The sequence below is a fragment of the Kitasatospora purpeofusca genome (assembly GCF_000718025.1).
Classification (GTDB): domain Bacteria; phylum Actinomycetota; class Actinomycetes; order Streptomycetales; family Streptomycetaceae; genus Kitasatospora; species Kitasatospora purpeofusca.
In genome coordinates, this window is the sequence record NZ_JODS01000017.1 from 1 (window position 1) to 230,686 (window position 230,686).

Sequence of the window (230,686 nt, forward strand, 5' to 3'; positions counted from 1 at the left end):
CCGGGCGGGGGTGTCGGATCCCGGGCATGACAATTGTGCTGGGGACGCCGGCCGTGGCCGGGGTGCGCGAGGCCATGGGCGCGCTGCGGGAGTGGCAGTACGACGGAGCGCCGATGCAGCTGCATGCGGGGGACATCGGCTGGAACCACCGCTTCGGGACGCCCGAGACGGCCGCGGTGGTGCGGACCTGGAGCCGGGGCGGACGGATTCTCGCCGTCGGGATGCAGGACACCCCGACGCTGCTGCGGATGACGGTCGCCCCCGACGCCTTCCGGGACGAGGACCTGGCGCGGCGGCTGGTCGCGGACGTCTCGCTGCCCGAGCGCGGTGTGCTGCCGGAGGGGGAGGTGGCCATCGAGGCGCCGTCGGGCCTGCTGCTGCACGACCTGCTGACCAAGGAGGGCTGGGGCGTCGACGAGCCGTGGACGCCGCTCTTCCGCGACCTCACGGAGCCGGTGGAGGACCCCGGAGTGCGGATCGAGACGATCGGCCCCGAGCGGGCGCAGGACTTCGCCGAGGTCCTGCGGTCGGCGTTCGGCACCTCGCGACCCACGCGCGAGTACTGGCACCGGATGGCGGCGGGACCGTTCTACGACGACGCCCGCTGCCTGGGCGCCTACGACAACCGGGGCGAGCCGGTGGCAGTGGTCACGGTCTGGTCGGCCGGCCCGGGGAGGCCGGGGCTGGTCGAGCCGATGGGCGTCCACGCGGCCCACCGCGGCCGCGGGTACGGCCGGGCGATCACCCTCGCCGGGGCGGTCGCGCTGCGGGAGGCGGGCTCGTCGAGCGTCCGGGTGTGCACCCCGAGCTCCAACGTCGGTGGCGTCGCCACCTACAGGGCGGCCGGGTTCGGGGCGGGGCCGGAGGTTCGCGACCGGATCCGCACGGCCTGAGGCGGGTGCCGCTGCCGGCCGGCACGTGGCCGGTGGCGGCACCCGCCTCAGGGGCGGGCGAAGAAAGAGGTGCGGTGGGCCAGGGCCCAGGTGCGTTCGGCCTCGAACGCCGGTGGCCTCCCGCTGTTCGAGCCGCGCCGCTCGCGGTGGCGGACCTGCTCCACCGGCTGCGGGACCACCGCCCGCACGTGCCCCTCGCGCAGGTGGGCGCGGATCGCTCGCGAGGAGTACGCCCGGTCCGCGAGCGCCACGTCCGGTCAGGTCCTCGGCCGCCCGCAAACAGTGCGAGGCACGCGGACGGCGGCCATCACCGCGGTGAACGCGGGCGCATCACCGGCCTGACCGGCCGTCAGGACAATCGCCAGCGGGCGGGCGTTGGAGTCGCCGGCCAGATGAATCCACGTTCCCAGGCCGCCCCGCGAGCGCCCCACGGTCCCCGCGGCACTACCCCCGCGACCGGCCCCTCCAACGCCAGCCGATGGCGAGGCCGGCCACCGGCAGCGAGAGGAATCTGAACGGCTCCGGGACCAGCCAGAACGTCAGCACAGCGAAGACGGTCAGCAGAACGACCAGCTCGACGGTGAACCGGTAGCCCCACGTTGCGGGCCACGCACTTCGGCCTCCGTCGCCGTTCCCGTCCGCGGAGGGCGGTGATTCTGCAGGCATACCGTGCAGCTCTCTCTCGGCAGGGTGACGACTGGACGGTGCAAGCCGGTGCGGGTGGGCACCGGCTTCGGTCCGCACCGCACCGAAACTCGGTCAGGCTGTGTTCTGTCTACCATCCGTAACGCCCTCGGTGTGCACCGGTTTCCCAGAAGAACCCTCCCGCGAAGAGAACTTCCAGGCGACCGCGTCGAGCACCTCGCGGCGGTCGCACCACCGCCCGCCTCGCTTCGGCGTCCAGTCCGGCAGCAACGGCTCTGTCCGCGCCCACTGCGCGTAGGTCAACGGCACGACCGGACCAAAGCGACCCCGGCAGGCTCACCACCGCCCTCGCCCAGGAAGGGCAGTACGGCGACTTCGTCCTGCTCAGCGGCATCGAGGTGTGGAGCATCTGCGAGCACCACCTTCTCCCCTTCCGCCTCGCCGTCTCCATCGCCTACACACCGGACACCGCCGCCCTCGGCCTGTCCGAACCGGTCCGGCACCTGGAGGCCCGCACCCACGCCCTCCGGCGCCCGGAAGAAGCCCTCCCTGTGCAACCTCGCCGACACCTACGGCACCGACGTCGAGATCTACCGGGGCAACGACGGCCTCGTCCGGGCCGACTGCCGCACCGCCCAGTTGATGAAACCGCCGCAATGGAATCGACGACGCCATCAACTACCTGCGCAGCAAAGGGCGCTACCTGCGCCACGACACAGCCCTCGCCCCAAAGCCAGCAGATCGCTACCCGCACCATCGAGCGTGCATGCCGCCACCTGGTCAATGACCGCCTCGACATCGCCGGAGCCGGCTGGGGCCTCGCCTGCGCCGAACCCGCGCTCAAGCTCCGGGCCGAGGGGCGCCACCGCGACGCGGTCACACGCTCGCAGCCTGACCGGCAGCACCCTTCACATCTGCAACGTCACAGATAGTCCTTCGTCAGCCGCACCTCGCCGATGCGCGGGAACACCGTGCCGATCGCCACCTCGTGTTCCTCCAGGGTCGGCGCAGACATGGCGTCGGCGACGAATTCGAGTTCGTACCCGAGGTCGCACGCGGCCCACGCAGTCGACGCGACGCCCATCGTCGTTACCAGCCCCGCCAGGACGATGGTGGTCACGCCGGCCGCGCGCAGCTTCTCATCGAGGCCGGTGTTGTGGAATGCACCGATCGTCCGCTTCACGACGACGACGTCGCCGTCCTGCTCCAGCCCTTCGGCCAGATCGCTGCCCGGCGGCTGCTCATCGACGCCTGGACGCTCGACGCGGACGAGCACGACGGGAGAACCCTCCGCGCGCAGCGCGGCGGCGAGGTCACGGCAGCGCACAAGCACGTCCTCGCCGGAATGCGGCGCGAGTGGGTTGGCGATGATGCGCGGCATGAGGTCGATCAGGACGAGAGCTCGGGTCATGTCGTCAGCCTACAGACCGCGGCCTCACCGGTCAGGGCTACCGGGTGCTGCTGGTCGGCGGCGCCGTCGACGACGCGGACGCCGACCGCGCCAACGGCGCGCACGCGGTGCTCCACACCGGCGGTCTCCATCACCCCGCCGAGCTCGCCGCCACCGACCACCCTCTCGCGGACTCCCTCACCGACGCCGTCGCCATCGGCTCCCGACTCATCGCGGATGCCGCCGAACCCGCTTGTGGCCAGCACGAGTCGGCGGCCGTGCCGAATCGCCGGATCTGCGGATCCTCATCCTTCCCGCACCCCTGGAGCCCACTCGTGAACAGCCGCAGAAGACCCGTCCCCGCCCACGCAGTCCCCGTCCGCCCGCACCACCTGGATGTGCCATGTCCGAACCGACCACGGGCGCCCCCGAGCCCGAACCGATCCGCATTCCCGAGGAAGACCTGGACGATCTCGCCAGCGCGCTCGCACGCACCATCGCCGAGGTCGGCCAGCACGGCGTCCTGCTCGACCGGCTCGGCACCGACCCCTTCGGGGGCGAGGAACCGAATCCCGCCGAGGCCGAACCCGAAGGCCCGACAGCGCTGTTCATCCTCGCGATAGCCTCAGGGCCTACGGGCCCGCCGCCGCTCTCCTCGACCGCTGGCCCGGCCCCGAGCGACGGCGCTACCGCTCCGCCCTCGCCGACATCCACGCCGTCGTGGACTCCCTGGTCGACGCGGAACCGGACACCCCCACCCTGACCCGCCTCTCCACCGGTGCCGACCGCGCCCAGCTCCACGACGACGTGACCTCCCTGCTCATCGGCGGCTCCCACACCAGCGCCCCCGCCGGGGCCTGGACGTTGATCCTGCTCGCCCGGCACCCCGCCGTCCGCCGCCGGCTCCACGACGAGGTCGACCGGACCGTCGGCGACCGCCCGGTACGGGCCACGGACCTCCCCGCCCTGGACCTCACCGGCCGAGTGGTGCGCGAGTCGCTCCGGCTCTACCCACCGATCTGGCTCTTCCCCCGGCACACCACCGGCGAGACCGAACTCGGCAGCCACCGGTTCCCCCAAGGCGCCCAGTTCTTCTACAGCCCCTACGCCCTGCACCGGGACCCCCGGTGGTACCGCGCCCCCGACACCTTCGACCCCGACCGGTGGATCCTGGACGGCCGTCCCGCTCCCCCGAACGGCGCCTACCTCCCCTTCGCCGCCGGCGTGCACGGCTGCCCCGACGGGGACTTCGCCCTGGCCGAACTGACCCTCCTCACAGCCGCGGTCTCACGCCGATGGCACCTCGACCCGGTGCCGGGCAGCAGGCCCCGCCCCGTCGCGGCGGCCACCCTCGGCCCCTCGCCCGTCACCATGACCGTCACCCGCCGCCCCGGCCCCGGCGGCGTCTTCCCTGGACCGGGGTCGTGACGGCGCCGGGCCCCGCTCAGTCAGGGACTCTCGCCGCCGACTCGGCGAGCCGTTCGGCGAAGGCCGCGACCAGCGTCCGGAGCTCCGCGGGCTCCTCGACGGCGAACGGCGCGTCCAGCGAGGCGAGCACCGCCGGCAACCAGTCCAGCCGGTCCACCCGGAGCTCCACCCGGCTCCACCGCGCCGCCCCCGGCTCCGCTGCCGGGAGCGCCTGCACCACGGCGACGCTCGCGGGCAGCCGCAGGTGGATCCGCTCAGCCGTCAACCGGACCCGCAGCACCACCCGGTACCGGTACGGGGCCGTGGCGAGCCCGCGCAGAAGGCGCTCCGCCGGGTCGACCGCGGCCGGGGGCTCGAAGGCGCCCGGCAGGGTACGTACGCCCACGATGCGATCCAGGCGCAAGGTGCGGTCCTCCCCCACCGCGGGATCCGCGCCGGTCAGGTACCAGCGGCCCTCGTGCGCCACGAGCCCGTACGGGTGCAGCGTGCGCTCGCTGCGCCGTCCGTCCGCCGCGGTGTACCGGACCGCGAGCGGCCGGTGGCCGCGCACCGCGTCCGCGACCGTGAGCAGGACCTGGGAGTCGGGCACCGCCGTCGCACGGGACCCGGGTGCGGCGGTGAGGGTGAGGGCGTCCAGCACGGCGTCGAGCCGGTGCCGGAGCCGCTCCGGCAGCACCCGGCGGATCTTGGCCGCCGCCGTCTCGCCCGCAGTGTGCCCGGCGTCCGCCACCGCGGTCAGGCCGGTGTGCCGGCCGGCGACCAGTCCGAGCAGGACGGCGAGGGCCTCGTCGTCGCTCAGCATCAGCGGGGGCAGCCGGTATCCGGCCCCGAGCCGGTAGCCCCCGTAGCGGCCGCGCACCGACTCGACGGGCACGTCGAGGTCGAGCAGGTGGTCGACGTACCGGCGCACTGTGCGCTCGTCGACCCCCAGGCGGTCGGCGAGCTCGGCCACGGTGCGGACACCGCCGGACTGCAACAGCTCCAGCAGCGCGAGGACGCGGGCGGTGGGACGGGCCATACAGGAAGTCTCTCAGCGATACCGGGCGGATTATGTCCAGTATCAGCCCTAGCGTCGTGCCGGAAGCACCGACCGCACGACCGAACCGCAGGAGACAGCCATGGACTTCCTCTCGATCCGCATCATCACGGCCGACGTCGCCCGCCTCGTGGACTTCTACGAGCGCGCCACCGGCGTCGGCGCCGACTGGTCCACCCCGGACTTCGCCGAGCTCAGGACGGCCTCGGCGACGCTGGCCATCGCCGGCACCCGCACCGTCCCGCTGTTCGCACCGGGATCGGCCGAGCCGGCCGCCAACCGCAGCGTGGTGCTGGAGTTCCTCGTCGACGACGTGGACAACGCCCACCGGCGACTGCGCGCCGACGTGCCGGAGTTCGTGACCGAACCCACCACGATGCCCTGGGGCAACCGCTCCCTGCTCTTCCGCGACCCGGACGGCAACCTGGTCAACTTCTTCACCCCGGTCACCGAGACCGCGAAGGCGAGGTTCGCCCGCTGAGAGGCCGGCCTGTCGGCGAACCAGCAGCCGGGCGGCACGCCGTGAAGGCCGCCACGAGCCCGGACGCAGAGTGCGGAGCAGTTCGGCGGCGCGGTGGGCAAGTACGGGCTCGCGGCAGATGAGGACGGCCTGGAGCCTGGCCGGTCCGTCCTGGTGGCCGACGAGGGCCAGGACGTAGCTCTTGCCGGGAGTGCGCTCACAGAAGAAGTCGCGGAGCACAGCGGTGGAACGGCCCTGGGGCATGCGAAGGACTCCGGAGGAAGGGGGTGTGCGGTACTGCCGCACAGGCGTGGAATTCCGCCGGTGGACGCGTTGCAGGCGCGTCCACCGGCGGTGGTGAAGGCGATCGGCCCCCGGCTGGTTCCGCCGAAACTGCTGGCCTCCCGGACGGCTTCGGCCTCAGGAGCCCCGGCACGTGGCTGCAGGTGGACGGTCAGTGATCGGCGAAGGCTGAACACCCCTCGCCGCAGCATCGGCGAGGCTCCGCGCGGCTCGACCGGGCACCGCGGCACGATCCTCGGTGTTCCGGAGCGTTTCAGGGGTTCGCCGGTCGAGCTCGGGCGGCACGTCGACCGTGACCGCTCTCCGCGACACGGCCCGCGGGCCTGCGGGCCGTCGCTCCGGCGGCCACGACCGGCACCGGCGTTGTCGGTCTAGGATGCGGAGCATGAACGGGACCACGCCGGCACACGGAGACGCCGTACCGATGGCGACGCGGCGAACCCGCTGGCAGGAGGCGGGCAGCAGCGAGGGCTTCGGCAAGCGGTTCGCCGATCTCGTCTCCGCCGGTGAGGACATCGACGGTGAAGCCCGACTCGCCGACACGCTCCTGCCGCGTGGCGCCCGGGTGCTCGACGCCGGCGCCGGCATGGGCCGGGTCACTGCGGCACTTCTGCGGCGCGGGCACGACGTGGTCGCGATCGAGCCCGACGGAGCACTGGTCCGACAGGCCCGGGAGACCTACCCCGGACTGCCCATCGAGGAACGCGACATCCTCGGCCTCGGCCCCGACGACGGCCCGTTCGACCTGGTCGTCTGCGTCGGCAACGTCATGATCTACCTGGCCGAGGGTACCGAACGCGAGGCCCTGCGCTCGATGCGCGCCGTGCTCGGCGAGAACGGCCGGATCCTGGTCGGCTTCCACCTCCAGGACCGGCCGCCGCACGCCCACGCCTACACCGCGGCCGAGTTCGAGGCGGATCTCGCGGCCGCCGGACTCCACGTCGACCTAAGGGCAGGAACCTACCAACTGCACCCCGCGAACGAGGCCTACGGCGTCTGGGTCCTGAGTCGCACCCGGGGTGCGGCCGACGAGTAGATCCGCGGACCGGGGGCCCGGGAGCGGAACCTGCCCCGGTCCGCAGCCGGCGGCGTGCCGACGCTCCTCGAAGACGTGAAACTCCTGCGCGGGCCGGAGACCGGTCAGGACGATCTTGCCGATCGCCTTGGCCGCCGCGTCGACCTGGCCCTGGAGGCGGCGGCGTTCCTCGCCGTTGAAGAGGTGGGTGGCGACGGTGGCGACGGCGCCGATCGCCTCCAGGGTCCGGTCGTAGTCGGAGTCGGTGCGGCCGACGGCCGCGATCCTGCCGCCAATCGTCGACCGCCGCTGAGGTCGGAGCGCCCGCACACGGCGACTCTCTACTGATTGCCCGTCAACTGATGCCAGCAGAAGTCAGCATCAGTACGAGTAGACCCTCCCGGATACGCGCACACTCGAGGATTCCACCCATGGCGCGCAGGCCCCGCCCACCTCGTATGCGGCCTGCGACCGCGCGGCCGGGAGCACGGAAAGTTGCTCCTTGGACCCCTTTGCCCGCACGATTTGTGCCGTTATGATCACGTTTCCGGATGGTTGACACGGCTCCGAGCGTGCCGGTCGGGGACGCAGTGACGGATTGGACTCGAGAGGTGACGCGTTGTTCGCCTCAGGTCTTCCTGGCCCTCTACAGGTGGCCGTACTTCTTCAAGTAGTGTCGCCAGCCGAGCCCCCCGGGGGCTCGTGACTTCCTTGCTGCTCACGATCCGTATCTACGGCTGGAGTTCACGGCGATGACGGCGGCGACCGGGATTGATGCGCGCTTTGCGTACCGTGTCTACCTCTCACTTCTTCGCACCGAGGAAAGCGGCATATGCCCGGAGGATCTCGCGCGGGACCTCGGTACCGGGGCCGGTGAGGTCCGGGAGGCCGTCGACTGGCTGGCCGGGAACGGGTTGCTCGACCGGGGGCCGGAGGCGGTGGTGGCCACGCCGCAGAGCATCCTGAGACGGTTGGTCGCCGATCAGCAGGAGCGTCTGGCGGAGTTCACCCGGGCGCAGGACCTGATCTCCGACCTCACCGACGGCTTCCTCGCCACTCCGGCCTCCACGGGGGAGAGTCCGGCGGTCGAGGTGGTCGAGTCACGGGCGCAACTGGGGCAGCGGCTGGGCGAGTTGCACGCCTCCAGCCGGTCCGAGGTGGCGGTGATGCTGCCCACGGCGGCCGAGCGGGAGGCGCTGCACCCGTGCATCCGTGAGGATGTCGAGCTGCTGCGCCGGGGTGTCCACTACCGGCTGGTGGCGCCGGCCTCCGCGCTGGGGAGCCCGGCCGTCGTGGAGTACGTGAACGCGCTCCAGGAGGCGGGCGCGGAGATCCGGACGGCGGAGTCGCTGCCGCTGCGGCTGGTCATCGTCGACCGGGAGAAGGTGGTCACCCGGTCGCAGGTCGAGGGACTGCGCCGCAGTGTGGTGATCGACGGAGGACTGCTCGCCCAGCTCTTCACCCGGGTCTTCGAGCACAGTTGGTCCACGGCCGCGCCGTACACCAGGCGGCGGCGCGGCGGCGGTTCGGCGCCGGTGCTGTCCGGGACGCACCGGCTGGTGCTGCGGATGATGGCGGCCGGGGCGACCGACAAGTCGATTGCCCGTCACCTCGGTTACTCGGACCGGACGGTGCGGCGGTTCGTCGCCGAGATCCTGCGGGTGCTGGAGACGGACAACCGGCTCACGGCGATGGTGCGGGCGACCCGGCTCGGGCTGCTCGAACACGAGGGCAGGGAGGGCCGGGAGGGCAGGGAGGCGAAGGAGGGCACGAAGGAGGCCAGGGAGGTGCGGGCGGCGCAGGGCTGAGATCGGCCTCCGCCCGGACGGCGAAGCGGCGCGCCAAGTCCGTTCACAACAGCCCCCGTTCGGCGGCGATCCGGGCGGCGTCGAAGCGGTTGCGCCCGTCGAGCTTGCGCATCGCGCCCGAGGTGAGGTTGCGGACCGTCCCGGCGGCCAGGTAGAGCTCGCGGGCCACCTCCTTCACCGAGGCGCCGGTCGCGGTGAGCCGGAGGATCTCGCGTTCCCGCGCGCTCAGCACCTGCTCCGCGACGGCCGTCCGGACCGCCGGCCCGTCGGGCGCCGGTTCGGCCTCGCCCGGGGCCGGGCGGCCGCCCGCGGCGGCGTCCCGGATCGCGTCGACCAGGCGGGGGATCTTGGTCTGCTTGGTGACGACCCCCAGCGCCCCCGCCGAGACCGCCCGGTCCACCAGGGTCCGGGTGGGCCGGGCCGCCATCAGGACGACCCGGCAGTCGGGTAAGCGTTTCCCGAGCTCCCGCACCAGGCGGAAGCCGCCCTGCGCGGTACCCATGCCCAGGACGGCCACGTCCGGCCGGCGGCGGACCGCGACCGGGACAACCATCGAACTCCGGTTCACCGCCCCCACGACCTCGAAGTCCTTGACGGACGCGAGCACTTCGGCGATCGCGTCCAGGGGCAGCAGTTGCTCGTCGGCTACCAACACACGAATGGTCATCACTAGGTCTCCCCCGAGGATCCCGTGAACGGAACTCATGGTGATCATTGCGGCCGCGCCCCAGTGTGTGGCGGACGGCCCGCTCCCGTCGACGGCACCCGGGCGTCCGGGTGCGGACATGTCCTCAGCAGGACCGGTGGGTCAACGTGGGTCAACGTGGGTCTAGGTGGGTCTACGCGTGTCATTCGGTGACCCCTCAACTTATCCCGGGTCCGGCGGCCGACCCGACGCCCGCGGGCAGGGACGTGACAAGTGTCAGTAAAAGCAGGTCAAAGCCTTGTCGCCGGTGACCGAGCGGGACCACGATGCGCACTGGTGATCGACTGCCGCGCGGGGCCCGTCCGCCCCGCGCGGCCCCCGTCACCCACTGCCCCCCGACCCCTCCGCCGCCCCGACAGCCTCCGCGCGGCATCCGGCCGCTCCCGGCCGTCCCGACCCGACACCGCCCGCGCGGCACCCTCCCGCGCGGCTCCCGTCCGCCCCGACCCCTGCCCGTGCCCCGCCGGCACCCCGCCCCAGCGTGCCCCCGCACGCCCCGGGCCGGGCGCCGGCCCGTGCCCGGACCGGCTCACCACGGATGCCCGAGGAAGAGGACATGCACACAGACCCTGTGGTCCAGGACCCGACCCAGGCCCTGGCCGTCGTAGGCATGGCGGGACGGTTCCCCGACGCCCCGGACGTGGACAGTTTCTGGCGGCTGATGATGGAGCGGCACGACGCCATCGGCCCCGTCCCCGCGACCCGTTGGGACGCCACCGCGCAGCTCGACCCGCAGCGCGAGATCCAGGCGGTCGGCGGATTCCTCACCGACGTCGACCGGTTCGACGCCACCTTCTTCGGCATCTCCCCCCGCGAGGCGGAGATGCTCGACCCCCAGCAGCGGCTGATGCTGGAGGCCGCCTGGCGGGCGCTGGAGGACGCCGGGACACCGGCCCGCGCGCTCGCCGGCAGCCGGACCGGTGTGTTCGTCGGCGCCGGCTGGCACGACTACGAGCACGTCGGCCGCAAGAGCGCCGCCGGGGTCACCCAGCACACCGCGCCCGGCTACGCGCTCGACATGATCGCCGCCCGGGTCTCCTACTTCCTCGGGCTCACCGGGCCCAGCCTGGTCGTCGAGACCGGCTGCTCCTCCGCGCTGGTCGCGGCGCACCTCGCCGCCCAGGCGCTGCGGGCCGGCGAGGTGGACGCGGCCATCATCGGCGGTGTCGCGCTGATGCTCGACCCGACCGCCTCGATCGGCCTGACGTACTTCGGCGGCCTCTCCCCCGACGGCCGGTGCAAGGCCTTCGGCGCCGGGGCGAACGGCTTCGTGCGCGGCGAGGGCGTGGGTGCCCTGTTCGTGAAGACCGTCGCCCGGGCGCAGGCGGACGGGGACCGGATCCACGGCGTCATCGCCGGGACCGCGGTGAACAACGACGGCGGCGGGCAGAGCGTCGTCGCGCCCAGTCCGCTCGGGCAGGAGCGGCTGCTGCGGGACTCCTACCGGCACTGGGGCATCCCGGCGGACCGGGTCGCCTATGTGGAGGCGCACGGCACCGGCACCTCGGTCGGCGACCCGATCGAGGCCGGCGCGGTCGGCCGGGTGCTGGGGCAGACCCGCAGCGCGGACGCCGGTCCGCTGCCGATCGGCTCGGTGAAGACCAACATCGGCCACCTGGAGGCCGCCGCCGGCATCCCCGGGCTGTTCAAGGCGCTGCTGGCGCTGCGCCACGGCGTGGTGCCGCCGAGCCTGCACTCGGCGGAGCTCAACCCTGAGATCGCCTTCGACGAGCTGAATGTGACGGTGGTCCGGGAGCCGCTGCCGCTGCCGGCGGACGAGCAGGTCTTCCTCGGCGTCAGCAGCTTCGGCTGGGGCGGCACCAACGCGCACGTGGTGCTGACCGGGGCGCCGCGGCCGGAAACGCCGGTCACCGCCGACGGCCCCGCCGCCGACGGCCACTCCGACGACAACGAACACCGCGCCCCCGTGCTGCTGCCGGTGTCCGCGCACTCGGAGCAGGCGCTCGCCGAGCGCGCCCGCGAGCTGCGCGAACTGCTCACCGGCGCGACCGACCCGGCGACGAAGCAGTTGCCGGAGCCGGAGCAGTTGCCGGAGCCGGAGCGGCTGGCGGCGCTGGCCGGCACCCTGGCCTGGCAGCGCGACCAGTTCCCGGTCCGGGCCGCCCTGCTGGCCGCCGACACCGCCGCAGCGGCCGGGCAGTTGGAGCGGCTGGCCGCCGACCCGGCCGGTGCCGAGCCCGTGCCCGGCGTGTTCACCGGACGTGCCGCGGCGGTCGGCCGGACCGCCTTCGTGTTCCCCGGCCAGGGCTCGCAGTGGCACGCCATGGGCCGCGAACTCCTGGCCGCCGAGCCGGTGTTCGCCGCGGTGATCCACCGCTGCGCGGCCGCGCTGGAGCCGTACACGGACTGGGACCTGGTCCAGGTCGTCTCCGGCGAGGCCGGGGAGGAGTGGCTGTCGCGGATCGACATGCTGCAACCGACCCTGTGGGCCGTGTCGCTGGGCCTGTGCGAGCTGTGGCGGGCGGCCGGCGTCGAGCCGGACGTGGTGGTCGGCCACAGCCAGGGCGAGGTCACCGCGGCCACGGCGGCCGGCATCCTCTCCTACGAGGACGGCGCGATGGTCGTCGCCCGGCGCAGCGCGATCGCCCGCCGGACCTCGGGCAAGGGCCGGATGCTGGCGGTGGACCTCTCGCTGGACGCGGCGAAGGCGGCGCTGTCCGGCTTCGAGGAGGGCGTGTCGCTGGCCGTGAACAACGGCCCGAACAGCTGCGTGCTCTCCGGTGACACCGAACTGGTGCTGGCGCTCAAGGAGTTGCTGGAGGCCGAGGGCACCTTCTGCCGGCTGGTGAACGTCGACTACGCCTCGCACAGCCCGCAGATGGACGAGCTGGAGGACGACCTGCTGGCGGCGCTGCGGTCGGTGCGGCCGGGCCGGGGCGGTGTCGAGCTGATGTCGACGGTGCGGGTGGCCCCGCTGGAGGGGCCGGAGCTGGACGCCCGGTACTGGGTGGACAATCTGCGCCGGCCGGTGATGTTCGCCGACGCGATGGAGCGGCTGTTCGACACCGGGGTGACCCATGTGGTCGAGATCAGCCCGCACCCGGTGCTCACCCCGGCGCTGGAGCAGTTGGCCGCGCAGCGGCCGGTGCCGCCGCAGGTGCTGTCGACGCTGCGGCGCGACCAGGGCTCGCCGGACACGCTGCGCGAGTCCGTGGCGCGGGCGTACGTGAGCGGTCTGGAGCCGTTCGGCGCGCTGCCCCGGAGCGCCTGGGCGCCGGTGCCGCCGTACCCGTGGCAGCGGGCCGTGCACTGGGTGGAGCAGGGACGCCGGCGCGCCGGGAGCGGGGCCGGCGAGGAGCTGCGGCTGGTGCCGTCGGTGACCGAGCAGGGCTCCTGGACCGGTCTGCTGGAGCTGGCCCCGGCGGACATCCCCTGGGTGCGCGACCACCGGGTGTACGACGCGGTGGTGCTGCCCGGCACCGGGATGCTGGAGCTGGCGCTGCGCACGGCGCTGGCCAGGACCGGCGGGGCGCACCGCACGCTCGCGGAGGTCGGTCTGCACAGCCATCTGACGCTCACCGAGGAGCCGGTGACGGTGGCGCTGGGCTGGCGGGACGACGTGACGGGCGGCGGCAGTTTCACGCTGTCCTCGCTGGAGCCGGGCGGGCAGGGCTGGGTGCGGCACGCCTCGGCGCGGGTGCTGGCGGAGGACACCGCGCCGGAGGCGCCGTCGTTCCCGGAGCGGCTGCTCGGTCTCGACGTCGCGCCGGCCGCCGCCTTCTACGCCGACTGCGCGGCGCGGGGCCTGAACTACGGTCCGGCGTTCCAGGGTGTGGTGGGGCTGCGGGCCGGGGCGGCGGAGTGCCTGGCCGAGGTGCGGCTGCCGGAGGGCTGCCTGGCCGGCGGCCATCCGCACCGGCTGCACCCGGCGCTGTGGGACGCGGCCTTGCAGGCCTCGATCCCGCTGTTCCCGGGCGAGGAGGCGGCGGTGCCGGTCGGGGTCGGGCGGGTGCATCTGCACCAGGACCTCGCGGAGCCGGTGACGGCGCTGTGGTCGCACGCGGTGCGGCGGGACGGCGGCGAGGAGGTGGACCTGTTCCTGTTCGACGCCGGGCGGCGGCCGGTGCTGAGCCTGCTGGGCCTGCGGATGCGGGCGCTGGCGGCCTCGGCCGATCCCGGCGCGGTGGACGCGGAGCGGATCCACCGGCTGGAGTTCCGGCCGAAGGAGCGCACCGACGGGGCTGACACCGACACGGCCGACACCGACGGGACGGACGCGCCGCAGCGCACCGGCCACTGGGCGGTGTGCGCCGCCGACCAGGTCGGCGGCACGGCCGCCTGGGCGCGGGCCGGGGAGCTGGCCGAAGCGCTGGGCGCGCTCGGCGGGACGGCGCTGGCCCAGGTGGCCGACGGCGCGGACGCGGCGCGGACCGAGGTCTGGCAGGAGCGGCTGGCCACGGTGGACGGGCTGGACGGTGCGGTGTTCCTGGCGCCGGGCGCGGACGCCGGGCCGGACGCCCAGCGGGCGGCCCTCGCGGCGCTGGCCGCGCTGGTGCGCGCCTGCTCCGCGCGCCCGGTGGTCCCCCGGCTGGTCGTGGTGACCGCCGACGCCCAGGTGCCGCCGTCGGCGGCCGGGTCCGTCGACCCGGGCGCGGCCCTGTACTGGGGTTTCGGGCGGGTGCTGCGCCGTGAGCACCCCGAGCTGCGGCCGGTGCTGGTGGACGTGGCCGGTGACGAGGCCGACTGGGCGGCGCGCTGCGCCGTCGAGCTGTCGGCCGAGGACGGCGCGGACCAGGTGGTGCTGCGGGGCGGGGAGCGGCTGGTCGGCCGGCTGGTGCGCGGCGCGGCGGGCCCGGTGGACGACCCGGCCGACCCGGCCCGGCCGCGCTGGCGCTCGGCGGCCCCGCAGCCGTTCCGGCTCGCCCCGGACGGCCGGGGCACCTGGGACGGGCTGGCGTTCCGGCCGCTGGAGCGGCGGGCGCCGGGTGCCGGGGAGATCGAGCTCGCGGTGGGTTCGGCGGCGCTGAACTTCATCGACGTGATGAAGGTGATGGGCACCTATCCGGACCCGACGGCCGACGCCCGGCTGCTCGGTCTGGACGGCGCGGGCGTGGTGACCAGGACCGGCGCGGGCGTGACCCGCTTCGCCCCCGGGGACCGGGTGGTCGCCTGCACCAGCGGCGGGGCGCTCGCCACCCACTGGACGGTCCTGGCCGACCACGCGCAGCACGTGCCGGAGGGGATGGCGGACGCGGACGCGGCGGCGTTCCCGGCGGTGACCATCACCGCCTGGTACGGCCTGCGGCACCTGGCCTCGCTGCTGCCGGGCGAGACGGTGCTGATCCATTCGGCGGCGGGCGGGCTGGGGCTGGCGGCGATCGCGGTGGCGCGGCTGCTGGGCGCCGAGGTGCTCGCCACGGCGGGCAGCGCGCACAAGCGGGCCCGGCTGCGCGAGTTGGGCGTGCGGCACGTCTTCGACTCCCGGGACCACTCCTGGGCGGACGAGGTGCGGGCGGCGACCGGCGGCCGCGGGGTGGACGTCGTCCTCAACTCGCTGACGGGCGCGGCGATCCCGCTGGGTCTGGAGGTGCTGGCCGAGGGCGGGCGGTTCGTCGAGGTCGGCAAGGCCGACATCTACGGCGGGCGCACGCTGGCCCTGGACGCGTTCCGCAAGGGCATCGGCCTGGCCTCGCTGGACCTCGCCGGGGTGATCGCCCGGCGGCCGGCGCTGTTCACCCGGCTGTTCGCCGAGGTGTGGGAGCGGGTCGAGGCGGGTGAGCTGGCGCCGCTGCCGGTGCTGTCCTACCCGTTCGCGCGGGCCGCCGAGGCGCTGCGGGAGATGTCCCACGGCCACCACATCGGGAAGTTCGTGCTGTCGGACCCGTCGACGGTCACGGAGGTGGCGCCGGAGCCGCTGCGGGACGGCCGGTTCCGGGGCGACGGCACCTATCTGATCACCGGTGGTCTCGGGGCGCTCGGCCTGTCGCTGGCGGAGTTCATGGCCGGGCGCGGCGCGGGCCGGCTGGCCCTGGTGGGCCGCTCGGCGCCGACGGCGGAGGCGGCGGCCCGGATCGGGGCGCTGCGGGCGCGCGGGGTGCTGGTGGAGACCTTCGCCGCCGATGTCGCCGACGCGGCGGCGGTGCGCCGGGTGCACGAGCAACTGCCGCCGCTGCGCGGGGTGGTGCACGCCGCCGGTCTGCTGGACGACGCGACCGTGCTCAATCTGACGACGGAGCAGCTGGACCGGGTGCTGGCGCCCAAGGTCGACGGCGCGGTCCACCTGGACGCGGCGACCGAGGGCGATCCGCTGGACTTCTTCCTGCTGTTCTCCTCGGCGGCCGCGCTGTTCGGCAACGCCGGCCAGGCTGCGTACGCGGCGGGCAACGCCTTCATGGACGCGCTGGCGGTGGACCGGCGGCGGCGCGGGCTGCCCGCGCTGAGTGTGCAGTGGGGCCCGTTCAGCGATGTCGGACTGGCGGCCGCGGACGACAACCGCGGGGCCCGGCTGGCGGAGCGCGGGATGGCGGGCTTCTCCACCGCCGAGGCGTGGCGGGCGCTGGAGGGGTTCCTCGGCGCCGACGAGCAGGTGGTCGCGTACGTGCCGATCGACCTGCGGCAGTACCTGGAGGCGTACCCGGACACCGCGACGCTGGACAGCTGGAGCGCGCTGCGCGAGCTGGCCCGGCACGGCGGGAGCGGCAGCAGCGCGGGCGCGGCCTTCCTGGCCGAGCTGCGCGGGGCGCCGCAGGAGCGCTGGCCGGAGCTGCTGGAGGCCAAGGTGCAGGAGCTGGCCGGGCGGGTGCTGCGACTGGAGGCCGGGGCGATCGACCGGGACACGCCGTTCAAGTCGCTGGGGCTGGACTCGCTGATGGGTCTGGAGCTGCGCAACCGGCTGGAGGCGGCGTTCGGGCTGCGGCTGTCGCCGACGCTGCTGTGGACGTACGGCTCGGCGCGGGCGCTGTCGGCGGTGCTGGCCGAACGGCTGCTGGGCGATCCAGCGGCGGGCGAGGACTCCTCGGGCGAAGGCGCTACCGAAGGCGAGGGCTGAGCGCATGACGGAGCAGCAGCAGAACGGCACCGCCGCGCCCGCGCCCACCCCGCTCACCCGGGCGCTCGACACCGTCCGCAAGCTGCGGGCGCAGCTGGACGCCGCCAGTGGCACCGGCCCGCTGGCCGTGGTCGGCATCGGCCTGCGGCTGCCGGGCGGCATCGCGGACCTGGACGGCTACTGGGCGGCGCTGGCCGAGGGCCGCGAGCTGGTGGGCCCGCTGCCCGCCGGGCGGCGCGGGCCGTTCGCCGCCGAGTGGGAGCAACTGCCGCACAGCGGAGGGTTCCTGGACGAGGTGATGGACTTCGACGCGGAGTTCTTCGGCATGGGTCCGGCCGAGGCCCGGGGTGTCGACCCGCAGCAGCGGCTGCTGCTGGAGGTAGCCTGGGAGGCGCTGGAGAACGCGGCGCTGCCGCCGGACCGGCTGGACGCGGCCCGCACCGGGCTGTTCGTCGGGATCACCGGCCAGGAGTACTGGGACTGGCACAGCGGCGAGTTGGACACCCACTGGGCCGGCGGCAACGGCCACTGCTTCACGGTGGGCCGGGTGGCGTACGCGCTGGGGCTCGCCGGTCCGGCGATCACGGTGGACACGGCCTGCTCCTCCTCGCTGGTGTCGGTGCACCTGGCGCGCCAGGCGCTGGCCCGCCGGGAGTGCGACGTGGCGCTGGCGGGCGGGGTGAACCTGGTGCTCTCGCCGCGCGCGACCCGGCTGCACCAGCTGGCGGGCACCCTGTCGCCGGACGGGCGGTGCCGGCCCTTCGACGCCCGGGCGAACGGCTTCGCCCGGGGCGAGGGCTGCGGCGTCCTGGTGCTCAAGCGCCTGGAGGACGCGCGGCGCGACGGCGACCGGGTGCACGCGGTGGTGCACGGTTCGGCGGTCAACCAGACCGGCCGCTCGACCGGCTTCACCGCGCCCAATGTGCTGTCGGAGGTCGCGCTGACCGAGGCGGCGCTCGCGGACGCCGGGCTCACCCCCGCCGACATCGGCCTGGTGGAGGCGCACGGCACCGGTACCTCGCTCGGGGACACCATCGAGATGGAGGCGATCGCCGCCGCGCTGGGCCGTCGCAACGGCGGCGCGGAGCTGAGCGTCGGCTCGGTCAAGGCCAATCTGGGCCACCCGGAGTCCGCGGCCGGGGTGATCGCCCTGGTGAAGGCGGTGCTGTGCCTGCGGCGGCGCGAGGTGCCGCCGCTGGTGAACTTCGGCACCCTCAACCCGCTGATCGACCTGGACGGCACCGCCATCACCCTGCCGACCTCCCTGCGGCCCTGGCCGGAGCGCGGCGGGCGGCACGCGGCGGTGAGCGCCTTCGGCATGGGCGGCACCAACGCCCAGGTGATCCTGGGCGCTGCCGAGGACGCCGCCGGGGCCGGGGCCGTTCCGGTGGCGGGCTTCGAGCTCTCCGCCCGGACCCCGGAGGCGGTGCGGGCGCTGGCCGGCGCCCTGCACGGGCGGCTCGCCGGGCTGTCGGACGGCTCCTACCCGGCGTTCGCCTACTCGGCCGGTGCCGGGCGGGCCCGGCACCGCTGGCGGGCGCGGATCGCCGCCGCCGACCGGGCCGCCGCGCTGCGGGCGCTGAGCGGGCTGGCCGAGGGCGGTGCGCCGTCCGGCGTGGTGCTCGCCGAGCGGGACCAGCACGACCGGGACGGGGCCGACAGCGGGTTCGCGGGGCTGCCCAGGTCGGTGCTGGACCTGCCGAACTACCCGTGGCAGCGCCGTCGGTACGCCCCCGAGGCTCCCGCCGTTCCCGAGACCCGGACGCGCGCCGTTCCCGAGACGCAGACGCCCGTCGTTCCCGAGACACGGCCGTCCGCCGAGGAGGGGACCGGGCGCGCCCTGTTCGCCCTGGAGTGGGCCGAGGCCGAGCACGGCACGGGCGCGCCGGCCGGCGCACCGGGCCGCTGGCTGCTGTTCGCGGACCGCGCGGGCACGGCCGGCGCCCTGGGCGCCGAACTCGTCGCCCGGCGCGGCAGCTGGGTGACCGTCACCCCGGGCAGCGGCTCCCGGCGGATCGACCCGCTGCGGTACGAGCTCGACCCGGCCCGGCCGGAGGACCTCGCCGCCCTGCTCAAGGAGTTGCGCGCGGCCGGTGACGAGCCGTGGGCCGGGGTCCTGTACGCCTGGGGCCTGGACGCGGCCGCCGGACCGGCGCCGGCGGGCCCGGTGCCGTTCCCGCTCCCGGCGGCGCGGGAGGACGCCCTCCGCCCGGCCCCGCCGCTGGTGCGGGAACTGGCCGGCGAGGGGCTGCCCGGTGCCCCGCGCCTGGTGGTGCTCACCCGTGGCGCGCAGCGGGTGACGGAGCGGGACGGTGCTCCCGACCCGGCGCAGGCGCTGCTGTGGGGTGCGGCCGGCGTGGCCTCGGCCGGGACCGGTGTGCCCCGCCCGCTGCTGGTGGACCTCGACCCGGACCCGGCGCGGGACGACGCCGCCCGGCTGCTGGACGTACTGCTGCGCCCGGCCGGGGAAGGCCCGGCCGCGCTGCGCGGACCGGTCGGGTACACGCCGGTCCGGGTGCCGCAGGACTCCGCGGACGGCACCGAACCCGCTTGGCAGCGACGGCCGTTCGACCCCGAACTGGACACCAACCAGCGGCTGCTGGCGGTCCGGCCCGGTCTGCTGGAGAGCCTGACGCCGACCCGCTGGGAGCGGACCGCGCCCGGCCCCGGCCAGGTGGAGATCGAGGTCGCGGCGGCGGGGCTGAACTTCAGCGACGTGCTCAAGGCGATGGGCGCCTACCCGGGCGCGGCCGGGACGGTCCCGCTGGGGGTCGAGTGCGCGGGCCGGGTGAGCGCGGTCGGCGCGGGCGTCGAGCGCTTCCGGGTCGGCGACCGGGTGATGGCCGTCGCGCCGTCCGCGCTCGCGGCCTACACCACCACCGAGGAGCACCTGGTGGCGCCGCGGCCGTCGGCGCTGGACGACGAGCAGGCGGCGGCGGTACCGGTGGCCTTCCTCACCGCCGTGTACGGTCTTGGCCACCTGGCCCGGCTGCGGGCGGGCGAGACGGTGCTGATCCACTCGGCGAGCGGCGGTGTGGGCCTGGCCGCGCTGGCGGTGGCCCGACGGTGCGGGGCGCGGGTGTTCGCCACCGCAGGGACGCCCGCCAAGCGCCGGTTCCTGCGCGAACTCGGCGGCGTGGAGCTGGTGATGGACTCCCGCTCGACGGACTTCGCGGCGGAGGTCGCGGCGGCCACCGGCGGGCGCGGGGTCGATGTGGTGCTCAACTCGCTGACCGGGGAGGCGCTGCGGCGCGGCCTGGCGCTGCTGGCGCCGGGCGGGCGGTTCGTCGAACTGGGCAAGCGCGACATCCACGACGACAGTCCGATCGGCCTCGGTGGCCTGAAGGCGAACCGGGCGCTGTTCGCGGTCGACCTGGACCACACCTTCCATGCCCAACCGGAGCTGCTGGCCGAGCTGTTCGAGGAGGTGGTGCGGGGATTCGAGGACGGCGGCTTCGGACCGCTGCCGGTCACCGTCCACCCGTTCGCCGGGGCCCGGGAGGCGTTCGCCACCATGGCGCAGGCCCGGCACACCGGCAAGCTGGTGCTGCGTCCGGAGCCGGCGCCCGAGCTCGCGGTGCCGCCGACCCGCTCGGTGGTCCGGGCCCGGGCCGGGTACCTGGTCACCGGCGGCACCACCCCGGTGGCACTGGCGGCGGCTCGCCGGCTGGCGGACCTGGGGGCGCGCCGGATCGCCCTGCTCGGCTCCGCCGGCTCCGTCGCGGACGCCGCCGCGGAACCGGCGCTGGCCGAACTGCGCGCCCGGGGCGTGGAGCTGGTGCTGCCGCTCGCCGACCTGTCCGACGCCGGGGCGCTGGCCGCCGCGGTGGCCGCCGTCGACATCCCGGCGGCGCCACTGGCCGGGGTGGTGCACCTCGCGGGCGCCGAGGCGGCGTACGCGGTGGCAGCCGGTGCGGCGGAGGGAACGGCGGACGGCGGCGGGCCGGAGGAGGCCGAGGACGACCCGCTGGGCGCCACCGGCCCGGCCGCCGACGCATGGCGCCTCCATCTCGCCACCGCTGGGCGGTCGTTGGACTTCCTGGTGCTGTCCGACCCGGCCTCCGCACCCGGCCGGGGGACGGCGCTCGGCGCCTGTCTGGACGCGCTCGCCGGGCACCGCAGGGCCGCCGGACTGCCCGCGCTGAGCGTGGACGGCGCGGGACTGGCCTCCCTCGCCCGGCTGTTGGGCAGCCCCGCCACGATCGTTCGCTCGACCGGCGGCTCCCCCGAGGCCGGCTCCACCGCCGACGCCGACTCCGACGGCGGGGAGGCCGTCCGGCGGCAGCTGCTGGCGGTCGAGCCGGGCCGGCGCCGCCGGGCCGTGCTGGTCCGGCACTGCCGGGAGCTGGCCGCCCGGGTGCTCGACGGGCCCGGCGCGCCGGACGCGGCGGCGATCGACAGCTCGGCGCCGCTGGCCGGCCTCGGCTTCGACTCGATGCGCACCCTGGAGCTGCGTTCGCGGCTGGAGCTGTCGCTCGGCGTCCCGCTGCCCGCCACGCTGGGCTGGCAGTACCCGACGCTGGACGCCCTGGTGCCGTTCCTCGCCGAGCGGATGGGGATCCCGCTGGAGGCCGCCGCCGGTCCTGCTTCCGGCTCCGGTTCCGCACCCGAAGCCGTGGACCGACCCGACCTCGACCTCCACGGCGGCCCCGAGGCGCCCGACGGCCCCGAGGACCTCGACGGGCTGTCGGAGCGCGAACTGGAGGCCCTCCTCCTCGCCAAGACCGAGCAGTTCGACACCAGTGCCGATCCGACCGACCGGGGGCAGGGACGATGACCACGCGCGAGCACACCACCCGGGGCGACACGCCCGAGGACCGCACCGGCTCGATGACGGCGATGAAGCGCGCCTATCTGACCATGGAGCGGATGCAGCGCCGGATCGACGAGCAGGAGCGGGCCAGGACCGAGCCGATCGCCATCGTCGGCGTCGGCTGCCGCTTCCCCGGCGGGGTCACCGACCCGGACTCGTACTGGGAGCTGCTGACCGCCGGCACCGACACGATCGGCGAGATCCCGGCCGACCGCTGGGACGTCGACGCCTTCTACGACGAGCAGCCGCGCACCCCCGGGAAGCACAGCACCCGCTGGGGCGGCTTCCTCGACCACATCGACCGCTTCGACCACGAGTTCTTCGGCATCTCCCGCCGGGAGGCGGTGTCGATGGACCCTCAGCAGCGGCTGGTGCTGGAGGTCGCCTGGGAGGCCCTGGAGGACGCCGGGCAGGCGCCGGACGCGCTGGCGGGCAGCCGGACCGGGGTGTTCCTCGGCATCTGCAGCAACGACTACGCCGGACTGCTGTTCCGCGAACCGCAGGACATCACCGCCCACGCGTCCACCGGCGTCGCGCACAGCATCGCCAGCGGCCGCCTCTCCTACCTGCTGGACCTGCGCGGGCCGAGCGTCTCGGTGGACACCGCCTGCTCCTCCTCGCTGGTCGCCGTGCACCAGGCCTGCCAGAACCTGCGGCTCGGCGAGTGCGACCTCGCGATGGCGGGCGGCGTCAACGCGGTGGTCGCGCCGGACGCGGCAATCTCGTTCTCGCAGTTCCCGGAGATGCTGGCCGACGACGGCCGCTGCAAGACCTTCGACGCGGCGGCGAACGGCTTCGTCCGCAGCGAGGGCTGCGGCGTGGTGGTGCTCAAGCGGCTCTCGGACGCGCGCCGCGACGGCGACCGCGTGCTCGCGGTGATCCGCGGCTCGGCCGTCAACCAGGACGGGCGCAGCTCGGGCCTGACCGCGCCCAACGGCGCCGCCCAGCGCGAGGTGTTCCGCCGGGCGCTGGCCGCCGCCGGGGTGGCCCCGGACCGGGTCGGCTACATCGAGACCCACGGCGCCGGCACCAAGCTGGGCGACCCGATCGAGGTGTCCGCGCTGGCCGAGGTCTACGGCCGTCCCGAGGGCGCGCCGCTGCACCTCGGCGCCGTGAAGACCAACCTGGGCCACCTGGAGGCGGCGGCGGGGATCGCCGGGCTGATCAAGGCCGCGCTCTGCGTGGACCGGGGGCAGATCCCGCCCAACCTGCACTTCGCCGAGCTCAATCCGCACATCTCCTTCGAGGGCACCACCTTCGCCCTGCCGACCGCGCTCACCCCGTGGCCGTCGGACGGGGCCGACGGGGCGCGGCGGCTCGCGGGCGTGAGCAGCTTCGGCTTCAGCGGCACCAACGCGCACCTGATCGTCGAGCAGGCACCGGACGCCCGGGCCACCGAGTCGGCCGCCGTTCCGGACGACGAGCCGGGCGAGGCCCGCCCGCTGTCGGTGCTCGCCCTGTCGGCGCGCAGCGGCGGCGCCCTGCTGAAGCTCGCCCGCCGCTACCAGGACCGGCTGGCGAAGGCCGGTCCCGCGAGCGCGGCCGACCTGTGCTTCTCCGCGAACACCGGCCGCTCGCACTTCCCGCACCGCCTCGCCGCCGTCGGGGCCACTCCCGGCGAACTCGCCGAGCGGCTGGCGGACTTCGTCCGGGACGACCCGGGCGAGGGGCTGCTGCTGGGCCGGTCCGGGGGCGCCGCCCCGGCCGGGCCGGGCCCGACGGCCGAACCGGTCTTCCTCTTCACCGGCCAGGGTCCGCAACGCGCGGGCATGGCCCGGCGGTTGTACGAGACGCAGCCGTACTTCCGGCGCGTCCTGGACCAGTGCGACGAGATCCTGCGGGACGTCCTGCCGGCGCCGCTGCTATCCGCCGTGTACCCGGCCTCGGCGGCGGACGGCGAGCTGATCAACACCATGGAGTTCGCCCAACCCGGCCTGTTCGCCGTGGAGTACGCGCTGGCCGGGCTGTGGCGCTCCTGGGGTGTGGAGCCGGCCGCCGTGATCGGCCACAGCCTCGGCGAGTACGCCGCCGCCTGCTTCGCCGGCGCGCTGCCGCTGGAGGACGGCCTGCGGCTGGTCGCCGAGCGCGGCCGGCTGCTCCAGCGGCTCGCCGAGTCCGGCGCGATGGCGGCGATCGCCGCCCCCGCGGACGAGGTGGCCGCCGAACTCGCCCGCCACGACGAGGCGCTGGTCGCCGTCGCCGCCGTCAACGGCCCGGCGAACACCACCGTCTCCGGGGTGCGGGAGGTCGTCGACGAGGTCTGCGCGGCCTTCGCCGCGCGCGGCGCCGAGGTGCGGCGGCTGCGCATCTCCACCTCCTCGCACTCCCCGCTGGTCGAACCGGTGCTGGAGCCGCTGCGGGCCGCGCTGGAGAAGGTCACCTTCGGCGCGCCGGCCGTCCCGCTGCTGTCCAACCTGACCGGCGGACTGTGGCCGTGGGACCGGCCGCTGGACACCGACTACTGGCTGCGGCACGCCCGGCAGCCGGTGCTGTTCGCCGACGGGGTGCGGGCTCTGTACGAGCTGGGGCACCGCACCTTCCTGGAGGTCGGTCCGGCGCCGACGCTGCTGGGCCTGGTCGGCGAGGTGCTGACCGGCGACGACGTGCTGATGCTGCCGAGCCTGCGGCCGAAGTACGACGACTGGGAGATCCTGCTGGGCAGCCTCGGGCGGCTGTACGCCGAGGGGGCCGAGGTCGACTGGGCCGGGTTCGACCGGGAGTACCGCCGGGCCCGGCTGTCGCTGCCGCACTACCCGTTCGCCGCCACCCGCTGCTGGCACGAGCCGAGCGGCGACGGCGCGGCCGCGGCTCCCGCCCGGCGGCCCTCGGCGCGGGCCGAGCGGGCCGAACGCGTCCAGCGGCCGGAACGACCCGCACGCACCGAACGCACCGAGCGCGCCGAACGCACCACGGCCGCCCGCCGGCTCCCCGGCGCCCCCGGCCGGGCGGCGGCGAGCGCGCTGCCGACCGCCGAGGAACTGCTCGCCGCCCCCGCCGAGCAGCGGGTCGAGACCCTGGTCGCCGGGCTGACCGCCAGTGTGCGCACCGCCCTGGGCTCGCGCGCGGCCGCCGTCGACGCCGACGCGCCGCTGTCCGCCCTCGGCCTGGACTCACTGATGGCCGTGGAGCTGCGCAACGAGATCCAGGGCCGGCTGGGCGTCAAGGTGACCGTCGCCGAGTTCCTCAAGGGCGCCACGGTCCGCAGCCTGGCCGGGCAGGTGGTCGAGGGTCTGACGGCCGCCGGGCCCGCCGCCGGCACCGACGTTGGGGAGGCGGCGCCGATCCGCCGGGCGGCCCGCTCCACCGACCGGCTCCCCGACGCCGCCCCCGACCCCACCGCCGAGCTGCTCGCCCTCCTGGAGCAGGTCACCGAGGTCTCGGAGCGGGTCGATGACTGAGCTCCACGAGCGCCTCGCCGCACTGACCCCGGAGCAGCGGGCGCACCTGGAGCGACTGCTCGCCGAGCGGCGGGCGGCCGACGGCGCGACCCCGGAGACCCCTGCCGAGGACGTCTTCCCGCTCTCGCTGTTCCAGCAGGGCATGTGGTTCCTGGAGCAGGTCCGGCCCGCGAACCCGGCCTATGTGGTGCCGGGCGCGGTGCGGGTGCGCGGCCCGGTGGACGCCCGGGTGCTGCGCGCGGCGCTGCGCGAGGTGGTCCGCCGGCACGAGGCGCTGCGCACCACCTTCGCGCTGCGCGACGGCCGCCCCGTCCAGGTGGTGCGGTCGTCCGTGGAGCCCGAATCCGCCGGGGCCGAACTGCCCGTGACCGACCTCCGGCAGGCCGGTCTCACGCAGGCCGAGCTGGACGAGCGGATCGTGGCGGCCGCCGTCGGCGAGCCGTTCGACCTGGAGGCCGGGCCGCCACTGCGGCTGGCCCTGCTGCGCACCGGCGAGGACGAGTCGGTGCTCGTACTTGCCCTGCACCATCTGGTCTCGGACCGCTGGTCGTTCTGGGTGCTGCTGGCCGAACTCGCCGCGCTGTACGAGGCGTTCGCGGCCGGCCGGCCCTCGCCGCTGCCGGAGCTGCCGGTCCAGTACGCCGACTTCGCGCTCTGGCAGCGCGAGCAGCACGAACAGGGCCGCTGGACGGAGCAATCGGCGTACTGGAAGGAGCGGCTGGCCGGGGCGCCGGCCGCGCTGGAACTGCCGACCGACCGACCGCGTCCGGCCGTCCAGGGCTTCAACGGCGGCACGCTGCCGTTCGAGCTGCCCGAGCCGCTGCTGCGCGGGCTGTCGGAGCTGGCCCACCGCCGGGGCGCGACCACCTACATGGCGCTGCTGGCCGTGTTCACCGTGCTGCTGTCCCGGTACGCCCGCAGTCAGGACGTGGTGGTGGGGGTGCCCACCGCCGTCCGCGACCGGCCCGAACTGGAGCCGCTGATCGGCTACTTCGTCAACGCCCTGCCGATCCGCACCGAGCTGGGCGGCGAGCCGTCCTTCACCGAGGTGCTGGACCGGGTGCGGGCCGCCTGCCTCGGCGCCTACGAGCACCAGGAGGTGCCGTTCGAGCTGGTGGTCGGCGAGCTGGGCACGGCCCGGGACCTCAGCCGGCCGCCGGTGTTCCAGGTGAGCTTCGCCTACGGCCGGGAGGCGGTGCCGGACCTCGCCCTGGGCGGCGCCCGGCTGGAGCCGGTGCCGGTGCGCGGCGGCGGCGCGCGGTTCGACCTGGAACTCCAGGCCTTCGACGAGAACGGCGGCCTGGGCGGCTGGTTCGAGTACGACCGCGACCTGTTCGACGAGTCCACCGTCGCCCGGCTGGCCGTCCTCTTCGGCCGGCTGGCCGGGCAGGCGGTGGCCGCTCCGGAGCTGCCGGTGGACCGGCTGGAGCTGCTGACGGAGGGCGAACGCCACCGGGTGCTGGTGGAGTTCAACGACACCGCGCGGGAGTGGCCGGCCGACGAGGGCTGGATCCACCAGGCTTTCGAGGAGCGGGCGCGACTGCGGCCGGAGGCGGTGGCGCTGCGCTTCGAGGGCCGTTCGGTGGGCTACGGCGAGCTGGACCGGCGGGCCAACCGGCTCGCCCACCGGCTGCGCGGGCTCGGCGTCGGCCGGGACACCGTGGTCGGCGTCGGCATGGAGCGGGCACCGGAGCTGGTGGTGGCGCTGCTGGCGGTGCTGAAGGCGGGCGGGGCCTATCTGCCGCTGGACCCGGAGCTGCCGGCGGCCCGGCTGGAGCACATGGTGCGGGACGCCCGGGTGCCGGTGCTGCTCACCCAGCGCCGGGTGCTCGGGCGGCTGCCGGCGGTCGACGCCGAGGTGCTGTGCGTGGAGGAGTTCGAGGCCGCGCCGGGCGGGGAGCCGGACACCGCCCCGGAGGTCGCGGTCGGCGGCGAGGACCTCGCCTACGTCATCTACACCTCCGGTTCCACCGGCACCCCCAAGGGCGTCATGAACGTGCACGCGGCGATCCGCAACCGGCTGCTGTGGATGCAGGACGCCTACCGACTGGACGCCTCGGACCGGGTGCTGCAGAAGACGCCGTTCTCCTTCGACGTGTCGGTGTGGGAGTTCTTCTGGCCACTGGCGGTCGGCGCGACCCTGGTGCTGGCCCGGCCGGAGGGGCACCGGGACACCGGGTACCTGGCCCGGACGATCCGAGCGGAGGGCGTGACGACGGTGCACTTCGTGCCGTCGATGCTGCAGGCCTTCCTGCGGGAGCCGGTGGAGGAGTGCGGGAGCCTGCGCCGGGTGGTGTGCAGCGGCGAGGCGCTGCCGCGCGACCTCCAGGACCGCTTCCTGGCCCGCTCGTCCGCCGCCCTGTACAACCTGTACGGTCCGACCGAGGCCGCGGTCGACGTGACCCACTGGACCTGCGGGCCGGACGACGACCCCCGGCGGCCGGTGCCGATCGGCCGGCCGATCGCCAACACCCGGATCCTGGTCCTGGACGAGGCGCTGCGGCCGGTGCCGGTCGGGGTGCCCGGCGAGCTGCACATCGGCGGCCGGGGCCTGGCCCGCGGCTATCTGAACCGGCCCGACCTGACCGCCGAGCGCTTCGTCCGGGACCCGTTCGACCCGGACCCGGCGGCGCGGCTGTACCGCACCGGCGACCTCGCGCGGTTCCGCGAGGACGGCGCGGTGGAGTACCTCGGCCGGCTGGACCACCAGGTGAAGCTGCGCGGCCTGCGGATCGAGCTCGGTGAGATCGAGGCCGTGCTGACCGAGCACCCGGGGGTGCGCGAGGCCGTGGTGACGGCCCGTCCGCACCGGACCGGGGACGTGCGGCTGGTCGCCCACCTCACCACGACCGACGCCGCAACGCCGCCGGCGCCCGCCGAACTGGCCGCCCATCTGCGCGGCCGGCTGCCCGGCTACATGGTGCCCGCCGTGTTCGCCGTGCTGGACGCGCTGCCGCTCACCCCGAGCGGCAAGGTGGACCGCAACGCGCTGCCCGAGCCGGGCGGGGACGACGGCCCGGCGGCGGGCGCGCCGTTCACCGCGCCCGGCGCCGGTCTGGAACGGTCGCTGGCCGGGCTGTGGCGCACGGTGCTGGGGGTGGAGCGGGTCGGCACCCACGACAACTTCTTCGACCTCGGCGGACACTCGCTGCTGATGGCCGAGCTGCGCTCGCTGCTCGCGGCGGACCTCGGGCACCGGGTGTCGATGGTCGAGCTGTTCCAGCACCCCACGGTGGCCTCGCTGGCCGCCCATCTGAGCCGGTCCGGGGTGGATCCGTCCACGGCCCCCGGGGCGGCCGCGCGCGAGCGCGCGGAGAACCGACGCCGGGCCGGTGCCCGGCGGCAACAGGCGGCCGTGCGCCGTGCCCGTTCCTGAGAGCACGATGTGAGAGAGCGACAGGTGACCCCGATGCCGGAGATGTCCGAAGAACTCGACCAGATCGCCGTCGTGGGGATGGCCGGCCGCTTCCCCGGTGCCCCCGACGTCGACAGCTTCTGGAGGAACCTGGAGGAGGGCCGGGAGTCGATCGAGGTGCTCTCCGAGGCCGGACTGCGGGCCGCCGGGGTGGACCCGGAGGTGTCCGGCCGGGACGGCTACGTCCGGGCCAAGGGCGTGCTCGCCGGGGCCGACCGCTTCGACGCGGGCTTCTTCGGCTACAACCCGCGCGAGGCCGAGATCATGGACCCGCAGCACCGGGTGTTCCTGGAGTGCGCCTGGGAGGCCCTGGAGTCGGCCGGCTGCGTGCCGGAGGACTTCGAGGGCCGGATCGGCGTGTTCGCCGGCGCCGGGATGAACACCTACCTGCTGCACAACGTCACCGCCAACCGCCGGGTCTTCGAGTCGGCGGGGCCGTACCAGACGCTGCTGGCCTCCGACAAGGACTTCCTGGCCACCAGGGTCGCCTACAAGCTGGGCCTGACCGGCCCGGCGATGAGCGTGCAGACCGCGTGCTCGACCTCGCTCACCGCCGTCCACCTCGCCTGCCAGAGCCTGCTGAACGGCGAGTGCGACCTCGCCCTGGCCGGCGGGGTGTCGATCGGCTCCCCGCTGGAGCAGGGCTACCAGTACGAGCCGGGCGGCATCCTCTCCCCCGACGGGCACTGCCGGCCGTTCGACGCCTCGGCGGGCGGCACCGTGCCCGGCAACGGCGTCGGCGTGGTGGTGCTGCGCCGGCTGGCCGACGCGCGGCGCGACGGCGACCCGGTGGACGCCGTGGTGCTGGGCTCGGCGGTCAACAACGACGGTTCACTGAAGGCCGGTTACACCGCGCCGAGCGTCGACGGGCAGGCCGCGGTGGTCTCCGAGGCGCTGGCGATGGCCGGGGTCGACGCGGGCTCGGTCGGCTACGTGGAGACCCACGGCACCGGCACGGCGCTCGGCGACCCGATCGAACTCGCCGCGCTGACCCGGGCGTTCCGCGAGGACACCGAGGAGACCGGCTACTGCGCGATCGGCTCGGTGAAGAGCAACATCGGCCACCTGGACGCCGCCGCCGGGGTCGCCGCGCTGATCAAGACAGTGCTGGCGCTGCGGCACGAGGCCATCCCGGCCTCCCTGCACTTCACCAAGCCCAATCCCGAACTCGACCTGGACTCGGGCCCGTTCTTCGTCAACGACCGGCTGCGGCCGTGGCCCCGGGGGGAGCGGCCGCGCCGGGCCGGGGTCAGCTCCTTCGGCATCGGCGGCACCAATGTGCACCTGGTGCTGGAGGAGGCACCCGCCCCTGCCCCCGAAACCGGACCAGCGGCCGCCGACGAGGGCAGCGCCCCCGTCCTGCTCCCGCTGTCCGGGCGCACCGCCGAGGCCGTCGCCGAGGGCGCCCGACGGCTCGCCGACCACCTGGAGGCCCACCCCGGCCTGCGGCTCGACGACCTCGCCCACACCCTGACCCACCGCCGCCGCGCCTTCGGCCGGCGCGCCGCCCCGGTCGCCCCGGACCGGGCCGGGGCGGTGGCCGCGCTGCGCGCCGTCACCCCCGCCGGCACGACGGAGGCCGCCGAGGGCGCCCGGGTGGCCTTCCTGTTCCCCGGCCAGGGCACCCAGTACGTCGACATGGCCCGCGGCCTGTACCGCCGGGAGCCGGTGTTCACCGCCGAACTCGACCGCTGCGCCGAGCTGTTCGCCGCCGAGCTGGGCGAGGACCCGCGCGCGCTGCTGTTCCCCGCCCCCGAGGAGGCCGAGGCGGCGGCGGAACGGCTGACCCGCACCGAGTACGCCCAGCCCGCGCTGTTCCTGGTGGAGTACGCGCTGGCGCAGCAGTGGACGGCCTGGGGCGTGCGGCCGGACGCGATGGTCGGCCACAGCGTCGGCGAGTACGTGGCGGCCTGCCTGGCGGGCGTGTTCGAACTGCCGGACGCGGTGCGGCTGGTGGCGGCCCGGGGCCGGCTGGTCGCGGCGATGCCTGCCGGATCGATGCTCACCGTGTTCCTGTCCGAGCGGGAGCTCGCGCCCTGGCTCGCCGACAGCACCGGCGACGCCAGCGGCGCCGACCTCGCCGTGGCCGCCCTCAACTCCACCGGGCTGAGCGTCGTCTCCGGCCCGACCGACGCCGTCGACGCGCTGGAGCGACGCCTCAAGGAGGCCGCCGTCCCCTGCCGCCGGCTGCACACCTCGCACGGCTTCCACTCCCCCGCCATGGACGGCGCCGTCGGCCCGCTGGTCGAGGCGGTCCGCGCGGTGCGGCCGAACCCGCCTCGGATCCCGTTCTGCTCCAACGTCACCGGCACCTGGATCACCGAGCAGGAGGCGACCGACCCCGAGTACTGGGGCCGCCACCTGCGGCAGCCGGTCCGCTTCGCCGACGCCGCCGCGCTGCTGCTCGCCGACCCGTCCTGGGTGCTGCTGGAGGTCGGCCCCGGCCACACCCTCGGCGACTTCGTCCGCCGCCACGGCAGCTGGCAGGAGGGCCGGACGGTGGTCGGCTCGCTGCGCCACCCGCAGGGGCGGGAGGACGACGCGCTGCTGCTGCGCCGGAGCCTGGGCGCGCTGTGGAGCGCGGGCGTGCCGGTCGACCGGGACGTCCTGCGGCCGGGCGCCGACGGGCGGGTGCTGCGGCTGCCCGGCTACGCCTTCCAGCGGCAGCGCTACTGGGTGGAGCCGGACCGCACCGCCGCGACCGACCCGGCGGCCGACCCTGCCGCCACCGGCGGTACCGCGACGGCCGGGCCGGTCCCGGTCGAGGACTGGTTCCGCACCCCCGGCTGGCGGCGCCTCGCCCCGCACACCGGCCCCGACGCCCGGACCGGCGCGGACGGCGGACCGCTGTGGGTCGTGCTCGGCGACGGCACCGGCCTCGGCGCCGCACTGGCCGGGCGGCTGACCGAGGGCGGCGCCGCCGTGGTCCGGGTCGGCACCACCGACGGCTCGGAGCGCACCGACGGGCTGCGCGTCCCCGGCCCGCACCCCCGCGGCGCCGACGCCTGGTCGCTGGACCCGGACGACCACGCGCAGGCCGCCGAACTGCTCGGCGCGCTGGACCTCCGGGGCGCGGCCTCGCTGCGGCTGGTGCACCTGTTCAGCCTCGGTGACGACCTGTCCGACGGCGACGTGCAGGACGGCGAGCCGCTGGACGAGGCTCGGCTCAACGCCGCCCGCCGGCTCGGCCTCGACAGCCTGGCGGCCCTCGCCCAGGCCCTCACCGACGCCCGCCCCGATGTCCCGGTCACCCTGGACGTCATCTGCCGGGGCGTCCACAGCGTCACCGGCGAGGAGCCGCTGCGGCCCGAGCAGGCCCTGCTGGCCGGGCCCTGCACGGTGATCCCGCAGGAGCTGCCGGACGTCGACTGCCGCCTGCTGGACGTCACCGGCACCGACCCGGCCGCCCCGGCGGAGGACGCGGTGCGCGCCGTGCACCGGCTGCTGCTGCGCGACCCCGCGGAACGCGACCTGGCGCTGCGCGGCCGGCACTGGTGGGTCCGCGACTTCGACCCGCTCCCGCTCCCGGCCCGCGACGCGTCGGCCGGCGACGCGTCGGCCGGCGACGCGTCGGCCGGCGACGCGTCGGCCGGGGACTCCGCCGAGGCCGACGGCCCGGCCGACCCTCCGGCGCACCCCCGCGAAGGCGGCGTCTACCTGGTCACCGGCGGCCTCGGCGGAGTCGGCCTGGCCCTCGCCGAGCAACTGGCCGAGGGCCTGCGGGCGCCGGTGCTGGGCCTGCTCGGCCGCTCCGACTTCCCCGCCGAGGAGGACTGGCCGGCCTGGCTGGCGGAGCACGGCGAGCAGGACCCGACCGGTGCCCGGATCCGCCGCCTCACCCGGCTCCGGGAGCGCGGCGCACGGATCGCGCTGCTGCGGGCCGACGTCACCGACGAGCGCGAGCTCGGCGCCGCGCTGGCCGCCCTGCGCGCGCGGTTCGGCCCGCTGAACGGCGTGGTGCACGCGGCCGGGGCGCCGTCCACCGGCATGCTCGCCCGCCGGACCAGGGCGGACGCCGACGCGGTCCTGGCGGCGAAGACCACCGGCACCCTGCTGCTGGACCGGCTGTGCGCGGACGACCCGCTGGACTTCCTGCTGCTCTGCTCCTCGGTCAGCGCCGTGCTCGGCGGCCCCGGCCAGAGCGACTACGGCGCGGCCAACGCCTTCCTGGACGCCTTCGCCCAGTGGCGGCGCCGGCAGGGCCGCCCGGTGACGGCGCTCGGCTGGGGCACCTGGGAGCGCGTCGGCATGGCCGCCGGACTCACCGGCCGGGCGGCGGCCGCCGTCGGACCGGAGACCGGCCACCCGCTGCTGCGCCCGGTCCGCGCCGAGGGCACCACCGTCGTCTTCGAGACGGTGCTCACCACCGCGGACAGCTGGATCGTCGACGACCACCGACTGATGGGCCACGGCCTGGTCCCGGGCACCGCCTACCTCGAACTCGTCCGCGCCGCGCTGGCCGGGCAGGCCGGGGAGCGCGAGATCGAGCTGCACGACGTGCTGTTCATGACGCCCGTGATCGTCCCCGACGGACAGCAGCGGACGGTGTTCACCACGATCGAGGAGCGGGACGGCCGCCCGCACTTCACCGTCCGCAGCCGCCCGGCGGCGGACGCTCCGTGGCGCGAGCACGCGACCGGCTCGGCCTCGTTCCACGAGCGCGGCCCGGACGTCGTCCGCGACCTGGCGGAGGTGCTGGAGCGCTGCGAGGTGACGGAGGTCCTGGAGACCGAGGAGGAGATCCGCCGCCGGCTCGGGGTGGAGCGCTTCGAGGAGGGCGGCGGGCCGCTGCGGTTCTGGTTCGGACCGCGCTGGCAGGTGCTGAAGACCATCCGCACCGGCGGCCGGCGGATGCTTGCCACGCTCCGGCTGGACGAGGCCTTCCTCGCCGACCTGGCGGACTACCCGCTGCACCCGGCCCTGCTCGACATGGCCGGCGGCGTCTTCCGGCTGCACGCCGAGGACCCGTACTACCTGCCGCTGACCTACCGCAGCCTGCGGATCCTGCACCCGCTGACCGGCACGGTGGAGGTCGCCGTGGAGATCAAGCACCCGGCCGGGTCGACCGGGGAGACCCTCACCTGCGACCTCGAACTCCTCGACCCGGACGGCCGGTTGCTGGTCCAGGTGACCGACTTCACGGTCAAGCGGATCAATGACGTCGAGGCGCTGCTGACCCAGATCGGACACACCGTCGCGGAGGCCGAGGCGGCCGGCACGGACACCGGGGCGGGTGCCGGGCCCGGCTCCACCGGGGCCGGTGGAGCCGGGGCGCTGGCCGCGCTCGCCGAGGGCTTCGACGAGGCGGAGGGCCGGGCCGCGTTCGCCCGGGTGCTGGCCCAGCCCGACCTCCCCGCTCACCTGGTCGTCACCCCGCAGGACTTCACGGCCCTGCGGCGGCTGGCGCGCTCGATCACCCCGGCGCTGCTGGCGCGCGAGCTGGAGCAGTTGGCCCCGCTCGGCGGCAGCCACCCCCGGCCCGAGCTGGCGACCCCGTTCGTGGCGCCCGCCACCGAGCAGGAGGAGGCCGTCGCGGCGCTCTGGCGGGAGGTCCTGGGTGTCGAGGAGGTCGGTGTGCACGACGACTTCTTCGCCCTGGGCGGCCACTCGCTGGCCGCCGTGCAGATCAACACCCGGATCCGGAGCCGCTTCGGCACCGAACTCGACCTGCGGGACTTCTTCCACTCCCCCACCGTCGCCCACACCGTCGACCTGCTGGCCGGGGGCGGCGGTGACGGAGGCGGCGACGGGGACACCATCCAGGCCCTGAGCCGCGCCGGGGACGGCGGGGAACCCGGGCAGCAGGACCTCGACGACCACGACCCCGACGGCCCGGACAGCCTGAGCGGCCTGAGCGGCCTGGACGGACTCGACGAGCTGGACGACCTCGACGGCCTCTCCGACGAGGAGGTGGAGGCCCGCCTCCAGGCCCTGCTCGCCGAGGAGACGGCCGACGAGGCCGCCGCGGACCGCACCGACCGGGGGGACCAGGAATGAGCGCCCGCGACACCCACGGAACACCCGAGGACGGACGTGCGATGACCACCCCCGACCCCGCGACGCTCTCCGCCGCCGAGAAGCGCGCGCTCCTCGCCGAACGCCTGCGCCGCAAGAAGGCCGCCCGGCCCCGGGAGCACCGGTTCCCGGCCTCCTTCCCGCAGCAGCGGATGTGGTTCCTGGACCAGCTGACGCCGGGCGACACCGCCTACAACGTCTGCGGCGCCACCCGGATCCGCGGCCCGCTCGACCTGGACCTGTGGCGGCGCGCCGTCTCCGCGATCGCCCGCCGCCACGAGGCGCTGCGCACCACCTTCCGGGCGGTGGACGGCGAGCCCGTCCAGGTGGTCACCGAGGGCGCCGAGCCGGGCTTCGCCGTCGTACCGTGCGAGCATCTGGCCGGACCGGACGGCGAGGAGGGCGTGCAGGCCCTGGCCCGGGAGGAGTTCTCCCGCCCGTTCGACCTCGCCACCGGTCCGCTGGTGCGGATGCGCTTCCTGCGGCTCGCCGCCGACGAGCACGTACTGCTGCTCACCATCCACCACATCGCCGGCGACCTCTGGTCCACCTCGGTGTTCCTGGACGAGTTGGTCACGCTCTACGGCGCCTACGCGGGCGGCACCGAGCCCGCGCTGCCCGAACTGCCGATCCAGTACGCCGACTACGCGGTGTGGCAGCGCAAGCGGCTGGACGGCGACGGCGCGCGGGCCGACCTGGAGTACTGGCGGCGCACGCTCGACGGGGCCCCGGCCGCCCTGGAACTGCCCACCGACCGGCCCCGCCCGCCCGTGCAGAGCACCCGCGGCGGCTCCCGCCCCTTCGCACTGTCCGCCGAACTGATGGACCGGGTGCGGGAGTTCAGCCGCGCCGAGGGCGTCACCCCGTTCATGACCCTGCTCGCCGCGTTCCAGGTACTGCTGCACCGCTACACCCGGGAGGAGGACGTGGTGGTCGGCGTGCCGGTCGCCAACCGGGGCCGCCCCGAAGTGGAGCGGCTGATCGGCTACTTCGCCAATATGCTGGCGCTGCGCACCGACCTCTCGGGCGCGCCGTCCTTCCGTGAACTGCTGGGCCGGGTCAGGCCGGTGTGCCTGGGCGCGTTCGCCCACCAGGAGCTGCCGTTCGAGCGGCTGGTGGAGGAGCTGCACCCGCGCCGGGACCTCTCCCGCACCCCGGTGTTCCAGGTCTCCTTCGTGTTCCAGAACATCGCGATGCCCTCCTTCGACGTGGCGGGGCTGCACCTGGAGCCGATCGAGGTGGCCGGCAGTACCGCCCGCTTCGACCTGGAGCTCCAGGTCTTCGACCGGCCGGAGGGCCTGAGCGGCCGCTTCGAGTACAACAGCGACCTGTTCGACGCCGCCACCGTCGACCAACTGGCCGACCACCTGCGGCTGTTGGTGGAACAGCTGCTCGACGGTCCGGACCTTCCGGTGGGCGCGGTGCCGATGCTGTCGGCAGAGGAGGAGCGGCGGCTGCGCGAGCGGGGCAACGACACCCGCCGGGAGTGGCCGGACCGGGCGCCGGTGCACCGCCTGTTCGCCGAGCAGGCCGCCCGCACCCCGGCCGCCGAGGCGGTGCGCTGCGGCGCCGAGGCGCTGGACTACGCGGAGCTGGACCGGCGTTCCGACCGGCTGGCCGCCCGCCTCCGCGGGCACGGCGTGCGCCGGGACGTCCTGGTGGGCGTGTGCACCGAGCGCTCGGTCGACCTGGTGGTGGCGCTGCTGGCGGTCCTGAAGTCGGGCGGCGCCTTCGTCCCGATCGACCCCGAGTTCCCGGCGGAGCGGATCGCGTACATGCTGGCCGACTCCGGCCTGCCGGTGCTGCTCACCCAGCGGCCGGTGGCGGAGCGGCTGCCCACGACCGCCGCCGAGGTGCTGTGCCTGGACGAGCCCTACGAGGAGCCTGCCGCCGAACCGGCCGAGGACCCGGCGGTGGCCGAGGACGACCTCGCCTACGTCATCTACACCTCGGGCTCGACCGGGCGCCCCAAGGGCGTGCAGGTCCCGCACCGGGCGCTGGCGAACTTCCTGCGCTCGATGCGGGAACGGCCGGGCCTGACGGCCGAGGACACCCTGCTCGCCGTCACCACCCACTCCTTCGACATCTCGCTGCTGGAACTGCTGCTGCCGCTGGTCACCGGCGCCCGGGTGGTGGTCGCCGAGCGCGGCGCGGCCGCCGACGGCGAGCGGCTGTCCCGGCTGCTGGCCGCCTCCGGGGCGAGCGTCGTCCAGGCCACCCCGTCCACCTGGCGGATGCTGCTGGACGCGGGCTGGCCGGGCGCGCCCGGGCTGAAGGCGCTGGCGGGCGGCGAGGCGCTGCCCGCGGAACTGGCCCGGCGGCTGCGGGCCGGCGGCGTGGAGCTGTGGAACATGTACGGGCCCACCGAGACCACCATCTGGTCGGCGGTGGCCGAGGTCGGGGACGGCCCGATCTCGATCGGCGCGCCGATCGCCAACACCGAGCTGCACGTGCTCGACGAGCAGGGCCGGCTGACGCCGCCCGGGGTGCCCGGCGAGCTGTACATCGGCGGCGCCGGCCTGGCCCGGGGCTACCTGGGCCGGCCGGAGCTGACCGCCGAGCGCTTCGTGCCGCACCCGTTCGGGGCGGGGCCGCAGGACCGGCTCTACCGCACCGGGGACCTGGTGCGCCGTCGGCGCGACGGCGGCATCGAGTTCCTCGGGCGGCTGGACCACCAGGTGAAGGTGCGGGGCTTCCGGATCGAACTCGGCGAGATCGAGAGCGAGTTGGCCCGGCAGCCCGAGGTCGGCCACGCGGTGGTGACGGTCCGGGAGGACGTCCCCGGTGACCAGCGGCTGGTGGCCTACGTGGTGCCGTCGGCCGACGGGGGCCCCGGCCCGGCGGAGGAGTGGCCGGACCAGGTCGAGGAGTGGCGGCGGATCTGGGACACCGCCTACGACGACCCGGACGACGGCCCCGCCCCCGTCGCCACGGTCCCCGGGATCCCCGGCGAGGACCTGCGCGGCTGGAACAGCAGCTACACCGGGGAGCCGATCCCGGCCGGCGAGATGCGCGAGTGGGCCGACCGCACCGCCGAGCGGGTGCTCGCCCTGCGCCCCCGCTCGGTGCTGGAGATCGGCTGCGGCACCGGCCTGATCCTCCAGCGGGTCGCCCCGGAGGTCGAGCACTACTCGGGCACCGACATCTCCGAGGTCGCCCTGACCGGCCTGCGCGAGGTCGTCGACGGCGCCGCCGGCACCCTCGGCGAGGTCGCGCTGCACCTCTGCGCGGCCGACCGACTGGACCGGCTGCCCGAGCGGCTCTTCGACGTGATCGTGCTCAACTCGGTGGTCCAGTACTTCCCGGACGAGCGCTACCTGCTGCGGGTGATCGAGGGCGCGCTGCCCCGGCTCGCCCCGGGCGGCTCGCTGTTCCTCGGCGACATCCGCAGCCTGCCGCTGCTGGAGTCCTTCCACCTGTCGGTCCAGCTCGCCCACGCCGAACCGGGCCTGCCGCCCGCCGAGTTGCTCGCCCGGACCCGCCGCCGGCTGGCCGAGGACGAGGAACTCGTCTTCGACCCCGCGCTGTTCACCGCGCTGCCGAGCCGCTTCCCGGCGGTCCGCGAGGTCCGGGTGCTGCCCAAGCGGGCCGCCACCGCCAATGAGCTGACCCGGTTCCGCTACGACGTCGTCCTCACCACCGGACCGGCCACCACCCGACCGGCCGCCACCGCCCCGGAGGCCCCGGCACCGGATCCGCTGGAGCCGGATCCGCTGGACTGGGCCGCCGAGGGCCTGACCGTGGCCGCGCTGCGCGAGCTCCTCGCGACCCGGCGGCCCGCGCTGCTCGCCGTCTCCGGCGTGCCCAACGCCCGCCTGCGCGAATTCGCCGACACCCTCGGACGGCTGGACGACGGCAGCGAACCGCCCGCCGACCGTCCCGAGGCCGTCGACCCCGAGGAGCTCTGGGCCCTCGGCGAGGCACTCGGCTACCGGATCGACCTCGACTGGTCCGAGCACGGCACCGACGGCGCGTTCACCCTGCTCGCCCACCGGCCCGACGCCGACGGCGGACCCCCGTCACTCGTCCCGCCGCCCGCGACCGAACCGGACTGGGGCCGCCTCGTCAGCGGCACCCGGCGCCGACTCGCCCGCCGCCTCGTCCCGGCGCTGCGCTCCGCCCTGGCCGAACGCCTGCCCGGCTACATGGTCCCGTCCGCGTTCGTCCTGCTGGACGCGCTGCCGCTGACCCCCAACGGCAAGACCGACCGCAAGGCGCTGCCCGCGCCCGACGGCGACCGCCGCGACCTCGACGCGGTGTACGTCGCCCCGCGCGACGAGCGCGAGGAGGCGCTCTGCGCGCTGTTCGCCAAGGTGCTCGGGGTGCCGGCGGTCGGCGTCCACGACAGCTTCTTCGACCTCGGCGGCCACTCGCTGCTCGCCACCCGGCTGATCTCCCAGATCCGGTCCGCCCTGGGCACCGAGGTCCAGGTCCGGGCGCTGTTCGAGACCCCGACGGTGGCCGGACTGGCCGCACGCCTCGCCGCCGAGGACCCCGACCGGACCCCCGGGGCGCCCCGCCCGGCGCTGGCCCCCGAGGCCCGGCCCGCCGAACTCCCGTTGTCCTTCGCCCAACGCCGGCTGTGGTTCCTCGACCGGCTGGAGGGCCCCTCCGCCACGTACAACATCCCGATGGCGGTACGGCTGACCGGCCCGCTGGACACCGACGCCCTGCGGGCCGCACTCGCCGACGTGGTGGAGCGGCACGAGGCGCTGCGCACCGTCTTCCCCGACACCGGCGGGGTGCCGCGCCAGCACGTGCTCGACCTGGCCGCCGCCCGCCCGGGGCTGACCGTGACCGAACTTCCCGAGGCAGCCGCGGCCGCCGAGGCCGTGCGTGCCGCCGCCCGCCACACCTTCGACCTCGCCCGCCGGATCCCGCTGCACGCCGAACTGCTGCTGCACGGGCCGGAGTCGCACACCCTGGTCCTGGTGGTGCACCACATCGCGGCCGACGGCTGGTCCGTCGCCCTGCTCGGGCGCGACCTCGCAACCGCCTACACCGCGCGCCTCGGCGGCCGCCCGCCGCAGTGGGCGCCGCTGCCGGTCCAGTACGCCGACTACACCCTGTGGCAGCACCGGCTGCTCGGCGGCCAGGACGACCCGGACAGCCTGCGCAGCACCCAACTCGCCTACTGGCGCGAGGCCCTGGCCGGACTGCCGGAGCGGATCGCGCTGCCCGCCGACCGCCCGCACCCGGCCTCGGCCACCCACCGCGGCGGTACCGTCGCCCTGCGCTGGGACGCCGAACTGCACACCGCCGTCGCCACGCTGGCGCGCCGGCACGACGCCAGCGAGTTCATGGTCGTGCACGCGGCCCTGGCCGCCCTGCTGCACCGCCTCGGCGCCGGGGACGACATCCCGGTCGGTGCGACCGTCGCCGGCCGCACCGACGCCGCCACCGAGGACCTGGTCGGCTTCTTCGTCAACACCCTGGTGCTGCGCGCCGACCTGTCGGGGGCGCCGAGCTTCCGCGAGCTGCTGGCCCGGGTCCGCGAACGCGGCCTGGACGGGTACGCCCACCAGGACGTCCCGTTCGAGTTCCTGGTGGACGCGCTGCGCCCGGCCCGCTCCACCGCGCACCACCCGCTCTTCCAGGTACTGCTGGCCTGGCAGAACGTCCCGGACGCGGTGCTCGGCCTGCCCGGTCTGACCGAGCAGGCCGTGCCAGTGGACAGCGGCGGCGCCCGGATGGACCTGGTGTTCTCGCTGACCGGCCGCCGCGCCCCCGGCGACGGCGCGCCCGCCGGGATCGACGGCGTGGTGGAGTACAACGCCGACGTCTTCGACCCGGCCACCGTGGAGCTGCTGGCCGAACGCCTGCGGCGGATGCTGCTGGCGGTGTGCGCCGCCCCGGACCGCCCGGTCGCCGAGGCCGAACTGCTCTCCGCCGACGAGCGTCAGCTGCTGCTGACCGACTGGGCCGGAGGCCGACTCCCGGCCCACTCCCCCGCCACCCTGCCCGCGCTGTTCGAGGCCCAGGCGGCCCGCACTCCGGAGCGGACCGCCGTCGTCGACCCCGGGCGGGAGCTGACCTACGCCCAGCTGGACGCCGAGGCCAACCGGCTGGCCCATCTGCTGATCGCCCGCGGGGCGGGCCCGGAGCGGCCGGTCGCGGTGGCGCTGGGGCGCTCGGCCCGGTCGGTGGTGGCCATGCTGGCCGTGGTCAAGGCGGGCTCCGCCTACCTGCCGGTCGACCCGGACTACCCGGCGGCACGGATCGCCTTCCTGCTCGACGACGCCCGCCCGGTGCTGCTGCTGACCGACGACGGGTCGGCCGCCGCCCTGCCGGAGAGCGAGGTCCCGGTGCTGCGGCTGGACCGGCCCGAGGTGCTCGCGGAGCTGGCCGCCCGCCCCGCCGTCGCACCGACCGACGCCGACCGCGCCGAGCCGCTGACCCCGGCCCACGCGGCGTACATCATCTACACCTCGGGTTCCACCGGCACCCCCAAGGGCGTGGTGGTCACCCACACCGGCATCCCGGGCCTGGTCGCCGCGCAGGCCGAGGGCTTCGGCCTGGACGAGCACAGCCGGGTGCTGCAGTTCGCCTCGCCGAGCTTCGACGCCTCGGTGGCGGAGCGCTGCGACGCGCTGCTGACCGGCGCCGCGCTGGTGGTCGTCCCCAAGGAGGAGCTGCTGCCCGGCGAGCCGCTGACCCGTACCTGCGAGCGCTACGGCGTCACCAACGCGACGCTGCCGCCCAGTGTGCTGGCCGCCGTGCCGGAGGGCGGACTGCCCGCCGGACTGTCCCTGGTGGTCGCGGGCGAGTCCTGCCCGGCCGCGCTGGCCGACCGGTGGTCGGCGGACCGGCGGATGGTCAATGCCTACGGGCCCACCGAGACCACGGTGTGCGCCACCCTGACCGGGCCGCTGACGCCCGGCGCCGGTGCCCCGCCGGTCGGCCGGCCGATCGCGGGCGCCCGGGTGTACGTGCTGGACGAGGGACTGCGGCCGGTGCCCGCCGGTGTGCCCGGCGAGCTGTTCGTGGCCGGCGCCGGCCTGGCCCGCGGCTATCTGGGCCGGCCCGGGCTGACCGCGCGCCGCTTCCTGCCCGACCCGTTCGGCGCGCCCGGCACCCGGATGTACCGGACCGGGGACCTCGTCCGGTGGCGGGCGGACGGCCGGCTGGACTTCCTCGGCCGCACCGACCACCAGGTGAAGGTCCGGGGCTTCCGGATCGAGCTGGGCGAGATCGAGTCCGCGCTGTCCGCCCGTCCGGACGCGGCCCGGGCCGTGGTGACGGTCCGGGAGGACCGGCCGGGGCAGCGCACCCTGGTCGGCTACCTGGTCCCCCGCCCGGGGGCCGCGCCCGACCCGGCGGAGGTGCGGGCCGCGCTCGCCGCCGAGCTGCCGCCGTACCTGGTCCCGGCGGCGGTGGTGGTGCTCGCCGAGCTGCCGCTCACCGCCAACGGCAAGGTGGACCGCGACCGGCTGCCCGCCCCCGGCTTCGCCCCGGGCGCCGGGTCCGGCCGGCCGCGCACCCCGGTCGAGGAGACCCTGTCCGCGATCTTCGCCGAGGTGCTCGGGCTGCCCGAGGTCGGCACCGGGGACGGCTTCTTCGACCTCGGCGGTGACAGCATCCAGGCGATCCAGGTGGTCTCCCAGGCCCGCAGCGCCGGGCTGATGATCAGTGCCCGGGACGTCCTGGCCCATCAGTCGGTGGGCGCGCTGGCGGCCGTGGCCGTCCCGGCGGACGGGACGGTCGGGCCCGAGGACGACGGCGTCGGTACGGTCGGGCCCACCCCGATCACCGAGTGGCTGCGCGAACTGGACGCCCCGATCGACGAGTTCAGCCAGGAGGCGGTGATCGCCCTGCCGCCGGCCGGGGTGCTGGACCTGCCGCGGCTCACCGCCGCGCTCCAGGCGCTGGTGGACCACCACGCCGTGCTGCGCTCCCGGTTGACCGTGGGCCCGGACGGCCGCTGGGAGCTGGAGACCGGCCCGGTCGGCTCGGTGCGGGTCGCCGACCACCTGGTCCGGACGGACGCGGCCGGAGCGGACTCCGGGCAACTGCGGGCGCTGACCGCCGCCGAGGCCGGCGCCGCCCGCCGCCGACTGGACCCGGCCGCCGGGGTGATGCTCCGGGCGGTCTGGCTGGACACCGGGGAGCACACGCCCGGCCGGCTGCTGCTGGTCCTGCACCACCTGGTGGTGGACGGCGTCTCCTGGCGGATCCTGCTGCCGGACCTGCGGGCCGCCGGCGAGGCCGTGCTCGCGGACCGTCCGGTGCTGCTGGCGCCGGTCGGCACCTCGGTGCGGCGCTGGTCGGAGCTGCTGGCCGCCGAGGCCGCGGCACCGCACCGACTGGCCGAACTCCCCGACTGGCAGCGGCTGCTGACCGGCACCCCGGCACTGCTGCCCACCACTGGCACGGTCACCGGCACCGGCACCGGCACCAGCACTGGCACTGGCACTGGCACCGGCACCGGCACCGGGCGGCTGGTCCTCACCCTCCCGCCCGAGGACACCGCCGCACTGCTCGGCACCGCCCCCGGCGCCTTCCACACCGGCGTGCAGGAAGTGCTGCTGGCCGCGTTCGGCATCGCCCTGGAGGAGTGGCGCCGCCGCCGCGCGCCGCTGGACCCGCCGGCCGACGGCGTCCTGGTCGCCGTGGAGAACCACGGCCGCCAGGAGGACCTCGCCGAGGGCGTCGACCTGTCCCGCACCGTGGGCTGGTTCACCGGCGTCCAGCCGGTCCGGCTCGCCCCCGGCCCGCTGAGCTGGGCCCGGGTCACCGAGGCCGGGACCGAACTGGCCGCGGCCGTGGTCCGGATCCGCGAACAGCTGGCCGCGCTGCCCGGCGACGGCCTCGGCCACGGGCTGCTGCGCCGGCTCAACCCCGCGACCGCCCCCGCACTGGCCGAACTGCCCGCCCCGCAGGTCGCTTTCAACTACCTCGGGCGCTTCGCCGACGCCGGACCGGACACCCCCTGGGCACCGGTCACCGCCGACGCGGCGCTCGCCCTGGGCGACCTGGACGCCCCGGTCGGCCTGCTCACCCACCCCGTGGAGCTCAACGCCGTCACCTACGACAGCCCCGACGGCCCCCGGCTGGCGGCCGGCTGGACCTGGGCCGAGGGCGTGCTCACCGAACCCGAGGTGCGCGAACTGGCCGAGACCTGGTTCGCCGCCCTCAGGGCCGTGGCGGGCTGCGCGGCCCTGCCCGGTGCCGGCGGTCCGCCGCCCGCGGGGAACACCGACCGCCGACGGCGCCGACCCGCCCGAACCGCCGGTCCGGTGCCGCCGGCCGACCGCACCCACGGTGTGCCGCTGTCCTTCGCCCAGCTGGACATCGTGCACCAGCCCGTCGACCCGGAGTCCTCGCACCACAACGTCATCACCGCGACCGTGCTCACCGGCGTCCTCGACCCGGGGGCGCTGCGGGCGAGCCTGGACACGATCGTGCAGCGGCACGAGGCGCTGAGGACCAGGATCGTCGAGGACGGGCCCGGCGACTGGCGCCAGTTCGCCGACCCGGTCGGCGGCTGGCCGCTCGCCGCCGTCGACCTGCGCGAGCACCCCGCCGCCGACCGCCGGGAGGCGGTGCGCCGACTGGTCGCGGCCGAGGTGGACCGCCCGTTCCGGCTGGCCGAGGGCCCGTTGGTGCGGGGCACCCTGATCGCCACCGAACCCGGCGAGTGGGTACTGGTGCTGGTGCTGCACCACATCGTGGTCGACCTGTGGTCGTACGCGCTGCTGGGGCGCGAGCTGGGCGAGCTGTACGCGGCCCGGGTGCTGGGCCGCGAACCGCGGCTGCCCGCGCCGTCCGTCCAGTACCCGGACTGGGCGGCCTGGCAGCGGCGGCGGCTCGCGGACGGCGTGCTGGACGAGCATCTCGCCTACTGGGAGAAGCTGTTGGCGGACCTGCCGGCGCTGCCCCGGTTCGAGGCGCCGGAGCACCAGCGGGCCGAGGCCGTCACCGGGTACACCAGCGGCTTCGTCCTGGAGCCCGCGATCACCGCGGCCCTGAAGGAGGCGGCGCAGCGCGAGGGGGTGACGCTGTTCATGCTGCTGCTGACCGGCTTCCACCTGCTGCTGCAGAGCTATGCGCGGGGCGAGGCGCCGGGGCAGGAACCGGGCGGCGACCTCGCGGTCGGCTTCCCGCTGGCCGGCCGGGAGCACCCGCAGACCGAGCAGATGATCGGCTTCTTCATCAACCCGGTCGTGGTCCGCCCCCGCCCGGCAGAGGACGCGACCGTGCGCGAGCTGCTGGCCGCCGTCCGGGCCGGTGTCCTGGACGCCCATCTGCACCAGGAGGTCCCGCTGCGGCAGCTCCGCAAGGACGCCGGGGAGGACCACAACCCGCTGCGACTGCTGTTCAACCTGCTGAACGTGGCCGGCGACCCGCTGGACCTGCACGGCCTCACGGCGGCGCCGCTGAGCCTGGACGTCGGCGACGCCGAGGTGATCCCGGAGCTGGTCACCGAGATGCGCCCGCACAACGCCGACCTCTATCTGATGATGCACGAGTCCGAGGCCGGGCTGCGCGGCCTGTGGCTGTACTCGCCGGACCGGATCGACCCGGAGTCGATGGCGGCCATGATGCGCCAGTGGCCCCTGGTGCTGGAGCTGTTGACGCACCGGCCGGACCTCCCGCTGGCCGAGCTGCGGCGCCGCGTCCGCGACCGCCCGACGGGCTGACCCGCCCGACCGCCCCTCACCGGCCCGACCTCCCGCGCCTCCCGCGCCTCCCGACCCGAAAGGCCTTCGATGAACCGCACCGCCAACCCCGTCGCGCTGATCACCGGCGGCACCCGCGGCATCGGCCGCGCCACCGCCCTGCGGCTGGCCGAGGACGGCTACGACATCGCCCTCTGCTACAGCGCCGACGCCGACGCCGCCCGCACCCTGGAGAAGGAGTTGCTGGACCTCGGCCGTGCCGCCTACGTCCGGCGGACCGATGTCGCGGACGCCGAGGCCGTCCGCGACCTTGTGGACGGCGCCGAGGACGCGCTCGGCCCGATCACCGCACTGGTCGCCTCGGCGGCGATCCTCCGCGACACCCCGCTGCTGCTGATGGAGGACGAGGACTGGCAGGACGTGCTGCAGGTCAACCTCAGCGGGGTCTACCACGCCTGCCGCGCGGTCGTCGACGGCATGGTGCTGCGCCGCCACGGCGCCATCGTCAACCTGTCCTCGGTGGCCGGGATCTGCGGCAACGCCGGACAGACCAACTACGCGGCGACCAAGGCCGGGATCATCGGCTTCACCCGCTCGCTCGCCCAGGAGGTGGGCCGCTACGGCATCCGGGCCAACGCGGTCGCCCCCGGCTACATCGACACCGACCTGGTCGCGCAGCTGCCCGAGGAGGCCGTCGAGCGCTCCCTCGAACAGGTGGCCCTGCGCCGCCTCGGCCGCCCGGAGGAGGTGGCCGACCTGGTGGCCTTCCTGCTCTCCGACCGGGCGAGCTACCTCACCGGCGAGGTGCTCCGGATCGACGGCGGCTTCCGCTGACCCGACCCACCGCCCCGACCTCCCCCGCCCTCCCCTGCTCGCCCCTGGAGCCCATCGTGCAATGGACCGTCCTGGTCAACGACGAACAGCAGCACGCCCTCCACCCCGCCGACCGCCCCGCCCCCGCCGGCTGGCACCCCACCGGCTTCACCGGCACCGAGGAGTCCTGCGCGGCCCACGTGGACGCGACCCGGCCCGACGTCCGCCCGCTTCCGCCGCGCTCCTGAGGGGCGCCCTTCACGTCTCCTCGAACCATTCGGAAACTTTCCTAACCAAATCCATTGACCCCGCGGCCCGGGACCCCGATTCTGTGAGACACCCGCCGCGGGCGCCGTCGTCGTCCGCCGCGGGCGGTCCTCCACCTCCCCCTGAGCTGCCGTCAGCCCCGTGCGGCGGATCGACGAAAGCGAGTTGGCATGCGCAAGACCATCGGAGTCCGCCTCACCGCCCCGCTGCTGGCCGCCACCCTCGGTCCGGCCGGCCTCCTGCTGGCCCCGGTGGCCTCCGCCGCGGCGGACCCGGCCGTCGCGAACCCCGCCGTCGCGGCCGCGCCCGGGATGGCCGCCGCGCCCTACGAGTACCTCGGCTGGGGCAACCCGCAGAAGCCGACGGACGTGATGAAGGCGACCGGCGTCAAGTGGTTCACGCTGGCCTTCATCCTCTCCGACGGCGGGTGCAACCCGAAGTGGGACGGCAGCCGGCCGCTCACCGGGGGCTCCGACGAGGCCGCGATCAAGTCGATCCGGGCGGCCGGCGGCGATGTGGTGGTCTCGGTCGGCGGGTGGAGCGGCAACAAGCTGGGCGAGAAGTGTTCCAGCGCGAGCGCGCTCGCCGGCGCCTACCAGAAGGTCATCGACGCCTACAAGCTCAAGGCCTTCGACATCGACATCGAGGACACCGAGTTCGGGAACGCGACGGTCCGTCAGCGGGTGGTCGACGCCCTGAAGATCGTCAAGACCAAGAACCCCGGCCTGGTCACCTACATCACCATGGGCACCACGCCCACCGGCCCGGACGCCACCGGCAAGGACCTCATCAAGCGCGGCGCGGCGGCCGGCCTCGCCAACGACGGCTGGGTGGTCATGCCGTTCGACTTCGGCGGCCACAGCGGCACCATGGGGCAGGCCTCGGTCGGCGCCCTGGAGGGCCTCAAGGCGGCGGTGAAGAGCGCCTACGGCTACAGCGACGACGCCGCCTACCGGCACATCGGGGTGTCCTCGATGAACGGGAAGACCGACGAGGCCGGCGAGACCGTCACCACCGCCGACTTCCGCACCCTGCTCGGCTACGCCCAGCAGCACCACATCGCCCGGTACGCCTTCTGGTCCGTCAACCGCGACCGCGCCTGCGGCTCGGGCACCGACGCCGACGCGTGCAGCGGCGTCGCGCAGTCCCCGTACGAGTTCACGAAGATCGTCGTCCAGTACCAGGGCTGAGCCCCCGGCCGGGGGGCGGCGGCCGGTCCGCCGCAGCCGCGCCCCCGACCGGTCAGCCCAGGTAGCGGCCGTCCCTGGCGACCACCCGGCCGGCCCGGACCACCAGCTCGCGCGGCGGCAGGTCGACGACGACCTGCGGGAGGCACTCGCCGGACACCAGCATGAAGTCCGCCGGCGAACCCGGCTCCAGGGTGACCCCCGGCAGGTCGAGCAGCTCGGCACCGCCGTCGGCGGCCAGCGCGAAGCACGCGGCCAGCTCCTCGTCCGTGCGGGCGTCGGTCGTCCAGCCGAGCAGGTGGGCCCGGTGCAGCATGTCCGCGTTGCCGAACGGGCTCCAGGAGTCCCGCACGCCGTCCGAACCCAGGCCCACCCGCACGCCGTGCGCCCGGAGTTCACGGAACGGCAGGACCTGGTGCGCCGAGGGGGCGACGGTGGTGAGCCCGACGCCGGACCCGGCGAGCAGCTCGGCGAGCTCGTCGAACCGCTCGCCGCCCAACTCCGGGACGCAGAAGGCATGGCTGACCACCACCCGGTCGGCCAGACCGGCCGCCCTGGTCCGCGCGGCGATGTCGCGCAGCGGGGCGAGTCCCCGGTCGCCCCGGTCGTGCAGATGGACGTCCAGCCGCAAGCCGTACCGCTCGGCCAGACCGAAGACCAGGTCGAGCTGGGCCGGGCCCTCGCCGTCCGGACCGCCGTCGAACCCGTCCGGGTCGATGCCACCGACCGCGTCGATCAGCCCGCCCGCCGCCGCCTCGGCCAGCAACGCCCCCGCCCCGGGGGTGCGGCGGACGCCGTGCTGCGGGAAGGCGACCAGCTGGACGTCCAGCGCCCCGGCCAGCCGCTCCCGTGCCTCGGCCAGACCGGTCACCCCGGCCAGGCCGAACGCGGGCGCGACGTCCACGTGCGCCCGGACGGCCCGGGTGCCGGAGGCCACGGCGTGGGCGAGCAGCCGGTGGGCGCGCTCGGCGAGCGGGGTGCGCTGGTGCCGGTGGAGGTCGACGTCGCCCTCCACGTACTCGGGCAGCGAACCGGCCGGGCGCCGGCTGTACCAGGGCTCGCCCCAGGCGGTCTTGTCCGGGTGGATGTGTGCGTCCACCAGGGTGGGCAGCGCGATCCGGCCGGCGCCGTCGACCACCTCCGGCTCGGCGCCCTCCGGCAGCCGGTCGACCAGCAGGCCGTCGACGGCGACCAGGTCGACGGCCCGTTCGGCGCCGTACGGGCGGACGTCGCGGAACACGGTGACGGCGGGGGCGGCCATGGGGTCAGCCTCTCGGTCAGGGGGCGCTGAGGACGGGAAACGTCCAGTGTCCCGCCGATTCCCGGCCGGGGGATCGACCGATCGGACGACACGGCCGTCCACCGACCGTCGCCCCCGGACGGGCCGAGCCGCCGATTCCCCGCCGGCGCCCGATGACGGAGGGTGGGAGGCGGCCCAGTCCGAGGAGGAGCCGTGACCACCCGCGCCGCACTCGCCCGCACCGCTGTCCTGACCGCGCTGACCGCAACCCTGCTCGCCGCCTGCGGCAGCCCGGCCCCCACAGCCGCGCCCGCGCCCACCGCCACGCCCACGTCCAGCGCACCGACCACAGCCACAGCCGCAGCCACGGCCGGGGCTTCCTCCCCCACCCTCCTCGTCACCGACTTCGGCGCCGACACCGTCACCTTCGTCGACCCCGCCCGCCCGGGCCGCGCCGCCGACCTCGGCTCCGTCCGCGTCGGCACCGCCCCGTACGGCCTCGCCGTCGCACCCGACGGCACCGCCTGGGTCGCCACCGCCGAGGGCGTCGCCGCCGTCGACACCCGGACCCGCACCCGCGTCGCCCTGGTCCCCCACACCACCCGCACCGGGCCGGTCACCACCGGCGAGTACCGGGGCGGCGGCATGGGCATCGCGCTCTCCCCGGACGGCGCCCGCGCCTACGTCGGCGTCAACGTGCCCGGCGGCAACGGCACCCTGGAGGTCGTCGACACCGCGACCCGGACGGTCGTCCAGGTCGTCCCGGTCGGCCGCCGGCCCTTCGACGTGGACGTCTCCGCCGACGGACGCCAGGTCTACGTCACCGACCACGACTCCTTCGACGTCACCACGGTCGACACCGCCACGTGGGCCACCCGCCGGACCGAGGTCGCGCCGTACGGCACCGAGGGCGGGCTCGGCTCCTGGCTGAAGCCGCACTACACCGCCGTCCGCCCCTCCGACGGCGCGCTGCTGCTCCCCTTCGAGGGCGAGCGCCTCGCCGTGGTCGACCCGTCCACCGGCCGGGTCACCGTCGAGCCGATGACCGCCAACACCCATCAGCACGGCGTCACCGCCGCCCCCGACGGCACCCTCTACATCGTCGGCACCGGCCCGATCGACCCCGCCGCCGACGCCGGACCGTCCCTCACCGTCCGCGCCCCCGACGGCAGCGAGCGCCTGGTCCCGCTGGACGGCCCGCACGAGACCGTCACCCTGTCCCCCGACGCCCGCACCGCCTACGTCTCCGGCGGCTTCACCCGCGAGGGCGGCTGGGACGGGCTCACCGTCGTCGACACCGCCACCGGCCGCACCACCCGCCTCCCCGTCGGCCACCTCCCGCTCGCCGTCGCCGTCCTCCCGGACCGCCCCTGACGGAGCGTCCCGGTCCCCACGGCCGGCTCCGCTCCCGGCCGGCTCGGCTCCCCACCGCCGTGCGGCGGGTTCACGCGCTGCGCCGGCGGATCGCCCGGCGTTCGGCTTCCGTCGTCCCGCCCCAGACGCCCTCCACGGCGACGTTCAGCGCCCAGTCCAGGCACTCCCGCGCCACCGGACAGCGGCCGCACACGGCCTTCGCCTCCTCGTTCTGCGCGACGGTCGGGAAGCTGGTGCCGCTCCCGATGGGGAAGAAGAGTTCGGGGTCCGTGCCCCGGCATCCGGCCGACGCACGCCAGTTCATCTCCCGCACGGTGCACTCCGTTCTCGCGGTCTCCTCCTCCATGACTGCGCAGGGGCGGCGTTTGTGACATCGGCCGCCGGGCGCGGCAGGAGCGGCCGGGGACCTCGCGGCGGTGCGGCAGCTCGCCGGGCAAGGGCGGCCGGTCCGGCGCCGAACGTCGACCGGCCCCCGGATCGAGCAATCACTCTGTCCTATAAGTCAGTTGACGTATCTTCCGCTTCGGATCCCCCTCGGTCGTTGACGACCGGCCGCCCGGAGGATTGGCTTTCCCGGAAAGCCCGCCACCGGGAGGGAGCCCGGCCGGGCCAACCGAGGGGAAGCCTTGATGACACGTACCAGCCGGACGTCCCGCAACCGATGGCTCGCGGGCGGCGGAGTGCTGGCCGCGGCCGCCGTGATCGCCGCCACCGCCGCCCCGGCCCAGGCCCTGGCCCGGCCGGTGGCGCGCGGTACCGTCCAGATCAGCACCGGGGTGAACGGCACCGCCCCCGACGGGCAGTCGTTCAGCCAGGGCATCAGCGCGGACGGCCGCTACGCCCTGTTCACCTCCTGGGGCACGAACCTGGTCGGGCAGCCCTCGAAGGGCGGACGCGACGCCTATGTGACCGATCTGCGCAACGGGCGCACCGAGCGGGTCAACCTCTCCGACGCGGACGAGCCGCTGAACGGCTTCACCGACTACGTCGCGATCAACGCCAACGGCCGTTACGTCGCCTTCGACAGCGAGGCCGAGGGCGTGGCCCCAGGCGCCCGGGTGACCGGGCGGACCGAGGTGTACCTGCGCGACCGCTGGACCGGGCGCACCGAGCTGATCAGCGGCAGCGCCGCCGGGACCGACACCGACCAGTACCACTCCTCCTACGCGCCCTCGATCAGCGCGGACGGCCGGTACGTGGCGTTCGTGTCCTCCCGGACCGACCTGGACCCGACCGTGGTGGACACCGAGCCCCCGGCCACCGGCGCCGACCCGTCGCTGGCCCGGCCGTACACCTGGAAGTACAACGTCTACCTCACCGACCGGCGGACCCACACCACCCGGCTGATCTCCCGGGACTTCAACGGCAAGCCGGGCGAGAGCCTCTCGGTGCACCCGACGATCAGCGCGGACGGCCGCACCATCGGCTTCTCCTCGCTCTCGGCGCTGCTCCCGGAGGACCAGCCGGCCCCGGCACCCGACCCCGCCGACGTGGAGGCGACCCCGGGCGCCGCCGAGGCCGCTCGCCGGATCACCCCACCGGGGGCGGCGCAGTCGCTCGCCTCCCACCCGACCTCCGCCGTCTACTACGTCTACGACGTGCCCACCGGGCGGCTGACCCCGGTGAGCACGGGCACCGACGGCGTCGTGGGCAACTCCAGCTTCGCGGCGACGATCAGCCCCGACGGGCGGCGCGCGATCTATACCCTGGCCGAGCCCGGCGGCTCGACCAACGGCCACCGCTACCACACGGTGCTCCACGTCCGGGACCTGCGGACGGGCACCGTGACCAAGGTCAGCGGCGGCCTGCCGGGCACCAGCTCGGTCGGTTCCTCGGACCACGGCTCGATCACCGCCGACAACCGCTGGCTCTACTTCGAGTCCGCCGCCGACAACCTGGTGGCCGGCCCGCAGCACGCGGACTGGGACGTCTACCGCCAGGACCTGCGCACCGGCCGCACCGAGCGGGTCTCCACCGCCGCCGACGGCTCGCTCGGCAACGGCTCGTCGCAGGAGCCCTTCGTGGACGCCGCGGGCCGCACGGTGGTGTTCGGTTCGACCAGCCGCAACCTGGTGGCCGGCACCGACGCTCCGGCGGCCGAGGACTCCCAGGTCTTCAGCACGTCCGTCGGGCGCCACCGGGGCGACGGCGACGACCGGGGCGAGAACGCGAACGACTGACGGGCCGGGAGCGCCGTTCAGTACGGCCCGACCGGCCGCACAGGCCGGTCGGGCCCGTTGCCGTCGGGACAGGAACGAGGGCCGCCCCCGCCCCGCCCCCGCCTCCCGACCCCGACACGCCGACGGGGCGGCGGCCTGCTTTGCGATTAATAATGCCCAGTATTAATCTTGGCCCCATGGCAAGGACGTCGGCGGGCCACGAGACCCGCGAGAGGCTGATCCGGGCGGCGGAGGAACTCTTCGCCACCCGGGGCGTGGAAGCCTCGCTCACCAAGGACATCGTCCGGCTGGCCGGACAGAGCAACCCGTCCGCCGTGCAGTACCACTTCGGCTCCCGCGAAGGGCTGCTGGACGCGATCATGGCCGCCCGCCAGGAGCGCACCGAGCGGGCACTCGCGCCCAGGCTCCCCACCCTGGCGGAACAGGACCTCCCCGGACTGCTCGACGCCCTGGTCACCGCCGAGGCCACCGAGCTGCGCACCGAGCAGGGCCGGCACTGCCTGCGGATCTCGGCCCAGATCAGCCACAGCAGCGGTGTCCGCACCCGGACCCCGCACCCCACCCTCGCGGGCGGCGGCTACTGGCGGCTGATCGAGCTGGCCGAGCAGCGGATCTCCGGCCTGCCGGAGCCGATCCGGCTGGAGCGGCTCGACCTCGCCCTCACCCTGGTCGGCGCGGCACTGGCCGACCGGGCGCAGCAGTACCTCACCGGGTCCACCCCCCTGACGGACGAGGAGACCTTCCTCGCCGACCTGGTGACGATGTCCGCCGCCATGCTCTCCGCCCCCACCCCCTCCAGGAGCACGCCATGAACGACCTGACCGGCAAGACCGTCATCATCACCGGCGGCGCCCGCGGCCTCGGCGCCGAGGCGGCGCGGCTCGCCGTCGCCGCCGGCGCCAATGTGGTGATCACCGACGTGCTGGAGGAGGACGGCCTGGCCACCGCCGCCGAACTCGGCGAGCGGGCCCGGTTCGCACGGCACGACGTGACCTCGGAGGAGGACTGGCAGCGCGTGGTGGACCACGCGGTGGCGGAGTTCGGCGCGGTGCACGGCCTGGTCAACAACGCGGGGATCTCCACCGGCACCCTGCTCGCGGACGAGAGCGTGGCGTACTTCCGCAAGGTGCTGGACGTCAATCTGACCGGGGTGTTCATCGGGATGAAGACCGTCGTCCCGGCGATGCGCGCGGCCGGCGGCGGCTCGATCGTCAACATCTCCTCGGCGGCCGGCCTGATGGGCCTCGCCCTGACCGCCGGTTACGGCGCCTCCAAGTGGGGCGTACGCGGCCTCAGCAAGATCGGCGCGGTCGAGCTGGGCACCGAGCGGATCCGGGTCAACTCGGTGCACCCGGGCATGACCTACACCCCGATGACGGCGGCGGTCGGCATCCAGCAGGGTGAGGGCAACTACCCCAACACCCCGATGGCCCGCGTCGGCGAGGCCCCCGAGATCGCCACCGCCGTGGTGTACCTGCTGTCCGACGACGCCTCCTACGTGACCGGCGCCGAACTCGCGGTGGACGGCGGCTGGACCACCGGGCCGACCGTCAAGTACGTGATGGGGCAGTGAGCCTGGCGCTCCGTCGGGCCGCCTGACCCGACCCTCCCGCGCGCCGCGTCCCGGCCCTGTTCGGGCGGGGCGCGCGGGAGTCCGCCGCCCGCCGGCCTACCGCACCCCGTCGAGCAGGACCGGGAGCTCGCGGTGCCCGTTGGAGATCAGCGACTCGACGGGCCGGAGGTCGGCGTCCGGGGCGAGGGCGAGGTCCGGGAACCGCTCGAAGAGCATCCGCAGCGCGGTCGCCCCCTCCAGCCGGGCCAGCGGGGCGCCGAGGCAGAAGTGCGGGCCGTGGCCGAAGGCCAGGTGCTCCTTGACCGGGCGGGTGACATCGAAGACGGCGCCGTCCTCGCCGTAGCGGGAGGGGTGGCGGCCGGCGGCGGCGTAGGAGGCCAGGATCGGGTCGCCCTTCCGCAGCACCACCCCGCCGGGCAGCTCGATGTCCTCGACGGCGAAGCGCAGCGGCAGATGCGCCACGGGCGCGTCGCGGCGCAGCGCCTCCTCGACCACGTCGCCCCAGCCGACCTTGCCGGCCCGGACCAGGGCGAGCTGCTCCGGGTGGGTGAGCAGTGCGGCGATGGCGTTGTCGATCAGGTTGACGGTGGTCTCGTAGCCGGCCGAGACGACGAGCAGCAGGGTGTCGCGCAGCTCCTCCTCGGTCAGCGCCGAGGCGCCGGCGTTCACCGCTGTCCCGCTGTCCCGCTCCGCCCCGCTGTCCCCCTCGGCCGCATCCTCCCCGTCGCCGGTGTCGCGGGCGGCGATCAGCAGCGAGGTCATGTCGTCGGCGGGCTCGCGGCGCTTGGTGGCGATCAGCTCGTCCAGCATGCCGTAGAAGGCCGTCAGGTTGGCGACGGCCTCCTCGGTGGTGCGGGTGGTGTCGAAGACCCGGTCGACGGTGGTGCGGAAGCTGTCCGTGAGAGCGTCCGGGAGTCCCAGCAGCCGGGCGACGACCTGGATCGGCAGCCGGTAGGCGAGGTGTTCGCGCAGGTCGACGGGGGTGCCGGGCGGCGTCGCGGCCAGGTCGTCCAGCAGGGCGCCGGTCAGCTGCTCGACCTGCCCGGTCATGGCGGTGATCCGGCGGACCGAGAACGCGGTGCCGACCAGCCGGCGCAGCCGCCGGTGCTCCGCGCCGTGGGCGGTGAACATGTTGCGGGCGGCCACCCAGATCGCCAGCGGCCAGGTGGGGACGACCTCGGCGAAGTCCGGCCAGTGCTGGAGGCCGTCCTTGGACACCCGGGGGTCCTTGAGCAGTTCCTCCAGCAGCGCCGGGTCGGCCACCGCCCAGGCCCGCACCCCCAGCAGGTCGACGGGCGTCGCCGGCCCGCGCTCGAACAGCTCGGCGGTCTCGGCATCGCGATTGCGACCGGTCGGGTCCAGCACGAGTCGTTCCACGGGGGCTCCTTCGGTCGGGTGACGGAGGCACGCGGCGATCGGGCCGCCACGCACGGGGACGAGCATGCCGCCGCGCGCCGGTCACGTCGAGAGGGCCTGTGTGGCACGGACGGTGACGGTTCATCAGGTTCTCGGGATCCCCGGCGCCGGAAATCGGGTGGCGGCCGACATCCCCGGCTGTTAGCCTGCTGGGACTGTTGATCTTTTCTGTGATCTTTCCCCTGATCACGTCCTCAAGGAGACCGGACATGGTGGTGGACGACGACATCTCCGGGTGATTACCCGGAGCCGACAGGCCGCTCGCCGGTGCATCGAAGCACCGCTGCCGCGGCCCGGCTGTCGTCCCCTCCTCCCCTTTGTCCGGCCCCCGGGCGGGTGTGTCCTCCCCCGCCCTGTCACTCCACGAGGTCACCACCATGTCCGGCGCTTCCGTCGTCTGCACCAACCTGTCCTTCTCCTGGCCCGACGACACCCCCGTCGTCCAGGACCTCTCCTTCGCCGTCGGCCCCGGCCGGACCGGCCTGGTCGCCCCCAACGGCAGCGGCAAGAGCACCCTGCTCCGGCTCCTCGCCGGTGAACTGCGGCCCTCCGCCGGGTCGGTGACCGTCGACGGCGTCCTCGGCCACCTCCCGCAGACCCTCCCGCTCACGGCCGGCCTCACCGTCGCCGAGGTCCTGGGCGTCGCCGAGGTGATCCGGGCCATCGACGCGGTGGAGTCCGGGGACGTCGACGAGCGGCACTTCACCACCATCGGCGACGACTGGGACATCGAGGAGCGCACCCGCGACCGGCTCGACCGCCTCGGCCTGGGCCACCTCGCCCTCGACCGCGACCTCGGCACCCTCAGCGGCGGCCAGATCGTCTCGCTGGGCCTGGCCGGCCAGTTGCTGCGGCGCCCCGACGTGCTGCTGCTCGACGAGCCCACCAACAACCTCGACCGCGACGCCCGGCACCGGCTCTACGACGCGCTGGACGACTTCCACGGCTGCCTGCTGCTGGTCAGCCACGACCGCGAACTGCTCGACCGGACGGACCGGATCGCCGAGCTCGACCGGGGCGGGCTGCACTTCTTCGGCGGCAACTTCACCGCGTACGAGGAGGCCGTCCGGGCCGAGCAGGAGGCCGCGGAGCGCACCGTCCGCAGCGCCGAGCAGGACCTGAAGCGGGAGAAGCGGGAGCTGCAGCAGGCCCGTGAGCGGGCCGAGCGCCGGCAGAGCAACGCCGCCCGCAACCTGAAGAACGCCGGGCTGCCCAAGATCTTCGCCGGCACCATGAAGCGCGGCGCCCAGGAGTCCGCCGGACGGTCCGGCCAGGTGCACGCCGGCCGGGTCGGCGAGGCCAAGGCACGCCTCGACGAGGCCGGGCGGGCGCTGCGCGAGGAGCAGCGGATCGTGGTGGAGCTGCCGGACACCCAGGTGCCCGCCGGACGCACCCTGTTCCTCGGCGAGCGGCTGCGGGTCCGGCTCGGCGGGCGGGAGCTGTTCGCCGAGCCCGGTGTCGACCTGACCGTCCGGGGCCCGGAGCGGATCGCGCTGACCGGGTCCAACGGCTCGGGCAAGAGCACCCTGCTGCAACTGCTCGACGGGAGCCTGACCCCGGACGGCGGCACGGTCCGGCGGGCCGAGGGCCGGATCGCGCGGCTGTCCCAGCGGCTGGACCTGCTCGATCCGGACCGCACCGTCGCCGAGAACTTCGCCGCGTTCGCCCCGGAGCGCCCGGAGGCCGAGCGGATGAACCTGCTGGCCCGCTTCCTCTTCCGGGGCCCCGGCGCCCAGCTGCCGGTCGGGCTGCTGTCCGGCGGCGAGCGGCTGCGCGCCACCCTCGCGTGCGTCCTGTGCGCGGACCCGGCACCGCACCTGCTGCTCCTGGACGAGCCGACGAACAACCTCGACCTGGTGAGCGTCGGCCGGCTGGAGAGTGCCCTGACCGCCTACCGGGGCGCGTTCGTGGTGGTCAGCCACGACGAGCGGTTCCTGGAGCGGATCGGGGTGACCCGCCGGCTGCACCTGTCCGACGGCGGACTGCGGGAGGCGGCGGTGCCCACCGCGTCCTGACCCGCCCGGCGGTGGTCGTCCCGGCAGCGGTACCGGGACGACCACCGCCGACGGGGCGACTACCGGCGAGTACGGCGTGCTCCGCGCGGCGGCCCGGGGACGCTGCTCCGGATCAATGCGCAACCGCGCCGAAGACCGGGAGCCGCTCATGCCGCCGTCCGATCCGCAGCCCGACCCGCGGTCCGCCCCGAAGCCCGACCCGCGGTCCACGCCGTCGTCCGGCCGCCGCGGCCCCTCGGCGGCCGCCGCGCCACCGGCCAAGCGCTCGGGGCTGCGGCGGCTCGGCGAGTGGTGCGCCCGCCACTCGGTGCTGGTCATCGTGCTGTGGATCGTGGCGCTGGCCGCCGTCCAGACGGCGAACAAGACGGTCGGCGGCGACTACTCGGACGACTTCTCGCTGCCCGGCTCCCAGGCGCAGCAGGGTCAGCAGGTCCTCCAGGCGCACGTGCCGGCCGCCGCCGGCACCAGCTCCCAGGTGGTGCTGCACGACGCCCAGGCCCTGACCGGCTTCGCCCCGCAGGTGTCCCAGGTGGTCGACTCGCTGTCGCAGCTGCCGCACGTGCTGGGCGCGCAGAGCCCGCTGCCGCCGGCCGGGCAGCCCGCCCCGCCCGGCGGGCCGCTGGCCGCGGACGGTCTGACCGGCTACATCACGGTCCGCTTCGACACCAACCCGACCCTGCTCGACCCGAGCTACCTGGACGGTGTGGACGCGGCGGTGGCCCCGCTGCGGGAGGCCGGCGTCCAGGTCGAGTACGGCGGCCCGCTGGGCGAGCTGGCGCAGCCCGAACCCGACGACCGCCTCAGCGAGGTGATCGGCTTCGCGGTGGCGATCGTCGTGCTGCTGATCGGCTTCCGCAGCGCGATCGCGGCCGGGCTGCCGCTGGTGACGGCGCTGTTCGCGGCCGTGGTGGGCCTGGGTGTGCTGGGGCTGATCGCGGCGCTGTCCACCTTCGCAACCGTCGCGCCCACCCTGGCCACCATGATCGGCATCGGGGTCGGCATCGACTACGCGCTCTTCCTGCTCACCCGCCATCGACAGAACCTGATGGACGGGGTCGATCCGGTGTCCTCGGCCGGACAGGCGGTGGCCACCAGCGGCCGGGCGGTGCTGGTCTCGGGCTGCACCGTGATCATCGCGCTGTCCGGGCTGTCGGTGTCGGGCATCTCCTTCATGGCCAAGCTCGGAATCGCCGCCGCGGTCACCGTGGTGTCGGCGGTCCTCGGCGCGCTCACCCTGCTGCCGGCGCTGATGGGGCTGATCGGCCGCCGGATGGACCGGATCACCGTCGGCCGCCCGATCGCCGAGAGCAACGGAGAGGACGGGGCCGAGACCGGCGTCTGGCACCGCTACGCCCGCCGGGTCGAGGGGCGCCCCTGGTGGTACCTGATCGCCGGCGTGGTCGCGCTGGGGATCCTGGCGATCCCGCTGTTCTCCATCCAGCTCGGCCACATCGGGGACGGCGCCGACTCCAGCGACTTCACCGACCGGCGCGCCTACGACCTGATGTCCGAGGCCTTCGGCCCCGGCTCGAACGGCCCGCTGACCCTCGTGGTCGACCAGAGCGCCGTTCCCGCCGAGAACCGGCCGGGCGTCCAGAGCGCCGTGCAGCAGTCCCTCACCGGCCTGCCGGGCGCGGCGAGCGTCGGCCCGCTGCAGCTCAGCCCGGACGGCCTGGTCCTGTTCAACACCGTCGTCCCCACCACCTCGCCGCAGGACCAGGCCACCACCGACCTGGTCAACCGCCTGTCGGACACCGTGCTGCCGGACTCGGTCGCCGGCACCGGCGCGGAGACCTACGTCACCGGCAACACCGCCGCCCAGGTGGACTTCCTGGACATCGTGTCGAGCCGGCTGATCCTGATCATCGCGGTGGTGGTCGGACTCGCCTTCCTGATCATCCTCGCCGTCTTCCGCGGCCTGCTGGTCGCCGTCAAGGCCGCCGTGCTCAACCTGCTGTCGATCGCCGCCTCCTACGGGGTCCTGGTGGCGGTCTTCCAGTGGGGCTGGGGCGGCCCGGCGCTCGGGGTGAACGGCACGGTCCCGATCGAGAGCTACGTACCGATGATGATGTTCGCGATCGTCTTCGGCCTCAGCATGGACTACGAGATCTTCCTGCTCTCCCGGGTGCACGAGGCCTGGCTGCGCACCGGCCGCAGCCAGGACGCCGTCGCGCACGCCCTGGAGATCACCGCCCGGGTGATCTCCTGCGCCGCACTGATCATGGTGAGCGTCTTCGCCGCCTTCATCGTCAGCGACAACATCGTGATCAAGATGATGGGCCTCGGCCTGGCGGTCAGCGTCCTGGTGGACGCCACCATCGTCCGCCTGCTGCTCGTCCCGGCGGTGATGACCCTGCTCGGCGCCTCCGCCTGGTGGACCCCCCGCTTCCTCGACCGGATCCTGCCCCACATCGACGCCGAGGGCGAGAGCGAGCAGGTCTAGGTCCTCCCTTTCGGATCACGTCCCCCGAGTGCCGTCCCCCGGCCCGGTCCCCCACCGGCGGGGGACCGGGCCGGGTGCCACGTCGGTCACGGCGACGCGGGGCAGGGCGTGCGGGTGGTTCTCGACCAGGTACCCGATCAGGTGCTCGCGCAGCTGGCAGCGCAGCTCGAAGGCGTCCTCGGCGTTCGCGGCGGTGGCGAGCGCCCGGACCACGATGGTGGTGGGCGTGGTGTCGACCACCTGGAGGGCGCTGCCCTCGCCGTCCCACAGCCGGTGCCCGGACAGGAAGGCGTCGAACTCCTCCCGCAGCTTCCCGACCGGCGCGTGGTGGTCGAGGTGGAGCAGCGCCGTGCCGGTGATCCGGCTGGTCCGGCGGGACCAGTTCTCGAACGGACGGCCCACGAAGTACGACATCGGCATGACGATCCGCCGCTGGTCCCAGGTCGCGATCACCACCGCCGTCAGCGTGATCTCCTCCACCGTCCCCCACTCGCCCGCCACCACGACCACGTCGCCGATCCGGGCGAGGTCCCCGAACGCCATCTGGACCCCGGCGAAGACATTGCCCAGCGTGCTCTGGGCCGCCACCCCCGCCACCAGACCGACCAGTCCGGCGGAGGCGAGCAGACTCGTCCCGACCCCGCGCACCGCCGGGAAGGTCATCAGGATCGCGCCCAGCGTCGCCAGCGCCACCACGGCCTGGCAGATCCGGCCCAGCAGATCGGCCTGGGTCCGCGCCCGACCGGCCCACGCCGGGTCCCGGCGGTGTACGGCGATCCGCACCGTGCCGTTCACCAGCAGCACCACCACCCGGGCCCCCAGCCAGCCACCGGCCGCGATCGCCAGGATCACCACCAGGTGCCGCAGCGCGTCCCGGGCGGCGGGCGGCGCGTCGATCCACGGCAGCGCGCCGAGCAGCAGCAGACACGCCGTCAGCGCCAGCAACGGCCGCCGGCACCGCGCCAGCACCCGCGGCACGCCCGTCGCCCCGCCGTCGGCGGTGACCCGCCGCACCACGGCCCGCTCGGCCCGGTCCAGGCCGTACGCGACCAGCACCGCCGCCAGGGCCGCCACCGCCAGTCGTACCGGACTCCACCCCATGTCCCGCTCTCCGTCCGCTCGCGCCGCCGGGCACCCCGCGCCCGGTCCGCCGCTCGCCTTTCCCACCCGGGCCGGGCCACACCTCCCCACGGACAGGTGGCATGGATCCGCCGGACCGGGGCACCCGAGCGGTACACAGCACCGGCACCAACGACCGAAGGGAGAAGGACACATGAGCGAGGGCGTCAACCTCTGGCAGTTCCGCGACACCTCCGGCCACACCGCCGGCACCGACCTCATCGGATTCCACGTGGAGGCCGTGGACGGCTCGGTCGGCAAGGTGGACCGCCTCTCCGAGGCGATGGGTTCGCAGTACCTGGTCGTCGACACCGGCCCCTGGATCTTCGGCCGCCTCGTACTGCTCCCCGCCGGCACGGTCATGCGGATCGAGATCGGCGAGCAGAAGGTCTACATCGACCGCACCAAGGACGACATCAAGCACAGCCCCACCCTGGGCGTCGAGGACACCGACCGCGGCCCGGACTTCCAGGACCGCTACGCGCTCTACTACAGCCCGTTCTACGGCGGCCGCCGCTTCTGACCGGCCCGGAGGGCGAACGCCCGAGGGCCGTAGGGACCGTGCAGCGGCCCCTGACCTGCACGAAGGTCAGGGGCCGCTATCACGGCTCCGACGTTTCGGCGCAGCTCAAGGGCTTGACCGACCATCCGGGGTCAGCAAAAGGTCAGCAGGTTCCCGAAGGTCAGCCGTCATGGCAACCACAGGTCTCGTCCGCGGCACGGGCAGCTTCTTCAAGGAGTGCGAGCACCCCGAGTCCCGCTGGAGCAGGTGCCCGCACGAATACCGGATCAGGTACCGCAACGCCTCGGGGCAGCAGTCGGAGGAGTCGGGCTTCACCACCCAGGAGTCGGCGAAGACCCGGCTCGCCGATGCCACGCAGAGCAGCACGGTCTTCCGCGGGAAGCCGCCCGGGACAGCGCGGCACCATGGCGGACGTGGTGGCAGCGGATCCATCCGCTCCCACAAGTCGTCAGGCACAAGATCATCCGACAGGTGCAGCGCTCTGCCGCGCAGACCTGTCAACTGCCGGCCCCTGAGCAGAACTCATTTCGAAATGATCAGTCACACGCGGGATACCGTAACGATCCACAACCGTCAGCCCCCACGACAGGACGCCTTCTCGGTCAGTGACGGACCTTCAGGAGGAGTTCGGCAGCTTCTGTGCGGGCGTACAGGACTGTGCGGCCGGTGCGGTGGCGGGCGGCGAGGCCGGCCTCGCGCAGCGCGGTGAGGTGGTGCGACACGTTGGCCGCAGACAGGTCCAGCCGGGCGGCGAGTTCGGCGGTGGAGGCGGGGCTGTCCAGCTCGGCCAGCAACCGGGCACGGGTGCGGCCGATCACCCGGGCCAGGCCGTCCGGGACGGCGGCGCCGGAGTTCTCCCAGAGCGTGGCCACCCCGCGCGGCGGATAGAGCAGGCCGGGTTGCCAGGGCGGGTTCTGCTGCGAGTAGACACCCGGCCAGGCGAAGACGGTGGGGGCCAGCACCAGGCCGCGTTCACCGTCCAACCGCCGCTGCACGTCCACCCGGTGGCCGATCCTCAGCGTGTCGCGCTCCCAGCTCACCTGCGGGTGCAGGTCGGCGAAGAGCGCGGCCGGGCCGCCGGTCGACATCTGGCGGGCCCGGCGCAGGATCTCGCCCTCGGTGAGGCGCTGGATGCGCGGCCAGTGCGGGGCGATCGCGGCCGCCCAGTACGCCAGGACCTCGCCCGCCAGACGGGCCAGTCCGGCCTCCGGATCGCCGTACAGCTCGGCGACCAGGGGCGGCAGTTCACCGGTGAGCCGGGAGAGGTCGCGGCGCACCGCGGCCGGATCGGTGGCGGCCAGCGCGGCCACCGCCTGTTCGATGCTGGGCGAGGTGTCGACCGGGACCGGGGTGAGGAAGTCCGGCACGTACACCGTGGGCAGCCGGACCAGTTGGGAGAGCAGCGACCAGTCGACGCCGGCCAGCCGCTGCCCGGCCTGCCGCACCCAGGGCAGGTGGACGGCGTGTCGGCCCGGCTCCTTCAGCACCTCGACGCTGGTGGCGACCTCGGAGAGCGGCGAGCAGGCGAACCTGGTCCTGGCGAGGTCCTGGGCGGAGAACTCCCAGACGAGCACGGCGGGCTCCCGGTGGGTTCAGGTAGCTGAGGATTCGACCAGGATCGAATCCGTTTCCGCCGATGATCATGCCAGTAATGCTCGTGCCATGACCACCGCAACACTCTCCCCGCTCCGCGACCGCCTCGGCCTGCCGACCACCACCGGCCGCAACCGCCTGGTCGGCGCCCACCTCATCGACAGCCTCGGCACCGGACTGGTCCTCGCCTTCACCCTGGTCTACTTCGCCCGCAGTACGGGCCTTGGAATCGCCGCGATCGGCGCTGCCGTCACCACCGCGCGGCTGCTCGCCCTGCCCACCGCGATCGGCGTCGGCCCGCTGATTGACCGGTACGGCGCCCGGGTGGTGGCGGCCGGCGGCAACGCCCTGTCCGCGGTCGCGTTCGGCGGCTACCTGCTCGCCGGGCAGCTCTGGCAGATCGTGCTGGTCTGCCTGCTCGCCCAGATCGGCCACGTCGCGTACTGGACCTCCAGCACCGGCCTGGTGGTGCTCGCCGCCGCCTCGGGAGAGCGGACCCGCTGGTTCGCACTGGTGCAGACGCTGCGCAACACCGGGATGGGCCTGGGCGGCGCGCTGGGCGCCCTCCTCGTGGGCGACGGCGGCACCGGCGGACTGCGGCTGTTGGTGGTGCTCAACGCGGCCAGCTACGTGGTCGCGACGGCACTGCTCGCCACCTGGCGGCCGGGGGCTGCCCCCGCTGCCGACGCTCCTGCTGCTGCCGAGCCTGCCGCGGCACCCGGCGGCTACCTGACGGTGCTGCGCGACCGCCGGTACCTGCTGCTGGTGGCGGTCAACCTCACCTTCGTCTTCGGCTCGATGATCCTCAGCATGCTGCTCGCCGTCTACGTCACCGAGGGCCTGCACCGCGAAGCCTGGCTGGCGGGCACGCTGCTGGTGCTCAACGGGCTGCAGGTGGTACTCACCGGCAGCGTGGTGGCCGGGCGGCTGGAGCGGTTCCGCGCAACCCGGGTGATCGCCGCCGCCTCGCTCGTCAACGCCCTGGCCTTCGCGCTCTTCGCCGCCGTCGCCGCCACCCCCGGCTGGGCTGTCGTCACCGGGCTATACGCCGCGATGTTCGTCTACAACCTCGCCGAGACCATGGCCACCCCGTTCCGCGAGGAGCTCAGCGTCGCCTTCGCCGACCCGGCACTGCGCGGCCGCTACCTCGCCGTCTACCAGCTCTCCTGGAACCTCGGCCAGGCGGTCGCCCCCGGCCTGCTCACCCTGCTGCTCAGCCGCGGCCCCGCCCTGCCCTGGCTCTTCCTGCTGCTGCTCTCGCTGCTGGCGGTGCCCGGCCTGCTCAAGCTGGAGCGGATGCGCTGACGGACTGTCTACTTGGTCGGGTACCCGGGTCACGGCAACGTGACCCGGCTACCCGACTTAGATGGGGCCCGTCCTGGCGGTCATGCTGCGTCGGTGGGTACGGACGAGATGTCGACAACGAGGTAGCCCGAATCGGTTCCTGCGACGAGCAGACCTTGGTACTCCACGAGTGCGTCGACATGTTCCGGCAGGGGCAGTTTGTGTGCGGTTCTCGTGCGCGGGTTCCAGATCCGCACGGTCCTGTCACTGTAGGCGGTGGCGAGGCGGGGGGTGCCGTCGAGTGCGACGAAGGCTGCCACCGCCTTGACGGCACTGGTGTGGCCGGCGAGTTGGAGGTGGGGCTCCCGGCGGCGGACGATGCCTGCAGTGAGGGTGGGGGGCCAGGTCTGTGAGCTGCGGGTGAGTGCTTCGGCAGGGGGCGGTGTGCCTTGGATGTAGGTGGTGCCGAGCCGACGCCACCACCGGCGTTGGCCGAGGCTGTCGAAGCCCGGCAGGTCGGTGCCGGTCTCGTGGACGTGGCTCTGGAAGAGGACGGTCCCGGCGATCGCGGGCGGCTGGTCGCCCGGAGCGAGGTCCGGGTGGAGTGTGTTGGTGGTGATGCTGGTGAGGTCGAGGTTGTCGAGGACGTCGGTCGGCAGCTCCAAGCTCCTCGACAGGGTCGAGCTCATGGCAGGCCAGGACACCCGGACCGCAGGAAGTCAGTTACCGGGTGAGGTCGGGGGTGTGACGGACCAACCCGGGAGGGTGGGGAGCACGGCTTCGGCAACGTGGCGAACGGTGGCGTCGTCGACGGGCCGGCCGTCGTTCCGGAAGACAGCGATCTCGAAGGTCCGGCCGCCAGGGATCCCGTGGTCCTGTGCGGCGATGAGGTGCTCGACGCGGGAGCCGATGCCGAAGCCGGCCTTCCCCCGGGCGTCGGACCCGAAGGTCATGGCGTCTGTGCTGTAGGTCTGGGCCGGGTGGTCCAGAAGGGTGACCGAGTGGGGCAGGTAGCGAGGCGTGCCGGCTATCTCCTCGATCGTGGTGGAGCTCTCGGTCAGGGCGACGACATAGGTGCCGAGGCGTACCTCCGCCATGGCGGTGCCGAGGGCGAACGGCGCGGGCTGAGCGATGGAAACGCGGTCCTTCGGCGTGCCGAGCAGAGCAGGCAGGTCGGGTCGGTTGAGCGCTGCGCACAGGGCCGCGTAGCCGGGCGGGTCTGTTGGCCGGGCAGCCACGCATGCGGCCGGCGGTTCGGCCTGTTCCGTACGAGCGACGGTCATCACCCACGTGACTCCGCCGAGTCCGGCAGCAGCCAGTGCGGCCGTCGTCACCTTGGCCGTCGTCACCGTGGCCTTGGTGTTCCTGCGGGTCTTGCCGACTGTCAAGGACGACTCCGTCCGGTACGGCTCGACCACCGCGGTTCGGGGATCTGTTGAGCCGGGATGATCATAGGATGCCGCCCCTACGGACACCTCTGCTTTTGCGCGGAGCCGTCCCGGCCGGAAGGCCGGACCGGCGAACAGAGGAAATCGCTGCAGGACCGTGTCATTTCCCTGATCGGGGGCACCCGAGCCACGACCGGACGAGAAGGGAAGTGATCCCGTGGGTATCGGAGGCTGCGTCCTGCTGGCCGCGCTGGGCGCCGTACTGGCCTTCGCCGTGGACTGGGAGCCGTCGGGCGTGAACCTGCACATGGTGGGCTGGATCCTGCTGGTCGCCGGGCTGCTCGGCCTGCTCGTCAACGCGACGGTCCTCCGCCGCCGGCGCCACGGAGGTCGGGTCGGACCGGACGAGGTCGTCGAGGAACGGCGCTACTACGAATGAGGCGCCCGTCGGACGGGCCGATCGCGCCGGACGAAGGAGCGCCCGGGTGGACGCGGGAAGGGAGGAACGGGTCGGCATGACCAGACTCGGAGCAGTGGGATGGGCCCGACGGCTACCGCTCTCGGCACCCGTGAGCGACGGCCGGGCCTGGGCGCGCAAGCACCTGCGAACCCTGGGCTGGGGCCGTGACACACCCGTGGCGGACGCGGTCGTGCTGGCGGTGTCCGAGCTGCTGACGAACGCGCACATCCACGCACGAAGCGACGCGGAGCTGGTGCTCACCTGGGACGGCCGGTGCCTGCGCCTGAGCGTCCACGACCACAACCCCGCACTCCCGCAGCCCCAGGACGCGGACCCCGAGGCGACCGGCGGGAGGGGCCTGACGCTGGTGGCGGCCATGGCCGACCACTGGCAGACCCACCCGCACGCCGACGGCAAGACCATCACGGCGTGCTTCCACCCTCCCGGGCCGGGCGAATGAGCGGTACCCCACGCCGGACACCGAGGGCTCCGAGCGGCTGTCGGAGCCGTGAGGTCGGAGTCGGGCGTCGGAGCTGGGCGTCGGAGCTGGGCGTCGGAGCCGGACGTCGGAGCTGGGCGTCGGAGCCGGACGTCGGTCGGAGCCGGGAGTCGCCGACGAGGACGTACTCGACCGGAGGAGTGTGTGGCTGCACGCTCCGTCCCCGGGGTGCCCCGACCACCCCTGACGACAGTGGATGAGAGCTGACGGCCCGCCAGCACGTCCCGCGCCTTCTTCAGCTGGTCGGCTCGCCTGCCGAGGAGATCGTCGAGGGCCTTCTTGTTCTTCTGTATCAGCTCCTGCTGATAGGCGGACTCGACCGCGTACCAGACGGCCACCAGGCCGGTCTCCTGCTTGCACCCGATGTCGGCCCCGGCGATCGCCTGCACGACTTCGCCGGTTGTCGACGGACAGTCCCGCGTTCCGGTGATCCGGACGGCCGCCGCACCGTGGTGGCCGATCGCCGGGGCGCCGCCGGGGCCCGGCCCGCCGTCCGGTGTCCCCGCCAGGGCTTCCAACTGCTGCGGGCTCAGCGGAGGGTGCTCCTGCGACGCCTGCGGGGGCGGGTGGTAGCCGTTGACCGCCGCTCCGGCCGGGTCGACGATGCCGTAACGCCGGTCGTTGCGACCGGGATCCGCGGGGGCCGGTCCGCTTGCTGCCGCTGGTGGCATCGGATGGCCCGCTCCGGCCATGCACTCACTGGTCAGCAGCGCCGGCGACCGCAGCAGCGTGCTGTGCCCCTGCGGATCGAGGACATAGGCGTCCAGCGGCAGTTCGGGGATCCGGCCGTCCGCGAGCACCGGGACCCGGCCGACGGCCGGGGACGGTACGTCGAGGCCCACACGCGGTGCCCCTCGGTCTCCGGACCCCGATGCGCAGCCGCCGACCGAGAGCGACGGCGGCCACGACGGCGAACCCATCTCGCATCCGAACGCCCGGGGCCACGGCCGCGCGTCCCCGGCGGAACGGCGGACAGCAGGCCGACGACGCGCACCGCGCGCCCTCCTCGGCCAGCCTGGCCGCCGCCTCGTTGCGGGGGCCTCGTCCTGCCCGGTGCCCATGACTCTCGCCGACCCCTGGCCCGGCGGACATCAGTCATCTGACTGCGGCTCGCGGACGCGGCGGGCTCACGGTCACCGCACCGGCTGCCGGACGGTGGGTTCAGGCGTCCTCGGGGTGGGTCGGGCCGGGTGGACGCGGCAGGGCGAGGGTGGCGAGGGCGCCGCCGTCCGGGGCGTTCGTCAAGGTCAGATCGGCGCCGAGCACCGCGGCCTGGCCGACGGCGATGGTGAGGCCCAGTCCGTGGCCCCGGCCGCGTTCGGCCGCGCCGGTGCGGAAGCGCTGCGGCCCGTCGGCGAGGAGGTCGTCCGGGAAGCCGGGACCGTGGTCGCGCACCGTGATCCGGGCACCGGTGACGGTGACTTCGACGGGCGGCGCGCCGTGCCGGTGGGCGTTGGCCACGAGGTTGGTGACGATGCGCTCCACCCGGCGCGGGTCGGTCGGGACGACGGCGGGGGCCTCCGTCCGCAGCCGGGTCTCGCCGCCGGCCTGCGCTGCCGCGTGGGCGACGAGTTCGCCGAGCGGAACCTCGTCGACCCGGGCCCGCTCGGCACCGGCATCCAGGCGCGAGACCTCCAGCAGGTCCTCGACCAGGACCCGCAGGGCGAGCACCTGGGTGCGGACCAGGACCGCCGCCTCGTCGTCCTCCGGGAGCAGCCCCGCCGCCGTGACCAGGCCCATCAACGGCGTGCGCAGCTCGTGGGCGACATCGGCGGTGAAGCGCTTCTCCGCGGCCAGCCGCGCCTGGAGCGCGGCAGCCATCGCGTCCACCGCCGCCGAGATCTCGGTGATCTCGTCCCGGGCCCGGCCCTGCCTGCCGATCCGGGCGTCGAGGTCCCCGTCCGCGATCCGCCGGGCGGCACGGGAACCGCGGCTCAGCCGCCGGTTCGTCCGCTCCGCCACGAGAGCGGCCACGGGCACGACGACCAGCAGCGCGGCGAGTGCCGCGGTGACCATGCTGCGGTCCAGCAGTTGGAGACTGCGTACCTGCGCACTCATGTCGGTCCGTACGACGATCACCTGGTCCTCGCCGACCGGGGCCGCCGCCCAGAGCCAGTACCAGTTGGGCGCCTTGACGTCGTACCAGAGCGCGTGCGCTCCGGGCGTCCGCAGGTCGGCCACGGCCTGCGCCAGCGGTGCCGGCAGATCCGCCGTGGTCCGCAGGTCCGCGAAGGCCGGACGACGGCCCGTGAGCGAGAACTCCTTCTGCGCCGCGGCCACCTGCGCGGCCGCCAGTTCGCGCCCGGCCCGCTCAGCGCTGCGGTCCGCCGCCCGGTGGACGAGCACCCCGATCACAGCGGCGACCGCGCAGCAGGCCAGTGCGACCAGGGCCGCGACCTTCCAGCGCAGGGACCGCGGGTCGAACAGTCGCGTGGCCATCCGCTCAGCCCCGCACGAGTTTGTAGCCGAAGCCCCGGACGGTCTCGATCCGGTCCGCCCCGATCTTCTTGCGCAGCCGCACCACGCACAGGTCGACGACCCGGGTGTCGCCCTCCCAGCCGTAGTCCCAGACGTCGCGCAGCAGACGGCGGCGGTCCAGGACCGCGCCCGGGTTCTCGGCGAAGGCCAGCAGCAGGCGCAGTTCGGTGGGCGTCAGCGGGACCGGCCGCCCGTCCAGGTGCACCTCCAGGCCGCGCAGGTCGACGGTCAGGCCGCCGAAGACGAGGAGGTCCGGTGAGGAGGGGGCCGTCGGCGACTCCGGGGACGCGGCCGGTCCGGTCGGCAGGTCCGACACGTCCGTGGCCCGTCCGTCCGGGGCGGGCTCCGGGGCGGGAGCCCGGTGGAAGGTGGCGCGGCGCAGCAGGGAGCGGATGCGGGCGACGAGGACGGGGATGTCCACCGGTTTGACCACGTAGTCGTCGGCGCCGGCCTCCAGCCCGGCCACGACGTCGAGGGCGTCGCCCCGGGCGGACATCATCAGCACAGGGGTGAGGCTCTCCTCGCGGATCCGTCGGCACAGGCTGATGCCGTCGAGGCCCGGGAGCATCACGTCCAGGATCAGCACGTCGTGCGCCCCGGCCCGGAACGCCTCCAGGCCGTCGAGCCCGTCCCCGGTGACGTCGACCTCGTAGCCGTAGCGTTCCAGGGCCAGCTGCACCGAGCGGCGGATGACCGCGTCGTCCTCGACGAGCAGCACGCCGACCGGTTCAGGCACACGAATGGCGGACAAGGGTTCTCCGAATGTGTTCGCCCGGGGAGCTGCACTCGTCCGGGCCCGCGGGTAGTCGATCGTAGCCGTACGGGCGGCGGGGCTGCGGCGGGCCCGGTGCCGTAGGCGCGGGTTCGAAGACGGGCCCGACGGTGGCGCACGGGCCGGTCAGAGCCGCAGGGACGCCGCGACCGGCAGGTGGTCGCTGCCGGTCGCGGGCAGTGTCCACGCCGCACGCGGTGTGATGCCGGACACCAGGATCTGGTCGATCCGGACCACCGGGAACGAGGCGGGCCAGGTGAATCCGAAGCCGTCGCCGGCCTCCCGTTGCGCCGACCGCAGCGACCCCGTGAGCCCGCGCAGCGCGGAGTCGTCGACCGAACCGTTGAAGTCCCCCAGGACCACGATCCGTGCGAGCCGCTCCGCCCGGACGGCCTCGGCCAGCCTGGCCGCCGCCTCGTTGCGGCGGGCCGTGGCGAAGCCGGTGGCCGGGTGGACCCGGACGGAGGCGAGGTGCGCCGCGTAGAGCGCCACCGGCCCCTTAGGCGTCCGGACCGTGGCGCGCAGCGCCCTGGTCCAGGGCATGATCTCCACCGGCTCCACCTCCTCCAGGGGGTATCTGCTCCACACCCCGACACCTCCCAAGACCTGGGAGTAGGGGTAGGCTGCCGCCAGCTCGCGGCGGAACGTCTCCTGCGCCCGGCTCGCCAGCTCCTCCACCGCGAGGACGTCGGCGCCCGAGGCCGCCAGCGCGCGGGCGGTGCGGCCAGGATCAGCGTTCTGCTCGTTCACGTTGTGGCTCACCACCGTGAGGTCGCCGCCGCCGGACCTCTTGTCGACGAGAGCGGGCCCGAACAGGACGGTCCACACCAGGGCGGGGACCAGCACGGCGACCGTCGCCAGGACCGAACGGCGCACCGCCGCGCAGCACAGCAGCAGCAGGACGCCCAGGCCCGACCAGGGCAGCACCGTCTGGCAGAGGCTGCCGAGGTTGCCGACGGCGTTCGGCAGGTAGGAGCTCAGGGCCATCGGGGCGGTGCAGAGCAGTGCGGCCACGGCGACCGGCCAACCGCGCGGCCCGTACCGCCCTCGCCGCCCCGTGCCTCGCCGTCCCGTGCCGCGGCGGGCCGGACGGTGCGCGACGGGGGTCGGAACGGGGACAGGGACCACGACAGGGGGCGGCGGGACCGTGCCCGGGTCCGCGTTCACGCCCACTCCCGACGACCGCCGTCGAGGGTCGGCAGGACCTGCGGCAGCCTGTCCCGCAACGCGTCGACGAGCCGACCGCTGTTCTCCAACGCCGCCCGCATGCCCTCGGTGGGCGTCGTACCGGCGCGCTGGCCCAGCACCACACCGAGCACGAGCCGCCGTCCCGTCCCGGCCCCGCCCTCCGGCACCTCCAGGGCCCACATCAGGTTGCCGCCCGCCGGTGTGCTCGAACCGGTCTTCAGCCCCACCACCCCGGGACGGTCGAGCAGCGTGTTGGTGTTGCGCAACGGCGCCGCGCGGCCCGGCAGCACGGTGCTGCGCAGAGCCACGGTGGCACGCAGCGCAGGGTCCTTCATCGCCTCGCGGGCCAGCACCAGCTGGTCGGCGGCCGTGGACACGGTCGTGGGTTCGATCCCGCTGGCCCCGGTGTAGGTCGTCGCCGGCATCCCCAGCCGGGCCGCCTCCGTGTTCATCCGCTGCACGAACGCCTCCTCGCTGCCCGCGTCCCAACGGGCCAGCAGCCGGGCCACGTTGTTCGCGGACGGGAGCAGCATCACCTCCAGCAGCTTGCGCTGGGTGAGCCGCTGGCCCTCGACCACGGGAGCCGTCGACTCGCTGGTCGACGCCGACTCGGCCGCCGCCTGCGCGTCCACCGTGATCGTCGGTCCGTCCTCGCCGTCCCGGAGCGGGTGGTCCCGCAGCACGACGTACGCCGTCATCACCTTGGTGACACTCGCGATCGGCACCGGCTGCTGCGGCCCGTTCACCCCCAGGACGCCGACCTTCGTCACGGCGACTGCCGACTGCCCCTCCTCCGGCCACGGCAGACCGAGCTCGACGACGGACGCAGGAGCCGGCAGCGTCGGCGGCCCCTCGACCCGGACGCCTCCTTTCCCGGCGCCGCCGGCCGCGGGCCCCTCGGGCAGGTTCGCCGCCACGCCACCGCCGGCGCCCGCGACCAGCACCGCGGCCAGCAGCCACAACACCCCGCGGCGGGGGACCGGGCGCCGACCCGGCACGGTACGGGGATCGTCGTCTTCGCATTTCGTCACGGCGGACACGGCAGCTGCCTCCCGGAGCAGAGGAACACGGAGCCCCGGTGGCACGGACGCCACCCGGGGTGTGTCCACAGACTCCGGGACGGCTGCTTCGAGCCGGTCGTCACCCGGCTTCCGCAAGCACGCGGTCATGTATCAATCACGTACCACCGGTGACGCGGAACGCCGGGACAGAGGCCTCGCGGCGCGCGACCGCCTCTCGCGCGCTACCGCGGCAGCCGCACCCTCACGGTCACCGCCCACGGAGAGACCACGGCGGCAGCGTCCGACCGGGCGCTCGCCGACCTCGCCGCCCGGGTGGCGGCTGCGACCGGGACGGGTCCAGCCGCTGGGTGGGTGAAGCCGACGGTGCGTCAACGAGATGTGCACGGGACACGAGGTGGGACAGCCCTAAGGTCGGGCCCTGTCGCCGGGATGTGTCCGATGTCCCCGCGTCAGCACTCGTCGGGCCCCGCTCCGGCCACTCGTCCCCACTCCCCCGGCAGGAAGGTTGCTGCTGCATGCGCATCCCGTCGTCGCGTTCGAGAGCAGGTCTGGCCGCCGCGGCCGTACTGCCCCTGGTGGCAGCCGCCCTGTCCGTCGCCCCGGCAGCGGCGGACACTCCCGCGCCGCGGGACCGGGCGGTGGTGCCGGACACGGCACCGGACTGGGCCCGGTCCACCGCCGACCAGGGCAGGGAGCGCGCCGACGCACCGGTCACGGTGCGGGTCTACCTCACCGGTCGCGACCACAACGGCCTGGACGACCTCGCCCGGCAGGTCTCCGACCCCGCCTCCGAGCAGTACGGGCACTTCCTCAGCCCGGAACAGCTGGCGGAACGGTTCGGCAGCAGCGAGGAGCAGAGCACCAAGGTACGCGGCTGGCTGGACTCGTCCGGGCTGCGGGTGACCGCCTCCAACGGCCACTACCTCACCGCCGACGGCGCCGTCGCCGACGCGGAGCGGGCCTTCGGCACCGAGCTGCACACCTACCGCAAGGACGAGCGGACCTACCGGGCGCCCGCGGGGGACGTCACCGTACCCGCGCACCTCGCGCACGACGTGCTCAGCGTCACCGGGCTCAACACCGCCCCCAGCAGGGTCAGGCCCGGCCGGCCGACGCCCAGGGACATCCTGCCCGGCCCCGGCAACGCCTTCGTCAACTCCCCGCCGTTCTCCGACCACTTCGGCTCGACACCGGCCACCGGCACGCCCCCGGCGTACGGCGAGGTCCGGCCGTACGTGATCCAGGGCTTCAACGGCGCCCAGCTGCGCACCGCCTACGGCGCGGCCGCGACCGGGCTCACCGGCCGCGGCGCGACCGTCGCCGTCGTGGACGCCTACGACTCGCCCACCATCGGCGACGACACCGCGCGCTACGCCGCCGAGCACGGTGACGCCCCCTACGGCAAGAACCAACTGCTGCGCTACGACCCGGCGGTGTGGACGCACACCGCCCCGCCGGACGTCGACCCGGGCGGCTGCGACGCCTCCGGCTGGTACGGCGAGCAGACCCTCGACATCGAAGCGGTGCACGCCGTCGCGCCCGACGCGGACATCTCCTACGTCGGCGCCGCCTCCTGCTACGACCAGGACCTCGTCGACGCCCTGGACCGCGTCGTCGACCAGCACCTCGGCGACATCGTCTCCAACTCCTGGGGCGAGCCCGAGAACGCCTCCGACCCGGCCTTCGACCGCGTCTACCAGCACCTGTTCAAGCGCGGCGCCGTCACCGGCATCGGCTTCTACTTCTCCAGCGGCGACGACGGCGACCAGTTGGAGAACACCGGCACCAAGCAGACCGACATGCCCGCCTCCCTGCCCTGGGTCACGGCGGTCGGCGGCACCTCGCTCGCACTGGACGCCTCGAACGGGTACCGCTTCGAAACGGGCTGGGGCACGCTGAAGTCCGTCCTGTCGGCCGACGGCACGTCCTGGACGGACCTGCCGGGCGGCTTCACCGGCGGCGCCGGCGGAGGCACCAGCGCCCGCTTCCCGCAGCCGCACTACCAGCGCGACGTCGTCCCGCCCGCACTGTCCGGGGCCAACGGCGGCCGCCACCGGGTCGTCCCCGACATCGCCGCCGTCGCCGACTCCAACACCGGCTTCCTCGTCGGCCAGAGCCAGACCTTCCCCGACGGCACCGTCCGCTACGGCGAGTACCGCATCGGCGGCACCAGCCTGGCCTGCCCCGTCATCGCCGCCCTCCAGGCCCTGGCCCAGCAGGCCAAGGGCTCCCCGATCGGCTTCGCCAACCCCGCCATCTACCACCGCTACGGCACCGGCGCCTACCACGACGTCACCGACCACCCCTTCGGCCCCGGCACCGAACTCGCCCAGGTCCGCGTCGACTACACCAACAGCGTCAACGCCGACGACGGCACCACCACCTCGCTGCGCACCATGGGCCACGACACCTCCCTCATCGCCGACCGCGGCTACGACAACGTCACCGGCGTCGGCACCCCCACCGCCGAGTACCTCACCTCCTGGGACTGCCCGCCCGACGGCCAGAGCCCCGAACACCGCACCACCGGCTGACAATCGCCACGGCGGACCCGCTCCCGGCCCGCCGCACACGGGAAGCACCCACCGCCGTTCCGGACCGCCGGTACCGCCTCGGCCACGGCCACGGCCCTCAGCTCGTTCCTGGCATCGTCCAGCCGGTACATCTCACGGCAGGTCGGTAAGATCGTTCTGCGGCCTGCCCGACCGGGAGCAGGCCGCAGAACGAGCCGGTCGACGTCACCGGTCACCAGGTGACCGGCAGTGCGTGGAGACCGTAGACCTCGTTGTTCACCCGGTAGGACACCTCCTCGGCGGGACACGCGAGCGCAAGACCGGGCAGCCGCCGCAGCAGCGCGGGCAGCGCGATCCGCAGCTCGGCGCGGGCCAGCGGCGCGCCCAGGCAGTGGTGCGGGCCGTGCCCGAAGGCCAGGTGCGACAGGGGTTTGCGCCCGATGTCGAGGCGGTCCGTCCCGGCGCCGAGCTCCGGGTCGCGGTTGGCCACCGGCAGTTGGCAGACGACCTGGTCACCGGCCTTGATCGGCACACCGCCGATCTCGGTGTCGTACCGCGCGGTCCGGGCCAGCGCGGTGCTGGACACGGACAGGTACCGCAGCAGCTCCTCCACGGCGCCGTCGATCACCGGATCCGCCTCGTCGGCCTCGCGCAACCGGGCGGCCTGTTCCGGGCGCGCCAGCAGGGCGAGCACGGCCAGGCCGATCGTGTTGGACACCGTGACGTGCCCGGCGAGCAGCAACAGCTCGCAGACACCGACCAGTTCAGCGTCCGACACCGCGTCGCCGTGCTCCCGCACGAGCATGCCGATCATTCCGTCGTCCGGGCTGCGCCGCTTCTCCGCCACCAGCGCGGCCGTGTAGGCGTGCGACTCCCGGCCGGCCGCGAGCCGCTCCTCCATCGGCAGCCCGAGGTCCAGCGTGGTCCGCGACCAGCGGTGGAACTCCCCCTGGTCGGGATCGGGAACGCCGAGCAGCGCGCAGATCACCCCGAGCGGCAGCGGCAGGGCGAAGTCCGCCATCAGGTCCGCCGCGGGGCCGCGCGCCTCCATGGCGTCGATCAGCTCGCCGGTCCGGGCGCGGATCATCGGCTCCAGGGCGCGGATCCGCTTCCCGGTGAACTCCGGCGTCAGGACGCGGCGCAGCCGGGTGTGCTCCGGCGGGTCCATGTTGAGGAGCTCGTTCGGCAGGATCGGCGCGCGCTGCGCGTCGTACATCGCGAAGGTCTCCTGGTCGGCCAGCACCCGCCGCACGTCGGCGTGCCGGGTGACGAGCCAGTACTCACCGGTCCGGTGCAGCCAGAAGTCCCTCACCCGCCGCACCGGGTCCTCGCGCTGGGCCTCCCCCAGCGCCGGACCCGGGTCGAGCCCGTCCCGGCGGTAGAAGATCGAGATCGGCGGTGCGTCCTGCTCACTCATGGGCCCTCCCCTGGACCGGCCGGTACCGCCTTCCCGATACCCAGGCACTCGCGCCGCCGCGCACACCGACCCCGGTCCCGTGCAGCACACGGGGGCACGGAACCGTCCCCCGCACGCCCGCGCCCCGCCGGAGCCGCCCCCTGCCGGCGGTACGCCCCGGCGAGCATGTCCAAGCCCTGGAATCCCCCATGTGGTGCGGACTGTGGGGGCGGCCCCCACCACCGACAGCCGGCCTCGGCCCGGGCCGAGGCCGCCGGGGTGCGGCGGCCGGGGTGCGGCGGCCGGTCCTGCTGGACGGCGCGCCGCTGCACAAGCCGTCCGAGGGGGCGCCGCAGGAACGGGGGTGTTGGGGGTCCGGGCGAGGGGATCCGCCATCGCACTCTTCCCCCCGCGAGCGCCCCGGCGCATGCTGAATTCCGGGCCGGACAACGGCGTCCTGCCCGCGGAGGGGGACCGGCATGGACTACAAGAACCTGTTCGAACGCATCGACGACGCCGTCCACCCCGTCCTGGCCGAGGGAACCGTCGCCCAGTACATCCCGGCCCTCGCCGCCGTCGACCCCCACCGGTTCGGCCTCGCCGTCGTGGACACCGCCACCCGCAAACCGCCGCGCGGCACCGGGGACTGGCAGGTCCCGTTCTCCATCCAGTCCATCTCCAAGGTGTTCACCCTCGCCCTGGTGCTGGCCGCCGACGGCGACTCGCTGTGGGCCCGGGTGGGGAAGGAGCCCTCCGGGTCGCCCTTCAACTCCCTCGCCCAGCTGGAACGTGAGAACGCGATCCCGCGCAACCCCTTCGTCAACGCCGGCGCGCTGGTGATCACCGACCGGCTGCTCACCCTCACCGGGGACTCCCGGGGCACCCTGCGCGAGTTCCTCCGCACCGAGAGCGGCAACCCCCACATCGACTTCGACGCCCAGGTCGCCTGGAGCGAGAGCCACCACGGGCACCGCAACGCGGCCCTCGCCCACCTGCTGGCCGACCACGGCCGCCTCGACAACCCCGTCCCGGACGTCCTCGACCACTACTTCTGGCAGTGCGCTCTCACCATGAGCTGCCAGGACCTCGCCCTCGCCGCGGGATTCCTCGCCCGGCACGGCCTGCGGGCCGACGGCACCCGGCTGCTCACCCGCAGCGAAGCCAAGCGCATCAACGCCGTCATGCTGATCGGCGGCACCTACGACGCCGCCGGCGAGTTCGCCCACCGCGTCGGCCTGCCCGCCAAGAGCGGCATCGGCGGGGGCATCCTCGCCGTCATCCCCGGACGCGGAACGCTCTGCACCTGGGGGCCGGCCCTCGACAGCCACGGCAACTCGATCGCGGGCATCACCGCGCTCGACACCCTCACCACCCTCACCGGCTGGTCCATCTTCTGACCGGCGGCGCACCCACCCGGCGGCCCGGAGCGCACCGGACGCATCCGGGCCGAACCCGGATGCCTCGGACCTGCCGGATCCTCGCGGCCCGACGGAGGCTCGCGGCCCGACGGGGGCTCAGGTCGTCTGGACGAGGCCGCCGTCGATGACGAAGTCGCTCCCGGTGACATTGCCGGTCCGGTCCCCGGCCAGCAGTACGACGAGGTCGGCGACCTCCTGCGGGAGGCTGAACCGGCCGGTCGCGGACTGCGCGGCCGCGGTCCGGGCGATGTCCTCCGGGTCCCCGCCGGTCGCCTTCGCGACCGTCGCGGCGACGCCGTCGTCGCCGAGCCACAGTGATGTGGACACCGGCCCGGGACTGACCGTGTTGACCCGCACCCCGCGCGGACCGACCTCCTTGGACAGGGCCTTGCAGAAGTTGGTGAGCGCCGCCTTGGCCGCGCAGTACTCGATGATCGTCGGGTCCGGCAGGAACGCGTTGACCGAACTCACGGTCACGATCGACGCGTTGCCGCGTTCGATCAGGTGGGGCAGGGCCGCTCGGGTGGTGCGGACGGCGGCGAGGAGGTTGATCGTCAGCCCCTGGATCCAGTCGTCGTCGGTGACGGACAGGAAGCCGGCCGGACGCGGGCGTACCGCGCCGACGTTGTTGACGAGAATGTCCAGTCCACCGAACACGGAGACCGCCTCCTCGACCGCGGAGGCGGGGCCGTCCGCGGTGGTGAGGTCGGCCGACACCGGATGCACCTGCGGCGCGAGGTCCGTCAGTGCTCCCGTGGTGCTCCGCGCCACGGCGACCACGTGCACACCCTCGGCGGCGAGTGCCCGCGTCACGGCGAGACCGATCCCCTTGCTGGCCCCTGTGACGACGGCGACCTTGCCCTCGAGATGAAGGTCCATCGGAGTCTCCTCGGCTGCTGCGGCGGAGCGGGCCGCGGCCCGCCGGTACCGCGCCGGAACGCGGTTCGACCGGCTGCCCGGCCGTCGGCCCACCACCGGCGCCGGGCATCGGCACCGCCGAGGGCGGCGGGTCGCACCGCCGAGGTCAGGACCCCTCGATCGCGGCCTTGATCCGGCGACCGAAGTCGGGGGCGTCCTTGCGGGCCGCGTGGAGCGCCGGGCCGGCCAGGACCTTGCCGAGTCCGTGGCCCTCCAGCGTGTTGAAGATCCGGACCCGGGTACGGCCGTCCGGCAGCGCCTTCAGGTCGTAGCCGCCCTCGGCGGTGATCAGGTTCTTGCTCTCCTCGCTCCAGCGGACCGTGTGCGGAGCCTCCAGGCCGGTGATGCGGAACCGGCGGGAGGTCTTCATCCCGGCGTCCTTCACGGTGCTGCGGAAGACCGTCCCGACGGCGGTCGGGCCGTCCGGGGTCTTCGCGATCTCCAGCACCCGGGGACTGAACTCGGGGTCGTGGCGGCCGTCGGCGAGATAGGCGAAGACCTCCTCCACCGGGCGGTCCACCTCTACGCTCGTCTCGAACTGTCCCGACATGTCGGCTCCTCGGCGTGTACGGCAAGCGCCTCACTGCCAGGATTCCAGAGAGTCCTGCCCCGCGCCTCCCGGCTCCCGGCCCGCGCCTCCCGACCCCCGGCTCTCAGCTGTGGCCGACGATGACGGAGATGCCCCAGCCGATCGAGGCGAGGACCACCGCGAAGCTCAGGACCGCCAGGGCGTAGCCGACCGGCCCGGCGGTGGGGCGGTAGGTGGCCGGTTCGCCGGTGGGACCGGACGGGCCGGGCGGGGCGACCGGGCCGGGCGGGTTGAGCAGGCGCAGGCCGAGGGCGAACAGCGCGGGCAGGCCGGCGCCGGTGAGCAGACCCACCACGACGATCTTCCACAGCGCGTCCAGGTTGATCCAGGAGTTCACGAGACCGCCCCGTCCTTCGCCACGACGGGCGCCGGCGCGACCGATCCCGTCCACTCGGCGTTGACGTTCTCGGGTGTCACGGCCGGGTAGCGGGAGGCGACGAAGAAGGCGACCGATGCCAGCACCAGCACCACGAACACCACCACCACGCCGGCCGTCCCGCCGATCCCGTTCGCGGTCCAGTAGGCCAGCGCGCCGACCAGTGCGGCGGCCGGCAGGGTGAACAGCCAGGCCGTCACCATCCGGCGGGCGAGCTGCCAGCGCACCTCGGCGCCCTTCCACCCGACGCCGGAGCCCAGGATCGATCCGGTGGCCACGTGCGTGGTGGAGAGCGAGTAGCCGAAGTCGGTGGAGCAGAGGATCACGGCCGCCGAGGCCGACTCGGCGGCCATCCCCTGGGCCGGTGCGATCTCCACCAGTCCCTTGCCCAGGGCGCGGATCACCCGCCAGCCGCCGGCGTAGGTGCCCAGGGCGATCGCCAGCGCGCAGGAGAGGATCACCCAGTCCGGGGCCTGCGCCCCGGCCGCCAGGTTCCCGTTGGCGATCAGGGCGAGGGTGATGACGCCCATGGTCTTCTGCGCGTCGTTGGTGCCGTGGGCGAGCGACACCATGGAGGCCGAGCCGATCTGGCCCAGCCGGAACCCGTGCTCGCGCGGGCGTTCGGACACCTCCCGGGTGATGCGGCGGACCAGCAGGGTGCCGACCACGGCGACCCCGCCCGCGATGAACGGCGACAGTGCCGCCGGGACGATCACCTTGGAGACCAGGCCCTGCCACTTGACGGCCGAGGTGCCGGCCGCCGCCACCGTCGCCCCGATCACCCCGCCGATCAGCGCGTGCGAGGAACTGGAGGGGATCCCGAGGTACCAGGTGGTCAGGTTCCACAGGATGCTGCCGGTCAGGCCGGCGCAGACCACGGTCAGGGTCACCGCGCCGCTGGAGACCAGGCCGTTGGCGATGGTCGCCGCCACGGCGGTCGACAGGAAGGCGCCGACCAGGTTCAGCACCGCCGAGACCGCGACCGCGACGCGTGGCGGCAGGGCCCCGGTGACGATCGAGGTCGCCATGGCGTTGCCGGTGTCGTGGAAGCCGTTGGTGAAGTCGAAACCCAGCGCTGTGATGACCATCAACGCCAGGACCGCGTCGTTTCCGGTCACGCAGCAGAACCTAGCCCGCGCACCGCCGGGACCGCTCCCGCGACGACGCGGCACACCGAACAGCCGGGGTCCGCCATCCCATCGGCCCAACACCACACGCCTCCCGGGCGGGGCGGGTGCGGAACGGCGTGGGGACCGGTCGGGCGGGCGCTCCGGGGAAGGTGCCCGCCCGACCGGGGCGGACGGGCGCGGCCGGTCAGGCGTTCGCGCGGGCCGGGCGGCGGGAGCCGGTGGCGAGCCACAGGACGGCCGCGGCGATCACGGCGGCGAGTACCAGGCTGACCGGGCCGGTGCCGAGGCCGAGGCCGCCGCGCTCCCGGCCGACACCGGCCCAGTCGGCGAAGCAGGCGCCGAGCGGGCGGGTGAGCACATAGGCCCACCAGAACGCGAGGACCGGCGGCAGGCGCAGTACCCGGTGGCCGAGTGCCGGTACCGCGATCAGGGCGGCGAACAGCAGGCCCGAGGGCAGACAGCCCCAACCGAGGGTCGCCGCGGTCAGGTCGCCGACGGCGGTACCGAGGGCGAAGGTCGCCATCACCGCCGCCCAGTAGAGGACCTCGCGGCGCCCGCCGCGGACGGTGTCCACGGCGAGGGTGCCCTCCAGGCGGTGCCACAGTCCGAAGACCGCGGCGAGCGCGAGGGCGAACGCGGTGGCCGAGAGGGCGTACGGGACGCCGAGGGCCAGGTGGGCGACGTCGGCCGCCATGGTGCCGAAGACGCTGACCATCACCACCGCCGCCCAGTAGACGGCGGGCCGGTAGCGGTCCGCCCTGGCCTGGGCGGCCAGCGCCGCCGCGAGCAGCACGGCGGCGCCGGCCACGGCCGGGACGGGGCCGAGGGTACGGGCGAGGTAGTCGGAGGTGGTCTCGCCCATGCCGGTGGTGAGGACCTTCACCGCCCAGAACACGGCGGTCACCGCGGGCACCTTGCTCGGTCCCGCGGCCGCCGGGACGTTCGGGAGCCGGGTCCGGAGCCCGGGTGCGCCGGCGTGCGTCGTGGTGTCGCTCACAGCGGAGCGCTCCCTTCCCGGCGCGGCCGTCCCGCGCCGCCGGGTGACGGGGCGTCAGCCACCGGTGACGGTGTTGGCGGTGATCGCGAAGGTGGTGCCGTCGACGGTGACCGCGTGCCGGACGCCGTCCGGGCCGAGGACCACCGCCTGCCAGGCCCGGCCGCCGCCAGTGGCGGACACCGGGTGCAGGGACTCGACCTTGCCGCCGGGCACCGCGGAGGACGCCTTGACCACGGCGTCCGCCGCGTCCAGCGACGGCAGCGGCGCGGGTGCCAGGTGCGGTCCGGCGTCGTCGGCGCGCCGGTCGCTGTCGTTCCTGCCGCCCTCGTGACCGCCGTCGTGCCCGCCGTCGTGCCCGCCGTCGTGACCGTCCGCGCGGTCCGCCCGGGTGTGGCCGTGGCCACGGCCGTCGGCGTGGGCGGAGGCCCGGTCCTCGTGCTCCTCGAAGCCGTGGTGCGCGGCGGCCGCGACCGCGCCGCCGGCTATCAGGACCGTCACGGCGACCGCGCCGCCCCACCGCGCCCTGCGCCCGGGCCGCCACCGCCCCGTCGACGCCTGCTTCGGCTTCAGCTTCCGCTCCTGGTCCTGCTGCGGCGCCTCGAACTCCTGCCCACCCGCGGACTCGTCCACCGTGCTCACCCCTGATCTCCCCTGCTCACCGACGTCTCCGGGCACCGTGCCCGGCCGATCGGGGCCCAGCATGGCGACAGCGGGCTGAAGGGTTGCTGAAGACCTGAGGACGTCTTCAGCATCCGGTAATCAGCCCCGGTGATCGGTCCCGGTGATCGGTCGTCGGAGGACCCGGACGCGCCGGTGCCCGTAGGCCGTTGTGGCCGACGGGCACCGGGCGCTGCGGGGTGCGGCGGCTACCAGCGGTACCACCGCCCCCGGCTGCCGGCGGTGGTGGTGCCCCGGGCGATGAAGCCGAGGAGCCAGATGGCGAGGACGACCAGGCCGACCCACCACAGGACCTTCACGGCGAAGCCGAGCCCGAACAGGAGGAAGACGAGCAGCAGGACCAGGATCAGACCGAGCATGGAGCGGACTCCTCACACTGGAAAATGGTTCGGGCCTCGGGTGCCCCGGTTCCGCCGGATCATGCGCAGACCGCTCCGACCAGCCGGACCACCCGGCTCACCCGCCGCCGCGGGCCTGCCTCCCGGGGGCCGGGATCCCCGTCGCGTGTTACGGGCGGCGGCTGCGGGGCATACGACTGCCGGCGCCGGTCGACGAGCCGGAAGGCGCCCCGGGCCCGGGTGTGAACGAGGACGGTGCCCCGGCCGCCGGCACCCGCGAGTGGCGGGCCACCGCTGTCGAGGAGCACCGACGGTCCGCCGCCGGACTTTCCGGTTCCGGTAAGGACTGGGGTAGCCTCCGAGGCGGTACGTGCCTGTGTTGTCGGTCGGCCTCCGTGCCCCGGCGCCGGGGTGGGCTCTAGAGAGGCGACGTTTCGATGGCTGGCTCAGCAACGCCCAACGGTTCGCGCGGGAGCGCGAATCCTTCCGCCGCCCAGGTCGGGGTGCCGGAACTGCGGCTCCTGCTCGCCGGTCTGACTGCGGTGCGCGACGGTGACTTCGGGACCAGGCTGCCGGACGACGCGGACGGCCTGCTCGGCGAGATCGCGACCGTGTTCAACGGCATGGTCGACCAGCTGTCCCGCTTCACCTCCGAGGTGACCCGGGTGGCCCGCGAAGTGGGCACCGAAGGGCGGCTCGGCGGTCAGGCGCAGGTGCCCGCCGTCTCCGGGACGTGGGCCGACCTCACCGACTCGGTCAACGCGATGGCCGGCAACCTCACCACCCAGGTCCGCGACATCGCCCAGGTGGCCACCGCGGTCGCGAAGGGCGACCTCTCCCAGAAGATCACCGTCGACGCGCGCGGCGAGATCCTGGAGCTCAAGAACACCGTCAACACCATGGTCGACCAGCTGGGCAGTTTCGCCGGCGAGGTCACCCGGGTCGCCCGCGAGGTCGGCACCGAGGGCATCCTCGGCGGCCAGGCCGACGTGAAGGGCGTCTCGGGGACGTGGCGCGACCTCACCGACTCGGTGAACTTCATGGCCGGCAATCTGACCGGCCAGGTCCGGGCGATCGCCCAGGTCGCCACCGCGGTGGCCGACGGCGACCTCTCGCAGAAGATCACCGTCAACGCGCGCGGCGAGATCCTCGAACTCAAGAACACCATCAACACCATGGTCGACCAGCTCAGCTCCTTCGCCGGCGAGGTCACCCGGGTCGCCCGCGAGGTCGGCACCGAGGGGCGCCTCGGCGGGCAGGCCGACGTGCAGGACGTCTCCGGCACCTGGCGCGACCTCACCGAGTCCGTCAACGTCATGGCGGACAACCTCACCGCACAGGTCCGTTCGATCGCCTCGGTGACCACCGCGGTCGCCCAGGGCGACCTGACCCAGAAGATCCGGGTGGACGCCCGCGGCGAGATCCTGGAGCTGAAGGAGACCATCAACACGATGGTCGACCAGCTGTCCGCGTTCGCCGACGAGGTCACCCGGGTGGCGCGGGACGTCGGCACCGAGGGCAACCTGGGCGGCCAGGCCACCGTCCGGGGCGTGTCCGGGACGTGGAAGGACCTCACCGACAACGTCAATGTGATGGCCTCCAACCTCACCGGCCAGGTCCGCTCGATGTCCGACGTGGCGACCGCCGTGGCCCGGGGCGACCTCTCCCGGAAGATCACCGTCGAGGCCAAGGGCGAGGTCGCGGCCCTGGCCGACGCGATCAACACCATGGTCGACACCCTGTCGGTGTTCGCCGACGAGGTCACCCGGGTCGCCCGCGAGCGGCTCGGCGGCCAGGCGGAGGTCGAGGGCGTCTCCGGCACCTGGAAGCGGCTCACCGAGAACGTCAACGAACTCGCCGGGAACCTCACCCGCCAGGTGCGAGCCATCGCCGAAGTCACCAACGCCGTCACCGCCGGCGACCTCACCCGCTCGATCACCGTGGACGCCTCCGGCGAGGTCGCCGACCTCAAGGACAACATCAACTTCATGGTGGAGTCCCTGCGCGAGACCACCCGCGCCAACGAGGACCAGGACTGGCTGAAGACCAACCTCGCCCGGTTCTCCGCGCTGATGCAGGGCCGGCGGGACCTGGGGGTCGTCGCCGAGTCCATCATGGACGAGCTGACCCCGCTGGTCTCCGCGCAGTGCGGCGCCTTCTACCTCGCGGAGGAGACCGACGACGGGACGGTGCTGCGCCTGGTCGCCTCCTACGCCTTCCCCAGCGACTCCTCCCGGCCCGGCCTGTTCCGGCTCGGCGAGTCCTTCGTCGGCCAGTCCGCCCGCAGCCGCCGCACCATCGCGGTCGACCAGTTGCCGCCCGGCTACCTGTCCGCCACCTCCGGCCTGGGCCGCACCGACGCGCTGGCCCTGATGGTGCTGCCGATCATCGTCGAGGACCAGGTCCTCGGTGTGATCGAACTCGCGGCCGTCCAGCCGTTCACACCGGTGCACCGCGACTTCCTCGGCCAGCTGATGGAGACCATCGGCGTCAACGTCAACACCATCGTCGCCAACGCCCGCACCGACGAGCTGCTCGGCGAGTCCCAGCGCCTCACCGCCGAACTCCAGGCCCGCTCCGAGGAGTTGCAGGCCCGCCAGGAGGAACTGCAGGTCTCCAACGCCGAGCTGGAGGAGAAGGCGGAGCTGCTGGAGGCGCAGAAGAGCGACATCGAGGCGAAGAACCTGGAGATCGAGCAGGCCCGCCAGGAACTGGAGGACCGCGCCCACCAGCTGTCCGTCGCCTCCAAGTACAAGTCGGAGTTCCTGGCCAACATGAGCCACGAACTGCGCACCCCGCTCAACAGCCTGCTCATCCTCGCCCAGCTGCTCGCCCAGAACCCCACCCGGAACCTCACCGCCAAGCAGGTCGAGTACGCGGGCATCATCCACTCCGCCGGCTCCGACCTGCTCCAGCTCATCAACGACATCCTCGACCTGTCCAAGGTCGAGGCCGGCAAGATGGACCTCAACATCGAGACGGTGCCGCTGGCCACCCTGGTCGAGTACGTCGAGGTGACGTTCCGCCCGATGACCGGCCAGAAGAGCCTGGCCTTCGCCGTGCGCACCGGCGACGGCGTCCCCGGCGAGCTGCGCACCGACGACTACCGGCTGCGCCAGGTGCTGCGCAACCTGCTCTCCAACGCCGTCAAGTTCACCACGCAGGGCGGCGTGGACCTGCGCGTCGAGGCCGCCGACGAGGCGGAGCTGCCCGACGGCGTGCGCCGGGACGGTCCGGTGGTCGCCTTCCGGGTCACCGACACCGGCATCGGCATCGCCCCGCAGCACCTGGAGACGGTGTTCGGCGCCTTCCAGCAGGCCGACGGCACCACCAGCCGCAAGTACGGCGGCACCGGTCTCGGCCTGTCGATCAGCCGTGAGATCGCCTACCTGCTGGGCGGTGCGATCACCGTCGAGAGCACCCTCGGCCAGGGCAGCACCTTCACCCTCTACCTGCCCATCACCCGGCCCGACCTGTCCGAGCCCGCCGCGGCCTCGGCCGCGGCCGTCGAGCCCGTCGGCGGTCCGCCGCTCGCCGACCGGCCCGCGGCGCCGCTGCCCGCCCGCCGCCTGCTCGTCGTCGAGGCCCGCGCCAACGGGCTGCTCGGCCTCGTCGCCGAGAACGCCCTCGCCGACCTGCCCCGCACCGACGGGCGCGAGGTGGAGATCATCACCGCCGTCGGCGTCCACGAGGCCGCCGCCACCCTGGCCGACGGGCCGTGCCACTGCCTGGTCCTCGACCTCGACCTGGCCGACGGCGCCGCGCTCGCCCTGCTGAAGGACATGGACGGCGACCCGGCCCTGCAGTCCGTCCCCGTGCTCGCCCACCGCAGCCGCGTCGTCGCCACCGACGACGACCTGCTCACCCGCGGCGCGGCCCGGCCCCTGGAGATCCTCTCCAGCCTCGACGAGCTGCGCGAACGCGTCGCCCTGCACATGAGCGCCGAACGGCCCGAGGACATCCGCCCGCGCACGGCCCGTACCGCACCGGCGTGGGACCCCGACGCCGACCCGAGCCTCGCCGGCCGCACCGCGCTGGTCGTGGACGACGACGACCGCAACCTCTACGCGATCACCGGGATCCTCGAACTGCACGGGATGAACGTGCTGCAGGCCGAGAACGGGCGCGCCGCACTGGACGCCCTGGCCACCCACGCCTCGATCGACGTCATCCTGATGGACGTCATGATGCCCGAGATGGACGGCTACACCGCCACCGCCGCGATCCGCGCGATGCCCGAGCACGAGCGGCTGCCGATCATCGCCGTCACCGCCAAGGCCATGCTCGGCGACCGGGAGAAGAGCCTCGCCGCCGGAGCCAGCGACTACATCACCAAACCGGTCGACGCCGCCGACCTGATCGGCCGGATCAGGGACCAGCTCACCGCCCGGGCACTGAACCCCGGACAGAGCTGACCCGCACCCGATCGTCAGGAGACCGCCGTGCACCAGCCCCAGGACCAGCCCCTGCATCAACCCGACGACCAACCCGCGGACCGTACTGCGGACCGTACTGCGGGGACATTCCCCCTCACCGGAACAGCCACGGTCGGACCGCAGCGCGAGCCCGCGGACGACCGGCCCGCCGGCACCCGCCCGGCCCCCGCGGCGGTCACCCGCCTCGCCGCCACGGTGGAGAACCTCCGCGCGGAACTCGCCCGGGCCCAGGCCGACGCCGCCGGCCGGTCGCTGGTCGAGATGGCCGCCGGCGTCCTGGTCGAACGGCTGCGCTGCGGACCGACGGAGGCGGCCGCCCAGCTGACCGCGCTCGCCGGGCAGGCCGGCCTGCCCGTGCTGGAGTTCGCCGCCGAACTGGTCAACCAGGTCGCCGCCGACCGGATCTCCGCCATCGCCCGCGAGTTCATCACCTCCTCCGTGGACCCTCAGGAGGAGGCCGCGGTACGGCTGCGCGTCGCCGAGGCGCACAGCCTGGCCGCCGGCGACAGCGAGTCGGTGGCCGGCTCGATGCTCGCGACCGCGCTGCGCCCGCTGGGCGCCGTCGCCGTCGCGATCTGGGCCGCCCACCCCGACCAGTCGCTGACCCTCGAGGGCAGCGCCGGCTTCAGCGAGGCGGAGGCCCGCCGCTGGCGGTACGTCCCGCCCGGGGTGTCCACCCCGGCCCGCCGGGCGCTCGACGAACGGGAGACGGTCGCCCACTCCACCCTGGTGCAGGCGGCGCTGCCGACCATCGGTCAGCACGAGTACACCGGCGGACGCATCGCGGTGCCGGCCGGGACCGGCGGACGGCTGATCGGCGTGCTGGAGATCTGCTGGCCCCACGACCTGCCCCCGCAGTCCCAGCCCCTCCAGCGCCAGTTCGAGGCGCTGGCGGAGCTGTGCGCCACCACCCTGGAGCCCTGGACCGAACCCACCGGCCCGGAGCGGGCCGACCGCGAGTTCGACGACCTGCAGCGGCTCACCGACGGTGTCCTCGACCCCTGCCTGATCCTCCGGCTCGCGCCCGGCCACGCCGAACTGCCGCTGGAGTTCGCCGTCCGGCACGTCAACCCGGCGTTCGTCGACTTCGCCGGCCGGCCGAACAGCGCGGTCGCCGGCGCGCGCCTGCTGGAGGCCTACCCGCTGGCCGCCGAGGCCGGGGGCCTGGCCGAGAAGGTGGAGCACGTGTTCGCCACCGGCGAGCCGTTCCGCACCACGGACATGCGGTTGGCCGCCACCGTCGACGGCATCCCGCTGCTCGCCCGGGCCCAGGTCAGCATCAGCCGGCACGGCCGGCACATCGTGGTGATCTGGCGGCTCGACGACGGCACGCCGCGGGTGGCCCGGCTGCTCCAGCACGCGCAGCGCCTGGGCCGGATCGGCGGCTTCGAGGAGAACGTCCAGACCGGCCAGATCGCCTGGAACGAGACCCTGTTCGACCTGCACGGCCTGCCCCCCACCGCCCAGCCGATCGCCCTGGAGCAGCTGCCCGAGCACGCCCACCCCGACGACCGCCCGGCGATCGGCCGGTTCCTGCGCACCCTGCTGCACCACCGGCGCCCGGCCTCCACCGCCTTCCGGCTGCAGCGCTCCGACGGCGTCGCCCGCCACATCCGCGTCGTCGCCGAACCGGTGCACGACGAGAACTCGGCGCTCACCACCGTCCGCGGCGCCTACCAGGACATCTCCGCCCAGCACTGGACCGAGGTCGCCCTCGCCGCCACCCGCGACCAGCTGGCGCACAGCGAGCAGCAGGCCGCCGAACGCAGCCGGCTCGCCCTCCAGCTGCAGCACGCCATCATGCCGCCCGCCCGCGGCCCGCTCACCCTGCACGACCTCCAGGTCGCCGTGCGCTACCGCCCTGCGGAGAAGGACCACCTGGTCGGCGGCGACTGGTACGACACGCTCGCCCTGCCCTCCGGCGAGATCCTGCTGTGCGTCGGCGACGTCGCCGGGCACGGCATCGAGGCCGCGACCGGCATGGTCGCCCTGCGCAACGCCCTGCGCGGCCTGGCCGCCACCGGCGCCGGTCCGGCCCAGCTGCTGACCTGGCTCAACAGCGTCACGCACCACCTCACCGACAGCGTCACGGCCACCGCCGTCTGCGCTCTCTACCACCCCGGGACCCGGCGGCTGCGCTGGGCCCGGGCCGGCCACCTGCCGCCGGTCCTGCTCCGCGAGGGCCGGGCCAGCGCCCTGCCTCAGCCGGGCGGGATCCTGCTGGGCGCGCTCGACCACGCCGACTACGAGGAGTCGCACCTCGAGCTGCGGGCCGGCGACACGCTGGTGATGTTCACCGACGGCCTCATCGAACGCCGCGACGAGTCCGTCCAGGCCTCCCTGGACAGCCTGCTGTCGCTCAGCGAGCAGACCTCCCTCGCCAAGGACGGCACACCCGACTCCCTGGAGAGCCATCTGGACCACCTGCTGCGCTACAGCAGCGCGGACACCGACGACGACACCTGCCTGGTCGGCATCTCGGTCGACCGGGCGGCCGGGACGTCGGAGGAGCCGGCGGAGTGAGCACCCGAGGAACGGACGCCCGGGACCGGCCCGCACCCCCGCGGTCGGTCCTTCACGAAGTCTTCACACGAGAGGCAGGCATGGAAGCCGAGGGACCGGGTAGCGGGGGACGGACCGCACCACCGAGGGAAAGGACCGGCATGGCCACGACCAGTGAGGACATCCTCCTCGCCAAGCCCGCGCACCGGACCGACCAGTCGCCTGCCGCCGCACCCGTCCCGACCCGGCCCCACCTCCCGGAGCTGGACGGCATCGAGGACCCCCGGGAGGTCGCACCGGCCGACGCCCGGGAGCTCACCCGGGTGCTCCTGGCACGACTCGCCACCCTGGAGGAGGGCACCCGGGAGTACTCCTACGTGCGCTCCACCCTGGTCGAAGTGAACCTGTCGCTGGTCCGGTTCGCGATCCGCCGCTTCGGCTCGCACCGCGAGAGCACCGACGACCTGCTGCAGGTCGGCTCGGTCGGCCTGATCAAGGCGATCGACCGCTTCGACGTCGACCACGGCGTGGAGTTCACCACCTTCGCCGTCCCCACCATCCTGGGCGAGATACGCAGGCACTTCCGCGACACCACCTGGGCCGTCCACGTGCCGCGGCGGCTGCAGGAACTGCGCATCACCCTCGCCAGGGCCCAGGAGGCGCTCTCCCAGCGCCTCGACCGGGCCCCGACCGTCGCCGAACTCGCCGAGCACCTGTCGCTGTCGCCGGAGGAGGTCGTCGAGGGCCTCACCGCGGCCAACGCGCACAGCACCGACTCCATCGACCTGGTCGGCGGCCGCGACGACGAGGGCACGAGCCCGCTCGCGGACCGCCTCGGCGAGCAGGACCGGCGGCTCGAGCTGGTCGACGACCTGGTGTCCCTGGAGCCGCTGGTGGCCGCGCTGCCCGAACGGGACCGCCTCATCCTGTCCATGCGGTTCACCCAGGACATGACCCAGTCCCAGATAGGCGCACAGCTCGGCCTGTCCCAGATGCACGTGTCACGTCTGCTCAGCCGCACGCTCCAGCAGCTGCGCCGCGGCCTCGACGGCGGCTGAGCGGGCCGCAGCACCCGGCCGCCGGACACCACCGTGTCCGGCGGCCGCCGTTCGGCCGGACCGCACCGTACGCGTAAGGTCGTGAGGACATCTGTGGAGGGGACGACCATGCCGATCCAGAACGACCCAGCAGCCGCGCCGCGGGAGGCCGCAGCCGTGACCACCGCCACCGCCCGGCCGCAACCGGCCGACGACCGTGCCGCCGTGTGCGTGCTCGTGGGCGACCTCGACATCGAGACCCTCCCCCCGGCCGAGCAGGCCCTCGACGAAGCGCTCCGGACCCGCCCGCAGGTCCTCGTGGTCGACCTCGAACAGGTCGGCTTCTGCGACTCCTCCGGCCTCAACCTGCTGCTCAAGACCCGCTTGAGCGCCACCGCGGCCGGCGCCGAGCTGCGGCTCGCGGCCGCCTCCCCGACCGTGCTGCGACTGCTGGAGCTGACCGGGGCCGACACGGTGTTCCGTCTGCACCCGTCGGTCGCGGACGCGCTCGCCGCACCCCGGTGAACGCGGGTGACGGACGAGCGGCGTGACACGCCCGGGGCACCGTGCATGAACCGGAGCCGGGCGGGAAGCAGAGCGGCGAAGAGCGCCGAACCGAAGGGGTACCCGTTCATGAACACTCGCCGGGAAACCCTGGACGAGACGCGCACCGAGGTCCGGTCCGTGGAGTCCGTCAGGTCGGTACTGCCGGCCGGCGGGCACCAGCGCCGCCGGATGCCCCTGGCCGGGCAGCACAAGCCCGTCGCGCGGGCCAGGGAGTTCACCCTCGCCGCGCTCACCGACTGGGCGTGGCCCGAGGCCGGTGACGTCGTCCTACTGGTTGCCGAGCTCACCGCGAACGCCGTGCTCCACACCGACGGCCCGCTGGAACTCGTGCTCGACCTCTCCCCCGCGCGGCTGCGGATCGAGGTCAGCGACACCTCCCCGGTCCTGCCCGCGCCGCGCCGGCCGCACCTCCCCGGCCTGCCCGGCGGGCACGGCCTGTACATCGTGCAGCAGGCCTCCGACCGGTGGGGCGCGGTGCCGCACGAGCGGGGCAAGACCGTCTGGGCCGAGATCGACACCCGGCCCGTCGCCGTACGGTTCTGATCCCGCGGGTCCGACCCTGCGGTTCTGATCCTGCGGTTCTGATCCTGCGGTTCTGATGCTGCGGTTCTGATGCTGCAGGTCCGATCCTGTGGCGCCGGGCCTGCGGGTCCGTACGTCGACGCCCGCCGCGAGCTCGTCCTGCCGACCCCGGCCCGCCGACGCAGGCATGCCCTTCCCGCAGGTATGCCCTTCCCGCAGGCGGGCAGACGCACCGGCGACCCCGAACGGAGGTGGCACCGTGACGAGCACCGCCGTCCCCGCGGCCGGACACCGGCTGGGGGCGGTGTGTCGGCGCGTGTGGCGGCAGGGCCGCGAGATAGAGCTGATGCAGCGCTCGCTGGCCTTCGCCGCCCTGTTCTTCGTCACCCTGGTCCCGCTGCTCATGGTGATCGCGGCGGCCTCCCCCGCCCGGGGTGACGGCATCGCCCAGTGGATCACCGACGGTCTCGGGCTCACGGCCCGCGGCAGCCGGTCCGTCGGCGTGCTGTTCGGCTCGCGCGGACAGGTCCTCAGCACCACCACCGGTCTCGGCCTCGCCGCGCTCGCCGTGTTCGGCGTCTCCCTCACCGGCGCGATGCAGTCCGCCTACGAGCGGATCTGGGACCTTCCGGCGGGACCGTGGCACGGCGTGTGGCGGCAGGCCGTAGCCCTGGCCGCCGTGACCACCTACCTTGTGCTCGCGGCCTGGAGCGGCGTGCCGGGGCACGGCACCGACGCCCAGCCCGCCCTGCGTATCGCCACCACCGTGATCGGCGGCGTCCTGCTGTTCTGGTGGCTGCCGCGCCTGCTGCTCGGTCCCCGGGCGCCGTGGCGCAGTCTGCTGCCCGGGGCGGTCGCCACCATGGCGGCCCTGGCCGGGCTGCGGCTGTTCTCCCGGCTGGTCTTCGCGCCGCTGCTGGTGTCCAACGCCGTCTCCTACGGCACCGTCGGCACGGTCCTGGTCGTGCAGGCGTGGCTGATCGGGGTCGGGTTCACCGTCTACGGCGGGAGCGTCGTCGGCCGGGCGCTGCAGCGGCCCGGTGACGCCCACCACCCGGACGGTGCCCCGGCGACCGGCGCGCCGGACCGCCCCGTCGAGGGGACCGGGCCGACACCGCCGCGGCACCGTCGGCCAGTCTGACGGGCGGGCCGGCGGGCTGGCGGGCGACTGGGGCGGCAGTTCCGGGTTCGGGGATATCGCCCCGGGATCAACCGGTTTGCCTTTCCGGATCGGGGATACCCGGGGAGCATGGAAGATCTTGACCCCACGACCCTCAGCGCCTCGCACACCGCCCTCGGCGCTCCGGACTGACCGGGCAGGAACCCGCACACGCCCCCCGACAGACAGGAGACCGCACCCATGGACACCGTCCCCGTCCCCCCGAACCCCGACCTCACTCCGACGCCGCCGCCCGTACCGCCTGCCCCACCGGCTCCGGCGGTGCCGCCGACACCGCCGGAGCCGGGAAAGCCGCCCGTGACGCCCGACCCGCCGGCCCCGCCCGGCCGGCCCGTCCCACCTGAGCCGGACCCGGAACCCGCCCCTGAGCCCGGCCACGGCCGACCGGACCCCGGGCGGCACAGCCCCGCCGAGCCGCCGGACTGAGGACGTGTCCCGCGGGTGGGGGCGCGGGCGGTCGAGGCGCGCGCCTCCGCGGCCGTGGTTCCCGGACTATCCGCGGTCGCCGGTCGCGGCCGCCGCCGCGCGGTGGACGTGGTCGCGGGAGGCCGCGGCCTCCGCCCGGAGGGCCGGGAGGTCGACGTCCAGCAGGCGCCCGGCCCACTTGCGGACGCGGCCGGCGATCAGCACGGTGTCGATGTTGCGGGCGTCCGCGCCGAGGACGACGGTGCCGATGAAGTCGTTCAGCGGGAGGTTGTTGATCTCGTCGGCGGTGATCATCAGGACGTCGGCCTGCTTGCCCGGGGTGAGCGTGCCGATCGTGGCGCCGAGACCGACGGTGGCGGCGCCCTGGCGGGTCGCGAAGTCCAGCACGTCGGCGGTGGTGATCCGGTCCGGCGGCCCGTCCGCGCCGCGCACGGCATCGGCGGCGCGTCCGGCACGGGCAGCGTGTACGCCACGTGCAGCGTGCACGGCATGGACGGCGCGCATCCGCTGGATCGCGTGCAGCGCCCGCATCTGGGTGAACATGTCGTTCGCCAGCGCCACTTCGACGTCGATGCCCAGGCCCGGCCGGACGCCCGCCGCGAGCGCCTCGTCCACCGCCGGGACGGCGTCCTCCAGACCGATCTGGGCCTCGGAGGTCGGGGCGAGCGACACCCGGGTACCGCTCGCCCCGATCGCCCGCCACGCCTCGCCGGTCAGCCCGGTGGCGTGGATCAGGGTCAGCCCGTCGCCGAGCAGTCCCTCGCGCTCCCAGTCGAGCACGGCCGCGGAGGACGCCCGGCCGAACACCGCGTCCACGCTGACGCCGACGCCCAGTTCGGCGGCGACGCGGGCCAGCCCGGGCCCGAACGCCAGTGCGGGGCCGGCGATCTCCGCCGTCGCGAGGGCCGCCAGACGGAACGTGACCAGCCCGCTGCCGCCGCCGAAACGGTCGACCAGCCGGCCGAGGTCGGCCGGCCACTGCCGGTCCCAGTCGCCGAAGTGCGGCCCCATCGCCGCGTGGATCCCGCGGATCCCGCTGTCCACCAGCGCCTGCACGGCCGCGTCGGAATGGGCGGCCGTCCGGGAGTTGTGCGAGAAGTCGAGCATTGTGGTGATGCCCGCGTCCACGGCGCCGAGGGCGGCCAGCCTGGTCCCCGTGTACATGTCCTCGGGGCGGTACACGGGCGCGTACCGGGCCAGCGTGGCGCCCACGTAGCCCGCCAGGTCGTCGACGTCGGGGATGATCCGGCGCAACTGGCCCTGCCAGGCGTGGCGGTGGGTGTCGACGAACCCGGGTACCAGGATCGTGCCGGAGGCGTCGACGACCACCGCGCCCGCCGCGTCGCCGCGGGCCCGCAGATCGGTGCCGACGGCGGCGACGGTGCTGCCGGCCACCAGCAGGTCACCGGTGGCCAGGGTGCCGAGGGCGGGGTCCATGGTGACGACGGTGGCGCCGGTGAACAGGATGCGCCGCCCGGGGTCGCCGTCGGTGCGGCGCAGCAGGTCGAGCAGCTCGGGCCGGGCGGTGTCGGTGGGTCGGTGGAAGGCGTGCAACGGTGGTCCGTTCGTGAGGAGAGGCGGCGGGCGAGGGTGTCCGGGAGGCGCGTTCGGCGGGTGCCGGGGACGGCCCGCGTCCGGGGTCTCCACGCTGCCACCAGGGCCCGGCCGCCTCCAGGCCGCGCTGTTCCTGGGTGCGGCCCACCCCCGCTCGGGGCTTCGCACCGCCCCGGGCGGCCCGTAGCCTCGACCGCATGCACACCGACGAACCCCCGCGCCCGCCCGAACACCCCGACGGACGGCGGGACGACGGCCCGCACGGTTCAGGACGGGCCGGGCAGGCCGGGCGGGCCGGGCGGCACGACAACCTCCTCGGCGAATACCTGCGGGCCCGCCGGGAACACCTCGCCCCGGACCTGGTGGGCATCCCCCGGGTCGGCCACCGGCGGGTACCCGGACTGCGCCGCGAGGAGGTCGCCGTGCTGGCGGGCGTGAGCACCGACTACTACACCCGGCTGGAACAGGGCCGCGAACGCAGCCCCTCCCCCCAGCTGTTGAACGCGGTGGCCCGCGCCCTCCGCCTCGACGAGCACGCGGCCACGCACCTGCTCCGGCTCGCCGCCCCGCGCCTCGCTCCCCGGCCGCGCCGCCGGGCCCCCGAGCGGCCGTCACCCGCGCTGCAGCAGCTCCTGGACAGTCTGGACACCCCCGCCGTCGTCGTCGGGCCGGCCTTCGACGTCCTCGCCCTCAACGGGCTCGCGGCCACCCTCTACACGGCCTTCGACCCGGTGGACAACCTGGTCCGGATAACCTTCCTCGACCCGGCCGCCCGCACCTTCCACCGCGACTGGGACCGTGCCGCCCACGACGCCGTCGCCGCCCTGCGCGCCGCCGCCGGCCGTGACCCCGAGGACCGCCGCCTCATCGAGGTGGTCGGCGAACTCTCCCTGCGAAGTCCCGAGTTCGGCCGCCTGTGGGCCCGCCACGAGGTGCACGGCAAGACCGGCGGCAGCAAGCTGCTCCACCACCCGCGGATCGGCGACCTCGACCTGCACTACGAGACGCTGACGGTCAACAGCGCCCCGGGCCAGCAGCTCGTGGTCTACCAGGCCCGGCCGGGCAGCCCGTCCGCCGAGGGCCTGCTGCTGCTCCGCGCGCTGACTCCCTGACGGCCCGCAGGGCCGAACGCTCGGGCACCCGCGCCGGGCATCAGGTCCGGGCATCAGGTCCGGGCGGCGTGGATCGCGCGGCGTGGATCGCGCGGCTCTTGCGGGACTTGACGGTCTGCGGGTGGAACTGGCCCAGCACCCGGTGGCGGTCGGCCGCCACGAGTTCCAGCAGCCGTGCGGCCTCGCCGTGCTGCCCGGACTCGCCCAGGTTGCAGGCGTGGTTGTGCCGGGCGGTGAGCGTGTGCGGATGGTCCGGTCCGAGGACGCGCCGGCGGTCGGCCGCCACCTGTTCCAGGAGCCGGGCCGCCTCCTCGCGGTAGCCGGCCTCACCCAGGTAGTAGGCGTGGTTGTGCCGACTGGTGAGGGTGTGCGGGTGGTCGGGCCCCAGGGCACGGTGCCGGTCGGCCGCCACCTGTTCCAGGAGCCGGGCCGCCTCCCGGTACTGCCCGGCCTCACCGAGGTTGTACGCCTGGTTGTTGCGTGCCGTGAGCGTGTCCGGGTGGGCCGCGCCCAGCAACCGGGCCCGGCCGTCGGCCACCTGCGCCAGCAGGGCGGTCGCCTCGTTGTGGCGTCCCTCCCGGCTGAGGGAGTTGGCCAGCTCGTGGGCGGTCGTCAGTTCGGCCGCGGTGGGCGGCCGGACGGCCGCGGGCGGGTACGGGGGCGGGGCCGGTGACGGGACCGGTGACGGAGGGAGGTCGAACAGGGTGGCCAGTGCGGTGGCGACCGGGGCCGACGGGGCGACCGCCGCCCGCAGCGCCCCGGCCACGGCCAGGGCCGAGGCGGGGCGGTCCCCCGGGTCCTTGGCCAGGAGTTGCAGGACGATGCGGTCGAGCCCGGCGGGCAGGTCGGGCCGGTGGTGCCGCGGTGGCACGGGTTGCTCGTTGAGATGGGCGTTCATCGCGGCGTACACGCTGTCGCGGGAGCCGAAGGGCGTCGTGCCGGTGAGGAGTTCGTACAGCACGCAGCCGAGCGAGTAGAGGTCGGCGCGGCCGTCGGCCGGCAGCCCCTTGATCTGCTCCGGAGCCATGTACGCCGGGGTTCCGAGGCCGCCGCCGGTCGGGGTGAGCCGGGTGTGGCCGGCCATCAGGTAGGCGGCGATGCCGAAATCGAGGACGACGACGGCTTCCGTGCCGTCCGCCTGCCGGGACAGGAAGAGGTTCGCGGGCTTGATGTCCCGGTGCACGACGTCCACCGCGTGGGCGGCGGACAGCGCGCTGCAGATCTGCGCGGCCCACTCCACGGCCTGTACGGGGTACCACCGCTGACCCGCTCTCAGGGCGTCGGCGACGGACCGACCGGTGAGGAGGCTCATCACCAGGTAGGGCGTCGCCCGACCGGCCTCCCGGTGAATGCCGTAGTCGTGCACGCCGATGATGTTCGGGTGCTCCAGCTGCGCGGTGATCCGGGCCTCCCGCTCGAAGCGGGCCTGCGCTCCGTGGTCCTCCGCGCCCTCGTGCTGGGGCAGCAGGACCTTGACGGCGACGTCCCGTCGCAGCCGGGTGTCCTGGGCACGCCAGACCTCCCCCATCCCACCGGCGCCGATCGGCCCGTCGATCCGGTACCGGTCGTTGATCAGCGCACCCTGCCGCATCCGCTCCCCCACCCCGAGTGCCGTCCGGTTCACCGTAGTGTGCGCGGGCGGCCCCGCGCACACTCGTTCGGGGATTCCGACCACCGGCCCCGGTCGCCCGCGAGCGCGGAGGTCACCGGGCCGGGGACGGCTCCGCGACGGCGGGCGCCTGCTGGACCGGCCGCCGTGCGTCCGCCGCCGCCTCGCGCACGTCCGGGTGCGGGTCCTCGGCGAGGACGGCCAGCAGTTCGGCGACCCCGGGTGTGCGCCAGTTGCGGATCGCCCACGCCAGGGACTCCCGGACCCGGTGCTCGGGATGGGCGGCGAGGTGGGCGAGTTCGGCGATCGGGCCCCGGCGGCGCCGGAGCAGCATGAACCGGTCCAGGACCGCCTCCAGCTCGGCCGGGTCGCCCGGGTCGCCGGCGGCCGCGATCCGGGCGAGCAGCACACCGGTCGGCGGCGGCGGGCCGTCCAGCGGGTGCGGGAACCGCTCGCGCAACCGCCGCGCCCCGTACCCGCCGCGCACCCGGCAGCCGAAGCAGGTGCACGGCCGGGTGCCGTGCGCGTCGGGGCAGTACCGCCAGCCCACCACCTGCGGCGCGGCGCGGACCCGGTGCACCTCCGCCCGCCCGACCGCCCTGGGCACGAACACCTCCCACCCGCGCGGGTCGTCCAGCGCCGCGATCCGCCGCACCGCCTCCGCCGCGGGGACCTCGGCCTGGGCGCTCAGGCTGCGGTCCCCGTAGGAACCGACCAGCACCGGCTGGGTGTCGTCCAGCCGGACGTGCACGGCCACCCGCCCGCCCCGCCGGTCGAAGCGGCCCAGCTCGCGCATCCACTGGTGGGTGAGCGTGTACGACGGCAGCACCGGGAAGCAGTACACCCCGCGTGCGCCGTCCTGGCCGTGACTGGCCGCACGGATCCCGGCCCGCCGGATGCGCGGCGCGTTCGCCGCCGCTGTGAGGTGCACAAACATCGCCATGGCTCGGCATGTTAGGCGATCGGCTCCGCGGAGTCCCGGGAATTACCGGGCGCTCAGCGGTGGTTCGGCAGACCCTCCGCGAGCGGTGCGAACAGCAAGTGCCAGTTGCCCGGCAGATGCCGTACCGCTGCGGTCAGGTGGAAGTGCACGACCGTCCACTCGTCGGGCCGCGCCTGCCTCCCGCGCTCCCGGACAGCGTCGAGGCAGTGGTCGACGAACTCCGGATCGTCCTCGTCGAACCCGAGCCGCTCGTACGCCCGCCGCACCTCCGGTGCCTCCTCGAACCAGTCCTCCCAGCCGGTGGCCGCGCCCAGGAGGTAGAGCAGATGGCCGCCGGACTCCGGCAGGCCGCCGCGCAGGTCCGCGGAGGCGACGACCCGGTCCGCGTCGTCGCCGGTCAGCGCCGTGCCGTCGACCGCCAGCGCCACCAGGTCCGCCCAGTAGGCCGCGTCGTGCCTGCCGGTGCGCTGCCGCATGTACTCGCTCGCGAAGGCGGCCATCGCCTTCGGATCGTCGATCAGCGGGGAGACGACCAGATCGCTGCTGTAGTCGAAGCCGAAGTAGTACCGCCGCCCGTCCAGGGTCAGCGACTCCACGCCCCCGACGTGGCCGATCCGGTCGGGCAGGGGCGGAAAGCGCTCCAGGAGGTCCTGTTCCATGACGCGGACCCTAGCCTCCCCCACCGACACCCGACCGGCCCTGACGGCAAGGTCCCGTTCGGCAAGCTGCCGGTCGTCCGTGCGGACGACCGGCAGCTCGGCTTCGCGGCTCCGAGGGGCGCTGGCTAGCAGGGGCTGAGCCAGTAGACCCAGCCCCAGGGGGCGTGCCGGTCCTCGCTGTAGCCGCCGGGCGAGGTCCAGCCGACGTTGTGGTTGCGGTCGTAGAACCTGGCGTACAGCGTGGACCGCTGGTTGTTGATCCACGACCCGGTCCCGGCCCAAGTGATGTTGACCGGGTAGTTGCAGGTGAACAGGCGCAGCTCGTCGCCGGTGAAGTCCTCACCGCTGTACGCGCACACGTAGGTGTACGGGCAGCCTGCGGACAGCCCCGGGTTGCCCGCGGCAGCCAGGTCGCGGGCGCGTTCCTCCCCCGGCAGGGTGAGCAGCAGCTCGCCGCCGCCGCTCAGGGTGATCCTGTTGGCGGCCACCTGGCTCGCCCCGGGGGTCTTGGCGAGGTAGCCGTCGACCCGGTTCTGCAGGTTCTTGGCCTGGGAGCTGTCCAGTCCGAGGCTGCGGGCCTGGGCCGAGAAGCCGGCGCGAGCGGCGCCAGGGTCGGTCGCTGCGGTCGCAGCGGTCGCAGCGGGGGCGACGCACACCGCCAGGGCGGCCGCGACGGCGAAGGGTACGGCCAACAGACGCTTCTTCATGGTTCCCACGTGCAGGCGTTCCATCGTGCAACCTCCTTGCGGGGTCCTTCGGAGCTCCATCGTGTCCGGGCGCGGTGGCTGCGGTCTTGTAGGAATGCGTGCCGCCGGTTGCCGCTCGGAGCCGTTGTGCGCCCCACCGGGCGGCCCGCGACCGCGTCATGGGTCCGTCAAGAACGCGCCTCCCGCCGTCATGGTGCCGTCAGCGCCCGCCCGGGCACCGCGGTGGGAGCGTTCCATGGACAAGGGTTCCCCGGAGGCGGGGAACACCGGGGGTCACGCGACCGAGGCGGAGGCGAGCAGCCATGACCGGCACCACCAGCGGCACCACCAGAGTGATCGTCGGACTCAGCGGGTCCCTGGGCAGCCTCGCGGCGCTCTACCGCGCCGTGGCCGAGGCCGCCCGGCGGGAGGCCGTGCTCGTCCCGGTCGCCGCCTGGTCGGCCTCGGACGGCGACCGGCGGGGACCGCGCCCGCTGTCCGAGCTGGAGCACGCCGCCCGCCGCCGCATCGACACCGCCTTCGAGCAGGCCTTCGGCGGCTACCCGGCCGACCTGGTCGTCCACCCGCTGACGGTCCGGGGCGGCGCCGGGCCCGCGCTGGTCTCCGCCGTCACCGGACCGGACGACCGACTGGTGATCGGCACCGGCCGGCACGGCCGCCTCGGGCGGCTGCTGCCCGGTTCCGTCGTGGGCCACTGCCACGCGCACGCGACCTGCCCGGTCGTCCCCGTCTCCCCGTCCGAGCTGCTGGAGCGGCTGGAGTTCAGTGCCCGCAGCGGCGCGCCGCTCCCCTTCGCCGTCGGCCAGCACGGCGCCGGTCACGCCCTCCCCCGGCCCGTCGGCGTGCGCTGAGCAGCGGGCCGGGGGTTCGGAAAACCGAACCCCCGGTTCGGGGGGCCGCACCATCGATCGGCGCGCGGCGGCCGCCCAGGATGGCGGTATGAACGGAACGACACAGACCACCGGTACCGCAGCCGCCGCGAGGGCGGACGAGCTGTACCGCGAGTACGGACGCGGCACCGCCGCGGTGCAGGCACTGCGCGGGGTGTCCGTGGCCTTCGCGCCGGGCACGTTCACCGCGGTGATGGGGCCGTCCGGCTCCGGGAAGACCACCCTGCTGCACTGCCTCGCCGGGATGGACCGGCCCACCCGGGGCACCGTCCGGTGGGGCGACACCGAGGTGTCGGGGCTGCCCGAGCGACGGTTGGCGGAGCTGCGGCGCAGCCGGGTCGGGTTCGTGTTCCAGGCCTTCAACCTGATGCCGGCCATGACGGTCGCCCAGAACGTGGAGCTGCCCGGCCGGCTGGCCGGGCAGCGGCCCGACCGGCGGCAGGTGCTGGACGCGCTGGCCCGGGTCGGCCTGGCCGGGCGCGAGCGGCACCGGCCGGGACAGCTGTCCGGCGGTCAGCAGCAGCGGGTGGCGATCGCCCGTGCCCTGGTCTCCGGCCCCGAGGTGCTGTTCGCCGACGAGCCGACCGGCGCCCTGGACCGGTCCACCGGGCACGAGGTGCTGGGCCTGCTGCGGTCCGGGGTGGACCGGGACGGCCGGACCTGCGTCATGGTGACCCACGACCCGGTGGCCGCCGGGTACGCGGACCGGGTGCTGATGCTGGCCGACGGCCAGTTGGTCGACGAGTTGGAGCGCCCCACCGCCGCCGAGGTCGGCGAGCGCCTGAGCAGGCTGGGCGGGTGAGCGTGATGATCTCCCTCGTTCTCGGACAGCTGCGTCGGCGGCCAGCCGCCTTCGCCGGAACCGCGGTCGCCCTGCTGCTCGCGATCGCCGCAGTCACCCTGTTCGGCTCCCTGTTCGCCGCCGACCTCGCCACCCCGGCGGCCGTCCGGAAGGCGGCCGCCGGGCCGGGGCTGATGATCATCGCGGGGGCGTTCGGCGAGATCGCCGTCCTGGTCGCGTTCTTCGTCGTGGTCAACGCGCTGGGTTTCGCACTCCGTCAGCAGCACCGTGAGCTGGCGCTGCTGCGCACGGTCGCGGCGACGCCCCGGCAGACCCGGCGGCTGGTGCGCGGCGAGGTCCTCGTCACCACCCTGCTGGTGACCGTGCCGGGCTGGGCACTCGGCGCGGTGGCGGCCCGCTGGTTCCTCGCCGCACTCCAGCGGCGCGGCATGGCGTCGCCGGACGTCCGGGTGCCGGGGACGCCGGTGCCGATGCTGGTCGCCCTCGGTGTCGTGCTGCTCGTCGGACTGGCGGCCTCCGCCGCGGCGGCCCGGCGGATCTCCCGCATCGCGCCCGCGGCGGCGCTGACCGCGAGCTCGACCGAGCACGCGCGGACCGGTGTGCTGCGGCTGCTCGCCGGGGCCGGCGCGCTGGCGGGCGGTGTCCTGCTGCTGCGGCTGTCGGCGACGCGGCCGGCCGACCAGGTGGACAAGGCGGGGCAGGCGGCGCTGCTCGCCTCGCTGGTACTGCTGGTCGCGGTCGCCCTGGCCGGACCGTTCGCGGCACGGGTCCTGGCGGCCGTCCTGGGCGGGCCGCTCCGGGTGCTGGCGCCCGGCGCGGGCTGGCTGGCCGACGCCAACCTGCGCGGTTACGCGCGGCGCCTGTCGTCCGCGGTGGTGCCGGTCGCGCTGCTGGTGGGGCTGTCGGGCACCATGTCGATCATGACATTCACCGCGGGGCGGACCGCAGCGGCAGCGGGGGGCACCGCCTCCTCCGTGACCTCCGCCACCGACATCTGGCTGCGGCAGGCCGAGCTGGGGATGCTGGTCTGCTTCGCCGCGGTCTCCGTCGTCAACACCCTGGTCGCCGTGACGGCCGACCGGCGCCGGGAGTTCGCCCTGCTGCGGCTGGTGGGCGCCACCCGGCCGCAGCTGCTGCGGATGCTCTCGGCGGAGGCGGTGCTGACCACGGCGGTGGGCGTCGTCCTCGGCGCGGCGGTCGCGGGCGCCGCGACCTCGGCGTTCAGCGCCGCGGTGACGGGCTCGGCGGTGCCGCCGGTGCCGGTGGCGACCTGCGGGTGGATCGTGGCGGGCGCGGCGGCGCTGGTCCTGCCGGGGATCCTGGTGACCGGCCGCTGGGCGGTCGGCGGCCCGGCGGCGCAGCTGGTGGGCGGCGGCCGTGACTGAGCGTGCCGAGGGCCCGGCCGACGACACGGCCGACGACACAGGCAGGGGCGCGCGCCGGGGCGCCGCACCCGGGTGGCGGCGCCACCTCGCCGTCCGGGGCGGGGACTGGGCCTTCGCGGTCCTCGGGCTGCCGGTCGCGCTGCTCGGCGGGCTGTGCGCCATCGCGGTCCTGTACGCGGGAGTCCTGCTCTCGCTGACGGTGGTCGGCCTGCCGTTCGTCGCCCTCGCGCTGCTGGGTGTGCGCCGGCTCGGCGCACCGCAGCGGTGGCTGGTGGACCGGCTGCTCGGCGAACGGATCGAGGCGCCGGCCCCGCTGCCCCGCCCGGCGGGGGTACTGGCCCGGGGCCGGGCGGTGCTCACCGATCCGGTCGCCTGGCGGGTGCTGCTCCACCTGGTGCTGCGCCTGCCGTTGGGCGTGCTCGGATTCGCGGCCGCCGTGCTGCTTCCGCTCGGCGGCGGGTGGCTGGTCGGCTTCCCGCTCTGGATCCGGCTGCTGGAACCCGGCCCCCGGACGGCCGGCTGGCCCGAGTTCGTCGCCGTGCCCCTGGGCCTGGTGCTGCTGGCCTCGGCGCCTGGTGCGGTCCGGGCGCTCAGCGGGGTGAACCGGCGGCTGGCCCGGGTCCTGCTCGGACCGGTCCGCACGCAGCAGCGCGTACGACAGCTGGAGAACGCCCGCACCGGGCTGATCGCGGCCAACACCGACCGGCTCCGCGGCCTGGAGCGCGATCTGCACGACGGCACACAGGCGCGGCTGGTCGCGCTGGCGATCACGCTCGCGCTCGCCGAGGACGCGCTCGGCCCCGAGAGAGCGCCCACGCCGAACCCGTCCGCCCCCGCGGACACCGCCCGGCTGCGCGCCCTCGTCACCCGCGCCCGCGGGCAGACGGACGACACCATCGCCGAGCTCCGCCTGCTCACCCGGGGCATCCACCCGGTGACGCCGGAGGGCGGCCTCGGCGAGGCCCTGCCCGGTCTCACCGCGACCTGCCCGGTACCGGTCGACCTCCGGCTGGACCTGCGCCAACGACCGGAGCCGGCGATCGAACAGGCGGTCTACTACTGCGTCGCCGAGCTGCTCACCAACATCGCCAAGCACAGCGGGGCCCGCTCGGCGGAACTCGCGGTGCGCGCGGCCGACGGCCGGGTCCGGGTGCTGGTGCGCGACGACGGCCGGGGCGGGGCGGCCCCCGGCGGCGGAGCTGCGCCCGGCGGCGGAGCTGCGCCCGGCGGCGGCAGCGGCCTGGCCGGTCTGACCGAGCGGCTGGCGGCGGTGGACGGGGTGCTGCGGGTGGACAGCCCGCCCGGCGGGCCCACCACGGTCACGGCCGAGCTCCCGACGACCCTGTGAGCCGCCGTCACCCCTCCTGGTCGGCCAGGTACGCGAGCACCGCCTTCACCCGCCGGTTGTCGACGTCCGTGGCGGGCAGGTCGAACTTGGTGAAGACGGCGGCCACGTGCTTCTCCACCGCCCGCTCGGACACCACCAGCAGCGCGGCGATCGAACGGTTGGAGTGGCCCTGCGCCATCAGCTCCAGCACCTCGCGCTCGCGCGGCGTCAGGCTGTCCACCGGGCGCCGCCGCGCGCCGCGCATCAACCGGGTGACCACCTCCGGGTCGAGTGCCGTGCCACCGTCGGCGACCCGGTGCAGCGCGTCCATGAACTCCGAGGTCCGGGCCACGCGTTCCTTCAGCAGGTAGCCGATCCCCGCGGCGCCGCCCGCCAGCAACCGGGCCGCCCAGGTCGTCTCGACGTGCTGGGAGAACACCAGGATGCCCACCCCCGGGTCGGTCGAACGGATCTCGACGGCGGCCCGGATCCCCTCGTCGGTGTGGGTGGGCGGCATCCGGATGTCCACCACGGCGACGTCCGGCCGGTGCTCCGCCACCGCGGCGAGCAGCTCGGGCGCCGTCCCGGCCGTCGCCACCACCTCGCACCCCCGCGCGCCGAGCAGCTCGACCATGCCGTCCCGGAGGACGACGGAGTCCTCGGCCAGTACCACGCGCAACCGCTTGTCGATCATGAAGCCATTATCGGGTCCGCCCGATCCGGCCGGGAGCCGCAGGTGGGCGGGCCGGATCGGGCGGGCAGATCTCGTCGGTCAGGAATCATTCGTCCCTACGGCGCATCGTGCCGATGAACCCCACGATCGGAACGAGCAGGACGGATGCCCGGCCCAGAGAACCTCGTAGGACCGGGAACCACGCATTGTGCAAACCCATCAAGGGTGGCGGCGCCTCTTCTGCCGCTCTCAGGAGATCCAAGGTCTCGTACTCGAGCCAGCGACGGCCGGTGGTGCCGTCGGGCTCTGCCACCACACAACTCTCAGTGACGGAAAGCAGGTCCTCATAAGCCGTGAGGTGATGTCGGACGACGCACTGCTCCGGTGGTACACCCAGGAGGAGCATGCGCGCATCGGACTCCATCAGTCTCCCGAGCGGCGACTCCGGACCGAACGCGTATCCGATGTGGCTTTCAATCAGGGCATGCTCAGCCATCAGATGATCGGCGTCCCGGCCCAGGGCGACGAAGGACTGCTGGGGATGGCGGCTGCGGACGCTTCCCGGTAACTGGCGCAGGAGTTCGGCCAGACGCCCCGCCCGCGCGGAGACCGGCGTACGGTCGGGGTCGAAGGGCGGCATAGCGTCGCGGTAGGCCGCGGCGGCCTCCGGTGTCAGTCCTTCGAGGGCGCGTCGGGTGAACGGTGAACGGAGGGAGTTCTCGGGGGTCGCGGCCGACATCACCAGGGTGCCTTGCTCACCGAGCACGTCCAGTAGCGCGGTGAGAAGCCGCTCCGGGTGGACCTCCGGTCCCAGTTCCTGGTCGTCGACCTCGACCAGGAGCAGTTCGCCCTGCCGGACGCCGAGTTGGCGGAGCCGTGTACGGAGTTCGGCAACGGAGTAGCCGGAGGCACTGTTCCGGGGAATACTACGCGTGCCTACTGCCCGCAGCAGCCCGATGATCTCAGGGGCCGTACGCCCGGGCAGGCCCAGCCACGCCTGCTCGCTCCGACGCTCCTCATCACGCACGAGGAAGGGCATGAAGGCCCGCACCGTCCCGGCCGCGGCGCTGTCGGTCAGCTCCCGGTACAACTCGTCGGACACCACGATGGCGATCGGGGAGTCCGGGTCCTGGTCCAGGACGGCACGGCCCTCCTTCGTACCCAGCAGCGTGACGGCTCGTTGCAACGGCCTCAGGTCGTCCGCAACCCAGCTACCCGCGTCGGCCTCGAAAACAGCGACACACAGTTGCGTCCGGTCCGCCCGGGACGCTGTCTCCGTGCGGCGCAGTGCCTCGACGTTGGTGCGGAGCTCGGGGAGGTGGTCGGTGAACAACGCAGCCACCGGAATCGACCTGTCCCAGAGATTGACCTGTCCGCCGGGGAACGACCGAGTGACGAGAGGCGTCCGCACGTCCTCGGCCCAGCTCCGGGACCGCGGCAGGTCCGCCAGCCGGGCAAACCGGTCCGACCAGACCCACAACGGATCCGCCCGCCCGGCGGCGGTGTACGCCGTGGCGCGTCTTCGGCCGGCCGACTCGTCCGTGAGCACCACCGGGATCCGGAACAGCACCGCACAGGCCGTGCCCGATCCCGGGGCGGGGACCACACCGACATCCGGGGTCAGGTTCAGCAGGTGGTCGAGCCGGGCCCCTCCGGTGCGGTCGAGCAGGAACACGATCCGGAGCCTGGCAGAGGTCCGGTCCGGAACGGCGAGGCTCTCGACCGCTGGTCCGTCACCGGTGACCGTCCGGACATCGATCAGCGCACGAATCCCTCCGTCCGCCCGTCGACAGGAGAAGTCCCACCGGCCCTCGTCTCCCCCGGTCTCCCTGACCAGGGTGAACGCCGGTTCCAGGAAGTCCTTGAGCGAGTTCGCGAGAGACCGGCTCAGCTGAGCGGGATTCCACGCGCCGGCCGCCGTCAGGTCCCGGCCGTGGGCGAAGGACACCAAGGCCCGCATCAGTTCCTGGTCCTTCCGCGGGATCCCCGCGTTGCGGGCCTTCAACTCCGCCGCGACCGCCTCGTAGGCATGTCGAACCGCCGGGTCGAGGAAATCCTCCGCCAAGCGGTTGCGCAGCAGCGCCAACGGCGCTGCCGGGCCGAGGAACCACAGGCCCGGGTCGGACGTCGAGCTGCGGGTGTGCTCCTGGGCGAGTACCCGGTCGACCGTGTCCAGGTCCAGCACGTCGGGGCCGCCGACCAGGCCCTGCGCCGCGAGGTGCGCGAGTCGCACCGCGAAACTGCCGTCACGTTCGGGGAGGAGCGACCGGCTCACCAGAACGGACAGCCCGTACCCCGCGCCGAGCGTCTCCAAGTCCAGTGCCCGGGCCAGTTGCGGCGCGCCCGCGCCGTCCAGGAGCAGCACCGTCGGGGCGTTGCCCCGTGCCCGCAGAATCCTCGCGAGGTCGCCGAACGGCAGAACGGCGACCGGTCCTTGCAGGTACACGAGCAGTGAGTCCTCTGCCAGGGCGGAGGACTGTTCGATCGCCGTCAGGATCGCCGCGGGATCCGCAGGGTCGAACAGCACCCGGCACCGGTCGGGGCCGAGACCCCAGCTGGTCGGCGAGGTCAGCACCTCGTGGAGTGCGTCCAGTCCCGCTCGGTCTCGTGGACGCGCGAGGGGCCCGATGCGCGGGGGGAGCCCGATGAGCACCGCCGCGCTCCGGGCCGGGTCGGGGAACCTCGGGGTGGCCGGTGCCTCACGATCGGCAGGAGCCGCAGCCGTTTTCGCGCGCGGCCTCCGCCCCGCCTCCAACAGCGCCCGGATCTCCGCCGAGGCCACCGCGAACGGCCGCAGGTCCGGCGGCAATTGCTCCGCGTCCGGCACCGCGATCCCCTCCAGTGCCCGCGCCGCCCCCGGGTGCCGGGAGGCGATGTGGCGGGTCAGGGCGGACTGGACGGTCCAGGCGTCGTGGCGGGTGAGTCTGGGGGCCAGGGCTTCACGGGCCTCGGGGCGGATCGTCAGGACCACGGACCCGTCGTCGCTGCGGAGGTCGAACAGTCCGGAGGTCAGGACCTCGGCGAGGTCCTCCGTGCCGGCCTCCGGCACCACCTCCTGCCGGACGAGCCGCAGCAGAGGGAGGCTCAACCGGCCGAACGGACTGCACAGGGCGGCCATCCGCCGGGCCTCCGGGGACGCGGTGTGCAGGAAGGCGGCGATGCGTCGATGGGTGTCCTCGGGCTCCGGTTCGCCCTCGGGGAGGAAGGGCGAGGTGAGGGTGCCGCTCGCGGGGACGAGCACCGCGTCGAAGCCCGCGGGGGCGCCGCGCATCATGCCGTTCGCCCAGCGGCCCAGCGAGTGCGGGGTGAAGGACAGGGTTGGCAGGGGCACCCAGCCCGCGTCGGCGCCGAACAGGGCTGTGAGCATCAGGGGGACGGCGTGGTCGAGCTCGGTGTTGCGGCCCGGTCGGACGCGGTGCCGGGCGCGGACGGCCGGCAGGTCGAGGGCGGTGCGGTTCCAGAGCCGCCCGGGCAGCGGGTTGAGCAGGGCGACCGGCCCGGCGGTGCCCCAGTGTCGCAGTAGGCGCCAGACCTCCCCGTCGTGCCAAGCGGGGGCCGCGCAGTCGGAGAGGACCACGACGAGCCGGCGGGTGCCCGCCAGGCGTCCGTGGGCCACCGGTCGGCCGTGGAGGTCCTCGACAGCCGGTTCGGGGCCGGGGTCGAGCCGGAGCGAGGTGATCCGGCGGAAGGCTCCGAGGCCGGCCAGGAGGGTGGTGAACTCGTCCGCGCTGTCCTGCCAGATCGCCATCGTCGGTGAGGAGTCGGTCAGGACGACAGCCTCGAACCACGGTTCGGGGGCGGGGCGGAAGACCGGCGCGAGGTCGCCGTCGCGGGCGTAGGCGGCCATGGTCGCGCCGAAGTCGAGGACCTGCCGGGGGCCGTGCGGATAGCGGCGTTTGAACGGGCGCAGGGCGCGTCCGAGTTCCAGCGTGTGCGGCAGGGCGCGGGCGGCGGCCACCCGGACCCGAACGCCGGTCGGTGCGGATCCGGCCGCGAGGCCGTCGTAGACGGGCGGCCCGGCCTCCGGTGGGTCCGCTTCGGGGAGGTCCTCCGCTGCGGGAGCGTCGGGGTCGGTCGGCCGTGACGGGGCCGGGGCCGGTGGCGGGGTGGTGGCGAGCGGTGATTCCGGGACCGCTCCGGACGGTACCCGGCCGGCGGCGAGCCACAGCGCGTCCGCGAGAGCGGCGGGGTCGGTGTCCGGTGGCAGGAACCGGCTGAGCGCCGTCAGAAGGTCGGCCGTGCGGTCAGGCACCGGAGAGGTCCCGGAGCAGGAGTCCGAGCAGCCGGTCGAGCTGTGCCCGGTCCGGCGCGTCGGGGTCCGTCACCAGGCGGACGGCGTTGAGCAGTTGGTCGACCGCCAGGTTGTCGCCCCGGGCCACCCGGTCGGCGAACTCGGTGATGAGCTCCTCCGCGGGTACGAGGTCCGGGCCGGCCAGGCTCAGGTGGGCGGCGACGGCGCGGCGCAGGGTGTCGGCCGTCGGCTTCGGCATGTCGAAGCGGACGCAGCGCCGCAGGAAGGGCGCCGGGAAGTCGCGTTCGCCGTTGCTGGTCAGCACGATGATCGGGAAGGTGGTGCACCGGACCCGGCCGTCCACGACGGTGGCGGTCTCCCGGGAGTCCCACTCGCGGACCTCGACCTCGCGCCGCGCGTGGCGGACGAGCTCGGGGATCTCGAACGCCCCGCTCTCCAGGACGTCGAGGAGGTCGGTCGGCAGGTCGATGTCGCTCTTGTCGATCTCGTCGACGAGCAGTGCCCGCGGCTTGTTCCCGCTCGGGAGCAGTGCGGTGCCCAGCGGGCCGAGTTGCAGGAACGGCGCGATGTCGGGAAGGCCGTCCGCCGAGGTCTCCTGGACGCGGACGGCGTGGATGTGGCCGAGGGCGTCGTAGCGGCAGAGGGCCTCGGGGAGGGTGCTGCGCGAGGTGATGTGCCACTTGAGTACGGGGCCCAGCTTGAGTTCGGCGGCGACCTGGGCGATCACCGACGACTTGCCGGTGCCGGTGTTCCCGGTGATCAGCAGCGGCCGGTGCAGGTACAGCGCGGCGTTGACCGCGTCGGTCAGTCCTTCCGGCGGCTGGAAGGCCCGGTGCGGTTCCTCGCCGTCGAACCGGCGCCAGGGCGGCGGCGGCGCGAAGGTCACGTCGCGTGGCTCGCCGTCGCCGCGGTAGTAGCTCTGCCAGGACATCAGGTGCTCCTCGGGGCCGGGGCGTCGGTCGGTGGTGCGATCGGAGAAGTCGGGATGGTGGGAGGTACCGGTGCCATGGGCGGCGCCGGGTGCCGGTCGTACCGGCCGCAGAAGTCGAGCCAGTCGAGGTCGTGCCAGGCGGTGCGCAGCGCGGCCAGTCGGAGCAGGTGGGCGTCGGTCACCGGGGCGGGGTCGCCGCCGGCCTGCATCTTGTAGCGGTAGGCCGCGCCGAACCCGTCGGGCAGGCCGTCCCACAGGTGGTCCAGGCAGCCCCATCCCTCCCCGGTCGGCTCGGTGTCCCGGTGCGGCCACAGCACGATGGGGGTGTAGGGCAGGAACGCGGTGACGAGTTCCAGCAGCCGGGGCACCGGTACCGGCTCGGTGAGGCCGACGGCGCGTTGGTAGCGGCCCCGGGTGAGGTCCGCGAAGAGTTGTTCCGGTCCGGTCCGTCCGGGGTCCACCCAGTCGACCGGGACGCCGTCGTCGAGCGGCTTCTGCTCCAGTTGCTCCAGCTGGCTCCGGGCCTCCCGGTTGATGCCCCGCAGATGGCCGCGTTCCACGAGCCGTCCGGCCCAGCGCAGGGTCACCGTGCGGGTGACGCCGAGGAGGCGGCGGCCGACGAGCACCTCCTCCGGATGCCAGTCGACCAGGACGGGGGCGTGCGCCACCAGGTCGACGAAGGCGACGGGCGAGCGTCCGGGCAGCAGTGCGTCCGCCCAGTCGAGGATGTCCGGCAGCGCCCGCTCGACACCGTCCCGGTCGGGCCGGCAGTCGAAGTGGCGGTGGTGGACGCAGTCCGGTCCCTCGCGCAGGCAGACCGAGAGGGAGTCGGGCCAGTCGACCTGCGCGGCGTCCAGGCTGATGACCAGTCGGCGGCCCCGGTCCCCGGCCGGCCCGTCGCCGTGCTGGGCCAGCGCGTCGTTGAGGGCGATCTCGGCCCCGGTCCGCCGGGCCCAGTCCCGGATTCGGGGGTCCTGCGGGTCGGCGCCGCAGGCGTGGGCACCGGCGACCAGGTACCAGGCGACCGCCGCGTACACCGAGGCGCCGCCGGCCGCGCCGGAGGCCCGGAGCGCCGCGTGTTCGAGCAGGTACTGCAACAGGGCCCGGCCGGTCAGGGCGCTCGGCGGCCGGACCGGTTCGGGGATCACTCCGGCCCACCGGCGGTTGAACCCGGCCGCCAGCCGGCGCAGCACCGGGCTGGTCAGAGCCGGTCCCGCCACGTCGACGAGCAGGGCGACGGCCTGCATGGACGCGATGACGGCCTCGGCGGTCTCCTGCACCCGCCACGCTCCTGCGGCGGCGGCGCGGTCCGCGAGCGCGGACAGGGCCCGAAGGTCGCGCGGCGGCGGTCCCGGCGGTGCGTCGGGCCATTCGGCCAGCGCCGCGGCGAGGTCGGCGGCGCCGAACCCGCTCGGGCTCGCGGCCTGCTGGCGAGGCGGCCACTGCCGGTTCCGGGCGAGCCAGAGCGTGTCGCCGTCACCGTTGTAGGTGAACCCGGCGACGGTCTGCTTCTCCGCCACCGCTCCGGCGACCGCCTCCCGGACGGCGTCGAAGGACAGGAACTCCTCCCCCGTCGGCAGTCCGCGTCCGAGCACGGCGGCGAGTCGGTGGCTGAGGCCCAGGGCGTACGCCTTCTCCAGGGCCGAACAGGCCGCGAGCACCGAGACCCGCAGGCCCCCGACCCCGAAGCCCGCGGCCAGCTCCTTCACGTCCGGCATTCCGGCCGCCGCATGGCAGGTGTCGACGACCACCACGACGCCGGCCACACCGGGATGGTTGGCGGCCGTGGTGACCGCCGCCCCGATGTCCACGCAGTCGAGGGCCCGGCCCTCCTCGCTGTCGGCGGCCATGTACCAGAGCTTCGGCGAGCCCTGCGCCGTCTGGCCGTGGCCGAGGAAGGCGAGCACAAGGGTCGCCCCGGCCTCGCCGGCCACGCGGGTCGCCGCGCGGACCGCGTCGTCGATCTCCCGGCGCCGCACCGTTCCCGAGCGCAGCCGGAGCGCGTCGGCCCCCGGGCTGGGGACGCATCCTCCGACCGCCGGATCGGTGAGCGCCGCGTAGAGCTCCTCGGCCGCCGTTTCGAGGGTCGGCAACCCGTTGTCCGCGCCGTTCGACTGGGTGGCGACCAGCAGGAGGTGTCGGACCGGCGCCGGAAGCGCCTCGCTCATGCGCGGGACGCCGGCTCGGCCAGCGTCCTCAGCACGGTCGCGGCCACCTCCCGTCGGCGCAGGTAGACGGTGGCATCGTGGGGCCAGAGCAGGGCCGACTCCATCCGGTCGGAGACCGGTCCGACGCCCCGCGCGTTGGGAACGACCGCCTCGGCGAGCCGGCGCTTCGGCACCACGAGGTCGTCGCTGTCCCGGAAGTCGGCCCACGCGGCGACGGTCGCCGGGGTCGCGGGGGGCCGGGGGCGCAGGAGCGGCCACACGACCGCATGGGTGGTGATCGGCGAGCCGAGGGTGACGAACAGCGGGACGGGGCCCGGGTATTCGGACAGTGCCTCCAGCGCGACCACGGTCCCGAGCGAGTGGGCGACCACGATCGCCGGGCGGGACGGGTCGAGACGGGCCAGGATCCGGTCGCGGATCCGCCGGTCCAGGGTCAGGCCGGCGGCGTCCGGGTAGCCGCGGCGCAGGTAGCGGCCCGGCTGGGAGAGGATCCGCAGGAAAGCACCGCGGCTGAGTGCCCGCGCGCCCAGGTGCAGGCCGGGGATCGCGCCGACCGAGGCGAGGCCGGTCGCGAGCAGCCGGCCCACGTGCCCGACACCCTGAGCGTCGTCGAGCGGCCCGAGCTGCCGACGCAGGCGGCGGAGCCGGACGTTCTGCCGGTGCTCCGGGAGTTCGAGGAGTTCGTCCAGGAACTCGGTCATCAGCGCCAGCATGATCGCGGCCTGTTCCTCGTCGGCGGCCTCCGGGGAGTCTGCGCCCTGGGCTCCCTCGGACGCGAACAGGTCGCCGTAGTAGGCGAAGGAGCAGTCGGCGGAGCGGCCTTCGATCAGCGCCTCGGCCTCCGGGGCGAGGCCCGCCCCCTGCGCGCCCTCGGCCAGCGCCTGCTTCCACTCGGCGAGTGTCGCCTCCGGGTCGCGGGGACCTCCGATGCCGTGCACGAAGACCAGCTGCGGAACCGGTCGATCGATCGCCATTTCGCTCCCACCCGCCCGCACGTGCCGTGTCCCGCCCCCGCCCGGCAGCCGCCGTACGGTTCGGCCGGGCGAGGAGAACGGTACCAACCACCGTTCGGGCCAAGGAAACTGTCGATCCGGGACGGGACCGGAGTGACAGGGGAGGTGCAAGGGACAGGAGGGACGGCCGATCCGTGCCCGGACCGGTTCGGGATACTGCCGGGATGACAAACGAACTGACGGCCCGGCCGGAGACAGCGGCGGCCGGGGACGGGGAGCGTCGGGCACTGCGGCGCGATGTGTCGGGGCCGGCGCTGCTGGCGGGCCTGGTGTGTGTCGCGGTGTCGTTCTCCGGGCCCCTGGTGGTGGTGCTCGCGGCGGCGGCCGCCGGGCGGCTGGACACGGCGCAGACGGCCTCCTGGATCTGGGCGGTGGCGATCGGCAGCGGGGTGAGCGGGTTCGCGCTGAGCTGGTGGACGCGGACGCCGGTGGTCACCGCCTGGTCGACGCCCGGGGCCGCGCTGCTGGTGACCAGCCTGGGCGACTACCCGTACCGGGAGGCGATCGGGGCGTTCCTGGTGAGCGCGGTGACGGTGACGCTGTTCGGAGTGACCGGGTGGTTCGGGCGGCTGATCGCCGCGGTGCCGGTGGGGATCGTGAACGCCATGCTGGCGGGCATCCTGTTCTCCTTCGGCGCCGGGATCTTCGGTGCCGTGCACAGCGCGCCGACGCTGGTGGTCGGCGCCTTCGCGGCGTTCCTGGTGGCCAAGCGGTTCGCGCCCCGGTACGCCGTGCCGGTGGCGCTGCTGGCGGGCGGGGTGCTGGCGGCGCTGACGGTCGGGCTGCCGCTGCGCCTGGGTTCGGGCGGGCCGACGGTGCCGGTGCTGACGGCGCCGGCGTTCTCCTGGTCCGCCCTGGTCGGTCTGGCGCTGCCGCTGACGATCGTGGCCCTGGCCTCGCAGAACGCGCCGGGTCTCGGGGTGATGCGGGCCTTCGGCTACCGGGCGGACGACCGGCTGCTGATCGGTTCGACCGGCGCGATATCGGTGCTGATGGCGCCGTTCGGTTCGCCGGGGGTCAATCTGGCCGCGATCACGGCGGCGATCTGCTCGGGCCCGGAGGCGCATCCGGACCCGCGCCGCCGGTATGTGGCGGGGATGTCCTCGGGTGCGCTGTACGTGCTGGTGGGCAGCTTCGGCGGGGTGCTGGTGAGCCTGTTCACCGGACTGCCGAAGGAACTGATCGCGGTGATCGCCGGGGTCGCGCTGCTGGCCTCGCTCCAGGGCAGCCTCGCGGCGGCGGTGGCCGAGGAGCGCGGGCGGGACGCGGCGATGGTGACGTTCCTGGCGAGCGCCTCGGGCATGAGCCTGTTCGGGATCGGATCGGCTTTCTGGGGGCTGGTGTTCGGTCTGGGCACCCACCTGGTCCTGGACGCCCGGCGGTAGCGGTATCGGCGGCAGGCGACGGGCGGGGCCCGGGAGTGCGCGACACCGGAGGGGCGTGCACGAATCGTTCCGCTCCCCGGGAGGCGCCCGGGTCGGGCCCGTCCGAGGCCGGTCCGAGGTGCCGCGGCCGTCCGCCGAGGCCCGTCCGGCCAGGCGCCACCGGCCCGGACCGGGCGAAACCGGCGTGCGGGAGCGCGGTCCCGGGCCGGGCGCGACACCGGGCGCCATCCGCCCGGCCTTGGCAGGGATCACCGCGACGGCGGACGCTCTGTGCACAGCCGATCATCGGCTGATCCCAACGCACCAGTCAGCCCCGGGAGGGCACCCATGTCGTTCTCGCGCACCCGCATCGCCGCCGTCGCCCTGCTCGTCGCCGGCGCCACCGCCCTGGCCGTCCCGGCCCAGGCCGCCGGCGGCAACCGGGCGCTCAGCCGGTTCGACGACGGCAGCTTCGAGACGCCCAAGGCCCCCGTCAACTCCTTCACCCCGCTGACCGCCGGTCAGACCATCGGCCCGTGGCGCGTCGCGAGCGGCAGCGTCGACCTGATCGGCGCCGGCTTCTGGCAGGCCGCCGAGGGCGACCAGTCGGTGGACCTCAACGGAACCAGCGCCGGCACCGTCACCCAGAGCTTCACCACCGTCCCGGGCGCCACCTACTCGGTCACCTACTCCCTGGCCGGCAACCCGGCGGGCGCGCCGGCCCTGAAGACCGGCCGGGCGCTGATCGACGGCCAGAACTTCCAGGACTTCTCCTTCGACGTCACCGGCCGGACCTTCGCCGCCATGGGCTACGTGGGCCGTCAGTTCACCTTCGTCGCCCAGGGCGCGTCGACCACCCTGGGCTTCACCAGCACCGTCGGCGGGTCGTACGGGCCGGTCGTCGACGACGTGCAGGTGAAGGAGTGCAAGCCCTGTTGCGGCTGACCGGTCCGACGGCCCGACGTCCACCGAGCCTCCGGGTGCCCGGCCAGTCGGTGGACGTCGGGCCGTCGGTGACCCCCGGAGCGGCTCAGCGCCGGCAGAAGACCTCCGCAACCACGGAGAACCCGCCGCCGCTCGGCTTGACGTCGGTGGCGCGCAGGTAGCACTGGCTCCGCAGCCAGCCGGCCCGCTCCGCCTTCGCGAAGGCCGCGTCGGACGCGTTGGCGACTGCCGCGGACTGCGTGTAGCCGTAGCCGCTGGCGGTGAAGGACGCCGACTCGGTCGCGGCGACCGCGGCGGGGCCCGCCGGTGCGGCCCCGGCGACGGCCGCACCGCCGAGCAGACAGGCCGAGGCCGCGACCGCCACGGCGGCGGCACGCAGACGGAACGAGGAAGAACGGTTCACGGGGACTCCTCCGGAACGGATCCGATGTCACGGCGACGACCCGTGCCCCGGACGGGCGCCGGGGCGGACGGGGTCGGCGGAGCAAGTCTCCGGGCGCCGACCCCGGCCGGGCAAAACCCTTCGAGCACCGTCGAATTCGGACGACGGACGCCGCCGGCGGGCCGGCCGACCGTTCAGGGAGCGGCGAACAGCCCCGGGAACGAAGAAGCCAGCCACGGCCGGCGGCCCCAGGCGAGCACCTTGCCCCGGCGGAGGGCGTCGGTGGCGGTGAAGCGGCCCAGGGCGATGAGGAGGAACGCGACCGGTTCGGTGAGGACGGTGCAGTCCGGACGGCGCGGCGGCTCCTCGCTCACCACGGCCGCACCGTCCGTGAAGGTCACCGCGAAGCCGTCCAGGCCCCGCACCCGCAGGCGGTAGCAGGCGCTGTGGCCTGCCGCCGCGCGGGCGTCCACCACCAGCGGCATGGCCGTCCGCAGGAAGGGCATCGTCAGCCCCACCCGCCGCCGGTCGATCGGGTGCGGCCGCCCCAGCGCCACGGCGATGTCGTAGAGGTGGCCCAGCATGTGGGTCAGCAGATAGGCGCCGAGCGTGTCCAGGTCCATGCCGCCCAGTGGGGTCAGGACCGGCTCCGCGCCGCCGCGCGGCCCGGCCGCCGCGGTGAACCGCCGGGCCTGTCGGGCGATCTCCGCGCCGAGCACGGCCGGGTCCCGTTCCGGCCGCTCGGCCAGCGAGGCCGCGTTGGCCGCCGCCAGCGAGCCGGGGGTGCCGTCCCCGTACGGCCGGTCCGCGCCGGCCGCGAGTTCCGCCATCAGCTCGTTGGCCATCGCCAGGTGCGCGGCCGCCTCGGCGACCGTCCACTCCGCGCCGGGTATCGGGGTGGCGCCGCGGCAGCCGGCGAGCAGGGCGACCGCCGCGTCACCGACCTCGGTGACCGCGTCGAACAGCGCGCCGCGCCCGGCGCCGGGCCCCTGCGCGGGGAGCGGGAGTGTCATGAGGGAGAACCATGGCCGACTCCCCGGTCCCTGTCCAGACCCGCGCCGCAGGCCGGGCCGGGAGCCGGCGGGTACCCGCACCCGGAGCGGGGCTCCACCGCGTCAGTCCGCCACCGGGAGCGGCCCGCCACCGGGACGGCTCGGCGAACCGGGCGGACGGCGGTCGAGGACGCGCAGGCGCAGCCGGTGCGGCCGCAGGACGGTGGTCAGGCGCATCGGGCGGTCGTCGGAGCGGCGGCCGCCGGACAGCGCGACGGGGCGCCGGCGTGCCAGCAGGGTGGCCAGCGCGACGCCGGCCTCGGTGCGGGCGAAGTCCGCGCCCAGGCACTGGCGCGGGCCGTTGGCGAAGCCGGCGAACGCCCAGCGCGGCAGCGCGGCGGCCCGCTCGGGCAGCCAGCGGTCCGGGTCGAAGCGGGCCGGGTCGGCGAAGATCCCGGAATGGTGGTGGGCGACGTAGGGGCTCAGCACCACCTGGGTGCCGCGCGGCAGGGTGCGGCCGCCGAGCTCGGTGTCCCGGGTGCAGGTGCGCAGCAGCACCCAGCCCGGCGGGTACAGCCGCAGGGCCTCGGTCAGCACCCGGTCGGTGTACGGCAGTCGGGGCAGGTCGTCCCACCGGGCGGCCCGGCCGTCCGGCAGGACCTCGTCGAGTTCGCGGTACAGGGCGGCGAGCACGTCCGGGTGGGCCGTCAGCAGGCGCAGGGTCCAGGAGAGCTGGGAGGCGGTGGTCTCGGTGCCGGCCAGCAGCATGGCGACGACCTGGTCGTGCAGTTCGGCGTCGGACAGCGCCGTGCCGTCCTCGTCGCGGGCGGCGACCAGGCCCGCCAGCAGGCCGGTGCGGTCGCCGCCGTGCGCCCGGTGGTCGCGCACCAGCTCGGCGACGGTGCTCCGCAGGGTGCGGACGGCCGCGCGGTAGCGGGGACCGGCGGGCAGCCGGACCACCCGCCGCAGCGCTCCGGCGAACGCGGTCTCGAACGCCCGCTGGAGCCGGCCGGCCAGGGCGTCCGGCACCTCGGTGCCGAGCAGGGTGCGGGTCACCACCCGCAGGGTGAAGCGGTAGCAGGAGGGGAAGACGTCCACCACCTCGCCGGGCCGCCAGGAGTCGGCGAGCAGTGCCGCCTCCCGGGTCATCACCTCCGCGTACTCGGCGATCCGGTCGGGCCGGAACTCCGGTTGCAGCATCCGGCGTTGGCGCCGGTGGTCGGCGTGGGCGCAGGTCGCGACCCCGTTGCCGAGGATCTCCCGGAAGCGCCCGTAGATCGGGCCGCCCTTGTCGAAGGTGCGGTCGTCGGCGTAGACCTGCCGCAGCAGTTCCGGGTGGCAGGGCACCACCAGCCGGTTCGGCCCCAGCCGCAGGTCCACCAGGTCGCCGTGCCGGTGCAGCCCGGCCAGCAGGGCGGCCGGATCCCGCACCAGTGCGGGCAGGTGCCCGAGCAGCGGCACCGCCCCGGGCAGGCTCGCGTGGACGTAGGCGGGGGGCGCGGCATCCCGCGCGGACGAGGACACGTACAGCAGCGTAGGGACGGGCGCGGCCCGGCGACAGTGTCCGCGCGCGCCGCGCCCGGGGCCCGGGGGGCGCCCGGGCGCGAACAGGGGGCGTGGGGTCAGGCGCCGGTCGCGGCGGAGGCTGCGACGGTGGCCGCGGTGGTGGCGGCCAGGATCGCGACCTGGGTCGCGCGGATCGTCTCCTGGACGGCGTCCGCCGCCCACTGGCCCTCGGCGAGGGCGGCCATCCTCGGCTCGACGCGCTTGCCCTGCTCCCCGGGGAAGGCCAGCCGGTACAGGCGGGCGCCGTGCAGGAGGCCGATCAGGCCGGCGGTCCGCAGGTCCGGCTCGGCACCGTCCAGCACGACGCGGTTCAGCCGCTCGCGCAGCTCTCGCTCGGCCGTGCCGTCGGCCTCGGGGAAGCGGCGGACGGGGAAGAGTCCGAGCACCCGGTGCCGTTCCTCGGTGACGATGCCGCGCCCGCGCAGGCTCTGCAGGGTGGCTTCGACGCTCCTGGCCTGGTCCTTCCGCAGCCAGGCGGCCACCGTGGCGGACTTGGTGCTCCCGGCCCAGGCAGCGAGCGACTCCAGCCGGGCGTCGAGCAGCGCGTCGCCGGTCGGCGAGCTGTCGGCCACCTCGACCCGGCCGTCGTCGACCCGGATGCGCTCGGCGAGCGCCAGCTCCAGCAGCAGGCCGGCGGCGACGATCCAGCCGACCGCCCAGCGGTCCTTGGCCTGGCCGCTGTCGTCGTCCAGCGACAGCAGCATGATCTCTTCGGCCAGTGTGACGTGCATGGTCCCATCCCCCGTGATCAAGGTACGAGCGCCCGGGTCCGGGGACGGTGGTCCTCGGCCGGAACGTTCGAACGATCGAGTGATGATAGATCATTTCGATCGGAAAAACAGGAGGTCAGGAGGTCAGAGGCTCAGAACGACGCGGCCGGTCGGACGGGCCGGACCGCGCGGGCGGCGAGCAGCTCGTCCAGGCCGACGATCCGGTAGCCGCGTCGGCGCAGGCCGGTGATCACCTCGGGCAGGGCGGCGACGGTCTGCGAACGGTCGCCGCCGCCGTCGTGCATCAGCACCACCGAGCCCGGACCGACCCCGTCCAGCACCCGCTCCGCGAGGACTCCGGCCCCGGGCCGCGACCAGTCCTTCGCGTCGACGTCCCAGAGCGCCGTGGTGAGGCCCGACCCGGCCACCGCCGTGAGGAGTTCCGGGCTGCGGCCGCCGTACGGGGGGCGCAGCCAGCGCGACGGGCGGGTGCCCCCGCAGGCGCTGGCCAGGGCGTCGGCGGTGAAGCCGAGTTGCTCGCGGAGTCCGATCGGGCCGAGGTCCGGCAGGTAGGCGTGGGACCAGCTGTGGTTGCCCAGGGTGTGGCCCTCGGCGGCGATGCGGCGGACGACCTCGGGGTGGGCCAGGGCGTGCAGGCCGATGCAGAAGAACGCGGCGGGGGCGTCGTACCGGGCGAGCACGTCCAGCACCTGCGGGGTGTACTCCGGGTGCGGGCCGTCGTCGAAGGTCAGTGCCACCAGCGGGGCGATTCCCCCGCCTCCTGCCAACAGCAGCCCCTGTTGGGCGAGTTCGTGCTCGACCGGTCCGCTGGCCGCCTCCTCGGCGGCGATCCCGTCCTCGCGGCCGGCCATGGTCCAGCCGTCCGGCGGCAGCGCCGTCAGCGCCTCGGGGCGGGAGCGGCCGAGCGCGGCCAGGGAGCGGGCCGTGGTCCGACCGTCCGTCAGCACCGGTGGGTCGGCCCGGAGTACGGGTATGCCGAGGGCGGCGAGGGGGGCGTCCATGATGCCGTTGGCGCTGTCGAGGACCACCGCGAAGCCGTCCGCCGACTCCGCCGCCAGTTCGGCCAGCCGCGCCACCGGCCGTTCCAGACCGCAGTGTTCGTACACCTCGTCCGCCCCGGACGGCCCGTCGTCGGCGCCCGCCACGGCGATCCGGTAACCCTCACGCGTCAGACCCACACCTGCGAACCGCACTGTGCTGCGCCTCCCTTGGACCGTTCGAGGCCGGCGGGACGGCTGCCGGCGGCTGCGGACGGCGGCCGACGACGGCGGGCCGGTACGGACCGCTGCGGGCGGGCACCCTCGGCATCCGCCCGGCGCGCACCCCGGTCGGCGGGCAGCCCAGATCATACGGACGCCGGGCCTCCGCGACGACAGGTACGGCAGGCAGCTTCCGGCCGAGGGGCGGAGGCCGGGAGGCGGAGGCCGGGTCCGGGGTCCGGGGTCCGGGGTCCGGGGTCCGGGAAAACGGAAGGGCAGGCGCCGGTTAGGGTCGGGGCCATGTCTACTGCCGCCCCCACTCCCACCCTGCGCCCCGCCACCCGCGCCGACCTGCCCGCCGTGCTGGCCCTGCTGGCGGACGAGGACCGGGTGGTTGACCCGGCGACGGTCGTGGTGACGGAGGCGTACGAGCGCGCCTTCCACGCGATCGACACCGACCCGCGCAACGAGATGCTCGTCCTGGCGGACGCGGACGGCGCCGTGATCGGCTGCCTCCAGGCCACCTACATCCCGGGCCTCGGCAAGGGCGGCGCCGAACGGGCGCTGCTCGAAGCGGTGCGGATCCGCGCCGACCGGCGCGGGGAGGGGCTCGGCCGCGTCCTGATGGCGCTCGCGATCGACCGGGCCCGTTCGCGCGGCTGCGGGCTGGTCCAGCTGACCAGCAACAAGCAGCGCGAGGCCGCGCACCGCTTCTACGCCGGGCTGGGCTTCACCCGCAGCCACGACGGGTTCAAGCTCGCGCTCTGAGGCCGGTGCTCCGTGCGCCGTGCGCCGGGGCACCCACCCGGCGGGCCGCGGCGGCGGGGAAGCCGCCGGGAAGCGGCAGCGGAGCGGCCGGTTCCGGCCAGGCCGCGGACGGGGCGGGACGGGTGCGGTGGGGCGGCCGGTACCGGTGCGGGGGCGGACGGGGCTGGGCGGGCCGCCGGGGCGGACGGGGCGGTGGACGGCCGCCGCGCGAACGGCCGACGGCGGACCGGGCGGCCCGTGCCGGAGGCCTGTGCCACCGCCCGGCGCGCCCCTACGATGTGAGCGCCGTCGGGCCTGACCCCCGACCCCGTCACTGCCGGCCGACGCCGGACCGCACCGGTCCTCCCTGAGGGGCCGTCGTCCCGTCGGCCGCCGCGCCGGCCCCCGCCACGGGCCCGGGCGGAGCAGCAGTGCGGGCAGCACCGCGCAGGCCACCCGTGATTCCTCACCGTCCAAGGGGTATGCCCATGCACGCCGGTACCTTCGCACCACCGGTCAGACCCGTCGGCGGCGCCCGCGCCGTCCGCGCCCTGCTCCTCGTCCTCGCCGTGCTGGCGGCCCTGGTGGGCGTCAGCCTCCCGGCGGCCGGCCCGGCCCACGCCGCGGTGCCCGACCGCTGGGGCTTCGCCTACCTCGACAACCCGAACCCACCGCTGGGGTACGTCCCCGACCCCAGCCGCCAGTGGGGCAGTTGGCCCACTCCGGCCGCCAACCCGGTGAAGGTCGACCAGCTCGGCACCGGTTCCTACGTGGTGCACTTCCCGCTGATCGCCGGGCCCGGCGGCATCGCGCACGTGACGGCCGTGAGCCGCACCGGCAGCTGGTGCCAGGTCCGGAGCTGGGGCACCGCCGGCACCGGCCAGGACGTCACCGTGGGCTGCTACCGCCCGGGCGGCGCGCCCGAGGACAACCGGTTCACCGTCCTCTACACCACCAGCAGCGGCGTGCCGTCCCCGCCCGGCGGCAGCTACGGCTATGTGTTCGCCAACCCCACCGGATCGGTGATCACCCAGTACAACTCGGCCGGCGGCACCAACACGGTGGGCCCCGGCGGCACCGGCATCTGGAAGGTCTGGCTGCCCGGCCTGGGCCAGTCCACCCCGGTCGGCAACCTCCAGGTCACCGCCGTGGACGCGACCGCGGGCGCCCGCTGCAAGGTCGCCGACTGGTCGCCCTCCGCCACCGGCCAGACCGTCGTGGTCGCGTGCTTCAACGCGTCCAGCGCGCCGTACAACACCCGCTGGACGCTGAGCTACGCGGAGAAGCGGGCCGTGCACGGCCCGGCCTTCCCGCCCAGCAACTTCGGCTACCTGTGGTTCAACGGCGGTCTCCCCCCGGGCACCAACTACAACTCCTCCGGGGCCGTCAACACCCTGACCGGCTCGGTGCCGTACACCGTCAACCTGCCGAACGTCGCGGTGCCCTCGGACACCGCCCAGGTCACGGCCTTCGGCCCCGGCCCGGACTACTGCGGGCTGGCCACGCCCTGGAACCGCAGCGCCGGCACGGTGAACCTGTTCGCGCTGTGCTTCAACAGCTCGGGCTCGCCGATCGCGTCCCGCTTCTTCACCGCCTACACCTCGGCGTTCTAGCCGCGCCGACGGCCGGGCGCGCGACGGTGGTCGCGCGCCCGGCCGTGGAGCGGTGCCGCCTCAGCTCCGGGTGAAGGTGCCGAGGCCGTCGTGGTCGAACTGCTCGACCACCACGGTGGCGGCCTTCCCGTCCGCCCCCACCGCGAAGGTCACCCCGGACAGGCCGGCCGCGTTCTCGCCCCGGGTCCGGAAGCTGAACACGTCGCCGTCGTAGTGCTGGAGCGGGAAGCGCAGGTTGTCCGGCCCCAGGCTCATCACCAGCCCGCCGCCGTCCCCGGGGCCCACCGTCAGCGGACCGAAGTAGTCGTTGCCGTAGGTGCCGAGGTAGGCGCTGTCCGGCTTCGCCGGGGCCGCTCCGGCCGGCGGGGAGGCGTAGTCGGTCGGCGACACCGGGCTCGCCGCGGCGGCGGGCACCACCTTGCCCAGGAAGCCCAGCCAGTCCACCGTCTCGTGGCCGTACTGGGCGAGGTCGAAGAACTCCTCGGCCACCGCCTCGGGGACGCCGGTGGGCTGGCCGTTGGTCAGGACCACGATCCCCAGCTGCTCGGAGGGCAGCAGGGTCACCACGGTCGCCGCGCCCAGCGAGAAGGCGCCGGAGTGGTTCAGCCGCAGCCGGCCCTCGGCGTCGTAACTCACGTTCCAGCCCAGGCCGTAGAAGCCGCTCCGGCCGGCGGGCGCCGTGGTCGGGCTGGAGACGGTCTGCGGCAGCCGGGTCTCGTTCAGTCCCGCCGGGTCGACGATCTGCTTGCCCTCGAAGGTGCCGTCGGCGAGCTGCAGCCGCATCCACCGGCCGAGGTCCTGCACGGTGGAGCTCACCCCGCCGGCCGGGGCCTGCGGGTCGGGGTTCTCGGTGGTGCTGACCTGCCAGCCGGCGGCGTCGCGCACGTGCGGCGTCGCCTTGTTCGCCGCGCTGTCGTAGGCGGAGCGCAGGGAGCTGGTGGAGTTCATCCCCAGCGGCTTGTAGAGCACGTCCGCCGCGAGGTCCTCCCAGGCCACGCCCTTGGCCTTGGCGACGGCCACGGCGGCCTCGGTCAGGCCGTAGTTGGTGTAGGCGTAGCTCGCGCGGAACGGCGCCAACCGGTGCTCCCGGAGGTGCTGCAGGATGTAGTCGCGCTGGTAGCCGAGGTCCTCCAGCAGGTCGCCGGCGTGGTCCGGCAGACCGCTGCGGTGGGCGAACAGGTCGGCGATCGTCACATGGCTGCTCACCCAGGGGTCGGCCAGGGCGAAGCCGGGATCGTGGGCGGTCACCGGGTCGTCCCACTTCACCGTCTTCTGGCCGACCACCCCGGCGACCACGGTCGAGGAGATCGGCTTGGACACCGAGGCGAGCTGGAACACCGTGTCCGGGTCCACCGTCTCCGGCTTGCCGAGCTGGCGGACGCCCAGGCCCTTGGCGTGGATCACCTTGTCCTTGTACACGACGGCGAGGGCCAGCCCCGGCACCCCGGTCTTCGCCAGGGCGTTCTGCGCGTAGCCGTCGATCCGGGCCACGGCGGCGTTCACCTGGTCCTCGGTCAGTTCGGCCGGGGGCTGCCGCGGCGGCGCGGTGGCCGGGGCGGACGCCGAGGTCGTCGAAGCGCCGCCGGAGGACGGGGAGGCCGGGCTCGTGGGGGCGGGTTCGGGGTCGCCGCCGGACGTCGAGGTGCATCCGCCGAGCAGCGGGACGCCCAGCAGCAGACCGGCCGCCAGCAGGGGCGCGGTGCCGCGCGGCACCGGGCGGGGCGTGGTCCGGCCGGGCCCGGCGGCGGTCCGCCGGGGTGCGCCGTGACGATGCATCGGGATCCTCCCTCGTCCGGGCGGCGCGGCCCGCATTCGGCGGCGCCGCCGTCCGCCTCACGGCGCGAGTATTCGACGCCCCGTCCGGCGCCCGCTCCCGCCGCGCGCCCGGCCGTCCCGCAATCCACCCGTCCGGCGGCGCGGGGCCGGAGGGGGCAGCGGCGCGGGTCGACGAGAGCGGACGGCCCGGCCCCGGTCGCGGCGCCGGTCCCGGTCGGGCCCCGGTCAGGTGTCGGACAGCAGCTCGCGGATCAGGCGGACCAGGGCCGGCACCGCCGGGTGCGGCGGGGTGTCGGCGCGCCGGGCGAGGAACAGCGGCACCGGCGGGGCGTCGGTGAGCGGCCGGTAGGCGATCATCGGGTGGCTGTGCAGCCGGGGCGTCGCCGCGGTCGAGACGCCGACGGCGCGGCCCCCGGCGATGGCGGTGAGCCACTCGTCGGTATTGTCGACCTCGATCGTCGCCGGTGGCCTGGCCCCGGCCGGCCAGAGGTCGAGGGTGGTGGTACCGGCGACCGTGTTCAGCGCAACCGGCCGTGCGGCGAGGTCTGCGAGGGTGAGGGTGGCGCGCCCGGCGAGTTCGCTGTCCGCGGGGACGGCCGCCACCCGCTCCTCCTCCAGCAGCAGTTCGGTGACCAGCCCGGGTTCGGTGACCTCGCCCCGCAGCAGGGCGACATCCGCCCGGCCCCGGGCGAGGCCGGCGGTGCGGTCGTCGATCCGGCGCAGTTCGAGCGGCTGGTCCGGGTGCTCCCGGTCCCAGCGGCGCAGCAGCGGCACGGTGTACTCGCCGAGGGCCGGCCAGGGGTGGCCGAGGCGCAGCGGGAGGACGGTCAGCGCGCGGGGGTCGAGGGCGACGTCGACGGCGGAGAGGGCGGCGGCGGCCCGGTCCCGGAAGGCCAGGCCGGCGGCGGTGAGCTCCAGGTGGTGGGTGGAGCGGTCGACCAGGCGGGTGCCCAGGTGGTTCTCCAGTTGGCGCAGGGTGCGGGACAGGGCGGGCTGGCCGATGTGCAGGCGGAGCGCGGCGCGGGTGATCGTCCCTTCCTCGGCGATGGCGAGGAAGGCTCGCAGGTGGCGCAGCTCGATGGTCATGCCCGGGGAGCATAACCGCCGTCGGATCGGCATTTCACGCGCCGGGGTCGGATTCCTAGCGTGGACGGCATGACGAGAAGGACGGACACGATGTCAGAGATCGCGACGGCGGTTGCACCGCCGAGGTTCGCAGCGGGCCTCCGGAGCGGCGGACAACAGGCACGGGGCAGGCCCCGGACGGTGAGCGTGCCCGCCCGGGCGGGCAGTGCCGCCGGTGTCGGCATGGTGCTGGCCGGCACCCTCTCGGTGCAGTTCGGCTCCGCCGTCGCCGCCCTGCTGTTCCCCCGGGCCGGCGCCCTGGGCACGGTCGCGCTGCGGGTGACGATCACGGCCGTGCTGCTGCTCGCCGTATGCCGCCCCCGGCTGCGCGGGTACGGCCGGGCGGACTGGGCCGTCGCGGGCGTCTACGGGGTCGCGCTCGGCGGGATGAACATCCTCTTCTACCAGGCGATCGACCGGATCCCGCTCGGCCCGGCGGTGGCCCTGGAGGTGCTCGGGCCGCTGCTGATGTCGGTCGTCGTCGCCCGGCGGGCGGCCGGCCTGCTGTGGGCGGGGCTGGCGTTCGCGGGCGTGCTGCTGCTCGGGCGGGACGGCTTCGACCGGCTCGACCCGGCCGGTGCCGGGTTCGCGCTCGGCGCGGGCGCGATGTGCGCCGCCTACATCCTGCTCGGTGCCCGGGCCGGGCGGCGCTTCCCCCGGTTGGACGGGCTCGCGGTGGCGATGACGGTGGCCGCGCTGATGAGCCTGCCGCTGGGGATCGGCTCGGCCGGCGCCACCCTGCTGGAACCCGGGGTGCTGGGGCTCGGGCTGGCGGTGGCGCTGCTGTCCTCGGGCCTGCCGTACTCGCTGGAGCTGCTGGCGCTGCGGCGGCTGTCCGCGCCGGCCTTCGCCGTCCTGACCGGGCTGGCCCCGGCGGTCGGGGCGCTGGCCGGGTTCCTGGTACTGGGGCAGGAGCTGTCGGCGGCCCAGTGCCTGGCGGTGGTCCTGGTGGTGGCGGCCGGCGCGGGCGCGGTCCGGGCGGGCCGGGGAGCGGCCCCCTCGCCACGATCGGCCCTTCGCCGGCCGAACGCGGGATCGACGGAAGGACCGCCCGGACGCCCCGGGGCGTAGGAACTGCGCCAGTCCGACGGTTCGGATCCGGCCGATTTCCCCGCGGCACTCCCGGAGCGCCCGCGCGCCTGCCATGCTCACCAGCGGCAATGCGCTCCGAGTAGTCGGAGCGTCACACACCGTTGACGAAAGTCCGGGTGGGCACGTGCAGTACTCGATCAGCGCGGCGGCGTTCGTCGCGATCATCATCCTGATCCGCCTCCGGCGCCGGACCGAGGCCCGCAGTCGGGGCGACGAGGCGTTCACCGTGTTCAGCAGCATCGTGCTCGGCGTCCTGATCGCCGGCACGGGCTGGGGGCAGGCGATCCTCCAACTCGTCGGTGTGGTCACCCGGGCCACCCACTGACCGGGACGGAGGACGGTTGACCGGACGCCGAACTCCCGTACGCCGCCGCAGGCGTGGCCGCCGCCCGCCGGGCGACGGGCTGGCCTGGCTGGTGGGCGCGGCGGTGGCGGCGACGGTGCTGCGCTGGCTGGCGGCGCACTGGTGGCTGCTCGTCCTCGCCGCCGTCACGGCCGCCGCCGCGGTCGCAGCGGCGGCACACCGGCGTCTCCGCGCGGCGCGCGAACAGCGGTTGCACGCCGCGCGGTTGCGGCTGGCGCTGACCGGTCCGGGCGGGCTCGACCGGCTGGCACCGGACGCCTTCGAGTACGCGGTGCGCGACCTGCTGGAGCGGGACGGCTGCCGCGCGCGCAAGGTCGTCGGGGCGAACGACCGGGGCGTGGACGTCCTCGCCGAGGACCCGGCGGGCCGCCGCTGGGCGGTGCAGTGCAAGCACAAGCAGGATCCCGTCGGCGGTAGACCGGTGGGCGTCGGCGTGCTCTACGCGCTCGCCGGCACCTACCGGCGCAGCCACGGCGCCCACGTCGCGGTCGTCGTCACCAACGGCCGCTTCTCCCGCGAGGCGCTCAAGTGGGGCGCCGAGCAGGGCATCCTGCTCGTCGACCGGCCCTCGCTCGCCCGCTGGGCCGGGGCTGGCCGCCCGCTGTGGGAGGTCCTGCCCCGCGTCCCGGCCCCCCGCCAGGGGCGCCACCGCTGACGTCCGACCGCCGGCCTGCCGACCGTGGGGCGGTGTCGCGCCCGAACGGGCTCTGGCAGGATCGGCCGGGTGGAGAACGACGAGGGGACGGGGCCCCGATTGGTCGTCGGGGCGGGGTACGCGCTGTACCGGGGACCGCTCGCCGACAGCCACGCCCACCGGCACGCGGCCTTCCAGGTCGCGTTCGCGTCCGGGGCGGCCGAGCCCGTGCCCACGGTGACGGCCACCGACGGGGACGGGGTGCGGCACCGCGGTGCCGCACTGGTGGTGGCACCGATGGTGCGCCACCGGATGGCGCCGGTGCGGGAGTTGGTGACCTACTTCGTCGATCCGCACTGCGCGTTCGCCGACCGGCTGCGGAGCCCCGGCGGCCCGGGCATCACGGTGGCGCCGCAGTGGCGCGGCCTGCGGGAGGAACAGGTCCGCCCCGCCGGGGCACTGCCCTCGGCCCGGGTCGATCCCCGGCTGCGCGCGGCGATGGAGGCCGCCGGCGACGACGCCCTTCCGCTGGCCGGTCTGGCCGCACAGGTCGGGCTCTCCCCGCAGCGCCTGCGGGCGCTGGCGCAGGAGCAGTTGGGCCTGCCGCTGGCCCGCTGGCGGATCTGGCGGCGGCTGGCCCGCGCGGCCGACGCGCTGCGCGCGGGCAGCACCCCGGCCGAGGCCGCCCTCCTCGGCGGCTTCGCGGACCAGGCGCACTTCGGGCGCCGGATGCGGGAGATGACGGGGCTGACGCCCGCCGCGGTACTCCCCGCCCTACGCCCGGCCCTGCTGCCGGCCCTGCGCCCGGCCCTGCGCCCGGTCGGTGGTCAGGACCGCCTGGCCACGTAGAGCGAGAGCGAGCCCGTCAGCGTCGCGACGGTCTCGCTCTCCCGCACGTTCTCGAAGCCCGCCTCCGCGATCAGCCGGGGCAGGACGCCGTCGGCGTTGGGCTGGGTGTCCGCCTTCCCGTCGGCCAGTTGCACGAACCGGAACGCCAGCCGCATCGCGGCCGTGCGCTGCTTGCCGTAGTCGGCGATCACCAACTTGCCGCCGGGGCGCAGCGTCTCGTGCATCGCGGCCAGTACGGCGCGCTTCATCGGCACGGGGCACTGGTGCAGGACCAGGCTGGAGACGACGGTGTCGGCCGTCCCGGCACCCACGATCGCGGCCACCTCGTCGCCCATACCGACCCGCCACTCCGTGGTGCCGCCCGGGGTACCGCCCGCGACGGCAGCGGCGGCGGCCTTGCGCCGGGCCACCGCCAGGGCCTCCGGGTCGGGATCGACACCGATGACGGTGGCGCGCGGTTCGACCCGGTTCAGCAGCACCGCCAACGAGCCGGTGCCGCAGCCGACATCGACGACCACGTCCTCCGGTCGCGGCGCGACGTGCATGGCGACCAGGCTGCGCCACAGCCGCTCCCGGGTGAGGGCGACCACCGGATCGTAGAGGCGGACCGGCGCGAAGCGTCCGGCGGCGGGGGTGAAACGGCGTTCGTCCATGGGCAGCAGTCTTGACGTGACGTCAGTGCCGCGTCTTGAACGAATCGCTCGCCCGGCGGCCGGGGCAGGACGGCCCCGGCCGCCGGGGTCAGCCCGCCGCGGCGACGAGGCGTTGGAGCTGGGGCGTCACCAGCTCCGGGCGCAACGCCGGGGCGTGGGCGGTGTCGTCGGCGGTCAGGAACAGCACCCGGTTGTCACCCACGGCCGCCCAGAGGTAGACCCTGGTGAGGCCGCCGGGCGAGGTGACGGCCCCGGTGGGGGTCCGCACCTGGAAGCCGACGGCCGGGACGTCGAGCCCCGGCCACGGGACCGGCTCGACCGTCAGCTGCACGCCGCCGTTGCCGTTGTCGAGCCGGACGCCGGTGCAGCCGCCCCCGGTCACCGCCGCCCGCAGCGCCTCGAAGCGTTCCCGGGAGAGCCCGTCGGCGAGCCCGGCCACGTCGATCTGGGTCCGGTTGGCGAGCACGTTGTTCCCGGTGACGTACCAGCGGCGGACGGACCCGGCCGGTCGCTCGAACATCGCGCGGAGCACCGGCGCGCATTCGGGGTGCTGCTGCGCGGCCGCCTCTGCCTTCGGGTCCAGGGCGGTGGCCGTCGACGCGACGGCGGGGGCCTCGGCGGTGCTGCCCGGCGGCAGGTCGGCGTCGGGCAGCAGGGCGGCGGCGAGCCGTTCCCCGAACAGGGCGGCACTCGGGCGCCACGCCGCCCCGGGCGGCGGGGCGGCGTTGTCGTCCCCGGTCTGCGTGCTCGCGGCCGGGGACGACGTGCTCACGGCCGGGGCCGGAGTCGGGGACGGTGACGGAGACGAGGCGCAGCCCGCCGTGAGGGCGAGCAGCGCCAGGATCGCCGGTGCTACGCGTGCGGTCGGCCCGGTCAAGAGGTCTCCATTCGTCGTTCCCGGATGTCCACCCGTCAGGAGTGGGCGCGTTCCCAGAGCTCGGTGACCTTGCCGGAGGCGTCGACGGCCACCTTGTAGTCGCCCGCCGAGCAGGGGTACGAGCCCTTCTCACTGTGCGGGGAGGCGAGGCACTCGTTGATGTGCTTGACCACACCGGCCAGGTCGACGTCCTTCGGGGCCGCCATCACCGAGCTGAGGTGGCCCTTGGCGGTGGGGGCGAAGGCCGCCGTCCGGTCGGCGCCGACCGGTTCGAAGGACACGTCGTTGACGCCGCAGGCGTCCTTGGTGTCCCGGTAGGCGAGGGTGGTGGTGCTGGTCCCCTTCACCGGGTAGATCCACTTCTGGCCGGCGGGCAGCGGCGCGTGGGTGCAGAAGCCCTCCGGCTCGTCGGAGGCGGACCCGGCGGGCGCGGTGGCCGGCGCGGCACCCTTGGTGGCGGGCGCGGTGGCCGGCGACGTGGCGGGCGCGGTGGCGGCGGGCGGCGCGGTGGTGCCCTTGGCGCTCTGGTCGGGCGAGTTGTCCGGACCGCAGGCGGCCAGACCGAACGCGGCGGTCGCGACCAGAGCCGTGGCGAGCAGTCTCCTGGAAACGGGCATGACGAAGGAACCCCCGTGTAATGCATGATCAGATGGACGGTGCGGCCGACAGACTAGCGTCTTTCGCGGGCGAACCTCCCGCGGAGAGACCCCTCCGGCAGCCGCACCGTCGCTGCCCGCTACCGACGCTCGGGCCGGCGGGCGTGGAGGAGGGCGGCGTCGAGCGGGAGCGGGTTGTGGGCGAGGAGGTCGAGGCCGGCGGCGGCGAGGAGGTCCGCGTAGTGGTCGGCGCGGCGCTCGCGGCCGCCGACGTTGCACATCATGTGGACGTCCCAGGCGGTCGCCAGCGAGGCGGATCCGTCGGCGGGCAGCAGGCGTTCGACGATCAGCAGGTCCGCGTGCGCGGGCATCGCGCGCTCGCAGTGCCGCAGGATGGCGCGGCAGCGGTCGTCGTCCCAGTCGTGCAGCACCCGGGACAGCAGGTAGACGTCGCCCTCGGCGGGGACGTCGGCGAAGTCGCCGACCCGGTAGCTGCAGCGGTCGGCGCAGCCCGCCTCCGCCATGGTGCGGCGGGCGGCGTCCACGGCGTGCGGGCGCTCCAGGAGGACGCCGCGCAGCCCCGGGTGGGCGGTGAGGACCCGGGCGAGGAGTTCGCCGTTGCCGCCCGCGACGTCGACGACGGTGCCGCCGTCCGGCCGCGCGGCCGCGGCGGCGAGGGCCGGGTGGGCGGGGACGGGGTCGAACATCCGGGTGCTGGCGGCCATCGAGCGGTCGAACAGGTCGGCGAGCTCGGGGTCGCGGGCGAAGTGGTCGAAGTGGTTCTCGCCGAACAGGTGGTCGAAGGCGGTCTCGCCGGTGCGCACGGTGTGGTCGAGGGCACCGAAGGAGCGGTAGAACGGCCCGCCGTACATCAGGGCGAGCGGCCGCATCGAGGCCGGGGCGTCCTCGCGGAGCAGGGCGCCGACCTCGGTGAGGCGGACGCGCTCCCCCTCGGCCGTCACCACGCCGAGCATCGCGAGGTAGCGCAGCAGGGTGGCCAGCGCGCGGGGGTCGGTGCCGGTGCGGCGGGCCAGGGCGGCCCGGTCGATCGGCTCCCCCGGCGGGACGGCGTCGGGCAGGCGCAGCCGGGCGCAGGCCGCCAGGGCCTGGGTGGCCCAGGCCCCCGTCAGCAGGCGCAGGAGCGTTTCCGCAGGCTGGTCGGCGGACGGGCGGGTGCCGGACTGCTCGGCCGGGCGGGCGGCCGAGCCGTCGGCCAGGTGGCCGGCCAGGACGTCGCGGTGGTCGCCGGGCGCGTACAGCTCCACCCGCCGGTACCCGGCCAGGGAGGCGGCGGGCGCGGTGAAGTAGAGGACGGTGCCGTTCTCGTGCGGGTTGTAGCCGCCGCCGTCGGGGGCGGCGCCCCGGTCGGCGAGCAGGGCGCACAGTCCGCGCAGGAGCAGCGGTTCCGGGCGCAGGACCTCGAAGGCGAGGTGCGCCTCGTGCTGGTGGGCCCGCTCGTGCTCGGCGAGGGGCCGCAGGTCCGAGCCCGGCGGGACGGTCAGCGCGAACACCTCGACCGCGCGCCGGGTACCGTCCGCCGCACGCACCCCGGGGCGCAGGATCGACACGTCCAGTCCGGCGGCGTCGCGGCGGTGGCGGGCGGCGAGCCGGTCGCGGACGACGGAGCTGGGGAGCGGTGGGGTGTCGGCGGCCAGGCCGCAGGCGGCGAGCTCGGCGCGCAGGGTCGCCGGGTCGGGCGGGAACACCAGCAGGGCGGCGTGCGCGAACGACAGGTGGCGGGTGAGGGCGTGGAGTTGCGGTCCGGCGAGGCCGGGGAGGAGGAGCGGCAGGAGGGTGGCGGTGTCGTGGTGACGGACGAAGTCGGCGGCCGCGCGCAGGCGGGCGCCGTCGTCGGGGGTGCCGGCGGTGTTCTCGTCGGCGCCGATGGCGGTAACCGTGGCGGTCATGGCGGGAGTGGTCATGGCAGGGGTGTCCTCGGTGCGGTGCGCCCGCGGCCGGTGCTGCTCGATGGGCCGACGGGGAACGGTGAGCCCTCGGGGGCTCGGGAAAGTGCGGTGAGGGGCGCGGCTCAGAGGCCGACGTAGTTCTCGGCGAACCAGTCCTGCTGGGCGCGCGAGGTGCGCAGCGCCTCCAGCCGGGCGCGGCGGAGTCCCGCGTCGAAGCCCGACGGGACGCCCTGCGGGGTGGGGGCCGCGTGCAGCAGCCGGACCATCCAGTGCGAGAACTCCATCGCGCGCCAGATGTGTTCCAGGCAGCGCCGGGAGTAGTCGGCCAGGGCCCGGCCGTCGCCGTGGGCGAGTTCGTCGACGAGGGCGGCGGCGAGCAGCTCCGCCTCCAGCACCGCGAGGTTGGCGCCCTTGGCCGCCGAGGGGGTGGGCATGCTCGCGGCGTCGCCCGCGAGCAGCAGGGCGCCGTGGCGCAGCGGTTCGACGACGTCGCTCTCCAGGTCGACGACGGTGCGCGCGACCACGCTCCCCCGGTGCAGCGGGCCGTGTTCCGCGGCGCGCATCCGCAGGTCCAGTTCGTGCCAGACGCGGTCCTCGTCCCAGTCCTCGGGCGCGGTGCCGCGCTCGCACTGGAGGTAGTAGCGGGTGATGTCGGAGGTGCGGGCCATGTGGCCGGCGAAGCCCCGCTCGTGCACCGCGTAGCCGACCGCGTCCAGGCTGGGTGGCGCCTCGACCAGCAGGCCCAGCCAGGACAGGCCGTGGTCGTGGCGGTGGACGACCGTGCCGGGCGGCAGCGAGCGGCGGGCGGCGCCGTGCCGGCCGTCGCAGCCGGCGACGTACCGGGCCCGCCAGCGGAGGGGCTCCCCGTCGGGCCCTCGCGCCTCGACGGTCGGGCGGTCGCCGTCCGCGTCGAGCACCCGCAGCGCCTCGGTGCCGAACCGGATCTGCCCGCCGGCGTCCAGGAAGGCGGCGAGCAGGTCGGCGACGAGGTACTGCTGCGGGTAGACGGTGTGGCGCTCGCCCCGGCCGAGCCGGGCGTAGTCGAGGCGGAAGCTGCCGTCGTCGGTGCGGAACTCGCAGGTGGCGTGGGGTCGGCCGTGGCGGTGCAGGCCCTCGGCGAGACCGTGCCGGTCCAGGATCCGGACGGTGTTCTCGGCGAGGAAGCCGGCCCGGGCCCGGCTGTGCAAGCGGGCCCGGTCGGCGCGTTCCAGGACGACGCAGTCGATGCCGGCCCGCTGCAGCAGGTTGGCGAGGACCAGGCCGGCCGGGCCCGCGCCGAGGACGACCACCTGGGTGGTCCGGTCAGCCGTGCCGTTGCCCGGATTGTCGGTGTTCAAAAAGTTCTGACGCTCGGTCACAGGAAGTGGATCATAATCACCGTCGGATACATGAAACGACGTAAATCACCCTCACGGGTGAATAGGGTGACAATGCTTCCTTTCCGGTCGTGGACGCCGATCGTCCGCCCGCGGTCCGGTTCGCCGCCTCCTCCGCGGCCGTGGCAGAGTGGCGCGATGAAGACCATCGGCCTGCTGGGCGGCATGAGCTGGGAATCCACCGCGACCTACTACCGCCTCCTCAACGAACTCACCCGGGACCGGCTCGGTGGCCTGCACTCCGCCAAGTGCGTGCTCTACTCGGTGGACTTCGCCGAGATCGAGCGGCTCCAGGCCGCCGGGGAGTGGGAGGCGGCGGGCCGGCTGCTCGCCGACGCCGCCCGCGCGGTCGAGGCGGCGGGCGCGGAGCTGCTGCTGATCTGCACCAACACGATGCACAAGGTCGCCGACCAGGTGGCCGGCGCGGTGTCCGTCCCGCTGCTGCACCTCGCCGACGCGACGGCGGCGGCCGTCCTGGCCGCCGGGGTGACCCGGGTCGGCCTGCTGGGCACGGCGTTCACGATGGAACAGGACTTCTACCGGGACCGGCTGGCCGCCCACGGTCTGGACGTCCTGGTCCCCGACCCGGCGGGCCGGGCCCTGGTGCACCGGGTGATCTACGAGGAGCTGTGCCTCGGGGTGGTCCGCGAGGAGTCCCGGGCCGAGTACCGCCGGGTGATCGCCGAGCTGGTCGCGGAGGGCGCGCAGGGCGTGATCCTCGGCTGCACCGAGATCGAGCTCCTGGTGGGGCATGGCGACAGCGCGGTCCCGGTGTTCCCGACCACCCGCATCCACGCCGAGGCCGCCGTCACCGCCGCGCTGTGAGGGCGGTGCCGCATTCGACCCGACGGGGAGAGCCAGCCCGGTCGAGCGGAGTGCCGCGCCCCGTCCCGGCGACGGCCAGGACGGGGCGCGTTGTACAGGTGCTCGGTCCTTACGAAGTGCCCCCCAGGCCGATCAGCAGATGGCAGACGAAGACAGCCGGCAGGTAGCCGACCACGGCTCCGACGGGCCAGCGGGCCGCCCCGGTCCGGTCGAAGCGGCGGGCGGCGAGGGCGGCGACGGCGACCGGCAGCAGCGCCAGCCAGCCCCACCCGGCCGGTCCGCCCGTCCACGGCCGCAGCACCGCCAGCGACACCGCGGCGGACGCGACCGCGGAGCCGAGTGCGAGCGCGACGGTCGTGCGCAGGCCGAAGACCCGGACGTAGGTGCGCTCGTGCGCGCCCGGCTCGCGGACGACCTTGCGGACCAGTTCGTGGTGGGTGGCGGCCAGCATGATCACCGCCAGCAGCGGCAGCACGTGCCTCCCGGCCCGCGCGACGGTGTCGCCGTCCAGCCCGGTGTCGTGCAGGAACACCGCGTACAGGTAGAGGTTGAGCAGCACCTGCACCGGGGAACTCAGCAGGACGCCGGTGACGACGGCATCGCCGCGCGGCCACCCGAACCGCAGCTCGGCGCCCACCAGCAGTACGGTGTAGCCGAGTTGGGCCGCGATCAGCAGCAGGGCGGCCCGGTTGCCGGCGTTCAGGAGGAGCAGGAACGCGGCCCCGGCGCCGAACAGCAGGTACAGGTCGCGCGGCAGTACGGCGCCGCGCGCCAGCGGACGGGACGGGTTGTGGCGCCGGTCGTACGGCAGGTCGCGCAGGTCGTCGGCGGCCCGCATCAGGAGCAGGTCGACCAGCACGGTCAGCGCGGCCCCGACCGTGCCCCAGCCCGGCCGCCAGTCCACGACCCGCGCGTCGGCGGCGGCGAACAGCCCGGTGGCGCCCACCGCCCACACCCCGGCGAACACCAGCGACAGGGGCAGCGGGAAGCTGCCGCGCAGGAAGGCGCCGAGGCGGACGGCGAGCGGGCCCGGGTCGGTGGGGCCAGTGGTCGGGGCCGGTGCCTCCGGCACGGTGGCCGCCTCCGGCCCCGTCGTGGCGCGCCGGGCGGCCGGAGGGCTCACACCGGCCGCCCCTCCGCGGCACCGGCCGCCGTCCAGCGGACCGGCAACTGCCAGACGCCGTTGATGAACATCGTCCGCCGCCAGTCCAACTCGTCCTCGGTGGCGGCGAGTTCCAGGACATCGAAACGGCGCAGCAGCGCGTGGACGCCGATCTGCAGCTCGGCCCGGGCGAGTTCGGCGCCCAGGCACAGATGACGGCCGTAGCCGAAGGCGAGGTGGGAGCCGACGTCCGAACGGTCGGGGTCGAAGGCGTCCGGGTCGGTGAAGACGGCCGGGTCGCGGTTGGCGGTGTCGGTGAGCGGCACCACGATCCGCCCGGCCGCCACCGGGCAGCCGCCCAGTACCGTGTCCTCGGTCACCAGGTGCGGCGCCCCGCCGGTGTTGTTGAGGGAGCTGAAGCGCAGCATCTCCTCGACCGCCGCCGGGATCCGCTCGGGCTCCGCGCGCAGGCGCTTCACCAGGTCGGGGTGGCGCAGCAGGAGCAGCACGCACATGCCGAAGGAGTTGCCGGTGGTCTCGTAGCCGGCCATCAGCATGCCCGAGCCGAGCGAGACCACCTCCCGCTCGGACAGCCGCTGGTCGGGGTCGTCGTCCGGGCGCAGCGCCAGCCTGGTGAGCAGGTCGTCGGCCGGGGTGCCGGCCTCGGCCGCGCGCCGCTTGCCGTCGACCAGGGCGGTGAAGTAGTCGTCCATCCGGGCCTGGGCGGCGGCGACCTCCTCCCGGGTGTGGCCGGAGGTGGACATCAGGATGTCCACCTCCGCGCGCAGCATCGCGCTGTCCTCGAGCGGGACGCCGAGCACCTCGCAGATGACCCGCATCGGGAAGGGCACGGTGAAGCCGCCCACCAGGTCGGTCTCGCCGGCGGTGGCACCGGCGGTCAGGTCGTCGAGCAGCTCGTCGGCGAGGGCCTCCAGGCGCGGCCGCAGCAGGCGGACCTGGCGGGCGGTGAACGCCGGGAGGATCGCGCGCCGGCGCCGGGTGTGGTCGGGAGCGTCGGCGGTGGCCAGCAGGACGGACTCGGTCTTGCGGGCGAACAGCGGGCGGGCGAGCTCGGTGTAGCCGGCCCGGCTGAAGCGGTCGTCGCCGAGCACGGCCGTGACGTCCTCGTGCCGGGTGACCAGCAGGGCGGGCCGGCCGCTGGACAGCTGCACCGGGTGCGGGGCGCGGGCGTGCAGGACGTCGTGGTAGGCGTCCGGCGGGCGCACGTCGCCGGCGGGCGGGAAGGGGAAGCGGGCCGGGTCGTCGGTCATGTCCTGTCGCCCTTCTCGGTGCTGGCGGGTCCGTCGGTGGGGGCGGTTCCGTCGGTCTGGGCAGGTCCGTCGGTCTGGGCAGTCCTGTCCGACTCCCCCGGCTCCCCCGACTCCTCGGGGTCCTCGGGCTGTTCGGACGGCGGCAGCAGCCGCACCGTCCCGGCCGCACCGTCGATCTCGATCCAGGCGCCGTCGGGTATCGCCGTGGTGGCGCCCGGGACGGCGACCACGGTGGGGACGCCGAGCAGGCGGCCGGTGATCGCCGTGTGGGACAGCAGGGTGCCGCGTTCGACGACCATGCCGGTGGCGGACATCATCAGGAACAGCCAGCCCGGGTCGGTCTCCCGGGCGACCAGGATCCGCCCGGCGGCGAGGTCCGGGTCGGTGGACGGGTCCAGCACCACCTTGGCCCGGCCGCGCACCACGCCGCCGCTGGAGCCGATGCCCCGCAGCAGGCCGTCGTCGGCGGCAGCCGCCTTGCCCACCGCGCTCGCCCTCGGCAGGGCCCGGGCGAGCGGCAGTCCGGCGGGCGTGCCCAGCAGGGCGGGGCGCTGCGGGTTCTTCGCCCAGCGCTCGCGCTGGGTGCGGCGCAGCGCGACCAGGGCGCGCAGGTCGGTCACGGTGCCGGTGCCGTCGAAGGCGCCGATGACCTCCTCCACGGTCAGGTCGGCGACGTCGAGCGCGTCGTCCAGGACGCCGGTGCGGGCGAGTTCCGCGCCCAGCCGCCACATCACGTCGCGCGACAGCCCGAACAGCTGGGTGCGGCAGAACCGGGTGTCCTCGCGGATCCGGGCCAGGTCGCGGGCGAGGGAGGTGACGCCGAGCAGGACGGCCCGCCGGGCCGGGTTCGGGAGCACCTCGCGCAGTCGTTCGCGGGCCTTGCGGGCGGCCGCCTGCTCGTCGGCGCGGCTGGCCGCCACCGTCGCGCCCTGGCGCACCAGCGGGCGGATCAGCGCGAGCACCGTCCACGGGCGCTGGCGGGGCGTGGGCTCCTCCAGCTTCAGGTCGTGCAGCGCGCGGTCGCCGTAGCGGGCGACGTAGCCGCGCGCCGCGTCGCCGACGGCCGCACCGTGCTGGCCCTCGACGATCTGCTGCCACAGCTGCTCGGGGTCGCTCGCGTCGTCGAGCACGGCGGCCCGCAGTTCGGGGACGGCGCCGACGAGTTCGGCCAGGCTCATGGCCGCGCGCACCGCCTCCAGCGAGCGGTTCTCCCGCCCGCCGCCCATCAGGCCGACCAGGACCTGCGGGCCCTCGCCGGTCCAGCGGCGCAGCAGGACGCTGCCCGCGCCGAGCACGACGAGCGCGATGAAGGCGTTGACCAGGGTGACGCCCCAGCGCTCGCCGGCGCGCTCCCAGAGCCGCCGGTAGAAGGCGATCAGTTCCTCCGGCGAGTCGCCGATCGTCTCGGCCTCGGCCATCTGCCGGTCCCACCAGCGCAGGAAGCTCTTCACCTGCCACGGGTGGAGGGCGCTGCGCCAGGCCAGCCGGGGCAGGGCCAGGGCGACGGCCGGGGCGGCCCAGCGGCGCTCGCCGCGGGCGGGGCCGGTGATGCCCATCGCCTGTTCCCAGCCGCGGCGCACGAGTTCGAACATCGGCATCTGCCCGTGCAGGGCGTGCCAGTCGTCCAGCCGGTAGTAGACCTGGCCCTCCAGGTAGCCGACCATCCGGGCGAGGCGGTGGGCGTTGTCCCGCACCCAGGACTCGGGGACGCCCATCCGCCGGTAGAGGTCGGTGAAGGAGCGGCGGTAGAACTCGCGGGACTGGGAGAAGGTCAGCGCGCCGGAGACGCCGGGGAAGCTCTCGGTGATGTTGTGGTTGCCCCAGTAGACCTGGGCGGTCCCCGGCTCCTCCGTCGCGGCGGCGGCGGTGGCAGTGGCAGTGGCGGTTGCAGCGGCGGTGGCGGCACCGGCCGCCGGGGCGGTCCCGGCCGTGGGCGGCGCGGTGACCAGCGGGCGGGCCTGGAGCAGGTGGACGGCGCCGTCCTCGGTGAGGGCGCCCTCGATGTCCTGGGGGACGCCGAAGAGTTCCTCCACCTTCGCAGCCAGCTCCGCCACCTCGCGCACCTGGCCGTCGTCCAGCACCGGGACCTCGGCGAGTTCGGCGGCCACCGGCAGGAGCGCCGGCGAACCGGCGGCGGCGCCCTCGGGCAGGCCCATCGACCACTGCTTGCGCACGGTCCGCGCGGTCACCTCGTCGGTGGCCGGGTCGTGGAAGAAGTGGTCGATGTCCGCCTTCTCCTGGACGACGCCCTCGCCGATGCCGTAGGCGGCCGCGACGACCCGGAGGACCGCGCCGTCGCGCGGGTCGCGGGTGAACGCGACGAACGAGCGGGTGCCGAGCACCATCCGCTGGATGCCGACCGCCACCCGGGCCCGCAGCGGGTCCAGGCCGCGCAGGGTCCGGTAGCGCACGGCCTGCGGGTTGAACGCGGAGGCCCAGCAGCCGAGGACGGCGTCCTCGAGGCCGTCCTCGTCGACGTAGAGGAAGCTGTCGCTCATGCCGGCGAACGGGTCGACCGCGCTGTCCTCGCCGATCGCCTCGGCCTCCGGATCGGTCTCCGGATCGGCTGCACCGGAGGCGTCATCGGCACCGGTGGCGGCCGGGACCACGCACGCACGCACCGCGACCAGGCCCTCCGGTCCGGCCACGGCCGCGAACTCCTTGCGGATCCGCTCGGCCAGCGTCACCGGCAGCCGCGCGCCGACCAGGGCCTCCCGGGCCGCCGCGCACCAGCTCTCCACCTCGGCCCGGTCGGCGCCGTCCGCCGGCTCGGCCGGCAACGACGGGCGCAGCGCGTCCAGGGCCTGGTCGAAGGCGGCGGCGGGCAGGCAGAAGAACTCCGGCACCCGGAACCCGGCCCGGCGCAGCACCTCCTGCCGGGCGAACTTGTTCCCGACCCGGGCGGCGTCGGCCAGCACCTCGCCGCCGTCCGTCGCCGCGGTCACCACGAGTTCGGTCATGCGCCCCCACCACTCCGTCCCGTGCCGCCCCAGCCGTCCAGGTGCAGCACGCTGTCCACCGGCCGGCGCGGCGCCGGTCCGAATCCGTCCCCCAACACGTGCGCGGTGGGGATCAGGGCCCCCTGGCGCACGTCGCCCGGCAGCCCGAGGAGGTCGGCGACCTCCTGTTCGGCGTCCAGGTGCACCGTCGTCCACGCCGTTCCCAGGCCGCGGACGCGCGCGGCGAGCATGTAGCTCCAGGCGGCGGGGAGGAGCGAGCCCCACACCCCCGCCTGGTTGGCCGCCGTGAGCGGGCGGCTGCCGAGTTCCAGGCACGGGATCACCAGCACCGGCACCTCGTGCAGGTGCTCCGCCAGGTGCCGGCCGCCGGCCAGCATCCGGTCCGACACCCCGCCGGCGGACGCCCCGGCGGCCGGGGCCCCGCCCGTCGGGACGCCGACCGCCGCCGCTTCCCCGGCGGCGGCGGGCGGCGGGTAGCGGGCCTCGAAGGACCGCCGGTAGACCTCGGCGATCCGCTTGCGCAGCCCGGCCTCGGTCACCACCAGCCAGTGCCAGCGCTGGGTGTTGCCGCCGTTGGGCGCCTGGAGCGCGATCTCCACGCACTCGCGGACCTGGTCGAGGTCCACCGGGCGCGACAGGTCCAGCCGCAGCCGAACCGAACGCGTGGTGGTGAGCAGTTCGTCCGGCGTCGTCGGCACCCCGACCCGCGGCGGGCGGGCGGCGGCGCTCACCAGAGACCCGGCACGAGGCGGGAGTGCCCGGCCGCGTAGTCGCGGTAGCCGGGGATGTTCAGCAGCATCCGCTCCTCGGTGCGGATGCGGAAGGTGATCGCACCGGCGAGCACCACCAGCAGCACCACGCTCAGCGGGTTCAGGAAGAACACCACGAAGCCGACGTGCGCCGACAGCATGCCCGCGTAGGCGGGGTGCCGGATGAACCGGTAGACGCCCCAGGTGACGACCTGGTGGTCCGTCTGCCGGGTCACATGGTGCGAGTAGAACCGCCCCAGCGTGCGGATCGCCACCTGCCGCAGCACGACCCCGCCGACGAACACCGCCGCCGGGAGCAGCAGCAGCGGCGACCACTCGTCCCAGGGCAGCGGTCCCAGCACGGCCGCGGACACCGTCGCGATCCGGGCCGTCGCGTAGAACAGCAGCGACGCCGACTCGCGCGGCGCCGAGCCGGAGGTCCGGAAGGTCACCGGGATCTCGACCGCCAGCCACGCCAGGTAACAGGCGGCCAGCACGGCCGCCACCAGGTCCACCCCTTCGCCCGCGTGCCGCAGGTGGACCACCAGCCCGGTGGCCACCGCGAGCACCGCGACCACGAACAACAACTGCGGTGCCCGCACCGCCCACGACGAGCCCGTGCCCGTCACCTGTTCCGCCCCGCTCACTTCGCCGACCTCCGCTTCAAGTAACCCGCGCGGCTGAGGGTGTGGACGCCGATCTCCAACCGGCCGTACCCCTCGCCGCTCTCCGCATCCACCACCGCGAACCCGTACACCGCGCGCGCCCCGCGCGCCGGTGCGAACTCCCACCACAACTCCAGCGGCACCTCGATCGGCAGGCCGGTCGGCAGATCCGCCTCCAGCGACAGCCAGAGCATCTGCGCGTCCGAGTCCCGCCCGTGGGCCGTGTGGCCGAGCATGGTCGCCATCTGCCGGGCGGACTCGACCAGCGCGCCCAGGGTGTGCACCCCGGCGCCCGCCAGCCGGTGGCCCGGTGGCGGCACCAGTACCGCGGCCCGCTCCACCCGCACCGCCTCGCCCAGCAGGACGTTCTCCGGCCGGTGCCGGTGCACCAGCGCCGGATCGGCGGGAACCGCACCCTCCCGGCCGGCCGGGGCCCACGTCCCGCCGAAGCGGATCGAGGCCCGGCTGACGGCCTCGCCGTCCTGCAGCGCCACCAACTCCCAGGCCGGTCCGTCGTCGGCCGCGATCGGACCGCCGCTCAGACACACCGGGGAATCCAGCTCGCACATCCGGTCGAAGCTCATCGAGAGCCGTAACCGGCCACCGTCCGCGTCGACCCACTCCGGTGCCCTGGCCCCGAGGACGTCCAGGACTCCCGCCACCAGCACCATTCCGGGCACATGGTCGAGCGGATGATCGAAGAAGCAGAGGTCCTTCTCGTCCACCACCACCGGGACGACCAACCCCGGACCCGATCCGCCGACAATTACGGACGGAACCCCATCTCTTTGGTCGAATCCCTCCCCCCGGAAGTCTTCTGACGAACTGTCATGAACCGATGGAACGTCAGTTCCATATGAGACACCTGGTACCAGCGAGGTCACGAGGACCGAGGTAACCATCGATCACCTGTCCGAGCAACCCGGACCGGCCCACACCCCGACCGGGCCCCGCCCGCGACCAAAAACACCCGCAGCGATGGCCGAAAACCCCATCGCCGACACCTGCCCCGGGGTGGCCCGGGACGGCGGAAGCCGCCGCTCCGGGCCGGGTCCGGTCCGACTACGGCTGCAGCATGACGAGCAACTCCGTACCCGGCACCAACTTCCGGTTGACGGACGTCGACTGGACGAACACGGTGTAGGCGGGGTTGTCACCGGGCTTGACCGTGGTCTCCGAGGCCGGCAGGCCGAGCAGCCGGCGGGCCGCCGGACCCGAGAACACCTTGCCGGTCATCCGCCCGGTGGCCGGGTCCTTCTCCGCGACGGCGAGCTGCTTGCCGCCCTGGATCCGCTCCCGCTTGGACAGCTCGTAGAAGGCACAGCCCGTCCGGTAGGTGTGCCCGGCGCCGGTGACGAACTCGCGGATGGGCAGCGGCCGGTCGACCGGGACCAGGGCGTACGCACCCGCGTCCAGGGCGTCGAGCTCGGCGGTGACCACCGCGGCGCTGAGGTCCTGGCCCATGGTGAAGAGGTTCTTGGTGCCCCGCACGCCCTTCTCCCGGCCGCGGAGGAAACTCGTGGCGGCGGACTTGACGGTACCGATCGCCTCCTCGACGCCCTTGCTGGAATCGGCGTCCCAGATCGCGATATTGCCCGCGGGGAACCCGTACTCCTGGGCGGTGCGCTTGGCCAGGGAATTCGGGACCAGGATCGCCGATGTCCAGTGGTCGGGCAGCCCGGCCATGGCCCCGTGGATCCGCTCCATCCAACCGCGCAGCACGGCCTTGCCCTTGGCGCCCGGTATACGGATGTGCATCTTGCCGCTCTCGGAGCAGCCGGAGGCGTTCTCCTCCCCGTCGGTGACGACGACCTGGAGGAAGGAGTGCTCCCCGTACCCCTCCCAGATGTTCTTCAGATCGTCGACGGACTTCACGGCCGCCTCGATCAGCGCCGTCGCGCCGTTGTCGACCCGGTAGAGGCCCTTCAGGGAGGGCAGGTGCTTGACGTCCATGTCCCAGACGAGGTTCCGCACTTCGTGGTCGAAGGCGTAGAGGCTGATCCGGGTCTCGTGCCCGAGCCGGTCGGACTCCTCCTGGAGGCCCTTCACGAACTCGTCCACGACCCGGACCAGCTGCTGCTCGTGCTGGCGCATCGAGCCGGACTTGTCGACCACCAGCGAAACGTGGTTGACCTTGTGGTCGATCCTGTTCGTGGACATTCTTCTCCCCTTTTCCCAACGCCTTTTCCGGCGCCTTCCGGCGCTCCCCTCGGCGTTGTTCCAACCCTATGGGGAGGCACTGACAATTCCGCCGGACCGGGGGCGCCCGCGGCCGGGGAATCGCGCCGGGCGTCGGACCCGGGCAGCAAACCGGAAAATCGGGTCGGGGATTCGGGTCGGACTGTCGGGTCGGAGCTCCGGGGCGGGATATCAGGCCGGGCCGGCGGCGGCGCCCGTGGCGCGCTCCTGCAGCAGGGCGGCGAGCGCGTCGGCGTACGGGCGCGGCCGGCGACGGCAGGGCAGGGCGAGGCCGAAGTGCCGGGCGGGGCGGGGCGGGGTGACGGGGACGACCCGGGTGCCGGGCTGCGGCGGGTCGAGGGCGACCTGCGGGACGAGGGAGACACCGACGCCGGCGGCGACCAGCGAGCGGGCGAAGAAGTAGTCGGTGGTGGAGCCCGCCACCCGCAGTTCGAAACCGGCCATCAGGGCGTGGCGGCGCAGGAAGGCCTCGGTCTTGGCGCAGCCCAGCACCCAGGGGTCCTCGGCGAGTTCGGAGAGGTCGAGGACGTCCCGGCCGGCCAGCGGATGGTGCTCGGGCAGGACGACCGACAGCGGGTCCGTCATCAGCGGCGTCCACTCCAGGCCGGATCGGTCGCCGGGGACGACGGGCAGCGGCCCGTCGAAGTGGTAGGCGAGGGCGAGGTCGGCGCTGCCGTCGCGGACCATCGGGAGGCTGTCCTCCGGTTCGCGCTCCACGATCCGCAGTTCGACCTCCGGGTGCGCCGCCGCGAACCGGGCCAGCACCGGGGGCAGCAGGTGGCGGCCGCCGCTGGTGAAGGTGGCGAGCGTCAGCCGGGGCCGGTCCGCGCCCAGGCGGGCGATCCGCTCCTCGGCGTGCCGCAGTTCGGCGCCCACCGCGACGGCGGCGTCGACCAGCAGCCGCCCCGCCTCGGTCAGCCGCACCCCGCGCGTCGAGCGTTCCACCACGACGGTGCCGAGGCCGCGTTCGAGGGCCGCGATCTGCTGGGAGACGGCGGAGGGCGTCAGCAGCAGCGCGGTGGCGGCGCGGTTGAAGCTGCCGTGCTCGGCCACGGCCTGGAGCATGGTGAGCCGTCTGACGTCGAGCATGGTGGTTCCCCCCGGGTCCGCGCTGGTGCCGCCGCCCTGCTCCCCGGCGGCGTGCGGCGGGCGGGCGCGGAGAGGACAGTACCCCGATGACACCGCATCCGGGTACGGACGGTCGGCCGGCCGACCGCTCAGCCCTCGGCGGGTCCCGGCCCCGGCCCCGCTCCCGTTGCCGAGCCCGGCGGAGCGGGCGTCAGGACCGTACCGACCAGCTCCGCCAGCCGGGTCCTCAGCTCCTCCCGGCCCAGGCCGCCCGGCCCGGCCAGGTGCTCGACCAGGTCGGCCCGGACCGCGGCGAGCAGGACGTGGGCGGTGAAGCCGCTGTCGGCCGCGACCGGGATCCGCTCCAGCAGCGTACGGAGCAGGGCGTGCCAGCGCGCGTAGTGCTCCGCCCGGTACGGGCCGGCGTCGCCGTCCTCCAGGGCCAGGGCGAGCGCGCGGTTGTCGAGCTTGAAGCGGAGCAGGGCGTCGAGCAGTGCGGGGACGCGCTCGGCCGGCGAGGCATCGGGCCCGAGCGGCGGCGGCCCGGCCGCGACGGCGGCGCCGAGCGGTTCGAGCCGGGCCTCGTACAGCGCCCGGAGCAGCCCGGCCCGGTCGCCGAAGGCCCGGAACAGCGTGCCCTTGCCGACGCCGGCCGCCGCCGCGACCTCGGCCATCGTGACGTCCTCGGCGTTCTCCCGCCGGGCGAACAGGGCGTCGGCGGCCGTGAGAACGGCCTCCCGGTTGCGGACGGCGTCCTTGCGGGACCTGTGCTCCGACATGCGTCCGCTCCCCTCCTGTGCGGGCCCGGGATCCGTGCACGGGCGCGCCGGATCCGCGCCGACGAAACGGACCGGTGGTCCGTACGACCGGAGGACGAGGATACCCAGGCCGACCCGGCGAGGCCGCCGAGGCCGCCGCGCGGCACGGCGGGGAGGAGCGGGCCGACGGGTCTTCACCAAAGATCCGCGAGGTCGACCCCCAAGAGATCTTGACCCCGGCGGGCAGATAGTATGTACCCGCACGTGAGGCCCGGCAGAAGGCCTCCCGTTGCGTGCGGCCGCCCATGAGGCCTCTTCCGCGCACCCTCCTCCCGTCTGCCGACACCCGTGGCGCCGTCCGTGACCCTCGACGCCGGACGGGCAGCACCGGGTCGCCGACCCGTCCCGCCCGCACCACCGCGCGCGGGAACCCCGCACCGGACCGTGGCCCCGCGCGGGCCGTTCCCGTGCGCGTCCATCAACGAAACGTCAGCTCAGGTAATCTCATGCACCCCCACCACGCCGTCATCGACGGCTTCCACTACGGCTGGCTCAACCCGGTCCTGTCCTACCTGGTCGCCTGCACCGGAGCCGCGCTCGGCCTGCGCTGCACCGTCCGCGCCCTCGACCTGCCGCCGCGCAGGCGGCTCGGCTGGCTGCTGCTCGGCGCCGCCGAGATCGGCTGCGGCATCTGGACCATGCACTTCCTGGCGATGCTCGGCTTCACCGTCAGCGGCTCGACCATCCTCTACAACGTGCCCCTGACGCTGTGCAGCCTGCTGCTGGCGATCGTGGTCTGCGGCCTCGGCATCCTCTATGTCGGCTACCGGCCGCGGCGCCCGAGCACCCTGCTGGTCGGCGGCACCGTCATGGGCCTGGGCGTGGCGGCGATGCACTACCTCGGCATGGCCGCGATGCACGTCCAGGGGCAGGTGTCCTACGACACCCTCACCGTGGCCGGCTCGATCGCGATCGCGATCGCCGCGTCCGCCACCGCGCTGTGGATGACCCTCAACATCACCGGCATGCTGGCCTCGCTCGCCTCGGCGCTGATCGCCGGTGTCGCGGTGGTCGCGATGCACTACACCGGCATGGCCGCCGTGTCGGTGGTGCTGGACGGCCGGACCCCGGTCGGCGGCCTGCCCGCCTCCCAGTTCATCACCCCGCTCGCGGTGGCCGTCCTCGTCCTGCTCTCGCTCGGCGGGATCGCGCTGATGCTGTCGCCGCACGACGCCTCGCTGTCCGGCCTGGACAAGGACCGGCCGGAGCCGGTCCGGGTGCCGCTGTTCGAGCGCCAGGGCTGACCGGCCCCCGGCCCCGGCTCTGACGGCCGGGAGGTGTGACGTCGACGGCCCGGCCGCGGGGATTTCCCGTGGCCGGGCCGTTTCGGCGTGTCCGTTCCTTGCGCCGGGCCGCGTTCCGTGCCGCGTCAGACGGCCGTGAGGGTGCGCCAGGGGCGGGTGCCGAGGTCGGCGGGGGTCCCGTCGAGGACGGCCGCGGTGCGGGTCGACGGGTCCAGGGTGACGGTGGCGAGACTCGCCCAGCGGCGGCCGAGCGCTTCGGCCGGGTCGGGCAGGCAGGTGACGGGTGGTTCGCCGGGACCGGTGACCAGGCAGCGCGCGAGCGCCGCCGAGGTGTCCGGGAGCGGACGGAGGCCCGCGAGCCGGGCGCGGACGAAGTCGTGGCGCTCGCCCGAGTCCGGCTGGTAGAGCCAGGACTTCTCCTCCGCCGCCGGTACCGGTGTCAGGAAGTGGTTGGTGCGCACCAGCAGGCCGCGCTCGTCCGGGGCGACCGCGAACACACCGGCCGGACTGAGGTCGAGCAGGGTGGCCTCCGTCCCGTCGAAGAGCGCGAACGAGCCGGAGGAGGCGAGCGGAGCGGAGCGGACCAGGTCGACGGCCTCGGCGACACTGCCGGCCTCCGCGAGGACCACCGCCGCGAGGACGTGCACCGGCACGCCGCCGACGCCGTCGCGGGCGTGCCCGAGGATGTTGAAGTGCAGGGCGAGACCCGCGCTGTTGATCCCGACCTTGCCGAGGATGCCGTCCTCGGTGAGGCCGACGACGGTGTGCCGTCCGCCCCGTGACTCCAGGGTGTGCCAGTGGGCGCTCAGTTCGACGTGCCAGTCCCAGGTCTGCACGCCGAAGGTGCGCACCGGCTCGGCGGGACCACCGGTGCCGCCGGTGTCGGCGGGGGGCTCGGTGGTCCGGCGCACCAGGGTGGTGCACTCCCCCGGCGGGACGGTGGCGCTGCGGGCGAGGATCTCGGTCCGGGCGTTGAGGGCGGCGAGGCGCCAGGGGTCGATCCCGGCGCCGTGGGCGATGCCCTCGATCTCGGCGCGGGCGCCCGGGCGGAACTCCCCGACGGCGTCGAGGGCGCGTTCGGCATCGTCACGGACCTGGCCGGGGGTGATGCCGCCGAGGGCGAAGAGGCGGTCGTACACGTCCAGCGCGGCGGGCAGGTGCGCGCGCAGTTGTTCGCCGCGGGCGGTGCCGCGCCGGTGCGGGTCGGCGGCGTCGACGTGGACGTGGCGGCGGTGGTCGGGGCGGGGAATCGGCGTCGGGGTCACGGCTGGTCCTTCGGGGCGACGACGGTGCCGGGGGCGGCAGCGGCGGGGGTGGGGGCGATGCGGGGGTGGAGCTGGACCGAGCCTCCGACGACGGTGGCGAGCACCGGGTTCACCGCCTGGGCCTCGGGGTCGAGGTCCAGCGGGTTGGCGGCGAGGACGGTGAGGTCGGCGGTGAAACCCGGGGCGATCCGGCCGAGTTCGCCGTCCGCCCCGGCGGCGTAGGCGGCTGCGGCGGTCATCGCCCGGTAGGCCTCGCGCGCCGTGACCGCCTGGCCGGGCTGCACGGGTGCGGCGTCCGGTTCCTCGACGGGGCGGCGCAGCTGGCAGTCGGCCAGGCCGACGCGCGGGTCGCCGGGCCCGATCGGCCAGTCCGATCCCAGCGCGACGACGGCGCCGTGGTCGAGCAGGTCGCGGGTGCGCCAGCCCCGGGCGGCCCGCTCGGGCCCGATCCGTCGGGACCAGTTGTCGGTACCGTCCGCACGGGTCTGCCGGGTCGCGTGGACCGGTTGCAGACCGGCCACCACGTCGAGGCGGGCGAACCGGGGCAGCAGGTCGTCCGGGACGGATTCGAGGTGCTCGATCCGGTGCGGCGCGCGCGGGGCCCGGCCGGTCTCCTCGAAGACGTCGAGGGCGAAGCGCACGGCGCGGTCGCCGATGGCGTGGGTGGCGGTGGGGATGCCGCGTTCGGTGAAGAAGCGGACGGCGGCGCGGTAGGCGTCGGTGTCGCGCCAGAGCGGCTCGCGGTTCTCGCCGTGGACGTCGGGGTGCTCGAACCAGGCGGTGCCGTTGTCGGCCGTGCCGTCGAGCATGAACTTCACCCCGTCGACGTGCCAGCGGCGGCCGCCCAGGCCCTGGAGCCCGGCGATCCGCTGCCACACGTCGGGGGCGGAGTCGGCGGGCACCAGCGGGGAGCAGCGCACCCGCAACGGCAGCTCGCCCTGCTCCTCCAGGTGCCGGAACACCTCCTCGGAGGGCTCCCCGAAGTCGAGGGCGTGCAGTCCGGTGAGGCCGCCGCGGGCGAAGCGTTCGAGCTGCGCGCGGACGTGGGCGGCGGCGGTGTCGAGCGGGACTTCGGGGTAGTGGGCGAAGACCAGGTCCATGGCCTGGAGTTCGAGCACGTAGCCGGTCGGGCGGCCGTCCCGGTCGACCACGACGGAGGAGGCGTCGGTGAACGACTCGCGGCCGGTGAGGCCGGAGAGTTCGACAGCGCGGGGGCTGACCACGAGCGCGTGGGCGTCGCGGGTCAGCAGGGCTACGGGGCGTCCGGGGAGGTGCTCGGCGAGGAAGGCCCCGTGCGGTTCGCCGTCGAACACGTTGACGTCGAGGTCGAAGCCGGTGATCCAGTCTTCGGCGGGACGACCGGCGGCGGCGTCGGCGAGGCGGGCGAGGACCTCGGCGAGGGTGGCGGCGCCGGAAAGGTCGACGCCGCTGCCGGTGGAGATCGCACCCCAGACGGGGTGGGCGTGGGCGTCGACGAGGCCGGGCAGGATCGCGGCGTCCGGGAACTCGTGGACCGTGGTGGCGGGGCCGCGCAGCGGGGCGAGGAGCTCGGCGGGGCCGACGGCGGTGATCCGGCCGGCGGTGACGGCGACGCCTTGCGGGGTCCGGTCGTGGGAGCGGTCGTGGGAGCGGGGGCCGGTGGCGGTGGCGGTGGCGGTGTCGGCCTCGGTGTCGGCGTCGGTCAGGAGCTCGACAGTGCGGGCCAGGAGGATGGTGTCGGCGTGCACGGTGGGTTCTCTCGGGTCGGGGCGGAGCGGGACTGCGGGTGTGCGGGACTGCGGGGGCGCCCGGGGGACGGGGCGTGCGGGCCGGTCAGGAGCGCGGGATCGTCCCCAGCGCGCGGGTGGCTGCCCAATAGACGGCGGCCGCGACGGTCATCCCCGCCGGGACGGAGAGGTCGACGCCGCCCGTGGCCGCCGCGACCGGTCCGGTCCAGAAGGTGGTGCGCACCCACAGCACGGCGGTGAGCCCGCCGGTGGCCAGGGCCAGGACACCGGCCCAGTGGACGCCGCCGTGGTACCAGAACGGCCCGCCGCGTCGCTGGGCGAGCAGTTCGGGCCCGCTGTAGCGGTTGCGGCGCAGGACGAGGTCGGTCATCGCCACCGCCATCACCGGGCCGGTGACCACCACGACGAGCTGGAGCACGGTGCTGACGCTCGTGAGGAAGTCGAAGACGAGGATCGCGTAGAGCGTCATGGCCGTGCCCAGGACCCCGATGACCAGCACCGCCGGGATCCGGGCCGTCCGGACGCCGACCGACTGGACGGACAGGCCCGCGCTGTACGCCGTCATGCCGTTGTTGGTCATGGTGTTGACGACCACCGCGACGACGAAGACCGGCACGAACCAGCCGGGCAGCACACCCTCCAGCGCGGCCTCCGGGTCGGTCATGTCGAGTCCGGTGGCGGCGAGCGCGCCGACCGCGGTGAACACCACGCTGGGCAGGTACGCCCCGAGCGCCGTCCAGCCGGCGACGGCGACCGGGCTGCTGTCCCGGGGCAGGTAGCGGGCGAGGTCGGGACTGTTGGTGTAGGACAGCGGCGCCGAGGCGACCAGCGTGAACCCGGCGCCGAGCGCGGCAACCAGCGCGGCGCCCCGCAGCGGCTCGGCCGGAGCGTACGAGAGGTCGGCGGCGGCGAGCACGTACCCGGTGACCACCGCGAAGACGACGGTCAGCGCGACACTGAGCCCGGTGTAGAGGCGCACGATGAGGCCGTACCCGAAGACGGCGATCAGCAGCGTGCCGGCCGCGATGACGCAGATCACCGCCGCGTCGACGACCGGGGAGGCGGGCAGACCGAGCCGGGCGGCGAGGCCGATGCCCGCCACCGAGGCGGCCGACCAGTTCAGGGCGAGGTAGGCGGCGGCGATCAGCCAGCCGGTGACGACCACCACGGCCCGGTTGCCCCGCACCCCGTAGAGGGCGCGGGAGACGACCGACCCGCTGGTGCCCGCGGCGGGGCCGGCGGCCGCGACCACGCCTGTGCAGATCCAGACCAGGTTGCCGGCCAGGACGACCCCGAGCGCCTGCGGGAGGGTGAGGCCCATCAGGACGAGCGCGGCGCCGACGACGAAGCTGAGGTAGCTGACGTTGGGCGCGGCCCAGACGGCGAACAGGTCGCGGGGGCGCCCGCCGCGCTCCTCGTCGGGGACGAGGTCGATGCCCCTGGCCTCGGGGCCGCCGACGCGCGGGGCGGGGGTGGGGGCGGGTCCGTCGGAGCCCGATCCGGGACCGGCGCCCAATTCGGGGCCGGCGGACCGGGAGTCGTCGGCGGGTCTCGGGGCGGGGGTGGAGTCGGTCGGTCTCATTCAAGGCCTCTCGGGTCGGGCAGGGGTCCGTCCGCCGGCCGTTCCAGCCTTATTGGTCAGATGGCCAACTACGTGTTGGGCACACATCCAATAGCGTGTCCCCCATGACGTCAAGACCTCAGGCCGCCCGCACCCGCAAGCCCCCCGGCGAACGTCGCGCGGAGATCCTGCACACCGCTGCCCGCATCGCCCTGGACGAAGGCCTGGAGCGCATCACCCTGCGGCGCGTCGCCGACGAGCTCGGCGTGCGCCCCGGACTCATCGGCCACTACTTCCCGGCCGCCGACGACCTGGTCAGCGAGGCCTTCGCCCACGCCGCCGCCCAGGAGCGCGACACCCTGCTGCCGCCCGGCAGCCACGAGGCGGACCGCTCCCCCACCGCCCGGCTCGCCGGCTTCCTGGTCCGCCTCACCGGCGCCGACTGCCTCGACCTCAGCCGCCTCTGGCTCAACGCCCGCCACCTCAGCCGGTTCAAACCGGGCCTGCGCGCCACCGTCCGGGAGCAGGAGTCGCTCACCCGCACGGCACTGACCGGGCTGGTCGAGGAGGGCGTGCGCCGCGGCGAGTTCCGCACCGACGACCCGCTCGGCGCGACCCTGCACATCCTGGTCACCGTCGACGGCCTCGGCGCCTACGCCAACGACGACATCGACAGCGGCAGCAACGGCGAAAGCAACGGCGACGACCTGAACCACCCCGCCCTCCAGGACCTCGCCCTCACCGTCGCCGAACACCGACTCGCCCTCACCCCTGGCCTGTTGCGCGCCGCCGCGATCTGACGCGCACCACCTGGGCGCTGTCCCGCGCTCCCGCGGCCCCTCGCCCCCGCCGTCCGACGCCCCACCCCGGTGAGCGCGCCGTCAGCAGGAGGCGGAGGCGCGGGGAGGCGGGGAGGCGCGGAGGCGCACCGGGGCGCGGGCCGGCCGGGCGTACGCCGCCCGAGTGCGCCCGTGCGTCCCCGGCCGCCGTCCGCCCAGGTCGGGCCCCCTGCCAGCGGGAACGCCCAGGGGCGTGCACGACCGGCCACCGGAGCACGTTCGGACCGTGCCCGAAGGGGGGAACCCGTCGATCCGTGGCCGCGTCGACGGCTGCGAGACGACTCGCGGAGGGGGCCCACCGTGCGCGACCGGGAACAGGGACAACAGGGACAACAGGACCCGCAGGACCGAAGACACTCACCGTACGACGACCCGGCCGCGGCGCCCGCCGACGGGTGGTGGCTGCCGGAGTACGACCACGAGCGGGAGTTGGGCGCGGGCGCCAGCGGCCGGGTGTGGCTGGCGCACCACCGCCCCACCGGCACACCCGTCGCGATCAAGTACCTGCACGACCCGGCGGACGGCGCCGCCCTGCGCCGGGAGGCGAGCGTCCTGGCCCGGGTCGACTCGCCGTACGTGACCCGGCTCTACGAGTACGTGGAGGCCGGGCCGAACGCGGCCATCGTGATGGAACTCGTCGACGGCCTCTCGTTGCGCGCCCTGCTGCGGGCGGAGGGCGCCACCACCCCGGAGGCGGCGCTGGTGGTCCTCAAGGGCTCGCTGCTGGGGCTGGCAGCCGCGCACGCCGTCGGCCTGGTCCACCGCGACTACAAGCCGGCCAACGTCCTGGTCGCGGTCGACGGCACCTCCAAGCTCGTGGACTTCGGCATCGCCGTCCCCGGCGGTGACGCCCGGGACATCTCCGGCACGCCCGCGTACCTGGCACCCGAGCAGTGGACGGGCGCTCCCGCCTCGCCCACCGCCGACGTCTACGCGGCCACCGTCACCTTCTTCGAGTGCCTGACCGGCGCCCGGCCGTTCGACGGCACGACGACGATCGAACTCGCCGTCCAGCACCTGGAGTCGCCGGTGCCGGACGGGCTGGTCCCGGAGGCCGTGCGGCCGCTGGTCCGGGCCGGGATGGCGAAGCGGCCGGAGGAACGGCCCCGCGGTGCGGCCGAGTTCCTCCAGTTGCTGGAGACGGCGGCCGCCACCGCGTACGGGGAGCTCTGGGAGGAGCAGGGCCACGCCGATCTCGCCGTCCTGGTCGGGCTGTTGGCCGCGCTGCTGCCCCGGAGCGCGGCCGCCGCCCCCGGCGGGGCGGCCGCGCCCCCGATGCAACTCGTCGCCGCCGAGGGCCCGCTGCCGGACCGTTCCCTTCCCCGGGAGGGTGGTGGTGGTGCGGCAGGGAGCGGCAGTTCGGGTCCGCCGCGCGGGCGGGTCACGCTCGCGGGCCGGTCGCGCCCCGCGCGCTCGCGCCGCCTGCGGCGCACCGGGGCGGTAGCGGGCACCCTCACCCTGGCCGTGCTGGCCGGACTGGCGCTCGCCGGGACGACCCGGTCCGAGGACCGGACGGTGACGGGCAGCCCGATGCTGCGGATCACCACCACTCTGGACCCGGCGGACGGCGGGCCGGTCCCGACGGCGGCGCCGACACCCACGGCCGCCGCTGGCACCACCCGCACCCCGCACTCCGGATCCCCCTCCGCCCCACCCTCGGCCGACCGGTCCGCACCACCGTCCCCGTCCCCGTCCCTGTCGCCGTTCCAGCCACCGTCCCAGCCGCCCACCTCCTCCCCGCTCGGACCGCCCTCCTTCGCGCCCTCCGCGTCCCGCACCCCCTCCGCTGCTCCCTCGCCATTGCGTCCGCACCCACCGGCCACCGGCTCACCGTCGACCGGCACGTCCACCCCCGCCCCCACCCCGGACGCCACCTCGTCCTCCCCCGCGCCACGGCTCACCGACCGACCGGCCACCTCCGCGTCCCCGGCCACCGGCACCACCTCGTCCTCCAACACCCGTGCACCGCAGCCGTCCACCACGACGTCCCCGCCACCGGCGCCCGTCCGGGTGGAATCGCTGACCGTCGACTCCCTGGGCTGTCTGGACAGCAGCCGCTTCGGCCTCCAGGCGCGGATCACCGTGGTGGCGTCGGGGCCGCCCGGCGCCACGCTGGTCGTGTCCTGGCAGCACCACTCCGGCGCGATCGACCCGCCCGTGACCGTCGCCACCGAGACGGTGCGGCTCGGCACCGGATCCGTCACCCTCACCCGCTCCCACGACTTCGGCAACGACGGGTCGCTCCAGTGGGGCGTCCGGGTGGGCAGCGACCCGAGGCCGGAGAGCACGCCGACCGCCTACCGCGAGCTGCCCGCCATCGACTGCCGCCAGCCCGGCTGAGCCGGCACCCCTCCCGGAGGCTCCGATGACCCCGTTCCCGCCGCACCGCCACCCCGACCCCGACCCCGACCGCACGCTGCGCATCGCGCCGGCCGCCTCCACCGCACCCGTCGACGACGCACCCGGCTGCGCCACCGTCCTCGACCCGACCGCCTGGGGCAGTCCGGTCGCCGTCACCCCATCAGCACCCTCACCGGCACCCCCACCAGCACCCCCGCCGCCGCTCCTGCCTCCGCCACCCACGGCACCCCCGCCACCCACCGCCCCGCCGCCGTCCCCGCCCCGGTACGAGGTACGCCGCTTCGGCCCCGGCGTTCCCCCGGCGGTCGCGGCCGCGTGGCACGGCACGCCGCCGCGACCGACGCGCCGACCGACCCTCCCGTGGCTCGTCCCGGCAGCCGTCGTACTCGCCCTGCTCGCCGTGCTGCCCGCCCGCTGCCGCGCCGAACCTCCCCTCACCCCGACCGGTCTCACCCTCACCGCCACCCGGACGGACGGCCCGCCCTGCGACGGCAGCGCCGTGTTCACCGCGACCGTCACCACCGACGGCCACCCGGGCACCGTCCGCTACCGCTGGCGGCGCGACGACGGCTCCGTCTCCGGCGAACTGCGGCAACCGGTGCGCTCCGGCGAGTACCGCACCGACCTCGTCCTCGGCTGGTCCTTCGTCGGTCACGGCACCCTGCACGCGACGGCGACCGTCGAGATCCTCTCGCCCCGCAACCTGAGCGCGACGGCTTCGTTCGACTACACCTGCCCGGACTGAGCGCCCCTTCGCAGCCCCGGCGGGGGCGTGCGCTCCCACGGTCGCGAGACCAGCACGCTCCCGCGCGCCCCCGGAGCGGAGTGCCGGAGGGCTGGGCGAAGGGGCGCCCGGGTGAGACGGTGTCCGGTCTCGGGAGCCGAGCGCGAGGAAACGGGGGCACGGAGCATGACAAGACGTTGGCTGGTGACGGGGTGTTCGACCGGGCTGGGCCGAGCACTGGCCGCGGCGGCGGCCGGGGCCGGGGACCGCGTGGTGGCGACCGCGCGCCGGGCGGAGACGCTGGACGGGCTGGTCCGTGAGCACCCCGGCCGGGTCCTCGCCCTGCCCCTGGACGTCCGCGACCCCGAGCAGTGCGAGCGGGCCGTCGCCGCGGCGGTGAAACGTTTCGGCGGGGTGGACGTGCTGGTGAACAATGCCGGGAACGGTGTGTTCGGCACCGTGGAAGAGGTCGGCGACGACGAGCTCCGCGACCAGCTGGAGACCCTGGTCGTCGGCCCCTGGCGGCTCGCCCGGCTCGTGCTGCCGGTGATGCGCGCCCAGGGCGGCGGGCTGGTCCTGAACGTCTCCTCGCTCGCCGGCCGGACGGCCTTCCCCGGCCTGGCCGCCTACGTCACGGGCAAGCACGCGCTGGAGGGCATGACCCAGGCCCTCGCCGCCGAGACGGCCCCGTTCGGCATCCGGGTCGCGGCGCTGGCCGCGAGCGGCTACGCCACCCACTACGGCGGCTCGGTCACCGACGCCGCCGGCCGTTCCGCCGCCTACCGCGCGACCACCGAGCCGATGCGCGAGCAGCTGCGCGGCATGGCGGCCCTGCCCGACATCGGCCGCCCCGAGGACTTCGCGCGCGAGGTGCTCCGCCTCGCCGACACCCCCGGCCCGCTGCCCGTCCGGATCCCGATCGGTCCCGGCAGCTTCGAGCACCTCACCGCCGCCGCGCGCGCCACCCGCGCCGAACTCGCCACCGCCCGCGCCCTGCTGGCGCAACCAGGCCCGCAGCGGGACTGACGGCCGGTCCGGCGACTCCCGGAAGCCGCCCCGAGCTGCACCGCCGTCCGCGTCCGGAGCAGCGCCCCGGCGGGTTCGGCCGCTGTTCAGCGGGGCGTGGCCCGGTAGATGATCTCCGACCAGATCGGGTACCTACCGTCGGGGGCCGGACCACCTCCGGGAGCGAACATGCACGACAACCACGAGTCCGAGCTGCCCTGCGAGTGCCCGCGCACCGCCGAACTCGACGGGGACGGGCCCGCTGCGGCCGGGCGCCGCCGGTTCCTGCGCGGGGCGGGCCTGTTGGGTGCCGGGGTCGGCACGGCGGGCCTCGGCCTGCTCGGCGCGGTGCCCGCACACGCGGCCGGCCCCGGACCAGCGGCCGGCTCCGATGCGTCCGGCACAACCGCCGGAAAGGCCAGGAAGCCCGCCGGGAAGCAGCGTTGGCAGCCCGACCCGGACGCCCGCCGGTTCACCCTCGTCGTCATGCCGGACACCCAGTACCTGTTCGACCAGGACCGGATCCACCCGGCGCCGGTCGAGGCCGCGCTCCGCCACGTGCTCGACGGCGGGGTCAACCGGGAGGACGGCACGGACGACAACATCGTCTTCCTGGCCCACCTCGGCGATGTCACCGAGAACGGGCTGGCCACCGAATTCGCCGCCGTCAGCGAGGTGTTCGGCCTGCTGGACGACGCCGGCGCGGCCTACGGCGTGCTCGCCGGCAACCACGACGTCCGCTCCTCCACCGACGACCGGCGCGGCAGCACCCCGTACCTGGAGACCTTCGGCCCCGCCCGGGCCGCCCGCACCTCCGGTTACCGCAGCTCCAGCCCGGACGGCTACAACACCTGCCACATCGTCACCGCCGGCGGCCGCCCGTGGATGCTGCTCTCGCTGGACTGGCGGCTCTCCGACGCGGGCTTCGCCTGGGCCAACGCGGTGATCGCCGCCAACCCGAAGGTGCCGGTGATCCTGACCACCCACGAGCTGGCGTACGCCGACGAGGGCGGCCGGGCCGAGCTGTCCGACTACGGCCGGCAGCTCTGGGAGCGGCTGATCAGCGGCAACGACCAGATCTTCCTCACCGTCAACGGCCACTACTGGCCGCCCGGCCGCACGGTGCTGACCAACAAGGCCGGCCACGACGTGCACGTCCACATCACCAACTACCAGGACCGCTACTACGGCGGCGCCGCGATGATCCGGGCGTACCGCTTCGACCTGGACCGCAACACCGTCGACGTGTCGACCTACTCGCCGTGGATCCAGGAGATCGCGGCCGAGGAGCGCAACACCCTGGCCGCGCAGCAGGTCGAGCTGACCTCGGACGTGGACCGCTTCTCGCTATCGATCGACTTCGACCGCCGCTTCGCGGGCTTCGCGCCCGTCCCGGCGCGCCCCGCCCGCCGGGCCTCCGAGCTGCTGGTCCGGGACACCGCCGCGTACTGGCGCTTCGAGGGCGGCGGCGACGGTACCGCGGTCACGGCCCGGCAGGTCGTCAAGGACCTGACGGGGCAGGGCAACGACCTGTACCCGCAGAGCGCCCCCGGCACCCCGGACGGCGGACTCAGCTGGTCCTCGGAGCACCACCCGGACCAGCCGGGCCACGGCAGCCTGCTGTTCAGGGGCACCCGCTCGCCGGTGCGCGGCACCTGTCTGCAGACCGCGCCCAACGCCCCTCTGAACCGGGAGACCTTCGAACGCGGCTTCACCGTCGAGGCGTTCTGCAAGCTGCCCGCCGACTGGGACTCCGGGCAGAGCCGCTGGTCCGCCCTGCTCAGCCGCTGGGGAACGGCGGCCGAGGCGGGCCGGAGCGGACCCGGCACGGACGCCGACGAGCCCGTCGTGACGCTCAGCCTCTCCGAGGCGCCCGCGCTCCAGTGGTGCGTCTACCCCGTCAACCAGACCGGGGCGTCGACCTGTTGGGGCCACCAGCTGCCGCTGGACCGCTGGTGGCACGTCGCGGTCGTCAACGACGGGAAGCTCAGCCGGATGTACGTGGACGGCTGCGAGGTGGCCCGCAACCCGGCGACCCCGGCCGTGGGGCTGACCACCCTCGGGCGCCCCTGGATGGTGGGCGGCTACGCGTACGCGGGGGTGCTGGACAAGGTGTTCCACGGGTACATCGGCGATGTCCGGATCGTGCGCCGGGCCCTGCGGGTGGGGGACTTCATGACCGCGTGACGAGGTCGGGGAGCGGCAGGTCGGGGCCGGTGCGCGGAATCGTCCGCGGAACCGGCTCCGGCACCGGCACCGGCTGCGGCACCGGAGCCGCCGCCTCCGGGGACCCCGTGCCCGCGCCCGCGCCCGTGCCCGTTCCCGTGCCCGTTCCCGGGGCGCACAGCGTCTTGGCGACGAGCGAGCCGACCGGCTCCTCGGCCCCCGAGCCGTCCCGACCGACGAAGGGGTTGTACGACAGCGCGAACTGCCGCTTGCCGTCCCGGCTGCCGAGCAGCAGGGTGCCCCAGCCGCCGAGGCTGCCGTCGTGGCCCCAGGCCGCCTCGCAGCCCGGCCCCAGGTCGAGCCGGAACACGCCGAGCCCGTACCCCATGTCCGGGACCGTGCCCGGGACCGTGCTCGGCACCGTCTCCGTCAGCGCGGACATCTCGGCGGGCCGCAGCAACTTCCCGCCGAACAGCGCGGCGTGGAAGCGGTCGAGGTCGGTGGTGGTGGAGATGCCGTTGCCGGCCGCGTCCACCACGGAGGGGTTCAGCCGGGTGATGTCGGCCGGCCCGGCCGGCAGGTCCAGGTACGCGTGGGTGTGCGGGCCGCCGAAGCCGGTCCCGGAGCCGGGGAAGACGGTGTCCTCCAGGTGCAGCGGCCGGACGACCCGGCGCTCCACCTCCTGCTGCCAGGCGCGGCCGGTGACCTTGCGGACGATCATCCCGGCGAGCACGTAGTTGGTGTTGGAGTAGTGCCAGCCCTGCCCGGGCGCGAAGTACGGCGGGTGCTCCGCGGAGACGGCGGCGAGCTGCTCCGGCCGGTAGTCCCGGTAGCGCCACGTCCCGTGCGCGTAGTCCTCCAGATCGGCCTCGCTCGTGATCAGGAAGCGCGTGTCCTCGGTGTAGTTGAACAGGCCGCTGGTGTGGTTCAGCAGTTGCCGGACGGTGATCGCGGCACCGTTGGGGACCACCCCCGGCAGGTGGCGCTCGACCGGGTCGTCCAGCCGCAGCCGCCCCTCCCCGACCAGTTGCAGCAGCACCGTCGACACGAAGGCCTTGGTCACGCTGCCGATCCGGAACCGGCCGTCCGCCTCGGCCGGACGCCCGGTGGCCAGGTCGGCCACCCCGGCGGCGCCCCGCCACGGGGAGCGGCCGACACCGCGGATCTCGGCGAGCGCGGCGGTCGTTCCGCCCCGCTCCACGAGGTCCCGCAGCTCCTGCTGCCCGTCGACCCGCGGCCGACGCTCCGCCGAACCGCCGTCGCCACCGGCCGCCACGGCCGCCGTCGGAGCGAGCGCGAGGACGGTGGCACCCGCCAGGGCGACGGCGGCGAGCTGTGCCCCGAGCCGCCCGCGCCGATGGTCCGTCCGAACCCGAACACTGGTCATGGTGCCCCCTCCCGGCCCGGCCCTCGGGCCGCCGGCACCAGGATTTCAGCCGCCGCACGACCGCGCCTCCTCCTCAGGGGGACATCGGCGGTCCGCCCCGAGGACGGGAGCGCCGGCCGATCGGCGGGGGCCGGGGCTGTCGCGCCCCCGGCCCCCGAACTCCCGTCAGGCCGCCCGGCGGCGCAGCACGGTCAGGGCGACCCCGAGGGTGAGCAGCGCGGCGACGGCCGGCAGCAGGTCGATCGCCCGGCTCCCCGTCGGCGGGAGCACCGGCACCACCACCGGCGGCACGACGGGAGGCACGACGGGCGGAACCACCGGAGGCACGACCGGGGGCACCACCGGCGGCCGGACCGGCGTCTCGGTCCCGCAGCCCGGCCCGGACGGCTCCTCGCAGTTCGCCCCCGGCGTCCCGGAGCTGACGGCGTTGCGCAGCGTGCGCGCCCCCGTGAGGTCCGCCCGGACGGTGACGGAGTAGGTGACAGTGACGGTCCGCCCGACGGCCAGGGGCCCGCGCCAGGTCAGCCTGGGCGCGGTCCAGTCGAGCGCGCCGCCGTCGGCCCGGGCGTCGCTGTTCCACGCGGCGGCGTCCAGCACCCCGCTCAGGTCGTCGGTGAAGGAGGCGTTCTCGTACGCGGCGGCGCCGGTGTTGGTGACGGTGATGCGGTAGCGGACCGCTTCGCCGGGCGCGGCGGTGGCGGGGGTGGCGGTCTTGAGGAGGGCGATGGAGCGGACGGGGGTGGTGGTGGCGCAATCGGGGTCGACTGCCGCGCGGCGCCGGTTCCCCATCGGCAGGGGGCAGTTGGTACGGTCGGGGCTGGTGACGGTGTTGCGGAGGGTCTTTTCCCCGGTGGGCTCGCGGGTGACGGTGACGGAGTAGGTGACGGTGGCGGTGGCCCCGGCGTCGAGGGTGCCGGTCCAGCTGAGCAGGGGAGCGGTGTAGCGGACGGTCCCGGTGTCCGCCCGGGCGTCACTGTTCCAGTTCGCGTTGCCGAGCACGCCGCCGAGGTCGTCGGTGACGGAGGCGTTCCGGTAGGTGGAGCCGCCGGTGTTGGTGACGGTGACGGTGTAGTGGACGGTGCCGCCGGGGGTGGCGACGGCCGGGGTGGCGGACTTGCGGACCTTCAGCAGCGGCGCGGGGAGGATCTCCCGGCAGGACGGATCGGTGGACCCGGCCTCGCAGTTGGAGCCGGGGGCGGTGACGGTGTTGGTGAGCCGCTGGTCCCCGGCGAGGGTGGCGGTGAGGCGGTAGACGACGGTGGCCCGCTCCCCCTTGGCGAGGGTGCCGGTCCAGCTGAGCAGGGGCGCGGCGTAGCGGACGGTCCCGGTGTCGGCGCGGACGTCGTCGTTCCAGGTGGCGTCGTCCAGCACGTCGGTGAGGTCGTCGGTGAAGAAGGCGCCGGGGTACGGGGCCTCGCCGGTGTTGGTGACGGTGACGGTCCAGGTGACGGTGTCGCCGGCCTTGACGTCCTTGGGGGTGCCGCTCTTGTCGATGCGCAGCGAGGGCAGCGGGGTGACGGTGCCGCAGTCGCCGTCGCAGGTGGAGTCGGCGGGACCGGTGACGGCGTTGCGCAGCACCTTGTCCCCGGCGGGCGGGCTGCCGACGGTCACGCTGTAGGTGATGACGACGGGGGTGCCGGGGGCGACGTCGCCGGTCCAGCCGAGGACCGGCCGGGCGTAGTCCAGGGTGCCGGCCGTCGCCCGGGCGTCGTCGTTCCAGGTGGCGTCGTCGAGGACGCCGCTCAGGTCGTCGCGGACGGTGGCCCCGGTGTAGGTGGCGGTGCCGGGGTTGGTGAGGCGCAGGGTGTAGGTGACGCGGCCCCCGGGCACCGGGTCGGCCGGGTCGGCGCTCTTGCGGAGGGTGAGTTCGGCGACGGGGGTCTCGGTCCCGCAGCGGCCTTCGCAGGTGGAGTCGGCGGGGCCGGTGACGGCGTTGCGCAGCACCTTGTCCCCGGCGGGCGGGCTGCCGACGGTCACGCTGTAGGTGATGGTGGCGTGGGCGCCGGCGGGGAGGTCGCCGCTCCAGTGCAGCCGGTCCGCGCGGCGTTCGACGGTGCCGAGGGTGGCCGTGGCGTCGTCGTTCCAGGTGGCGTCGTCGAGGACGCCGGTCAGGTCGTCGGTGAAGGAGGCACCCGGGTAGGGGGCGGTGCCGGGGTTGGCGGCGGTGACGGTCCAGGTCACCTTGGCGCCGGGGCGGGCGGTGGCGGGGTCGGCGGTCTTGGTGAGGACGAGGCGGGCGACCAGGGTCTCCGTGGTGCAGGCCGGATCGGTGCTGCCCGCCTGGCAGTTGGAGCCGTCGGGGCCGGTGACGGCGTTGCGCAGCCGGTGGTCCCCGGTGGGCGGGGAGGCGACGGTCACGCTGTAGGTGACGGTGGCGGAGGCTTCCCGGGGCAGATCGCCGGTCCAGGTGAGGCGCCGGGTGGCGGGGTCGAAGGCGGCGGTCCCGGTGGAGGCCGTCACCGCGTCGTCCCAGACGGCGTCGTCGAGGACGCCGCTCAGGTCGTCGGTGAAGGAGGCCCCGGGGTACGTGGCGCGGCCGGTGTTGGTGACCGTGACGGTCCAGGTGATCCGCTCGCCGGGCCGGGCCTCGGCGGGGACGGAGGTCTTGGCGATGGCGAGGGTGGCGAGCGGGGTCTCGGTGCCGCAGGAGGGGTCGGTGGTGCCGGGCGGGCAGCTGGAGTCGGCCGGGCCGGTGACGGCGTTGCGCAGGAGCTTGTCGCCGGTCGGGGGCTTGGCGACGGTCACGGTGTAGGTGACGGTCACGGTGGCCGAGCGGGGCACGTCCCCGGTCCAGGTGAGCCGTCGGGCGGCCGGGTCGAAGGCGGCGGTCCCGGTGGAGGCCGTCACGGCACCGTCCCAGACGGCGTCGTCCAGTACTCCGGCCAGGTCGTCGGTGACGGTGGCGGCGCGGTAGTCGGCGTCGGCGCTGAGGTTGGTGACGGTGAGGGTGTAGGTGACGGTGTCGCCGGGCCGGGCGGAGGCGGGGGCAGAGGTCTTGCGGACGTTCAGGGTGGGTCGGGGGATGACCGAGCGGCAGCTCGGATCGGTGGAGCCGGGCGGGCAGTTGGAGTCGGTGGCGGTGGCGGTGTTGCGCAGGTAGGTGTCCCCGGTGTTGGTGACGGTGACGGTGTAGGTGATGGTCGCGGTGGCGCCGACGGCCAGGTCGCCGGTCCAGGTGAGGACGCGGGCGGCGGGGTCGAAGGCGGTGCTGCCGGTGGTGGCGCTCGCGGTGTCGTTCCAGGTGGCGTCGTCGAGCACGTCGGTGAGGTCGTCGGTGAGCCGGGCTCCGGGGTAGGGCGCGGTGCCGTCGTTGGTGACGGTGAGGGTGTAGGTGACGGTGTCGCCGGTCCTCGGGTTGTCCGGCGTGCCGCTCTTGGCGACCTTGAGCGAGCGGACGTCGGTCTCCGTGGCGCAGGCCGGATCGGTGCCGCCCGCCGGGCAGTTGGTGCCGTCGGGGCCGGTGACGGCGTTGCGCAGCCGCTTGTCCCCCGCGGGCGGGCTGCCGACGGTGACCCGGTAGGTGACCGTGACGGTGGCTCCCGCCGGGACGTCGCCCCGCCAGTCGAAGCGGCGGGTGCCCGGGTCGAAGGCGGTGGTGCCGGAGGTAGCGGTCACCTCGGCGTCCCAGGTGGCGTCGTCCAGGACGCCCGTGAGGTCGTCGGTGAAGGAGGCGCCGGGGTAGGCGGCGCGGCCGGTGTTGGTGACGGTCACGGTCCAGGTCAGCCGCTCGCCGGCGGAGACGGTGCCGCTGGAGGCGGTCTTGGCGATCACGAGGGTGGCGAGCGGGGTCTCGGTGCCGCAGGAGGGGTCGGTGGTGCTGGGCGGGCAGCTGGAGTCGACCGGGCCGGTGACGGCGTTGCGCAGCACCTTGTCGCCGGTGGGCGGGGTCCGCACGGTCACCGAGTAGGTGATCACGACCTTCTGGCCGACCGCGATGTCCCCGGTCCAGGTCAGCCGGGCCGTTCCGGCGTCGTAGGCGGGCTGGGTGGGCGTGGGGGCGCTGCCGCTGCCGGCCGCCGCGTCGCCGCGGTAGTCGGCGTCGTCGACGAGGCCGGAGAGGTCGTCGGTGACGGTGACTCCGGTGCGGGCCACGCCGCCGGTGTTCTCGGCCGTGATGGTGTAGGTGACGGTGTCGCCGGGCCGGGCCGAGGTGGTGGAGACGCTCTTGGCGAGGACGAGGCCGCTGACGGTCTCGTCCGTGGTGCAGTCCGGATCGGTGCTGCCCGCGGCGCAGTTGGAGCCGTCGGGGCCGACGGCCCGGTTGGTGAGGCGCTTGTTCCCGGGGGGCGGGGAGCCGATCCGCACCGTGTAGGTGACGGTGACGACGCCGCCCCGGGCGACCGTCCCGGTCCACCGCAGGGTGCGGTCGCCGGGGGTCCAGGTGACGGTGCCGGCCGTGGCGCCGTCGGCGGTGCGGGCGGTGGCGTCGTTGTTGTAGACGGCGTCGTCGACCACGTCGGTGAGGTCGTCGGTCAGGGTGGCGCCGGTCCAGTCGGCCGCGCCGTCGTTGGTGAGGGTGACGGTGTAGGTGACGGTGGCGCCCGGCTGCGGGGCCTCGGGGGACACGGACTTGCGGATCGCCAGCCGGGCGACCGGGACCTCGGTGGTGCAGGCGGGGTCGGTGGAGAGGGCGCCGCAGTTGCTGTCGGGGACCGTGACCGCGTTCCGCAGGACGCCGTCCCCGCCGGGCGGGTCGGCGACCCGGACGGTGTAGGTGATCGTCACCGTGGCCCCGGCCGGGATGTCCCCGCTCCAGCGCAGGGTCCGGTCCGCCGGGTCGTAGGCCGGGCGGTTCGCGGTCGGGGTGCCGCCGACGGTGGCGGTGGCGTCGTTGTTGTAGGCCGCGTCGTCCACCACGCCGCCGAGGTCGTCGGTGACCACCGCGCCGGTGACGGGCACGGCGCCGTCGTTCCGGGCGGTGACGGTGTAGCGGACGGTGCCGCCGGGCTTGGCGGTCGCGGTGTCGGCGGTCTTGGCGACCACCAGCCGGGAGGTCAGGTTGGGGGCGACGGCGCAGCTGGCCAGGTCGGTGATCGGCCAGGAGCCGCCGGACTCGGAGCTGATCCGCCCGGTCTGGTTGTCCTGGGCGTTGCCGCCGGCCACCTGGACCGAGACGCCGGTACGGGGGTCGGCCCGGTAGAGCGCGCCGCCGTAGTAGCCGAGGTAGACGGCGCCGTCGAAGAAGGCCATGCCGTAGTTGTTGAAGCCGTTCCCGGCGCCGGCGCCGGTGATCCGCACGGCCTGGGCGGTGGTGCCGGTGGCGGGGTCGAGGCGGTAGATGTAGGTGGAGCCGGAGTACACGATGCCGTAGTACACGCCGCCGTCGACGTCGACGAAGATGTCCGGCACCAGGGTGCCGCCGGCGAACACCGGGTCGTTCGCCGGGACGGAGGTCAGGGTGCTGCCGCGCGACCAGGTGCGGGTCGCGCCGGTCGCCAGGTCCATCCCGAACAGCACCGGGGCGCCGCCGTTCTGCGCGCCGTAGAGCATGCCGGTGCGCGGGTCGGCACCCAGGCCGCCCCAGTTGACGCCGCCCGGCAGGTTGCGGGTGGCGCCGCCGGCGATCTGGTCGGTGACCGTGTCGGTGCCGCTGACGTGCTTGTAGAGCTTGAGGTTCGAGGTGGTGTAGCTGGAGTAGAAGGCGGCGACCCGGCCGGTGTCCGGGTCGGTGCCCATCGCCATGTTCGTGGACCAGTAGTCCGGCAGGCCGCTGCCGACCCGCTTGCTGATCACGGTGTTGCGGACGGTCGCGGCACCGGAGGCGTCGTTCGTGAACTCCATGCCCGAGCGGAAGTTGCTGTAGTACAGGTGGTCGCAGTCGAAGGCGGAGGGGACGTTCTGCCCCTCCACCGTCCAGCTCTGGGCGAGGGCGGGTCCCGCCCCGGAGAGCACGAGGGAGGGCAGCACGAGCAGCAGGGCGAGCAGTTGCGCGAGCCTGCGCTCGACGGACGGACCGAAAGCGGCGAGATGCCTCACGACACGACTCCTGTGGGCTGGCGGCGGCAGTCACAGAAAGTCACAGCATGAGCTGATCATCAAACACCCACTCCGACGGGTGATCGGATGATCACTCATCCGGCTGCGCCCCGCGGGTCCGGCCCCGGGCCGCGCGGCGGGACTCAGTCCCGGGGAGCGCTCCGGAGCAGCCAGAGCGCGGTGTCCGGCGGCAGCAGGCGCCCCGTCAGGTCGTCGCTGGCGAGCAGGTGCTCACCGGCGATGTCGATCGCGACCGGCCACGGTGAGAGATTGACCAGGCAGGTGAAACCGGGCCCGCGGTCGAAGGCGAGGACGCCTTCGGGGGCCGGACGCCAGCGGAGCCCGCCGGTGATCGCGGTGCGGCGCAGCCGCAGGGCGGTGCGGTAGAGCTCCAGCATCGAGTCCGGGTCCCCGGTCTGGGCCTCGACGGTGAGCGCCGCCCAGTCGGCGGGCTGCGGCAGCCAGGGCTCCCCGGCTTCGGCGCCCGGGGCGGTGAAGCCGTACGGCGGCGCCGTGCCGGACCAGGGCAGCGGGACGCGGCAGCCGTCGCGGCCGGGGTCGGTGCCGCCCGAGCGGTGGTGCATCGGGTCGCGGAGCCGGTCGAGGGGCAGGTCCTCGACCTCCGGCAGGCCGAGCTCCTCGCCCTGGTAGAGGTAGACCGAGCCGGGCAGGGCGAGGGTGAGCAGCGCGGCGGCGCGTGCTCGGCGGCGGCCGAGGGCGGGGTCGGTCGGGATGCCGAAGGCCTTCGCGGCGAAGTCGAAGCGGGTGTCGGCGCGCCCGTAGCGGGTGACGGTCCGGGTGACGTCGTGGTTGGCGAGCACCCAGGTGGCGGGCGCCCCGACCGGCGCGTGGGCGGCGAGCGTGCTGTCGATCGACTCGCGCAGCTGCGCCGCGTCCCAGGGGCGGGCCAGGAAGTCGAAGTTGAAGGCGGTGTGCAGTTCGTCGGGGCGCAGGTAGCGGGCGAACCGCTCGGCGTCGGGGACCCAGACCTCGCCGATCAGGGCCCGGGGCGGGTGGTAGGAGTCGGCGACGGCGCGCCAGGAGCGGTACACCTGGTGCAGATCGTCGCGGTCGACGTAGGGGTGCGGGCCGTCGGGGGTGAGGTCGGGCAGGCTCGGGTCCTTGACCAGCAGCCCGGCGGAGTCGATCCTCACCCCGGCGGCGCCGCGGTCGAACCAGAACCGCAGGACGGCCTCGTGCTCGGCGCGCACCTCGGGGTGGTCCCAGTTGAGGTCGGGCTGCTCGGCGGCGAACAGGTGCAGGTACCACTGCCCGTCGGCGGTCCTGGTCCAGGGGCGGCCGCCGAACTCCGAACGCCAGTTGTTGGGCGGGAGTTCGCCGTGCTCGCCGCGGCCGTCGCGGAAGTGGAAGCGCTCGCGTTCGGGGCTGCCGGGCGGGGCGGCGAGGGCGGCGCGGAACCACGGGTGCCGGTCGGAGACGTGGTTGGGGACGATGTCGACGATGGTGTGCAGGCCGAGGCCGGCCGCTTCGGCGATGAGCTTCTCGGCCTCGTCGAGGGTGCCGAGGGCGGGGTCGACGGCGCGGTAGTCGCTGATGTCGTACCCGCCGTCCTTCTGCGGGGACGGGTACCAGGGGTTGAACCAGACGGCGTCCACGCCGAGTTCGACGAGGTGGGGCAGCCGGGCTCGGATCCCGGCGAGGTCCCCGACGCCGTCGCCGTCGCCGTCGGCGAAGCTGCGCGGGTAGACCTGGTAGACGGCGGCGTCGCGCCACCAGGGCGGGGACTCGGGCTGCTGGGCCACGGGGCCCTCCTTCGGGTCGGGGTGTGTCAGCCCTTGAGGCTGCCGGTGGTGAGGCCGGCCATGATGTTGCGCTGGAAGATCAGGAAGAACACGATCGTGGGGGCCGAGGCGATCGCCAGGGCGGCGATCAGGACGTTCTGCGGGACGCCCAGGGAAAGGGAGTTGATGCCGGTGTTGAGCGGCTGGTCGCGCGGGTCGGGCAGGACCAGCAGCGGCCAGAGGAAGTCCTTCCAGACGTTGACCACGGCGAAGATCGAGACCACGCCGAGGATCGGCCGGGACATCGGCAGGACGACCGACCACAGGGTCCGCAGCGGGCCGGCGCCGTCGATCGCGGCGGCCGCGAGCAGTTCGTCCGGTATCGAGTCGAAGAACCGCTTCAGCAGGAAGACGGAGAAGGCGTTGGCGACCGTCGGCAGCCAGATCGCCCACGGGGTGCCGACCAGGTCGAGGTGGAGCAGCGGCAGGTCGAGCACGGTCAGGTACTGCGGCACGACCAGCACCGCGGCCGGGACCATCAGGGTGGCCAGCATCATGCCGAGGAGCAGCTTGCCCAGGACCGGGCGGAGCTTGGAGAGCGCGTACGCGGCGGCGACGTCGAAGACCAGTTGGAGGGCGAGCGCCCCGAAGGCGTAGACCAGGGTGTTGGACAGCAGGCGCCCGAGCCGCAGTTGGCGCCAGGCCTCCGCGTAGGTGCCGGGGTGGAGTTCGTGCGGGACGAGGGTGGGCGGGCTCTGGACCACCTCGCGGGCGGATTTGAGGCCGCCGGTGACCAGCCAGTAGAGCGGGCCGAGGAAGACCAGGGTGAAGCCGGTCACGACGACGACCAGGACGATCCGGTGGACGAGCCGGCCGCGCGGCCGGTTGAGCTGGACGTCGGAGATCAGGGTGCGCATGGGCGGCCTCAGTCCTGGTCGGTGTGGCGGGCGAGCCGGGCGTAGAGGGCGGAGAAGCCGGCGAGGACGATCAGCATGACCAGGCCGAGGGCCGAGGCGCTGCCGTAGTTGTTGAAGTTGAAGGCGTACTGGTAGATGAGGTGGACGACGGTGGTGGTGGAGCCCTCGGGACCGTTGCCGCCGGTGAGCAGGTAGGGCTCGACGAAGACCTGCATGGTGGCGACGATCTGGAGCAGCAGGAGCAGGGAGAGGATCAGCCGGGTCTGCGGGATGGTGACGTGCCGGATCCGGCGGAGCAGGCCGGCGCCGTCGAGTTCGGCGGCCTCGTAGAGCTCGCCGGGGATGTTCTGCAGGGCGGCCAGGTAGATGAGGGTGGCGCTGCCCATGTTCATCCAGGTGGCGGCGAGCACCACCGAGACCATGGCGGTGTCGGCGGAGTTCAGCCAGGCCGAGGTCGGCAGGTGGAGGAGTTCGAGGATCCGGTTGAACAGGCCGTGCCTGGGGTCGTAGAAGTACTTGAAGAGCAGCACGGAGGCGACCGGCGGCATCATCACCGGCAGGTAGACCAGGACCCGCAGGTAGGTCCGGGCGCCGCGCAGTTCGTTGAGCAGCAGGGCGACCAGGAACGGCAGCGCGAAGCCGAGCAGCAGGGCGAGCACGGTGAACAGCAGGGTGTTGCGCCAGGCCTGCCAGAACGCGGGGTCGTGGACGACGCGGTCGAGGTTGTCCAGGCCGACCCAGGTGGTGCGGCCGCGCCTGGTCCGCTGGAAGCTCATCACCACTTCGCGGACCATCGGGTACCAGGAGAAGTACGCGAAGCAGAGCACGGCGCCGAGCAGGAACCCGTGGGCGGTGAGGTGGTGCCGGACGCGCTGCCGCAGGCGGCCGGGGCGGGGGCGGGGGGCGGTGGCTGCCAAGGGGTGGGCTCCTGACGGCGGGCTTCGGGGCGCTTGCCGGGCGGACGGAGGTCAGAGGTTGGCCAGCACCTGGTTGACCTGGCTCTCGGCGGTCGCCAGCAGCTTGTCGAGGTCGGCGTCCCGGTCGGTGAGGACGGCGGAAACGGCGGTGTCGAGGATCTTGTAGATCTGCTGGGCGTTGGCGGGCTCGGTCCTTCCGGGCACCTGGGCGGCCAGGTAAGGCGCGTAGTTGGCCACCGGGACGGTCGCCGCGGCGGACTTGGCCGCGTTGTCGGCGGCCAGGCTGGCGCCGGTGAAGAAGGAGGGCTGGGGGAGGCCGACCGGCAGGCCGTCGTTCCTGGTGCGGGCGTAGTCGAACTGGCCCTTGCCGACGGTCAGGAACTTGAAGTCGATCCAGGCAATGCCGGCCTTGATCTGGTCGGGGGTCAGCCCCTTCTTGAACAGGTAGTCGTTGCCGCCGAGCAGCGCGGCCTTCCCGCCGGGCATCGGGCCCATGCCGTAGTCGGCGTAGTTCCCCTTGAGGGTCTGCACCATGTACGTGATGTCGTCCGGCGCGCCGACGTACATGCCGAGCTTGTCGGTGGACATCTGGGTCATCAGGTCCGGCCACTTGAGGCCCTGGGTGGCGCCCATGGCGTTGTCGGTCCAGCGCAGGTCGTGCAGGTTCTGCAGGACCTGGCGGCCCTCGGGGGTGCGGAAGGCGGCCTTCTTGCCGTCCGGGGTGGTCATGGTGCCGCCGAGGCCGTACAGCTCGGCGGTGTAGTGCCAGCCGCCCTGGTTGGTGGCGCTGTAGTCGCCGTAGCCGTTGACGCCGTCGCCGAGGGCGGCGATCCGCCGGGCGGCCTCGCGGATGCCGTCCCAGGTCGTCGGCGGCTTGTCGGGGTCGAGTCCGGCCTGCTGGAAGAGCTTGCGGTTGTAGATCAGACCCATCCGGTAGTTGGAGAAGGGCAGGCCGTAGAGCTTGCCGTCCGCCTTGAGGGTGGCGAGCACGGAGGGGTCGATGTCCTTGAGCGCGGGGACGGACGTCTCGTTCACGTAGGCGGAGATGTCCTGGACGGCGTCGGCGTCCAGGGCCTGGTCGAGGTCGGTGAGGTAGCTGTAGAAGATGTCGGTCTGGGTCCGGCCCTTGAGCTGGGCGGTGAAGGCGGCGGGCTCCTCGCAGGGGAAGCCGTCCTTCGAGTCGATGGTGACGTTGGGGTGGAGCTGCCGGAAGGCCGCGATGTCCTCGGCCCACTGCTTGCGCTCGGCGGGCTTGTTGGCCGGCGGCTGGCAGTCGATCGAGATGGTCACCTTGGCGGCCGGGTCCAGGGGCGCGGCGGCGTCGGCGGCGGGGGTGCCGGGGGCGGCGGCGCCGTCGGAGCCGTCGGAGCCGCTGCCGCAGGCCGCGGTGGTGAGGGCGAGGCCGGCGGCGGCGAGCACGGCGAGGGATCTGCGGACGCGCGGGTGTCTGGTCATGGGTGGTGGACCCTTTCGAGCGGCGGGGCGGGGCGGGAGACGCCGGGCCCGGCAGTTCCGGGTGGGGGGTGCCGCGGCGGAAGGGGCATCGCCGGGCGGTGGCTTCACTTAAGCAGTCCGCAAGCGGGGTCCGCAATATCACGACGCGAACTCGCAAACTTTTGACAGACTGCTTGCGAAGGGCGCGGCTCGCCCTCGACCGGCTGCGGGCAGCCCGAGCAGGGCGGGCGCGCCGGGGCGCCCGCCCTGCTCGGGCCGTGAGGCGGGGGCCCTACGGGTTGACGTTGATCCGGAAGGTGGAGGTCGTGTTCCGGATGTCGACCGCGTTGCCGCTCAGCGTGAGGTGGTTGAACGTCACCTCGCCCACCGCCGGGCCCTGTCCGGGCTCGGGCAGTTCGTTGGCCCAGACCCCGAAGCCCGACTTGGCGTCGAAGGCGTCACCGCTGCGCCGGGCCCCGCTGATCGCGATGTTGGTGAACACCGTGTCGGCGACCGGGTTCTGCGGCTGCCCGCCGCTGTAGTTGGTCTGGAACATGATGCCGCTGTAGGTGGGGTCGACGATGTCCACATCGCTCACCCGGATCCCCTGCAGCTTCTTGGAGGCCGAGAAGACCCAGATCCCGGGGAAGGTCTGCCCGCCCCAGAAGTGGCCGCCGGCCCGGACGATGGAGATGTTCTGGAGGTTGGTCGGATCGGTGCCGAAGCCGTTCATCGGGTACCCGAAGTCCAGCGAGGAGATGGTCACCCCGGCGTAGCAGAGGGTGTCGGCGATGTGGATGTTGCGGAAGGTGTTGGCGTAGCCGCCGTACACGGCGATGCCGGCCGCGCGCCAGGTGAGGATGCTGGTGAGGTTCTCGTAGACGTTGTTCTTCTCGTCCGCGCCGCCGGCGTCGATCGCCGAGAACAGCGCGAAGGAGTCGTCACCGGTGGCCCTGGCCTCGTTGTTGGAGACCAGGTTGTCGGTCGAGCCGTTGGTCATGTTGACGCCGTCGGCGAAGGTGTCGCGGATCCTGGAGTTGGTGATCCGCATCGAGTCCGTGTTGGCGCCCCAGTACATGCAGACCATGTGCTCGGTCCAGATGTTGTCGATGGTGATCCCGGAGACGTTGGAGAAGTCGAAGACCTTGCCCGGTCCGTCGATCCGCGAGGTGTAGTTGCCGAAGTAGGCGAAGCCGGCGAAGGTCGAGCCGTTGGCGCTCGCCTCGGCGCGGAAGCCGACGTCCGTGTTGGCCTGGTCGGCCGGGGCCCGGAAGCGGGTGAACCAGGGCCCGGCGCCGATCACCTTCACCGGCTTGCCGTACACCTGGAACTTGCTCGCCGTGCGGTAGTCCCCGGCGGGCAGGTAGACGCCGACCAGGGTCCCGGTGGTGTCCATCCGCACCCGGTCCAGCGCGTCCTGGACGTCCTGGTGGCCGAAGCCGGCCGGCACCGCGTACTTCGCCGGGTCCGGGTTCGGCTGCTGCACCGCCTGCTCCAGGCTGACGAAGTCGATCGCGTAGCTGCTGGTGTTCGCGGCGTCCTTCTGCAGCCGGATCCTCGCCCCGGCCGGGACGGTGGTACCGAGCAGCAGGTTCGCCTCGTCGTAGATGTGCCGGGGGCTGCCCGCCGCGGGCGAGTTGCCGGGCGAGGCCTCGCTGCCGTACAGCCACGCGTACCGGGAGGTGAGGTCGACGGCCTTGAGGAAGGTGCCGTCCACGTACACGTCCAGGGTCGCGTCCGTGCCGCCGCCGGCGGGCGAGTCGGGGATCGAGAAGCGGGTGACCAGGGTGTTGGTGGGCGCCTTGGTGGTGAACTCCACCGAGGCGCCGGTGCGGTCCAGCGTCACGGCGCGGCGCCCGGAGGCCTCGCCGGCGAGGTCGCCGATGGTGCGGTTGGGCCCGACCACGGCCGCGCCGCCGGCCAGTACGCCGTCCTCGGCCTCGTAGGTGTCGAACGGCAGGTTGGCGCCCCGGCCGACGTAGAGCTGCTGGACGCTGGTGTTGTTGCCCTGCTTGACGGCCGGCTCGTTGGCGTCCGGCGCGATCACCGTCCGCACGGCGTAGCGGCCGTTGCCCGCCGTCCAACTGCCCAGCCGTACCGGGGCGGTGGTGGTGCCCGGGGCGATCACCCCGGTGTAGGAGCCGGTCAGGGTCTTCACCACGGCGCCGGTGGCGGCGTCGGTGACGGTCAGGGTGAGGCCGTGGGCTCCGCCCGCCGAGGCGGTGCTGCCCTGGTTGCGGAGCGCCACGGTGAAGTCCACCGGGTTCCCGGCGGCCGGGTTGGCGGGCGACCAGGCGACCGGGGCGGCCACCAGGTCCGAGCCCGGGACGGGGCGGACGGTGAGCGGGGCGGGGCTCGTCCAGCTGTTGTTGGACTCGTCCTGCTCGATCACGGCGTTCGCCTCGTCGGCCTTCGCGGTGAGCGGGTAGCTCCCCGCGGCCTGGGGACCGGCCTGCGCCGAGACCGTGGCCGAGGCGCCGGCGGCCAGCGGACCGACCTGCGCGGTGCCGACCTTGGTGGTGCCCAGGTAGAAGGTGACGGCGCTCGGTCCGGCGGGGGCCGGGCCGGAGTTGCGCACCGTCGCGGACAGCGTGACCGGGTCGCTCTCCACCGGTTCGGCCGGGGCCGCGGTGACGCCGGTGACCACCAGGTCCGGGTTGGGGGCGGGCCGCCCGATCACCTGGAACTCGGCGATCTGCCCGGCCGGGGCACCGGAGTTGGCGGTGATCCGCAGCTGGACGTCGGCCACCCGGGCGCTCACCGGGACGGTGACGGTGTTCCCGCTCGGCTGGTCGAAGGTGTAGGACTTCGGCGCCACCAGGGAGGTGAACGCCGTCGCGTTCTGCTCCCGGCCCAGCACCTCGACGGTCTGGGTCCGGGTCGACCAGGCCGCGGCCGGGTCGAGCTTCAGCACCACCGACTCGGTGTCGGCGTTCGCGCCCAGCGCCACCGTGAGCACGCTCGGGTAACTGCCGCCCGCGCCCTCCCAGTAGGTGGTGACGTCGTTGTCGTTGGCGTTGGTGGCGACGAAGGTGTGGACGGTGGAGGAGGCGGTGATGGAGCGGCCCGCCGCCAGGTTGGTGCCGCCGGTGCTGCCGGCGCGGGTCACGGTGTTGCTGCTCGCGGAGCGGTTGCCGGCCGCGTCCCGCGCCGTGACGTAGTAGGAGACGGTGGCGCTGTCCGGGCGGCTGTCGGTGTACGTCAGCACCGAACCGCCGACGCTGGTGAGCAACTGCCCGTTCGCGTAGAGGTCGTAGCCGGTCACCCCGACGTCGTCGGTCGACGCCTGCCAGCTCAGCCGGATCTGCCCCGGCCCCGGCTGGGTGTACGCCAGCCCGGTCGGCGCGCTCGGCGCCCGGGTGTCGCCGCCCTGGCCGGTACGGGTGACGGTGTTGCTGTTCGGCGACTGGTTGCCGGCCGCGTCCTTGGCCCGGACGTAGTAGGAGACGGTGGCGCTGTCCGGGCGGCTGTCGGTGTACGTCAGCACCGAACCGCCGACGCTGGTGAGCAACTGCCCGTTCGCGTACAGGTCGTACCCGGTCACCCCGACGTCGTCGGTCGACGCCTGCCAGCTCAGCCGGATCTGCCCCGGCCCCGCCTGGGTGTACGCCAGCCCGCTCGGCGCGCTCGGCGCCCGGGTGTCGCCGGCCGTCGGGCCGTAGACCTCGAAGGAGGCCAACTGCGCTGCGGGCCAGGCCGAGTTGGCAGTGACCAGCAGCCGCAGGAAGCGGGTGGTCACGGTCGGCAGGTCGACGGTGGCGGTGTTCCCGCCCTGCGGGTCGAAGGTGTAGGCCGCCGAGGGCAGCAGGTCGGTGAAGGCGTTGCCGTCGGTGGAGCCCTGGACCTTCAGCGTCTGGGTGCGGCGCTCCCATCCGGCGGGCAGCCGCAGCACCAGCCGGCTCACCGGGACGGCCGACCCCAGGTCGCCCTGGATCCACTGCGGGAAGGCGTTGTTGGCGCTCTCCCAGTAGCTGGCCGCGTTCCCGTCGCCCGCGTTGGCCGCCGGGTAGGGCGCGTTGGCGCTGCTGGCGGTCAGTGGGCGCCCCCGGAGCAGGTCGGTCGAGGAGGTGGCCGCGCCGTAGACCTCGAACTCGGAGATCTGGGCGGCCGGCCAGACCGAGTTGGCGGTCACCTGCACCCGCAGGTAGCGGGTGGTGGTGGCGGCGAAGCCGATCCGGACGGTGTTGCCGCCGGCCTGGTCGAAGGTCTGCACGGCGGAGCCGGCCACGGTGGCGAAACCGCTGCCGTCGGTGGAGCCGAGCACGGTCAGTGTCTCGGTGCGGCTCTCCCAGGCCGCGGGCAGTTCGAGCACCACCTGGTCGACGGCGGCCGCGCTGCCCAGGTCGACCTGGATCCACTGCGGCAGCGCGCTGTTGGCGCTCTCCCAATAGGTGGACCGGTCACCGTCGTTGACGTTGCCGGCGACGTACTGGCCGTTGGCACTGCTGGCGGTGACCGGGCGGCCGGCCGCGAGGTCGGGTCCGCCCGCCGCGTGGGCGACCGGTGCGACCGGCCCCCCGAGCAGGAGCATCCCCACCGCGACCGACGCAGCCGTCAGTCGTCGGAGGATACGGGTCAGGTGCATGAGTCCCTCTGTCTCTGATCGATACCGGTACCGGTGGACCGACCGGGCGTGGGCCGGCCGGCGGGGCGGGCCGACGGCGGCTTCGGCGGCGGCCCGGGACGTACGGAGCTGGCCACGTCGAAGAGCTCGACGGGCGCGATCAGAAAAACGACAAGATTCTGTCGCAGTTTTGCGGCTGAGCACCCAACAGTTACAGCGGGGATACGGCCATGTCAACGGACCGCGTCACGGTGGGTACACGAAAATGCGGCGGGCACCCGAAGGTGCCCGCCGCTGTCCCGCTCCCGTGCCCGGCTCCCGGCCGGGCCCGCGTCAGTCGCGCCCGCGCGCCGGCGCGGTCGACCCCCGCACCACCAGTTCCGGCTCGAAGAGCAGCTCGTCGTGGGTGACCCGGACCCCGCCGATCTCCCCGACCAGCAGCTCCACCACGGCCCTGCCCATCGCGTCGATCGGCTGCCGCACGGTGGTCAGCGGCGGATCGGTGCAGGTCATGAAGGAGGAGTCGTCGTAACCGATCACCGAGACGTCCGCCGGCACCGAGAGCCCCGCGCGCCGCACCGCCCGGATCGCCCCGAGGGCGAGCGGGTCGCTCGCGCACACCACCCCGGTGACGCCCCGGCGCAGCAGCCGGGTGGTCGCCGCCTGCCCGCCCTCCAGCGAGAACAGCGCCCGCTCGACGCAGTCGTCCGGCAGCTCCAGGCCGAACTTCTCCGCGGCGGCCCTGGCCGCGGCCAGCTTCCGCCGGGACGGCACGTGGTCGGCCGGGCCGAGCACCAGGCCCACCCGCCGGTGCCCCAGCTGCCGCAGGTGCCCGAGGGCCTGCTCGACCGCGACCGCGTCGTCGCAGGAGACCCTGGGGAAGTCGAGGTCGTCGATGGCGGCGTTCAGCAGCACGGTGGGCAGGCTGCGCTCGGCCAGCCGGGCGTAGTGGTCGTGCGGGGCGTCGCCCTGCGCGTAGAGGCCGCCGAAGAAGACCACGCCGGAGACCTGCTGGGCCAGCAGCAGGTCGACGTAGTCCGCCTCCGACACCCCGCCCGCGGTCTGGGTGCAGAGCACCGGGGTGAACCCGTGGCCGGACAGGGCACCGCCGACGGCCTCGGCGAAGGCCGGGAAGATCGGGTTCTGGAGCTCGGGCAGCACGAGACCCACCAGCCTGGCCCGCTCCCCGCGCAGCTGGGTGGGCCGCTCGTAGCCGAGCACGTCCAGCGCGGTCAGCACCGCCGCCCGGGTCGCCTCCGAGACGCCGGGCTTGTCGTTGAGCACGCGGCTGACCGTCGCCTCGCTCACACCGACCTTCTTGGCCACCTCGGCAAGTCTTCGCGTCATGACGGGGAGTCTAGAGCAGGAACGCAAACGGCTTGCATCTTTTTGCAAGACCGTTTACGTCGGGACGGTCACGGGGGGACGACGCACGGGGAAGACGCACGGGGAAGACGCACGGGGCTCAGTGGACATCGCGCGCACAGCGCTCTCAGTAGACGTCCCGCACATAGCGCTTGTCGGCGGCCAGTTGCTTGAGGTGCACGGCGGCCTCCTCCTCGGTGAGGCCGCCGTGGGTGCGGGCGATCTCGCGCAGTGCGCCGTCCACGTCCCTGGCCATCCGGGCCGCGTCGCCGCAGACGTAGAGGTGGGCGCCGTTCTGCAGCCAGTCCCAGAGTCCGAGGCCGTGCTCGCGCATCCGGTCCTGGACGTAGACCTTGTTGCGCTGGTCCCGGGAGAAGGCGAGGTCGAGGCGGTCCAGGTGGCCCGAGGCCCGGAAGTCGGCCAGCTCCTCGCGGTAGTAGAAGTCCGTCGACTGCCGCTGCTCGCCGAAGAACAGCCAGTTGGGGCCGGTGTGGCCGCGGGCCCGGCGCTCCTCCAGGAAGCCGATGAAAGGGGCGACGCCGGTGCCGGGGCCGATCATGATCATCGGGGTGGCGGGGTCCGCCGGGGGCCGGAAGTGCGCGGTGGGCCGGACGAAGACCGGTACCGGGCCGTCGGCCGCGCGGTCGGCGAGGTAGGTGGAGCAGACGCCCTTGCGGATCCGGCCGGCGCCGTTGGGGTGACGGACCACCGAGACGGTCACCCGGATCTCGTCCGGGTGGACCAGCGGGCTGGAGGACACCGAGTACAGCCGGGGCTGGAGCGGCTTCAGCACCGCCGCCCAGTCGGCGGCCCCGGCCCGTACGGCGAGCGTGCCGACCACGTCGACGGCCTGCCGGCCCCAGGTCCACTTGGCCAGCTCCCCGGTGTTGTCCGGCCGCAGCAGCCGCTTGAGGACGCGGTCGCCGGACCGCTCCCCGACGAAGCGGAGCAGGTCCGGGGTGATCCGGGCGATCTCCAGGTGGCCGCCGAGCGCTTCGGCGAACGGGAGCTCTCCGGCGCCGGGGACGATGACGGCTGCGTCCGGGTCGAGGCCGGTGACGGCCAGCCACTCGGCCACCAGCTCGGGGCAGTTCCGGGCCCGGACGCCCAGGACGTCGCCGGCCCGGTAGCCGAGGTCGCCGTGGCGGTCGGTGCCGCCGAGGCCGTCCCTGGTGGCGAAGGCGAACTGCCGGACCTCCTTGGCGGAGCCGGGCAGGCTGAGCAGCCGGTTGCCGGTCACCCGGGCGCCGAAGGGCGACTCCTTGGAGTACCCGGACCGGGGCGCGGGGGCAGCCACCGGCGACGGCGCGGCGGTGGGGGTCGGGGCGGTGGGGGGCGGGGCGGCGCTCGGGGTGCCGCCGTCGGTCGGGGCGGCCGGGGCGGCCAGGGCGGCCAGGGCGGCCACCACCTGCTCCAACCACCGGTCGGCCGCGTCCTGGTAGTCGGGCTCGCAGTCCGCGCGCGGGGCGATCCTGGTCGCGCCGAGCTCCCCGAGCCGCTGGTCGAGGCGGCGCCCGTGGCCGCAGAAGTCGCTGTAGCTCGAATCGCCGAGCGCGAGCACGGCGTAGCGCAGCCCCTCGGCGCCCGGCGGCGCCCCGGCGAGCACCCCCTCCCAGAAGCCGGCGCCGTTGTCGGGGGCCTCGCCGTCGCCGAAGGTGCTGGTGATCAGGAGCACCGGCGCCCCGGCCGCCAGGACGGCGGGCCCGGCCCGGTCCATGGCGAGCAGCAGCGGCTGCCAGCCCTCGGCGACCAGGCGCTCGGCGACCGCGGCGGCGATCCCCTCGGCGGTGCCCGTCTGCGAGGCCCACAGGACGGTCACGGTCCGCCCCGGTTCTGCGACGGCCGACGGGCCGGCCGTGGCCTCGGCCGCCTCCGACGCCTCCCCCGGCCCGAGCGCCGCCGGTCCGAACGCCGCCACCGGTCCGGCCGGGAGGCGGGAGTACGCCCCGGCCAGCATGCCGTTGACCCACCGCGCCCGCTCGGGGTCGACCGGCGCCTGCGGCGGCAGTACCGGCACCCCGGCGGTGCCCGGCGGCGCGGCCGGGACACCGGCCAGGAAGCCCGCCAGATAGGCGCGTTCGGCGGCCGTCAGCCGCGGCGCCTCGACCGGGTCGAGGCCCAGCAGCCCTGCCAGCGCCGTGAGTTGCGGTCCCACGACCGGCTGGGACGGCTGCTCCGAGGTCACCGGCTCGGTCGACGGCACGGACTCCGCGACCGCGACGGGCTCGACTGCCGGCGGCGCTGCCGCCTCCGGCGGGACCGGGGCCGCGACCGGCCGCAGCGCGACCGCGCAGACCTTCAACTCCGGCTGGAACGACACCGGGTCGACCGCGTCACTGGTGACCGCGTTGATGCTGAGGTACTCGCCGAACAGGTCGTTCCAGTGGAACGGCGCGAAGCAGTCCCCCGGCCGCACCCGGTCGGTGACCACCGCCGGCAGCACGGCCCGGCCGCGTCTCGACGCCACCTCCAGCCGGTCGCCGTCGACCACGCCCAGCGCCTCCGCGTCCTCCGGGTGGATCTCGACGAACGGACCCGGGTCGAGCCGGTTGAGCCTGGCGACCCGGCCGGTCTTGGTGAGGGTGTGCCACTGGTGCTGCAGCCGCCCGGTGTTGAGGCAGAACGGGTAGTCCTGGTCCGGCAGTTCGGCGGGCGGCAGGTGCGGCCGGGCGAAGAACACCGCCCGCCCGGACGGGGTCGGGAAGGCCAGCCTCGGCCGGCTCCCGTCCTGCCGCTCCAGCAGCGTCTGGCTGACCCCGTCGTTGAGGTAGCGGACCGGGTTGCGCTCCGGCCCGTCGGGGTCGGCGGCCGGCCACTGCACCGGGGTCTCCCGCAGCCGGGCGTAGCTCACACCGCGCAGGTCCCAGCCGGTCTTCGGGTTCCAGGCCCGCTTGAGCTCCTCGAAGACCTCCTCCGCGCTCGCGTAGTCGAAGGCCTCGGCGAAGCCCATCTCGCAGGCCACCCGGGCGACGATGCGCCAGTCCGGCAGCGCCCCGCCGACCGGGTCGGCGGCCGGCCGGGCCAGGGTGAGGCCGCGCTCCGAGTTGACCAGCACGCCTTCCGTCTCGGCCCACAGGGCGGCGGGCAGCACCACGTCGGCATAGGCGTTGGTCTCGGTGTCGGCGAACACGTCCTGGGTGATGACGAGTTCGGCGGCCTCCAGTCCGGCGATGACGGTCTTCCGGTTGCCGACCGAGGCGACCGGATTGGTGCAGATGATCCAGCAGGCCTTGATCTCCCCCTCGGCCATCCGCTCGAACATCTCGACGGTGCCCCGGCCGGCCTCGGTGCGCAGCGTGCCGGGCGGCAGGCCCCACAGCTCCTCCGTGAAGGCCCGTTCCGCCGGGTCCAGCACCGACCGCTGCCCGGGCAGGCCCGGCCCCATGTAGCCCATCTCCCGGCCGCCCATCGCGTTGGGCTGGCCGGTGAGGGAGAACGGGCCGCTGCCGGGGCGGCAGATCGCGCCGGTGGCCAGGTGCAGGTTGACCAGGGCGTTGGTGTTCCAGGTGCCGTGGGTGGACTGGTTGAGCCCCATGGTCCAGCAGCTCGTCCACTCCGCAGCCGCGCCGATCATCCGGGCGGCGGCGCGGATGTCCTCCTCGGCGAGGCCGGTGGTGCGGGCGACCTCGGCGGGCGGGTAGTCCGCCAGGAAGCCGGGCATCTGCTCCCAACCCTCGGTGAACTCCTCGATGAAGGCCGGGTCGGTGTCGCCGTTCTCGACCAGCAGGTGCAGCAGTCCGTTGAGCAGCGCCAGGTCCGTACCGGGCCGGATCTGGAGGAAGAGGTCGGCCTTGTCGGCGGTGGCGGTGCGCCGGGGGTCGACGACGATCAGCTTGGCGCCCGCCTTCTTGACCCGGTCCATCATCCGCAGGAACAGGATCGGGTGGCAGTCGGCCATGTTGGAGCCGATCACCAGGAACACGTCCGCGTGGTCGAGGTCCCGGTAGGAGCCGGGCGGCCCGTCCGCGCCCAGCGACAGCTTGTAGCCGCTGCCCGCGCTCGCCATGCACAGCCGGGAGTTGGACTCGATCCGGCTGGTGCGGACGAAGCCCTTGGCGAGCTTGTTCACCAGGTACTGGGCCTCCAGCGTCAGCTGGCCCGAGACGTAGAAGGCCAGCGCGTCCGGCCCGTGCTCGTCGAGCACCGCCCGCAGCCGGCGCGCGGTGGCGGTGATGGCGGCGTCCACGTCCTCGGCCACGGGTTCGGCTCCGCGTTCGGCCCGGACCAGCGCGGTGGTCAGCCGCCCGGGCGCGGCGAGCATGTCCGCGGTGGTGGCGCCCTTGGTGCACAGCCGGCCGGCGTTGACGGGGTGGTCGCGGTCCCCGGACGCCTTCAGCACGGTGCGCCGCCCGGTCTCCCCGTCGACGGCCACGTCGAGCAGCATGCCGCAGCCGACACCGCAGTACGAGCAGACGGTGCGCACACGCTGGACGGGATTCGGGTCCGGTACCGTCACCACGGCTCCCTCTCAGGTAGCGATCTCCGGCCTCGGTCCTGCCGGTCCGTGCCGTCCGACGGTGAGGAGGCCCACCACCGGCACCGTAGGAAGACGGCGTTAACACGGGATCACGAACCCGGACGCCGTGCGTAAACCCCGCCGCACGGCCGGTGCCCGGCCCCGGTGAGTCCGGGGCCGGCCGCACCGCCCACCGGACGCACCCGACCCCGCGGACCCGGCCGACCGACCGCCTTCGCACACTGGCACGGCGGGTGGCCCGTTGCCAAGACGCCGCCGCGCCCGCACCCGCCGGGCGGCGGGGACGGACGCGGGGACGGGCGCGGGGACGTACGTATTGCGGCGTCAGCGCGACGCCGGCGGCACGGTGACCGGGGAGGACGCGCCGGGGAGGACGAGGCTCGGCGTCCCGCTGCCGTCGGCCGGGGTGGACCAGACGTCGGTGGCCTTGCTCCCGTGGGCCGGGAGGGCGTAGGCGAGGGTGCCGTCGTCGAGCCAGGCGGCCTGGTCGTCGACGCTCCGGGTCTCGGCGAGCGGGTGCTCGCGGAGGTCGGCCAGGTCGAGGACGTAGAGGCGCCAGGGGGCGACAGGGTCGGCGGAGACCTTCTTCTTGAAGGCGATCCGGGTCCCGTCCGGCGAGAGCGAGGGGCACTCGACGTTCTCCCGCAGGGTGCGGGCCGACCAGGCCTTGAGGTCGCCCTCGACCAGGTGGGTGCGGCCGCCCGTCGACACGGTGGCGTAGAAGCGGTTGTCGTCGGCCGCGAAGTTGACGCCCCAGTAGTTGATGTCGGCGGCGTGGTAGCGGGTGTCCCCGATCGTCAGCGGGATCTCCTCCACGGACTTGATCAGATAGCCGGTGCGCAGGTCCAGGACCGAGGTCCGGGTCGAGAACCGGCCGGCGGCGTAGGAGTCGCCGACGGCGAAGGTGGTCCAGGACAGCACCTGGCCGGAGGGCGACACCCGGGCCCGGTTGGGGATGCCGGGGACGGTCACCTTCCGGAGCTCGGTGAACCGGCGGTCGTAGACCACCGCCTCGGTGCGGGCCGGGGTTCCGGGCAGGGCGCGCAGGCACAGGGCCCGGTCCCCCGCGGCGTAGAACCGGGCACAGGACGGGCCGTCCGCCACACCGCCCGGGCTGCGGGCGACCCGGCCGGTGGCGGTGTCGCGGTAGTAGAGGCCGGGCTCCTCCAGGGTGAACGAGGCTTCCGCCGCGACGAGTTGCGGCCCGCCGCCGCGTTCCCTGGCGTGCAGCACATAGCCGAGGGCGCCGCCCAGGAGGACGAGCACGGCGAGGACCAGCGCGGTCGAACGGGACTTCATCGGGCCTTCCTTCCCGGGAGGATCCGCCAGGCGGCGGTGAGGGCGACGGCCAGGGCGAGGGCGGCCGCGGCCAGGGCCGGGCGCGGCCCCCACCAGGTCCAGGCCGCGCCGAAGCCGGCGGCGCCGACCAGGCGGGCCAGGGCCTGGCCGGTCTGGAGGACGGCGAGCCCGCTCGCCCGGCCCCGGACGGGGAGCGCGGGCGCGGCCAGGGCCATCAGCACGCCGTCGGTGGCGGCGTAGAAGACGCCGAGCAGGACGAGCACCAGCACCGCGACCGCCGGTCCGGCCGGGGCGAGCAGGGTGAGGTAGGCGGCGAGCAGGGCGCCGTGGCCGAGCAGGAACGGGATCCGCCGTCCGCTCCGGTCCGCGAGCCGCCCGGCCGGGACGGCGAGCAGCAGGTAGCAGGCCGCCGAGCCCAGCGGCAGCAGGGGGAACAGCGCGGCCGGGAGGTCGAGGCCGCGCTGGAGCAGCAGGTAGAGGAAGGAGTCGCCGATGGTGGCGGCACCGAGCAGGGCCGCGGCCACGACCACCCGCCGGAAGGCGGGGTCGGCGAGCACCCGGGGCGCGGTCCTGACCGGCTTGGGGGACGGGGCAGGCTTCGGGACCGGGGCCGGCTTGGGGGACGGGGCCGGCTTCGGGACCGGGGCCGGCTTGGGGACGCGCGTCGGCCGTACGAGGGTGGTCGGCGCCCCCGGGTCGGCGGGCACGAACAGCCCCAGCACCACCACGCCGAGCAGGCCGGTGGCGAAGCTGACCACGAACACCGCGTCGTAGGCGTCCGCCGTCGCCCACAGGACCAGGAACGCCACCAGCGGACCGAGCAGCGCCCCGGTGGTGTCCATCGCCCGGTGCACACCGAACGCCCGGCCGAGGGCCTCCGGCGGCGCGCTGAGCGTGATCATCGCGTCCCGGGGCGCGGTGCGCACCCCTTTGCCGAGCCGGTCGGCGGCCATCGCGGCGGCGATCCCGCCGGCCGCCCCGCCCGCCAGCAGCAGGCCGAGCCGGGAGAGGGCCGAGAGCAGGTAGCCCGCCCCGGCGACGGTCCGGTGGCGGCCGCCGCCCCGGTCGGCGAGCCGCCCGCCGAGGAGCCGGACCAGCGCCGTGGCGCCGTTGAACAGTCCGTCGAAGAAGCCGAACTGGAGGGGTGACAGGCCGAGGCCCAGCACCAGGTAGAGCGGCAGCACGGCGGTGACCATCTCCGAGGAGATGTCGGTGACCAGGCTGACCGCCCCGAGCGCGACGACCGTGCCGGGGACGCGCCGCCCCACCCCGACGGGGCGGGGCGGCGCGTCCGAACGGCGGCCGGTGGTGGCCAGGTACATCATCAGTGGCAGCTGTAGGTCGGGCTGGTGTCCTTGGCCTTGCCGTCCGTGCCGACGTAGCTCCAGCCGTACCCGGAGTCGGTGAAGTCGAGCTTCAGCACGCCGTACTCGCCGCTGATCCGCTTCTGGCTGTTCGGCTGGACCTGCTCGATCGGGTAGGGCTCGGCGCCGCCCATGCCGCCGACGATCTCGACGATCCCGTCCGCGGTGGCCTTCCCGTCCGGGTCCTGCGGGGCGAACCGCTCGTAGTGGTGGTCGTGGCCGTTGAGCACCAGGTCGGCCTTGGCGTCGTAGAGGATCCGCCACACCGGCCGGGAGACCGGGTCGTTGCCGTGCCCGCCCGAGGAGTACAGCGGGTGGTGCCAGTAGGCGGCGACGCACTTCTTGCCGTTCGCCGCGAGGTCGGCCTTCAGCCAGTCGATCTGGGCGCTCTGGTCGAAGGCGTTGGAGTCGAGGGCGACGAAGTGCCAGTTGCCCTCGTCGAAGCTGTACCAGCTCTTGCCCTGCGGATAGGCGATGCTGCCGAAGTAGGACTTGTAGCCGGCGAGGGAGCCGGCCGGGTCGTAGGTCTCGTGGTTGCCGGGGACGGGGTGGGTCTTCGCCTTGAACGCGCCCCAGGTCTTGTCGTAGTAGTTCTTGAAGTCCGCCAACCGGGCGTCGTCGTACTGGTTGTCGCCCATCGTCAGATAGAACTTCGGGTCGATCCGCTGGGCCAGCGCCGCGGTCTTCGGGTGCGCGCAGGCGCTGTCCGAGGCGGTGCACTGCGCGGCGATGTCGCCCGCCGCGACCACGGTGAAGGCCCCGCCCGGCGTGGGCCCGGTCGGGGACGGTCCGGTGGGCGTGGGCGTGGGCGTCGTGTCGGCCGTCCCGTAGACCTCCATCTCGATCAGCGAGTAGCCGTAGGAGGTGCCGCGCGCCGTCCCGTACATCCGGACGTAGCGGCCCTTCCCGCCCAGGCCGGTCCAGTCGTCCGTCCCGCCGTTGCCCGCCTTCTCCTCGGCGACCTGGGTCCAGGTCGTCCCGTCCGCGGACACCTCCAGGCGGTACGCCTTGGCGTAGGCGGCCTCCCAGACCAGCTTGATCCGCGAGACGGCGGCGCCCGCCCCGAGGTCGACCCGCAGCCACTGCGGGTCCTTCCCCTCGGCGCTCGCCCACCGCGTACCGGTGTTCCCGTCGAACGCCTTGCCCGCCGCGTACGACGAGCCCTCCGTGGACGAGGCCGTGGCGGCCTTGCCCCGCGAGAGCAGCGGATCGCCCGCCGCTCCCGCCCGCCCGGACCAGCCGAGCAACAGTCCGCCCACCAGCACGAGCACGGCGGCGAACACTCCGATGTGTACAGGCCTCACTGAGACTTCGGGACGCATCCCTGGACTCCCTGACCTCGAACGACGGCGAGAGCTGGACTCCGGCCCGGCCCGCACGCGGGCACGCCGGCCGAGCGGCGGCCCGCACCACCGCAGCGGCCGGGTCAGAGCTCTCGCTGAGCACGTCACGCCCCGCGGTGCGGGCGCCGCGCCAAGCCGCCGACGGGGAGCCTAGTGGTAAGTAAAGTTTCCTGACAATACCCGGACCGCGCCGAACTCCCTTGCGAACACCCGGGCCTACGTCGACCGACCGCCCACGCAGGCCCGGAAAAATACCCCCGGGGGTACAGTGGAGGAGAAGCACGAGCACCACGCACGGGCGGCACGGACGGAACCGCGCCGCCGCACCAGGAACGGAGCACCACATGGACCACGGGATCGCCGTCACCCTCGACCTGCCCTTCACCGAGGCCGTCGAACAGGTCCGGACCGCCCTCGCCGAACAGGGCTTCGGCGTGCTCACCGAGATCGACGTACGGGCCACCCTCCGGGCCAAGCTCGACGAGGAGCTCGAGGACTACCTGATCCTCGGCGCCTGCAACCCGCCCCTCGCCCACCGCGCCCTGACGGCCGACCGCCACATCGGACTGCTGCTCCCGTGCAACGTCGTGGTCCGCGCCGTCGACGGGGGCACCCTGGTCGAGGCCATGGACCCCCAGCTGCTCGTCCGGGTCACCGGCAAGCCCGAGCTCGCGGCCGTAGCCGACGAGGCGGCCGCCCGGCTGCGCGCGGCCCTGGACTCGCTCACCGCCTGACCGGCGGACGAGCGGGCGGGCCCACCCGGAGTGGGCCCTTTTCTTCGCCCTTCCGGATACCCCCACCCGTATTTTTCGCCCCTCGGCCGCCGAGGACCGGCCGCCCAAGAATTCGGAGCAACACGTGAACCACCCGGACACCACCCTCGACCGGCCGCCCGCCGCAGCACCCGCCGGACCGCCCGCCTCCCCGGGACCGCTCGGCCGGCTCGGCCTCTGGTCGGCCCGGCACGCCAGGACGGTCCTGGCCGGCTGGCTGCTGGCCGTCCTCGCCCTCGGTGCCTTCGCCCCGCAGGTCACCACCGCGCTCTCCGGCGCCGGCTGGCAGGCAGACGGCTCCGAATCGGTGAAGGCCCGGCAGGTCGCCGAACAGCACTTCGGCGGCAACGCCTCCACCGCGCTGCAGATCGTCGTCACCGCCGACCGGCCGATCGACGATCCGGCCGTCCAGCAGGTCCTCGCGCGGGCGTCCGCGCTCGCCTCCGCCGACCCCCGGGTGTCCACCGTGCTCCCGCCCCAGCCGGGCGCCACCATCGGCCCGGACGGCCGGACCGCCGTACTGCTCGCCGGGGCGAAGGCCTCCCCCGACGACATGGTCCGCGCCGCCGACGACCTCAAGGGCCCGCTGAACGCACTGTCCGGGGACGGCATCGACGTCCACGCCACCGGAGCCTCGGTGCTCTGGAGCGACTTCAACAAGGCCAACCACGACGCCATGATGAAGTCCGAGATCATGTCCTGGCCCGTCACCCTGGCCATCCTGGTACTGGCCTTCGGATCACTGGTCGCCGCCGGACTGCCGCTGCTGCTCACCCTCGCCGGGCTGGCCGCCTCCGCCGGGTCGCTGGTACTGATCGGCCACCTGTTCCCGGTCTCGGTCTGGGCGATGAACTTCGCGATGATGTTCGCCCTGGCCCTGGGCATCGACTACGCCCTGTTCCTGGTGGTCCGCTTCCGCGCCGCCCGTGCGCGCGGACGGGCCGACGCGGTCGCCGAGACCATGGACACCGCGGGCAAGGCCGTCCTGCTGTCCGGCGCGACGGTGCTGGTCAGCCTGTCGGCCGTGATGCTGGTGCCGTCGCCGGCGTTCAGGTCGATGGCCGGCGGCATCATGCTCGCCGTCCTGTTCGTGCTCGCCGCCACCCTCACCCTGCTGCCCGCCGTCCTCGGCCGGCTCGGCCACCGTGTCGACGCCCTCGCGCTGCCGCGGCTGAACGCGGGCCCGCACCGGTCGGCGCGCTTCGCCGCCTGGGGCGAGCGGCTGTGGCGGCACCCGCTGCGCTACGGCGCCGGGGCACTCGTCGTCCTGGTCGCCCTCGCCGCGCCCGTGCTCGGACTGCGCACCGCGATGCCCTCGATCACCGTCGTCCCGGAGGACAGCAGCGCCCGCGCCGGGTACGCGGCGGTCCAGCAGGCCTTCGGCCCGGGTGCGCCCGGCACCCTGCAGATCCTCCTCCCGGCCGAGGCGGACACGGACACGGGTGCACCGGACCTCGCGCGGGCCGCCGCCCGGGTCGCGGCCATGCCCGGGATCGCCGGGGTGCTGCCGGCGCAGCCCGCCGCCGACGGCTCCGGCTGGTCGATGCTCCAGGCCGTCCCGACCGTGGACCCGTCGAGCCCCGACCTCGCGCGCACCGTCGACACCCTGCGGGCCGAGCTCCCCTCGGACGCCCTGGTCGGGGGCGCCGCGGTGGAGAACCTGGACCTCCAGCACCTGCTCACCGCGAAGACCCCGCTGGTGATCGGCGTGGTGATGGCCCTGGGCTTCCTGCTCCTGCTGGTCGCCCTGCGGGCCCCGCTGATCTCGGCCCTCGGCACGGCCGCCGGCCTGCTGTCCACCGGTGCGGCCTTCGGCGTGGCCCGGCTGGTCTTCCAGGACGGCCACGGCGCGGGCCTGCTCGGCTTCGCCCCGCAGGGGTTCCTCGACGGGTGGGCGCCGGTGTTCTTCTTCGCGATGATCTTCGCCATCGCGATGGACTACACCGTCTTCCTGCTCGCCTCCGCCAAGGAGCACTACGAACGCACCGGCGACCCGCGCGAGGCGATGGTCGGCGCCCTCGCGCACTCCGGCCGGGTGATCTTCGCGGCGGCGGGCGTCATGGTCGCGGTGTTCTTCACCTTCGCGCTCTCCGGTCCGCTGCCGCCGAAGGAGATGGGCATCGTCCTCGGGGTCGCCGTACTGCTGGACGCCGCCCTGGTCCGGCTGGTGCTGCTGCCGGTCCTGCTGCGGCTCGCCGGCACCGCAGCCTGGCACACCCCGGCCTGGCTCGACCGCGTCCTGCCGCGGATCTCCTTCTCGCACGACTGAGCGGTGCCCTTCGGCGGCGGCCCGGACGGCCGGGCCGCCACCGAAGGGCGGCGGGTAACGAACACCAAGCGGCGGCGGATCCTCGCCGGCAGGTCATCACGGCGAGCGGCAGGTCACCACGGCGAAGGTCTCCGCGCACCTCGGGACCTCGTTGGCGGCAGGTCCCCCGTTCGGGAGTGCGGCCACCAACGGCCCGATCGGTGCCCCGCGAGCCGCCTACTTCTGCAGAGGCGATCCGTCCAGCGCCTCGGACACGAACCAGCATTCGAGCGCGAAAATCAGGCCGAAGACCACCGCACAGGCGATCGCCGAGATGGTGAACTGCCCGACCACAGTCTTCGCGAACCGCTTCACACGCCGCCCCCACCATCCGTTCCGCATCGGCCACAGTGACGCCTCCCGCCCCCGGCCGGTTCCACCGTCGCCGAGCCGCTTCTCCCGCGCCGGGCGGCCGGGCGACCCCGATCGCCCGGCCGCCCGGCCGTGCCGCGCTCAGCGGCGGCCCAGGATCCTCGCCAGCAGGCCGCCGACGCCGCCACCACCGCCGCCCGTGCCCGGGGCGCAGGCGCAGCGGTCTGCCTTGGGGACTCCGGCCAGGACCTGGTCGACGTGCATGCCGCACCCCGCGTAACCGGCCTTGCCGCAGGTGCGGCACGTAGTTCGACGACACATCTCGGGACTCCTCGGATCGGGTGGGGGAAGGTTCTCCCTCCGCCTCCAGGATACGGGTGGGGGTATTTTTCCGTCGTCGCCCCCCGGGTCAGGCGGTACCGACGAGGCGGAAGGCCAGGCAGACCACGGCCGTGCCGTCCTCGACCGGGGTGCCCAGGCGGCGCCAGTAGCCGCGATGCCCTTCGCGCCACTCCGCGAGCGAGGCGTCGCCCTCCCCCTCGGCCCGGGCGTGCTCCCAGGTCACCGCGCCGAAGGTGGTCACCTCCACGCCGGTGATCTCGATCTCGGCGACGAAGCCCCCGTCGTCGTCCACCAGTGCCAGCCGTTCACCGGGCAGCTCCAGTTCCTCCGACTCCTCGACGTACAGCGCGAGCAGGCCGGTGGTGGCGGTCTTCCGGCCCGCCAGGACAAGGGAGTTCAGCTCGGCGCGGATGCCGCCCGGGGTGCCGAGCTCCATCGAGCGCATGCCGTTGACGCGGGGCCACATCCTGGCCGTCCCTTCCGTCGAGCACTCCCGGCACCCGGACTCCGGCCCGCGGACCGAAGCCGCGCAGTGGCGGTAACGGTCGATTTCGGTTCGATTACGGTGTGTCGCTTTGCTGACCGATTGGGCGGGAGTGTGGTGATTGATCTTGTTGGCACCGGGGCGGAGCCGCTCTCATAATTCCAGCCAGACGCGTGTTGCGCGGCCAATGACGGCCGCCGAGGTGCCCGTGAGCGGCCGCGCGCGAAACCTTCTGCTCCTTTCCTGGGGGAACCCCTTGTCCGCGCACGATCACGTGCCGCCTGCCGCCGATCCGGCGCAGGCGTCCGCACCGGACCGATCCGCCGTCCCCGTCCCCGGCACGCCGCCCGAAGGGCCGGCCCACGCACCTGGCGCACCCGTTCCGGCGGCGCCGCCCGCCGGAACCCCGGACGCACCCGGCACCCCTGACGCCCCGGGCCGGAAGCTGCCGCGGGCCGTCGGCGTCGCGCTGGCGACCGTCGGCCTGCTCGCCGTGACGACGGTCAGCGCGACCGTGACGGTGGCCGTCGGCAAGCCGGACCACCGGCCGGCCGTCGCCGCCGCGACCGCCCCCGCGACGGCCACCACCTCGGCCGCCGGGACCGCGAGCACCGCGCCCACCGCCGCCGCCACGCCGACCACCGCTCCCCCGGCCGCGCCGGCACCCGCGCCCGTGCCCACGCCGACGAGCACCCTCAAGGGCACGGTCAGCAACGGGCGGCACGACGGCGACCTCCAGTACTTCCTGCTCCCGATCCCCGAGGGCGGCGAGTCGTACGGCCCGGCCGACGGCATGCTGCTGACGGACAAGGACATGGGCGACCAGATGGGCGGCGCCGAGGCCATCAAGGCGCTCAAGTCCTTCGGCTACAAGGACTCCGCCACCCGCACCTACCGCACGGCGGACGGCAAGGCCGAGGTCACCGTGACCCTGCTGCGCTTCTCGACCCCCGCCCGGGCCGCCGAGGTCGCCCGCAACTACACCCTGGACGGTCTCGACCCGATCGAGATCACCGGCGACCCGGCCGCCCACGGATACGTCGACAAGCCCAAGCAGCAGGCCTACACCGGCTCGATGAGCGGCATCTCCAGCCAGGGCGACGTGCAGTACATCATCGACGTCGAAGTGAAGGGCACCCCGGACAAGGCGCTGCTCAGCGAGCTGATGAAGCGCCAGCGCGACTGGCTGACCTCCGGTCGCTGAGCCCCCCGGCCCTCCCCTTCCCCCTTCCTGGAGCACTCGCATGACCACCGATCCCGTGGCGCCGTCGCCCGTCGACGCGCCACCGCCCACTCCGCCCGCCGGGGCGCCGGCCCTGCCGTCCGCCCCGCCGGAGGCCGCGCCGCTCGCGGCGATGCCGTCCGAGGACAGCCCCGCCGAGCCGCCCGCGCGCGGCCCGCGCCGCCCCCGCCCGGTCCTGCTGCTGGTCTCCGGGCTGGTGCTCGGCACCGTGGCCGGTGGCGGCGTCGGCTACGCGATCCAGGCGAACCGGCCGCCCACGCCGCTGCCGCCGGTCCAGGTCGCGCTGCCGTCCTACCCCGCCGGGGCGCTGGACCCGGCCGTGGCGGCCGCCGCCGCGCCCTCGCCGCTCGCCATCGACGGCGACCTGCGCAAGCTGCTGCTGACCGCGCCGAGCGGCAGCAGTGCCTGGGACGACTACCCGGACACCCCGAGCTGGGTCACAGCCGGCGAGCTGGCCGAGCACGAGGGCAGGACCGCCGCCGTGTTCAAGCAGCTGAACACCCGCGGCTTCCGGCGCGCCGTGGAGATCGACTGGAAGCAGGGCGACCTCAAGGTCCGGGTCTCCCTGATCCAGTACACGGCCGACCGGGCCGCCGAGGCCGCCGCCCGTACGCTCGGCCGGCCCCTCGAACCGTTCGCGCCCGAGGCCAACGGCGGCTACGAGGTGGACTCCAAGGCGTCGTACTGGGCCGAGACCACCGAGCCCTTCTACGGAGCCGACGCCGTCGCACAGCGCGGCACCGTCGTGATGGAGGTCAAGGTGTTCGGCACCCGACCGGTGTCCCCCGAGGTCCTCAAGGACCTCGCCAAGCGGCAGTGGGAGCGGCTGGTATGAGCGACAGCGACGTCATCGTCCCCGGCGCCCCCGCCGTGACGACGCCCGAGGTCCCGGCAGTCCCGGACGTCCGGACCGCCCCTGCGTCCGACGTACCGCCCCCGCCCCGGCCCCCGCGCCGGCTGCTCCGCGCGGGTGGAGCGACCGTGGCCGCGGCCCTGGTCGGCGTGGTGATCGGGATCGGCATCATCGAGGTCCGCTACGACGACCCCACGCCCGCGACCGCCGCCGCGACACCGGTCTCCGCGCCCGCGCCCAGTGCCACGGCCACCCCGTTCGGCGCGAAGTCCAACGGCAACCACTTCGGCTCGCTGCGCGACCTGCTGCTGCCCGTCCCGGCGGGCTACACGCTCGGCGCGGACGACGGCGGCTTCGGCAACGACGTCGAGCTGACGGGGGAGCAGCTGCTCGCCGCCGAGCTGGACGACGCGGTCCTGCCGATGCCCAAGGAGCAGCAGGACAGGCTCCGCAAGTACTGGAACGACCTGCACGTGAAGGCCGCCGGAGTGCGTACCTACACGACCCAGTCGGGCGAGCTGGCGATCAGCATGAAGCTGCACCAGTTCAACCAGCAGGAGGTGCAGAAGCTGAACGAGTACACGGCGATCTTCACCGGTGAGACCGGCATCTTCCGCACCGGCCCCACCGTGCCCGGCCACGCCGAGGCGCACTGCTACCTGCTGCCGGCCCCGCCGTCCGCGCCGATCGACCGCCTGGAGTGCTCGGCCGCCGAGGGCGACCTCCTGGTCGTCATGGCGGTCGAGGGCGTGGCCCCGCTGCCCAAGGACCGGATCGTCGCCCTCCTGGCCCAGCAGCTCGACCGTCTCGCCATCCCGGGAGCGTCCGTATGACCGACAGCACCACGCCGCAGGAAACCGCCGCCCCGGCGGAAGGTCCCGTCCTGCCCGAGGAGATCGACGGCCCTGCGGTCGGGGTGCCCTCCACCGGCACGCCGGCGGACGGCGAGCGGACGGCCCGCCGCGCCCGGCGTCGCCGTGCCGCCGTGCGGTGGGGTGCGGCCGTCGTGGTCTGCGCGCTGGCCGGCACGGGTACCGCGCTGGCCGTGACGGCACCGGAGCGCACCGACCTGCCCGGCCTGGCGACCCCGAAGGACGGCCGGTACACCTTCCCGGCCCTGGTGCTCCCGCAGCTGCCCTCCGGTCAGTCGGTACCGAGGGAGAGCAAGGGCCGGCACGCGGCCGACCTCCGTACCCTGCTGCTTCCGGTTCCCGTCGAGGCGGGCGGCTCACTCGTACCTGCTGCCGCCCCGTCGGCCCCGGCTCCGGGCGCCAGCGGCTCGGCGTCCCCGTCCGCTCCGGGCTCCACGTCGGCCTCGCCGGCCGGCACCTCCTCGGCGTCCCCCGCTGCCCCGGTCGGCCCGACCCCGGCGGGACGGGTCTCCTGCGAGGCGATCACCGCCGACTGGAAGGACCCCGGCTCGCTGCGGGCGCTGCTGCTGCAGAACGCCTGCCGCGATGCCGCCGTCCGCGAGTGGACGGCCGCCGACGGCACCCGGACGCAGATCCGGCTGCTGTCCTTCGGCTCCCAGGCCGAGGCATGGCCGATGTTCGACAAGCTGCGGAGGACGGGCGAGCCCAAGGACTCCTCGGGCGGCGTGCGGACCGGTGACACCCAGGGCTGGGACACGGTGTTCGGCGTCGACCTCGCCACCCGCGAGGTGCCCGGCGCCCCGCCCGCCACCCGGATCGCCTTCCTCTCGGCGGGGAACGTCACGGGCGTGATCACGATGACCAACCCCAAGGGCGTGCCCACCGCGGCCTTCCGGCAGGTGGTGACGCTCCAGTCCGACCTGCTGGCCTGAGCCGGACGGCGGACAGCGAACGGCGACGAACGACGAACGGACCGGGCGGAGTCACCGCCCGGTCCGTCCACTCCCCCGTTCCCCCGCTCCCCCGTCCCCCCGTTCCCCCGTTACCGGGAGGTCAGGAGCAGTTGGTGAAGGTCGGGCTGGTGTTGGCGATGTACAGCGTCGCGCCGGCCTGCGGGTCGTAGGTGAGCGGCACGGTGAGGGTGTCCTCGGCCGTCCAGGGCAGGCCGCGGGCGTCGAAGGTCCAGGTGCCGGTCACCTTGCGGGCCAGCTCGGCGAGCGTCACCCAGCCGTACTGCTGCGGCGGGACGGACACCGCGACGCTGTTGTTGACGGTGGTCGACCCCTGCCAGACGTTGTTGTAGTGCAGTGCGGTGCTGACCACGGTGGTGAGCGCCCCGCCGGGCACGCCGCCGGAGATCTGCGTCCCCATGTCGGCGCCGATGCTGTTGGACCATCCGCTCATATTGGTGACCGAGAAGGCCTGCTGGACGGTGCCGGAGGTGTTGTTGAACCAGACCGAGGAGACGCAGACCTTCGGCAGCGGGGCCGCCGGGGCCTCGCTCTTCAGCGCCCAGGAGCAGGTGGAGATGTCCTTCTGGCACTGCTTGGCGGCGTGGTCGACGGCGAGGTTGCGGGCCGCCGCGGGGAAGCCGGTGGACCAGCGCTGGTTCACCGTCCCGTTGCAGGCGTACTGGTCGGTCCAGGCGTCGTCGTAGTTGCCGCCGAGCAGCAGGTCCAGACAGGTGTTGTCGCCCTGGTGCCGGATCATGAACGAGTCCTCGGCACCCGGGACCGGCTGGAAGAACCACTTCTGGCTGGCCTGGCCGGCACAGGTCTGCTGGCGCAGGGCGGGGGTGAGCCAGGCGAGGTCGATGCACTTGCCGGTGGTGTTGTTGACGATCGTGAACGAGGAGTCCGAGGCGTCGACGTTCAGCCGCCAGGACTGGTGGTAGCCGGGCGCCGAGTTGGTGACGATGTACGCGCCGTCGCCGGTCGAGCCGTTCTGGACGTCGAGCCGGCGGCCGTTGCTCAGCGAGGTGATGGTCAGGCACTGCTGCGGGGTGGCACAGGCCGCCGCTGCTCCGGTGACGGCCGCGTCGGCCCGCGTCGCCGTGAACGGCGCGGTGGTGAGGCCGAGCGCGGCGCAGCAGGTCACCAGGACGGCCGCGAGCAGGCGCAGCCAGGGGGCGGTTCGGCGGCTCGGGGCCGCGGGCGGGGCGGAGGTCGACAGCACGGGTCGGTCCTTTCGTCGGGAGGGGAAGGCTGGTGCGGTGCGGACGGGCGAGGCGCCCGGAGCGCTCGTTCCTACGGAGGTCAGGCGGCGAAGGCGGCTTCGAGGCGCGGCACGTAGTCCACGAGGTCCTGGGCCCAGCAGCCGTAGCTGTGGCCGCCGTCGCAGGCGGTGCCCCAGCCCGAGCCGTTGCCGTAGTTCACGTAGCGGTGCGGGATGCCGAGGGCGGTCAGGCGGTCGGTGAAGCGCGTCGCGGTGCCCTCGGCCCAGAACTCCATGCCGGCGGGGTTGCCGTTGCCGTTGCCGGTGTAGACGGCGATGCCGGTGTCGGCCAGCAGTCCGGCGTGGCCGGTCGGGTCGGCGGCGTTCCAGCGCCAGTCGGCGCCGAAGACCGGGTACGGCGTGCCGAAGACCGCGTCGCTGGACACCGTGGGTCCGAAGTCGAAGCCGCAGGGCTGGCCGCCGCTCGGGGCGCACAGCACGGTTCCGGCGTTGGTCAGGGTCCCGACGACGGCGCCGCGGATGACCATCTCGTCGGCCGAGAGGTCGTTGGCGCCGGACATGGTGAGGACCTGGCCGAAGAGGTCCGGGCGGGCCTGGGCGTAGTGCAGCGCGCCGAAGCCGCCCATCGACAGGCCGCCGACCGCGCGGTGCTTCCGGTCGGTGAGGGTGCGGAGGTTCGCGTCGACGAAGGGCACCACATGGGTGAGGTGGAAGGTCTGCCAGTTCTGCGCGCCGGCCGCCGTGCCGCTGTCGAGCCAGTCGGTGTACCAGCCGCGCAGGCCGCCGTCGGGGATGACGGTGATCATCGAGGTGGCCGCGGTCAGGGCGGGGTAGGCGAGGCCCGGGTTGGCGGGGTTGTCCGAGGCGCCGTGCAGGAAGTACAGGACGGGGTACCGCTTGTCGGGGCGGTCCGCGTAGTCGTCCGGCAGCAGGATCCGGATCGTGTGCTCGCCGGCGACCTGCGGGGTGGTCACGGTGAGGACGAAGTTCGTGGCGCTGCCGGTCACGGCGCCGACCCGGGTCAGTCCGAAGCCGTCCTTCATCGGCGGCGGGGCGGGCGCCGCGGCCCGTGCGGACGACACGCCGGGCACGAGGAGCAGGAGGAGGGCGCCGACCAGGGCGGCGACCGCCGTCCTCACGGGTGCGGACCGGGCGGCGGGCGGAGCAGCTGTCATGGGTCGTCCTTGGGCGTGAGGGCGTGAGGGGACGAGTGCGCGAGGGCGCGGCCGTGCGCCGGCCGTCCGGAGGGGACGCCCGGCGAACTGTGCGGACACCGAGCAACTCTCGCGATCCGACCCGGCCGCGCGCCAGAGCGCCCGGCGGCCCGCTTGGGCCACCGGCGCATGTGCGCCACCGGCACGGGTAGGCTTCGACGACTTGTCATATCGCCATGGACATGGCGAAATTGGAGGTCACGTGCTCCACGACGTACTCGATCCCGACTCCGAGCGCGGCCGGATCTACCACCGGCTGATCGGCCGGCCGCAGGCGCGCCTCCCCGACCTCGCGGCGGAGGCCGGGATCGGCGAGGAGGTCCTGCTCGCCCTGCTGCGCGAACTCGCCGACGAGGGCATCGTGGTGGCCTGCGACCACCGGCAGCTCACCTGGGAGGCGCTGCCCCCGGGCCAGGTGGTCGAGGCCGCGCTCCAGCGCGACGCGGCCCGGCGGGCCGACGCGCGCCGGGCCGGGGCCGAACTCGACCGGCTCTACCGGCTCGCCCGCCGCGGTGGCGGCGGCTACGCCGCACTGGAGTTGGTCGAGGACCACGCCGAGGTCCTCGCGGCCGGACGGCGGCTGCAGCTCGCCGCCCGCCGCGAGGTGCGGGTCATCGACGTCCCGCCGTACTCCGGGGACTCCGCGCACTACCTCGACCAGGAGGTGCTGCAACGTCGGCGGATGGCCGCCGGCGTGGTCTACCGCTCGATCTACGGCGGGTGCGCCTTCGACGATCCGGTGGCCGGCCCCAACATGGCGCGGATGATCGAGGCCGGGGAACAGGCCCGGACGCTCGACGAGCCGCCGCTCAAGCTCGCCCTCGGCGACGACGACCTCGCCATCATCACCCTGCCCGCCGACGACCGCCCCGGGGTCGTCTCGCTGCTCGTCCGCCCGTCCAGCCTGCTCGGCGCCCTGGCCGCGGTCTTCGAGACGCTCTGGCGGCTCGCCGTCCCCGCCTCGACCTCCGGCCCCGGGCTCCAGATCGACGACCGGGACCGCCGCATCCTGGTCCTGATGGCCAGCGGGGCCACGGACGACGCGATCGCGCGGCGGCTGGGCCTGGGGCGGCGCACCGTCGTGCGGCGCGTCTCCACCCTGCTGGCCAGACTCGGCGCCACCACCCGTTTCCAGGCCGGGGTGCAGGCGGCGCGGCGCGGCTGGCTCTGACCGCCGTGGGGCGGGCCGACTCGGACCAGTCACCAGTTCAGCTGATGACGCGTTCAGCAGATCGGCAGTTCTGCTGGTGACCGTACGGCGGCAGAGTAATGGCCATGAGCCACTCCGCCACGAGCCACCCCGCAGCACGAGAAGCCTCCGGGAGCACCGCCCCCGCCACTGTCGCCGTCACCGCCGGGGACCGCGTTCCCCGCCGGGTCGCCGTGATCGGCGGGACCAGGTACTTCGGCCGCCACCTGGTCGCCCTGCTGCGCGACGCCGGTACCGAGGTCACCCTGATCAACCGGGGCTCCGCCCCGCCGCCGCCCGGCGTCGACCACGTCCTGGCCGACCGCGACGACGAGGACGCGCTGACCGCCGCCCTCGGCGACCGCACCTTCGACGCCGTGATCGACCAGGTGCTGTACACGCCCGCCCAGGCGGTGGTGGCCCGCCGGGTCTTCGCCGACCGGACCCCGCGGTACGTGATGACCTCGACCATCGAGGTCTACAACCCCGCGACCTCGCCGCTGGTCCGCACCGCGCCCGGGGTGCCGGTCCCCGAGGAGGCCGTCGACCCGGTGCTGTGGCCGGTGGACCTCGACCTGCCGTGGCACGACCAGGCGGCGCTGCTCCGGCACTTCGGCGAGGCCACCGCCTACGCCGAGGGCAAGCGCCAGGCCGAGGCCGTGCTCGCCGCCGGGCGGCCGCCGTTCGGCTGGGCGAGCGTGCGCAGCGCCCACGTCCTGGGCGGCGGGGCGCTGGACTTCACCGGCCGGCTCGCGCACTTCACCGGCGCGGTCGCGGCGGGGCGGCCGGTCGCGGTGCACGAGCACCCGCAGCCGTCCTCGTTCGTCCGGCACGAGGAGATCGCCGCCGCCCTGGTCGCGGTCGCCGCCTCGTCCTCGGTCGGCGCGGTCAACGCCGCCTCGGCGGAAACGCTCGACGCGGTCGGGCTGTCCGAGCTGATCGCCGAGCAGCTGGGGACGACCGCCCGCTTCCGGCCGGCCGAGGGCGCGGACCACGCGCCGTTCTCCTTCGACCGCTGGTACCCGATGGACACCCGGCGGGCCGGAACGCTCGGTCTCGCCTTCTCGCCGCTCGGCTCCTGGCTGCCGGCCGCCGTGGCCGAAGCCATCGCTGCCACCGGAACCGAAGCCGCCCGAGCCCTCGAAACCACCACCGGAAAGGACGTGTGACCGTGCGACAGCGCACCCTCGGCGGGCGGAGCATCGGCGCGATCGGGCTCGGCGCGATGCCGCTCTCGGTGGAGGGGCGCCCCGACCCCGACGCCGCCCTCACCACCCTGCACGCCGCGATCGACGCGGGCGTCACCCTGCTCGACACCGCGGACTCCTACCACTGGCACGCCGGTGAGGCCGGCCACAACGAGCGGCTGATCGCCCGCGCGCTGGCCGCCCGCTCCCCCGCCGACCGGGCGAACGTCCTGGTCGCCACCAAGGGCGGGCGCGGCCGCCCGGGGGACGGCTCGTGGACGGTCGACGGTCGGCCCGAGCACCTCCGGCGGGCCGCCGAGGAGTCGCTGCGCCGCCTCGGCGTGACCGCGATCGACCTCTACCAGCTGCACAAGCCCGACCCCCTGGTGCCCTGGGCGGAGTCGGTGGGAGCCCTGCGCGAACTGCTGGACGCGGGGAAGATCCGCGCGGCGGGCATCTCCAACGTCGACGAACAGCAGATCCTGACGGCACGGGAGATCCTCGGCCCGGGGCTGGTCTCGGTGCAGAACCGGTTCTCCCCGGCCGACCGCGGCTCCCTGCCGCAGCTGCGGCTCGCCGAACGGCTGGGCCTGGCGTTCCTGCCGTGGAGCCCGCTGGGCGGCCTCGCCCGGAGCGTGCTGGACGGTCCGGCGGACGGCGTCCCGGCGCGCACCGCCTTCCACCGCGTCGCCGAGGCACGCGGGGTCTCGCCGCAACAGGTCGGCCTGGCGTGGCTGCTCGCCCTCTCCCCCACCGTCGTCCCGATCCCCGGCGCCCGCCGCCCCGCCAGCATCCGCGACAGCGCGGGGGCGGCCGGGCTCGTCTTCGACGCGAACGAACTCGCGGCCCTGAACGGCCAGTTCGCCGATCTCGCCGACGCGTCCGGCACCGCCTACCCGGCCGCCCCCGCCAGCCCGGCCGCCTCGGCCAGCAGGCGGTAGGAGGTGAGCAGCTCCGCCCGGTCGTAGGTGTTGGTGGTGACCAGGAACTCGTCCGCACCGGTCCGCTCCAGCAAGCCCGTCAGTGCGTCGAAGGCCTGGTCGGGGGTGCCGGCGATGTGGCCGGTGAGGGCCTGTTCGAAGGCGGTGCGCTCACGCGCGCCCATCGACCGGGCCAGGATCTCCTCGGCGGGTTCGAGCGGCGGGAACTCGCCGTGGGTCCGGCTGTAGGCGCTCGCCCAGGCCTCCGGGACGAGCAGCGCCCGGGCCCGGTCCTCGGTCGCGGCCACCGCGACCGTCCCGGACACCACGACGTAGGGCCGCTCCGCACGGGCGGAGGGCCGGAAGCGCTGCCGGTAGCGGTCGATCGCGGCCCGCATCGCCTCCTCGCCCCGCACGGCCGCGATCACCAGCGGCAGCCCGGCGTCGGCGGCGACCTCCGCGCCCGCGCCGGTGGCCAGCACGTACGCGGGGACGTCCAGGCCCTCGGCGGGGCGGGCGTGCACTCCGCCGGGGCCGCGCGCGTCGGGGTCGAACCAGGAGAGGAGTTCGGCGAGTTGCTCCGGGAACCCGTCGGCGGCGTCCTTCTCCCGGCCCAGCGCGCGGCGGACGCCGTCGGTGAAGCCCACCGACCGGCCGAGGCCCATGTCGATCCGGCCTGGGAAGAGCGCCGCCAGCACGCCGAACTGCTCGGCCACGACCAGGGGTTGGTGGTTGGGGAGCATCACCCCGCCGGTGCCGACCCTGATCCGCGAGGTCGCCGCGGCCACCGCCGCCGCCAGCACCGTCGGCGCCGAACCGGCCACGCCCGGCACACCGTGGTGCTCGGAGACCCAGAACCGGTGGTAGCCGAGCCGCTCGGCCTCCACCGCGAAGGCGACGGTGTCCCGCAGCGCCTGCGCGGGCTCCTCCCCCCGGCGGGTCCGGGAACGGTCCAGTACGGAGAGGCGCAGGGCGGGCGAGGCGGTCACATCCGTGGCAACAGCCCTCCGCGGCGGAGGCATTCCCCGGCCGGGCCGCCACCGGGCGAAAACCGTTTGCCGCGCGCGGCCAGGACCGATAGCAATGTGACATGCTACAAACCTCCCGCATCGGGCTCCGCGCCCGCCACGACAGCGACGTCGCGGTACTCCAGAGCGAGCTCTACGACGACGTGCCCACCCGCTCCCGGGCCGACTCCCGGCCCTGGCGGCCGATCTCCCCCGGCGCCGCGGAGTCCCCGTACGCCGTGGCACCGGCCGGGGACGACGCGGCCTGCTTCTCCGTGGTGGAGCTGTCCTCCGGCGAGCTGGCCGGCGAGGCCCTGCTGTGGGGCATCGACACCCACAACCGGGTCGCCCACCTGGGCCTCGCGCTGCGGCCCGGCTTCCGCGGGCGCGGACTGGCGGGCGATGCGGTGCAGTTGCTCTGCCACTACGGCTTCACGGTGCGCGGCCTGCACCGGCTCCAGGTCGAGACGCTGGCCGACAACCTGCCGATGGTCGCGGCCGCGACCCGCGCGGGCTTCGTGGTCGAGGGCACACTGCGCCGGTCGGCCTGGGTGACCGGGGAGTTCCTGGACGAGGTCCTGCTCGGGCTGCTGGCCGAGGACTGGAGCGAGGAGCCGAAGCCCGGAACGCAGGCCGTCCGGGCCTGAGCTCCGACCGCCGCCGCTCCCGTCGGCCGAGTCCGTCAGCCGAGCCCGAACCAGTGCTCGGCGAGCGACTCCAGGGTGTCCACTCCCGGGGGCGGCGGCACCTCCCGCAGGTACCGGGGCAGGTTGCTGTACACGTGCAGCAGCGTCCAGGCCATGGCCGCGCGCGGGTCGACGGCCCGGCCGTACCCGGCCGCGAACCGCGCCATCAGCCCCGGTTCGGCCCGGGTGACGAAGACGCCGACGCCGACGAAGTCGTACGCCCGGTCGCCGATCATCGCGGGCTCGAAGTCGAACAGTCCGGACAGCCGCCCGCCGGCCGGGTCGAACAACAGGTGCTGGCGCATGAACTCGGTGTGCAGCAGCACGCGTTCGGGCTCGCGCGACAGCTCCGCGGCGTCCAGGAAACCGGGGATGCGCTCCAGCCAGGCGTCCGGCAGGCCGCGCTCGCGCTGGCGTCCGACGGCCCCGGCGCGCTGCCGGTCGGTGAAGGCGCCCCAGTCGCCGGGGCCGAGCACATCGGCGAGCGGCCCCGGGTCGAGCGCGTGCAGGGCCGCCAGCGTCTCCCCCGCCTGGACGGCGATCCGCTTCCGTCCGTCGGGCGACAGGTCCGCCCAGGCCGGGGCGAGTTCGGCGCCGCGCAGCCGGGACATCAGCACGTACTGCCAGCCGTTCTCGTACTCGCCGGCGTCGTGCAGCTCCGGTGTCGGCACCGGCAGTCGGCCGCCGACATGGGCGAGCACCCTGGCCTCGGTGCGACCGTCCTCGGCGGCGGCCTTGGGGTAGAGCTTGAGGACCAGCTCCGCGCCGAGGGCGTAGACCGGCTGGGAGCCCTCGGGGAAGCGCTCCGGGGCGGGCAGTCCGCGCAGCCCCAACCGGGCGCAGAGGTCCTCGACCCCCGGGCGCATGACCGCCTCGTCCGGGACGACCGCGTCCCACTGTTCGTCCGTCTCGACCAAAGGCAGCATGCGCCGGACGATAGGCGGCGGACACCCGGGCAGCAACCGGATTTCAGCGGCTCCGGGCCCCTGACCGGCGTGAACGCACGGACCCCGGGGCGGCGGACGCCAGGACGCGGGCGCCGCCGCCCCGGTGAACGCGGATCAGCCGCGCGGCAGGACCAGCGACTGCACGGCGGGGAGCTTACGCCAGTCGCTGGAGACGATGCTCGCGTGGGCGCGGGCCAGCTGCTCGGTGCGGGCGCGGGCCTGGTCGGCGGTGGGGTCGGTGCCGCTGATCGCCGGGGCGACGTTGTGGGCGTCGGTCATCGTCAGCAGGTAGTGGTTGGTGTCGTACCAGGAGGTGTCGATGCCGTTCACATAGGCGGCGGCGTCACCGTCGAAGACCACGAACCACGGCCGGATCGAGGTCTCGCTGTACCGGGTGCGCGGGTCGCCGGCCGCCGCGCCGAGCGCGGTCGGGAACATCCGGGCCTCGCCGATCCGGCCCGCCGCCGCCAGGTCGCGCAGGTAGCGGCCGTACTCGACGTCGGTGTGCAGGGTGTCGAAGGGGTTGTCCAGCTCGACCGTGCCGGGGATCACGTACACCAGCACCCGCCCCGCGAGCGCCGACCGGGTCGGCCAGTTGCCGGCGCGGGCCGCCTCGTCGAGGCTCGGGTAGCTGCCGCCGCCGGGCTTGGCGAGCAGGTCGGCCGGGCGCAGCGCGGCGGAGCCGAGGTGGGCGGCGATCACCGCGTCCAGCTGGGCCGGTCCCATGCCGAGGTTGCCGGAGAAGCCCGGCTTGAGCTCCAGCTTGATCACCAGCGGCCCCGCGGCGGGGTGGGCGGCGAGCCAGACCCGGACGTCGTCGAGGCAGGTGTCCAGGTTCTTGTTGCCGCTGCCGGAGTAGAGCTGGGAGGCCGTGGTGGCGCTGACGCAGTTGTTGCCGTTGCCGAGCGGGTTCGAGTGGCTGACCTTCCACTCCTTGGTGATGGCGTTCGGCCAGGCGTCCAGCTCGATCATGCCGGTGCCGGTGTCGAGGCCCTGGGCGAGGTAGCCGAAGGCGGCCGGGTCGTAGGTGTTGTGCAGGCCGACGGTGGTGGCGGAGCCGAACGGCAGCTCGCCGGGGGTGCGCTCGGCGGCCTCGGCGGCGGAGCCGATCGGCACGAGCGCGGCGGCCGCGGCGAGCAGACCGACGGCGAGGGTGCCGATGAGGGTGCGGCGGACGGTCACGATGGGTGTCCCCTTGTCAGTGCGCCTGAGGGCCGGCGCGCCTTCGGCGGTGGCTTCCGCCGGTGCAGAGCATGACGGGGCCGGCCGTCGGACCGGTGAAGGGGACATAACAAATACGTGACCGTCAGCTGCCGGACCGTCACCGCGCGCTGCGACGGCGGTCCGTCCGGACGGACCGGGCGGGCGCCGGGGTGCGGGGACGGACGCCGGAGCGGGTAAGGCCGACGGCACGGGCGCGGCGGACGGCACGGGCCGGGCGGGTGATGTGCTCATCAGAAGATGGACCAGCCGGTCGCCGTGGTCAGCGCGTCCAGGGCGGCCACGCCGAGCACCGAGTTCCCGGCCGCGTCCAGCCCGGGGCTCCAGGTGCAGACCGTGCCCCGGCCGGGCAGCACCGCCAGGACGCCGCCGCCGACCCCGCTCTTGCCGGGCAGGCCGACCCGGTAGGCGAACTCGCCGGCCGCGTCGTAGGTGCCGCAGGTGAGCAGCACGGCGTTGATCCGCTTGGCCTCGCTGCGCGACAGCAGCCGCGACCCGTCGGCGCGCACGCCGTGGCGGGCGAGGAAGAGGCCGGACAGGGCCAGGTCGCGGCAGTTCGTCTCGATCGCGCAGTGCGCGTAGTAGTGCGCGAGCACCTCCTCGACCGGATTGCGCAGATTGCCGTAGCCGGCCATGAAGTGCGCCATCGCGGCGTTGCGGTGGCCGTGCTCGGCCTCGGAGGCGGCGACCGCGCGGTTCACCGCGACGGCCGGGTCCCCGGACTCCGCGCGCAGGAAGTCCAGGACGGAGCCGACCGCGTCGCCGGTGAGCTCCAGCAGGCGGTCGGTGACCACGAGGGCGCCCGCGTTGATGAAGGGGTTGCGCGGGATGCCGTGCTCGGTCTCCAGCTGGACCAGCGAGTTGAACGGGTTGCCGGAGGGCTCGCGGCCCACGCCGCTCCACAGGCCGTCACCGCCCTCGGCCAGCGCGAGCGCGAGGGTGAAGAGCTTGGACACCGACTGGACGGAGAACGGCTGCAGCCAGTCCCCCGCGCCGAACACCCGGCCGTCCACGGTCGCGATCGCCATCCCGAAGGCCGTCGGGTCGGCCTCGGCCAGTGCCGGGATGTAGTCGGCGACCCGGCCGCGCAGCGGCGAGCGCACGGCCGCCGCCATGGCGTCCCGGACCAGCTCCTGGTAGTCCACGCCCGGGTCCGACGGCTGCTGCGGGCCGTGCGCGCGGGGCGGGTCGATCGCGTCGTTCACCGCGCCATTGTCCTCGTCGCGGGTCCGCCCTCCGCAGGCGGGGTCCGATCGGGGTGTCGCCGGGGTGTCGCCCGGGGCGCCGCACGGGTCGCGCCGGGCTGGCCCGGGGGTTTCGTCCGGGGTGTCCGAGGTCTGTGGCAGGCTGTCCGCCATCCGACGGAGGGGGACGACGATCATGCACAGGCCGAGCCGGCCCGAGGACCTCGACGACGCCGGGCAGGTGTGGGCGCGCGCCGTGCTGCTCGCCCTGCTGGACGCCGCCCAGGGGAACCGCGAGCACTGGCTGGACGAGCAGGGTGTGTGGAGCGAGAACGGCGGCGGCTCCTTCTGGTGGCGCCTCACCCTGGTCGACGACGGCCACGCGGTGTTCTGCGGCCAGGACTCCGACGGCAGCCACACCCACGTCGACGGCCGGCAGATCGACTTCCTGGCCGGCGGTCCGGAGTGGCTGCCCTGGGAGCAGTTGCGCGAGGACGCCCAGGGGAACCTGTTCGGCTTCCTCTACTGGTGGCAGGACGGCGCCTGGCACCGGATCCCCTACCCGGACGCCCTGGCCGAGGACGGTCTGGCCGCCGCCGCGCCGTGGCTGGGGTCCGAGCAGTTGTTCCTCACCGAGGCGGCGGAGCTGGCGTGGGTGCTGCGCGAGGACGGGCCGGCCTTCGCCGCCGCCGTGACGCGCTTCCTGCGCCGCGCCGAGGAGCGCACCGTCGACGCCGGCGCGGTGGCGGAACTGCTCGCGGCCGCCGGTGTCGGGGACGACGACCGCGAGGTGCTGCGCTTCGAACCGGCACTGGACGTCGCCGTCCGGGCCGGGCTCACCCGGCACGCGCCGGTGCCCGGCTGACGGGTGCCCGACGCGACTCAGGGGCAGCGCACGTCGGTGCCCCGCACGCCGACGAGGCCGTCGTTGAACGCCGCGCCGTCCTGGTACTCGTAGTACACGTAGGAGTAGAAGTCGACATTGAGCCCGTCGCCGCAGGCCGAGTCGGGCGCAACGGCGTACGTGAGGGTGAAGCTGGTACTGGCGCCCGGGGCCAGGGGCAGCGCGTAGAGGGCACCCCAGGCACCGGACTGCGGGTTTCCGCAGGGAGATGTCACCGGCGAGCCGTTGCACGCGGTGGCCGCGTACTTGAGCCCCTGGTACGACACGTCGGTGAAGGTGTCGTAGCTCTGCTGGACGGTCTGGAAGACGAACCGGATCGGGGTGTCGTGGGGGTTGGTGAGGGTCACGGTCACGGTGAACGAGCCGCCGGGCGGCGTCGTGGCCCGGTCGCTCACCGAGGTCACCGGGATCGGCAGGGCGGCCGTCCGGGCGGCGGCGCGATGGGCCGGGGCGGCTTGGACCGGGGCGGCATGGGCCGGTACGGCCGCGAGCAGCGGACCGGCGAGGAGAAGGGGCAGCACTGCGCGCACGGCGCGCTTCCACGATGTCAGGCGCATGACGACGCAGCGTAGGGGCCGGGGCCGCGGCCGAGGCCGCCCTCGGGGCGCGACCGTACCGATGGACGAGCGGCCGACGGACGGACCGGCCCACCGCACTCGCGTTCGAGCGCGGCCGGGCGGCGGCGGGCGTACGCTGCGGTGCCCCGTCCGTCGCCCGGCCGCCGTCGTCCCGTCAGCCGCCCCGGCCGCCACCCTTTTCACTCGCCCCCCGGCGAGCACCCGCCTGTGCCGCCGACCCGCCGGCGGTCGGGTCAGCGGCGGACCATGCGCACCCCGGCGACCTCCAGCAGACCGTCCAGCTCGACCTTGCCGACCTGCTGGTCCGGGCTGGGCACCAGGCCGTCCCGGCGGACGATGTCGAGGATCCGCTCGGCCAGCGGCAGCACCATGTGGCGTCCCCAGCAGCGTTCACTGGCGTGCCCGAACGGCAGGTAGCCGGGCTGGTTGTCGGGGTCGAGGCCCTTCCATCGCTCCGGCCGGAAGGTCTCCGGGTCGTCCCACAGCCGTGGGTCGCGGTGGCTCAGCAGCGGAAGCAGCAGCAGGTCGTCCTTGGGTCCGATCCGCCCGTCCACGGCGCCGAACTCCGGGGAGGCGACGCGCAGGATGTTCCAGGAGGGCGGCAGCAGCCGCAGTGCCTCCAGCAGGATGTCCCGGTTCGGTACGTCGTCGTCGAACGGCGCGCCCAGCCAGACCGCATTGGTCACGAGCGCGGCCACGGTGAAGCAGATCGGACCGGCCACCCGTCGGTAGAGGTACATCGCGTAGCGACGGTCTTCGTAGGTCTCGGCGTCCAGCACCCGGGCCGCCAGATTCGACAGCGGAATTTCGGTACCCGGCTTTCCGAGCATCGCGGTACCGGCCGTGACGGCCATCCAGGTCAATTTGGGTGTGAGTTCCAGGCGGCGGTCGACCAGGATCCGGAAGCGGAAGCTCTCCTCCCCGAAAACCAGGTCCCGCAAATAGATGTGCGGGGTGTGCGGCCATTTCCCGGCGAGATCCGTCCGGTCGCCCAGCGGCTTCTTCAGCGCCGTCCGGACGTCGGCCGACACGGCCTGCATGAGTGCCGCCGCGTCGGGCTTGGTGACGAGCCGCCCCCGCACGGGCTTGAAGGTCGGCCGCTCCTCGGCATTGGCCGGCCTGCTGCTCAGCAGCCCGTCCATGAGGTCGACCCCGGACACGCCGACGGTGTCCGCCTCCAGACGGAAGAGGTCCTGACCTCGGTACTTGTTGAGGAGTTCGTCGATCCGCGGCGCGAAGACGGTGACGCGGGCGCTCCGCCCGGTGCTGGAAATGGCCATCCGTGGCTCCAAGGGTGAACGGCTGTGGTGACAGGGGCCCGCCCTCGGCGCACGGCCCGCTCGCGGCGAGCTGGCCGTGCCCGGCGGGTCCGCTCGGGACCCGCCGGGCACGCTTCCGGCAACGGACCGCCGGAATTAGATCCAGCCGTACCAGGCGTAGGCCTTCAGGCTCTTCTCCGGCATGACCTTCTTCACGAAGTGAACGAGCTTCATGACAGCACCTCCATGTCTCAGAAAACGATGACGAACAACATTCCGGCGAGCGGCGCCCGGAGCGAACTCCTAGGAATTTCGGGTTCCGTTTGCCCCCCGCTGCAACGAGTGAATACCGGCCGCAAATCACGGTCAAGTGTGACGCAGGTCACTCCGACGAACGCCCGGTCGGGCGGTTTGACGCCCCGCCGGCGAGCCCCGGCGATGTTGACGCGAGCGCGACAGTGCTGGTCAGCGCCACGTCCGGCCGGTGGCTGCCAGGTGAACGGCACGCTCCCGTCGAGGGTCCACCGGGGGGCCGAACGCCCCAACGGAACGTTCGGTCTGCCTCATGGGGCATCGCGACTGCCCGGTCGTGGCACCGGGGCCGCCGCACCGGGGCGGCCCGACCCGCCGCCGGAGGCAGACCGGCGGGCCGCCGCCGCCGCGATTCCCCCCGCCCGACCCGTGGTTGAGCCCCGCCCACGCGCGTACCCTCGGTCGCGAGGGCAGGACTCCGAAGCCTGGGGGGCGACGAGTGGCTGTGGGACTACTGGTGGGCTTCGCGCTGGGCTGCCTGGTGACGGCAGCAACCCTGTGGCGCCTGACTTTGTCGGCCGCCCGGAAGGCCGCAGGTTCGGCAGCCAGGGCAGAAGCCGCCGCCCTGAGCGCTGCCCGATCCGACGCCGCCCCCGTCACCACCGTCGCCGCGACACCGGCGGCCGCCCCCGTACCCGCAACGGCACCCGCCGTCGCCGTCGCGAAACCCGCTGTCGCGGAAGCCGTCGTCGTCGTCGTCGCGAAACCCAACGCCGCAAAACACACCACCGCGAAACCCACCCCGCGCGTCGAAGCGGCCGGCCCCGCCCCGACACCGCCGCGCCCCCGGTCCACCACCGACTCCGCACCCGCGCCCGTCCTCCCGCCCGCCGAGGACGGCCTCCCCCGGCTGCGCCCCGCCTCCGGGCCCAGCGACAAGCGGGGTCCGGTCCCCCGGCGGCAGGCCGGTGAACGGTTCCACTTCTCCGGACGGTGCGGGGAGCGAGAGGCCGAGTACGAGTTCCCCATCGAGTGGCCGGAGGGTGCCATCACCGTGGCGCAGATCGAGGTCTCGACGAAGGGCTACCTCAGCATCAGGCCCATGACCAGGACGCTCGACCGCGTCGAGTCGCACTCCTCCCTCATCTACCTCAGCTCCTCCGACAAACGGAAGGGCGTGCGCACCGTACTGACGCACGACTTCACCCACCTCCTGGTCGACTCCCGCGGCATCGGCGAGTGGTCCGTCCGGCTCTACGGCTCCGACGAGATCGACGAGTTGACCGGCACCGTGGAGGGCTACGGCTCCACCGTCCTGGCCGTCCGCCAGAACCTCCCGGTCAGTTGCGTCATCCACGTCAAATCGTCCTCCTGGTCCGCCGAGTTCATCTGCGCCTGCGGACGGATCCCCGAGTCCTTCGGGAGATGCGGGTGCCCGATCCCGCCCGGAGTGCCCAGCAGCCCGCCCCTGGGCGCCTGGGAGTCGGGCGAGGCGATGCGGACACTGCTGTTCCCGAGAGCCGGCGTACTCAAGGTGAGGACCAGCGAGCCGTCCGACCCGTGGCGCCTGGAAGTCCGCCCGTACGCCGGCAAGCCCAAGACCCGCTGACCGGCGGGCCCGCCGGCCCCCGGCCCGCCGCCCACTCCCCTGCGACCGGTGCCGCCGGTGCCGCCCGGAATCCGCAGGTCGGACCGAGCCGGAACGCCCTCTCCGACGGATCGTTACCCGCTCTTTGCGACCGGACGCGCGGGTACGGCGACGGCGCCGCTACCCTGTGCTCCGCAGCGGAACGACCGCCCGGCCGTTTCCGCTCTCGCTGGGGGCGATTGTGGTCGAACGTCTGGTGGTGGACCTCCACGCCGACGGCCGGATGCTGGTGACGGAACAGCCGTCCGGGGACGAGTCCCCGCCGCCCGCCGTCGACGCCGGATGGCTGCGCCGGCCCCTGGCCGACGCGCCGATGGAGAGCCTGCGCTGGTACCTGGAGGAGTACCTGCGAACCCCGCTCGGCGCCTACGGCGAGCGCGGTCCGCAGATCGCCCGGCAACTCCCCGACTGGGGCGCGCGGGTGTTCTCCGCACTGTTCGGCACCGGACCGGGCCGGGACGCCTACCTCCGGGCCCGCGGCCGCAGCAGCGGCGGGCTGGAGATCGTGCTGCGCTCGGGCTCCCTGCAGTTGCTCGCCCTCCCCTGGGAGTTGATGACGGACCCGGACCGTCCGGTGCCGCTGGTACTGGACGATGTCGTACTGAGCCGCCGGACACCGGACACGGAGGACGGGGGCAGCCACGGCCTCGGGCTCCCCGGGACCGGCGCGTCCCGGCTGCGGGTGCTGCTGGTCGTCACCGCCCCCGACGACCCGGCCCGCCCCGGCCACCGGATCCTCGCCCCGACACTGCTGCGGCGACTGCGCGCGGAACACGGCACGGTCGAACCCACCGTCCTGCGCCCGCCGACGACGGAACATCTGGCCGAGGTGCTGCACCGGGCCCGGGAGGAGGGCCGGCCGTTCCATGTCGTCCACTTCGACGGGCCCGGTCCGACCGACGTGCCGGCCACGGTCCCCGTCCCGCTGGTGGTCCTGACCACCGGCCGCTCCGCCCCCGAGCCCGGACTGCCGGAGGCCGTGGCCGCGTCCCGGCTGCTCCGGGAGGGCGCGCACGCCGTGCTCGCGCTGCCGTACCACCTCGACACGCCGGCCGCCGCCGGGTTCCTGGCCACCTGCTACGAGCGGCTCCGCACCGGCGAGCCGGTGACCCTGGCCGTGGCCGCAGGGCGCCGCCGACTCGCCACGCAGGACCGACGCACCTCCCCCAGGGGCCCACTGCCGCTGGCCGACTGGACGGTCCCGGTCCTGTACAGCCGGCCCGGGGCGGCACTGCCCGGACCGGACGCCGCCCCAGCGGTACAGGTGGCGGCCGCGCACGAGGCGACCGGGGCCACGGCAACAGCGAAGCCCTCGGACCACCATGACGAGCTCGCGCCCGACGGCGGGTTCGTCGGGCGGGACGGTCTGCTGCTCGGCCTCGACGCCGCGACGCGGTCGCACCGGGTGGTCCTCCTCCACGGTGCCGCCGGCATCGGCAAGACCGAGCTGGCCAAGGCGTTCGGCCGCTGGTGCCGGGAGACCGGCGCGGTGGACGGGCCGGACGCGGTGGTGCTGCACCCCTTCGAACCGGGCACGGCCGGGCCCGCCGCGGCCGGGGTGGTCGAGCGGATCGGCCGCCGGCTGTTCGCCCCCGAGGAGTTCGACCCGCTCCCGCCCGCCGAGCGCCGGGCGGCCGTCGAACAGGCGCTGGCCACCCGCCGCCTGCTGCTGATCTGGGACGGCGTCGACTCCCTGGCCGCGGATCCCGGGGCGGCGGACGAGGAGCGCGCCGGACTCCGGGCCCTGCTCGACCTGGTCGCCCGGCAGGGGAGCAGCACCGTCCTGCTCACCGGCCGCACCCGTGAGGACTGGCTCGGCACGGCGGCACTGCGGATCGAGGTGCCGGGCCTCGACCCGGGCGAGACCGTCGAGTACGCCGAGCAGCTGCTCGGCCCCTCCGCCGACACCCCCTGCTCCCCCGACACCGTCCGCCGACGCGGGCTGCGGGTGTTCGGCGAACTGCTGGAGTGGCTGGGCGGGCACCCGCTGGCCATGCGGCTCGCGCTGTCCTCGCTCGACGCCCACGAGCCGTGGCAGACGCTGGACACCCTGGTGCGCGGCGCGGCCGCGCTGCCGGACGCCCCCGCCGACGCGGACCGGCTCCCCGCCGCCGAGGCCGTTCCGGCGGCGCTCGCGGTGAGCACCGCCTACGCGCTGGCCCGCCTCGGCGCGGCCGACCGCCGGGCACTGACGGCCGTCTCGCTCGTGCACGGGGTCGCCGACGCCACCGTGCTGGCCCTGCTGTCCCGCCATCCGCTCGCGCCCGAACGCTTCCGGGGCCTCGGCACCGAGGACTGGCAGCGGCTGCTGCTGCGGGCGGCGGAGCTCGGTCTGCTGACACCCTGCGGCCGCACCTCCCACCGGGTCCACCCGACGGTCGCCGCCCAGCTGGACGCCGGGTGGCGCGCGTCCGGGCCCGGCTTCGCCGAACAGCACGAGGCCGGGCTGCAGGCCCTGCTCGGCGCCCAGGTCAACTTCTGTCTGCTGCTCACCCGCGAACTGCACAACGGCAGCGCCGAGTTCGCCCTGACCGCGCTCGACCTCCAGCGGCCGACGGTCGGCGCGATGCTCGCCCGGGCCCTCGACCGGGGCCTGTGGCTGCAGGCGCTGGCGCTCGTCCGTCCGCTGCACGACCACTGGAACGCCCGGGGCACGGACCTGGAGGCCCGGCACTGGGTCGACCGGGTGCGGCTCGCCGTGGAGGAGCCCGACGGCACCCCGCCCGTCCTCGACAGCCCGGCCGGGTCCCTGTGGCTGTACGTGGTCGGCGCCGACGCCCGGCGGCTGCTGCGGCAGGGCGCGGTGGACGGGGCCGAGCGCGCCCTCCAGGAGATCCATCGCGCCGCCGAACTGCACCCGCCCGGTGCCGAGCAGCTCGACGAGCTGGCCGACTGCCACCAGCGGCTCGGCGGGATCGCCGTCGACCGGGGCGACTTCGGCGAGGCCGAGGAGTGGTACCTGCGCTCGCAGGCCCTGCTGGAGCGGCTCGGGGACGTGGACGGCCTCGCGATCGGCCAGCACCAGCTGGGGGTGATCGCGCACCGGCTGGGCCGGCCGGACGAGGCCGAGCGGCGGACCCGGCAGGCCCTGGAGGTCTTCGAGCGCCTGGGCGAGACCGGCCGGGCGGCCGCCTGCCACCACCGGCTCGGCGTCCTGGCCGAGGAGCAGGGCCGCTTCGAGGACGCCCACGGGTGCTTCGCGCAGGCGCTGGCGGTCGTTCGCGCGACGGCCGTCGGTACGGCGGCCGACCTGTCCGTCACGGCGGAGCTCCACCACCGGCTCGCCGCCGTAGCGGCCGAGCTGGGCCGGCTCGACGAGGCGGAGGACTGGTGCGAGCGGGCACTGGACCTCGCCGAGGAGTCGGGCAGCCGGGCCGGCGCCGCCGACGCCCACCACCGGCTCGGTGTGCTGGCCACGGCGCGGGAGCGGTTCGCGGAGGCCGAGGCCCGGCACCGCAAGGCGGTGGAGATCCGGCAGGACCTCGGCGACCTGGCCGGCACGGCGGCCGGCGAGCACCAGCTCGGCCTGGTGGCGGCCCGGCGCGGGGATCTCGCCGAGGCGGAGCGCCGCCACGCCCGGGCACTGGCGCTCCGGGAGGAGCTGGGCGACCGGGCCGGGGTCTCGGCCGGGTACCACCAGCTCGGGCTGACCGCCCAGGCGGGCGGCCGGGCGGCGGAGGCCGAGGCCCGGTACCGCAAGGCGCTGGACGTCTCGCACCGGATCGGCGACACGCCCGGACTGGCGCGCACCTTCGGGCAGTTCGGGCTGTTCGCGGCGGAGCAGGGGCGGCCCCGGGAGGCGATGGAGTGGCTGGTCCGCAGCATCACCGCCTTCGAGGAGTTCCCGCACCCGGCGACCTGGCCGAGCGTGGTCGGCCTGCGTCGGCTGGCGGTCGACCTCGGCCCCCGTGCCGTCGAGCGCGCCTGGCGCTCGGTCACCGGCCGCCGGCTCCCGGACGCCGTCCGGGACCAGGTCGCCGACTGACCCCGGGGCCGGGCCGAGGCGGTCACTGGCGGACGCGGTCCCTGGCGGACGCGGTCGCCGGCCGGGCTACTCGGCCGGGGCCTCGCCCAGCAGGAGGCCCCGGATCCGGGTCAGGGTCGCCGCGTCGCGGGCCGTGGTGAAGGGAAGGGCGTTGCCGCCGGCGAGGCGGAACGGCGCGCCGGTGAGGGTGGCGTGGGCGCCGCCCGCCTCGGCGACCAGGAGCAGCCCGGCCGCGTGGTCCCAGGCGTTCTCCCAGGCGAACACCGTGGCGTCGACGGCGCCCCGGGCGATCGCCAGGTACTCCAGCCCCGCCGAGCCCGCGCACGGCCGGGTGCGCACGCCCTCGGCGCGCAGACCCAGCAGCGCGCGCTTGTGGACGGGCGTGGTGAAGCGGGGGTGGGAGGCCGCGATCTCCAGCGGGGCCCCGGCCGCGGGCGGGCCGGCCCACAGCGGGACGCCGTCCAGGTGGGCGCCGCCGCCCCGCAGGGCCGTCGCCATCTCGTCGCGGACCGGCGAGTAGGTCCAGGAGGCCAGCAGCTCGCCCCGGTGCGCGAGCGCGACCAGGGTGCAGAAGCCCTCGTCGCCGCGGACGAAGGTACGGGTCCCGTCGATCGGGTCCACGATCCAGACCGGCCGGTCACCGCCCAGCTCCGCGTAGAGGCCCGGGTCCGCGTCGACCGCCTCCTCCCCCACCACGACCGAACCGGGGAGCAGCTCGGTGAGCGCGGCCGTCAGGTGGGCCTCCGCGCCCCGGTCGGCGACCGTGACCAGGTCGTGCGGGCCCTTCTTCTCGGCCACCTGGTCGGCGGTCAGCGAGCGGAAACGCGGCATGATCTCGGCAGCCGCCGCCCGCCGGACCGCTTCCCCCACCGGGCCCAGGCACTCCGCGGCGAAACCTTCGTCGATCATCCGTCCATCACACCACAGATGCGGGCACCCCAGCTCCAACCGAACAAACGGACGGGGTGAGCGCCGGCGCAGTGCCCGCCCCGCACCGGCGCACTCCCCCGCCCCGCACCCGCTCAGCCCTCCGCGTCGAGCGTTCGAGCTGCCTTCCGGGCCTGCTGAGCCTGCTCGGCCTGCCTGGGCGCGTACCAGGTCAGCAGGGAGGCCAGCGCCAGCACCGCCGCCAACCCCGCGACGCCGCACAGGGCGGCCCGGAGGCCGACCGAGGAGGCGGTGAGGCCGACCGCGGCAGGCCCGAACAGGCAGCCGCCGTAGCCGATCGAGGCGACCACCGCCACCGCGGACGAGCGGGCCTCGGGGCGGGCCTGCTCCCCTGCCAGCGAGAGGATCGTGGGCGTGCACACCGAGATGCCCAGACCGGCCACGACGAGCGCCGCCAGCATCGACCGCACGCCCGGCGCCAGCGCGGCGCCCAGGGTGCCGACGGCCGCCACCGCCGCCCCCAGGGCGAGCAGCTGCCGCTGCGGCAGGCGGGCGGTGAGACCGTGCCCGGCCAGGCGGCCGACCGCGGCGGCGGCGGCGAACACCACCGGACCGGCGGCGGCCGCGCCGGAACCGGTGTGGAAGACCGAGCGCAGCATCACCGCACTCCAGCTCTGCCAGGCGTTCTCGACCAGGTACGCGAGGCCGCACAGCGCCCCGAGGACCAGCAGCGGCCGGTCCGTGACGCCGGACCGCCGGTGGGTCCGGCGGGACGCGCCCGACGGCGGACCCGCCGGGCCGGGGAACCCGACCACCACGGCCGCGCCGGCCAGCAGCACGGTGGTCACCAGCAGCACCCGGTCCACCGCGAGGTCGCGCTCCAGGGCGAGACCGGCGCCGAGGGCACCGAGCACCACGCAGGCGGAGAAGCAGGCGTGGGCGGCGTTCATCAGCCGGCCCGAGCGGCTCTCCTCCTCGCTCGCCAGCGTGTTGATCCCGACGTCGACGGCCCCGGACGCCGCGCCCAGCACGGCGAGCGCCGCCATCAGCGCCCTCGCCCCGTGCGCGAGCCCGGGCAGTACGGCGGCGGCCGCCATCAGCAGGAGGATCACCGCGACGGCCGAACGGCCGAAGCGGTCCACGGCCGCTCCCGCCGGACGCATCGAACCGAGGGCGCCGAGTCCGATCATCAGCACGGCGACGCCCAGTTCAGCGTTGCCGACCCCGGCCTGCCGCTGGACCTCCGGGATCAGTGCACCCCAGGCACCCCAGAACACCCCGAACGCACCGAACCCCACCAGCACCTGTACTCGCACCAGAACCACCAGTCCCATCCGTCACTGACGGACAGGGCCATTCCCACCGCTGCGCCCCCGCAGCACACACCCCCCAGGGCGCCAAAGAGCGCGCCCCCAGCGCGTCCGGCGCCGAAGGTGCTGCCGTTCCGGCGCGGGCGCCGGGGCGGACGCCGGGGCGGGCGGGCGCGGGCGCCGGGGCGGGCGGGCGCGGGCGCCCGCGCCGGCCGGAGTGGCCGTCAGCGGCCGTGGGAGGCCGGGGCGGTGCAGTGGTCGCGCGCCTCGGCGAGCGCGGCGGCCAGGGCGGCCGGGCGGCGGGTGGAGAGGTAGACGTAGGGGCAGAGCAGGGAGGGCTCGGCGACCTCCACCCGGACCGCGCAGGGGAGGTAGGTGCGGATGAGGAGCCGGGCCCGGGGGCTCGCCAGCCGGGTGCGCCAGGCGAAGGCGGCGGCCTGGTCGAGGACCTCGACCGCGCCCGCGTGCTCGCCCCGCAGCACGATCCGACCGGCCACCAGAACACCGTCGCACACCCGGATCCGCGCGCCGCCGTACCAGCCGAACGCCGGCGCGAGCGCCATCAGCAGCACGGTGCCGGCGGCGACGGCGAACAGCGGGGAGAGCGGGAGCAGCGCCGCCGCGAGCGCGGCGGCGGCCACCAGCGCGGCCAGCCACCAGCGCAGCGGGACGGAGAGTCGTTCGTCGTAGATCACCACACCCGGGATGTTGCCATGCCGTCGGCCGACCGCCGACCCCGGGCAGGTGAGGTCGGGTCGGATCGGCTCAGGTGCGGTCGTGCCAGGAGAAGGCCGTGATCCGCCAGCCCTCCGGGGTCCGCACGAACTGGATCGTCTTCGTCCCGCCGCCCTCGTAGGGCTTGCCGTCGAAGAGGCCGTACTTGCGGTACTCGCCGAAGCGCGACGCGACGTCACCCTCGATCTCGGTCCGCTCGGAGGTCTCCCACTCCGAGAAGCCGACCAGCCGCCCCTCCGGTGCCAGCAGCCGTTCGCGCGGCTCGATGAACTCCTCGACGGAGTAGACCGTGAAGGCCGGAGCGGTGGTGACGATCACCCCCTGCGGGAGCATCAGGCGGCGCAGCCGGGCCACATCGGCACCGCGGCCGTCCCGGTTGTCGAACGCTCCGAAGAACTCGGCGGTCAGCTGGTCGATTTCGGCCTTGGACATGATCCGACCGTAGCACCGGGAGCCACGCGGATCACCCCTCTGGCGCAATGTCACACACCACACCGGGCCGAATCCTCCGTCCCGGGACCGCACGTCCAGGTGTCGCGCATGTGATGATGCCGCGCCCCTATGGTGAACACGGGTGAATCGCTAGCATGACCGTGCCGTCGAACAGGAATCCGCCAACCCGCATGGGAGGAAGCACTCATGAGCGCTCAGGTCCTGGACATCCGCGACGCAGGCCTGCTGGACATCGACGAGGACACCATCACCTTCGAGGACGAGTTCGCCGCCGACCTCACCCCGGTGGCGTGCCTCGCCGACCCGTGGGTCACCTATGTCCCCACCCGTTTCGAGTGTGGTTTCGACTCCTGATCCCCGCCGGGCGGTCGGAGTAGCAGCGGCGACCGCCGGGCAGCCCGGCCCGGCGGTCGCACCGGCCCCGCGCACACGAGGGCGCGGGTGGGGCGGACCCCGGGAAGGGAGCGGCGGAGCATGGCGGCAGCGGCTGCGGGCGGGGAGCCCGACGACGGACCGGCGGGGGACGTACGGTCCCGACTGGCCGCCCACCTCGCGGCACCGCCCGGCGCCCTGCGGCGACTGCACAGCGGCGACGGCTGGCTCTACCTCCAGGACCCGCGGATGCCCGAACTCGGCCACGGCTGGAAGCTCCACCTCTCGTCCCGGCCCGACCACCTGCCCGACCTGGTCGACCTCGTCCTCCCCGTCCTGCTCGGCCGCACCTGCGACGCCAAGTTCGCCGCCTCCACCGCCGTCCTGCACCAGCTCAACTCCGGGCTCCGCGGCCCCGCCGGCGTCGGCAAGGCCGTCACGGTCTACCCGGCGCCCGAGGAGGCCGCGCCGCTGGCCGCGGAACTGGCCGGGGTGCTGGCGGGCCGCACCGGTCCGCGCGTGGTCAGCGACCGACGGCTGCGGTTGGACGCCCCGGTCTACTACCGCTACGGCCCGTTCCGGGTCTCCGGCGAGGACCCCGACCTCGTCATGACCGGCCCCGACGGCCGGACCTTCCCGGGGCTGGCGAAGTCCTCCTACCGCCAACCGCCCTGGGCGGCGGACCCGTTCACGGCGTCCGGCCCGACCACCGACCAGGCCGCCGACCCGGCCCGGCCCCCGTCGCCGTCACCGTCACCGTCGCAGTCCCCGTCTCCGTCTCCGTCTCCGACCACCCGGATCGGCGACGGCCGCTACCGGATCACCGCCGGGATCACCCGCTCCCCGAACGGGCACGTCTACCGCGCGGTGGAGGTCGCCGGCGGGCGGGAGGTGGTGGTCAAGCAGGCCCGCGCCTTCGTCGCCGAGGACCGGACCGGCACCGACGCCCGCGGCCGGCTCCGGCACGAACGGCGGGTACTGGCCGCGCTGGCCGGCGTGCCCGGAGTGCCCGACCTCGTCGACTACTTCCGGCACGGCGAGGACGAGTACCTGGTGAGCACCGCCCGCGGACCGCGCGACCTCCGCCGCGCCGTGCTCGAAGCCGGCCCGTACGACGTCCTCGGCGACCGGGCGCCCGCCACCGCGCCTGCCACCGCGCACGGAGCCGCCACGGCGCCGGGCCGCGACTGGTGGGCCCTGGCCCGGGACCTGCTCGCGATCCTGGACGCCGTGCACGCGCGCGGCGTGGTCGTCCACGACCTCAAGCCCGCCAACGTGGTGCTGAACGCCGCGGGCGGCTGCTCGCTCGTCGACTTCGGTGTCAGTTCGCTGACCGGCGAGCGGCCGGAGGGCACCACCCTCGGCTACGGCCTGCCCGCCACCGCCGGGCCGGACCCCGCCGGACCCCGACCCACCGCCGATTACTACGGGTTGGGCGCCACCCTGCACTGGGCCGCCACCGGCCTGGACCCCGTGGTGATCGACCCGGACCCGGCCGTCAACCGCGAGCGCACCCTCGCCTGCCTCGCCGGCGCACTGCCCACGCGGGCCACTCCCCCCACCCGGCCCGGCCTGCCCGGCAGGTCCGCGGACGCGGCGGTCGCCCTGGTCGCCGGGTTGCTGAGCCTGGACGCCGAGGAGCGGTCGGCGGCGGCCGCCGACCTGCGGCGGGTCCCGGCCGAGCCCGACGCCCGACCGGCCGCGCCCGGGCCCCGGCCCGCGACACCGGCGCAACCGCCCCGGACCACCCACCGGCCGCCGGTGGTGACGGCGGACCTGCTCGACCGGGCCGTCCGGCACACCCTCGACCGCAGCGTCCGGATGGCCCACGACCTAGTCGACGGCCGACCCTCCACCTCCCCCGGCACGGGCCGCCCGTCCCGCCCGCGCACCCTGCTCTCCCGCTACGACGGCGCCGCCGGCCTCGGCCTCGAACTGCTCCAGCACCCGGACCGGCCGGAGGTCCGCGAAGCGGCCGCCGCACTCGCCCGGTGGACCGCCGCCCACCCCGCCCTCGGCCGGCTCGGCCCGGGCCTGTACGACGGCCGCGCCGGGGTCGACCTCTTCCTCGCCCAGGCGGCCCACCTGCTCGGCACCGAACCCGTGGGCCCCGAACCCGTCGGCACCGGGGCCGCACCGCTCTCCCCGGACCTCCCCACCGAACTCCCGGCCGACCTCCCCGCCGACCAGGTGTCCGGCGCCGCCGGCCTCGGCACCGCCCGGCTGCTGCTGGCCCGGCTGGCCCGCGCCGACGGCCGCCCCGAGGAGGCCGAACGGCACACGGCCGTCGCGGCCGCCTGCGCCCGCCGGCTCACCGACGGCCGCCCCACCGATCCCCGGGAGGCCCCGAATCCCGGCACCGCCGCGCTCGTCGAGGGCTTCGCCCACGGCCGGGCCGGCCTCGCGCACTTCCTCCTCGCCCTGCCCGGCGCCGACGGTGCGGCGGCGGAGGCCGCCAGGCGCCTGGTCGACGGCCTGGCCGAGGACGTCCCCCGGCTCGCGACCGCGGCTCGCACCCCCGGTGCGACCCGCCGCTACGGCTCCTGGTGCCGCGGTCTGGCCGGCCTCGGAGCGGTCCTGCTCCAGGCCGGACGGCTGTACGGCGAGCCGGCCCTCGTCACCCGCGCCGCCGAGGCCGCGGCCGCCGCCCTCGTACCGGCCCCGCGCACGGGCCCCGTCGGCCAGTGCTGCGGCCTCGCCGGCATCGGCGAACTGCTGGTCGACCTGGCCGTGGCCACCGGCGACGCACGCCACTGGCGCTCCGCCGAGGAGGTCGCGGGCCTGATCCTGGCCCGCGCCGGCGGCCCGTACGGCCGCCCGCTGCTGCCCGGCGCCGACCCATCGACGGAGTCCGCCTCCTGGGCCGCCGGAACCCCCGGGGTGCTCGGCTTCCTGCGTCGGCTCAACCGACGGGGCGGGCCGCGCCCCGGCACCCTGTTCCCGGCCTGACGGCCCCCGCCCGACGCAGGCCCCCCGCCTCCCCCGCCCGACGGCCGGGGCAGACTCTCCCCATGACCCAGCTGCTCTCCCGTGCCGACGTCGAGGCCGCCCTCGACCTCCCCGCCGCGCTCGCCGCCCTGGAGGCGGGCTTCCGCACCGCCGACCGGCTGCCGCCCGCCCACCGCGTGGGCAGCGCGCTCCCCGGCCCCGGCACGGCGATGTGCCTGCTCCCCGGGCTGCTCCCCGACGTGCCCGCCTACACCGTGAAGGTCAACGCCAAGTTCCCCGGCGCGACGCCCGCGCTCCGCGGGATCGTCTGCCTGCACTCACTGGCCGACGGCGAACTGCTGGCGCTGCTGGACTCCGCCTCCGTCACCGCCTGGCGCACCGGCCTGGCCGCCGCGCTGGCCACCCACGTGCTCGCACCGGAGCACGCGCGGACGGTCGCCGTGATCGGCGCCGGCGCCCAGAGCCGGACCGCGCTCCGGGCCCTGCGCACCCTGCGGCCGGTCGACGAGGTGTACGCCTACGACCTCGACCCGGACCGCGCCGCGGCGCTCGGCCGGGCCGTGCCCACCGCGCGGGCGGCCGTCGAGGCTGCGGACATCGTCATCACCGCCACCTGGTCGCGCGAACCGCTGCTGGACGCCGACGTGCTGAGGCCGGGTCTGCACCTGACCGCCCTCGGCTTCGACGAGCGCGGCAAGACCGAGCTCTCCCCCGCCCTGCTGCGCGCGAGCCGGCTCGTGGTGGACGACCGCGCGCTCGCCACCGCCTCCGGGGTCCTGCACGGCTCCGGCCCGGACCCGGACCTCGCCGACGAGTTCGCCGACGTCCTGCGCGGCACCGTCCCGGCCCGGCCGGACGACCGGCCCACCGTGTTCGCGCCGATCGGCCTCCCCTGGCAGGACCTCGCCCTCGCCTGGCCGGTCCACCTCGCCGCCCGCGCCACCGGCACCGCGCCCGCCTTCGACTTCCACTGACCCGCCGGGCCTGCTCCCGGCCCGGCCCCGAGGGAAAACCGCTGGCGGCGCGCCTGACGACCCGGTAGGAAGACCCCCATGAGTCCTTCCGCCCCCGCCCCCGCACCCACCCCCGCCGACGCGGACAGCGTCGAGCCGCGCACCTTCCGCCGCACCACGCTCGACCTGGGCGACGCGGTGCTCCGACCCTGGGGGCGGGCCGACGCCGAGCCGGGCGCACTGCTGGACAGCCTGGTCGCCGCCGCGGCCGATCCGCTGATCGCCCTCTGGAACCCGCTCCCGACCCGCGACCCCGCCGCCGCCCTGACCTGGCTGGCGGCCCGCGAGGACAGCTGGGACAAGGGCACGGCCGCGCCGTTCGCCGTGCTGGACGCCACCGACGGCGCCCTGCTGGGCTGCGTCAACCTGCGCTGGACCGACCGCGCGGACGGCCTGGCGATGATCGGCTACTGGGCACCGCCTTCCGGGCGCGGCCGGGGCTTGATCGGCCGCGCCACCAGGGCCGTCACCAGCTGGGGCTTCCGGACGGCCGACGCCCGCCGGATCGAGGTCGCCCACGCGGTCGGCAACGAGGCGTCCTGCCGGCTGGCCCTGAACTGCGGCTACCTCCCCGAGGGCACCCTGCGGGCCTCGTACCGCTTCGGCGACGGGACGTACCACGACGAGCACCTGCACGCCCGCCTGGCCACCGACCCCGAGCCCGCGCCGGTACCCGCGCCTCTGGCCGCGCCCCGGTAGTGCCCCGGTAGCGCGCGGCAGCACGCCCGGAGCTCCACCGGACCACCCGCCCGGCGGAGCTCACGGACCGTCGACGACGGATCAGCCGACGTTGAGCGGGTGGTCCGGGGCGAGCAGGGCGGCGATCCGGCCGGCCACCTCCTGCGCGGTGTTGCGGTCCGGGGCCGCGCAGTTCCGCGTCGTGCTGACGGCGATCGCCAGGTGCTCGTCCGGCAGGTAGGCCTCGATCGCCGCGTAGCCGAAGAAGGAGGGGTTGGACAGGATCCAGCCCCGGTCGACGATGACCCCGAGGCCGAAGTGCTGGGCCTCGGTCTGCGGCAGGCAGACGTCCTGCGGGCAGCCGTGCACCGGACCGGGCAGGCCGACGGTGCCGGGGTTCAGTTGGGTCCGGAAGGACTCCGGGGAGAGCAGCGCGCCGGTGCCGACGGCCTCCACCGAGCGGGTCAGGTCACAGATGTCGCTGATCAGCACCGCGCCCGGGGCGGTGGTCCAGGACGGGTTCCAGAACGTCGACTCCTCGTACGTGCCGCGCGAGGCGGTGAAGGCGTGCTGCACCGGGGTGGGGATGTCGGGAGTGAAGCTGTTGACGGTCTGGCGCAGGCCGAGCGGCCCGAAGATCCGCTGCTCCAGCAGGTGGTCCAGCCGGGTGCCGGTGATCCGCTCCAGCGCCTCGCCGAGCAGGACGAAGTTCGCGTGCGAGTAGCTCCAATTGGTCCCGGGGTCGTACCAGAAGTTCTTCCCGGTGGAGATCGCGACCAGTTCCTCCGGCGTCCAGTGCCGGAACGGGTCGGCGGCGAGCGCGTCCAGGAAGCCCTGGTCGGTGACGTAGTCGGCGAGCCCGGAGGTGGTGTCGCCGAGCATCCGCAGGGTGATCCGGTCCGCCTGCGGCAGGTCGGGCAGCCAGGGGGCGACCGGGTCGTCCAGGCCGATCACGCCCTCCTCGGCGAGCTGAAGCAGGACGATGCCGAGGAACGGGAAGGCGACCGAACCGGCCCGGAAGTGCATGGCGGGTTCGGCCGGAACGCCCGTCATCGACTCGCCGAGGGCGCCGGTGACGAGTTCGTGGCCGTCGACGGTGACCCGCAGGATCACCGACTTCAGGTCGAGCTCCTGCTGGACCTGCCGGGCGATGTCGAGTACCTCGCGGGCCCGGGGGTCGGCGTCGGGGTCCGAGCGGACGCAGGAGTGCGCGGGCGAGGGGTTCTTGGCGAGGGCGCGGGCGGCGGCCGGCGGTCCGGCCGGGAGCGCGACGGAGGTCAGGGTCGCGACCGTGAGGACGGCGGCGGCGAGCGCCCTGGTGCGGGAGAAGGTCATGACCGCACTATGGGCGGACGCTCCGGGCACGATCCGGCGCAACACTCCGCAGCGTCCTCCGGTGGAAGCAGCGCGAGGCCCGGCGGACCGCCCCGCCGGACGCGCGCGAACGCCCCGGGGCCGCGGCCCCGGGGCGTTCGAGGAGCGTGGGATCAGCCGTTGGAACGGTCGAAGTACTGCACCCAGCTGCCGCGCGGGCCGACGAGGCCGACCGCACCGTTGCCGGCCTGCAGGCCCGACGAGGCGGACGGCTGCGAGCCGCCACCGTGAGCCACCGCAGCGGTCGGCGCGATCACGGCAGCCGCGGCGGCGACGGTGGCGATCACGGCGAACTGGCGGAGCTTTCCACGAACCGACATCTCAGGTTCTCCTTGATGGATGGTCAATAGCCTTGGCCGACCGCCTCCGAGGACGGCCGGACGCGACACACGTTTGCACACGAACGTGGAAAACCGGATGCTCCCGCAACCCGTACAGGCCGAACGGGTGAGAACTTACGCCCCCGGGGTGACCTCGACAGGTCCGTCCGGCCGTACGTCGCCGCACGCCCCCGGGCCCCGCGTTCGCGGCACCGATCAGCCCTCCAACAGCCCTCCATCAGCGGGAGTCGGCGGCCTCTTGGCGTGCGGCGACGGCGGCGATCAGCGATGACACGCCCCGCACCCTAGGGCTTGTCCCCCGGCCGCTGTGCGGCGGGTGCGTCGCCGGCGGCGAGGTGGGCGTCCATGGCGGCGTTCAGCTCGGCCATGAACTGCTCGAACTGTTCCAGGAGTTGCGGCGGGTAGGGCGACATCGCGGCGTCGAGGCGGCCGGCCAGCGGGCCGAAGAACTCGTCCGCCCGCTCCTGGATGTGCGGGCCGCCGCGCAGGGTGACGACGCGCCGGTCGGAGTGCTCGCGGGTGCGGGTGATGTGCCCGGCCGCTTCGAGGCGGTTCAGCAGCGCGGTCGTGGCACCCGTGGACAGCGGGATGCGCTCGCTCAGCCGGGCCGGCGACAGCGGGGTCCCGCGCTCCTCGGCGGCGGCGATCTCCAGCACCGCGGTCGCGTCGGTGGAGTGCAGGCCCAGCCAGGCCGCGAAGCGCCGGCTGAGCTCGGCGTAGTGGCCGCCGTAGATCCGCAGCCCTTCCATCAGTCGCTCGCGCTGCGCCGCGACACCGTCGCCGATCGCTTCCTCCACCGGGCCAGCCACCTCTTCTCTCCTGCGGAGTGTCCTCGCTCCTGCCGGGCGTCCAGGTGGGCGGCCCGCTTTGACAACCTACCGCCACCACTTTACCTTCATGGTGGAATTACTTCACCATGGAGGTATCTGACGTGCATGACCCGTCCCCCGCCCAGGACGAGGCGACCGGGCCCTACCGGTGGCGGTGGCTGATCCTGGCGGTGATGATCGTCGCGGAGATCATGGATCTCCTGGACGCCTCGATCGTCAACGTCGCCGGACCGGACCTGGAGAAGTCCCTCGGCGCCGGTTCCGTCGGACTGCAATGGGTGATCGGCGGCTACGCCCTCACCCTGGGCGCCGGCCTGGTCCTCGGCGGCCGGCTCGGCGACCGCTACGGCCGCCGCCGGATGTTCCTGATCGGACTCGCGGCCTTCACCACGAGCTCGCTGCTGTGCGCGGCCGCGCCGAACATCGGGTCGCTGATCGCCTTCCGCCTGCTGCAGGGCACCGCCGGAGCGATGCTGCTGCCCCAGGGCCTGGGCCTGCTGCGGGAGAACTTCTCCGGCCCCGAGCTCACCAAGGTGTTCGCGATCTTCGGTCCCGTCCTCGGCCTGGGCGGCATCATCGGCCCGGTCCTGGGCGGCTTCCTCATCGAGGGCGACTTCTTCGGCCTCGGCTGGCGGTCGGTCTTCCTGATCAACCTGCCGGTCGGAATCGCGGCCCTGGTCGTCGCCGCGAGGTTCGTCCCCAGGAAGGCGGGCGACCGCACGGTACGGGTCGACCTGACCGGCGCCGCCCTGGTCGCGATCTCCTGCGCCCTGCTGGTGCTGCCGCTGAACCAGGGGCAGGAGAACGGCTGGCCGCTCTGGACCTGGCTGTCCATGGCCGCCTCGGCGATCGGCTTCGCCCTCTTCGCCCTCCAGCAGCGCCGCACCGCCGCCGCGGGCCGCGAACCGCTGGTCACCCCCGGCCTGCTGCGCAAGCCGGCCTTCACCGTCGGCCTCGGCGGCATCGCCCTGTTCTTCGGCGGACTCATCGGCACCCAGCTCGTACTGACCCTGTTCCTCCAGATCGGCCACCACTTCACCGCCGGCGAGGCGGGCCTCGGCAACCTGCCCCTCGCCGTGGGAACCGCGATCGGCGGCGCGGTCAGCGGCGCGTTCCTCGCGGACCGGATCGGCCGCAAGGTGCTGCAGATCGGACCGCTGGTCCAGCTGGCCGGCGCGGCCGTGCTGTGGTTCGAGCTCGACGGCCTCGACGCCGCCTCGTTCTCGATCTGGGCCATCGTCCCCGGCGTGGCGGTGGCGGGCATCGGCGCCGGCATGGTGATCGCCGCCCTGTTCAGCTTCGTCCTGGCCGCGGTCGACGACGAGGAGATCGGCTCCGCCTCCGGCGTCCTCTCCGCCGTCCAGGCCGTCGGCGGCTCCATCGGCGTCGCGGTCTTCGGTTCGGTCTTCTTCGCCCGGGCCGAGACCGGCGACTTCACCGGCGGATTCCACCGCGCACTGATCGTCCAGGCAGGCCTGCTGGCCGTCTTCCTCGCGATCACCTTCCTGCTGCCCAAGCAGGGCCGCCCCGAGGACGAGCAGCACGGCACCACCGAGCCCGCCACCGACCCGAAGCAGCACCTCGCCACAACCTGACCCGACCGCACACCACGGCAGGAGCCGGGCCCATGGCCGCTGTTGACCGGATCGGCACCCCTGCAACGGGACTTGCCGAGCATAGGATGCGACCCGGCCCGGGGGAGGCCGTGCCCGGCTGTGCGCGGAACGAGCCCTCGGCTCGCTCGTGTCCCGCACAGATCCGAGGAGTGCCATGAAACGTAGCCTGTCGAAACCCGCCCGCCTGCTCGCGCTGCTCGGCGCCGCGCTGCTCGCGCTGGCCGTCGCCGCGCCGCCCGCGAACGCGAACATCTTCCACCCCCAGGTGTTCGTCATCAACGCCACGACGTCCGCATGCCTGGACGTACCGGGCTACGGGGTGCCGTCTCCCGGCGACCGGGTCGGGGTATACGAGTGTGCCTCGGGCGACAACCAGTACTGGGACCTCGTTGGCACTGGATCCTTCACCTACACATACCCGAACGGTGTCCAAGTGGAGTTGGACAAGTTCGTCATCGAGAACAACCTGAGCGCCTTCCTGTGCCTGGACGTCCCGGGCGAGGGCGGCGATCTGCCCAACGGAACCGAGATCCGCCTGCACGGCTGCATCCTCGACCGCGACAACCAGGAGTGGTACCGACTCCCGTGGCCGTACGGGGACACCGGCCCGAAGCTGCTCGTCAACTACAAGACCGGGAAGTGCCTCGACGTCGACGGCGTGGCCGCCAATGGCACCGACCAAGGCAACCGCACAACGTGGCTCTACGACTGCATCGTCCCCGGAGGCAGCACCGACGACCACCGCTGGTACGCCCCCTGACGGTCCCCGAGACCGCCCCCTCCGCCCCGCCGGCCCCCGGCGTGGCGGAGCCGCTCCGCCGGGCACCCGCAGGGCGATAAACACGGCGAGGGCCGCCCCTCGGAGTATTCGAACGAATGCACAGCGTATGGTGGTCTCCGATCTTTCGGTGTGGCTGGGGGCCGCATCGGCCTTTGACTCCGGGGGGAGATTGCATTGGCAGACGTCAAAGTCGTCGTGCAGGGACTGCATGCGTCGGCGCAGGTCGCCAAGGGGCTCGCGGAAGAGCTCCGTACCCCTGTCCAGGCCGCGCTGACCTCGGCCACGACAACGAGCGGTCAGCTCGTGGGTTGGTCGATCGCCGCCGGGCTCGGACAGTTGGGAAGCAGTTGGAGCGCTCCGCTCTCGGCGCTCCAACAGCGGATCGTCGCCACGGGAAGCAACCTCGATGCGAACGCCACCGCTCACAACCAGAACGAGCTGACGGCGGCCGGTGTCTGGAGCCAGCAGGGGGCAAAGCCGTGAGCAACCCCTACGAACTGCTGCTGAAGTTCGACCCACAGGGGTTGCGCGAGGTCGCGAGGAAGTGGAAGGCGCTGGCGCACACGGCGGAGACGGTGGGCTCACGCCACCGCAACCAGGTGAATGGGCCCCTCCACCAGCAGTGGGAGGGGGCCGATGCCCGGGTGGCATTCCCATTCATGGCGCGCACCGAGCAACAACTGGACGTGGTCCGAGTGGAAGCAGAGACGGTCGCGCTGACACTGAACACGGTCGCCGACCGGATCTACCAAGCGCAGACGAACCTGACGAACGCGGTGCACCGCGCACAGGACTCCGGTCTGACGGTCTCGGCCGACGGGAGGGTCGACCTCACGCCGGAGCTCCCGGAGGACCGCAACGACCCGGATGCCCAGAGCGCCCGCCGCACCCTCATGGGCCTCAAGGCTGGTTACCAGTCCCGGATCGACCAGGCTCTGAAGGACGCCCAGGCGGCGAGCGACCAGGGCAACACCGCCCTCGGGCGCTTGGGCGGGGACATCCTTGACGACCGGCGGGCCAACGGCGCAGTCGCCGAGACACGCACCGATGCCGCAGACGTGATGAAGGATCTGGGCCTGGCCGAGTCCTACATCCCGGACGGCAAGGACCCGCAGAAGAACGCCGAGTGGTGGAAGGGGCTCACGCCCGACCAACAGGAGACCTATCTCGCTCTGGACGCAGTCAGGATCGGGAATCTGGACGGCCTGCCAGCCACCGCCCGCGACGAAGCCAACCGACTCGTGCTGGACCAGAAACTCGATGCTCTGCAGGCCGGCAGCCCTGCATCGCTCGGTCTTGACCAAGCGACCTACGACAAGCGCAAGGCAGCACTGGCCGAGATCAAGAAGAAGCTGGAGGACACTGCCGACGCGAAGGACGAGAATCACCAGATGTTCCTCCTCGGGATCGATCCCGAGGCCTACGGCGGAGACGGACGCGCCATCGTCTCGACGGGCAACCCGGACAAGGCCACCCACACCTCCGTCTTCGTACCCGGGACCAACACCGAGCTGCCGGGCGTCCCTGGTCAGATCGACCACATACGCAAACTTCAGAGATATGCCAGCGCGTCCACGAAGGAGGGCGAGACCGTTGCCGTGATCTCCTATCTCGGCTACGACACCCCGGAGAGCATCACAAAGGCCGCCAACCCCATGCGCGGCCTCGATGCCGCAGATGACATGCGCCGCTTCTCCGACGGGCTCAGGGTGGCACACGGCGAGCCAAGGACGCACCTCAGCTACATCGCCCACAGCTACGGCAGCTTCGCCGTCGGCGTCGCCGACAGTGAGAAGGGCGGCCTCCAGGCCGACGACATCGTAACGCTCGGCAGTCCGGGCATGGGGGTCCTGACCGCAGACCAGCTGACAGTCAGTCCGGACCACCTCTGGATCGGGGAAGCCACCGACGACGCCACCCGCCTGGTCGGCGGATTCTCCCTGGGGCCAAGCCCCCACATCGTGGGATTCGGAGGTCACAACATCAACATCGACACTTCCGGGCACGGCGGCTACTGGGCCGACGATTCACAGAGCGTGATCAACCAAGGCAAGATCATCGCCGGCCGGAAACCCGCCACGACCCCCAAGGAAGACCCGCTCTGGGGCTCGATCCCCCACTGAGCCCCCGTCCGGGAGAACTCATGACTCGCCCACCCATCCGCCCGGCCGCCACGGCACTGAGGTATCTCGTTGCGGCGACCCTGACGGTCTCAAGTCTTGGAGCCTGCATGGCAAACACCGACTCCGGCAAGGACGCCCCGCTGCCGGTCAAGTCCCGTGACGACGCACTCAGCTGGGCGCAGCAGATCACCGAGCACCTGGCGCAGAGCGCCGGCATCACGATCAACGCAGAGCCGGTCGACCCGCTCTTCTCGCCCTGTGTCGGCAAGAAGGGGGAATCCGCACCCGACGACCGCTACACCCTGTTCTACGCGGTGCACAGCTACGTCCCGAACGCTCAGCACAACGAGGTGGTCCGCAAGGTCAGGGACCTCCTCACCGGCGAAGGGCTCAAGATCTCCGCCTACCAGGAGACGCCCGCCAGCGAGCCGAACTCCACCGTCATCGCACGCCATCCCGGGAGCCGGTACGTCGTCGACGTCTCCAGCACCGCCGGCGACAACCGTATGGTCCTGGGCATCACCACCCCCTGCCTGAAGCCCCCCACCGAACCGACCACTGCCACACCGTAGTCCCGGGTGGGAGTCGACGGGCTTCGGCGGCCGGTGCCGGGTCGTCCGGGAGTACCGGGCCCTGCGGGCGGCGTCCGGTTCCCGTCCCGGCCAGTCCTCCCCGCCGACGGTGACGGAACCACTGGCTTCGGCGCCCCGGTTGACTGCTCCCGCGTTCGCGAGATCGTTCCCCGGGATGGCGACCGCGCCGGACTGTGAGGTGTCGGTGCCGATCTGGAGGACACCACTGAGTGCATGGCCAGCCGCAGGGCCAGCTGGAGACCCGCGCGCACGGCACGGCCACGGTTCGAAAGCACATGATTCCGCCGAGCATTGACAGGCAATGAGGGGTCGTTCGCACACTCCATAGAACTGTCGCCACGTAGGCCGTCCGACACCCTGACACCCACAGCCGAAGTCTCCCGACCTGGACCGGAGGTGGTGGGTGATGGGCCGTGCTGCATGATCGGCAGCGTGGGGGACTTCCCTGGGGGCGCCGCCGGTGACGCGCGTCACAGGAACCGGCCGGTCCGCCCGGACAAGGCTTGACGTGAACCATCCGCACTCCCGGCTCCGAGCCGGGGAACCCGAAGCATTTCGCGAGCTCTTCCGGGAGCACTCCTCCCTGGTGTACCGCCATGCCGTGCGTGTGACCGGGAACTGGGCGCTCGCCGAGGACGTGGTGTCGCTGACCTTCCTGGAGGCCTGGCGCCTGCGCGGGAAGCTGCGCGACGAGGGCGACAGTCCACGGCCGTGGCTCATGGGCATCGCCGTCAATGTGCTGCGCAACACGACGCGTGCCGCGCGCCGCCACAACCTGGCGATGGCCCGGATGCCCGTGGCCGATCCGGTGCCCGACTTCGCCGACGAACTCGTCGGCCGGATGGCCGACTCCGAGCAGCTCGCGGCCGCCCGGAAGGCCCTGGGGCGGCTGCGGCGCTCGGAGCGCGAGGTCTTCGCGCTCTGTGTCTGGTCCGGGCTCGGCTACGCCGAGGCGGCGGCCACCCTCGGCATTCCCGTCGGCACCGTGCGCTCGCGCCTCTCGCGGGCCCGCACCCGGCTGCGCAAGCTCGCGGACGACGAACTGCGCGCCGCGCGGAAGCTCGCCGCGAAGAACGGCACGAAGAACGGCGCGGAGTACGCCACGGAGAACACCTCGCAGAAGAACACGGAACCGCTCCCGATCCCCGGACAAGTACAGGGCGGCCGCAGCATTGCGGCCCGGCCGCACAAGGAGACGCACCGATGATCCGCAACCCGTGGCGGCACAACGAACCGCTCGACCACGCGGAACTGGCCCGTCTGTTGCCGCCGCCGGCCGATCCCCGCCTGGCGGCCGACCGCCAGGACCTGCTCGAGGAGTACTTGATGAGCGAGATCCACCAGTCCGACCACGCCCCCGCGGCCACCCCGGCACGGCGGCCGCTGCGCCGCGCCGTGCTGTTCGCCGCCCCCGTCGCCGCGGCCGCCGCCCTGGCCGTGGTGGTGTCCGTCGGCGGTTCGCCCGGCGCCAACACCGTGGCCGCCCCTGAGCTGGTCAAGGCGCCCGTCGTGCAGATCGAGGAGGGCAGCACGGTGCAACTCGCCTCGACGGTCCGCGAGATCGCCGCCGCCGCGACGGCGCGCAGCACGCCCCAGCCGGGGCCGGGCCAGTTCATCTACATCAAGAGCCGGGTCTCCTTCATGTCCACCCGCAACAACGTGGACACCGGGGAGTCCACCACCTGGGTGCAGCCGCTGCACGACCGCGAGGTGTGGAAGTCGCCCGACGGCACCAAGGGCTGGCTGGACGAGCCGGGTTACCAGGACAAGGGCGGTATCACGCTGGACAACAAAGAGCCGCGCATGCAATCGACCTACACGTGGCTCGCGGCCCAGCCGAGCGACCCCGGGGCCCTGTTGAAGTCCGTCTACGCGACGGTGAGCGGCGACCGGGACCACGACCAGCAGGCGTTCAACGAGATCGGCTCCGTCATCCGCGAGCAACTGGTGCCCTCCGCGCTCGCCGCCGCGCTCTACGAGGCCGCGGGCAGGATCCCGGGCGTCGTGGTGGTCGAGCACGCGCAGGACGTCTCCGGCCGGGACGGGATCGCGCTGGCGCGGCTCGACCCGCAGACCGGCGTGCGATCGGAGTGGATCTTCGACCGGGAGAGCCACCAGTACGTCGGCAGC

At 74.5% G+C, this 230,686-nt stretch carries 167 protein-coding genes and 1 pseudogene (1 of these 168 cut by a window edge); 79 read left to right on the top strand and 89 right to left on the bottom strand.

Annotated elements, in window-relative coordinates:
• The first annotated feature begins 26 nt into the window (after positions 1 to 26).
• Positions 27 to 893, top strand: coding sequence for a GNAT family N-acetyltransferase (locus IF01_RS0122955; RefSeq protein ID WP_030395389.1), 867 nt, complete (start codon positions 27 to 29; stop codon positions 891 to 893).
• Positions 894 to 988: 95 nt separating this feature from the next.
• On the opposite strand, the pseudogene IF01_RS50200 reads toward IF01_RS0122955, so the two are convergent.
• A pseudogene (locus IF01_RS50200) lies at positions 989 to 1,327 on the bottom strand (transposase); the annotation flags it as partial.
• A 486-nt stretch (positions 1,328 to 1,813) separates the two neighbouring features.
• On the opposite strand from IF01_RS50200, the gene IF01_RS51575 reads away from it, so the two are divergent.
• The gene (locus IF01_RS51575; protein ID WP_078880218.1) at positions 1,814 to 2,470 is read left to right on the top strand and encodes a GTP cyclohydrolase I; all 657 of its coding nucleotides are present in this window, start codon (positions 1,814 to 1,816) and stop codon (positions 2,468 to 2,470) included.
• On the opposite strand, the gene IF01_RS0122975 is transcribed toward IF01_RS51575, so the two are convergent.
• Positions 2,461 to 2,949, bottom strand: coding sequence for an isochorismatase family protein (locus IF01_RS0122975; RefSeq protein WP_030395393.1), 489 nt, complete (start codon positions 2,947 to 2,949; stop codon positions 2,461 to 2,463). The genes IF01_RS51575 and IF01_RS0122975 overlap by 10 nt on opposite strands.
• Positions 2,946 to 3,194, bottom strand: a complete 249-nt coding sequence (locus IF01_RS0122980) for a hypothetical protein (RefSeq protein WP_030395394.1) — start codon at positions 3,192 to 3,194, stop codon at positions 2,946 to 2,948. Before IF01_RS0122980 ends, IF01_RS0122975 begins: the two co-directional genes overlap by 4 nt.
• Before the next feature lie 137 nt (positions 3,195 to 3,331).
• Here IF01_RS0122980 and IF01_RS49030 point away from each other — a divergent pair, with 137 nt between their 5' ends.
• Positions 3,332 to 3,691 carry a hypothetical protein gene (locus IF01_RS49030; protein ID WP_167349768.1) on the top strand — a complete coding sequence of 120 codons (360 nt, stop codon included), beginning with the start codon at positions 3,332 to 3,334 and terminating at the stop codon, positions 3,689 to 3,691.
• Complete coding sequence (locus IF01_RS0122985; protein ID WP_051755991.1) at positions 3,649 to 4,356, top strand: cytochrome P450; 708 nt, start codon at positions 3,649 to 3,651, stop codon at positions 4,354 to 4,356. Before IF01_RS49030 ends, IF01_RS0122985 begins: the two co-directional genes overlap by 43 nt.
• Before the next feature lie 16 nt (positions 4,357 to 4,372).
• Here IF01_RS0122985 and IF01_RS0122990 read toward each other — a convergent pair whose 3' ends face one another.
• Positions 4,373 to 5,374 (bottom strand): helix-turn-helix transcriptional regulator, encoded by a 1,002-nt coding sequence (locus IF01_RS0122990; RefSeq protein WP_030395396.1) that lies wholly within the window; start codon positions 5,372 to 5,374, stop codon positions 4,373 to 4,375.
• 100 nt (positions 5,375 to 5,474) lie between these two features.
• Between IF01_RS0122990 and IF01_RS0122995 the strand changes: the two genes are divergently transcribed.
• The 4 genes from IF01_RS0122995 to IF01_RS0123010 all read left to right on the top strand — a co-directional run bounded on the left by IF01_RS0122995 (position 5,475) and on the right by IF01_RS0123010 (position 8,978).
• Positions 5,475 to 5,873, top strand: a complete 399-nt coding sequence (locus tag IF01_RS0122995) for a VOC family protein (protein WP_030395397.1) — start codon at positions 5,475 to 5,477, stop codon at positions 5,871 to 5,873.
• A 706-nt stretch (positions 5,874 to 6,579) separates the two neighbouring features.
• Positions 6,580 to 7,191 carry a class I SAM-dependent methyltransferase gene (locus IF01_RS0123000; RefSeq protein ID WP_030395398.1) on the top strand — a complete coding sequence of 204 codons (612 nt, stop codon included), beginning with the start codon at positions 6,580 to 6,582 and terminating at the stop codon, positions 7,189 to 7,191.
• A 54-nt stretch (positions 7,192 to 7,245) separates the two neighbouring features.
• Entirely contained in the window at positions 7,246 to 7,518 is a 273-nt protein-coding gene (locus tag IF01_RS49035; protein WP_030395399.1) for a hypothetical protein, read from the top strand.
• A 623-nt stretch (positions 7,519 to 8,141) separates the two neighbouring features.
• Positions 8,142 to 8,978 (top strand): LuxR C-terminal-related transcriptional regulator, encoded by an 837-nt coding sequence (locus IF01_RS0123010; protein ID WP_157855317.1) that lies wholly within the window; start codon positions 8,142 to 8,144, stop codon positions 8,976 to 8,978.
• Positions 8,979 to 9,021: 43 nt separating this feature from the next.
• Here IF01_RS0123010 and IF01_RS0123015 read toward each other — a convergent pair whose 3' ends face one another.
• Positions 9,022 to 9,645: a LuxR C-terminal-related transcriptional regulator gene (locus tag IF01_RS0123015; RefSeq protein ID WP_030395401.1), complete on the bottom strand. Its 624-nt coding sequence runs from the start codon at positions 9,643 to 9,645 to the stop codon at positions 9,022 to 9,024.
• Between the two features lie 595 nt (positions 9,646 to 10,240).
• On the opposite strand from IF01_RS0123015, the gene IF01_RS0123020 reads away from it, so the two are divergent.
• The 9 genes from IF01_RS0123020 to IF01_RS0123060 all read left to right on the top strand — a co-directional run bounded on the left by IF01_RS0123020 (position 10,241) and on the right by IF01_RS0123060 (position 47,223).
• Positions 10,241 to 16,693 carry a type I polyketide synthase gene (locus IF01_RS0123020; protein WP_030395402.1) on the top strand — a complete coding sequence of 2,151 codons (6,453 nt, stop codon included), beginning with the start codon at positions 10,241 to 10,243 and terminating at the stop codon, positions 16,691 to 16,693.
• Between the two features lie 4 nt (positions 16,694 to 16,697).
• Positions 16,698 to 21,470 (top strand): beta-ketoacyl synthase N-terminal-like domain-containing protein, encoded by a 4,773-nt coding sequence (locus tag IF01_RS45030; protein ID WP_063764280.1) that lies wholly within the window; start codon positions 16,698 to 16,700, stop codon positions 21,468 to 21,470.
• A complete protein-coding gene (locus tag IF01_RS0123030) occupies positions 21,467 to 24,904 on the top strand; it encodes a type I polyketide synthase (protein ID WP_244215597.1) in 3,438 nt (1,145 codons plus the stop codon). Before IF01_RS45030 ends, IF01_RS0123030 begins: the two co-directional genes overlap by 4 nt.
• Positions 24,897 to 28,280, top strand: a complete 3,384-nt coding sequence (locus IF01_RS0123035) for a non-ribosomal peptide synthetase (RefSeq protein WP_030395405.1) — start codon at positions 24,897 to 24,899, stop codon at positions 28,278 to 28,280. Before IF01_RS0123030 ends, IF01_RS0123035 begins: the two co-directional genes overlap by 8 nt.
• A gap of 33 nt (positions 28,281 to 28,313) precedes the next feature.
• Positions 28,314 to 34,316 carry a type I polyketide synthase gene (locus tag IF01_RS0123040; RefSeq protein WP_030395406.1) on the top strand — a complete coding sequence of 2,001 codons (6,003 nt, stop codon included), beginning with the start codon at positions 28,314 to 28,316 and terminating at the stop codon, positions 34,314 to 34,316.
• Between the two features lie 41 nt (positions 34,317 to 34,357).
• The gene (locus tag IF01_RS48425) at positions 34,358 to 44,974 is read left to right on the top strand and encodes a non-ribosomal peptide synthetase (protein WP_051755993.1); all 10,617 of its coding nucleotides are present in this window, start codon (positions 34,358 to 34,360) and stop codon (positions 44,972 to 44,974) included.
• Positions 44,975 to 45,043: 69 nt separating this feature from the next.
• Positions 45,044 to 45,787 (top strand): 3-oxoacyl-ACP reductase FabG, encoded by a 744-nt coding sequence (gene fabG, locus IF01_RS0123050; RefSeq protein ID WP_030395408.1) that lies wholly within the window; start codon positions 45,044 to 45,046, stop codon positions 45,785 to 45,787.
• Positions 45,788 to 45,843: 56 nt separating this feature from the next.
• Positions 45,844 to 46,014 carry an MbtH family NRPS accessory protein gene (locus IF01_RS0123055; RefSeq protein ID WP_157855318.1) on the top strand — a complete coding sequence of 57 codons (171 nt, stop codon included), beginning with the start codon at positions 45,844 to 45,846 and terminating at the stop codon, positions 46,012 to 46,014.
• Positions 46,015 to 46,203: 189 nt separating this feature from the next.
• Positions 46,204 to 47,223, top strand: coding sequence for a chitinase (locus tag IF01_RS0123060; RefSeq protein WP_030395409.1), 1,020 nt, complete (start codon positions 46,204 to 46,206; stop codon positions 47,221 to 47,223).
• A gap of 52 nt (positions 47,224 to 47,275) precedes the next feature.
• Here IF01_RS0123060 and IF01_RS0123065 read toward each other — a convergent pair whose 3' ends face one another.
• On the bottom strand, positions 47,276 to 48,481 hold the full coding sequence (locus IF01_RS0123065) for an amidohydrolase (protein WP_030395410.1): 1,206 nt from the start codon (positions 48,479 to 48,481) through the stop codon (positions 47,276 to 47,278).
• A gap of 192 nt (positions 48,482 to 48,673) precedes the next feature.
• Here IF01_RS0123065 and IF01_RS0123070 point away from each other — a divergent pair, with 192 nt between their 5' ends.
• Positions 48,674 to 49,834, top strand: a complete 1,161-nt coding sequence (locus IF01_RS0123070; RefSeq protein ID WP_030395411.1) for a YncE family protein — start codon at positions 48,674 to 48,676, stop codon at positions 49,832 to 49,834.
• Positions 49,835 to 49,904: 70 nt separating this feature from the next.
• Here the strand turns inward: IF01_RS0123070 and IF01_RS0123075 are convergent, their stop codons facing one another.
• The gene (locus IF01_RS0123075) at positions 49,905 to 50,138 is read right to left on the bottom strand and encodes a WhiB family transcriptional regulator (RefSeq protein WP_030395412.1); all 234 of its coding nucleotides are present in this window, start codon (positions 50,136 to 50,138) and stop codon (positions 49,905 to 49,907) included.
• A gap of 325 nt (positions 50,139 to 50,463) precedes the next feature.
• Between IF01_RS0123075 and IF01_RS0123080 the strand changes: the two genes are divergently transcribed.
• The 3 genes from IF01_RS0123080 (at position 50,464) to IF01_RS0123090 (ending at position 53,587) form a co-directional block, all read left to right on the top strand.
• Positions 50,464 to 52,014 carry a TolB-like translocation protein gene (locus tag IF01_RS0123080; RefSeq protein WP_078880221.1) on the top strand — a complete coding sequence of 517 codons (1,551 nt, stop codon included), beginning with the start codon at positions 50,464 to 50,466 and terminating at the stop codon, positions 52,012 to 52,014.
• 176 nt (positions 52,015 to 52,190) lie between these two features.
• Positions 52,191 to 52,826 carry a TetR/AcrR family transcriptional regulator gene (locus tag IF01_RS0123085; RefSeq protein ID WP_030395414.1) on the top strand — a complete coding sequence of 212 codons (636 nt, stop codon included), beginning with the start codon at positions 52,191 to 52,193 and terminating at the stop codon, positions 52,824 to 52,826.
• Positions 52,823 to 53,587 (top strand): glucose 1-dehydrogenase, encoded by a 765-nt coding sequence (locus IF01_RS0123090; protein ID WP_030395415.1) that lies wholly within the window; start codon positions 52,823 to 52,825, stop codon positions 53,585 to 53,587. Before IF01_RS0123085 ends, IF01_RS0123090 begins: the two co-directional genes overlap by 4 nt.
• 96 nt (positions 53,588 to 53,683) lie before the next feature.
• On the opposite strand, the gene IF01_RS0123095 is transcribed toward IF01_RS0123090, so the two are convergent.
• The gene (locus tag IF01_RS0123095) at positions 53,684 to 54,964 is read right to left on the bottom strand and encodes a cytochrome P450 family protein (protein WP_030395416.1); all 1,281 of its coding nucleotides are present in this window, start codon (positions 54,962 to 54,964) and stop codon (positions 53,684 to 53,686) included.
• Positions 54,965 to 55,380: 416 nt separating this feature from the next.
• On the opposite strand from IF01_RS0123095, the gene IF01_RS0123100 reads away from it, so the two are divergent.
• Both IF01_RS0123100 and IF01_RS0123105 read left to right on the top strand, forming a co-directional pair.
• Positions 55,381 to 57,018 carry an ABC-F family ATP-binding cassette domain-containing protein gene (locus IF01_RS0123100; protein ID WP_030395417.1) on the top strand — a complete coding sequence of 546 codons (1,638 nt, stop codon included), beginning with the start codon at positions 55,381 to 55,383 and terminating at the stop codon, positions 57,016 to 57,018.
• Positions 57,019 to 57,166: 148 nt separating this feature from the next.
• Positions 57,167 to 59,461 carry an MMPL family transporter gene (locus tag IF01_RS0123105; protein WP_030395418.1) on the top strand — a complete coding sequence of 765 codons (2,295 nt, stop codon included), beginning with the start codon at positions 57,167 to 57,169 and terminating at the stop codon, positions 59,459 to 59,461.
• Between the two features lie 15 nt (positions 59,462 to 59,476).
• On the opposite strand, the gene IF01_RS0123110 is transcribed toward IF01_RS0123105, so the two are convergent.
• Complete coding sequence (locus IF01_RS0123110) at positions 59,477 to 60,562, bottom strand: mechanosensitive ion channel family protein (RefSeq protein ID WP_078880223.1); 1,086 nt, start codon at positions 60,560 to 60,562, stop codon at positions 59,477 to 59,479.
• A gap of 172 nt (positions 60,563 to 60,734) precedes the next feature.
• Here IF01_RS0123110 and IF01_RS42200 point away from each other — a divergent pair, with 172 nt between their 5' ends.
• Entirely contained in the window at positions 60,735 to 61,103 is a 369-nt protein-coding gene (locus tag IF01_RS42200) for a PRC-barrel domain-containing protein (RefSeq protein WP_037780822.1), read from the top strand.
• A gap of 602 nt (positions 61,104 to 61,705) precedes the next feature.
• On the opposite strand, the gene IF01_RS0123125 is transcribed toward IF01_RS42200, so the two are convergent.
• Positions 61,706 to 62,677: a helix-turn-helix domain-containing protein gene (locus IF01_RS0123125; RefSeq protein ID WP_030395422.1), complete on the bottom strand. Its 972-nt coding sequence runs from the start codon at positions 62,675 to 62,677 to the stop codon at positions 61,706 to 61,708.
• Positions 62,678 to 62,765: 88 nt separating this feature from the next.
• On the opposite strand from IF01_RS0123125, the gene IF01_RS0123130 reads away from it, so the two are divergent.
• Positions 62,766 to 64,001: an MFS transporter gene (locus IF01_RS0123130; protein ID WP_030395423.1), complete on the top strand. Its 1,236-nt coding sequence runs from the start codon at positions 62,766 to 62,768 to the stop codon at positions 63,999 to 64,001.
• An 80-nt stretch (positions 64,002 to 64,081) separates the two neighbouring features.
• Here the strand turns inward: IF01_RS0123130 and IF01_RS0123135 are convergent, their stop codons facing one another.
• Both IF01_RS0123135 and IF01_RS0123140 read right to left on the bottom strand, forming a co-directional pair.
• The gene (locus IF01_RS0123135; RefSeq protein WP_157855319.1) at positions 64,082 to 64,669 is read right to left on the bottom strand and encodes a hypothetical protein; all 588 of its coding nucleotides are present in this window, start codon (positions 64,667 to 64,669) and stop codon (positions 64,082 to 64,084) included.
• A gap of 30 nt (positions 64,670 to 64,699) precedes the next feature.
• Entirely contained in the window at positions 64,700 to 65,368 is a 669-nt protein-coding gene (locus IF01_RS0123140; protein ID WP_157855320.1) for a DUF6215 domain-containing protein, read from the bottom strand.
• Between the two features lie 217 nt (positions 65,369 to 65,585).
• On the opposite strand from IF01_RS0123140, the gene IF01_RS0123145 reads away from it, so the two are divergent.
• Both IF01_RS0123145 and IF01_RS0123150 read left to right on the top strand, forming a co-directional pair.
• Entirely contained in the window at positions 65,586 to 65,807 is a 222-nt protein-coding gene (locus IF01_RS0123145) for a DUF6458 family protein (protein ID WP_030395426.1), read from the top strand.
• 76 nt (positions 65,808 to 65,883) lie between these two features.
• The gene (locus tag IF01_RS0123150) at positions 65,884 to 66,288 is read left to right on the top strand and encodes an ATP-binding protein (protein WP_030395427.1); all 405 of its coding nucleotides are present in this window, start codon (positions 65,884 to 65,886) and stop codon (positions 66,286 to 66,288) included.
• 1,200 nt (positions 66,289 to 67,488) lie between these two features.
• Here the strand turns inward: IF01_RS0123150 and IF01_RS0123155 are convergent.
• From IF01_RS0123155 to IF01_RS0123170, 4 genes are all read right to left on the bottom strand, one after another.
• Positions 67,489 to 68,766 (bottom strand): sensor histidine kinase, encoded by a 1,278-nt coding sequence (locus IF01_RS0123155; RefSeq protein ID WP_030395428.1) that lies wholly within the window; start codon positions 68,764 to 68,766, stop codon positions 67,489 to 67,491.
• Between the two features lie 4 nt (positions 68,767 to 68,770).
• A complete protein-coding gene (gene cseB, locus IF01_RS0123160; protein WP_375340996.1) occupies positions 68,771 to 69,547 on the bottom strand; it encodes a two-component system response regulator CseB in 777 nt (258 codons plus the stop codon).
• A 156-nt stretch (positions 69,548 to 69,703) separates the two neighbouring features.
• Entirely contained in the window at positions 69,704 to 70,591 is an 888-nt protein-coding gene (locus IF01_RS0123165) for an endonuclease/exonuclease/phosphatase family protein (RefSeq protein WP_445972086.1), read from the bottom strand.
• 149 nt (positions 70,592 to 70,740) lie between these two features.
• Positions 70,741 to 71,796, bottom strand: coding sequence for a D-alanyl-D-alanine carboxypeptidase family protein (locus tag IF01_RS0123170; RefSeq protein ID WP_244215598.1), 1,056 nt, complete (start codon positions 71,794 to 71,796; stop codon positions 70,741 to 70,743).
• Positions 71,797 to 72,302: 506 nt separating this feature from the next.
• Between IF01_RS0123170 and IF01_RS0123175 the strand changes: the two genes are divergently transcribed.
• Entirely contained in the window at positions 72,303 to 74,321 is a 2,019-nt protein-coding gene (locus IF01_RS0123175; protein ID WP_051756000.1) for a S53 family peptidase, read from the top strand.
• A 211-nt stretch (positions 74,322 to 74,532) separates the two neighbouring features.
• Here IF01_RS0123175 and IF01_RS0123180 read toward each other — a convergent pair whose 3' ends face one another.
• Entirely contained in the window at positions 74,533 to 75,717 is a 1,185-nt protein-coding gene (locus IF01_RS0123180; RefSeq protein ID WP_030395433.1) for a cytochrome P450, read from the bottom strand.
• A gap of 458 nt (positions 75,718 to 76,175) precedes the next feature.
• Here IF01_RS0123180 and IF01_RS0123185 point away from each other — a divergent pair, with 458 nt between their 5' ends.
• Positions 76,176 to 77,093, top strand: coding sequence for a glutaminase (locus IF01_RS0123185; RefSeq protein ID WP_030395434.1), 918 nt, complete (start codon positions 76,176 to 76,178; stop codon positions 77,091 to 77,093).
• 117 nt (positions 77,094 to 77,210) lie between these two features.
• On the opposite strand, the gene IF01_RS0123190 is transcribed toward IF01_RS0123185, so the two are convergent.
• From IF01_RS0123190 to IF01_RS0123220, 7 genes are all read right to left on the bottom strand, one after another.
• Positions 77,211 to 77,993 carry an oxidoreductase gene (locus IF01_RS0123190; RefSeq protein WP_030395435.1) on the bottom strand — a complete coding sequence of 261 codons (783 nt, stop codon included), beginning with the start codon at positions 77,991 to 77,993 and terminating at the stop codon, positions 77,211 to 77,213.
• A 145-nt stretch (positions 77,994 to 78,138) separates the two neighbouring features.
• Positions 78,139 to 78,582 carry an SRPBCC family protein gene (locus IF01_RS0123195; protein ID WP_030395436.1) on the bottom strand — a complete coding sequence of 148 codons (444 nt, stop codon included), beginning with the start codon at positions 78,580 to 78,582 and terminating at the stop codon, positions 78,139 to 78,141.
• 103 nt (positions 78,583 to 78,685) lie between these two features.
• A complete protein-coding gene (locus tag IF01_RS0123200) occupies positions 78,686 to 78,958 on the bottom strand; it encodes a hypothetical protein (RefSeq protein WP_030395437.1) in 273 nt (90 codons plus the stop codon).
• The gene (locus IF01_RS0123205; protein WP_233290278.1) at positions 78,955 to 80,115 is read right to left on the bottom strand and encodes an inorganic phosphate transporter; all 1,161 of its coding nucleotides are present in this window, start codon (positions 80,113 to 80,115) and stop codon (positions 78,955 to 78,957) included. The genes IF01_RS0123200 and IF01_RS0123205 overlap by 4 nt, the downstream gene beginning before the upstream one ends.
• A gap of 196 nt (positions 80,116 to 80,311) precedes the next feature.
• Positions 80,312 to 81,124 (bottom strand): COG4705 family protein, encoded by an 813-nt coding sequence (locus IF01_RS0123210; RefSeq protein ID WP_037780825.1) that lies wholly within the window; start codon positions 81,122 to 81,124, stop codon positions 80,312 to 80,314.
• Between the two features lie 54 nt (positions 81,125 to 81,178).
• Positions 81,179 to 81,763 (bottom strand): hypothetical protein, encoded by a 585-nt coding sequence (locus tag IF01_RS0123215; protein WP_030395440.1) that lies wholly within the window; start codon positions 81,761 to 81,763, stop codon positions 81,179 to 81,181.
• Between the two features lie 227 nt (positions 81,764 to 81,990).
• The gene (locus IF01_RS0123220; protein WP_030395441.1) at positions 81,991 to 82,161 is read right to left on the bottom strand and encodes a hypothetical protein; all 171 of its coding nucleotides are present in this window, start codon (positions 82,159 to 82,161) and stop codon (positions 81,991 to 81,993) included.
• Positions 82,162 to 82,577: 416 nt separating this feature from the next.
• On the opposite strand from IF01_RS0123220, the gene IF01_RS0123225 reads away from it, so the two are divergent.
• The 6 genes from IF01_RS0123225 to IF01_RS0123250 all read left to right on the top strand — a co-directional run bounded on the left by IF01_RS0123225 (position 82,578) and on the right by IF01_RS0123250 (position 92,345).
• A complete protein-coding gene (locus IF01_RS0123225; RefSeq protein ID WP_051756002.1) occupies positions 82,578 to 86,555 on the top strand; it encodes a HAMP domain-containing protein in 3,978 nt (1,325 codons plus the stop codon).
• 27 nt (positions 86,556 to 86,582) lie between these two features.
• The gene (locus IF01_RS0123230; protein WP_051756004.1) at positions 86,583 to 89,099 is read left to right on the top strand and encodes a SpoIIE family protein phosphatase; all 2,517 of its coding nucleotides are present in this window, start codon (positions 86,583 to 86,585) and stop codon (positions 89,097 to 89,099) included.
• 140 nt (positions 89,100 to 89,239) lie between these two features.
• Positions 89,240 to 90,136 (top strand): RNA polymerase sigma factor SigF, encoded by an 897-nt coding sequence (locus tag IF01_RS0123235; RefSeq protein WP_030395444.1) that lies wholly within the window; start codon positions 89,240 to 89,242, stop codon positions 90,134 to 90,136.
• Positions 90,137 to 90,244: 108 nt separating this feature from the next.
• Positions 90,245 to 90,640, top strand: coding sequence for an STAS domain-containing protein (locus IF01_RS0123240; RefSeq protein WP_051740290.1), 396 nt, complete (start codon positions 90,245 to 90,247; stop codon positions 90,638 to 90,640).
• A gap of 108 nt (positions 90,641 to 90,748) precedes the next feature.
• Positions 90,749 to 91,225 (top strand): ATP-binding protein, encoded by a 477-nt coding sequence (locus IF01_RS0123245; protein WP_106981229.1) that lies wholly within the window; start codon positions 90,749 to 90,751, stop codon positions 91,223 to 91,225.
• Positions 91,226 to 91,463: 238 nt separating this feature from the next.
• A complete protein-coding gene (locus IF01_RS0123250) occupies positions 91,464 to 92,345 on the top strand; it encodes a YhjD/YihY/BrkB family envelope integrity protein (protein WP_063764281.1) in 882 nt (293 codons plus the stop codon).
• Between the two features lie 531 nt (positions 92,346 to 92,876).
• Here IF01_RS0123250 and IF01_RS0123255 read toward each other — a convergent pair.
• Positions 92,877 to 94,364, bottom strand: coding sequence for an amidohydrolase family protein (locus tag IF01_RS0123255; RefSeq protein ID WP_244215599.1), 1,488 nt, complete (start codon positions 94,362 to 94,364; stop codon positions 92,877 to 92,879).
• Between the two features lie 197 nt (positions 94,365 to 94,561).
• On the opposite strand from IF01_RS0123255, the gene IF01_RS0123260 reads away from it, so the two are divergent.
• On the top strand, positions 94,562 to 95,476 hold the full coding sequence (locus tag IF01_RS0123260; RefSeq protein WP_078880226.1) for a helix-turn-helix domain-containing protein: 915 nt from the start codon (positions 94,562 to 94,564) through the stop codon (positions 95,474 to 95,476).
• Between the two features lie 40 nt (positions 95,477 to 95,516).
• Here IF01_RS0123260 and IF01_RS0123265 read toward each other — a convergent pair whose 3' ends face one another.
• From IF01_RS0123265 to IF01_RS0123280, 4 genes are all read right to left on the bottom strand, one after another.
• Positions 95,517 to 97,100 (bottom strand): serine/threonine-protein kinase, encoded by a 1,584-nt coding sequence (locus IF01_RS0123265; RefSeq protein ID WP_157855321.1) that lies wholly within the window; start codon positions 97,098 to 97,100, stop codon positions 95,517 to 95,519.
• Positions 97,101 to 97,179: 79 nt separating this feature from the next.
• Positions 97,180 to 98,028, bottom strand: a complete 849-nt coding sequence (locus tag IF01_RS0123270; RefSeq protein ID WP_208624347.1) for a HEAT repeat domain-containing protein — start codon at positions 98,026 to 98,028, stop codon at positions 97,180 to 97,182.
• Positions 98,029 to 98,081: 53 nt separating this feature from the next.
• A complete protein-coding gene (locus IF01_RS44205) occupies positions 98,082 to 98,687 on the bottom strand; it encodes a hypothetical protein (RefSeq protein WP_051756007.1) in 606 nt (201 codons plus the stop codon).
• Between the two features lie 125 nt (positions 98,688 to 98,812).
• A complete protein-coding gene (locus tag IF01_RS0123280; RefSeq protein ID WP_051756009.1) occupies positions 98,813 to 99,418 on the bottom strand; it encodes a peptidase inhibitor family I36 protein in 606 nt (201 codons plus the stop codon).
• Between the two features lie 278 nt (positions 99,419 to 99,696).
• Between IF01_RS0123280 and IF01_RS0123285 the strand changes: the two genes are divergently transcribed.
• The 4 genes from IF01_RS0123285 to IF01_RS0123300 all read left to right on the top strand — a co-directional run bounded on the left by IF01_RS0123285 (position 99,697) and on the right by IF01_RS0123300 (position 103,819).
• Positions 99,697 to 100,245, top strand: coding sequence for a universal stress protein (locus tag IF01_RS0123285; protein ID WP_063764282.1), 549 nt, complete (start codon positions 99,697 to 99,699; stop codon positions 100,243 to 100,245).
• A gap of 88 nt (positions 100,246 to 100,333) precedes the next feature.
• Positions 100,334 to 101,086 (top strand): ABC transporter ATP-binding protein, encoded by a 753-nt coding sequence (locus IF01_RS0123290; protein WP_030395455.1) that lies wholly within the window; start codon positions 100,334 to 100,336, stop codon positions 101,084 to 101,086.
• 5 nt (positions 101,087 to 101,091) lie between these two features.
• The gene (locus IF01_RS0123295) at positions 101,092 to 102,471 is read left to right on the top strand and encodes an FtsX-like permease family protein (RefSeq protein ID WP_030395456.1); all 1,380 of its coding nucleotides are present in this window, start codon (positions 101,092 to 101,094) and stop codon (positions 102,469 to 102,471) included.
• Positions 102,464 to 103,819, top strand: coding sequence for a sensor histidine kinase (locus tag IF01_RS0123300; RefSeq protein ID WP_051756010.1), 1,356 nt, complete (start codon positions 102,464 to 102,466; stop codon positions 103,817 to 103,819). Before IF01_RS0123295 ends, IF01_RS0123300 begins: the two co-directional genes overlap by 8 nt.
• A 7-nt stretch (positions 103,820 to 103,826) precedes the next feature.
• Here IF01_RS0123300 and IF01_RS0123305 read toward each other — a convergent pair whose 3' ends face one another.
• The 5 genes from IF01_RS0123305 to IF01_RS0123325 all read right to left on the bottom strand — a co-directional run bounded on the left by IF01_RS0123305 (position 103,827) and on the right by IF01_RS0123325 (position 112,796).
• On the bottom strand, positions 103,827 to 104,492 hold the full coding sequence (locus IF01_RS0123305; RefSeq protein WP_030395458.1) for a response regulator transcription factor: 666 nt from the start codon (positions 104,490 to 104,492) through the stop codon (positions 103,827 to 103,829).
• Between the two features lie 85 nt (positions 104,493 to 104,577).
• Positions 104,578 to 108,723 carry an SAV_2336 N-terminal domain-related protein gene (locus IF01_RS44210; RefSeq protein ID WP_051756012.1) on the bottom strand — a complete coding sequence of 1,382 codons (4,146 nt, stop codon included), beginning with the start codon at positions 108,721 to 108,723 and terminating at the stop codon, positions 104,578 to 104,580.
• A complete protein-coding gene (locus IF01_RS0123315; protein ID WP_030395460.1) occupies positions 108,716 to 109,654 on the bottom strand; it encodes an AAA family ATPase in 939 nt (312 codons plus the stop codon). The genes IF01_RS44210 and IF01_RS0123315 overlap by 8 nt, the downstream gene beginning before the upstream one ends.
• Positions 109,654 to 111,822, bottom strand: coding sequence for a vWA-MoxR associated conflict system protein (locus IF01_RS46945; protein ID WP_030395461.1), 2,169 nt, complete (start codon positions 111,820 to 111,822; stop codon positions 109,654 to 109,656). Before IF01_RS46945 ends, IF01_RS0123315 begins: the two co-directional genes overlap by 1 nt.
• The gene (locus IF01_RS0123325) at positions 111,819 to 112,796 is read right to left on the bottom strand and encodes an alpha/beta fold hydrolase (RefSeq protein WP_030395462.1); all 978 of its coding nucleotides are present in this window, start codon (positions 112,794 to 112,796) and stop codon (positions 111,819 to 111,821) included. The genes IF01_RS46945 and IF01_RS0123325 overlap by 4 nt, the downstream gene beginning before the upstream one ends.
• 203 nt (positions 112,797 to 112,999) lie before the next feature.
• Here IF01_RS0123325 and IF01_RS0123330 point away from each other — a divergent pair, with 203 nt between their 5' ends.
• Both IF01_RS0123330 and IF01_RS0123335 read left to right on the top strand, forming a co-directional pair.
• On the top strand, positions 113,000 to 114,220 hold the full coding sequence (locus IF01_RS0123330) for a benzoate/H(+) symporter BenE family transporter (RefSeq protein ID WP_030395463.1): 1,221 nt from the start codon (positions 113,000 to 113,002) through the stop codon (positions 114,218 to 114,220).
• A 327-nt stretch (positions 114,221 to 114,547) separates the two neighbouring features.
• Positions 114,548 to 115,144, top strand: coding sequence for a choice-of-anchor C family protein (locus IF01_RS0123335; protein ID WP_030395464.1), 597 nt, complete (start codon positions 114,548 to 114,550; stop codon positions 115,142 to 115,144).
• An 85-nt stretch (positions 115,145 to 115,229) separates the two neighbouring features.
• Here IF01_RS0123335 and IF01_RS0123340 read toward each other — a convergent pair whose 3' ends face one another.
• The 5 genes from IF01_RS0123340 to IF01_RS0123360 form a co-directional block, all read right to left on the bottom strand.
• A complete protein-coding gene (locus tag IF01_RS0123340) occupies positions 115,230 to 115,547 on the bottom strand; it encodes a hypothetical protein (protein ID WP_037780828.1) in 318 nt (105 codons plus the stop codon).
• A gap of 173 nt (positions 115,548 to 115,720) precedes the next feature.
• A complete protein-coding gene (locus IF01_RS0123345; RefSeq protein WP_051740296.1) occupies positions 115,721 to 116,539 on the bottom strand; it encodes a maleylpyruvate isomerase family mycothiol-dependent enzyme in 819 nt (272 codons plus the stop codon).
• A 102-nt stretch (positions 116,540 to 116,641) separates the two neighbouring features.
• Positions 116,642 to 118,042, bottom strand: coding sequence for a cytochrome P450 (locus IF01_RS0123350; protein ID WP_063764283.1), 1,401 nt, complete (start codon positions 118,040 to 118,042; stop codon positions 116,642 to 116,644).
• A gap of 98 nt (positions 118,043 to 118,140) precedes the next feature.
• Complete coding sequence (locus IF01_RS0123355) at positions 118,141 to 118,815, bottom strand: GOLPH3/VPS74 family protein (RefSeq protein ID WP_030395468.1); 675 nt, start codon at positions 118,813 to 118,815, stop codon at positions 118,141 to 118,143.
• Between the two features lie 131 nt (positions 118,816 to 118,946).
• Entirely contained in the window at positions 118,947 to 119,993 is a 1,047-nt protein-coding gene (locus IF01_RS0123360) for a polysaccharide deacetylase family protein (protein ID WP_051756017.1), read from the bottom strand.
• Positions 119,994 to 120,314: 321 nt separating this feature from the next.
• Here IF01_RS0123360 and IF01_RS0123365 point away from each other — a divergent pair, with 321 nt between their 5' ends.
• Both IF01_RS0123365 and IF01_RS0123370 read left to right on the top strand, forming a co-directional pair.
• Positions 120,315 to 120,782: a GNAT family N-acetyltransferase gene (locus tag IF01_RS0123365; protein ID WP_030395470.1), complete on the top strand. Its 468-nt coding sequence runs from the start codon at positions 120,315 to 120,317 to the stop codon at positions 120,780 to 120,782.
• A gap of 467 nt (positions 120,783 to 121,249) precedes the next feature.
• Positions 121,250 to 122,374: a hypothetical protein gene (locus IF01_RS0123370; RefSeq protein WP_030395471.1), complete on the top strand. Its 1,125-nt coding sequence runs from the start codon at positions 121,250 to 121,252 to the stop codon at positions 122,372 to 122,374.
• A 60-nt stretch (positions 122,375 to 122,434) separates the two neighbouring features.
• On the opposite strand, the gene IF01_RS0123375 is transcribed toward IF01_RS0123370, so the two are convergent.
• Together IF01_RS0123375 and IF01_RS0123380 are read right to left on the bottom strand one after the other, a co-directional pair.
• Entirely contained in the window at positions 122,435 to 124,150 is a 1,716-nt protein-coding gene (locus IF01_RS0123375) for a serine hydrolase (protein WP_078880231.1), read from the bottom strand.
• Between the two features lie 225 nt (positions 124,151 to 124,375).
• Positions 124,376 to 125,236 (bottom strand): LysR family transcriptional regulator, encoded by an 861-nt coding sequence (locus IF01_RS0123380; RefSeq protein WP_030395473.1) that lies wholly within the window; start codon positions 125,234 to 125,236, stop codon positions 124,376 to 124,378.
• 69 nt (positions 125,237 to 125,305) lie between these two features.
• On the opposite strand from IF01_RS0123380, the gene IF01_RS0123385 reads away from it, so the two are divergent.
• The 4 genes from IF01_RS0123385 to IF01_RS0123400 all read left to right on the top strand — a co-directional run bounded on the left by IF01_RS0123385 (position 125,306) and on the right by IF01_RS0123400 (position 128,214).
• Positions 125,306 to 126,346, top strand: coding sequence for an EamA family transporter (locus IF01_RS0123385; protein WP_244215600.1), 1,041 nt, complete (start codon positions 125,306 to 125,308; stop codon positions 126,344 to 126,346).
• Positions 126,347 to 126,491: 145 nt separating this feature from the next.
• The gene (locus IF01_RS0123390; RefSeq protein ID WP_030395475.1) at positions 126,492 to 126,692 is read left to right on the top strand and encodes a hypothetical protein; all 201 of its coding nucleotides are present in this window, start codon (positions 126,492 to 126,494) and stop codon (positions 126,690 to 126,692) included.
• Between the two features lie 16 nt (positions 126,693 to 126,708).
• A complete protein-coding gene (locus tag IF01_RS0123395) occupies positions 126,709 to 127,386 on the top strand; it encodes a restriction endonuclease (protein ID WP_078880233.1) in 678 nt (225 codons plus the stop codon).
• 69 nt (positions 127,387 to 127,455) lie between these two features.
• Positions 127,456 to 128,214, top strand: coding sequence for a helix-turn-helix domain-containing protein (locus IF01_RS0123400; protein WP_051756020.1), 759 nt, complete (start codon positions 127,456 to 127,458; stop codon positions 128,212 to 128,214).
• Here IF01_RS0123400 and IF01_RS0123405 read toward each other — a convergent pair.
• The 5 genes from IF01_RS0123405 to IF01_RS0123425 all read right to left on the bottom strand — a co-directional run bounded on the left by IF01_RS0123405 (position 128,193) and on the right by IF01_RS0123425 (position 133,536).
• Positions 128,193 to 128,867 (bottom strand): class I SAM-dependent methyltransferase, encoded by a 675-nt coding sequence (locus IF01_RS0123405; protein ID WP_030395478.1) that lies wholly within the window; start codon positions 128,865 to 128,867, stop codon positions 128,193 to 128,195. The two genes, IF01_RS0123400 and IF01_RS0123405, sit on opposite strands and share 22 nt — an antisense overlap.
• Before the next feature lie 88 nt (positions 128,868 to 128,955).
• A complete protein-coding gene (locus tag IF01_RS0123410) occupies positions 128,956 to 129,639 on the bottom strand; it encodes a hypothetical protein (protein ID WP_030395479.1) in 684 nt (227 codons plus the stop codon).
• A 140-nt stretch (positions 129,640 to 129,779) separates the two neighbouring features.
• Positions 129,780 to 130,361 carry a hypothetical protein gene (locus IF01_RS48430; protein ID WP_030395480.1) on the bottom strand — a complete coding sequence of 194 codons (582 nt, stop codon included), beginning with the start codon at positions 130,359 to 130,361 and terminating at the stop codon, positions 129,780 to 129,782.
• Positions 130,362 to 130,480: 119 nt separating this feature from the next.
• The gene (locus IF01_RS0123420) at positions 130,481 to 132,247 is read right to left on the bottom strand and encodes a methyltransferase (protein WP_051756074.1); all 1,767 of its coding nucleotides are present in this window, start codon (positions 132,245 to 132,247) and stop codon (positions 130,481 to 130,483) included.
• Between the two features lie 122 nt (positions 132,248 to 132,369).
• On the bottom strand, positions 132,370 to 133,536 hold the full coding sequence (locus IF01_RS0123425) for a 4-hydroxybenzoate 3-monooxygenase (RefSeq protein WP_030395482.1): 1,167 nt from the start codon (positions 133,534 to 133,536) through the stop codon (positions 132,370 to 132,372).
• Between the two features lie 225 nt (positions 133,537 to 133,761).
• On the opposite strand from IF01_RS0123425, the gene IF01_RS0123430 reads away from it, so the two are divergent.
• A complete protein-coding gene (locus IF01_RS0123430) occupies positions 133,762 to 134,448 on the top strand; it encodes an aspartate/glutamate racemase family protein (RefSeq protein ID WP_030395483.1) in 687 nt (228 codons plus the stop codon).
• Between the two features lie 109 nt (positions 134,449 to 134,557).
• Here IF01_RS0123430 and IF01_RS0123435 read toward each other — a convergent pair whose 3' ends face one another.
• The 9 genes from IF01_RS0123435 to IF01_RS0123475 form a co-directional block, all read right to left on the bottom strand.
• Positions 134,558 to 135,571: a UbiA prenyltransferase family protein gene (locus IF01_RS0123435; RefSeq protein WP_030395484.1), complete on the bottom strand. Its 1,014-nt coding sequence runs from the start codon at positions 135,569 to 135,571 to the stop codon at positions 134,558 to 134,560.
• Positions 135,568 to 136,821, bottom strand: coding sequence for a cytochrome P450 (locus IF01_RS0123440; protein WP_051756023.1), 1,254 nt, complete (start codon positions 136,819 to 136,821; stop codon positions 135,568 to 135,570). Before IF01_RS0123440 ends, IF01_RS0123435 begins: the two co-directional genes overlap by 4 nt.
• A complete protein-coding gene (locus tag IF01_RS0123445; protein ID WP_051756026.1) occupies positions 136,818 to 139,781 on the bottom strand; it encodes a PEP/pyruvate-binding domain-containing protein in 2,964 nt (987 codons plus the stop codon). The genes IF01_RS0123440 and IF01_RS0123445 overlap by 4 nt, the downstream gene beginning before the upstream one ends.
• Positions 139,778 to 140,512, bottom strand: coding sequence for a nitroreductase family protein (locus tag IF01_RS0123450; protein ID WP_244215601.1), 735 nt, complete (start codon positions 140,510 to 140,512; stop codon positions 139,778 to 139,780). The genes IF01_RS0123445 and IF01_RS0123450 overlap by 4 nt, the downstream gene beginning before the upstream one ends.
• Positions 140,509 to 141,177, bottom strand: coding sequence for a methyltransferase family protein (locus IF01_RS0123455; RefSeq protein ID WP_051756029.1), 669 nt, complete (start codon positions 141,175 to 141,177; stop codon positions 140,509 to 140,511). The genes IF01_RS0123450 and IF01_RS0123455 overlap by 4 nt, the downstream gene beginning before the upstream one ends.
• A complete protein-coding gene (locus IF01_RS0123460) occupies positions 141,174 to 141,938 on the bottom strand; it encodes an AfsA-related hotdog domain-containing protein (RefSeq protein WP_030395489.1) in 765 nt (254 codons plus the stop codon). Before IF01_RS0123460 ends, IF01_RS0123455 begins: the two co-directional genes overlap by 4 nt.
• A 319-nt stretch (positions 141,939 to 142,257) precedes the next feature.
• Positions 142,258 to 143,355 carry a vWA domain-containing protein gene (locus IF01_RS0123465; protein ID WP_030395490.1) on the bottom strand — a complete coding sequence of 366 codons (1,098 nt, stop codon included), beginning with the start codon at positions 143,353 to 143,355 and terminating at the stop codon, positions 142,258 to 142,260.
• Between the two features lie 210 nt (positions 143,356 to 143,565).
• On the bottom strand, positions 143,566 to 144,483 hold the full coding sequence (locus tag IF01_RS0123470) for a LysR family transcriptional regulator (RefSeq protein WP_030395491.1): 918 nt from the start codon (positions 144,481 to 144,483) through the stop codon (positions 143,566 to 143,568).
• A 128-nt stretch (positions 144,484 to 144,611) separates the two neighbouring features.
• Positions 144,612 to 145,241 (bottom strand): TetR/AcrR family transcriptional regulator, encoded by a 630-nt coding sequence (locus IF01_RS0123475; RefSeq protein ID WP_030395492.1) that lies wholly within the window; start codon positions 145,239 to 145,241, stop codon positions 144,612 to 144,614.
• Positions 145,242 to 145,726: 485 nt separating this feature from the next.
• Between IF01_RS0123475 and IF01_RS0123480 the strand changes: the two genes are divergently transcribed.
• Positions 145,727 to 146,524 (top strand): MHYT domain-containing protein, encoded by a 798-nt coding sequence (locus IF01_RS0123480; protein ID WP_051740303.1) that lies wholly within the window; start codon positions 145,727 to 145,729, stop codon positions 146,522 to 146,524.
• Positions 146,525 to 146,649: 125 nt separating this feature from the next.
• Here IF01_RS0123480 and IF01_RS0123485 read toward each other — a convergent pair whose 3' ends face one another.
• The 3 genes from IF01_RS0123485 to IF01_RS0123495 all read right to left on the bottom strand — a co-directional run bounded on the left by IF01_RS0123485 (position 146,650) and on the right by IF01_RS0123495 (position 151,098).
• The gene (locus IF01_RS0123485) at positions 146,650 to 147,789 is read right to left on the bottom strand and encodes a C45 family autoproteolytic acyltransferase/hydrolase (protein ID WP_051756033.1); all 1,140 of its coding nucleotides are present in this window, start codon (positions 147,787 to 147,789) and stop codon (positions 146,650 to 146,652) included.
• Complete coding sequence (locus IF01_RS0123490; protein ID WP_094745627.1) at positions 147,786 to 149,516, bottom strand: amidohydrolase; 1,731 nt, start codon at positions 149,514 to 149,516, stop codon at positions 147,786 to 147,788. Before IF01_RS0123490 ends, IF01_RS0123485 begins: the two co-directional genes overlap by 4 nt.
• Before the next feature lie 85 nt (positions 149,517 to 149,601).
• Positions 149,602 to 151,098 (bottom strand): purine-cytosine permease family protein, encoded by a 1,497-nt coding sequence (locus IF01_RS0123495; RefSeq protein WP_078880238.1) that lies wholly within the window; start codon positions 151,096 to 151,098, stop codon positions 149,602 to 149,604.
• A gap of 104 nt (positions 151,099 to 151,202) precedes the next feature.
• Between IF01_RS0123495 and IF01_RS0123500 the strand changes: the two genes are divergently transcribed.
• The 5 genes from IF01_RS0123500 (at position 151,203) to IF01_RS0123520 (ending at position 158,193) form a co-directional block, all read left to right on the top strand.
• Positions 151,203 to 151,877 (top strand): TetR/AcrR family transcriptional regulator, encoded by a 675-nt coding sequence (locus tag IF01_RS0123500; protein WP_030395497.1) that lies wholly within the window; start codon positions 151,203 to 151,205, stop codon positions 151,875 to 151,877.
• A gap of 339 nt (positions 151,878 to 152,216) precedes the next feature.
• Positions 152,217 to 154,256: a serine/threonine-protein kinase gene (locus IF01_RS50210; protein WP_051756036.1), complete on the top strand. Its 2,040-nt coding sequence runs from the start codon at positions 152,217 to 152,219 to the stop codon at positions 154,254 to 154,256.
• Positions 154,257 to 154,281: 25 nt separating this feature from the next.
• Positions 154,282 to 155,022, top strand: a complete 741-nt coding sequence (locus IF01_RS49330; RefSeq protein ID WP_051756039.1) for a hypothetical protein — start codon at positions 154,282 to 154,284, stop codon at positions 155,020 to 155,022.
• A gap of 165 nt (positions 155,023 to 155,187) precedes the next feature.
• Positions 155,188 to 156,027 carry an SDR family oxidoreductase gene (locus IF01_RS0123515; protein ID WP_030395500.1) on the top strand — a complete coding sequence of 280 codons (840 nt, stop codon included), beginning with the start codon at positions 155,188 to 155,190 and terminating at the stop codon, positions 156,025 to 156,027.
• Between the two features lie 168 nt (positions 156,028 to 156,195).
• Positions 156,196 to 158,193: a LamG-like jellyroll fold domain-containing protein gene (locus IF01_RS0123520; protein WP_030395501.1), complete on the top strand. Its 1,998-nt coding sequence runs from the start codon at positions 156,196 to 156,198 to the stop codon at positions 158,191 to 158,193.
• On the opposite strand, the gene IF01_RS0123525 is transcribed toward IF01_RS0123520, so the two are convergent.
• The 12 genes from IF01_RS0123525 to IF01_RS0123580 all read right to left on the bottom strand — a co-directional run bounded on the left by IF01_RS0123525 (position 158,180) and on the right by IF01_RS0123580 (position 184,897).
• Complete coding sequence (locus IF01_RS0123525) at positions 158,180 to 159,559, bottom strand: serine hydrolase domain-containing protein (RefSeq protein ID WP_051756042.1); 1,380 nt, start codon at positions 159,557 to 159,559, stop codon at positions 158,180 to 158,182. The two genes, IF01_RS0123520 and IF01_RS0123525, sit on opposite strands and share 14 nt — an antisense overlap.
• 165 nt (positions 159,560 to 159,724) lie before the next feature.
• A complete protein-coding gene (locus tag IF01_RS0123530; protein WP_037780832.1) occupies positions 159,725 to 165,535 on the bottom strand; it encodes a DUF7927 domain-containing protein in 5,811 nt (1,936 codons plus the stop codon).
• 143 nt (positions 165,536 to 165,678) lie between these two features.
• The gene (locus IF01_RS0123535) at positions 165,679 to 167,298 is read right to left on the bottom strand and encodes a glycoside hydrolase family 13 protein (protein ID WP_030395504.1); all 1,620 of its coding nucleotides are present in this window, start codon (positions 167,296 to 167,298) and stop codon (positions 165,679 to 165,681) included.
• A 26-nt stretch (positions 167,299 to 167,324) separates the two neighbouring features.
• Positions 167,325 to 168,194, bottom strand: coding sequence for a carbohydrate ABC transporter permease (locus tag IF01_RS0123540; RefSeq protein ID WP_030395505.1), 870 nt, complete (start codon positions 168,192 to 168,194; stop codon positions 167,325 to 167,327).
• Positions 168,195 to 168,202: 8 nt separating this feature from the next.
• The gene (locus IF01_RS0123545) at positions 168,203 to 169,111 is read right to left on the bottom strand and encodes a carbohydrate ABC transporter permease (protein WP_030395506.1); all 909 of its coding nucleotides are present in this window, start codon (positions 169,109 to 169,111) and stop codon (positions 168,203 to 168,205) included.
• A gap of 51 nt (positions 169,112 to 169,162) precedes the next feature.
• Complete coding sequence (locus IF01_RS0123550; RefSeq protein ID WP_030395507.1) at positions 169,163 to 170,566, bottom strand: extracellular solute-binding protein; 1,404 nt, start codon at positions 170,564 to 170,566, stop codon at positions 169,163 to 169,165.
• Positions 170,567 to 170,837: 271 nt separating this feature from the next.
• Complete coding sequence (locus IF01_RS0123555) at positions 170,838 to 175,130, bottom strand: discoidin domain-containing protein (protein ID WP_030395508.1); 4,293 nt, start codon at positions 175,128 to 175,130, stop codon at positions 170,838 to 170,840.
• A 312-nt stretch (positions 175,131 to 175,442) separates the two neighbouring features.
• On the bottom strand, positions 175,443 to 176,456 hold the full coding sequence (locus IF01_RS0123560; RefSeq protein ID WP_030395509.1) for a LacI family DNA-binding transcriptional regulator: 1,014 nt from the start codon (positions 176,454 to 176,456) through the stop codon (positions 175,443 to 175,445).
• 145 nt (positions 176,457 to 176,601) lie between these two features.
• Positions 176,602 to 180,930, bottom strand: coding sequence for a bifunctional nitrate reductase/sulfite reductase flavoprotein subunit alpha (locus IF01_RS0123565; RefSeq protein ID WP_030395510.1), 4,329 nt, complete (start codon positions 180,928 to 180,930; stop codon positions 176,602 to 176,604).
• 345 nt (positions 180,931 to 181,275) lie between these two features.
• On the bottom strand, positions 181,276 to 182,250 hold the full coding sequence (locus IF01_RS0123570) for a TolB-like translocation protein (protein ID WP_030395511.1): 975 nt from the start codon (positions 182,248 to 182,250) through the stop codon (positions 181,276 to 181,278).
• Entirely contained in the window at positions 182,247 to 183,572 is a 1,326-nt protein-coding gene (locus IF01_RS0123575; RefSeq protein ID WP_030395512.1) for an MFS transporter, read from the bottom strand. Before IF01_RS0123575 ends, IF01_RS0123570 begins: the two co-directional genes overlap by 4 nt.
• Before the next feature lie 2 nt (positions 183,573 to 183,574).
• Positions 183,575 to 184,897, bottom strand: a complete 1,323-nt coding sequence (locus tag IF01_RS0123580) for a discoidin domain-containing protein (RefSeq protein ID WP_244215602.1) — start codon at positions 184,895 to 184,897, stop codon at positions 183,575 to 183,577.
• Positions 184,898 to 185,301: 404 nt separating this feature from the next.
• Between IF01_RS0123580 and IF01_RS0123585 the strand changes: the two genes are divergently transcribed.
• Complete coding sequence (locus tag IF01_RS0123585) at positions 185,302 to 185,691, top strand: DUF302 domain-containing protein (RefSeq protein WP_030395514.1); 390 nt, start codon at positions 185,302 to 185,304, stop codon at positions 185,689 to 185,691.
• A gap of 124 nt (positions 185,692 to 185,815) precedes the next feature.
• Positions 185,816 to 187,999, top strand: a complete 2,184-nt coding sequence (locus tag IF01_RS0123590) for an MMPL family transporter (protein WP_030395515.1) — start codon at positions 185,816 to 185,818, stop codon at positions 187,997 to 187,999.
• A 216-nt stretch (positions 188,000 to 188,215) separates the two neighbouring features.
• On the opposite strand, the gene IF01_RS48435 is transcribed toward IF01_RS0123590, so the two are convergent.
• The 3 genes from IF01_RS48435 to IF01_RS0123605 all read right to left on the bottom strand — a co-directional run bounded on the left by IF01_RS48435 (position 188,216) and on the right by IF01_RS0123605 (position 189,158).
• A complete protein-coding gene (locus tag IF01_RS48435) occupies positions 188,216 to 188,353 on the bottom strand; it encodes a hypothetical protein (RefSeq protein ID WP_157855322.1) in 138 nt (45 codons plus the stop codon).
• A gap of 138 nt (positions 188,354 to 188,491) precedes the next feature.
• The gene (locus tag IF01_RS51115) at positions 188,492 to 188,671 is read right to left on the bottom strand and encodes a DUF8730 family Cys-rich protein (RefSeq protein ID WP_030395516.1); all 180 of its coding nucleotides are present in this window, start codon (positions 188,669 to 188,671) and stop codon (positions 188,492 to 188,494) included.
• Between the two features lie 88 nt (positions 188,672 to 188,759).
• Positions 188,760 to 189,158: an ASCH domain-containing protein gene (locus IF01_RS0123605; RefSeq protein ID WP_030395517.1), complete on the bottom strand. Its 399-nt coding sequence runs from the start codon at positions 189,156 to 189,158 to the stop codon at positions 188,760 to 188,762.
• Between the two features lie 274 nt (positions 189,159 to 189,432).
• Here IF01_RS0123605 and IF01_RS49335 point away from each other — a divergent pair, with 274 nt between their 5' ends.
• From IF01_RS49335 to IF01_RS0123625, 4 genes are read left to right on the top strand one after another with little or no spacing between them, the layout of a single operon-like run.
• Entirely contained in the window at positions 189,433 to 190,380 is a 948-nt protein-coding gene (locus IF01_RS49335; protein ID WP_157855323.1) for a hypothetical protein, read from the top strand.
• 40 nt (positions 190,381 to 190,420) lie between these two features.
• Positions 190,421 to 191,254 (top strand): hypothetical protein, encoded by an 834-nt coding sequence (locus IF01_RS46965; protein ID WP_030395519.1) that lies wholly within the window; start codon positions 190,421 to 190,423, stop codon positions 191,252 to 191,254.
• Positions 191,251 to 192,105, top strand: a complete 855-nt coding sequence (locus tag IF01_RS46970) for a hypothetical protein (RefSeq protein WP_030395520.1) — start codon at positions 191,251 to 191,253, stop codon at positions 192,103 to 192,105. The genes IF01_RS46965 and IF01_RS46970 overlap by 4 nt, the downstream gene beginning before the upstream one ends.
• The gene (locus IF01_RS0123625) at positions 192,102 to 193,076 is read left to right on the top strand and encodes a hypothetical protein (RefSeq protein ID WP_030395521.1); all 975 of its coding nucleotides are present in this window, start codon (positions 192,102 to 192,104) and stop codon (positions 193,074 to 193,076) included. The genes IF01_RS46970 and IF01_RS0123625 overlap by 4 nt, the downstream gene beginning before the upstream one ends.
• Before the next feature lie 121 nt (positions 193,077 to 193,197).
• Here IF01_RS0123625 and IF01_RS0123630 read toward each other — a convergent pair whose 3' ends face one another.
• Positions 193,198 to 194,319, bottom strand: a complete 1,122-nt coding sequence (locus tag IF01_RS0123630) for an RICIN domain-containing protein (protein WP_030395522.1) — start codon at positions 194,317 to 194,319, stop codon at positions 193,198 to 193,200.
• Positions 194,320 to 194,399: 80 nt separating this feature from the next.
• Entirely contained in the window at positions 194,400 to 195,494 is a 1,095-nt protein-coding gene (locus IF01_RS0123635) for an alpha/beta hydrolase (protein ID WP_051756045.1), read from the bottom strand.
• A gap of 241 nt (positions 195,495 to 195,735) precedes the next feature.
• Between IF01_RS0123635 and IF01_RS0123640 the strand changes: the two genes are divergently transcribed.
• The 3 genes from IF01_RS0123640 to IF01_RS0123650 all read left to right on the top strand — a co-directional run bounded on the left by IF01_RS0123640 (position 195,736) and on the right by IF01_RS0123650 (position 198,850).
• Positions 195,736 to 196,704, top strand: coding sequence for a helix-turn-helix transcriptional regulator (locus IF01_RS0123640; RefSeq protein WP_030395524.1), 969 nt, complete (start codon positions 195,736 to 195,738; stop codon positions 196,702 to 196,704).
• 104 nt (positions 196,705 to 196,808) lie between these two features.
• Entirely contained in the window at positions 196,809 to 197,891 is a 1,083-nt protein-coding gene (locus IF01_RS0123645; protein WP_106981232.1) for an NAD-dependent epimerase/dehydratase family protein, read from the top strand.
• 2 nt (positions 197,892 to 197,893) lie between these two features.
• Positions 197,894 to 198,850 carry an aldo/keto reductase gene (locus tag IF01_RS0123650; protein ID WP_051756079.1) on the top strand — a complete coding sequence of 319 codons (957 nt, stop codon included), beginning with the start codon at positions 197,894 to 197,896 and terminating at the stop codon, positions 198,848 to 198,850.
• On the opposite strand, the gene IF01_RS0123655 is transcribed toward IF01_RS0123650, so the two are convergent.
• Positions 198,802 to 199,851, bottom strand: coding sequence for an LLM class flavin-dependent oxidoreductase (locus tag IF01_RS0123655; RefSeq protein ID WP_051756048.1), 1,050 nt, complete (start codon positions 199,849 to 199,851; stop codon positions 198,802 to 198,804). The genes IF01_RS0123650 and IF01_RS0123655 overlap by 49 nt on opposite strands.
• Before the next feature lie 68 nt (positions 199,852 to 199,919).
• On the opposite strand from IF01_RS0123655, the gene IF01_RS0123660 reads away from it, so the two are divergent.
• Positions 199,920 to 200,483 carry a GNAT family N-acetyltransferase gene (locus tag IF01_RS0123660; RefSeq protein WP_030395528.1) on the top strand — a complete coding sequence of 188 codons (564 nt, stop codon included), beginning with the start codon at positions 199,920 to 199,922 and terminating at the stop codon, positions 200,481 to 200,483.
• 35 nt (positions 200,484 to 200,518) lie between these two features.
• On the opposite strand, the gene IF01_RS0123665 is transcribed toward IF01_RS0123660, so the two are convergent.
• From IF01_RS0123665 to IF01_RS0123675, 3 genes are all read right to left on the bottom strand, one after another.
• Complete coding sequence (locus tag IF01_RS0123665) at positions 200,519 to 201,448, bottom strand: phosphotransferase family protein (RefSeq protein WP_030395529.1); 930 nt, start codon at positions 201,446 to 201,448, stop codon at positions 200,519 to 200,521.
• A 135-nt stretch (positions 201,449 to 201,583) separates the two neighbouring features.
• Positions 201,584 to 202,651, bottom strand: a complete 1,068-nt coding sequence (locus IF01_RS0123670) for a phosphatidylinositol-specific phospholipase C domain-containing protein (RefSeq protein ID WP_030395530.1) — start codon at positions 202,649 to 202,651, stop codon at positions 201,584 to 201,586.
• 272 nt (positions 202,652 to 202,923) lie between these two features.
• Complete coding sequence (locus tag IF01_RS0123675; protein ID WP_030395531.1) at positions 202,924 to 203,835, bottom strand: glutaminase; 912 nt, start codon at positions 203,833 to 203,835, stop codon at positions 202,924 to 202,926.
• Between the two features lie 235 nt (positions 203,836 to 204,070).
• Here IF01_RS0123675 and IF01_RS0123680 point away from each other — a divergent pair, with 235 nt between their 5' ends.
• A complete protein-coding gene (locus IF01_RS0123680) occupies positions 204,071 to 204,739 on the top strand; it encodes a hypothetical protein (protein WP_051740310.1) in 669 nt (222 codons plus the stop codon).
• Positions 204,740 to 204,756: 17 nt separating this feature from the next.
• Here IF01_RS0123680 and IF01_RS0123685 read toward each other — a convergent pair whose 3' ends face one another.
• The 3 genes from IF01_RS0123685 to IF01_RS51580 all read right to left on the bottom strand — a co-directional run bounded on the left by IF01_RS0123685 (position 204,757) and on the right by IF01_RS51580 (position 206,849).
• On the bottom strand, positions 204,757 to 205,335 hold the full coding sequence (locus IF01_RS0123685; protein ID WP_157855324.1) for a hypothetical protein: 579 nt from the start codon (positions 205,333 to 205,335) through the stop codon (positions 204,757 to 204,759).
• Positions 205,336 to 205,589: 254 nt separating this feature from the next.
• Positions 205,590 to 206,636 carry a cytochrome P450 gene (locus tag IF01_RS0123690; RefSeq protein WP_030395534.1) on the bottom strand — a complete coding sequence of 349 codons (1,047 nt, stop codon included), beginning with the start codon at positions 206,634 to 206,636 and terminating at the stop codon, positions 205,590 to 205,592.
• Between the two features lie 135 nt (positions 206,637 to 206,771).
• The gene (locus IF01_RS51580; protein WP_350540985.1) at positions 206,772 to 206,849 is read right to left on the bottom strand and encodes a tryptorubin family RiPP precursor; all 78 of its coding nucleotides are present in this window, start codon (positions 206,847 to 206,849) and stop codon (positions 206,772 to 206,774) included.
• Between the two features lie 523 nt (positions 206,850 to 207,372).
• Between IF01_RS51580 and IF01_RS0123695 the strand changes: the two genes are divergently transcribed.
• Together IF01_RS0123695 and IF01_RS51120 are read left to right on the top strand one after the other, a co-directional pair.
• A complete protein-coding gene (locus IF01_RS0123695; RefSeq protein ID WP_157855325.1) occupies positions 207,373 to 208,476 on the top strand; it encodes a hypothetical protein in 1,104 nt (367 codons plus the stop codon).
• A 220-nt stretch (positions 208,477 to 208,696) separates the two neighbouring features.
• Positions 208,697 to 212,500 carry a tetratricopeptide repeat protein gene (locus IF01_RS51120; RefSeq protein ID WP_030395536.1) on the top strand — a complete coding sequence of 1,268 codons (3,804 nt, stop codon included), beginning with the start codon at positions 208,697 to 208,699 and terminating at the stop codon, positions 212,498 to 212,500.
• A gap of 66 nt (positions 212,501 to 212,566) precedes the next feature.
• On the opposite strand, the gene IF01_RS0123705 is transcribed toward IF01_RS51120, so the two are convergent.
• From IF01_RS0123705 to IF01_RS0123720, 4 genes are all read right to left on the bottom strand, one after another.
• On the bottom strand, positions 212,567 to 213,409 hold the full coding sequence (locus tag IF01_RS0123705) for an inositol monophosphatase family protein (protein ID WP_030395537.1): 843 nt from the start codon (positions 213,407 to 213,409) through the stop codon (positions 212,567 to 212,569).
• A 113-nt stretch (positions 213,410 to 213,522) separates the two neighbouring features.
• A complete protein-coding gene (locus tag IF01_RS0123710) occupies positions 213,523 to 214,713 on the bottom strand; it encodes an MFS transporter (RefSeq protein ID WP_157855326.1) in 1,191 nt (396 codons plus the stop codon).
• 209 nt (positions 214,714 to 214,922) lie between these two features.
• A complete protein-coding gene (locus IF01_RS0123715; protein ID WP_030395539.1) occupies positions 214,923 to 215,396 on the bottom strand; it encodes a DUF3093 family protein in 474 nt (157 codons plus the stop codon).
• Between the two features lie 67 nt (positions 215,397 to 215,463).
• Positions 215,464 to 215,865 (bottom strand): Cif family virulence factor, encoded by a 402-nt coding sequence (locus IF01_RS0123720; protein WP_030395540.1) that lies wholly within the window; start codon positions 215,863 to 215,865, stop codon positions 215,464 to 215,466.
• A 207-nt stretch (positions 215,866 to 216,072) separates the two neighbouring features.
• Here IF01_RS0123720 and IF01_RS49045 point away from each other — a divergent pair, with 207 nt between their 5' ends.
• From IF01_RS49045 to IF01_RS0123740, 4 genes are all read left to right on the top strand, one after another.
• Complete coding sequence (locus IF01_RS49045) at positions 216,073 to 216,240, top strand: SflA family class IV lanthipeptide (protein ID WP_167349769.1); 168 nt, start codon at positions 216,073 to 216,075, stop codon at positions 216,238 to 216,240.
• A gap of 120 nt (positions 216,241 to 216,360) precedes the next feature.
• The gene (gene lanL / locus IF01_RS0123730) at positions 216,361 to 219,207 is read left to right on the top strand and encodes a class IV lanthionine synthetase LanL (protein ID WP_030395541.1); all 2,847 of its coding nucleotides are present in this window, start codon (positions 216,361 to 216,363) and stop codon (positions 219,205 to 219,207) included.
• 62 nt (positions 219,208 to 219,269) lie between these two features.
• Positions 219,270 to 220,181: an ornithine cyclodeaminase family protein gene (locus tag IF01_RS0123735; RefSeq protein WP_030395542.1), complete on the top strand. Its 912-nt coding sequence runs from the start codon at positions 219,270 to 219,272 to the stop codon at positions 220,179 to 220,181.
• A 78-nt stretch (positions 220,182 to 220,259) separates the two neighbouring features.
• On the top strand, positions 220,260 to 220,919 hold the full coding sequence (locus IF01_RS0123740) for a GNAT family N-acetyltransferase (RefSeq protein WP_078880243.1): 660 nt from the start codon (positions 220,260 to 220,262) through the stop codon (positions 220,917 to 220,919).
• Between the two features lie 81 nt (positions 220,920 to 221,000).
• Here the strand turns inward: IF01_RS0123740 and IF01_RS0123745 are convergent, their stop codons facing one another.
• The 3 genes from IF01_RS0123745 to IF01_RS0123755 all read right to left on the bottom strand — a co-directional run bounded on the left by IF01_RS0123745 (position 221,001) and on the right by IF01_RS0123755 (position 223,362).
• Positions 221,001 to 222,233 (bottom strand): serine hydrolase domain-containing protein, encoded by a 1,233-nt coding sequence (locus IF01_RS0123745; protein ID WP_030395544.1) that lies wholly within the window; start codon positions 222,231 to 222,233, stop codon positions 221,001 to 221,003.
• Between the two features lie 152 nt (positions 222,234 to 222,385).
• The gene (locus IF01_RS0123750) at positions 222,386 to 222,592 is read right to left on the bottom strand and encodes a hypothetical protein (RefSeq protein ID WP_030395545.1); all 207 of its coding nucleotides are present in this window, start codon (positions 222,590 to 222,592) and stop codon (positions 222,386 to 222,388) included.
• A 305-nt stretch (positions 222,593 to 222,897) separates the two neighbouring features.
• Entirely contained in the window at positions 222,898 to 223,362 is a 465-nt protein-coding gene (locus IF01_RS0123755) for a MarR family winged helix-turn-helix transcriptional regulator (protein ID WP_369826055.1), read from the bottom strand.
• Between the two features lie 182 nt (positions 223,363 to 223,544).
• Here IF01_RS0123755 and IF01_RS0123760 point away from each other — a divergent pair, with 182 nt between their 5' ends.
• From IF01_RS0123760 to IF01_RS48450, 7 genes are all read left to right on the top strand, one after another.
• On the top strand, positions 223,545 to 225,038 hold the full coding sequence (locus IF01_RS0123760; protein WP_030395547.1) for an MFS transporter: 1,494 nt from the start codon (positions 223,545 to 223,547) through the stop codon (positions 225,036 to 225,038).
• Between the two features lie 175 nt (positions 225,039 to 225,213).
• Entirely contained in the window at positions 225,214 to 225,819 is a 606-nt protein-coding gene (locus IF01_RS0123765; RefSeq protein WP_030395548.1) for an RICIN domain-containing protein, read from the top strand.
• 195 nt (positions 225,820 to 226,014) lie between these two features.
• Positions 226,015 to 226,323, top strand: coding sequence for a hypothetical protein (locus IF01_RS48445; RefSeq protein WP_030395549.1), 309 nt, complete (start codon positions 226,015 to 226,017; stop codon positions 226,321 to 226,323).
• On the top strand, positions 226,320 to 227,963 hold the full coding sequence (locus IF01_RS0123775) for an alpha/beta hydrolase (RefSeq protein WP_051756054.1): 1,644 nt from the start codon (positions 226,320 to 226,322) through the stop codon (positions 227,961 to 227,963). Before IF01_RS48445 ends, IF01_RS0123775 begins: the two co-directional genes overlap by 4 nt.
• Positions 227,964 to 228,070: 107 nt before the next feature.
• Positions 228,071 to 228,535, top strand: a complete 465-nt coding sequence (locus IF01_RS0123780; protein ID WP_030395551.1) for a hypothetical protein — start codon at positions 228,071 to 228,073, stop codon at positions 228,533 to 228,535.
• Positions 228,536 to 229,064: 529 nt separating this feature from the next.
• Positions 229,065 to 229,763 carry an RNA polymerase sigma factor gene (locus IF01_RS0123785; RefSeq protein ID WP_037780839.1) on the top strand — a complete coding sequence of 233 codons (699 nt, stop codon included), beginning with the start codon at positions 229,065 to 229,067 and terminating at the stop codon, positions 229,761 to 229,763.
• Positions 229,760 to 230,686: the 5' portion of a CU044_5270 family protein gene (locus tag IF01_RS48450; protein WP_037780842.1), read on the top strand. 129 nt of this gene lie beyond the right edge of the window; only the first 927 of its 1,056 coding nucleotides appear in the window; it begins with the start codon at positions 229,760 to 229,762; its stop codon lies off the right edge, out of view. The genes IF01_RS0123785 and IF01_RS48450 overlap by 4 nt, the downstream gene beginning before the upstream one ends.

Excerpts from the sequence above, each read along its gene's own strand:
- IF01_RS0123065 (WP_030395410.1), bottom strand. The coding sequence starts at position 48,481 with ATGGCCGCCCCCGCCGTCACCGTGTTCCGCGACGTCCGCCCGTACGGC.
- IF01_RS0123685 (WP_157855324.1), bottom strand. The coding sequence starts at position 205,335 with ATGCGCCTGACATCGTGGAAGCGCGCCGTGCGCGCAGTGCTGCCCCTT.
- IF01_RS0123330 (WP_030395463.1), top strand. The coding sequence starts at position 113,000 with ATGACAAACGAACTGACGGCCCGGCCGGAGACAGCGGCGGCCGGGGAC.
- IF01_RS0123755 (WP_369826055.1), bottom strand. The coding sequence starts at position 223,362 with ATGGAAGGGCTGCGGATCTACGGCGGCCACTACGCCGAGCTCAGCCGG.
- IF01_RS0123260 (WP_078880226.1), top strand. The coding sequence starts at position 94,562 with ATGCACACCGACGAACCCCCGCGCCCGCCCGAACACCCCGACGGACGG.
- IF01_RS0123605 (WP_030395517.1), bottom strand. The coding sequence starts at position 189,158 with ATGTGGCCCCGCGTCAACGGCATGCGCTCGATGGAGCTCGGCACCCCG.
- IF01_RS0123480 (WP_051740303.1), top strand. The coding sequence starts at position 145,727 with ATGCACCCCCACCACGCCGTCATCGACGGCTTCCACTACGGCTGGCTC.
- IF01_RS0123130 (WP_030395423.1), top strand. The coding sequence starts at position 62,766 with ATGACCACCGCAACACTCTCCCCGCTCCGCGACCGCCTCGGCCTGCCG.
- IF01_RS51115 (WP_030395516.1), bottom strand. The coding sequence starts at position 188,671 with ATGTGTCGTCGAACTACGTGCCGCACCTGCGGCAAGGCCGGTTACGCG.
- IF01_RS49030 (WP_167349768.1), top strand. The coding sequence starts at position 3,332 with ATGTCCGAACCGACCACGGGCGCCCCCGAGCCCGAACCGATCCGCATT.
- IF01_RS0123155 (WP_030395428.1), bottom strand. The coding sequence starts at position 68,766 with ATGGCCACGCGACTGTTCGACCCGCGGTCCCTGCGCTGGAAGGTCGCG.
- IF01_RS0123285 (WP_063764282.1), top strand. The coding sequence starts at position 99,697 with ATGACCGGCACCACCAGCGGCACCACCAGAGTGATCGTCGGACTCAGC.
- IF01_RS0123030 (WP_244215597.1), top strand. The coding sequence starts at position 21,467 with ATGACCACGCGCGAGCACACCACCCGGGGCGACACGCCCGAGGACCGC.
- lanL (WP_030395541.1), top strand. The coding sequence starts at position 216,361 with ATGGCGGCAGCGGCTGCGGGCGGGGAGCCCGACGACGGACCGGCGGGG.
- IF01_RS0123575 (WP_030395512.1), bottom strand. The coding sequence starts at position 183,572 with ATGTACCTGGCCACCACCGGCCGCCGTTCGGACGCGCCGCCCCGCCCC.
- IF01_RS0123740 (WP_078880243.1), top strand. The coding sequence starts at position 220,260 with ATGAGTCCTTCCGCCCCCGCCCCCGCACCCACCCCCGCCGACGCGGAC.
- IF01_RS0122975 (WP_030395393.1), bottom strand. The coding sequence starts at position 2,949 with ATGACCCGAGCTCTCGTCCTGATCGACCTCATGCCGCGCATCATCGCC.
- IF01_RS0123135 (WP_157855319.1), bottom strand. The coding sequence starts at position 64,669 with ATGAGCTCGACCCTGTCGAGGAGCTTGGAGCTGCCGACCGACGTCCTC.
- IF01_RS0123190 (WP_030395435.1), bottom strand. The coding sequence starts at position 77,993 with ATGGACCTTCATCTCGAGGGCAAGGTCGCCGTCGTCACAGGGGCCAGC.
- IF01_RS0123555 (WP_030395508.1), bottom strand. The coding sequence starts at position 175,130 with ATGCACCTGACCCGTATCCTCCGACGACTGACGGCTGCGTCGGTCGCG.
- IF01_RS0123305 (WP_030395458.1), bottom strand. The coding sequence starts at position 104,492 with ATGATCGACAAGCGGTTGCGCGTGGTACTGGCCGAGGACTCCGTCGTC.
- IF01_RS0123240 (WP_051740290.1), top strand. The coding sequence starts at position 90,245 with ATGCCGATCCAGAACGACCCAGCAGCCGCGCCGCGGGAGGCCGCAGCC.
- IF01_RS0123035 (WP_030395405.1), top strand. The coding sequence starts at position 24,897 with ATGACTGAGCTCCACGAGCGCCTCGCCGCACTGACCCCGGAGCAGCGG.
- IF01_RS0123315 (WP_030395460.1), bottom strand. The coding sequence starts at position 109,654 with ATGTCCTGGCAGAGCTACTACCGCGGCGACGGCGAGCCACGCGACGTG.
- IF01_RS0123090 (WP_030395415.1), top strand. The coding sequence starts at position 52,823 with ATGAACGACCTGACCGGCAAGACCGTCATCATCACCGGCGGCGCCCGC.
- IF01_RS0123465 (WP_030395490.1), bottom strand. The coding sequence starts at position 143,355 with ATGTCCACGAACAGGATCGACCACAAGGTCAACCACGTTTCGCTGGTG.
- IF01_RS0123020 (WP_030395402.1), top strand. The coding sequence starts at position 10,241 with ATGCACACAGACCCTGTGGTCCAGGACCCGACCCAGGCCCTGGCCGTC.
- IF01_RS0123220 (WP_030395441.1), bottom strand. The coding sequence starts at position 82,161 with ATGCTCGGTCTGATCCTGGTCCTGCTGCTCGTCTTCCTCCTGTTCGGG.
- IF01_RS0123720 (WP_030395540.1), bottom strand. The coding sequence starts at position 215,865 with ATGTCCAAGGCCGAAATCGACCAGCTGACCGCCGAGTTCTTCGGAGCG.
- IF01_RS0123570 (WP_030395511.1), bottom strand. The coding sequence starts at position 182,250 with ATGAAGTCCCGTTCGACCGCGCTGGTCCTCGCCGTGCTCGTCCTCCTG.
- IF01_RS51580 (WP_350540985.1), bottom strand. The coding sequence starts at position 206,849 with ATGAAGCTCGTTCACTTCGTGAAGAAGGTCATGCCGGAGAAGAGCCTG.
- IF01_RS0123270 (WP_208624347.1), bottom strand. The coding sequence starts at position 98,028 with ATGGCGATGTTTGTGCACCTCACAGCGGCGGCGAACGCGCCGCGCATC.
- IF01_RS0123745 (WP_030395544.1), bottom strand. The coding sequence starts at position 222,233 with ATGACCTTCTCCCGCACCAGGGCGCTCGCCGCCGCCGTCCTCACGGTC.
- IF01_RS45030 (WP_063764280.1), top strand. The coding sequence starts at position 16,698 with ATGACGGAGCAGCAGCAGAACGGCACCGCCGCGCCCGCGCCCACCCCG.
- IF01_RS0123365 (WP_030395470.1), top strand. The coding sequence starts at position 120,315 with ATGTCTACTGCCGCCCCCACTCCCACCCTGCGCCCCGCCACCCGCGCC.
- IF01_RS0123345 (WP_051740296.1), bottom strand. The coding sequence starts at position 116,539 with ATGACACTCCCGCTCCCCGCGCAGGGGCCCGGCGCCGGGCGCGGCGCG.
- IF01_RS46970 (WP_030395520.1), top strand. The coding sequence starts at position 191,251 with ATGAGCGACAGCGACGTCATCGTCCCCGGCGCCCCCGCCGTGACGACG.
- IF01_RS46945 (WP_030395461.1), bottom strand. The coding sequence starts at position 111,822 with ATGAGCGAGGCGCTTCCGGCGCCGGTCCGACACCTCCTGCTGGTCGCC.
- IF01_RS0123290 (WP_030395455.1), top strand. The coding sequence starts at position 100,334 with ATGAACGGAACGACACAGACCACCGGTACCGCAGCCGCCGCGAGGGCG.
- IF01_RS0123750 (WP_030395545.1), bottom strand. The coding sequence starts at position 222,592 with ATGTCGGTTCGTGGAAAGCTCCGCCAGTTCGCCGTGATCGCCACCGTC.
- IF01_RS49045 (WP_167349769.1), top strand. The coding sequence starts at position 216,073 with ATGAGCGCTCAGGTCCTGGACATCCGCGACGCAGGCCTGCTGGACATC.
- IF01_RS0123780 (WP_030395551.1), top strand. The coding sequence starts at position 228,071 with ATGGCAAACACCGACTCCGGCAAGGACGCCCCGCTGCCGGTCAAGTCC.
- IF01_RS0123660 (WP_030395528.1), top strand. The coding sequence starts at position 199,920 with ATGCTACAAACCTCCCGCATCGGGCTCCGCGCCCGCCACGACAGCGAC.
- IF01_RS0123540 (WP_030395505.1), bottom strand. The coding sequence starts at position 168,194 with ATGCGCACCCTGATCTCCGACGTCCAGCTCAACCGGCCGCGCGGCCGG.
- IF01_RS0123150 (WP_030395427.1), top strand. The coding sequence starts at position 65,884 with ATGACCAGACTCGGAGCAGTGGGATGGGCCCGACGGCTACCGCTCTCG.
- IF01_RS0123440 (WP_051756023.1), bottom strand. The coding sequence starts at position 136,821 with ATGACCGACGACCCGGCCCGCTTCCCCTTCCCGCCCGCCGGCGACGTG.
- IF01_RS0123585 (WP_030395514.1), top strand. The coding sequence starts at position 185,302 with ATGGACCACGGGATCGCCGTCACCCTCGACCTGCCCTTCACCGAGGCC.
- IF01_RS0123370 (WP_030395471.1), top strand. The coding sequence starts at position 121,250 with ATGCACGCCGGTACCTTCGCACCACCGGTCAGACCCGTCGGCGGCGCC.
- IF01_RS0123000 (WP_030395398.1), top strand. The coding sequence starts at position 6,580 with ATGGCGACGCGGCGAACCCGCTGGCAGGAGGCGGGCAGCAGCGAGGGC.
- IF01_RS0123040 (WP_030395406.1), top strand. The coding sequence starts at position 28,314 with ATGCCGGAGATGTCCGAAGAACTCGACCAGATCGCCGTCGTGGGGATG.
- IF01_RS0123550 (WP_030395507.1), bottom strand. The coding sequence starts at position 170,566 with ATGACCAGACACCCGCGCGTCCGCAGATCCCTCGCCGTGCTCGCCGCC.
- IF01_RS0123665 (WP_030395529.1), bottom strand. The coding sequence starts at position 201,448 with ATGCTGCCTTTGGTCGAGACGGACGAACAGTGGGACGCGGTCGTCCCG.
- IF01_RS0123705 (WP_030395537.1), bottom strand. The coding sequence starts at position 213,409 with ATGATCGACGAAGGTTTCGCCGCGGAGTGCCTGGGCCCGGTGGGGGAA.
- IF01_RS0123445 (WP_051756026.1), bottom strand. The coding sequence starts at position 139,781 with ATGACCGAACTCGTGGTGACCGCGGCGACGGACGGCGGCGAGGTGCTG.
- IF01_RS0123735 (WP_030395542.1), top strand. The coding sequence starts at position 219,270 with ATGACCCAGCTGCTCTCCCGTGCCGACGTCGAGGCCGCCCTCGACCTC.
- IF01_RS0123525 (WP_051756042.1), bottom strand. The coding sequence starts at position 159,559 with ATGACCAGTGTTCGGGTTCGGACGGACCATCGGCGCGGGCGGCTCGGG.
- IF01_RS0123475 (WP_030395492.1), bottom strand. The coding sequence starts at position 145,241 with ATGTCGGAGCACAGGTCCCGCAAGGACGCCGTCCGCAACCGGGAGGCC.
- IF01_RS48430 (WP_030395480.1), bottom strand. The coding sequence starts at position 130,361 with ATGCCCGTTTCCAGGAGACTGCTCGCCACGGCTCTGGTCGCGACCGCC.
- IF01_RS0123075 (WP_030395412.1), bottom strand. The coding sequence starts at position 50,138 with ATGAACTGGCGTGCGTCGGCCGGATGCCGGGGCACGGACCCCGAACTC.
- IF01_RS0123175 (WP_051756000.1), top strand. The coding sequence starts at position 72,303 with ATGCGCATCCCGTCGTCGCGTTCGAGAGCAGGTCTGGCCGCCGCGGCC.
- IF01_RS0123430 (WP_030395483.1), top strand. The coding sequence starts at position 133,762 with ATGAAGACCATCGGCCTGCTGGGCGGCATGAGCTGGGAATCCACCGCG.
- IF01_RS0123355 (WP_030395468.1), bottom strand. The coding sequence starts at position 118,815 with ATGCACGTCACACTGGCCGAAGAGATCATGCTGCTGTCGCTGGACGAC.
- IF01_RS0123085 (WP_030395414.1), top strand. The coding sequence starts at position 52,191 with ATGGCAAGGACGTCGGCGGGCCACGAGACCCGCGAGAGGCTGATCCGG.
- IF01_RS0123225 (WP_051756002.1), top strand. The coding sequence starts at position 82,578 with ATGGCTGGCTCAGCAACGCCCAACGGTTCGCGCGGGAGCGCGAATCCT.
- IF01_RS0123635 (WP_051756045.1), bottom strand. The coding sequence starts at position 195,494 with ATGACAGCTGCTCCGCCCGCCGCCCGGTCCGCACCCGTGAGGACGGCG.
- IF01_RS0123015 (WP_030395401.1), bottom strand. The coding sequence starts at position 9,645 with ATGACCATTCGTGTGTTGGTAGCCGACGAGCAACTGCTGCCCCTGGAC.
- IF01_RS0123380 (WP_030395473.1), bottom strand. The coding sequence starts at position 125,236 with ATGACCATCGAGCTGCGCCACCTGCGAGCCTTCCTCGCCATCGCCGAG.
- IF01_RS0123495 (WP_078880238.1), bottom strand. The coding sequence starts at position 151,098 with ATGAGACCGACCGACTCCACCCCCGCCCCGAGACCCGCCGACGACTCC.
- IF01_RS0123420 (WP_051756074.1), bottom strand. The coding sequence starts at position 132,247 with ATGACCGCCACGGTTACCGCCATCGGCGCCGACGAGAACACCGCCGGC.
- IF01_RS0123080 (WP_078880221.1), top strand. The coding sequence starts at position 50,464 with ATGACACGTACCAGCCGGACGTCCCGCAACCGATGGCTCGCGGGCGGC.
- fabG (WP_030395408.1), top strand. The coding sequence starts at position 45,044 with ATGAACCGCACCGCCAACCCCGTCGCGCTGATCACCGGCGGCACCCGC.
- IF01_RS0123195 (WP_030395436.1), bottom strand. The coding sequence starts at position 78,582 with ATGTCGGGACAGTTCGAGACGAGCGTAGAGGTGGACCGCCCGGTGGAG.
- IF01_RS0123100 (WP_030395417.1), top strand. The coding sequence starts at position 55,381 with ATGTCCGGCGCTTCCGTCGTCTGCACCAACCTGTCCTTCTCCTGGCCC.
- IF01_RS48425 (WP_051755993.1), top strand. The coding sequence starts at position 34,358 with ATGACCACCCCCGACCCCGCGACGCTCTCCGCCGCCGAGAAGCGCGCG.
- IF01_RS0123110 (WP_078880223.1), bottom strand. The coding sequence starts at position 60,562 with ATGGGGTGGAGTCCGGTACGACTGGCGGTGGCGGCCCTGGCGGCGGTG.
- IF01_RS0123680 (WP_051740310.1), top strand. The coding sequence starts at position 204,071 with ATGCACAGGCCGAGCCGGCCCGAGGACCTCGACGACGCCGGGCAGGTG.
- IF01_RS0123105 (WP_030395418.1), top strand. The coding sequence starts at position 57,167 with ATGCCGCCGTCCGATCCGCAGCCCGACCCGCGGTCCGCCCCGAAGCCC.
- IF01_RS0123375 (WP_078880231.1), bottom strand. The coding sequence starts at position 124,150 with ATGCATCGTCACGGCGCACCCCGGCGGACCGCCGCCGGGCCCGGCCGG.
- IF01_RS0123405 (WP_030395478.1), bottom strand. The coding sequence starts at position 128,867 with ATGGACGAACGCCGTTTCACCCCCGCCGCCGGACGCTTCGCGCCGGTC.
- IF01_RS0123515 (WP_030395500.1), top strand. The coding sequence starts at position 155,188 with ATGACAAGACGTTGGCTGGTGACGGGGTGTTCGACCGGGCTGGGCCGA.
- IF01_RS49330 (WP_051756039.1), top strand. The coding sequence starts at position 154,282 with ATGACCCCGTTCCCGCCGCACCGCCACCCCGACCCCGACCCCGACCGC.
- IF01_RS46965 (WP_030395519.1), top strand. The coding sequence starts at position 190,421 with ATGACCACCGATCCCGTGGCGCCGTCGCCCGTCGACGCGCCACCGCCC.
- IF01_RS0123280 (WP_051756009.1), bottom strand. The coding sequence starts at position 99,418 with ATGGAACGCCTGCACGTGGGAACCATGAAGAAGCGTCTGTTGGCCGTA.
- IF01_RS0123765 (WP_030395548.1), top strand. The coding sequence starts at position 225,214 with ATGAAACGTAGCCTGTCGAAACCCGCCCGCCTGCTCGCGCTGCTCGGC.
- IF01_RS0123520 (WP_030395501.1), top strand. The coding sequence starts at position 156,196 with ATGCACGACAACCACGAGTCCGAGCTGCCCTGCGAGTGCCCGCGCACC.
- IF01_RS0123325 (WP_030395462.1), bottom strand. The coding sequence starts at position 112,796 with ATGGCGATCGATCGACCGGTTCCGCAGCTGGTCTTCGTGCACGGCATC.
- IF01_RS0123180 (WP_030395433.1), bottom strand. The coding sequence starts at position 75,717 with ATGAGTGAGCAGGACGCACCGCCGATCTCGATCTTCTACCGCCGGGAC.
- IF01_RS0123470 (WP_030395491.1), bottom strand. The coding sequence starts at position 144,483 with ATGCTCGACGTCAGACGGCTCACCATGCTCCAGGCCGTGGCCGAGCAC.
- IF01_RS0123185 (WP_030395434.1), top strand. The coding sequence starts at position 76,176 with ATGGACTACAAGAACCTGTTCGAACGCATCGACGACGCCGTCCACCCC.
- IF01_RS0123655 (WP_051756048.1), bottom strand. The coding sequence starts at position 199,851 with ATGCCTCCGCCGCGGAGGGCTGTTGCCACGGATGTGACCGCCTCGCCC.
- IF01_RS0123245 (WP_106981229.1), top strand. The coding sequence starts at position 90,749 with ATGAACACTCGCCGGGAAACCCTGGACGAGACGCGCACCGAGGTCCGG.
- IF01_RS0123060 (WP_030395409.1), top strand. The coding sequence starts at position 46,204 with ATGCGCAAGACCATCGGAGTCCGCCTCACCGCCCCGCTGCTGGCCGCC.
- IF01_RS0123385 (WP_244215600.1), top strand. The coding sequence starts at position 125,306 with ATGACGAGAAGGACGGACACGATGTCAGAGATCGCGACGGCGGTTGCA.
- IF01_RS0123560 (WP_030395509.1), bottom strand. The coding sequence starts at position 176,456 with ATGACGCGAAGACTTGCCGAGGTGGCCAAGAAGGTCGGTGTGAGCGAG.
- IF01_RS0122990 (WP_030395396.1), bottom strand. The coding sequence starts at position 5,374 with ATGGCCCGTCCCACCGCCCGCGTCCTCGCGCTGCTGGAGCTGTTGCAG.
- IF01_RS0123645 (WP_106981232.1), top strand. The coding sequence starts at position 196,809 with ATGAGCCACTCCGCCACGAGCCACCCCGCAGCACGAGAAGCCTCCGGG.
- IF01_RS0123690 (WP_030395534.1), bottom strand. The coding sequence starts at position 206,636 with ATGGCCATTTCCAGCACCGGGCGGAGCGCCCGCGTCACCGTCTTCGCG.
- IF01_RS0122995 (WP_030395397.1), top strand. The coding sequence starts at position 5,475 with ATGGACTTCCTCTCGATCCGCATCATCACGGCCGACGTCGCCCGCCTC.
- IF01_RS0123295 (WP_030395456.1), top strand. The coding sequence starts at position 101,092 with ATGATCTCCCTCGTTCTCGGACAGCTGCGTCGGCGGCCAGCCGCCTTC.
- IF01_RS0123335 (WP_030395464.1), top strand. The coding sequence starts at position 114,548 with ATGTCGTTCTCGCGCACCCGCATCGCCGCCGTCGCCCTGCTCGTCGCC.
- IF01_RS0123235 (WP_030395444.1), top strand. The coding sequence starts at position 89,240 with ATGGCCACGACCAGTGAGGACATCCTCCTCGCCAAGCCCGCGCACCGG.
- IF01_RS0122955 (WP_030395389.1), top strand. The coding sequence starts at position 27 with ATGACAATTGTGCTGGGGACGCCGGCCGTGGCCGGGGTGCGCGAGGCC.
- IF01_RS42200 (WP_037780822.1), top strand. The coding sequence starts at position 60,735 with ATGAGCGAGGGCGTCAACCTCTGGCAGTTCCGCGACACCTCCGGCCAC.
- IF01_RS0123500 (WP_030395497.1), top strand. The coding sequence starts at position 151,203 with ATGACGTCAAGACCTCAGGCCGCCCGCACCCGCAAGCCCCCCGGCGAA.
- IF01_RS0123625 (WP_030395521.1), top strand. The coding sequence starts at position 192,102 with ATGACCGACAGCACCACGCCGCAGGAAACCGCCGCCCCGGCGGAAGGT.
- IF01_RS44205 (WP_051756007.1), bottom strand. The coding sequence starts at position 98,687 with ATGGAACAGGACCTCCTGGAGCGCTTTCCGCCCCTGCCCGACCGGATC.